This window comes from Priestia sp. SIMBA_032, from assembly GCF_046535215.1.
Lineage (GTDB): Bacteria > Bacillota > Bacilli > Bacillales > Bacillaceae_H > Priestia > Priestia aryabhattai.
In genome coordinates this window covers 519,042-749,727 of the sequence record NZ_JAWRXD010000001.1, presented here as the reverse complement: position 1 = coordinate 749,727, position 230,686 = coordinate 519,042, and the positions used below count along the sequence as shown (strand labels likewise).

At 38.2% G+C, this 230,686-nt stretch carries 220 protein-coding genes, 2 pseudogenes and 8 riboswitches (2 of these 230 only partly in view); of the genes and pseudogenes, 158 read left to right on the top strand and 64 right to left on the bottom strand.

Translation table 11 applies throughout. The features are described 5' to 3' along the window. Positions 1–646, bottom strand: partial view of a DUF969 domain-containing protein gene (locus tag SB717_RS03720; RefSeq protein WP_074678744.1) — the 5' portion only. Its footprint begins 59 nt before the window's first position; the window shows 646 of its 705 coding nt (coding positions 1–646); its start codon is at positions 644–646; the stop codon falls past the left edge of the window. Positions 647–1,023: 377 nt separating this feature from the next. Here SB717_RS03720 and SB717_RS03715 point away from each other — a divergent pair, with 377 nt between their 5' ends. Together SB717_RS03715 and SB717_RS03710 are read left to right on the top strand one after the other, a co-directional pair. Continuing rightward, on the top strand, positions 1,024–1,935 hold the full coding sequence (locus SB717_RS03715; RefSeq protein ID WP_410903257.1) for a zinc ribbon domain-containing protein: 912 nt from the start codon (positions 1,024–1,026) through the stop codon (positions 1,933–1,935). Positions 1,936–1,999: 64 nt separating this feature from the next. Next, positions 2,000–3,457 (top strand): zinc ribbon domain-containing protein, encoded by a 1,458-nt coding sequence (locus SB717_RS03710; RefSeq protein WP_410903256.1) that lies wholly within the window; start codon positions 2,000–2,002, stop codon positions 3,455–3,457. Between the two features lie 93 nt (positions 3,458–3,550). Here the strand turns inward: SB717_RS03710 and SB717_RS03705 are convergent, their stop codons facing one another. Continuing rightward, a complete protein-coding gene (locus tag SB717_RS03705; protein ID WP_098779641.1) occupies positions 3,551–4,108 on the bottom strand; it encodes an HPP family protein in 558 nt (185 codons plus the stop codon). Between the two features lie 233 nt (positions 4,109–4,341). Here SB717_RS03705 and SB717_RS03700 point away from each other — a divergent pair, with 233 nt between their 5' ends. Next, positions 4,342–5,133, top strand: a complete 792-nt coding sequence (locus SB717_RS03700) for a histidinol-phosphatase HisJ family protein (protein WP_410903255.1) — start codon at positions 4,342–4,344, stop codon at positions 5,131–5,133. Between the two features lie 77 nt (positions 5,134–5,210). Here SB717_RS03700 and SB717_RS03695 read toward each other — a convergent pair whose 3' ends face one another. Further along, positions 5,211–5,333, bottom strand: coding sequence for an anti-repressor SinI family protein (locus tag SB717_RS03695; protein WP_080781629.1), 123 nt, complete (start codon positions 5,331–5,333; stop codon positions 5,211–5,213). A gap of 20 nt (positions 5,334–5,353) precedes the next feature. After that, a riboswitch (cyclic di-GMP riboswitch) is annotated at positions 5,354–5,440 on the bottom strand. A 111-nt stretch (positions 5,441–5,551) separates the two neighbouring features. Next, positions 5,552–5,887 carry a helix-turn-helix domain-containing protein gene (locus SB717_RS03690; RefSeq protein WP_034653819.1) on the bottom strand — a complete coding sequence of 112 codons (336 nt, stop codon included), beginning with the start codon at positions 5,885–5,887 and terminating at the stop codon, positions 5,552–5,554. A 312-nt stretch (positions 5,888–6,199) separates the two neighbouring features. Between SB717_RS03690 and SB717_RS03685 the strand changes: the two genes are divergently transcribed. The 11 genes from SB717_RS03685 (at position 6,200) to SB717_RS03635 (ending at position 18,815) form a co-directional block, all read left to right on the top strand. After that, positions 6,200–7,360 carry an acyltransferase family protein gene (locus SB717_RS03685; RefSeq protein WP_410903254.1) on the top strand — a complete coding sequence of 387 codons (1,161 nt, stop codon included), beginning with the start codon at positions 6,200–6,202 and terminating at the stop codon, positions 7,358–7,360. 33 nt (positions 7,361–7,393) lie between these two features. Then, on the top strand, positions 7,394–8,128 hold the full coding sequence (locus SB717_RS03680; RefSeq protein WP_410903253.1) for a YveK family protein: 735 nt from the start codon (positions 7,394–7,396) through the stop codon (positions 8,126–8,128). After that, positions 8,118–8,750: a CpsD/CapB family tyrosine-protein kinase gene (locus tag SB717_RS03675; RefSeq protein WP_043979911.1), complete on the top strand. Its 633-nt coding sequence runs from the start codon at positions 8,118–8,120 to the stop codon at positions 8,748–8,750. Before SB717_RS03680 ends, SB717_RS03675 begins: the two co-directional genes overlap by 11 nt. A 31-nt stretch (positions 8,751–8,781) precedes the next feature. Continuing rightward, complete coding sequence (locus SB717_RS03670; protein WP_410903252.1) at positions 8,782–9,420, top strand: sugar transferase; 639 nt, start codon at positions 8,782–8,784, stop codon at positions 9,418–9,420. Between the two features lie 12 nt (positions 9,421–9,432). Beyond that, positions 9,433–10,383, top strand: coding sequence for an NAD-dependent epimerase/dehydratase family protein (locus tag SB717_RS03665; RefSeq protein ID WP_410903251.1), 951 nt, complete (start codon positions 9,433–9,435; stop codon positions 10,381–10,383). A 9-nt stretch (positions 10,384–10,392) separates the two neighbouring features. Beyond that, positions 10,393–11,838, top strand: coding sequence for an oligosaccharide flippase family protein (locus tag SB717_RS03660; RefSeq protein WP_410903250.1), 1,446 nt, complete (start codon positions 10,393–10,395; stop codon positions 11,836–11,838). Beyond that, positions 11,831–13,033 (top strand): O-antigen ligase family protein, encoded by a 1,203-nt coding sequence (locus tag SB717_RS03655; protein WP_410903249.1) that lies wholly within the window; start codon positions 11,831–11,833, stop codon positions 13,031–13,033. The genes SB717_RS03660 and SB717_RS03655 overlap by 8 nt, the downstream gene beginning before the upstream one ends. Beyond that, complete coding sequence (locus SB717_RS03650) at positions 13,030–13,815, top strand: glycosyltransferase family 2 protein (protein ID WP_410903248.1); 786 nt, start codon at positions 13,030–13,032, stop codon at positions 13,813–13,815. Before SB717_RS03655 ends, SB717_RS03650 begins: the two co-directional genes overlap by 4 nt. A 13-nt stretch (positions 13,816–13,828) precedes the next feature. Then, on the top strand, positions 13,829–14,896 hold the full coding sequence (locus SB717_RS03645) for a glycosyltransferase family 4 protein (RefSeq protein ID WP_410903247.1): 1,068 nt from the start codon (positions 13,829–13,831) through the stop codon (positions 14,894–14,896). Positions 14,897–14,995: 99 nt separating this feature from the next. Further along, positions 14,996–16,528: a hypothetical protein gene (locus SB717_RS03640; protein ID WP_410903246.1), complete on the top strand. Its 1,533-nt coding sequence runs from the start codon at positions 14,996–14,998 to the stop codon at positions 16,526–16,528. A gap of 244 nt (positions 16,529–16,772) precedes the next feature. Then, entirely contained in the window at positions 16,773–18,815 is a 2,043-nt protein-coding gene (locus SB717_RS03635; protein ID WP_410903244.1) for a SpoIID/LytB domain-containing protein, read from the top strand. A 52-nt stretch (positions 18,816–18,867) separates the two neighbouring features. Here SB717_RS03635 and SB717_RS03630 read toward each other — a convergent pair whose 3' ends face one another. Further along, positions 18,868–19,326: a VanZ family protein gene (locus SB717_RS03630; protein WP_080967549.1), complete on the bottom strand. Its 459-nt coding sequence runs from the start codon at positions 19,324–19,326 to the stop codon at positions 18,868–18,870. A gap of 542 nt (positions 19,327–19,868) precedes the next feature. Between SB717_RS03630 and SB717_RS03625 the strand changes: the two genes are divergently transcribed. The 31 genes and pseudogenes from SB717_RS03625 (at position 19,869) to tagH (ending at position 59,529) form a co-directional block, all read left to right on the top strand. Continuing rightward, a complete protein-coding gene (locus SB717_RS03625; RefSeq protein WP_410903243.1) occupies positions 19,869–20,636 on the top strand; it encodes a tyrosine-protein phosphatase in 768 nt (255 codons plus the stop codon). A gap of 314 nt (positions 20,637–20,950) precedes the next feature. Next, positions 20,951–21,844, top strand: a complete 894-nt coding sequence (gene galU, locus SB717_RS03620; protein WP_410903242.1) for a UTP--glucose-1-phosphate uridylyltransferase GalU — start codon at positions 20,951–20,953, stop codon at positions 21,842–21,844. A 13-nt stretch (positions 21,845–21,857) separates the two neighbouring features. Beyond that, positions 21,858–22,550, top strand: coding sequence for a sugar transferase (locus SB717_RS03615; protein WP_410903241.1), 693 nt, complete (start codon positions 21,858–21,860; stop codon positions 22,548–22,550). Positions 22,551–22,574: 24 nt separating this feature from the next. Beyond that, positions 22,575–23,516, top strand: coding sequence for a GDP-L-fucose synthase (gene fcl / locus SB717_RS03610; RefSeq protein ID WP_410903240.1), 942 nt, complete (start codon positions 22,575–22,577; stop codon positions 23,514–23,516). Between the two features lie 64 nt (positions 23,517–23,580). Beyond that, positions 23,581–24,660 (top strand): GDP-mannose 4,6-dehydratase, encoded by a 1,080-nt coding sequence (gene gmd, locus SB717_RS03605; RefSeq protein ID WP_098791065.1) that lies wholly within the window; start codon positions 23,581–23,583, stop codon positions 24,658–24,660. A gap of 232 nt (positions 24,661–24,892) precedes the next feature. After that, positions 24,893–26,158 carry a glycosyltransferase family 4 protein gene (locus SB717_RS03600; RefSeq protein ID WP_410903239.1) on the top strand — a complete coding sequence of 422 codons (1,266 nt, stop codon included), beginning with the start codon at positions 24,893–24,895 and terminating at the stop codon, positions 26,156–26,158. A 14-nt stretch (positions 26,159–26,172) separates the two neighbouring features. After that, entirely contained in the window at positions 26,173–27,399 is a 1,227-nt protein-coding gene (locus SB717_RS03595) for a glycosyltransferase (RefSeq protein ID WP_410903238.1), read from the top strand. Positions 27,400–27,738: 339 nt separating this feature from the next. Next, positions 27,739–27,951 (top strand): annotated as a pseudogene (locus SB717_RS03590) (CatB-related O-acetyltransferase); the annotation flags it as partial. Positions 27,952–28,039: 88 nt separating this feature from the next. Then, positions 28,040–29,203 (top strand): glycosyltransferase family protein, encoded by a 1,164-nt coding sequence (locus SB717_RS03585; RefSeq protein WP_338705293.1) that lies wholly within the window; start codon positions 28,040–28,042, stop codon positions 29,201–29,203. A gap of 52 nt (positions 29,204–29,255) precedes the next feature. After that, positions 29,256–30,437, top strand: a complete 1,182-nt coding sequence (locus tag SB717_RS03580; RefSeq protein WP_410903237.1) for a glycosyltransferase — start codon at positions 29,256–29,258, stop codon at positions 30,435–30,437. Between the two features lie 16 nt (positions 30,438–30,453). Next, complete coding sequence (locus SB717_RS03575; protein ID WP_410903236.1) at positions 30,454–31,743, top strand: hypothetical protein; 1,290 nt, start codon at positions 30,454–30,456, stop codon at positions 31,741–31,743. Continuing rightward, positions 31,744–32,958, top strand: coding sequence for a glycosyltransferase family 4 protein (locus SB717_RS03570; RefSeq protein WP_410903235.1), 1,215 nt, complete (start codon positions 31,744–31,746; stop codon positions 32,956–32,958). It begins immediately after the preceding gene. A gap of 15 nt (positions 32,959–32,973) precedes the next feature. Further along, on the top strand, positions 32,974–34,089 hold the full coding sequence (locus SB717_RS03565; RefSeq protein ID WP_410903234.1) for an acyltransferase family protein: 1,116 nt from the start codon (positions 32,974–32,976) through the stop codon (positions 34,087–34,089). A gap of 221 nt (positions 34,090–34,310) precedes the next feature. Continuing rightward, positions 34,311–34,871: an acyltransferase gene (locus tag SB717_RS03560; protein ID WP_338705298.1), complete on the top strand. Its 561-nt coding sequence runs from the start codon at positions 34,311–34,313 to the stop codon at positions 34,869–34,871. 132 nt (positions 34,872–35,003) lie between these two features. Then, positions 35,004–36,386 (top strand): oligosaccharide flippase family protein, encoded by a 1,383-nt coding sequence (locus SB717_RS03555; protein ID WP_410903233.1) that lies wholly within the window; start codon positions 35,004–35,006, stop codon positions 36,384–36,386. Positions 36,387–36,669: 283 nt separating this feature from the next. After that, positions 36,670–37,989 carry a UDP-glucose dehydrogenase family protein gene (locus tag SB717_RS03550; protein WP_410903232.1) on the top strand — a complete coding sequence of 440 codons (1,320 nt, stop codon included), beginning with the start codon at positions 36,670–36,672 and terminating at the stop codon, positions 37,987–37,989. A gap of 83 nt (positions 37,990–38,072) precedes the next feature. Next, positions 38,073–39,461 (top strand): sugar phosphate nucleotidyltransferase, encoded by a 1,389-nt coding sequence (locus SB717_RS03545; RefSeq protein ID WP_410903231.1) that lies wholly within the window; start codon positions 38,073–38,075, stop codon positions 39,459–39,461. 65 nt (positions 39,462–39,526) lie between these two features. Further along, positions 39,527–40,609, top strand: a complete 1,083-nt coding sequence (locus SB717_RS03540; protein ID WP_410903230.1) for a glycosyltransferase — start codon at positions 39,527–39,529, stop codon at positions 40,607–40,609. A gap of 17 nt (positions 40,610–40,626) precedes the next feature. Continuing rightward, the gene (manA, locus tag SB717_RS03535) at positions 40,627–41,637 is read left to right on the top strand and encodes a mannose-6-phosphate isomerase, class I (RefSeq protein WP_410903229.1); all 1,011 of its coding nucleotides are present in this window, start codon (positions 40,627–40,629) and stop codon (positions 41,635–41,637) included. Then, the gene (locus tag SB717_RS03530) at positions 41,597–43,345 is read left to right on the top strand and encodes a phospho-sugar mutase (RefSeq protein ID WP_410903228.1); all 1,749 of its coding nucleotides are present in this window, start codon (positions 41,597–41,599) and stop codon (positions 43,343–43,345) included. The genes manA and SB717_RS03530 overlap by 41 nt, the downstream gene beginning before the upstream one ends. A gap of 130 nt (positions 43,346–43,475) precedes the next feature. Continuing rightward, positions 43,476–44,228, top strand: a complete 753-nt coding sequence (locus SB717_RS03525) for a YveK family protein (protein WP_410903227.1) — start codon at positions 43,476–43,478, stop codon at positions 44,226–44,228. Then, a complete protein-coding gene (locus SB717_RS03520; RefSeq protein ID WP_410903226.1) occupies positions 44,218–44,928 on the top strand; it encodes a CpsD/CapB family tyrosine-protein kinase in 711 nt (236 codons plus the stop codon). The genes SB717_RS03525 and SB717_RS03520 overlap by 11 nt, the downstream gene beginning before the upstream one ends. Before the next feature lie 667 nt (positions 44,929–45,595). Further along, the gene (gene galU, locus SB717_RS03515; protein WP_013055839.1) at positions 45,596–46,477 is read left to right on the top strand and encodes a UTP--glucose-1-phosphate uridylyltransferase GalU; all 882 of its coding nucleotides are present in this window, start codon (positions 45,596–45,598) and stop codon (positions 46,475–46,477) included. A 66-nt stretch (positions 46,478–46,543) separates the two neighbouring features. Beyond that, a complete protein-coding gene (locus tag SB717_RS03510; RefSeq protein ID WP_182004330.1) occupies positions 46,544–47,797 on the top strand; it encodes a glycosyltransferase family 4 protein in 1,254 nt (417 codons plus the stop codon). A 52-nt stretch (positions 47,798–47,849) separates the two neighbouring features. After that, complete coding sequence (locus tag SB717_RS03505; protein ID WP_410903225.1) at positions 47,850–49,133, top strand: glycosyltransferase; 1,284 nt, start codon at positions 47,850–47,852, stop codon at positions 49,131–49,133. Positions 49,134–49,209: 76 nt separating this feature from the next. Then, the gene (locus tag SB717_RS03500) at positions 49,210–51,936 is read left to right on the top strand and encodes a bifunctional glycosyltransferase/CDP-glycerol:glycerophosphate glycerophosphotransferase (protein ID WP_410903224.1); all 2,727 of its coding nucleotides are present in this window, start codon (positions 49,210–49,212) and stop codon (positions 51,934–51,936) included. Beyond that, positions 51,933–53,120 (top strand): glycosyltransferase family 2 protein, encoded by a 1,188-nt coding sequence (locus SB717_RS03495; RefSeq protein WP_047931230.1) that lies wholly within the window; start codon positions 51,933–51,935, stop codon positions 53,118–53,120. Before SB717_RS03500 ends, SB717_RS03495 begins: the two co-directional genes overlap by 4 nt. After that, a complete protein-coding gene (locus SB717_RS03490) occupies positions 53,083–55,245 on the top strand; it encodes a CDP-glycerol glycerophosphotransferase family protein (RefSeq protein ID WP_410903223.1) in 2,163 nt (720 codons plus the stop codon). The genes SB717_RS03495 and SB717_RS03490 overlap by 38 nt, the downstream gene beginning before the upstream one ends. A gap of 120 nt (positions 55,246–55,365) precedes the next feature. Continuing rightward, entirely contained in the window at positions 55,366–56,931 is a 1,566-nt protein-coding gene (locus tag SB717_RS03485; RefSeq protein ID WP_410903222.1) for a DUF6270 domain-containing protein, read from the top strand. A gap of 53 nt (positions 56,932–56,984) precedes the next feature. Beyond that, a complete protein-coding gene (locus SB717_RS03480; protein ID WP_410903221.1) occupies positions 56,985–57,791 on the top strand; it encodes an ABC transporter permease in 807 nt (268 codons plus the stop codon). Between the two features lie 16 nt (positions 57,792–57,807). Then, positions 57,808–59,529 (top strand): teichoic acids export ABC transporter ATP-binding subunit TagH, encoded by a 1,722-nt coding sequence (gene tagH / locus SB717_RS03475; RefSeq protein WP_410903220.1) that lies wholly within the window; start codon positions 57,808–57,810, stop codon positions 59,527–59,529. A 38-nt stretch (positions 59,530–59,567) separates the two neighbouring features. Here tagH and tagU read toward each other — a convergent pair whose 3' ends face one another. Next, the gene (tagU, locus tag SB717_RS03470; RefSeq protein WP_116299146.1) at positions 59,568–60,518 is read right to left on the bottom strand and encodes a polyisoprenyl-teichoic acid--peptidoglycan teichoic acid transferase TagU; all 951 of its coding nucleotides are present in this window, start codon (positions 60,516–60,518) and stop codon (positions 59,568–59,570) included. Between the two features lie 196 nt (positions 60,519–60,714). Here tagU and SB717_RS03465 point away from each other — a divergent pair, with 196 nt between their 5' ends. The 5 genes from SB717_RS03465 (at position 60,715) to SB717_RS03445 (ending at position 66,959) form a co-directional block, all read left to right on the top strand. Continuing rightward, on the top strand, positions 60,715–61,503 hold the full coding sequence (locus SB717_RS03465) for an SGNH/GDSL hydrolase family protein (protein ID WP_410903219.1): 789 nt from the start codon (positions 60,715–60,717) through the stop codon (positions 61,501–61,503). A gap of 210 nt (positions 61,504–61,713) precedes the next feature. Then, entirely contained in the window at positions 61,714–62,466 is a 753-nt protein-coding gene (locus SB717_RS03460; RefSeq protein WP_335443309.1) for a CpsB/CapC family capsule biosynthesis tyrosine phosphatase, read from the top strand. A 279-nt stretch (positions 62,467–62,745) separates the two neighbouring features. Further along, positions 62,746–63,513 carry a tyrosine-protein phosphatase gene (locus SB717_RS03455; RefSeq protein WP_410903218.1) on the top strand — a complete coding sequence of 256 codons (768 nt, stop codon included), beginning with the start codon at positions 62,746–62,748 and terminating at the stop codon, positions 63,511–63,513. A gap of 100 nt (positions 63,514–63,613) precedes the next feature. Next, positions 63,614–65,335 carry a pyruvate oxidase gene (locus tag SB717_RS03450; RefSeq protein ID WP_410903217.1) on the top strand — a complete coding sequence of 574 codons (1,722 nt, stop codon included), beginning with the start codon at positions 63,614–63,616 and terminating at the stop codon, positions 65,333–65,335. Between the two features lie 43 nt (positions 65,336–65,378). Further along, complete coding sequence (locus SB717_RS03445) at positions 65,379–66,959, top strand: FMN-binding glutamate synthase family protein (protein ID WP_410903216.1); 1,581 nt, start codon at positions 65,379–65,381, stop codon at positions 66,957–66,959. Positions 66,960–66,983: 24 nt separating this feature from the next. Here SB717_RS03445 and SB717_RS03440 read toward each other — a convergent pair whose 3' ends face one another. After that, entirely contained in the window at positions 66,984–67,610 is a 627-nt protein-coding gene (locus SB717_RS03440; protein WP_171777580.1) for a GntR family transcriptional regulator, read from the bottom strand. 295 nt (positions 67,611–67,905) lie between these two features. Here SB717_RS03440 and garR point away from each other — a divergent pair, with 295 nt between their 5' ends. From garR to SB717_RS03420, 4 genes are all read left to right on the top strand, one after another. Beyond that, entirely contained in the window at positions 67,906–68,808 is a 903-nt protein-coding gene (gene garR, locus SB717_RS03435) for a 2-hydroxy-3-oxopropionate reductase (RefSeq protein ID WP_410903214.1), read from the top strand. Next, positions 68,805–70,244 carry a four-carbon acid sugar kinase family protein gene (locus tag SB717_RS03430; protein WP_410903213.1) on the top strand — a complete coding sequence of 480 codons (1,440 nt, stop codon included), beginning with the start codon at positions 68,805–68,807 and terminating at the stop codon, positions 70,242–70,244. Before garR ends, SB717_RS03430 begins: the two co-directional genes overlap by 4 nt. A gap of 106 nt (positions 70,245–70,350) precedes the next feature. Next, positions 70,351–71,709 (top strand): GntT/GntP/DsdX family permease, encoded by a 1,359-nt coding sequence (locus SB717_RS03425; RefSeq protein ID WP_013055857.1) that lies wholly within the window; start codon positions 70,351–70,353, stop codon positions 71,707–71,709. Positions 71,710–71,848: 139 nt separating this feature from the next. Then, positions 71,849–72,328, top strand: coding sequence for a competence protein ComK (locus tag SB717_RS03420; RefSeq protein WP_410903212.1), 480 nt, complete (start codon positions 71,849–71,851; stop codon positions 72,326–72,328). Positions 72,329–72,429: 101 nt separating this feature from the next. On the opposite strand, the gene SB717_RS03415 is transcribed toward SB717_RS03420, so the two are convergent. After that, a complete protein-coding gene (locus tag SB717_RS03415; protein WP_045293088.1) occupies positions 72,430–72,921 on the bottom strand; it encodes a sigma-70 family RNA polymerase sigma factor in 492 nt (163 codons plus the stop codon). A gap of 464 nt (positions 72,922–73,385) precedes the next feature. On the opposite strand from SB717_RS03415, the gene SB717_RS03410 reads away from it, so the two are divergent. From SB717_RS03410 to SB717_RS03390, 5 genes are all read left to right on the top strand, one after another. Further along, positions 73,386–74,132: an SGNH/GDSL hydrolase family protein gene (locus SB717_RS03410; RefSeq protein WP_410903211.1), complete on the top strand. Its 747-nt coding sequence runs from the start codon at positions 73,386–73,388 to the stop codon at positions 74,130–74,132. 723 nt (positions 74,133–74,855) lie between these two features. Continuing rightward, positions 74,856–77,270: a nitrite reductase large subunit NirB gene (gene nirB, locus SB717_RS03405; protein ID WP_410903210.1), complete on the top strand. Its 2,415-nt coding sequence runs from the start codon at positions 74,856–74,858 to the stop codon at positions 77,268–77,270. 18 nt (positions 77,271–77,288) lie between these two features. Then, positions 77,289–77,615, top strand: a complete 327-nt coding sequence (gene nirD / locus SB717_RS03400; RefSeq protein ID WP_013055862.1) for a nitrite reductase small subunit NirD — start codon at positions 77,289–77,291, stop codon at positions 77,613–77,615. 71 nt (positions 77,616–77,686) lie between these two features. After that, positions 77,687–78,457: a uroporphyrinogen-III C-methyltransferase gene (gene cobA, locus SB717_RS03395; RefSeq protein WP_410903209.1), complete on the top strand. Its 771-nt coding sequence runs from the start codon at positions 77,687–77,689 to the stop codon at positions 78,455–78,457. Positions 78,458–78,481: 24 nt separating this feature from the next. Continuing rightward, positions 78,482–79,318 (top strand): formate/nitrite transporter family protein, encoded by an 837-nt coding sequence (locus SB717_RS03390; RefSeq protein WP_410903208.1) that lies wholly within the window; start codon positions 78,482–78,484, stop codon positions 79,316–79,318. 216 nt (positions 79,319–79,534) lie between these two features. On the opposite strand, the gene SB717_RS03385 is transcribed toward SB717_RS03390, so the two are convergent. Next, positions 79,535–79,861 carry a cyclic-phosphate processing receiver domain-containing protein gene (locus tag SB717_RS03385; protein WP_410903207.1) on the bottom strand — a complete coding sequence of 109 codons (327 nt, stop codon included), beginning with the start codon at positions 79,859–79,861 and terminating at the stop codon, positions 79,535–79,537. Between the two features lie 455 nt (positions 79,862–80,316). On the opposite strand from SB717_RS03385, the gene SB717_RS03380 reads away from it, so the two are divergent. From SB717_RS03380 to SB717_RS03350, 7 genes are all read left to right on the top strand, one after another. After that, positions 80,317–81,294 (top strand): carbohydrate kinase family protein, encoded by a 978-nt coding sequence (locus SB717_RS03380; protein WP_182004291.1) that lies wholly within the window; start codon positions 80,317–80,319, stop codon positions 81,292–81,294. 410 nt (positions 81,295–81,704) lie between these two features. Continuing rightward, positions 81,705–82,568 carry a GRP family sugar transporter gene (locus tag SB717_RS03375; RefSeq protein ID WP_014461163.1) on the top strand — a complete coding sequence of 288 codons (864 nt, stop codon included), beginning with the start codon at positions 81,705–81,707 and terminating at the stop codon, positions 82,566–82,568. A 271-nt stretch (positions 82,569–82,839) separates the two neighbouring features. Continuing rightward, positions 82,840–83,298 carry a VOC family protein gene (locus SB717_RS03370; protein ID WP_074679403.1) on the top strand — a complete coding sequence of 153 codons (459 nt, stop codon included), beginning with the start codon at positions 82,840–82,842 and terminating at the stop codon, positions 83,296–83,298. A 101-nt stretch (positions 83,299–83,399) separates the two neighbouring features. Beyond that, positions 83,400–83,537, top strand: a complete 138-nt coding sequence (locus SB717_RS03365; RefSeq protein ID WP_410903206.1) for a hypothetical protein — start codon at positions 83,400–83,402, stop codon at positions 83,535–83,537. 165 nt (positions 83,538–83,702) lie between these two features. Next, positions 83,703–84,836 carry a DUF2087 domain-containing protein gene (locus tag SB717_RS03360; protein ID WP_410903205.1) on the top strand — a complete coding sequence of 378 codons (1,134 nt, stop codon included), beginning with the start codon at positions 83,703–83,705 and terminating at the stop codon, positions 84,834–84,836. A 62-nt stretch (positions 84,837–84,898) separates the two neighbouring features. Continuing rightward, positions 84,899–86,221, top strand: coding sequence for an MATE family efflux transporter (locus SB717_RS03355; protein WP_410903441.1), 1,323 nt, complete (start codon positions 84,899–84,901; stop codon positions 86,219–86,221). 109 nt (positions 86,222–86,330) lie between these two features. Continuing rightward, the gene (locus SB717_RS03350) at positions 86,331–86,975 is read left to right on the top strand and encodes a cupin domain-containing protein (RefSeq protein ID WP_144645471.1); all 645 of its coding nucleotides are present in this window, start codon (positions 86,331–86,333) and stop codon (positions 86,973–86,975) included. Positions 86,976–87,021: 46 nt separating this feature from the next. Here SB717_RS03350 and SB717_RS03345 read toward each other — a convergent pair whose 3' ends face one another. Both SB717_RS03345 and SB717_RS03340 read right to left on the bottom strand, forming a co-directional pair. Beyond that, on the bottom strand, positions 87,022–87,852 hold the full coding sequence (locus SB717_RS03345; RefSeq protein ID WP_410903204.1) for an LCP family glycopolymer transferase: 831 nt from the start codon (positions 87,850–87,852) through the stop codon (positions 87,022–87,024). Positions 87,853–87,928: 76 nt separating this feature from the next. After that, complete coding sequence (locus tag SB717_RS03340; RefSeq protein WP_410903203.1) at positions 87,929–88,300, bottom strand: PilZ domain-containing protein; 372 nt, start codon at positions 88,298–88,300, stop codon at positions 87,929–87,931. A 525-nt stretch (positions 88,301–88,825) separates the two neighbouring features. On the opposite strand from SB717_RS03340, the gene corA reads away from it, so the two are divergent. Next, positions 88,826–89,797 carry a magnesium/cobalt transporter CorA gene (gene corA / locus SB717_RS03335; RefSeq protein WP_013055874.1) on the top strand — a complete coding sequence of 324 codons (972 nt, stop codon included), beginning with the start codon at positions 88,826–88,828 and terminating at the stop codon, positions 89,795–89,797. A gap of 39 nt (positions 89,798–89,836) precedes the next feature. Here the strand turns inward: corA and SB717_RS03330 are convergent, their stop codons facing one another. Continuing rightward, positions 89,837–93,040, bottom strand: coding sequence for a S8 family peptidase (locus SB717_RS03330; RefSeq protein WP_410903202.1), 3,204 nt, complete (start codon positions 93,038–93,040; stop codon positions 89,837–89,839). 453 nt (positions 93,041–93,493) lie between these two features. On the opposite strand from SB717_RS03330, the gene SB717_RS03325 reads away from it, so the two are divergent. The 3 genes from SB717_RS03325 (at position 93,494) to SB717_RS03315 (ending at position 94,883) form a co-directional block, all read left to right on the top strand. Further along, entirely contained in the window at positions 93,494–94,003 is a 510-nt protein-coding gene (locus tag SB717_RS03325) for an SUKH-4 family immunity protein (RefSeq protein ID WP_410903440.1), read from the top strand. Between the two features lie 141 nt (positions 94,004–94,144). Beyond that, positions 94,145–94,423 carry a YesK family protein gene (locus tag SB717_RS03320; protein WP_013055877.1) on the top strand — a complete coding sequence of 93 codons (279 nt, stop codon included), beginning with the start codon at positions 94,145–94,147 and terminating at the stop codon, positions 94,421–94,423. Position 94,424: 1 nt separating this feature from the next. Then, the gene (locus SB717_RS03315; RefSeq protein WP_410903201.1) at positions 94,425–94,883 is read left to right on the top strand and encodes a GNAT family N-acetyltransferase; all 459 of its coding nucleotides are present in this window, start codon (positions 94,425–94,427) and stop codon (positions 94,881–94,883) included. Positions 94,884–94,961: 78 nt separating this feature from the next. On the opposite strand, the gene SB717_RS03310 is transcribed toward SB717_RS03315, so the two are convergent. The 6 genes from SB717_RS03310 to nagA form a co-directional block, all read right to left on the bottom strand. Continuing rightward, a complete protein-coding gene (locus SB717_RS03310) occupies positions 94,962–95,141 on the bottom strand; it encodes a hypothetical protein (protein ID WP_410903200.1) in 180 nt (59 codons plus the stop codon). Between the two features lie 96 nt (positions 95,142–95,237). Then, a complete protein-coding gene (locus SB717_RS03305; RefSeq protein WP_098621582.1) occupies positions 95,238–95,750 on the bottom strand; it encodes a DUF6241 domain-containing protein in 513 nt (170 codons plus the stop codon). Between the two features lie 352 nt (positions 95,751–96,102). Continuing rightward, positions 96,103–96,828, bottom strand: a complete 726-nt coding sequence (locus SB717_RS03300) for an SIS domain-containing protein (protein ID WP_410903199.1) — start codon at positions 96,826–96,828, stop codon at positions 96,103–96,105. Positions 96,829–96,843: 15 nt separating this feature from the next. Continuing rightward, positions 96,844–97,569 (bottom strand): GntR family transcriptional regulator, encoded by a 726-nt coding sequence (locus SB717_RS03295; protein ID WP_410903198.1) that lies wholly within the window; start codon positions 97,567–97,569, stop codon positions 96,844–96,846. A gap of 57 nt (positions 97,570–97,626) precedes the next feature. Then, positions 97,627–98,364 (bottom strand): glucosamine-6-phosphate deaminase, encoded by a 738-nt coding sequence (gene nagB, locus SB717_RS03290; RefSeq protein WP_033578330.1) that lies wholly within the window; start codon positions 98,362–98,364, stop codon positions 97,627–97,629. A 2-nt stretch (positions 98,365–98,366) separates the two neighbouring features. Further along, positions 98,367–99,551, bottom strand: coding sequence for an N-acetylglucosamine-6-phosphate deacetylase (nagA, locus tag SB717_RS03285; RefSeq protein WP_410903197.1), 1,185 nt, complete (start codon positions 99,549–99,551; stop codon positions 98,367–98,369). A gap of 328 nt (positions 99,552–99,879) precedes the next feature. Between nagA and nagE the strand changes: the two genes are divergently transcribed. The 4 genes from nagE to SB717_RS03265 all read left to right on the top strand — a co-directional run bounded on the left by nagE (position 99,880) and on the right by SB717_RS03265 (position 103,526). Next, on the top strand, positions 99,880–101,757 hold the full coding sequence (nagE, locus tag SB717_RS03280) for an N-acetylglucosamine-specific PTS transporter subunit IIBC (protein ID WP_264133673.1): 1,878 nt from the start codon (positions 99,880–99,882) through the stop codon (positions 101,755–101,757). A gap of 188 nt (positions 101,758–101,945) precedes the next feature. Further along, positions 101,946–102,671 carry a DUF554 domain-containing protein gene (locus tag SB717_RS03275; RefSeq protein ID WP_410903439.1) on the top strand — a complete coding sequence of 242 codons (726 nt, stop codon included), beginning with the start codon at positions 101,946–101,948 and terminating at the stop codon, positions 102,669–102,671. Positions 102,672–102,754: 83 nt separating this feature from the next. Then, the gene (locus SB717_RS03270; protein WP_410903196.1) at positions 102,755–103,129 is read left to right on the top strand and encodes a VOC family protein; all 375 of its coding nucleotides are present in this window, start codon (positions 102,755–102,757) and stop codon (positions 103,127–103,129) included. A 79-nt stretch (positions 103,130–103,208) separates the two neighbouring features. After that, on the top strand, positions 103,209–103,526 hold the full coding sequence (locus tag SB717_RS03265; protein ID WP_410903195.1) for a hypothetical protein: 318 nt from the start codon (positions 103,209–103,211) through the stop codon (positions 103,524–103,526). 58 nt (positions 103,527–103,584) lie between these two features. On the opposite strand, the gene SB717_RS03260 is transcribed toward SB717_RS03265, so the two are convergent. Beyond that, positions 103,585–103,902: an iron-sulfur cluster biosynthesis family protein gene (locus SB717_RS03260; protein WP_410903194.1), complete on the bottom strand. Its 318-nt coding sequence runs from the start codon at positions 103,900–103,902 to the stop codon at positions 103,585–103,587. 511 nt (positions 103,903–104,413) lie between these two features. On the opposite strand from SB717_RS03260, the gene SB717_RS03255 reads away from it, so the two are divergent. Genes SB717_RS03255 through SB717_RS03240 form a run of 4 tightly spaced genes read left to right on the top strand, consistent with a single transcriptional unit; the run spans position 104,414 to position 109,192 of the window. Then, positions 104,414–106,108, top strand: coding sequence for a hypothetical protein (locus SB717_RS03255; RefSeq protein WP_410903193.1), 1,695 nt, complete (start codon positions 104,414–104,416; stop codon positions 106,106–106,108). A gap of 14 nt (positions 106,109–106,122) precedes the next feature. Beyond that, entirely contained in the window at positions 106,123–107,346 is a 1,224-nt protein-coding gene (locus tag SB717_RS03250) for an ABC transporter permease (RefSeq protein ID WP_410903191.1), read from the top strand. Beyond that, positions 107,343–108,485: an ABC transporter permease gene (locus tag SB717_RS03245; RefSeq protein ID WP_410903190.1), complete on the top strand. Its 1,143-nt coding sequence runs from the start codon at positions 107,343–107,345 to the stop codon at positions 108,483–108,485. Before SB717_RS03250 ends, SB717_RS03245 begins: the two co-directional genes overlap by 4 nt. Further along, entirely contained in the window at positions 108,482–109,192 is a 711-nt protein-coding gene (locus tag SB717_RS03240; RefSeq protein WP_074678614.1) for an ABC transporter ATP-binding protein, read from the top strand. The genes SB717_RS03245 and SB717_RS03240 overlap by 4 nt, the downstream gene beginning before the upstream one ends. A 52-nt stretch (positions 109,193–109,244) precedes the next feature. Here the strand turns inward: SB717_RS03240 and SB717_RS03235 are convergent, their stop codons facing one another. The 3 genes from SB717_RS03235 to SB717_RS03225 form a co-directional block, all read right to left on the bottom strand. After that, complete coding sequence (locus tag SB717_RS03235; RefSeq protein ID WP_033578338.1) at positions 109,245–110,600, bottom strand: hemolysin family protein; 1,356 nt, start codon at positions 110,598–110,600, stop codon at positions 109,245–109,247. A gap of 59 nt (positions 110,601–110,659) precedes the next feature. Beyond that, the gene (locus SB717_RS03230; protein ID WP_074678612.1) at positions 110,660–111,025 is read right to left on the bottom strand and encodes a MerR family transcriptional regulator; all 366 of its coding nucleotides are present in this window, start codon (positions 111,023–111,025) and stop codon (positions 110,660–110,662) included. A gap of 228 nt (positions 111,026–111,253) precedes the next feature. Continuing rightward, positions 111,254–111,454, bottom strand: a complete 201-nt coding sequence (locus SB717_RS03225; RefSeq protein WP_071276339.1) for a hypothetical protein — start codon at positions 111,452–111,454, stop codon at positions 111,254–111,256. A gap of 147 nt (positions 111,455–111,601) precedes the next feature. Here SB717_RS03225 and gloA2 point away from each other — a divergent pair, with 147 nt between their 5' ends. Next, positions 111,602–112,000: an SMU1112c/YaeR family gloxylase I-like metalloprotein gene (gene gloA2, locus SB717_RS03220; protein ID WP_410903189.1), complete on the top strand. Its 399-nt coding sequence runs from the start codon at positions 111,602–111,604 to the stop codon at positions 111,998–112,000. A 5-nt stretch (positions 112,001–112,005) separates the two neighbouring features. Beyond that, positions 112,006–112,872, top strand: coding sequence for a gamma-glutamylcyclotransferase family protein (locus SB717_RS03215; RefSeq protein ID WP_341329044.1), 867 nt, complete (start codon positions 112,006–112,008; stop codon positions 112,870–112,872). A 149-nt stretch (positions 112,873–113,021) separates the two neighbouring features. Here the strand turns inward: SB717_RS03215 and SB717_RS03210 are convergent, their stop codons facing one another. Further along, positions 113,022–113,897: an aldose 1-epimerase family protein gene (locus tag SB717_RS03210; RefSeq protein ID WP_098621567.1), complete on the bottom strand. Its 876-nt coding sequence runs from the start codon at positions 113,895–113,897 to the stop codon at positions 113,022–113,024. Between the two features lie 141 nt (positions 113,898–114,038). Between SB717_RS03210 and SB717_RS03205 the strand changes: the two genes are divergently transcribed. Beyond that, entirely contained in the window at positions 114,039–114,485 is a 447-nt protein-coding gene (locus SB717_RS03205) for a YndM family protein (RefSeq protein WP_165635645.1), read from the top strand. 248 nt (positions 114,486–114,733) lie between these two features. On the opposite strand, the gene lepB is transcribed toward SB717_RS03205, so the two are convergent. From lepB to SB717_RS03190, 3 genes are all read right to left on the bottom strand, one after another. Further along, a complete protein-coding gene (lepB, locus tag SB717_RS03200) occupies positions 114,734–115,285 on the bottom strand; it encodes a signal peptidase I (protein WP_028407847.1) in 552 nt (183 codons plus the stop codon). A gap of 190 nt (positions 115,286–115,475) precedes the next feature. Next, a complete protein-coding gene (locus SB717_RS03195; protein WP_014461129.1) occupies positions 115,476–115,811 on the bottom strand; it encodes a LapA family protein in 336 nt (111 codons plus the stop codon). A gap of 394 nt (positions 115,812–116,205) precedes the next feature. Next, positions 116,206–116,544, bottom strand: coding sequence for a YmaF family protein (locus SB717_RS03190; protein WP_013055902.1), 339 nt, complete (start codon positions 116,542–116,544; stop codon positions 116,206–116,208). 261 nt (positions 116,545–116,805) lie between these two features. Here SB717_RS03190 and SB717_RS03185 point away from each other — a divergent pair. Beyond that, positions 116,806–117,211 (top strand): annotated as a pseudogene (locus tag SB717_RS03185) (DUF1259 domain-containing protein). A 189-nt stretch (positions 117,212–117,400) separates the two neighbouring features. Here SB717_RS03185 and SB717_RS03180 read toward each other — a convergent pair. Continuing rightward, on the bottom strand, positions 117,401–118,153 hold the full coding sequence (locus tag SB717_RS03180; RefSeq protein WP_410903188.1) for a M48 family metallopeptidase: 753 nt from the start codon (positions 118,151–118,153) through the stop codon (positions 117,401–117,403). A 302-nt stretch (positions 118,154–118,455) separates the two neighbouring features. Here SB717_RS03180 and SB717_RS03175 point away from each other — a divergent pair, with 302 nt between their 5' ends. The 5 genes from SB717_RS03175 to SB717_RS03155 all read left to right on the top strand — a co-directional run bounded on the left by SB717_RS03175 (position 118,456) and on the right by SB717_RS03155 (position 123,126). After that, the gene (locus tag SB717_RS03175; protein WP_228459472.1) at positions 118,456–118,650 is read left to right on the top strand and encodes a hypothetical protein; all 195 of its coding nucleotides are present in this window, start codon (positions 118,456–118,458) and stop codon (positions 118,648–118,650) included. A 202-nt stretch (positions 118,651–118,852) separates the two neighbouring features. Next, the gene (locus tag SB717_RS03170; protein ID WP_098621563.1) at positions 118,853–119,359 is read left to right on the top strand and encodes a GNAT family N-acetyltransferase; all 507 of its coding nucleotides are present in this window, start codon (positions 118,853–118,855) and stop codon (positions 119,357–119,359) included. A gap of 47 nt (positions 119,360–119,406) precedes the next feature. Further along, complete coding sequence (locus tag SB717_RS03165; protein WP_410903187.1) at positions 119,407–120,561, top strand: amidohydrolase; 1,155 nt, start codon at positions 119,407–119,409, stop codon at positions 120,559–120,561. A 63-nt stretch (positions 120,562–120,624) separates the two neighbouring features. Next, a riboswitch (SAM riboswitch) is annotated at positions 120,625–120,726 on the top strand. A 68-nt stretch (positions 120,727–120,794) separates the two neighbouring features. Beyond that, complete coding sequence (locus SB717_RS03160; protein ID WP_098621561.1) at positions 120,795–121,037, top strand: hypothetical protein; 243 nt, start codon at positions 120,795–120,797, stop codon at positions 121,035–121,037. A 466-nt stretch (positions 121,038–121,503) separates the two neighbouring features. After that, positions 121,504–123,126, top strand: a complete 1,623-nt coding sequence (locus SB717_RS03155; protein ID WP_410903186.1) for a M20/M25/M40 family metallo-hydrolase — start codon at positions 121,504–121,506, stop codon at positions 123,124–123,126. Between the two features lie 18 nt (positions 123,127–123,144). On the opposite strand, the gene SB717_RS03150 is transcribed toward SB717_RS03155, so the two are convergent. Both SB717_RS03150 and SB717_RS03145 read right to left on the bottom strand, forming a co-directional pair. After that, on the bottom strand, positions 123,145–123,942 hold the full coding sequence (locus SB717_RS03150) for a VOC family protein (RefSeq protein WP_410903185.1): 798 nt from the start codon (positions 123,940–123,942) through the stop codon (positions 123,145–123,147). A 153-nt stretch (positions 123,943–124,095) separates the two neighbouring features. Next, the gene (locus SB717_RS03145) at positions 124,096–124,488 is read right to left on the bottom strand and encodes a CotG/ExsB N-terminal domain-containing protein (RefSeq protein ID WP_410903184.1); all 393 of its coding nucleotides are present in this window, start codon (positions 124,486–124,488) and stop codon (positions 124,096–124,098) included. Between the two features lie 120 nt (positions 124,489–124,608). On the opposite strand from SB717_RS03145, the gene SB717_RS03140 reads away from it, so the two are divergent. Next, a complete protein-coding gene (locus tag SB717_RS03140) occupies positions 124,609–125,055 on the top strand; it encodes a GNAT family N-acetyltransferase (RefSeq protein ID WP_074678590.1) in 447 nt (148 codons plus the stop codon). A gap of 160 nt (positions 125,056–125,215) precedes the next feature. Here the strand turns inward: SB717_RS03140 and SB717_RS03135 are convergent, their stop codons facing one another. Continuing rightward, positions 125,216–126,385, bottom strand: coding sequence for an MFS transporter (locus SB717_RS03135; RefSeq protein WP_410903183.1), 1,170 nt, complete (start codon positions 126,383–126,385; stop codon positions 125,216–125,218). Between the two features lie 174 nt (positions 126,386–126,559). Here SB717_RS03135 and SB717_RS03130 point away from each other — a divergent pair, with 174 nt between their 5' ends. Further along, complete coding sequence (locus tag SB717_RS03130) at positions 126,560–126,754, top strand: hypothetical protein (RefSeq protein ID WP_013082184.1); 195 nt, start codon at positions 126,560–126,562, stop codon at positions 126,752–126,754. A 31-nt stretch (positions 126,755–126,785) separates the two neighbouring features. Here SB717_RS03130 and SB717_RS03125 read toward each other — a convergent pair whose 3' ends face one another. From SB717_RS03125 to SB717_RS03115, 3 genes are all read right to left on the bottom strand, one after another. After that, complete coding sequence (locus SB717_RS03125) at positions 126,786–128,087, bottom strand: NCS2 family permease (RefSeq protein WP_013055916.1); 1,302 nt, start codon at positions 128,085–128,087, stop codon at positions 126,786–126,788. Between the two features lie 219 nt (positions 128,088–128,306). Further along, complete coding sequence (locus SB717_RS03120) at positions 128,307–129,257, bottom strand: sensor histidine kinase (protein WP_410903182.1); 951 nt, start codon at positions 129,255–129,257, stop codon at positions 128,307–128,309. A gap of 17 nt (positions 129,258–129,274) precedes the next feature. After that, positions 129,275–129,973 carry a LytR/AlgR family response regulator transcription factor gene (locus SB717_RS03115; RefSeq protein ID WP_016763353.1) on the bottom strand — a complete coding sequence of 233 codons (699 nt, stop codon included), beginning with the start codon at positions 129,971–129,973 and terminating at the stop codon, positions 129,275–129,277. A gap of 175 nt (positions 129,974–130,148) precedes the next feature. Here SB717_RS03115 and SB717_RS03110 point away from each other — a divergent pair, with 175 nt between their 5' ends. The 7 genes from SB717_RS03110 to msrA all read left to right on the top strand — a co-directional run bounded on the left by SB717_RS03110 (position 130,149) and on the right by msrA (position 135,601). Continuing rightward, on the top strand, positions 130,149–130,886 hold the full coding sequence (locus SB717_RS03110) for an ABC transporter ATP-binding protein (RefSeq protein ID WP_410903180.1): 738 nt from the start codon (positions 130,149–130,151) through the stop codon (positions 130,884–130,886). Between the two features lies 1 nt (position 130,887). After that, positions 130,888–132,054, top strand: a complete 1,167-nt coding sequence (locus SB717_RS03105; protein ID WP_410903179.1) for an ABC transporter permease — start codon at positions 130,888–130,890, stop codon at positions 132,052–132,054. Between the two features lie 115 nt (positions 132,055–132,169). Then, positions 132,170–132,304 carry a hypothetical protein gene (locus SB717_RS03100; RefSeq protein ID WP_410903178.1) on the top strand — a complete coding sequence of 45 codons (135 nt, stop codon included), beginning with the start codon at positions 132,170–132,172 and terminating at the stop codon, positions 132,302–132,304. Between the two features lie 121 nt (positions 132,305–132,425). Then, on the top strand, positions 132,426–133,217 hold the full coding sequence (locus SB717_RS03095; RefSeq protein WP_410903177.1) for an aminoglycoside phosphotransferase family protein: 792 nt from the start codon (positions 132,426–132,428) through the stop codon (positions 133,215–133,217). Positions 133,218–133,354: 137 nt separating this feature from the next. Next, positions 133,355–133,855, top strand: a complete 501-nt coding sequence (locus SB717_RS03090; protein WP_410903176.1) for a MerR family transcriptional regulator — start codon at positions 133,355–133,357, stop codon at positions 133,853–133,855. Positions 133,856–134,057: 202 nt separating this feature from the next. Next, a complete protein-coding gene (locus SB717_RS03085) occupies positions 134,058–134,486 on the top strand; it encodes a MarR family winged helix-turn-helix transcriptional regulator (RefSeq protein WP_410903175.1) in 429 nt (142 codons plus the stop codon). A gap of 152 nt (positions 134,487–134,638) precedes the next feature. Next, positions 134,639–135,601, top strand: a complete 963-nt coding sequence (gene msrA / locus SB717_RS03080; protein ID WP_410903174.1) for a peptide-methionine (S)-S-oxide reductase MsrA — start codon at positions 134,639–134,641, stop codon at positions 135,599–135,601. 25 nt (positions 135,602–135,626) lie between these two features. Here msrA and SB717_RS03075 read toward each other — a convergent pair whose 3' ends face one another. From SB717_RS03075 to SB717_RS03065, 3 genes are read right to left on the bottom strand one after another with little or no spacing between them, the layout of a single operon-like run. Next, positions 135,627–136,748: a GerAB/ArcD/ProY family transporter gene (locus SB717_RS03075; RefSeq protein WP_410903173.1), complete on the bottom strand. Its 1,122-nt coding sequence runs from the start codon at positions 136,746–136,748 to the stop codon at positions 135,627–135,629. 12 nt (positions 136,749–136,760) lie between these two features. Continuing rightward, positions 136,761–137,846, bottom strand: coding sequence for a Ger(x)C family spore germination protein (locus SB717_RS03070; protein WP_410903172.1), 1,086 nt, complete (start codon positions 137,844–137,846; stop codon positions 136,761–136,763). Between the two features lie 14 nt (positions 137,847–137,860). Further along, positions 137,861–139,381: a spore germination protein gene (locus SB717_RS03065; protein WP_410903171.1), complete on the bottom strand. Its 1,521-nt coding sequence runs from the start codon at positions 139,379–139,381 to the stop codon at positions 137,861–137,863. Positions 139,382–139,583: 202 nt separating this feature from the next. On the opposite strand from SB717_RS03065, the gene SB717_RS03060 reads away from it, so the two are divergent. The 5 genes from SB717_RS03060 to sigI all read left to right on the top strand — a co-directional run bounded on the left by SB717_RS03060 (position 139,584) and on the right by sigI (position 148,074). After that, complete coding sequence (locus SB717_RS03060; RefSeq protein ID WP_410903170.1) at positions 139,584–141,239, top strand: alkaline phosphatase; 1,656 nt, start codon at positions 139,584–139,586, stop codon at positions 141,237–141,239. Between the two features lie 749 nt (positions 141,240–141,988). Continuing rightward, positions 141,989–142,732, top strand: coding sequence for a LytR/AlgR family response regulator transcription factor (locus SB717_RS03055; protein ID WP_048020313.1), 744 nt, complete (start codon positions 141,989–141,991; stop codon positions 142,730–142,732). Positions 142,733–142,891: 159 nt separating this feature from the next. After that, positions 142,892–145,915: a PAS domain S-box protein gene (locus tag SB717_RS03050; protein ID WP_410903169.1), complete on the top strand. Its 3,024-nt coding sequence runs from the start codon at positions 142,892–142,894 to the stop codon at positions 145,913–145,915. A gap of 76 nt (positions 145,916–145,991) precedes the next feature. Further along, a riboswitch (yybP-ykoY riboswitch) is annotated at positions 145,992–146,087 on the top strand. 96 nt (positions 146,088–146,183) lie between these two features. Then, positions 146,184–146,999, top strand: coding sequence for a TerC family protein (locus SB717_RS03045; RefSeq protein ID WP_410903168.1), 816 nt, complete (start codon positions 146,184–146,186; stop codon positions 146,997–146,999). 364 nt (positions 147,000–147,363) lie between these two features. After that, the gene (sigI, locus tag SB717_RS03040) at positions 147,364–148,074 is read left to right on the top strand and encodes an RNA polymerase sigma factor SigI (RefSeq protein WP_074678555.1); all 711 of its coding nucleotides are present in this window, start codon (positions 147,364–147,366) and stop codon (positions 148,072–148,074) included. A 52-nt stretch (positions 148,075–148,126) separates the two neighbouring features. Here the strand turns inward: sigI and SB717_RS03035 are convergent, their stop codons facing one another. The 3 genes from SB717_RS03035 to phaQ form a co-directional block, all read right to left on the bottom strand. Next, positions 148,127–148,324, bottom strand: coding sequence for an alpha/beta-type small acid-soluble spore protein (locus SB717_RS03035; protein ID WP_013055933.1), 198 nt, complete (start codon positions 148,322–148,324; stop codon positions 148,127–148,129). 143 nt (positions 148,325–148,467) lie between these two features. Next, on the bottom strand, positions 148,468–148,980 hold the full coding sequence (gene phaP, locus SB717_RS03030) for a polyhydroxyalkanoic acid inclusion protein PhaP (protein WP_014461097.1): 513 nt from the start codon (positions 148,978–148,980) through the stop codon (positions 148,468–148,470). Between the two features lie 172 nt (positions 148,981–149,152). Continuing rightward, positions 149,153–149,593, bottom strand: coding sequence for a poly-beta-hydroxybutyrate-responsive repressor (gene phaQ, locus SB717_RS03025; protein WP_013055935.1), 441 nt, complete (start codon positions 149,591–149,593; stop codon positions 149,153–149,155). A gap of 392 nt (positions 149,594–149,985) precedes the next feature. Between phaQ and phaR the strand changes: the two genes are divergently transcribed. The 7 genes from phaR to SB717_RS02990 all read left to right on the top strand — a co-directional run bounded on the left by phaR (position 149,986) and on the right by SB717_RS02990 (position 154,988). Continuing rightward, entirely contained in the window at positions 149,986–150,585 is a 600-nt protein-coding gene (phaR, locus tag SB717_RS03020) for a polyhydroxyalkanoic acid synthase subunit PhaR (protein WP_028407873.1), read from the top strand. 81 nt (positions 150,586–150,666) lie between these two features. Beyond that, the gene (gene phbB, locus SB717_RS03015; RefSeq protein WP_014461095.1) at positions 150,667–151,410 is read left to right on the top strand and encodes an acetoacetyl-CoA reductase; all 744 of its coding nucleotides are present in this window, start codon (positions 150,667–150,669) and stop codon (positions 151,408–151,410) included. 76 nt (positions 151,411–151,486) lie between these two features. Further along, the gene (locus SB717_RS03010) at positions 151,487–152,575 is read left to right on the top strand and encodes a class III poly(R)-hydroxyalkanoic acid synthase subunit PhaC (protein WP_013055939.1); all 1,089 of its coding nucleotides are present in this window, start codon (positions 151,487–151,489) and stop codon (positions 152,573–152,575) included. A 271-nt stretch (positions 152,576–152,846) separates the two neighbouring features. Continuing rightward, positions 152,847–154,223 carry a TrkH family potassium uptake protein gene (locus SB717_RS03005; protein WP_410903167.1) on the top strand — a complete coding sequence of 459 codons (1,377 nt, stop codon included), beginning with the start codon at positions 152,847–152,849 and terminating at the stop codon, positions 154,221–154,223. A 131-nt stretch (positions 154,224–154,354) separates the two neighbouring features. Further along, the gene (locus SB717_RS03000; protein WP_410903166.1) at positions 154,355–154,534 is read left to right on the top strand and encodes a hypothetical protein; all 180 of its coding nucleotides are present in this window, start codon (positions 154,355–154,357) and stop codon (positions 154,532–154,534) included. Positions 154,535–154,650: 116 nt separating this feature from the next. Then, positions 154,651–154,812: a hypothetical protein gene (locus SB717_RS02995; protein ID WP_013055942.1), complete on the top strand. Its 162-nt coding sequence runs from the start codon at positions 154,651–154,653 to the stop codon at positions 154,810–154,812. A gap of 2 nt (positions 154,813–154,814) precedes the next feature. Then, positions 154,815–154,988: a thiamine pyrophosphate-dependent enzyme gene (locus tag SB717_RS02990; protein WP_014461091.1), complete on the top strand. Its 174-nt coding sequence runs from the start codon at positions 154,815–154,817 to the stop codon at positions 154,986–154,988. 27 nt (positions 154,989–155,015) lie between these two features. Here the strand turns inward: SB717_RS02990 and SB717_RS02985 are convergent, their stop codons facing one another. Continuing rightward, complete coding sequence (locus SB717_RS02985; RefSeq protein ID WP_410903165.1) at positions 155,016–156,785, bottom strand: B12-binding domain-containing radical SAM protein; 1,770 nt, start codon at positions 156,783–156,785, stop codon at positions 155,016–155,018. Positions 156,786–156,978: 193 nt separating this feature from the next. On the opposite strand from SB717_RS02985, the gene SB717_RS02980 reads away from it, so the two are divergent. The 8 genes from SB717_RS02980 to SB717_RS02945 all read left to right on the top strand — a co-directional run bounded on the left by SB717_RS02980 (position 156,979) and on the right by SB717_RS02945 (position 166,402). After that, positions 156,979–157,698: a FadR/GntR family transcriptional regulator gene (locus tag SB717_RS02980; RefSeq protein ID WP_014461089.1), complete on the top strand. Its 720-nt coding sequence runs from the start codon at positions 156,979–156,981 to the stop codon at positions 157,696–157,698. Positions 157,699–157,836: 138 nt separating this feature from the next. Further along, positions 157,837–159,357, top strand: coding sequence for a nicotinate phosphoribosyltransferase (locus SB717_RS02975; protein WP_074678547.1), 1,521 nt, complete (start codon positions 157,837–157,839; stop codon positions 159,355–159,357). Positions 159,358–159,392: 35 nt separating this feature from the next. Continuing rightward, positions 159,393–160,223 carry an ammonia-dependent NAD(+) synthetase gene (gene nadE, locus SB717_RS02970; protein WP_074678545.1) on the top strand — a complete coding sequence of 277 codons (831 nt, stop codon included), beginning with the start codon at positions 159,393–159,395 and terminating at the stop codon, positions 160,221–160,223. A 374-nt stretch (positions 160,224–160,597) separates the two neighbouring features. Then, complete coding sequence (locus SB717_RS02965; protein ID WP_074679397.1) at positions 160,598–161,317, top strand: (Fe-S)-binding protein; 720 nt, start codon at positions 160,598–160,600, stop codon at positions 161,315–161,317. A 17-nt stretch (positions 161,318–161,334) separates the two neighbouring features. Beyond that, positions 161,335–162,774: a LutB/LldF family L-lactate oxidation iron-sulfur protein gene (locus tag SB717_RS02960; RefSeq protein ID WP_074678543.1), complete on the top strand. Its 1,440-nt coding sequence runs from the start codon at positions 161,335–161,337 to the stop codon at positions 162,772–162,774. After that, positions 162,752–163,465 carry a LutC/YkgG family protein gene (locus tag SB717_RS02955; RefSeq protein WP_410903164.1) on the top strand — a complete coding sequence of 238 codons (714 nt, stop codon included), beginning with the start codon at positions 162,752–162,754 and terminating at the stop codon, positions 163,463–163,465. The genes SB717_RS02960 and SB717_RS02955 overlap by 23 nt, the downstream gene beginning before the upstream one ends. 257 nt (positions 163,466–163,722) lie before the next feature. Continuing rightward, positions 163,723–165,879: a PAS domain S-box protein gene (locus SB717_RS02950; RefSeq protein WP_410903163.1), complete on the top strand. Its 2,157-nt coding sequence runs from the start codon at positions 163,723–163,725 to the stop codon at positions 165,877–165,879. Between the two features lie 19 nt (positions 165,880–165,898). Beyond that, positions 165,899–166,402: a methylated-DNA--[protein]-cysteine S-methyltransferase gene (locus tag SB717_RS02945; RefSeq protein WP_410903162.1), complete on the top strand. Its 504-nt coding sequence runs from the start codon at positions 165,899–165,901 to the stop codon at positions 166,400–166,402. Here SB717_RS02945 and SB717_RS02940 read toward each other — a convergent pair whose 3' ends face one another. The 5 genes from SB717_RS02940 to SB717_RS02920 all read right to left on the bottom strand — a co-directional run bounded on the left by SB717_RS02940 (position 166,403) and on the right by SB717_RS02920 (position 170,344). Next, positions 166,403–166,567 (bottom strand): hypothetical protein, encoded by a 165-nt coding sequence (locus SB717_RS02940; RefSeq protein WP_182004183.1) that lies wholly within the window; start codon positions 166,565–166,567, stop codon positions 166,403–166,405. It abuts the gene before it with no gap. A gap of 75 nt (positions 166,568–166,642) precedes the next feature. Further along, positions 166,643–166,789 (bottom strand): hypothetical protein, encoded by a 147-nt coding sequence (locus tag SB717_RS02935; protein WP_264133651.1) that lies wholly within the window; start codon positions 166,787–166,789, stop codon positions 166,643–166,645. 128 nt (positions 166,790–166,917) lie between these two features. Next, positions 166,918–167,976, bottom strand: a complete 1,059-nt coding sequence (gene mtnA, locus SB717_RS02930) for an S-methyl-5-thioribose-1-phosphate isomerase (RefSeq protein ID WP_410903161.1) — start codon at positions 167,974–167,976, stop codon at positions 166,918–166,920. A 35-nt stretch (positions 167,977–168,011) separates the two neighbouring features. Further along, positions 168,012–169,184 carry an S-methyl-5-thioribose kinase gene (mtnK, locus tag SB717_RS02925; protein WP_074678532.1) on the bottom strand — a complete coding sequence of 391 codons (1,173 nt, stop codon included), beginning with the start codon at positions 169,182–169,184 and terminating at the stop codon, positions 168,012–168,014. 135 nt (positions 169,185–169,319) lie between these two features. Continuing rightward, a riboswitch (SAM riboswitch) is annotated at positions 169,320–169,470 on the bottom strand. Between the two features lie 91 nt (positions 169,471–169,561). Continuing rightward, positions 169,562–170,344, bottom strand: a complete 783-nt coding sequence (locus tag SB717_RS02920) for a carbon-nitrogen family hydrolase (protein ID WP_074678530.1) — start codon at positions 170,342–170,344, stop codon at positions 169,562–169,564. Between the two features lie 112 nt (positions 170,345–170,456). On the opposite strand from SB717_RS02920, the gene SB717_RS02915 reads away from it, so the two are divergent. From SB717_RS02915 to SB717_RS02870, 10 genes are all read left to right on the top strand, one after another. Then, the gene (locus tag SB717_RS02915) at positions 170,457–171,629 is read left to right on the top strand and encodes a pyridoxal phosphate-dependent aminotransferase (protein WP_410903438.1); all 1,173 of its coding nucleotides are present in this window, start codon (positions 170,457–170,459) and stop codon (positions 171,627–171,629) included. 130 nt (positions 171,630–171,759) lie between these two features. After that, positions 171,760–171,866: riboswitch (SAM riboswitch) on the top strand. 80 nt (positions 171,867–171,946) lie between these two features. Beyond that, positions 171,947–173,191, top strand: a complete 1,245-nt coding sequence (gene mtnW / locus SB717_RS02910; RefSeq protein WP_144645431.1) for a 2,3-diketo-5-methylthiopentyl-1-phosphate enolase — start codon at positions 171,947–171,949, stop codon at positions 173,189–173,191. Further along, positions 173,188–173,853 carry a 2-hydroxy-3-keto-5-methylthiopentenyl-1-phosphate phosphatase gene (locus SB717_RS02905; protein WP_410903160.1) on the top strand — a complete coding sequence of 222 codons (666 nt, stop codon included), beginning with the start codon at positions 173,188–173,190 and terminating at the stop codon, positions 173,851–173,853. Before mtnW ends, SB717_RS02905 begins: the two co-directional genes overlap by 4 nt. Next, positions 173,850–174,488 (top strand): methylthioribulose 1-phosphate dehydratase, encoded by a 639-nt coding sequence (locus tag SB717_RS02900; protein ID WP_071276261.1) that lies wholly within the window; start codon positions 173,850–173,852, stop codon positions 174,486–174,488. The genes SB717_RS02905 and SB717_RS02900 overlap by 4 nt, the downstream gene beginning before the upstream one ends. 15 nt (positions 174,489–174,503) lie before the next feature. Further along, positions 174,504–175,019, top strand: coding sequence for a 1,2-dihydroxy-3-keto-5-methylthiopentene dioxygenase (locus SB717_RS02895; protein WP_410903159.1), 516 nt, complete (start codon positions 174,504–174,506; stop codon positions 175,017–175,019). 122 nt (positions 175,020–175,141) lie between these two features. Further along, a complete protein-coding gene (locus SB717_RS02890; protein ID WP_264133647.1) occupies positions 175,142–176,218 on the top strand; it encodes a sugar ABC transporter substrate-binding protein in 1,077 nt (358 codons plus the stop codon). Between the two features lie 16 nt (positions 176,219–176,234). Beyond that, positions 176,235–177,740 carry a sugar ABC transporter ATP-binding protein gene (locus tag SB717_RS02885; protein WP_098621531.1) on the top strand — a complete coding sequence of 502 codons (1,506 nt, stop codon included), beginning with the start codon at positions 176,235–176,237 and terminating at the stop codon, positions 177,738–177,740. After that, positions 177,737–178,771, top strand: a complete 1,035-nt coding sequence (locus tag SB717_RS02880) for an ABC transporter permease (RefSeq protein ID WP_074678518.1) — start codon at positions 177,737–177,739, stop codon at positions 178,769–178,771. Before SB717_RS02885 ends, SB717_RS02880 begins: the two co-directional genes overlap by 4 nt. A gap of 86 nt (positions 178,772–178,857) precedes the next feature. After that, on the top strand, positions 178,858–180,198 hold the full coding sequence (locus SB717_RS02875; RefSeq protein ID WP_410903158.1) for a CoA-disulfide reductase: 1,341 nt from the start codon (positions 178,858–178,860) through the stop codon (positions 180,196–180,198). Positions 180,199–180,517: 319 nt separating this feature from the next. Continuing rightward, complete coding sequence (locus SB717_RS02870) at positions 180,518–180,757, top strand: aspartyl-phosphate phosphatase Spo0E family protein (RefSeq protein WP_013082228.1); 240 nt, start codon at positions 180,518–180,520, stop codon at positions 180,755–180,757. Between the two features lie 64 nt (positions 180,758–180,821). Here SB717_RS02870 and SB717_RS02865 read toward each other — a convergent pair whose 3' ends face one another. Both SB717_RS02865 and SB717_RS02860 read right to left on the bottom strand, forming a co-directional pair. Then, a complete protein-coding gene (locus tag SB717_RS02865; RefSeq protein WP_074678512.1) occupies positions 180,822–181,553 on the bottom strand; it encodes a ZIP family metal transporter in 732 nt (243 codons plus the stop codon). Positions 181,554–181,706: 153 nt separating this feature from the next. Next, entirely contained in the window at positions 181,707–182,474 is a 768-nt protein-coding gene (locus SB717_RS02860) for a DUF4931 domain-containing protein (RefSeq protein WP_074678510.1), read from the bottom strand. A gap of 199 nt (positions 182,475–182,673) precedes the next feature. Between SB717_RS02860 and SB717_RS02855 the strand changes: the two genes are divergently transcribed. Both SB717_RS02855 and SB717_RS02850 read left to right on the top strand, forming a co-directional pair. After that, positions 182,674–183,144: a MarR family winged helix-turn-helix transcriptional regulator gene (locus SB717_RS02855; RefSeq protein WP_074678508.1), complete on the top strand. Its 471-nt coding sequence runs from the start codon at positions 182,674–182,676 to the stop codon at positions 183,142–183,144. A 170-nt stretch (positions 183,145–183,314) separates the two neighbouring features. Continuing rightward, the gene (locus SB717_RS02850) at positions 183,315–185,009 is read left to right on the top strand and encodes a M3 family oligoendopeptidase (protein ID WP_410903437.1); all 1,695 of its coding nucleotides are present in this window, start codon (positions 183,315–183,317) and stop codon (positions 185,007–185,009) included. Between the two features lie 80 nt (positions 185,010–185,089). Here the strand turns inward: SB717_RS02850 and SB717_RS02845 are convergent, their stop codons facing one another. Together SB717_RS02845 and SB717_RS02840 are read right to left on the bottom strand one after the other, a co-directional pair. Continuing rightward, positions 185,090–185,224: a hypothetical protein gene (locus tag SB717_RS02845; RefSeq protein WP_410903157.1), complete on the bottom strand. Its 135-nt coding sequence runs from the start codon at positions 185,222–185,224 to the stop codon at positions 185,090–185,092. A gap of 134 nt (positions 185,225–185,358) precedes the next feature. Continuing rightward, positions 185,359–186,942 carry a PAS domain S-box protein gene (locus SB717_RS02840; protein ID WP_410903156.1) on the bottom strand — a complete coding sequence of 528 codons (1,584 nt, stop codon included), beginning with the start codon at positions 186,940–186,942 and terminating at the stop codon, positions 185,359–185,361. A gap of 340 nt (positions 186,943–187,282) precedes the next feature. On the opposite strand from SB717_RS02840, the gene SB717_RS02835 reads away from it, so the two are divergent. After that, a complete protein-coding gene (locus SB717_RS02835) occupies positions 187,283–187,561 on the top strand; it encodes a hypothetical protein (RefSeq protein ID WP_410903155.1) in 279 nt (92 codons plus the stop codon). 51 nt (positions 187,562–187,612) lie between these two features. Here SB717_RS02835 and SB717_RS02830 read toward each other — a convergent pair whose 3' ends face one another. Further along, the gene (locus SB717_RS02830) at positions 187,613–189,727 is read right to left on the bottom strand and encodes an ATP-dependent Clp protease ATP-binding subunit (RefSeq protein ID WP_182004158.1); all 2,115 of its coding nucleotides are present in this window, start codon (positions 189,725–189,727) and stop codon (positions 187,613–187,615) included. A 419-nt stretch (positions 189,728–190,146) separates the two neighbouring features. Between SB717_RS02830 and nhaC the strand changes: the two genes are divergently transcribed. From nhaC to SB717_RS02815, 3 genes are all read left to right on the top strand, one after another. After that, positions 190,147–191,529: a Na+/H+ antiporter NhaC gene (gene nhaC / locus SB717_RS02825; RefSeq protein ID WP_410903154.1), complete on the top strand. Its 1,383-nt coding sequence runs from the start codon at positions 190,147–190,149 to the stop codon at positions 191,527–191,529. A gap of 293 nt (positions 191,530–191,822) precedes the next feature. Further along, complete coding sequence (locus tag SB717_RS02820; RefSeq protein ID WP_074678499.1) at positions 191,823–192,704, top strand: alpha/beta hydrolase family protein; 882 nt, start codon at positions 191,823–191,825, stop codon at positions 192,702–192,704. An 87-nt stretch (positions 192,705–192,791) separates the two neighbouring features. Continuing rightward, the gene (locus SB717_RS02815) at positions 192,792–192,917 is read left to right on the top strand and encodes a DUF6254 family protein (protein WP_013082238.1); all 126 of its coding nucleotides are present in this window, start codon (positions 192,792–192,794) and stop codon (positions 192,915–192,917) included. A 64-nt stretch (positions 192,918–192,981) separates the two neighbouring features. On the opposite strand, the gene SB717_RS02810 is transcribed toward SB717_RS02815, so the two are convergent. Continuing rightward, the gene (locus tag SB717_RS02810) at positions 192,982–193,701 is read right to left on the bottom strand and encodes a 3-ketoacyl-ACP reductase (RefSeq protein ID WP_013082239.1); all 720 of its coding nucleotides are present in this window, start codon (positions 193,699–193,701) and stop codon (positions 192,982–192,984) included. Between the two features lie 357 nt (positions 193,702–194,058). Here SB717_RS02810 and SB717_RS02805 point away from each other — a divergent pair, with 357 nt between their 5' ends. The 6 genes from SB717_RS02805 to SB717_RS02780 all read left to right on the top strand — a co-directional run bounded on the left by SB717_RS02805 (position 194,059) and on the right by SB717_RS02780 (position 198,025). Then, positions 194,059–194,244 carry a hypothetical protein gene (locus tag SB717_RS02805; RefSeq protein ID WP_312036027.1) on the top strand — a complete coding sequence of 62 codons (186 nt, stop codon included), beginning with the start codon at positions 194,059–194,061 and terminating at the stop codon, positions 194,242–194,244. A gap of 311 nt (positions 194,245–194,555) precedes the next feature. Then, positions 194,556–194,599, top strand: a riboswitch (PreQ1 riboswitch). A 233-nt stretch (positions 194,600–194,832) separates the two neighbouring features. Continuing rightward, positions 194,833–195,495, top strand: a complete 663-nt coding sequence (queC, locus tag SB717_RS02800; protein WP_410903436.1) for a 7-cyano-7-deazaguanine synthase QueC — start codon at positions 194,833–194,835, stop codon at positions 195,493–195,495. Beyond that, the gene (queD, locus tag SB717_RS02795; protein WP_013055983.1) at positions 195,495–195,935 is read left to right on the top strand and encodes a 6-carboxytetrahydropterin synthase QueD; all 441 of its coding nucleotides are present in this window, start codon (positions 195,495–195,497) and stop codon (positions 195,933–195,935) included. The genes queC and queD overlap by 1 nt, the downstream gene beginning before the upstream one ends. Further along, the gene (queE, locus tag SB717_RS02790; protein WP_410903153.1) at positions 195,928–196,659 is read left to right on the top strand and encodes a 7-carboxy-7-deazaguanine synthase QueE; all 732 of its coding nucleotides are present in this window, start codon (positions 195,928–195,930) and stop codon (positions 196,657–196,659) included. Before queD ends, queE begins: the two co-directional genes overlap by 8 nt. 98 nt (positions 196,660–196,757) lie before the next feature. Beyond that, the gene (gene queF, locus SB717_RS02785) at positions 196,758–197,255 is read left to right on the top strand and encodes a preQ(1) synthase (RefSeq protein WP_013055985.1); all 498 of its coding nucleotides are present in this window, start codon (positions 196,758–196,760) and stop codon (positions 197,253–197,255) included. 68 nt (positions 197,256–197,323) lie between these two features. Continuing rightward, positions 197,324–198,025 carry an NAD(P)H-binding protein gene (locus SB717_RS02780; RefSeq protein ID WP_028414147.1) on the top strand — a complete coding sequence of 234 codons (702 nt, stop codon included), beginning with the start codon at positions 197,324–197,326 and terminating at the stop codon, positions 198,023–198,025. A 33-nt stretch (positions 198,026–198,058) separates the two neighbouring features. On the opposite strand, the gene SB717_RS02775 is transcribed toward SB717_RS02780, so the two are convergent. Both SB717_RS02775 and SB717_RS02770 read right to left on the bottom strand, forming a co-directional pair. Further along, positions 198,059–198,292, bottom strand: coding sequence for a hypothetical protein (locus tag SB717_RS02775; RefSeq protein WP_410903152.1), 234 nt, complete (start codon positions 198,290–198,292; stop codon positions 198,059–198,061). A gap of 316 nt (positions 198,293–198,608) precedes the next feature. Beyond that, entirely contained in the window at positions 198,609–198,794 is a 186-nt protein-coding gene (locus tag SB717_RS02770; protein WP_013055988.1) for a YkvS family protein, read from the bottom strand. 307 nt (positions 198,795–199,101) lie between these two features. On the opposite strand from SB717_RS02770, the gene SB717_RS02765 reads away from it, so the two are divergent. The 4 genes from SB717_RS02765 to SB717_RS02750 all read left to right on the top strand — a co-directional run bounded on the left by SB717_RS02765 (position 199,102) and on the right by SB717_RS02750 (position 201,647). Beyond that, complete coding sequence (locus tag SB717_RS02765) at positions 199,102–199,947, top strand: patatin-like phospholipase family protein (RefSeq protein WP_013055989.1); 846 nt, start codon at positions 199,102–199,104, stop codon at positions 199,945–199,947. Between the two features lie 17 nt (positions 199,948–199,964). Further along, positions 199,965–200,159 carry a hypothetical protein gene (locus tag SB717_RS02760; protein WP_410903151.1) on the top strand — a complete coding sequence of 65 codons (195 nt, stop codon included), beginning with the start codon at positions 199,965–199,967 and terminating at the stop codon, positions 200,157–200,159. Positions 200,160–200,306: 147 nt separating this feature from the next. Continuing rightward, complete coding sequence (locus SB717_RS02755; RefSeq protein ID WP_013082248.1) at positions 200,307–200,633, top strand: hypothetical protein; 327 nt, start codon at positions 200,307–200,309, stop codon at positions 200,631–200,633. Positions 200,634–200,945: 312 nt separating this feature from the next. Then, entirely contained in the window at positions 200,946–201,647 is a 702-nt protein-coding gene (locus SB717_RS02750; RefSeq protein WP_074678494.1) for a cell wall hydrolase, read from the top strand. Positions 201,648–201,672: 25 nt separating this feature from the next. On the opposite strand, the gene SB717_RS02745 is transcribed toward SB717_RS02750, so the two are convergent. Further along, on the bottom strand, positions 201,673–202,032 hold the full coding sequence (locus SB717_RS02745) for a YueI family protein (RefSeq protein ID WP_335430822.1): 360 nt from the start codon (positions 202,030–202,032) through the stop codon (positions 201,673–201,675). A 676-nt stretch (positions 202,033–202,708) separates the two neighbouring features. Between SB717_RS02745 and SB717_RS02740 the strand changes: the two genes are divergently transcribed. The 5 genes from SB717_RS02740 (at position 202,709) to SB717_RS02720 (ending at position 205,788) form a co-directional block, all read left to right on the top strand. Then, the gene (locus SB717_RS02740) at positions 202,709–202,987 is read left to right on the top strand and encodes a hypothetical protein (RefSeq protein WP_410903150.1); all 279 of its coding nucleotides are present in this window, start codon (positions 202,709–202,711) and stop codon (positions 202,985–202,987) included. Positions 202,988–203,217: 230 nt separating this feature from the next. Then, on the top strand, positions 203,218–204,516 hold the full coding sequence (locus SB717_RS02735; RefSeq protein WP_074678493.1) for an NCS2 family permease: 1,299 nt from the start codon (positions 203,218–203,220) through the stop codon (positions 204,514–204,516). A gap of 174 nt (positions 204,517–204,690) precedes the next feature. Further along, positions 204,691–205,065, top strand: coding sequence for a cbb3-type cytochrome c oxidase subunit I (locus SB717_RS02730; protein WP_098621518.1), 375 nt, complete (start codon positions 204,691–204,693; stop codon positions 205,063–205,065). 204 nt (positions 205,066–205,269) lie between these two features. Then, on the top strand, positions 205,270–205,533 hold the full coding sequence (locus tag SB717_RS02725; protein ID WP_013055998.1) for a hypothetical protein: 264 nt from the start codon (positions 205,270–205,272) through the stop codon (positions 205,531–205,533). A 48-nt stretch (positions 205,534–205,581) separates the two neighbouring features. Next, the gene (locus SB717_RS02720; protein WP_013055999.1) at positions 205,582–205,788 is read left to right on the top strand and encodes a hypothetical protein; all 207 of its coding nucleotides are present in this window, start codon (positions 205,582–205,584) and stop codon (positions 205,786–205,788) included. Between the two features lie 58 nt (positions 205,789–205,846). Here SB717_RS02720 and SB717_RS02715 read toward each other — a convergent pair whose 3' ends face one another. The 3 genes from SB717_RS02715 to SB717_RS02705 all read right to left on the bottom strand — a co-directional run bounded on the left by SB717_RS02715 (position 205,847) and on the right by SB717_RS02705 (position 212,305). Next, positions 205,847–206,644 (bottom strand): Cof-type HAD-IIB family hydrolase, encoded by a 798-nt coding sequence (locus SB717_RS02715; protein ID WP_074678492.1) that lies wholly within the window; start codon positions 206,642–206,644, stop codon positions 205,847–205,849. Positions 206,645–207,022: 378 nt separating this feature from the next. Next, complete coding sequence (gene metH, locus SB717_RS02710; protein ID WP_098621516.1) at positions 207,023–210,466, bottom strand: methionine synthase; 3,444 nt, start codon at positions 210,464–210,466, stop codon at positions 207,023–207,025. After that, entirely contained in the window at positions 210,467–212,305 is a 1,839-nt protein-coding gene (locus tag SB717_RS02705) for a bifunctional homocysteine S-methyltransferase/methylenetetrahydrofolate reductase (RefSeq protein WP_098621515.1), read from the bottom strand. Between the two features lie 107 nt (positions 212,306–212,412). After that, a riboswitch (SAM riboswitch) is annotated at positions 212,413–212,519 on the bottom strand. Between the two features lie 344 nt (positions 212,520–212,863). Between SB717_RS02705 and SB717_RS02700 the strand changes: the two genes are divergently transcribed. The 9 genes from SB717_RS02700 (at position 212,864) to ptsP (ending at position 223,407) form a co-directional block, all read left to right on the top strand. Beyond that, positions 212,864–213,898, top strand: a complete 1,035-nt coding sequence (locus tag SB717_RS02700; protein WP_234483647.1) for a YkvI family membrane protein — start codon at positions 212,864–212,866, stop codon at positions 213,896–213,898. 107 nt (positions 213,899–214,005) lie between these two features. Next, positions 214,006–214,156: riboswitch (FMN riboswitch) on the top strand. Positions 214,157–214,434: 278 nt separating this feature from the next. After that, the gene (gene ribE / locus SB717_RS02695) at positions 214,435–215,094 is read left to right on the top strand and encodes a riboflavin synthase (RefSeq protein WP_098621514.1); all 660 of its coding nucleotides are present in this window, start codon (positions 214,435–214,437) and stop codon (positions 215,092–215,094) included. Positions 215,095–215,110: 16 nt separating this feature from the next. Then, positions 215,111–216,304 carry a bifunctional 3,4-dihydroxy-2-butanone-4-phosphate synthase/GTP cyclohydrolase II gene (locus SB717_RS02690; RefSeq protein ID WP_074679393.1) on the top strand — a complete coding sequence of 398 codons (1,194 nt, stop codon included), beginning with the start codon at positions 215,111–215,113 and terminating at the stop codon, positions 216,302–216,304. 91 nt (positions 216,305–216,395) lie between these two features. Beyond that, positions 216,396–216,866: a 6,7-dimethyl-8-ribityllumazine synthase gene (gene ribH / locus SB717_RS02685; protein ID WP_013056007.1), complete on the top strand. Its 471-nt coding sequence runs from the start codon at positions 216,396–216,398 to the stop codon at positions 216,864–216,866. 356 nt (positions 216,867–217,222) lie between these two features. Beyond that, positions 217,223–218,095 (top strand): hypothetical protein, encoded by an 873-nt coding sequence (locus SB717_RS02680; protein WP_410903149.1) that lies wholly within the window; start codon positions 217,223–217,225, stop codon positions 218,093–218,095. A 131-nt stretch (positions 218,096–218,226) separates the two neighbouring features. Continuing rightward, positions 218,227–219,075 carry a glucose PTS transporter transcription antiterminator GlcT gene (gene glcT, locus SB717_RS02675; RefSeq protein ID WP_034653500.1) on the top strand — a complete coding sequence of 283 codons (849 nt, stop codon included), beginning with the start codon at positions 218,227–218,229 and terminating at the stop codon, positions 219,073–219,075. Between the two features lie 271 nt (positions 219,076–219,346). After that, positions 219,347–221,401, top strand: a complete 2,055-nt coding sequence (gene ptsG, locus SB717_RS02670; RefSeq protein WP_074678480.1) for a glucose-specific PTS transporter subunit IIBC — start codon at positions 219,347–219,349, stop codon at positions 221,399–221,401. Between the two features lie 18 nt (positions 221,402–221,419). Next, entirely contained in the window at positions 221,420–221,686 is a 267-nt protein-coding gene (locus SB717_RS02665) for a phosphocarrier protein HPr (protein WP_013056011.1), read from the top strand. Continuing rightward, positions 221,686–223,407: a phosphoenolpyruvate--protein phosphotransferase gene (ptsP, locus tag SB717_RS02660; RefSeq protein ID WP_045292764.1), complete on the top strand. Its 1,722-nt coding sequence runs from the start codon at positions 221,686–221,688 to the stop codon at positions 223,405–223,407. The genes SB717_RS02665 and ptsP overlap by 1 nt, the downstream gene beginning before the upstream one ends. Before the next feature lie 42 nt (positions 223,408–223,449). Here the strand turns inward: ptsP and SB717_RS02655 are convergent, their stop codons facing one another. The 3 genes from SB717_RS02655 to SB717_RS02645 form a co-directional block, all read right to left on the bottom strand. Continuing rightward, positions 223,450–224,136 (bottom strand): LrgB family protein, encoded by a 687-nt coding sequence (locus tag SB717_RS02655; RefSeq protein WP_013056013.1) that lies wholly within the window; start codon positions 224,134–224,136, stop codon positions 223,450–223,452. After that, complete coding sequence (locus tag SB717_RS02650) at positions 224,133–224,501, bottom strand: CidA/LrgA family holin-like protein (RefSeq protein ID WP_014461029.1); 369 nt, start codon at positions 224,499–224,501, stop codon at positions 224,133–224,135. Before SB717_RS02650 ends, SB717_RS02655 begins: the two co-directional genes overlap by 4 nt. 523 nt (positions 224,502–225,024) lie before the next feature. Further along, complete coding sequence (locus tag SB717_RS02645) at positions 225,025–225,900, bottom strand: LysR family transcriptional regulator (protein ID WP_410903148.1); 876 nt, start codon at positions 225,898–225,900, stop codon at positions 225,025–225,027. 241 nt (positions 225,901–226,141) lie between these two features. On the opposite strand from SB717_RS02645, the gene SB717_RS02640 reads away from it, so the two are divergent. Continuing rightward, the gene (locus SB717_RS02640) at positions 226,142–226,918 is read left to right on the top strand and encodes a hypothetical protein (RefSeq protein ID WP_033578396.1); all 777 of its coding nucleotides are present in this window, start codon (positions 226,142–226,144) and stop codon (positions 226,916–226,918) included. 17 nt (positions 226,919–226,935) lie between these two features. Here the strand turns inward: SB717_RS02640 and SB717_RS02635 are convergent, their stop codons facing one another. Then, positions 226,936–227,631 (bottom strand): GNAT family N-acetyltransferase, encoded by a 696-nt coding sequence (locus SB717_RS02635; RefSeq protein ID WP_410903147.1) that lies wholly within the window; start codon positions 227,629–227,631, stop codon positions 226,936–226,938. Between the two features lie 144 nt (positions 227,632–227,775). Here SB717_RS02635 and SB717_RS02630 point away from each other — a divergent pair, with 144 nt between their 5' ends. Further along, entirely contained in the window at positions 227,776–228,561 is a 786-nt protein-coding gene (locus SB717_RS02630; protein ID WP_074678474.1) for an SDR family oxidoreductase, read from the top strand. Between the two features lie 36 nt (positions 228,562–228,597). Here SB717_RS02630 and SB717_RS02625 read toward each other — a convergent pair whose 3' ends face one another. The 3 genes from SB717_RS02625 to SB717_RS02615 all read right to left on the bottom strand — a co-directional run. Then, entirely contained in the window at positions 228,598–229,209 is a 612-nt protein-coding gene (locus SB717_RS02625) for a nitroreductase family protein (protein ID WP_074678472.1), read from the bottom strand. 153 nt (positions 229,210–229,362) lie between these two features. After that, positions 229,363–230,526 (bottom strand): aminotransferase A, encoded by a 1,164-nt coding sequence (locus tag SB717_RS02620; RefSeq protein WP_410903146.1) that lies wholly within the window; start codon positions 230,524–230,526, stop codon positions 229,363–229,365. Positions 230,527–230,622: 96 nt separating this feature from the next. Then, positions 230,623–230,686: the end of an IDEAL domain-containing protein gene (locus SB717_RS02615; protein WP_098621509.1), read on the bottom strand. 158 nt of this gene lie beyond the right edge of the window; only the last 64 of its 222 coding nucleotides appear in the window; its start codon lies beyond the right edge, outside the window; its stop codon occupies positions 230,623–230,625.

Below are 230,686 nucleotides of genomic sequence, written 5' to 3'. Positions count from 1 at the left end.
TACGTCGGTCTAACTGACGGAAACGAATGGCGCTGATCAGCAGCGCTGCGATGGCTGTTGGAATACCCCAAAGCGCCATATCCCAGACGTCAACGTGAATGCCTACTGAGTCAAAGAAACCTTTCATTAAAAGAATTCCACCCGTTGCGATAAAGATATCTTCCCCGAAAAACCAGCCCGTATTTTCAGCCGCGGCTGCGTGAGCGCGAATATCTTCTTTTACTTTAGGCGGAAGCTCTCCGTACTTGGCACGAGCTGCACCTTCAGACATAGGTGCCACTAACGGACGCACGGATTGAGCATGTCCTCCGATATTTAAGCCGACTGCGGCTGAAATTTCACGGATAAAAAGATATATAAGTAAAACATTTCCAGAAGAAGCGTTTTTCGCTTTTTTAATCAGCACTTCCGCTTGTTCCTTTAACCCGTATTTTTCTAACACGCCAAAGATAGGAAGAGTAAGTAAAATAGCCATAGACATATAGCGGTTATCGACAAAGAACTGGCCGAACATCGTAATCACTTCATGCAGTGACAAGCCTGATACAAGACCAGTTACGATGCCTGCAACAGTTACCACAAGCAGCGTGTTTAAACGAAATAAAAACCCCACTGCCACTAGCAAAACCCCAATTAATTTCAACATAAAAAATCCCCCTCCAGTATGTATAGACCGTGCTGCAAAGTCACCTCCATTGTTTTTCTAAAAAAGCAAAGATGTTTTGAGTATAAACAATTCTGAAAATTAAAACAAGACAGTTAAGATATAAAATAGTTTTATTAGTGAACTAAAAGTATAAAAGGAAGGTTTATATACAACTTGCATGTAGAAATAAAAGAAAGAATTCGGCGAAGAAGTTTGGGTAGAAATTTTTTAAGCTGATCTGCTGAAAACACCTCTCCTAAAATACCAGAAATGGTGTATAATTCTAAAAGATGTGAGTATAGAATTATATAGATTACACACACAGGTAAATCTATATAACTATATTTTAAACAATATATTGAAGGAGGAAGGAGCATTTGAATTGTTCAAATTGCGGCCATTTTAATGATGGCGGAAAGTTTTGCGTGAAATGCGGTCATAAATTACAAGAAGAGGCAGCTGTAAGCCAGACGGCAGCAGCATCTGAATATCAGCCTCAACCTCAGCCGCAAACAGCGTATGCGCCTCAACAACCTAATCAGCGTGTTCGTCAGGCGAAAAAGGTGTCGAAATCATTTTTCAGTTATTTTGCAGAAGGAATTAAAAATCCAACAGCTACAGCACAAGCAGCAGATGAAAGCCAATTTGTTAATGCTCTTATTACAGTCATTCTTTATGCTCTTAGTATACCTATTATGCTGTATGTAGGCTGGAAGCTATTGTTGATTCAATTTGTTCGAAGCATGTTCAAGCTTCCTATTATCAGTGAAGAGCTGGCGCCATCCGACATGGAGGATTTTAATACAGGCGTTGATTTGATAAAAGCCACAGATATTAACAGCATCATTCACTTTAATTTTACAGATTTCGTCTTTAAACAAGGGATTTTCATTTTTATTGGACTTGCGGTTATTATTGGAGCAACATATGTTGCAGCAAAGTTTGGAAAAGTAGACGTTTCTTTTAAAGAATTCTTCTCACGCTTTGGCACGTTTTTAATTATTCCAACAGCTCTTCTTTTAATTGGGCTTGTGCTTGCATTTCTCCATGTTGAATACTTCTCTTATTTTATGAATTTCGGTTTGTTAAGCATTTTCCTTGTGGTTCCATTTACTATTGCTAGCTTTAAGCCAAGCGGAACAAATGGGCTTGATCGTATCTATAGCACTCTTATTGTGTATATAGTCATTACGATTGTGCTGACGTTCATTGCGAATGGTTTAGGAGAAGAAGCCAAAACCATTATTACAAGAATGGGAAACAGCAGTGAATTAAATGATTTATTTTAAGTCGGCAGAAAGCATCGTGCACAGCGGTGCTTTTTCATACCATCATAAAAAAGGAGTGTAGAAATTGGGATATTGCAGAGAGTGCGGCCATCAGTTAACAAATGAGCATCAATTTTGTCCAGAGTGTGGACATCCCGTCGAAAGAAAAGAGACTTCTAGCCAAGGAGCAAAATCACAGCGTTACGTAGAACCCGCATCAGCTTCAGTAGAGGAAGAGAGAGAATCGGTAAAACCTCCGAATAAAAAAACAAAGATTATTGCGATTTCAGTTATAGCAGCAGCTGCTATACTTGGAGGCGCTTATTACGGAATAGATAAAACAATGATGGCGCCTAAAGCCGTGTCAGAAAAATTTATTGCTTCAGTAAAGGGTAATGATGTTGATAAAGTAAAAAAATATGTAAATGATGGTCAAATTCAATTAGAAGCCAACGATGAGCAAACAAAATCATTTATTACATATCTGCACGAAAATCCGGATGTAATGAAATCAATCTCTGAAGGGTTAGCGGCAGATAGCAGAGCGCTTGAAGCAGGAGTTCCAAACGAAGATCACTCTTCATACGCTAAATTAGAACAAGACGGAAAGAAGTGGGGAATCTTTGATCATTACACGGTACAAATAAACCCTGTATATGCAAAAGCTCAGTCTACAGAAGATGCGACAGTAGTATATATTGACGGTCAAAAAGCTGGAACGGTAAGCAGTGACTCTTCTAAAAAGATTGGACCATTTTTACCTGGTACACATACATTAAAAGGTGAAGTGCAAAATGATTACGGAAAAGTTGAAAACGAACAAGAGATTGAAGCCGCTAACGGAGAAGATGTAAACGTTGAGTTTGATTGGTCAGATAATGCAGTATACATCTCTTCAGATTATGATGACGCGACCCTGGTCGTTAATGGCAAAGGCACCAAAACAAAAATTAGCGATATTGATTATCTAGGTCCACTGCCAATGGACGGTTCAGTAAAACTATACGCAAAACATGGAGAAAAGAAAACGGAAGAAGTATCAATTAAAAAAGGCATGGAAGATGTTGCGCTTAATTTTGATGAAGAAAATATGACAGAAGCTACGGCAAAAGCATCGGGTCCTTCTAAGAATCAAGAGACGACGGACAAAGGTTCGGAAGTCAATTCTGGAGTATCTACTAGTGAAGTTTCTAGTTTTATTGAACAATATATGTACGCTACAATTTCCTCAATTAACAGTGGAGACTTCTCTATTGCAGAGCCATATATCGATTCTAACGGGCCAAAATACAAGGAACAAAAAGATTATACCGCTTACCTAATCAAAAAAGGAATAACAGAAGATTTATTAAGCTTTAATGTAAATAGAGTAACAAAACTAGATGACTCTATGTATAAAGTGTATACAACAGAAGAGTATGATATTTCGTACGGAGACGGGTCTGTTAAATACAAAAAATTCAACAGTATTCATAAAGTAAAAGAATTATCTGATGGAAGTTTGGGAGTTTATCAGCTTATTAGTTCAACGGAAGTAAAGTAAAAGCTAATAAATAGACCCTGAAACAGCAAAAAACGTAGTAGGAAATAACAAATAAAAAAGACGTCTTCCATGAGAAGACGTCTTTTTTATATATCAAACCCAATACCTGGGATACTGCCGGTCTTGAAATAAATTATTATAAACGGTAGAAATCAGTACAACTACACATGCACAAATCATAATAATACCTAAGTATCCCCAGCCTGCCTGAGTATTAATAGCTACAATTGCGCTCGCTGCAGCGGGAGGATGAACGGTTTTGGTAAGAATCATTAAAATAAGAACAAACGCAAGCACAATGGCGATAGTGATTAGACTTCGATGAAATAAACTCCAAATAATAAGTGCGGAAACCGTTGCAAGCAAGTGCCCTCCCAGTACGTGACGCGGCTGTGATAAAGGACCTTTATGAGCCCCAAAGACAAGCACGCAGCTTGCGCCAATCGGAGCAAGTGCCATTGGATAGCCAAGCGCTAGTGCAATCGCACTGCTGATGATAATGGCAATTAAGCCTCCGATCGAAGAAACGACCGCATCTCTATAATTGATTTTCGGTTCTTCTTTTAGTTCTCCTTTCATCTTTTTAGCATAAGAGCTTAAGTAAGACAGAAAGGGATTTTTTGTTTGAGCAAAACTTTTTTCAATCTGCATTTCTTCTTTCCTTTCTCTTGTGTAAGTAAAATTTGTTTGTCAAGTTGTATGTCAGAACATCTGCTATATTAAGTTAGTTTATAAGAAAACAAGGATTACTGGAAGAGGAAAAATGTCTTTTTTTACTGGAAATACTCTTTATGAACGAAAAAAGGCGGGATAGGCGGTATAAAGGGTATCTATGTGCAGGGAAAGCAAGAGAGATGTATAATAAACCTAGAGGTGACTAAATAATGTATCTAGTAGACTACCATCATCACACGAACAATTCATTTGACTCACAGGCAGTCATGAAGGAAGTGTGCGAACAAGCTGTAAAAAACGGCATAAACGAAATTTGTTTTACCGAGCACTTTTCATTAAATCCATTAGCGCCAACTTATGGTCATATAGATTTTGATAAATACGAACGAGAACTAGCTGAATGCAGAGATCAGTTTCAAGGTCAGCTCGTGATTAAAAAAGGAATTGAAATTTGCGAGCCGCACTATTTAAAAGAGAAGTATCAAGAAATGATGAAGCAAGAGAACTTTGATTTTATTTTAGGTTCGGTGCATAACATTAATAACATCAAGCTTCGCAAACATTTAGAACTCAACGACAAAGAAGCGATTTACCGCGCTTATTTTAACGAAATGTATAAGCTAGTAAGCGACGCCGACATTGATGTATTGGCTCATTTAGATTTAATGAAGCGCTATGCATTTGAGCAATATGGTATTTACGACTTTCATCAATTCAAAGATATTCTTGCAGATATTTTAAAAAAAGCCATTGATCGTAATATTGGAATTGAAATTAACACTTCAGGTATAAGAGGGAAGCTGGGCGAAGCATTGCCTGCACTTGAAGTTGTTCGGCTGTACCGCGATTTAGGCGGAGAAATCTTAACCATTGGATCTGATTCACACTTTGCTGAAACTGTAGGAGCACATATGAAAGAAGCGGTTGAAATGGCGAAACAGTGCGGATTTACGGAGATTTATACATTTGATGAGCGTCAGCCAAAAGGAATTCGTATTTAATAGAAGTGGAGTTTACTTTCTTCTAGAATAATAATAACTGCAAAAAGCACGCTCTAATTTGAGCGTGCTTTTTTAATTTAGTTCCGCTTAAGCTCCGACAAAAACCTCCGGACTTCTTCGATAGTCAGCCCCAGCGTGCGAGCTGCTTCCATAAGACTTACCCACTCTTGATCGATTGACAGTACATGTTCTTTTTTCATTACGATTCATCCACCCTTTGCCAGGGAACCCAGCTATCGTAGCCGAAAGCGGCCTTAGACCTGAAGCTTTGCGTCACTATTTTTCAATAGTTTTGCCCTTATCTGGATAATTTGTAATAGTGTTCTTAGTATACAGTTATTTTACAAAATAATATTTGTAAAAGATGTCGAAATAGGTCGATTGTAACAAAAAAATTAAACGTTCGTGAATGGACCTATCAGTTTGTTTTACGGAACTTTAAATAATACTGAAATTCAATAAATTCTTCTTTGGTCATGCCGTCTTGAATGGCTCGTTCAATTAAATGAAGCCACTCTAGATTGAGGGCTGGCTTTGAAGTTAGAGCTGGACAGCTGATGTCTCCCTCAATTAATTCATCAATCGTTGTGTGAAGAGAAGAAGCGATTTTATCAAGCATTTGAAGAGAAGGATTATTATTTAACCCTTTTTCTAAATGAGACAAATACGATTTTGAAATATTGGCTTCTTCAGCCAAGCGTGTAATAGAATAGCCTTTTTTTAGTCGCAAATTCTTAATCTTTTCTCCTATCACATTCAGTTCATCCTCTTCTTATAGGTTTTTTGTTCATTATAACGCATATTTGTGCATTGTGTGTACATAAAAATATAAAATAAATAATATTTTGTTCTTTATAAAGAATAAAATAGGTTAAAATACCTATTCTTGATGCAGGTATATTATGCTATACTTCACTTACAAATTGTTCTTTATTAAGAATATTTGTCGATTTATCACTTTTTATTCGCTATAGTGAACGTTTTGTATAGTACGCTAGCGCTATATGAAATGATCCTTGCGCGATAAAGAGATAACATTATTTATTACATTAGGATAGGAGATTACATGGAAAAAAGATATGTAGAACTTGATTCTTTAAGAGGATTAGCAGCTCTTTTTGTTGTGATAAATCATTATCTCATGATTTATCCAAGCTTCAGCGAGTATAGGTATGACGGTGATTCTTCTTTTTTACTGTCCATGGTAAAAGAAAGCCCGCTGCGGCTATTGTTCAGCAGTGGAAATGAATCAGTTGTTTTGTTTTTTGTCTTAAGCGGATTTGTTTTAGCACTGCCGTTTTATGGGCGTTCTTTTTTTCGGTATGAGAACTATCTTGTAAGAAGAATTTGCCGAATTTATCTTCCTTACTTGTTTGCGGTGTGTGTGGCTATTTTATGCAAAATCTTATTTAGCCAAGGCGGGATTTCACAGTTAAGCCACTGGTTTAATCATTCATGGATCACAAACGAATCACCAAGTTTACTTCTTCAGCACTTCTTTTTAATTGGCACATTTAACACAGACGCTTACAACAATGTTATTTGGTCGCTTGTTCATGAAATGAGAATTTCAATTATTTTTCCTCTTTTAATGATTCTTTTACTGCGAATGGACGCAAAGAAAATCATGATGCTATTGTTTTTCGTGTTTGTTTCATCATCAGCGCTATTACTGCTTAATCAATTAAACTTAGAACCTACGAACTTCTTGCTTTCCTATCATTATTTGCTTTTATTCGCCGCGGGTGCGGTCACAGCGAAATATCGAGATTTTTTTATTCAGCTTTATCTGAAAATTAGCACATTTAAAAAGAGTCTTGTTGTTCTGATTGCATTTACCTGTTATTTATCTGAAGGCATTATGGGGAATTACGCCATCACCAATAACTTTTTATGCCGCAATCTGGCAGTGATGCTAGGGAGCTGTATGTTCATTATTATCGCTTTAGCATCACCGGCAGCTTCAAAGGTTTTACGCGCAGGAGTGCTGTCGTTTCTAGGTAAAGTTTCGTACAGCTTATATTTAACTCATCTCATTGTGCTGTTTTCAGCTATGTACTTGTTACACGGGTTTTTACCGTACTGGAGTATTTTAAGCATTTGTTTCCTTTTATCACTAGCGATGGCTTCTATCACGTATTATTTTGTTGAAAAGCCTTCAAGTAGATTAGGAAAATTCCTGACAAGAAACAAAGTTGTTTTTGGCAGAGCAGTGAGTCGTAAGTAGCAGAGAGAGAAAGTATATGGAGGTGAGTTTACGATGCAGGATAAAATTCAGCTAAAGGATTTTTTTCGAATTTTAAAAAGAAGATGGCTGACGATGCTTCTAGTCATAATCATAGCGAGTATGAGCATCACAACCATTTGTTTCTATTTACTAAAGCCTACGTATCAAGCATCTACTCAAGTACTTGTTAATCAAGCAACATCTAAGGATGTAGATGAAATTGCTAATATTACGCAGCTGAATACCCAATTAATTTCTTCGTATATCGATTTTATTAAAAGTCCGATGATCATAAATGGTGTAAAAGACGAATTAAAGTTAACTATTTCTAATAAAAAGCTGAGTGAACAAATTACAATTGATCATAACGAAAACTCTCAATTTGTCACGATTACCGTAAGAAACGAGAATTCGAAAACAGTAAGTGAAATCGCAAATAAAGTAGCTCTTCTTTCAAAAGATCAAGCGATGAAGTTAATGAAAGGAAGCAACATTCAAGTATTAACCGAACCATCGCAGAGCCTTAAAGTGTTCCCAAAGCCGCTGCCGGTTGCAGCTATTACTATCTTGGTCAGTCTGTTGGTAGGAATAGCGGGAGCAATGCTGAGAGAATATCTTGATAATACGGTTCGAAGTGAACAAGATATTCAAGAACTTATCGGACTCCCTGTCATTGGGCATATCGAACTCCAACCTCGAAAAATGAAGCGAAATCAAAAGCAAGGCAGTGATCAGCCAAAGACTAGGAGGGAGAACCTTGAGTTTTAAACGAAGAAAGTATCCATTTTCACTGTATCAAGATGCCAAAACGATCAACCAAACAAATATGATTCGAAAAAATGTTGAGGTTCTGCTGAATAGTGAAGCCAAATGCCTGACAATCACATCAGCGGAAGTGAACGATAAAAAGCCGCTTATGACGGCTAAGCTAGGTATTTCATTTGCTGAACAAGGGAAAAACGTTCTTCTTATTGACGGAAACGTCCATTGTCCTTCTCTTCATCAGCTTTTTCATCTCGGAAGTTCAGAAGGGTTAACGGATGTGTTAGTAAACAAGCAAAGCCGTCATTTACCGATTAAACAAACGTCGTACAAAGGACTGGACGTGCTTGCGGCAGGATCTCACTTTCGAAACGCATCAACATTATTTGTTTCCACGTACTTTGATGAGCTTATAGAAAGATGGAAAGAAGAATACGATTTGATTCTTTTTGAAACGCCTCAGTTTTTAGAAGAGACAGATTCTCATATTCTTGCCGCAAAATGTGATGCGACAATGCTTGTTGTGGAAGAACGCAAAACAAAAGCAGATGCCGTTGTCAAAACAAAAAATATGCTGGAAAAAGCGCGGATTCATGTACTAGGCGTTATTTGGAGTCCGTCTCACTAGCTCCTCACTTTATATAGAAGGAAGTGAAACGATGAATCAAATTGTCTCGAAAACGATTAGTGATTCCGACGTGCTAAAAAAAGAATTTACACTTTTTTACTCACTGTGTAAACGCATGTTTGATATTGTGATTTCGTTTATAGCTCTTGTGGTTTTGCTGCCTGTTATTTTGTTGTTTGCGCTCATTGTGATGATTGAAACACCGGGTTCACCTTTCTTTCTTCAAGAGCGTCTAGGTCAAAGCCGCAGACCATTTACGATTATGAAGCTGCGTTCGATGTACAGTGACGCTGAAAAAAACGGAGCGCAGTGGGCAGTTAAAAATGACAGCCGGGTCACCAAAGTAGGAAAGCTGATTCGCCAAACGCGAATTGATGAACTGCCTCAGCTGTGGAATGTATTAAAAGGCGATATGTCCATTGTCGGACCACGACCTGAAAGAGCCGTATTTATAGAAGAATTCCAAGAAACACTTCCTGCATTTAGTCAGCGGCTTGCCGTTAAGCCCGGCCTGACAGGGTGGGCACAAATTAACGGAGGATATGAGTTAACGCCAGCAGAAAAGCTGGAGCTCGATCTTTACTACATTCAACATACGAATATACGGTTTGACGTGAAGATTATGATAAAAACGCTAAGAGTCATCGTAACAGGAGACGGATCAAGATAGGAGAGGGATAACATGAAAAGAGTATTAGTTACAGGCGGATGCGGTTTTATTGGATCACATATGGCAGAGCTTCTTTATCAAAACGGATTTGAAGTAAAGGTAATCGACAATCTCTCAACGGGAAAAATAGCAAACTTAGAAAATCGAGGCATTTCTTTTCACTATGGAGATATTGTGAGTGAAGAATTAGATAAAGTATTTGCCGAGTTTAAACCTCATTATGTTGTTCACCAAGCGGCTCAAGTAAGCGTGGCTCATTCCGTTACTAATTTTCATCATGATGCCAATGTTAATATTCAAGGAACAATCAACATTATTAATGCATGCAAAAAGCACGGAGCTGAAAAAATCATTTTTGCTTCATCAGCGGCCGTGTACGGAAATACGAACGTTACTCCAATTTCGCTTGCTCATCCAACGAGTCCAGCTTCACCGTACGGACTGTCAAAATTTACGTCTGAAGAATATCTCAAGCTTGCCAAGCAGCTATATGATATTGACTACGTCATACTTCGCTACAGCAACGTATACGGTCCGCGGCAAAATTCACAGGGTGAAGGCGGCGTAATTTCAATCTTTTTTGACCGGTTTGTTACGAACCAGCAGCCGGTTATTTACGGAAGCGGCCGTCAAACGAGAGATTTTATTTACGTAGAAGACGTGAGCCAGGCGTGCTTACAAGCCATTCAGTATGAAGGGTGCGGCACGTTTAATATTTCCAATAATAGCAGCATCAGCATTAACGAACTTTTTTTCACAATGAAAAGCATATCAGGCAGTCAATTAACACCTGTTTACCACAGCGTGCGTGAAGGTGATATTGCAGACAGCAGGCTGTGCAATAAAGAAAGCATCAAATTATTGAAGTGGTCGCCTGCTTTTACGCTTGAAAAAGGATTAGCCAAAACGTACGACTATTATCATGAAACGTTAGCTCAGCAATTTGCTAAAACGATGGAGTAAGAGGGATGTATGAAGAAAAACTCCATTTGGAAAAACATTGTTCACTTATTTATTAGTACGGTTGTATCACGTTTGTTAAATGCAGCTGCGCTTATCGTACTGGCACAGTATTTAAGCGCAGCTAGTTACGGCAGCTTCAGCGTAGCGCTAGCTTTTGCGATGATATTAGGTTACTTTACAGACGTTGGCTTAAGCAACACGGTGCTTCGCGAAGGATCTAAAAAGCGAGCTGACGTGGATCATCTTTTATCCTCGTATGTGAAGATGAGAATTCTGCTTTTGCTTGCTACATTTGCAGGGGCGTATATAGTGATTTCCTTGTTTTATCACGAAGCATCACTTGTAAAGATGATGTACTACTTGATTATACCGATGGTAACAGGACTTGCGATGCAAAGCATCGGGATTACGTATTTTCAGCTTACTGAACAAATGCATCACTTAGGAGCGATTCGCATCTATTCAGCTCTTTTGCTGGTGGTGCTGCTGACGATTGGAATGCTGATGCATACAAGCCCATTTTTTATTTCGTTTTTGTTTGGCTTTTCCTATCTTTTAGCAGGAGTGTACGGTCTGTGGATGGTGGGAAAAAGAGTAGCGTTTAATTTGAAAAAGAAAATTCAACGCGGGCTGCTAAAAAATATCGGCTCTTTTATTGTAAGCGGACTGCTGATTATGCTGCTGCCGCAGCTTGGTCCAATCGTATTAGAAAATACAATTCCACTTGCAGCCGTCGGCGTGTTTGCTGTTGCGTACCGTATTCCATCGGCGCTGTATCAAGTTCCAGGAATTGTGGCAGGTGCTTTTTATCCGGTGTTATTTCGCCATTATAATCACCAGCAGACAGACAAACATTTAGAATTAAATATTTTGCAAGTGAAGCTTATGAGTTTAGTAGGGATGTTAACGGCGCTTCCTTTTTATCATTTATCCGATCTTGCCGTGTCGTTATTGTTCGGAGAGAAATGGGATGCGGCCGGAGATGCGTTAAAGTGGCTGTCGCTGATGCTGATTTTCCAGGGTTTAAGCGTAGCGCTAGCAGACGGCTTAACAACAAAAGGACTTCAAGGAAGAAGAACGGGCGTTCAGCTAGTTGCTGTTGTATCGGGAATTGTTTTTTACTACTTTTTAAGCTCTGCTTATTCTGTAATGGGAGCCGTATACGCTGCGCTTTTAATTGAAGGAATTTTATTTATTGGCTGCTGGTTATGTAATCCGGAAAGAGTCGTCATTATGCGTAAAACCTTTCCAGTCTTTGTTTGTTTATTTGGCAGTACGCTTGTGCTTACTACGCTGCTATTTTCGCAGCACCCGTTTATTGCGCTGTGCGTAAACATGCTTCTAGTGTTTTTGTTAACGTTGCTAGATAAAGAGATTAGAAATCAAGCATTAGGCTACCTGCAAAAAAACAAACCAGTAAACGTAGAGAACAGAAAGGAGGCACAAAATGGATAGTGTATATATACAAAATCGAAAACCGACCGTTTTGTTTTGCCTTTTTGTTCTTGTCACGCTAAGCAAATATAACGTCAATATTGGCTTTTCATTAAAGCCGTACATGATTTTTTTGTTTGCACTTCTGCTGCTTAGCTTTGCTTCTTTTTACGTCTATAAGCTCCAGGCGTATGAAGTGTTGCTGCTTTTATTTTATCTTTTTTACTGTATGACCGGAGCGTTTTCTCTGTACCCAGAAGCGAGTCTTCGTATTATGCTAGGCGTTTTGCTTATCCTTGCTTGCTACTTTTTAATGAAATATGTGATAGCAGAATTTCATAGCGGCAGCATCAAACGTGCTTTAACCGGAGCTGGCATTCTTTTTAACGGCGTGAGTTTACTGCTTTACATTGCGGGTCTTCAAGCGGTTCATTTTCAATTTGCATCCGATGTAGAAATCATTAAATGGGGCGTAATGATTGACCGCAGCTATCCCCGTTTGATTGGCGTACTGGATGATCCTAATATTTATGTATTTTATAATACCTTGTTTTTTACTTACTTTTTAACCAATAGCGATAGTACTAAAAATAAAGTCGGGCTTTTACTTAGCACATTAACAAGCGTTTTAACGTTTTCCCGTGGGGGATTAATCGCTATGGCCGCTGTGTTGATTTTGTACTTGCTTATTACTCGTTCGCTTAACAGTCTCAAAACCGTTCTTTCGTTTGTGTTTTTATTTGGTGTACTTGCTTTTATTGCCCATTTTATGACGAACTTTAACGTGTTCACCATTTTAACCGAACGAGCCGATGATTTTTTACATGACGGAGGAAGCGGAAGGTTTTCCCTGTGGAGCCGGGCATTTGAGTTTTTTTCATCGCATCCGTTTGCCGGAATCGGTGCTTTTAACTTTTCAGAGTACAATTTGTTTTACTACGGCGAAGCGCTGTACGTTCATAACACGTTTTTAGAGATTTTATCAGAGACGGGTATGATTGGCTTTTGCCTATATTTTAGCTTTTTACTTCTTGTGTTTCTTCAGCTTTTAAAACAAAAAATTCATAAAAAAGAGCCTTACTTATTTTTAACGTTTGCTGGTTTTTTGCTTCAAATGATGTCGCTTTCGTTAATTGTAAATGAGCTGTTCTTTTTGTACTTAGCACTGCTTTCAGGCTATTTACGAAATCATCAAAGTGAGGAGAGTGCGAGATGAATAATTTTAAATTTCAACCGGATCAGCCCCTCGTTTCAATTGTTACACCTGCCTATAACTGCGCAGCCTTTATTTCATCCACCATACAATCTGTTCAGCAGCAAACGTACCTCAACTGGGAGCTGCTTGTGATTAACGACTGTTCGACAGATGAAACAGCTGAAGTAGTAAAGAAGTTTAGTATAAAGGATCAACGCATTCAACTGCTTCAGCTTACCAAAAATTCAGGAGCCGCAGCCGCGCGTAATAAAGGAATAAATGCAGCAAGCGGACGTTTTCTTGCCTTTTTAGACAGCGATGATGTATGGAACGCAGAAAAACTTACAAAGCAAGTGGCCTTTATGCTGGAAAAAAACTGCGCTTTTTCCTATACAGGCTACAGCATTATCAATGAAAAAGGTGAAGAAACAGGAGTTGAAGTAAACGTTCCAAAAGGTGTTGATTACAAGACGCTAGCTGGTAACACTATTATCGGCTGTTTGACGGTAATGCTTGATAAAAAGCAAATTTCGGCCATTTCAATGCCAAACATTCAGCCGGAAGACACGGCGCTTTGGCTGTCACTCCTGAGAAAAGGCTACACAGCATACGGCCTTCAAGAGTCACTTGCTTATTACCGTCTTGTATCTCACTCCGTTTCTAGCAACAAGCTGAAAGCAGCGACGAGGTACTGGAGGCTCCTGCGCGAGCAAGAAAGGCTGCCGCTATGGAAAAGCGCCACTTATTTTGTGCAGTACAGCGTGAATGCGTACGCTAAAAGTAAAAACCTCTCAAAATCGTAAAGGATGTGAAGTCTTGAAAAACGTACTTTTAATCACAGATAAATTGATTACAGGCGGAGCAGAAACGTATTTTTGCAAGCTCGAAAATCAGTTGAATCATCCGGACATTACCGTATACACAGCAGCTGCAATGGGAGAACTGTACAGTAAAATTCAATATAAAAAACGGTTCACGCCTTTAAGCAGGAAAAATCATCTTCACAACCTTTATGTACTGTGGAAAAAAGTGCGAACGTGTAAAATTGACATCATTCATGCGAACAGCCTGCGTATGGTGATGTATGCAGTATGCGTGAATTCAGTGCTGAGAAAAAAAGTAAAAATACTTTATACAAAGCATAATGTAACGGTGCTTGAACAAAAAGCGAAGGGTCTTTTTTGTAAACTCGTAAACTCTTTTGTGCATGGAGTGATTACCGTCAGCCGCTTTGAACAAGAGCAGTTAATGCATCTTGGCGTGAATAGTAGTAAAGTGACAACGATTTATAACGGAGTGGACTTAGATCAGTTTGTGTTTAAAGAAAAAGCTGCTTCACTCGACTGTCATATTGGCCTTTTGGCACGAGCTTCAAAAGAAAAAAATCACGAGCTGTTTATCGAAATCGCCTCACTGCTGAAAGGTAACGAACACATGAAGTTTCATATCGGAGGAGGAGGTCCTGAGCTGCAGCGAATTCAAGAGCTTATCAAGCAGCAAGGCTTGTCCCATAAGATAAAGATATGGGGAGAAGTAGAAGACCCTGAAGCATTTATTACGAAAATGGATATGCTTCTGTTAACTTCTCACCGTGAAGTCTTTCCAATGGTTGTTTTAGAAGCAATGGCCGTTGGCACACCGATGATTTCAATTGATGTAGGAGGCGTGAAAGAAGCAATAGCAGACGGAGATACGGGCTATTTAATCCCTGCGTATTCACCTCAAGCATTCGTAGAAAAAATTACGGCACTGTACGCCGAGCAAGAACAAAAGCAGCGTTTTGCTAAAGGCGCAAGAAAAAAAGTCGAACAGCACTTTACGTCAAGTCAAATGCTTGCTTCTACTGCTGATCAATATGTAAATATGAACGCAAAAAGCTTCTAAACCGGAAGCTTTTTTTCTATGGAAAAAGTGAACCACAGGTAGCCAAAACGCATAAAGTAATACAAGCAGTACATGCTTTACACCTGCTGAGAAAGCGAGATGAGTTTAATGGAAAACTGCAGTGAAGAAAGAATAGTAGACGCCGCTTGTTTTGGCGTGAAAAGAGACGGCGTGACGGATGATGCACCTGCGATACAGCAAGCAATCGATTACGCAGAGGCTAACAAGTTATCACGAGTACTACTAACAGGAAACTATACGTACGCCATCGCATCGCCTCTTGTGATTAAACCGTCTATTTCGTTTGAAATGGACAGCGGAACAAAACTTAAAGTAACGGGAAATTATCATGTATTTACCCTTCAAAAAGATGCCTCCATTTCAGGTGGAACGGTTGAAGTGACCGATCCTTCCTTTATATCTTCAATCATTTACCTTCACGGATCGCAGCAATTGGAAACAGGAAACAAAACGACGATAAGCAACATCAGCATGATCAATACGTCAGGCGCTTACAATGGAAAAGGTATTTATTTTTACTGTCAGAAAGCGTGGGATTTTATCAGCTTTGTGAACGTATCCTTTGTACACCTTCGCAACTTTGAAAGGGGCGTACTGCTGCAAACTGAAAAAATTACTAACATTAATACGCCTGCATGGATTAACGCCAATAACTTTAGCTATTTGTCGATTGACGGCTGTCAGTATGGGATCGACGTAGCCGGCATCAGTGACGTGCCGTATGAAACGTCAGGAAATAGCTTTAGTCATTTTCAAATACAGTGCCGCAGTCAAACGAAACGAGCAATTAAATGTTCAGGTGCTTATAATACGTTTGAAGGGCATATTTGGGATGCGTATTTGATGAACGGAGGAGAACCGCCGGTAGAATTTACGAGTATCTCACATCGAAATCAGCTTGCCTCTAACCTTTTATCCACATCGATTTTAAACAACGGCCAATATAATGACATCACTTCTCCTTTTGAACAAACCCGAAATATATTTGCTCCAGGTCTTCCAGGAAAACCGGATATCATCGGCAATCAAGACGATATTTTTGTACAAGCTGATAAAAAATATACCGTCAAACAAACAGCTGGAAAAGCCCCGTACGGAGGTAGCATCAGCAATTGCTTCAGCTTAGTTGATGAACAAAGCATGAACTACCTCGACGTGCCAGCTTCAGCTCCCGTTGTGATTGAAATGGACTTTACTGCAAATCCAATTAAAATGCTAAATATGGCAGGCGTTTCATTTGGATGGGGCGAGTCACCTAAAAATATTAAATTTGAATATCTAACAGCACTAGACGGCGCGTGGACAACAGCAAAAGACGTAAAAAACAACTTAGGAAACACGGTAACGGCAGAAGTGCGAGCCAATACGCTGTATAAAATGAGACTTACGCTAAGCGAATATACGAAAGACCATAAGCGTTTTCGAATTAACCGCATATTCGGTACGTCTTCCATGATGCCCGGTTCCTCTTGGGTGGCAACTTTCGGAAGCAAAATGTACGGAAACCTTGAGTTCCAGCAAGGAAACAGCCTGATCCTTAAATCTCCTGACGGACAAAGCTGGAAGCTAAGCGTTGATAACACAGGGAAAGTCTCCGGGACAAAAATCTAAGTAGAGAAATTATTTTTAAACCAGCTTCTTTTCATGAGAAGCTATTTTTTATGTCGATAAAAAGTCACGAGCGTACTATGGATAGAACAAGCCTTAAAACCGTAAGTTATCTGGTTTATTTGTTGCCTAGTCTCAAATAAAGAAATATTTTAATTAAACTTAGCTAAAAAGGTTGGAAATTGTCGAAAGTCTGCCGATATAACGAAGGAAAACAGAAAAATAGACAAGGAGACAAGTAGACAGAATGAGAAAGATTTTACCCATTTTATTCATGCTAAGTTTACTGGTTACGTTTAGCTATAGTGCTGCAATTAAGCATGTACAAGCAGCCGAAACAGAGCCGACGGTATCCGTAAAATTAAGAAATTATTTAGGCAATCAATCCAGTATTAAAATTAAACCATCGCAGTCCTATACGATTGCAGACAGCAAATTAACGCTTCAAGCTAATACAGAGTACGAAGTAAAAGTAGCGGGGAGCAAAGTCAAACTACTGCATAACCAAGAAGTTCTTGGTGAATTCGATAGCTTCACTGCTAAACCATCTACATACGAAGCCTTCCTTTCTATTAATAACAGAAACTACTTAGGAAACGTACAGTTTACTAACGAAAGCAGCAAATATGTCAGGCCCATCAATACAATTCCAATGGAAGATTATTTAAAAGGCGTTGTTCCAAAAGAAGTGTATACGTCTTGGCATGCTGATGCGTTAAAATCTCAGGCTGTTGCTGCGAGAACATACGCATTAAGCTATGCAAGTAAAATCATTGATGATACAACAAGTTTTCAGGTATACGGAGGATATGAATGGTACAACAGTACCAACAGCGCAGTTGATGAAACGTTTGGAAAAGTATTAAAGTACAACGGTGCGTTAATTAACTCTGTGTTTTCTTCAAGCAACGGCGGAATCATTGAATCTGATTACAATGCATGGGGAAAAGCTTCTCATCCCTACTTTCAAGTGAAAACTGATCCGTATGATCCTCAAACAAAATGGTCATTAACAGTTCAAAAACAGCAAATTGACCTATCTACAAAAGATTTAAAAAACCCAGATGCTTGGTGGAGTCAAACAAAAGAAGCAGATGAAAAAATTGCAGGCAAAATTAAAGCGCAAATGCTGACGGAGACTCAATTTAAAGGAAAAGACATTAAGATTGTGGGCATTTCTAAAGTTAACCTTTATCAACCAACATCAGGTCAGCGTATGAGCAAAGGAGATATCAGCGTAACCTACGTGATGAAAGGCGAAGTAGATCAAGACAACAAGCTTGCGGTTAAAACATGGAGCCGAGTCGGGGACAAGGCAGATAACATTCGATTTATGCTTGACGGCATCCACTTTAAAAGCCTGATTGTTACTAATCAAAAGACAGATACTCAAACCATTACCATTGAAGGAAAAGGAAATGGACATGGAGTCGGCTTGAGCCAATTCGGAGCGAATGCGATGGCTGCTCAAGGAAAATCATATACGAATATACTGAGCTTTTACTATCCGGGAGTAAGCTTAGTCTCTCACTATACAGATAAATACCTTCGAATTACGGTTCCAGAGCCAGCTCAAGTGAATCCAATCAAGGCTGGTGACAGCAAACTATCAGGAACAGCTGAACCTAATTCGACCATTTACGTAAAAGTATGGCCGGATACGATTGCGACAGGAAAAACAGATGCTGCAGGAAACTTTTCGTTTGACGTGCCAAAACAACAAGCAGGAACGATGCTTCACGTACTAGTGAAAGGTCAAGGCGGCTACAGTACGTACACAAAAGTTTATGTGCAATCTGATGCAGCCCCTGAAGCAGCAAAAGTAAATGAGTTAAATGAAGGCGATACAAATCTAACGGGAACAGCGGAGCCAAATTCGACTATTTACGTAAAAGTATGGCCGGATACGATTGCGACAGGAAAAACGGATAACGCAGGAAACTTTTCTATTACGATTCCCAAGCAGCCTGCGGGCAAGCAGCTTCACGTATTAGTAAAAGGCCAAGGCGGCTATAGCACGTATACAAAACTATTTGTGCAGTCTGATACAGCTCCTGAAGCAGCAAAAGTTAATGCCATTTCAAGCCAAGATACAAACCTAATGGGAACAGCGGAGCCAAACTCAACAATTTATGTAAAAGTATGGCCAGATATCATTGCGACGGGAAAAACAGATAACGGAGGAAGTTTTTCTATCACGGTGCCAAAGCAAAAATCCGGGACACTTCTGCACGTGTTAGTGAAAGGTCAAGGGGGCTACAGCACGTATACGAAAGTGACGGTAAAATAAAAGAATACGAGATTTACAGCATAAAAAAAAGCATGCCAGCGGCATGCTTTTTTTACTTTGGTACTCTTACATTCGTTCTTCTCGCCCGATATAACAAATATAAAGCAATGGCTGCACCTAGTGAATCAACAGCTACATCTATAATCCGACCATCTCGGCCGATAATAAACGCCTGATGCACTTCATCTATAAATGCAAACGCAGCTACACACAGCCATGCTTTTATGTAACGATAGCTCTGCTTTTTTAAATTCCAGTAAAAAAGTAGGCCTAGCATGCCGAAAAAAGAAAGGTGGGCAATTTTTCGCACAATGAACTCAACGTTAAAACCATAGCTGTAGGCTGTGAAAAATTCACTGCCAGGGTGCAGTACAGACCAAAGCGTAGCGTTGTGATCCCAAGCGGACGGATTTGTCCAGCTGGAAGGATCCGTTACTTCTAAATGGGGAGTGTGGGAGAACTTTGAAATAGATAATAGCAAAAGAACTAATAACACACGTTTTAAAATCATAAAAAAACTCTTTTCTCTACAAAATTTTCACTTAATGATAAAAAAAGATGGTGAAAAATGCAAGGAATTAGTTAGAGTATATGACTAAATTGGGTCTTATTGGTTATATTTTAATTAGGTAAAATTTACTGTTTGTCGGGATTTTTTTCAGTGAAAAAGCAATAAAGAAGGCAATGGTTGCGTTTTCAATATAACAAACAAAAATTCTTATTTTTATCAGAAATTTAAAAATAAATAATTCTCTAGGCTCAATAAATGTAAGAGTTTCACTGATAAAATAGGTTTTGCGGAGTTAATTGGAATAAAATTCTTTTAAAAGAAAATAGATCTAATTATTATAAAAAATTAGTATACAGTTATAACGTTTATCATGATAAGAAAAGACTATTTCAGATACAAAAAACGTCATAATAAGAAGAAATTTAGTCATTTGATAATTTTCGACAAAATAAGACATTGAAGGGCTAATATGCCTATGGTAGTATTTCATAAGTATGAACTAGTTCATATAGCTTATTTGGAGGAGAAGGAGGAAGTAAGAAATGATTGATCTTCACTGTCATATTTTGCACGGTATTGACGACGGTGCTAAAACCATAGAAGACAGCTTACAAATGGCAAAGCAAGCAGTAAGTGAAGGGATCCATACAATTGTTGCAACTCCTCACCACCACAATGGCCAATACATAAATGAAAAAAATGAAATTATACAGCGAGTGGAACGATTAAATACTCATCTGCATCAAGAAAATATCCCTCTTACGATATTACCAGGTCAAGAGTCTCGTATATATGGAGAAATTATTGAAGACTATCAAGATGGTAAAATACTCACTTTAAATCAAACAAATAAATACCTGTTTTTAGAACTGCCGTCCAGCCAAGTGCCGAAATTCACAGAAAAATTAGTCTACGACATCCAATCGGAAGGGCTAACACCTATTATTGTTCATCCTGAGCGGAACAGCAGGCTTATAGAAGATCCAGATATTTTATACAAGCTGGTGAACAAAGGAGTTCTCACTCAAGTTACAGCATCCAGCTTAACAGGAAGATTCGGTAAAAAAATCAAGAAATTTTCTATGGATTTAATCCAAGCAAACTTAACTCATATGATTGCTTCTGACGCGCACAATCTATCAGGAAGAAACTTCTACATGCAAGAAGCAAGCGAGTTGATTTCATCTGAATATGGAATTGACACGTTATACATGTTTCATGAAAATGCAGAAGCTGTTATAAAAGGCTACGTTTGTTTTCAAGATACGCCCCAGCAAGTGAAGAAGAAAAAGTTTTTAGGAATCTTTTAAAAGACAGAATTCCTGACAGCTTTCTTCTTTTTTTAGTGAGGGTGGATTAATATTCAATAAAAGTTACAAATATTTAAAAATGGTGATATCTCCTAACCACTATCAAAGGAGATACTCGGCTGTACTGTGGGTGCTCAAACACCTTAGACACGATTGTTGTCAAGAGTATGGTGTGAGGACGGGTTAGATGCCCAAAATTTAATTATGTAAATACTTATGAAAGAGCTGTATAGATACAGCGTTTCCATAAGTATTTACATCTCGTACATACCTAAATCAGTAAATAAAAAGAGAGAATGAGGGATGATGAATTGATGAAAAAAGTAAAAAAAGCAATTATTCCAGCAGCTGGACTTGGAACACGCTTCCTGCCGGCTACAAAAGCAATGCCAAAAGAAATGCTTCCAATTGTTGATAAGCCAACGATTCAATACATCGTTGAAGAAGCGATTGCTTCAGGAATCGAAGACATTATTATCGTCACAGGTAAAGGCAAAAGAGCGATTGAAGATCATTTCGACTTTGCACCCGAGCTGGAAAATAATCTAGTTTCAAAAGAGAAGTTTGATATTTTAGAAAAAGTACAGCAATCATCGAACGTAGAAATTCATTACATTCGTCAAAAAGAACCAAAAGGGCTAGGACATGCTGTATGGTGTGCACGTAAATTTATTGGGGACGAGCCTTTTGCTGTGCTGCTTGGTGATGACATTGTACAAGCGGAAACACCATGTCTTCGTCAGCTGATGAATGAATACGAGCAAACATTATCTTCAGTAATCGGCGTTCAAACGGTGCCTGATAACCAAACGCACCGCTACGGAATTATTGATCCGGTTTCAAACGACGGCCGCCGTCATCAAGTGAATACGTTTGTTGAAAAGCCAGCAGCAGGTACGGCACCTTCAAATCTAGCAATCATGGGACGCTACGTATTTACACCTGAAATCTTTAAATTTTTAGAAGAGCAAGAAGTCGGAGCCGGGGGTGAAATTCAATTAACGGATGCCATTCAAAAATTAAACGAAATTCAGCGTGTATTTGCTTATGATTTTGAAGGCAAACGATATGATGTTGGAGAGAAGCTAGGGTTTATTGAAACGACGATTGAATTTGCACTGCAGCACTCAGAGTTAAAAGAAAGTTTACTAGAAATCATGGATAATCTAGTGAAAAAAGAAGCTGACAATAAAGTAACTGTTGAGTGATTAGAAGGGGTGAATGAAGTTGCCAGTGATTGCTGAACCAAAAACAGAAGCTGCTGTCCAAGCACCCCCAGTAGAGAAAAAAGTAAATCCTAACAATAAAAAAGGATACCTTTTTTCGAAAAGATGTATCGATGTAATCGGAGCATTGGCAGGACTGCTTGTACTATTAATTGTTTTTATTGTGATTGGTCTATTAATTAAAATAGAAGATCCCACAGGTTCGATTTTCTTTTCACAGAAGCGTGTAGGTAAAAATGGCAAAGAATTTAACATGTACAAGTTTCGTTCCATGGTATCAGATGCAGAAGCCAAGCTAGCTGAATTACTTCAGCAAAATGAAGCAACGGGTGCCATGTTTAAAATGAAAAACGACCCGCGAGTAACTAAAATAGGAAGATTTATTCGGAAAACAAGTATTGACGAACTTCCTCAGTTATTAAACGTGTTAAAAGGTGATATGAGTCTAGTGGGTCCACGGCCGCCGCTTGTAAGAGAAGTCAATGAATATACCGAATATCAAAAACAGCGTTTGCTCGTAACGCCTGGCTGTACAGGGTTATGGCAAGTCAGCGGAAGAAGCAACGTTGGTTTTGAAGAAATGGTTGAATTAGATTTAACGTATATGACAACACGGTCTTTAAAGACGGATATTACGATTATATGCCGAACGGTTCTATTGCTGTTTGGTTCAAAAAATGCTTATTAACCAAAGGAAAGCTGGTGTCTTAAAATGAACAAAAATTCAAAAATTTATGTAGCTGGCCACAGAGGACTTGTTGGTTCAGCTATCGTACGAAAATTACAGGAAAAAGGCTATAACAATTTAGTATATCGCACAAGCGCTGAGCTAGATTTACGAGACAAACCGCAAGTCGAGGCATTTTTTGCAGAAGAAAAGCCAGAATTTGTTTTCTTAGCAGCAGCTAAAGTAGGCGGTATTGTGGCAAACAATGAATATCCTGCAGAATTTATTCACGATAACCTATTGATCCAATCAAACATCATTGACGCAGCGTACCGAAATGATGTAGAGAAACTATTATTCTTAGGAAGTACATGTATTTATCCGAAATTAGCGCCTCAGCCTCTAAAAGAGGAGTACTTACTAACAGGTGCGCTTGAACCAACAAACGAACCGTATGCAATTGCTAAAATTGCTGGAATCAAAATGTGTGAATCCTATAACCGTCAGTACGGAACAAAGTACATTTCAGCAATGCCAACGAACCTTTACGGTCCAAATGACAACTTTGATCTTCATACATCACACGTTCTTCCGGCACTGCTTCGCAAGTTTCACGAAGCGAAAGAAAGCAATGCGCCGTTTGTTGAAATGTGGGGAACAGGCACACCAAAACGTGAATTCCTATATTCAGATGATTTAGCAGATGCGTGCGTGTTCTTAATGAATACATACGAAGGCAATGAAATCGTCAATATTGGTGTGGGAGAAGATATTACAATCAAAGAGCTTGGAGAAAAAGTAAAAGCAGTTGTCGGTTATGAAGGGGATATTCAATTTGATACGTCAAAACCAGACGGAACGCCTCGTAAACTAGTAGACGTAACAAAGCTGAACGGTCTTGGCTGGAAAGCAGAAACTGTTCTAGAAGACGGCCTTCAAAAAGCATATCAATGGTTTCTAGATAACGAACTAGCTGCAGCAAAATAAATAAAAATTTTCAATTTAATAGATAAAAAAAACAAAATAACAGTCGATATATATGGAGGATAAGATGAAAACAGCATTAATTACAGGTGTAACAGGACAAGACGGATCATATTTAGCAGAATTATTACTAGAAAAAGGTTACGAGGTTCACGGATTAATTCGTCGCAGCTCTTCTTATAATCAAGAGCGTCTAGAAGATCTTTTAACAGAAGAAGCAGCAAGCGCATTATTAAACAACTCAAACTTCCACCTTCACTACGGTGACGTAACCGATGCACTAAACGTTACGCGTATCATTGGTGACATTCAGCCAGATGAAATTTACAACTTAGCTGCACAGTCACATGTACGCGTATCTTTTGATATGCCTGGATATACATTAGACGTTGATGCAAAAGGTACGTTAAACATTCTTGAAGCTGTACGTATTTTAGGGTTAACAGATAAAACGCGTGTGTACCAAGCTTCTACTTCTGAACTGTACGGGAAAGTACAAGAAGTGCCGCAAAAAGAAACAACACCTTTCTACCCGCGTTCTCCATACGGTGTAGCGAAAATTTACGGCTTCTGGATTACAAAGAACTACCGTGAATCTTATAATATGTTTGCTGTAAACGGTATTTTATTTAACCATGAGTCAGAGCGCCGAGGTGAAACGTTTGTAACGCGTAAAATTACGCTTGCTGCTTCACGTATCGCACAAGGCAAACAACAAAAATTAACGCTAGGAAACTTAGATTCTTTACGTGACTGGGGTTACGCAAAAGACTATGTAGAGTGCATGTGGTTAATTCTTCAGCATGACAAACCAGAAGACTTTGTTATTGCAACAGGTGAAATGCACTCAGTACGTGAATTTGTACAGCTTGCATTCAAACACACAGGCATTGAAATTGAGTGGAGCGGTGAAGGCTTAGAAGAAAAAGGAACAAACAAAGCAACTGGTGAAGTGATTGTAGAAATCGACCCTAAATTCTTCCGTCCTGCGGAAGTTGATCAATTATTGGGAGATCCGACTAAAGCGAAGACGCTATTAAACTGGAATCCAACTAAGACTTCATTTGAAGAACTAGTTCGTATTATGGTGGAAGCGGATATGAAGAAGGTTGAGAGTGAAGAGAAGATTAAGGTGATGTTTGATTGATTTTTCACTTAGAATCAATGACTGATTAAATTTAATATAGGACTGTCAAAAGGAGCTAACTTCTTTCTGTTTTAATGTACGCATTACATAGAAATAGAGAGAAGTGCTCTTTTTAACATTGTAAAGTATCTTAGCAACAATAATTCATAAATAATATATTAGAGGCTAGTAAAACAAGTTTTTTATTAAGATAAGTAAGTGTAGCCTCATGCAGATAGGAAAGAGACATTCTATGGTCGAAAAGGTGAAAACTGATAAGAAAAAACTATTAATATATGCGCATTATTATATTCCAGATGTAGCTTCCACAGGTCAAATCTTAAGAGAGTTAGCAGAAGGAATGATTCACGAATTTGATATAACAATAGTCTGTGTAGTTCCATCTTATACAGGAAAAGTTGCGGACGAATATAAAAAGAAAATGTTTTACAAAGAAGAGATTAACGGCGTAAAGGTTATTCGTATCCGTGTACCGGAATTTTCTAAGAGCAATAAACTAAGCAGAGTTAAAAATATTCTTTCCTATTTTATTGGAGCTATGATTGCTACCTTTAAAGTTGGAAAAATGGACTACGTATATTCTATTTCTCAGCCACCTATTTTAGGAGGTCTGCTTGGTGTTTGGGGTAAATGGATGAAGCGAGCTAAATATATTTACAATATCCAAGACTTCAATCCAGAACAGACAATGGCTGTTGGATATAGTAAAAACAAGCTGGTTCTAAAAGCTATGATGATGTTTGATAAGTTCAGTTGTAGACAAGCTGATAAGGTAATTGTGGTTGGGCGCGATATGGTTGAAACATTAAAAGGTAGATTTAAAGGAAGAAAAGTACCTAACCATACATTTATTAATAATTGGATTGATGAGAAAGAAATTTATCCTTTGCCAGCAGATCATGAAAAAGTAGTAGCTTTTAAAGAAAAGTATGGTTTGCAGGATAAGTTTATCATTATGTATTCAGGTAATCTAGGACTTTATTATGATCTTGAAAACTTGATGAATGTTATAGAAAAGTTTAAAGATAGAGACGATGTAGTTTTTGCTTTTATAGGAGAAGGTACTATTCGAGAGAGCTTAGTTCAATACAAAGAGAAAAATAATCTTCAAAATGTCCGGTTTATTCCTTATCAAGATAAGTCAGATTTAATTTATAGCTTAAACGCGGGTGATGTTCACTGGTGCTTAAATGCTAAGGGAATTAAAGGTGTATCAGTTCCGAGTAAATTATACGGAATTATTGCTGCTGGAAAACCAATACTAGGTGCCCTGGAAAAAGGATCAGAAGCACGTTTAATTATAGAAGAAACGCAGTGTGGATATGTGACTGAGCCGGGCAATTACAAAATGGTTGAGACATTAATTCAAAGGTATCTTGATGAAAAAGAAACTAGTATTGTCAGAGATATGAGTCAAAGCGGAAGGGCTTACTTGGTTGGAAATCTAACTAAAAATGTCTCTATAAATAAATATATCAAAGAAGTTAAGTCTTGCTGAGAGGTAATAAGAATATGTCAAAAACAAGACTATTATGGATAGGCTGTTTAGAAAGCGAAGAAGAATTTAAAATCAAATCAAGAAAAGGTTACAATTTAGCGTCTGCCCAAGTATCACAATATAATATTTTAACCGGATTAGAAGAGGCAACTGGTCTAGTGTTTGACTCGATTAATGGTAGTGTACTGCCTCCATATCCTACTTATAAAGATCGGGTAGTAGAGGAAGTTAAATGGTCACATAAAGAAGGGGCCTTCGATATAAGCGTCGGTTACAAGAATGAAAAATTTATAAACAGAGTAACTTGCAAATATTCAATGATTGAATCCGCTAGAAACTGGGTGAACGGAAGGTACAAAGGAGAAGATTTAATCGTCTTTGTGTATTCAATGCGTACTCCTGTAATGGCTACTGCTTGCGAAATAAAAAAACTAATTCCAAGTGCAAAGATTTATCTCATAGTTACAGATTTGCCGCAATTTATGGATTTAGGTGAAAGCAAAGTGAAAGCTTTTTTGAAAAAAATTGACTTTGCCCAAATTAAGAATATGCAAAAAAAATTTGACGGTTTTATTCTTTATGCGTCAAAAATGGCTGAGTTTTTAAGGATTCCCAACGGGAAATGGATACTGATGGAAGGGTTATATGATGAATTAGAAATACCAAACTATAAGAAGTCTATAGAGAAGAAAGAGCATGAAAAGCAAGCTATTATGTATTCTGGAAAGCTTGATAGACAGTATGGTATAGATATGTTATTAGATGCATTTATGCGCATTGATAATTCACATTTAGAGTTATGGTTCACAGGTGGAGGAAATGCGGAAGAGTATATAAGAGAATGTGCTTTGAAGGACTCTAGGATTAAATTCTATGGTTTTCTCCCTTCAAGAAAAGAGGTTTTAAAAAAACAACAAGATGCTACTTTGCTTATAAATATGAGACTTCCTTCTGAAAATGCATCTGCATATAGTTTTCCATCTAAATTGTTTGAATATATGGCAACAGGAATTCCTGTTCTTTCTTTTAATTTAGAAGGAATTCCAAATGAATATCACAAATATCTTATTATAGTAGCTGAAGAAAAAGAGGAAAGTCTAATTGAAGCTATTGAGAGCACTCTTACGATGAATAACATTGAACGTATTAACAAAGGTAATCAAGCTAGAGAGTTTATTATTAGTCAAAAGAATAAGTATAGTCAGGCTAAATACATTTATGAATGGATACAAAGGAAGTAGACTATGGGAATAGTAATGAGAAATAAAATAAGCAAATTTAGCAGGGTTAAAAATAGCGAGTTTGAAGGTGCAAATTCTGTGCAGAAATTTTGTACAATACTTAACTCCACAGTTGGTTATGGTTCTTATATATCAGCGAGATGTAAACTTTACAATTGCAAAATAGGAAAGTATTGTTCTATTGCCCAAAAGGTAGAGGTCGTTTTTGGTAAGCATCCAACAAGCAAATTTGTATCAACAAGTCCTGCATTCTATTCAACTAATACTCCAAATAATTTAAGTTTCTCAGATGAAAATACATTTGCTGAGATAGAATATATAGATGAAAATGAAAAATATTTTGTTGAAATTGGGAATGATGTCTGGATAGGGTATGGGGCTATAATCATGAGTGGAGTAAGGATTGGAAGCGGTGCTGTAATAGCAGCTGGAGCTGTAGTTACAAAAGATGTTCCACCTTATTCTATTGTAGGAGGAGTTCCTGCTAACTTGATCAAATATAGATTTAGTCAAGAAGATATAGCATGGTTGTTAAAAATAAAATGGTGGGAACAAGATTCTATTTGGTTAAAAAACCATGCTAAATACTTTGAGGATATAGAAATTTTCAAAAAAAATTTGGAAGTGAAGAGTGACTTGAATGAGTAGATACGGCATTGTTGTTGTTGGGTATAATAGAGTGGATAGTATACAGAGATTATTAGATTCTTTAAAAAGAGCTTATTATGACGAAAAAATAGATTTGATAATAAGTTTAGATAATAGTGGAAGTAACTTGGTTTTTAATTATGCTAATAGTTTTGAGTGGGTACATGGAAACAAAGAAGTAATATTGGCAGAAAAAAAATTAGGCTTAAGAAATCATGTTCTTCAATGTGGGAATTATATCAATGAATTTAATTTTGATGCACTTATTGTTTTAGAGGATGATTTATATGTATCACCTAATTTCTTTAATTATGCAAAGCAGGCTATAGATTTTTATGGTAAAGATGAGAAAATAGCAGGAATATCATTATATCAACACCTTTGGAATGTAAACGCAGATAGACCATTTCTTCCAATAAGATCTCAATATGATACTTTTTTTATTCAGTATGCTCAGTCGTGGGGACAAATTTGGACTAAAAATCAATGGAATTCATTTTATCAATGGTATACAAATCAAGAATATAAGCACATTGATTTAAAGAAAGTTCCCGATAATGTTTTGAATTGGCCAGAGTCCTCGTGGTTGAAATTCTATATTGAATACTGTATTGCTAAAAATAAATTTTTTGTTTACCCGTATGAAGCTTTGTCAACAAACTTTGCAGATGCGGGAACACACTATGCTTCTAACACTAACAAGATGCAAATTCCATTAATGACAGGAATAAAAAAAGAATATTCATTCGATACATTAGAAAATAGCAGTGTAATTTACGATGCCTATTTTGAAAATTTAATGTTAGCAGAATGCATGGGATTCATTAAAGACGAGGTAACCATAGATATCTACGGAATTAAAAAAGTTAATAGCAGGTATTTGCTGACCATGAATAATTTGCCTTTTAAAATTCTTAAAAGTTTTGGGCTAAAAATGAGACCTCATGATATGAATATAGTTTGTGATGTTAATGGGAACGATATTTTTCTATATGATACCTTAGCCCCAGACAATCAAGCCATAGATAGAAACAATACGAGCTTATCACGATGGTCTTACGATACTAGAGGAATAGTCTTGCTTAAGCAAAATTTAATTAAGATACTAATATCTGAAATTGTTCAGAAATTGAAGAGTTTGAAAAAAATCTTTTAAATCGCAACTTATTAAAGATTATATAACAATAATTACATATAAGAGGTAGTATATGAAAAAAATAATTTTTGTAGTACCCATTATGAGAGGTATTGGTGGAATAGAAACATCCTTATTAAATATCCTTTCTAATATAGATTATAGTAAGTATGAAGTAGATTTATGTGTATTTGCTAATTATATTGCCTTTCCAGAAAAAATCCCCTCACAAGTTAATATTATTAAAGGAAATAAATTGCTTGAATACTGCTATATACCCTATGTAGATTTAAAAGAAAATTTAGGCCTTTTTGAAAAACTTAAAATGTTATTTGCAAAGGGAATAAAAAAAGTTTTTGGTTTTCAAACAGTAATAAAAATGAGTCTTCCTACATTTAGATTTGGGAACTATGATATGGCAATCTCTTATGCAAATGATGCATTTTTTGGTAAAGTATTCGCTGGTGGCGGTAATGAAATTGTTGATAAGTGTATTCTAGCGGAAAAAAAGGTAGGGTGGATCCATAACGAACCTAACAGGTGTGGATGTTCAAAAGAGTATTTTTTGAAAACTTATGAAAATTTCGACCATGTTGTCAATGTAAGTTTTGCTTGTAAAGAAATGTTTGATGCTATGGTTCCAGAATTTAGTGATAAGTCAGTTGTAGTCTATAACATGTTTCATATTGAGGGTATTAAGAAAAAGGCGAAAAGTGTAACTAATCCCTATAACACAAATGTGTTCAATATTGTCACGGTATCTCGCATAGAAAATAACCAGAAGAGAGTAGACAGAATTCTTGATACTTGTGAATACTTGCTTTCAAAATCATTTGAGGAGTTTAAGTGGACAATTATCGGTGATGGTCCTGATTCTGAATATATTATTAAAGAAGCTGAAAGTAGAGGCCTTAAAAGATGTATTACTTTCACTGGTAAAATGAGTAACCCTTATCCCTATATTTTAAATGCTGATGTAATGGTACAGGCTTCCGATTATGAAGCTTATAGTATGGTATTACAAGAATCAATAATTTTGAATACACCCTTAATTGTAACTAACTATCCATCTGCAAATGAAGCAGTAGATAATAATTATAATGGCTTTTTAGTAGATTTATCCTATGCAGCAATTGGGGATAAACTAATTGAAATGATTGAAGATGCAGATAAACTAAAATTACTTAGAGGTAATATAACTAAAAAACCATTTACTAATAGTAAAGCTTTAAGTCAATTTTATAGTCTGTTGTAGGAATAAGGGGGATCTGATGTCTGTAATTGCTTTACTTATTGTAGTTATAAATTGTGTAGTAGTTTGTTTGAATTATAAAAAAGCGATATGGTTAAATTTATTTTTAATTTTAGCAACGCCTCTTGGGGCTTTAACTCCAAGTATTAATACAATTTTTCTCTTAAGAATTGGTCCATTTTCAGCATATGAAATAAATATTATTGTTATATTAATAATGAGTTTAATTAAAAGTAGGTTTAAGATTTACAGGTTTTATATTCTCCCTGCTCTTTTAATGTGCTTCTATTTAATTAATATTCTTAGTTCATCACCCTTGTACGGTTTAAATTCAGTTTTAGCCGACGCTAAGGACTATATAATAAGTCTTATTATAATTTTTATAGTTAGTCAAATTACAGATGAAGATTCTTTAAAAAGATTTCTTAATATCGCTCTTAAAGCCGTATTTTGTTCTTCTATCATAATATTCTTGTTTTATATTATTAGCCAAGGAACTATATTTCCTACACCTATACGTTATGGTTTTAGCATACAGTCTTTATACGTTTTTTCAATACCATATATTATATATATATATGGTATTGGTATGTGTAGAAAAAAATGGTTATTGTTTAGCTTGTTTTTACAGATTTATTTAATGGTTATTGCTCAAAATAGAACTAACATATTACTTATTATTAGTATATTAGCTATTATGTTCATCTATTATATTTTTGTTTCAAAAAATATGAGAAATGCTATAAAGAAAAGATTAAGTTTTTTTGGTGTATTGTTCCTAATAGCAATTATTATAATGTCTATTGATATTTATCAAAATAGAACAATAACAACTGGATTCTATGGAAGAATTAATGAAATGATATTTTCCGATTTTTCGACTGATAGTACTGAAGTAAGAAGCATTACGATGGACTATTATATTGAGGAAATAAAGAAAAATATATGGGGATACGGATTAGGAAAGTATATGCCTGCTCTATCAATATATAATAGTGGTTTTGAGTCAACAACATTACTAAATTATGGATTCGATAATATGTTTATTACAATGTCTTACAAAGTAGGCATAATTGCAGCAATTATCTATTTGATATTTTTTGTTGTGCAACTTTTTAAATTTTACCTAACTAGAAGGAAATATTCAGATAATATGTTGTATCTTATAATATTAATTGGGTTGTATATAAGCTGTGCAGTGTTAACCGGACAATTGTTAAAGAATATTGGAATATATACATTCGTTCTGACATTAATCGTACATATTAATAATAGGAATATAAAGCAGTATGAGAGAGTGAGAAAATAAATGAAGATTGCATTTTATCTAGATAATAAGAATAGTAAAGATATTGATTATTCACAACCATACATGGGTAACCCTGGAGTGGGAGGAACCCAATTCATGATTTCGCTATTAAGTTGGTATTATGCACAAAAGTATAAAAATAATAATATTATTTTATATGCTCCCTACGTAGATTTTTTACCAAATGAGACGAATAATGTGCAAGCTAATAGTTTGATTGAGGCTTATGCTCAAGCAGATGAAGACAAAGCAGATTTCTTTATCTGCCGCTCTACCAAAGAAGTTTCCTTTTTCAATCATATAAATAAAGGTAAAACAAAAGTTATCTTATGGGGACACAATTTTGCCACATTTAAAGAACTAAATTTAATTGCTAAATCTAAAACTGTAGCTCAGTATATTTGTGTCAGCAAAGAGCAGCTAAAGCTTATTCAAGGCCACAAGGCTTTTCATAAATCCTCATATATATATAATGCAATTCCAACAGATATTTATCCTGAAAATAATGATACAAGGAATGATAGATCAATATGTTACTTGGGTTCAATTGTTCCTAGTAAAGGTTTTGATGTTACTGCAAAGCTGTGGAGGCATTTATATGATAGAGGGATAAAGGTGAAATTACATGTAATTGGCTCAGGACAATTATATAATAAATCAGCTGAATTGGGCGAATATGGAATTGCGCAACAAGAATTTGAAAATCAATTTATTAAATATCTTATAGATGACAAAGGTAATATGCTTGACGATGTAATATTTCATGGCTTATTAAAATTTAAAGAAAAGACAGATGTTATGGCTGATATGACTATTGGAATAATAAACCCTACCGGAGAAACCGAGACTTTTGGTATATCGGCAATTGAATTTCAAGCTTTAAATATTCCTGTAATTACTTGCAATAGAGGCGGGCTGAAAAATACTGTTATGGATGGAAATACGGGCTACCTTTCTAATTCATTTGAAGAGCTAGCAGAAAAGACAGAAAAATTACTTGATTTATACTCAAATAATCCTGATAAGTATTTTGCCATGGCGCAGAACGCACGGTCTTTTATATTAAATAATTTTGATATAAATTTATCTATAGAAGTATGGAATGAACTCTTAACTGGATTGTATAGAAACGAAAAAATTAGAAAGGATCTCCCTAAAGTTAGTACAATTCAAAAGGTTAAGAATTATTTTAATTTGTTTTTTTATATCCAATAATGGAGGGAGAGCAGCGTGAACGGTTCCATATTTACCAAGAGAAATACAAATATAGCAAAAGGTATTGCGGTTTTAATGCTACTGTTTCATCACTTATTTTTATATCAAAAAGAAGGAATAATCGATATATCGGTTGGTAGCCATAGTATCTCTTCAATGTTATCTGTTTGTCTTAAAGGATGCGTGGCAATTTTTTTAGTTCTAAGTGGGTTTGGTTTATATGAAAGTAATAAAAGGTTTAAAAAATTAGAAATACTTAAGTTTTATAAAAAAGCATACTTAAAATTATACAAAAGCTACTGGCTTATATGGATCATATTTGTTCCTGTAGGAATATTCGTATTTGGAAGATCTATTGAGGAAGTATGGAACGGTGGGATAGAGTATAATTATACACACTTAGTTTTGAATATAGTTGGACTTCATTATATATTTTTAGACTACGGATATAACCCTACATGGTGGTTTATGACGTTGATTTTATTATTGTACCTGCTATTTCCTTTAATTAGATATCTTATGAATAGAAATTCTCATCTAATTTTAGGAATTTCTTTTATTCTTGCACATTTAACATATTTTATCATTAACGTAAGACTTCCGGGCTTTGGAGTAGCAGAGTTATTAATGCTCTGGATGTGTCCGTTTGTAATGGGAATGTATATTTCGAAGTACAATTTATTTAATAGATTTATTGAGTTAAACACACCTTCTGTTATAAGAATAGGAATTAATCTTTTTATTTGTATGGTTTTATCTACGCTTAAATTCACTAATTTTATAATTGGAGGGGGAACAAGAACAGATGCAATATTTGGAGTGGCAATAATACTACTGTCTATTGATTTGATTCCATATATAGGTGAAAGGTTCTCGAGTCTACTTCAGATGTTTGGTAAACATTCTTTCTTAATTTTTTTATTTCACAATTTTATATATGAATTTTATTTTGAATCAATTGTTTATGCACCACGTGTTCCCATTTTAATTTTTATGTGGTTGGCTTTGATATGTCTTACTCTAGCTTTGATTATAAATAAGATGACGCTTTTGTTATCTCAGATGTATAAGAGTTTTACATTTAGGGGGAGATTTAGAATTTTGGGCTTTTATAATAAAAAACAAATTTAATTCTTTAAGTTAGCAATGATATTTTTCTTGTGAAAAATTATTGGCTATCTGTATAAATTCTTTATCTGATATTCATGTGTAGGAAGGATTAAGAAATATAGTACCATTGTCGTTGATGTGGGGTTTATTATGATTGAAGTTACCCTAATCTTTAGAGAGGTTGAGTAAGATAGAGAATTTGGCTTTTAGATATTATAGAACTTTAAAAAGAGGTAATTAATTTGAATAGCAACTGGTTTAAAATATTCCTGAAATTGAATAAAGTTCGTTATGGGAGAGGCCTAGAGTTAAAAGGAGTGCCAATTATATTCAGTAAATCCGGAACTAAGTTATCTATTGGTAATAATGTAAGAATTAATTCGGCTATGTTATCTAACTTGGTAGGGTTATATCAAAGAAGTATTATTGTTACGAGGACTTCTGAAGCTGAAATTCATATTGGAGATAATGTAGGTATTTCTGGTGCAACGATCTATGCTCGTAAGAGTATCAAAATTGGAAATAATACATTAATTGGTGGTAATACAAAGATAATTGATAATGACTTTCATCCCGTGGATCCAGCAATACGGTGGGAGACGCCACACGAACATATGGGAATTCGGCCAATTGAAATTGGTGAAAATGTATTTATTGGTTGTAATTGTTTAATCCTAAAAGGGGCAAAGATTGGAGATAATGCAGTCATTGGTGCAGGAAGCGTGGTAAATGGTGAAATTCCAGCAAATTGTGTTGCAGCTGGTAATCCTGTAAGAATTATACGAACTTTGAAAGGGAAATAAAGAAAATATGGCTCATAAGTCATAAGAGTTTATAATCGAGCAAATAAAATTTAATTGTCGTGAGGTGAGAAGTAGAATTATTCTATTGAAACTATGAAAAATAGCTTTATTAAGAAACTAGTTGGGTTTTCTATGGGCCCCGTGGTCGGTGCTTTAATATCTTTTATTACAATACCCTTGACTACTTATTTTGTAGATCCAGCTGAGTATGGAAAAGCCAGTATGTTCACGTTATTTCAAACCCTTATTATAGTTTTTTTGTTTTTAGGTTTAGATCAGGCATATACAAGAGAGTATTTTGAAGCTGAAAATAAAATAAATCTCTTAAAAAATGCTCTACTTTTTCCACTAACTATTGCTGTAATACTACTAATATTAATATGTAGCAATTTAAGTTTAGTGTCGGAATTGTTATTTAGTTCAGGAAATTATCATCTTCCAGCATTCTTATTTGGATTCACAATTATAATGATGGTAATAGAAAGATTTATTCTACTTTCAATTAGAATGGAAGAGAAAGCATTTGAGTATTCGATTGTTAATATTGTTATTAAAATTAGTATCTTACTAGTTACTTTAATCTTTGTAATGTTTATAAGGAGAGACTTTTTAGCTGTTATATATGCGTCTGTAAGTGGTCAAATACTTGGTGATTTATATTTAATTATTCGATATAGAGTGCATTTAAATTACATTAAATTTACTTTCGATAAACCATTAGTAACTAAATTGTTAATGTTTGGGTTACCTTTAATTTTTTCAACATCCCTTGGTGCTATACTCAATTCACTAGATAGAGTATTTCTGAGAGCATGGAGTAGTTTTACTGAGATAGGGATATTTACAGCTGCATTAAAAGTAGCGGCTATCTTATCTATTGTGCAAGCATCTTTTACAAGTTTTTGGGTACCTATGGCATACAGGTGGCATAACGAAAAAAAAGAAATAGAGCACTTTCAAATTGTTAGCAACGTTCTCTTGTTAATAATGTCAATTTTATTCATGATGATAGTAATATTGAAAGATTATGTTACTTTATTATTATCTCCTGAATATTCTAGTGCTTCTTTAATAATAGGAATGTTATGTTTACAGCCAATTATGTATACAGTTAGTGAAACCACTACTTTAGGTATTGTGTTTTCACGTAAGAGTTATTTAAACATATATGTAAGCTTAATATCGATTATACCCAATATAGTTTTAAATATCTTACTAGTTCCTAAATATGGTTCTATAGGGGCAGCAATTGCAATAGGGGTTTCTTATATTTTCTTTTTTATCAGCCGGAGCATATTATCAAATAGGTATTGGGAAGGTTTTCCTATTAAGTTACACCTTTTTATAACTGTAATGATGTTTATAGCAGCTTTAATAAATACAGTTAATTTTAAATACATTACTTTAATAAACTTTAGTTTGTTAGTAATTATCTTATTAATCCAATTTGGAACAATACAAAGAATATATAACATGTACTTTAAAAAGAGTAATGAAAAGTTGGATTTTTCTTAACGTTCAAAAGATACTGGGATTTAAATGATAAAATCAAGAATGCTACCAATATTTTAATTTCTTAGTTGATATTTAATAACTTATGTACTTTTTAAAGAATAAATCTCCTAATAGTTTTTTATTACATTAATTATTAATTCGTTATTAAACACAATCATTAGATATCTCCAATAGTTAGTATGTCCTAGTAGGTATAGCTATGTAGAATTTTTAGTAATCAATATAGTTGTTATATAAAAATAATATAAAATTAAATTTAAATAATATGAAAAGGTGGGATAAAATGAAAATTGCAGTGGCTGGGACAGGCTATGTTGGACTAGTAACGGGTGTCTGTCTTGCAGAACATGGACATTCTATTACATGTGTAGATATAGATAATAAAAAAGTAGCACTAATGGAATCCGGAATTTCACCTATCTATGAACCGGGTCTTGAAGAGTTAATGAATAATAATATGGAACGTTTGCATTTTACAACAGACTATCAGTCGGCTTATAAAGATGCAGACGTTATTTTTATAGGTGTTGGTACTCCGGAAAAGTCTGATGGGTCAGCAAATTTGAGTTACGTGTATGGGGTAGCGGAGCAAATCGCAGCTAGCGTTGAAAAAGACTGCGTGGTAGTAGTGAAATCTACAGTGCCAATTGGTACGAATGATAAAATCGAAAGCTTAATTAAATCTCAGTTAAAACACGATGTGAATGTATACGTCGCTTCGAACCCAGAATTTTTATCTCAGGGAACGGCTGTAAAAGATACGCTGCATACTTCTCGAATTGTAATTGGAGTAGAAGAAGATACTGCTGGTGAGACATTAAAAGAAGTATATAAAAACTTTGATGCCCCTATTGTTGTAACGAATAGGAAAAGTGCGGAAATGATTAAGTATGCATCTAATGATTTCCTAGCGTTAAAAATCTCGTTTATTAATGAAATTGCGAACCTTTGCGAGATTATTGGAGCAGACATTGAAGATGTGGCGCGCGGTATGGGGTACGACGGCCGTATTGGAAATAAATTTTTAAATGCAGGGATTGGTTACGGGGGATCTTGTTTCCCGAAAGATACAAAAGCATTGCACTGGTTAGCTAATTTCCACGATTATGAGTTAAAGACAGTAAAAGCTGCGATTGATGTCAATGAAAATCAAAAGCTTAAGCTTATTAAAAAATCCAGAAAATATTTTGCTAGTTTAAAAGGATTGAATGTAGCTGTGCTTGGTCTAACGTTCAAACCCGGAACAGATGATTTGCGAGAAGCACCTACGCTTGTGAATATTCCGCTTATGTTAGAAGACGGAGCGAATGTTAAGGCATGGGATCCGATTGGTATTGATAATTTTAAGAAAGTGCATCCAGAAGACGTCATGTATTGTTATTCAATTGAAGAAACGCTGAAAGATGCAGATGTTTGCTTTATCTTTACAGAGTGGGATCAAGTAAAGCACTTTGATTTATCAAACTACAGCAAACTAATGAAAAATCCAATTGTTATTGACGGTCGAAACTGCTACGACTTAGAACGTGTAAAAGATGCAGCTATGGTGTACGACTCTATTGGAAGAGAGACAATTCATAACCTAGAAGTTTCATTAATTTAATGATGTAAGTCTGAAATGAATTTAAAATAAACTACAAGCAAGAGCTGCAAAGAAGCAGGTCTTTTTTTATTGGAGGGAAATAAATGAAACTTGTATTGTTATCGGGTGGATCTGGTAAGCGTCTATGGCCGTTATCAAATGATACGCGTTCAAAACAGTTTTTAAAAGTATTAGAAGGGCGCGAAGGACAGAAAGAGTCAATGGTTCAGCGCGTTTGGAATCAAATTGAAGCGGTTGGTTTAAATGAATCAACGGTCATTGCTACTTCTAAGCTTCAGCGTGATATGATCAGCAGCCAAGTAGGAACGGGTATTCCGTTAATTATCGAGCCTGAGCGCCGCGATACGTTTCCAGCGATTGCTTTAGCTGCTTCATATCTTCATTCTGAGGAGCAAGCATCTGAAGATGAAATCGTTGTCGTGCTGCCAGTTGATCCGTACGTTGAAGACGGATTTTTTGAACGTGTAAAAGATTTAGAAAGTGTGCTTCGTGATTCAAAAGCGGATTTAGCATTAATGGGTGTTACACCTACGTATCCTTCATCTAAATACGGATACATCGTGCCGGAAGGGAAGGTACAAGGGGACAGTTATTTTACAGTCGATTGTTTTACAGAAAAGCCGAGTGAAGAAGCAGCTGTTGGATTAATTAATCAGCGTGCGCTTTGGAACTGCGGCGTTTTTGCGTTCCGTTTGGGTTATTTGCTTCAAATACTACAAGAGAAGAATTTGCCGCTTCAATTTGAGACGCTTCATAAAGAATATACAACCTTGCCTAAAATTAGTTTTGATTATGAAGTGGTAGAGAAAGCAAGTCATATCGTTGCTCTTCCGTATGATGGCTACTGGAAAGATCTTGGTACGTGGAATACGTTAACAGAAGAAATGGCTACATCTCAAATTGGAAAAGGTGTATTAACAGATGACTCAGATAACACGCATTTAGTAAATGAATTAGATATTCCGGTCACGGTATTAGGTGTAAAAGATGTCGTTGTTGCAGCTAGTCCAGACGGAATTTTAGTGGCGGATAAAGCGTCTAGTCCTAAGATTAAAGAAATTATTGGCGACTGGAATTATCCTCCTATGTACGAAGAACGTCTTTGGGGCTGGTCACGCGTATTGGATTATGCAAAGTATGATGAAGAAACTGAAATGGTTACAAAACGTATTCATATTTCTAAAGGTAAGAACTCGACGTATCACTATCATAATTTACGTGATGAAGTATGGACGATTGTACGCGGAGAAGGAGAGCTTGCGCTTGATGACTACATTCGCCGCGTAAAAGCAGGGGACATTGTTCACTTGCCAGCTGGTAAAAAGCATGGAATTCATGCGTTAACTGATCTTGAATTTATTGAAGTCCAAACGGGAAAAGTCATTTCAAATGAAGATACGGTTCGCCTTGTTTATGATTGGAACGATGTAATCAAACAATTCCAATCTTCAAGACCGCAGGTGATTTTATAAGAGTAGAAGCTTAGACAAAGTCAAAGCTTCTATTTTTTATGATCATAGTAAGGAGGTGCTTCTGGTTGAAAACAATCGCCTACTATATTTCAGACTACGGATATGGCCACGCAACTAGAAGCACGGCCATGATCCGTGAGTTGTTAAAGCAAAATGAAACCGTGCAGGTTATTATTTGCCATTCGTTTGCGCTTGGATTTTTACAGCAATCTTTTAAACATGAACCCCGTGTTACGTTTCGAGAAGTAGCAACAGACGTCGGTTATGTTTTAAAAAAAAATTCATTAGAGCCAGATGCAAAACGATTAAACAACACTGTTTCTTCTTACGTCTCCGAATTCTCTACGAAACTGAATCAAGAAATGTGCTTTATGAAAGAAAAGAACGTTTCCTTTGTGATTTCTGATATTTCTCCATTAGGAATTGCTGGTGCTGCTGCTTTGAATATTCCTTCTCTTGGCTTATCAAACTTCACGTGGTATACGGCGTATGAAGGACTGATTGAAGAACAGTTGCTGTCATTTCTACATGAGCAGTACAAGCAAATGACGTATGATTTTTCTCTTGCATGCAGTAACGAGCCTCGCTGGGGTATTGAAGAGAATCAAAGATTCGGTTTCTATTCCCGAAAGATCGATGATTACGAAGTCCAGCGCATTCGCAAAAAAATTGATCCAGAAGGCAATAGTCACATTATCTATTTCGGTTTAGGTATGAAAGTCGATATTGGAACGCTGTCAGAACTGGCGATTTGGCAAAGTCCAAACTGCAAATTTATCGTTTCATCAAATGTTAATGTTAATCATCCTAATGTTTATCATATGCCAACGAATGCAGTGGAAACGCAGTACTATGTAGCATCAGCTGATCTTGTTTTGACAAAAGCAGGCTGGGGAACGGTTAGTGAAGCAGTTTGCGCGGGTGTGCCGCTGTTAATTACAAATCGCAGCAACATGAAAGAAGATCGTCATACAATTGATTATTTAGTTCGTCATCGGTTATGCGACATAATAGAATGGAAGGAGCTAGAAAGCTTAGTAATAACTCCTTCGCTTATTGAGTCATGCAGACGGCAGAACATTAATCGTTATAAAAATGAAGCGATGCATATCGCTAAAGAAATAAATAAAAAAATAAAAAGTAAGTAAGGGGTTCATTCAAAACGATGAAAAAAGCACCTATTTTTTTAGCACCTCTTTTTCAAGAGCGAATTTGGGGCGGCAGCGAATTAAAAAAACAGTACGGATATAACATACCTTCTGCTCAAACGGGCGAGTGCTGGGCAATTTCTGCTCATCCAAACGGCCCGAGCGTCGTGCGAGAAGGATATTATACCGGTAAAACGCTAGGTGAGCTTTGGGATGAGCATCCAGAGATATTTGGGCATTTTGATAGCGGGAAGTTCCCGCTATTAACTAAAATTTTAGATGCAAACGAAGATTTATCGATTCAAGTGCATCCAAACGATGAATATGCAAATGAGTTTGAAAACGGTGAATTTGGAAAGACGGAGTGCTGGTATATTTTAGACTGTGACGAAGACGCGACAATGATTTTTGGTCATCGTGCACAAAGTAAAGAAGAATTTATGAACATGATTGATGAAGGTCACTGGAATGATTTATTACAGCGTGTAAAAATCAAACCCGGTGACTTTTTCTATGTTCCTAGCGGCACGATTCACGCGCTGTGTAAAGGTACGCTTGTACTTGAAACCCAGCAAAGCTCGGACACAACCTATCGCGTTTATGATTACGGTCGTCGTGATCATAATGGAAATCTGCGTGAGCTGCACTTGGAAAAAGCAATTGAAGTAACGACTGTTCCTCACATCACATCAAAAGTAGAGCCTGCGTTTATAAAAATGAGCGGTGGATCCATCATTACGTTTGTAGAAGAAGACTATTTTACGGTCTATAAATGGGATGTGCAGACCGAAATGGAACTGATGCAAGATGCACATTTTCTATTAGCCAGCGTCATTGAAGGAAAAGGCACGCTTTGTACGGAAGATGGAGAATACGCTCTGCAAAAAGGTGATCACTTTATTCTGCCGAATCACGTAGATTCCTTCACCATAAAAGGAACGCTCCAGCTTATTGCATCTCATCCGAACCATAAAGGAGGTCAACATCTTGAATTGGAAAACACAGCTAGACAAATGGCTAACATTTAATGCGCTTGACGTGGAGTTAAAAGAAGAGCTTTTTATAATGAAAGAAGATAACAAACAAGCAGAAGACGCATTTTATAAAAATCTGGAATTCGGTACGGGCGGCATGCGCGGAGAGCTTGGCCCTGGAACGAATCGTTTAAATGTATATATGGTAAGAAAAGCAACGGAAGGCCTTGCATGTTATATAGAAGAAAGCGGAGAAGAAGCAAAGAAAAAAGGCGTAGTTGTTGCTTATGATTCTCGTCATAAGTCGCCTGAATTTGCTTTAGAAGTGGCAAAAGTGCTCGGGCAGCATGGTATCAAAACGTATGTATTCGATGGGCTTCGTCCAACGCCTGAGCTTTCTTATGCGGTGCGCTATTTGAACGCATTTGCGGGAATTGTTATTACTGCGAGTCATAACCCGCCTGAGTATAACGGCTATAAAGTGTACGGTGAAGATGGCGGTCAGCTTCCGCCAGCAGCTGCAGATAAGATTATTTCACATATGAATCGTGTTGAAAATGAGTTATCGCTTTCTGTAAAAGAGAAGCAAGAGCTTTTAGCAGAAGGCTTATTAACGTATATAGGAGCGGAAGTGGACGCTGCTTATACAGAGGCCTTAAAAACGATTCAATTAAATCGTAAGCTTGTTGAAGAAGCAGGAAATGAGCTGAAAATTGTTTTTACTCCTTTGCATGGTTCAGGAAATAAGCCGGTTCGTGAAGGATTAAAGGCATTTGGATTTACTAACGTAACGGTGGTAAAAGAGCAGGAGCTTCCAGATCCTGATTTTTCGACTGTACAGTCACCGAACCCGGAAGAGCACGCGGCTTTTGAGCTGGCAATCCGATATGGAAAAGAAATAGATGCCGATCTTTTAATGGCAACTGATCCCGATGCTGATCGTCTTGGCGTTGCTGTGAAGAATAGCAGCGGGGAGTATATCGTTTTAACAGGCAATCAGCTAGGGGCGCTGATGCTTCATTACTTGTTGATTCAAAAGAAAGAACAAGGTCTGCTGCCTGAAAACGGAGCGGTTGTGAAAACAATTGTAACTTCAGAAATTGGCCGTGCGATTGCTTCAGGCTTCGGTTTAAAAACATTTGATACGTTAACAGGCTTCAAATTTATTGGCGAAAAAATCAATGAATTTGAAAGGAGCAACGACTATCAATTTCAGTTTGGCTATGAAGAAAGCTACGGCTATTTAATAGGAGATTTTGTACGTGATAAAGATGCGGTTCAATCCGCTGTGTTTGCGGCCGAAGTAGCAGCTTATTACAAAGCTCAAGGAAAGTCTCTTTATGAAGGCTTGCTTGATATTTTCAGCAAGTACGGGTATTACAAAGAATCGCTGCGTTCTATTACGTTAAAAGGAAAAGACGGAGCGGAGCAAATTCAAAAGCTAGTTGATGCGTTTCGAGTGAATCCAGTTAGCGAACTGGGAGAGATAGCCGTTACATGTATTGAAGACTATCACTCAGGTGAGCGCGTGCATCTAAAAGAAGGTAAGACTGAGTCTATGCTGTTTCCTGTCTCCAATGTACTAAAGTATCATTTTGAAGACGGCACGTGGTTCACAATTCGTCCGTCTGGAACAGAACCGAAAGCGAAGTTCTATTTTGGCGTGAAGAAAGAATCATTGAGTCAAAGTGAGAAGCATTTAAGAGAAATTGAACAAATAGTCATGGAAAAAGTAAATAAATCGATTGCGGTGTCGATATAAAGACTGAAAGTAAAAGTAAGAAATGTAAAGCTTTCATTTAATTGACAAAAGAATATAGTAAATCAAGCTTTTGTCAATTATAATGAAGTAGATTGAATTTTTTAGAAGTTACTAAGTTCGGAGGTCAACTATGGAAGAGACTATTAGTTTGCGAGAGTTGTTTGCAGTGCTTCGTAAGCGTCTTTGGCTTATTGTACTCATTACCATTATCGCAGCAACTGTAAGTGCCGTAATTAGCTTTTTTGTTTTAACGCCTGTGTATGAATCGAAAACGCAGATTTTAGTCAATCAAGCAAAAAATGATCAGCAATTATATAATAATCAAACCGTTCAAACGAACGTGCAGCTTATTAACACGTACAATGACATTATTACAAGTCCTGCTATTTTGGATAGAGTGGTTAAAGAACTGAAGCTTGATAAATCTGCTGGGGACTTAAGCAGTCAAATTCAAGTAACAAGTGCTCAAGACTCTCAAGTAGCACAGATTGTCGTACAAGATACAAGCGCGAAGCGTGCAGCTGACATTGCAAATACAACGGCTTCTGTTTTTCAAAAACAAGTGCCTAAGCTTATGAACGTGGACAATGTAAAAGTGCTGTCAAAAGCAGCGCTTGGCGAAAACCCAAGCCCCGTGAAACCTCAGCCTTTATTAAACGTCGCAATTGCTATCGTTGTTGGTTTGATGGTAGGTGTGGGTCTATCGTTCTTACTGGAATACTTAGATAATACGTTAAAAACAGAGCAGGATATTGAAAACATTTTAGAACTTCCTGTTATGGGAGTTATTACAACGATTAAAGATGTACCAAAAGCAACCAACGTACAGCGTCCGGATTTAACTGCTCGCGTACCGCAAAGAGGTGAGACGTTTGGCTCGTAAAAAGAAAGAGCAAAGAAATGATAAAATGCTGACGTTAAAGAGACGTCTGCTCGCTCATAATAGCCCGAAAGATCCGGTAGCTGAGCAGTACCGTACGATTCGTACCAACATTCAGTTTTCAGGAGCGGATGAAGAGATTAAATCTCTTGTGCTGACTTCAAGCGGACCTTCTGAAGGAAAGTCTACAACAGCTGCTAACTTAGCTGCTGTTTATGCACAGCAGGGCTTGAACGTGCTGCTTATTGACGGAGATTTACGAAAGCCGACGGCACACTACACGTTCCGTCTTGAAAATCATACGGGTCTTACCAATGTGTTAACGAAACAATCACAGCTTGGACAAGCGGTTCAAAGTACGGAAGTGCCGAATCTTTACGTCTTAACGAGCGGTCCAATCCCTCCAAATCCTTCTGAACTTCTTGCTTCTAAGCAAATGGGAGAGGTTCTTGCTGAAATGAAGGAGCGATTTGATATGGTTATTTTTGATACACCGCCTATTTTAGCCGTAGCGGACGCTCAAATTTTAGCCAATCAAGTAGATGCTTCTCTTTTAATTGTAAGCAGTGCAAAAACGGAAAAAGATGCAGCGTTAAAAGCAAAAGAATTGCTAACGCAGGCAAAGTCAAAATTGCTTGGAGCGGTTCTTAATAATCGTAAAATGGAAGAAGGAAATTATTACTACTATTATGGAAGTAATTAACCTATTTTCTTAAATAACAGGCAGGCTTTCTTATAAGGCGTCGAAACCAAAGCGGTTTCGGCGCCTTATTTTTGTTTGCTGTTTTCAGGCTTTTTTTAGGTTCTGAAAGGCTTCTTTTTCGGCTTGAAAGGTGTTCTGTTCCTAATTTTCCCTTACTAATTTATATAAGGAAAGAGAGTATTACATTTACTGAGGTAGAAATTTCGACAAAAAAAGACATAGAAATACTTACTGTAATGTGCTAATATGAATATTGCTTTTGTTAGGTCTTAAGGCATATGAAAGAAAGATGGAAATTTCATTATTATTTTAATTTGACACCTTTTTCCTATATGCATCTAGACTTATTACTTGATAAGATGGATGAAATTATGCTTAAAACAGCTATGTCAGAAGGTCTGACATAGTGAAGCGTGTTACTTTACGTGCTAACATGCGTGATGGCGTACTGAGGAAAAAGATATATTACTATATGTGTAGAAAAAAAGAACGTTTTGTGAAAGAAAAGATAGCTAGTTTGGACGGATTTACAAGTGCAAACCAGCCCATCCTTCTTTTTTTCTTTTAGTGCAAAATTTATCTAATGAAGTCAGAATACGGGTAGCGGACGCGGTTTTTAGCGAAAAAGCTCGTACAGACACAACTACATAATAAAGGAGAACATAACATGCAAAAAGTAAGAAAAGCGATTATTCCAGCAGCAGGATTAGGCACACGTTTTTTACCTGCAACAAAAGCAATGCCAAAGGAAATGCTTCCGATTGTAGATAAGCCTACTATCCAATATATTATTGAAGAAGCTATTGAATCGGGCATTGAAGATATTATTATCGTAACGGGTAAAGGCAAGCGTGCAATTGAAGATCACTTTGATAACGCTCCTGAGCTGGAGCAAAACTTAGCTGAAAAAGGCAAATTTGAGCTGTTGGAGAAAGTTCGCCAGTCTTCAAATGTTGAAATTCATTATATTCGCCAAAAAGAACCAAAAGGATTAGGGCATGCGGTGTGGTGTGCACGTAACTTTATTGGCAACGAGCCGTTCGCTGTTCTTTTGGGAGACGATATTGTACAGGCAGAAACACCTTGTCTGCGCCAATTAATGAATGAGTATGAGCAAACGTTATCTTCGGTTATTGGTGTTCAGACTGTTCCTGAAAATGAAACGCATCGCTATGGTATCGTAGATCCTTCTTCAAATAAAGGCCGCCGTTACCAAGTAGAGTCATTTGTTGAAAAGCCAGCAGCAGGTACAGCACCTTCAAACTTAGCCATTATGGGTCGTTACGTATTCACTCCTGAGATTTTTAAATTTTTAGAAGAGCAAGAAATTGGAGCGGGCGGCGAAATTCAATTAACGGATGCAATTCAAAAACTAAATGAAATTCAGCGTGTGTTTGCTTATGATTTTGAAGGCAAACGTTATGATGTAGGAGAAAAATTAGGTTTTATCCAAACATCTCTAGAGTTTGCGCTTCAGCACGAAGATTTGCGTAAAGATCTTCTTGTATTTATGGAACAGCTGTTAAAAGAGCAGCAAATCAAAGCTTAAACAGAGAAACCTGCCGGTAGCTTATTTGAGTAGGCTGCCGGTTAAGTAGTATTGGGGTGAAGCTTAATGACAAAAAAAGTACTTGTGATTTCTCAGCATTTTTATCCGGAAATCGGAAGCGCCGGAAACCGGATGAAAAACGTATATAAGCTCTTAAAAGAAAATGATTATGATGTAAATGTTTTGACAACTGAACCAACGTATCCTAATAAGAAGATCTACAGCGATAGGCAGTTTTGGGACGATGATTCATTAGATGAAGAAAATGATGTTACACGAGTAAAAGTAGCCAATCGCAAATACTCTAGAAGCATTATTAACCGCTTATGGTACTACTTAGAAATTGCGTTTCGAATGATTTTATTTATTTTATTTGATCGTAAAAAATACGATGTTATTTTTGTGACGTCGCCGCCTATTTTTATTGCGGTTGTCGGGTTAGTAGCGAAGTATCGGTACCGAACAAAAATGATTCTCGATATAAGAGATTTGTGGCCGGAATCACTAAAGGGAGTCGGAGTATTTAATTATCGGTTTATTATTTATATTTTCAGCGGGTTAGAAAAGCTTCTGTATATAAAAGCCGATAAAATTATCGTAAATAGTCAGCGCTTCAAAGATTTTATCATCGGTAATTATCATATTCCCCTAAAGAAAATCTCTTTTATGCCAAATGCCGCTCGACAAGAAGAAATCTCTCCGATTGAATCAGGTGACGGGCCGTTCAAAGTCATGTATGCAGGAAACATCGGCTTGGCTCAAGATGTCACCATCTTAATGGAATTAGCGAAAGAACTAAATGAGTATGATATTCAGCTCACGGTGATGGGTTACGGATTTAAAAAGCGGGAATTCGTTAAGTTTGCGAAAGAACATAATCTTTCTAACGTGAATTTTATGAAGCCTTCTACGCGTAAAGAATGTTTAAAGACGATTTCAACTCATCATATTGGAATTGTTACTCTTAACGGCAAGGAAGTATTTGAAACGGTATTGCCTGGGAAAATTATCGACTATATGACGTGCAGTCTTCCTATTGTTGGAGCCGTATCCGGCTATGCGAAAACGATCATTGAAACAACAGAAGCTGGAATTGTAGCCAACTCTCATGATGCAGAAGAAATGTTAACACACATTTTATATCTGTATCAGCGTCCTTCTCTTCGAAGTGAAATGGCGGTAAACAGCCGAAAGTATGTTCAGCAACATTTTCTGTGGGAACGAAATATCAATGTGTTAATCAACTTAATTGAAAACAGAGTATCTACATATGAAGAGATGGCTCCTGTAGAAACGAGAGAAAAAGCCGAAGTTTTATAATTACATAGAATCTTCACTATGAATATCTTAAAAGTAACGACGGAGGATAAAGATGTCTAAGAACGTATGTATGTTTGTGTGGAATCATTTTACCAATGATGCCCGTGTCTTAAGAGAATGTTCTTCATTGGTAGAAGCCGGCTATAATGTGGATCTTATTGCGATTCACGACCGGAAAAATCCACAGCTTAAAAAGAAAGAAGAGCGCAAGGAAGGGTTTACCGTTATTCGCGTAAATAACCAGTTTCCGCTATTACAAATGCTTCTTGGAGCTGCTCGACGCTTGAAAAAAAGCATTCCTTTGCAGCTGCTTGCGTTAGTTATACTTGGCTTAGGATTATGGAAGCTGACAGTTATCACGTTACTAGTAGCTGTTCTCCTTGGACTGTTTGTGACGCCAAAAGCTCGAACGTTTATGGTTAGAGGTTATATTGCAAGTGAAATGGTGAAGTATGGGTTAAAAAAGAAATATGATATTTATCATTCGAATGATTTAAACACGCTTCCCCAAGGAATTACATGTGCAAAAATTTTGCGCCGGAAAAAGCTAGTATATGATTCTCACGAAGTGCAAACAAGCCGCACTGGGTACAACAGTCCTATTTACGGAATAATGGAAAAACTTTATATTAAGTTTACGGATGTGATGATTGCTGAAAATCATACGCGTGCTAAATATACAGAAGACTTGTACAAGCTGTATCCGCAGGTTGTTCATAATTATCCGTTTGTTGTGAAGCCAGAGTTGAGTCAATCTGTTAATCTTCATGAGAAGCTAAATATTCCTTCCCATGAGCCAATCCTTTTATACCAAGGTGGTGTTCAAGTTGGAAGAGGACTTGATAAGCTGGTAGAAGCAGCACCGCTGTTCAAACGAGGCGTGCTTGTCTTCATCGGTGACGGTCGTATTAAACCGCAGCTTCAGAAAATGGTAAAAGAGCAAGGGCTTGAAGATCGTGTTAAGTTCCTGGCAAAAGTACCGGTGGAAGATCTTATGCATTATACGAAAAACGCGTATCTTGGTTTCCAAGTCTTAAATAACATTTGCTTTAACCATTATTCAGCGTCTTCAAACAAATTATTTGAGTATATGATGAGTGCGGTTCCCGTTATCGCCTGCAGCTTTCCTGAAATTCAAAAAGTAGTAGAATCAGAGAAAGTTGGAGTATGCGTTGACTCACATGATCCAGTGTCAATTGCAGAGGGCGTGAACTACTTGCTTGATCACCCTGAAGAACGTGAACGAATGAGCCGTAATTGCTACCAAGCTCGTGAAAAATACAACTGGAATAATGAAAAAGAAATTTTTATCGACATCTACAAAAAGCTGGCATAGTATGTCAGCTAGAATTTTAACCTTCTAAATGTGTGCAGCATCATCACTAATTTTTACAAGAATAGGAATGAGCAACTTGAGTAAATATAAAGTCACCGCCGTGATTGTAAACTATAATAAAGAGCCCTATATTTCTCAATGTATTGAGTCTGTTATCAATCAGTCTCTGCAGCCAATTGAAATCATCATTGTAGACGATGGGTCAACAGATAACAGCGGCATCATTTCGAACCGATATGCTGCAGCACATCCTCATGTTCGTTATCTCACTCAAGAAAATAATGGAGTAAGCTCGGCCAGAAACAAAGGCTTATCTTACGCGCAAGGCGAGTATGTTGCCTTTTTAGATGCAGATGATTATGTATCGGCTGATGCCTATGAAAGGCTGTATAAAGCCGCAGTGAAATCAGATGCAGATACCGCTGTAGGAAACTTTGAGTGCTTTAACGAGTACCGCACTTGGCATTTGGCTTATATGAAAAAAGTCTTTGCGAAAGGCCTTCCTGCCGCACGGCATATTTCTACCCACAAAGAACTGCACCTCACGCCTTCAGCAAGCAATAAATTATTTAAAAAAGATCTTCTTATTCAGCATAGCATTTCTTTTGATGAAGATTTACATGTTGGTGAAGATCTGTTATTCACTCAAAAAAGTCTCTACTGCTCGCGTAAAACGGTAGTAGAAAATAGTGACGTTTTGTATTACCGAGTTAATGACAATGAAATGACACTATCAAAAAATAGTACTCTTTCATTTTTCAAACAGCTAGTAATGGTACAGCAAAAATTAAAGAGTTTATACGATACTCTCAATGAACGGTCTCTGCTTCACGAAATCGAAAAGAGACAGGCAGAATTTTTCTTTAACTCTCTTTTTACAAAGGGCCCTAAGCTGCCGAATGATCATTTGAATGAGCTGTTAGATATAAGCAGCAGCTTTTTAGATACGCTTGTTCATCGTGAAGTAACGTTCAGCTTAGACAGCAAAAGTCAGCTGCTCACACAAATGATTGTACAGAGAGATTATGAAGAGTTTATGAACTTAATGTTTTCTTTTTGTAAAGATGAATTTATAAACGAGATTTTTTTGGAAGAAGGTCTGTTTTACAGCTCTTTGGCCAAAACATTTCCTAGATATAAGCAGTACTTAGAAGTGAAGCACGTAGAAGTTGAACAGCGAATTGAAGTGATCGAATTAAAAGACGGACAGCTAACACTTGGCGGCTATGCGTTTATTAAAGGCTTATCTGCTCAAGGAATGCAAAAGGATTTGCTATTTAAATGCCGAGGTAAAGAGAAAGCAGTTCCTTTGCAGCAGGATTTACGAACAGACGTGAGTTATTTATTTTCACATAATCAAATTGATTACCAAGATGCTGGCTTTAAAACGATTTCTCTCAATGTATTCGATTTTCTTGAGCAAGGTGAGTGGCAGATATATATTCGTTTGACTGTAAATGATGTAACAGTGGAAGAACCAATAAAAGTGATGCTAGCTCAGCTGCGAAATCGTACGAAAACCCATGTGGTGAACAATATTCAAATCAAAACAGCATTTAACACACGCTCACAAATGAAAATTAGCTTAAAAAAAGTAAATATGCTAGGAAAATTAAAGTCTTTTGCTGTTCAAGTAAAAAGAGATATTCGATATGATGGAAGCTTTTTGAAGGCTAAGGATTACCATACGTTTTTAGCGATTCTATTATATAGAATGTTTCGTTTATTTTATGTAAAAAAACAAATTTGGCTGATTGGTGAGCGAAAAGATACGGCTCAAGATAATTCTTATCATTTGTATCAATATATTCGCAAGAATCATCCAAACGTTAATATTTATTATGTAATTGATAAGAAATCTCCAGATTATCAATTTATCAAGCATTTAGGAAATATTATTCATTTTAATAGTCTGAAGCACACGTTTTATTTACTCATATCCCATAAAACCATTAACAGCTACGTTGAAACTTCTAACATGCATACGGAATCGTATAAAAAAATTATGAAGTATTATCCAGAGTGGCAGCAAAATGAAAAGATTTTTATTCAGCATGGTGTAATCGGTGTTAGCCGGGTTAATCATGTTCTTCATAAAAATAGAATGAATTATAGTCAGTTTGTTGTTTCTTCACCGTTCGAAAAAAAACACGTAATGAAAGAATTTGGTTATAGCGAAAACGAGGTAATTGAGACGGGGCTTGCACGCTGGGATGCGCTCAAAGATACAAGCACAGGCAAAGAAATTCTCATCATGCCAACATGGAGAAGCTGGATTAAAACAGAGCAGCAGCTGTTTACTTCTGATTATTGGAGACGCTATTTGTCTCTGCTTGAAAACGAAGAATTTCACCGTTTTCTTGAACAAAAAGATTTAACGGTTACGTTCTTTCCGCATTATCAAATGCAAAAGTTAATTGGAGAATTTCCTGCTTTTCATCCAAGAATCACGGTTGTGAAGCAAGGAGAAGAAACCGTTCAAAACCTATTAAGAAGTCACAGTATGCTGCTTACTGATTATTCGACTGTATCGTTCGATTTTGCTTATATGAATAAACCTGTTTTGTTCTATCAGTTCGATTATGATGACTTTTATTCAAAGCATTACAATGAAGGTCCTATTGATCATAAAAAAGATTTATTTGGAGAGAGAGTAGAAACGGAAAAAGAAGTGATTCAGCTATTAAAGCAATTTCCTCACTTCTCTATTCATAAAGCTAATAAAATTCAAAATTATGTTGTAAAAGAACATTCTCATAGCAATTTACTATTCAACCAATTGAGTGGAGGGAATTATGAATGAATAAACCATTAATTACAGTTATTCTACCTATCTACAACGTAGAAAGTTATATCGAAGAGTGCTTAAACTCCTTGTTGAATCAAACAATCGGCCATGAAAAATTGGAAGTCCTTATGGTTAATGATTGTTCTACGGATAACACAGCTGAGATCATGAATCAATATTCTCAGAAGTACCCTCATTTTAAATCGATTCATTTAGAGGAAAATACGGGCGCTCCTGGGAAGCCAAGAAATATTGGTATTGAAAAAGCAACTGGTGAATACTTAATCTTTTTAGATCCGGATGATTATATTCCACATGATGCGTACGAAGCTCTTTATCAAGTCGCTAATGAAAATAAATCAGACTTTGTAATGGGGAAAATGGTGAGCTTTGATGATGAAGACGGCAGAGAGTATGAGCATATTACATTTAAAAACTATTTGTTACATAAGCAGTACTTGAATGTAGATATAAAAAGCGTGCCTTTCTTTTTGCAAGTGAAAACAGCCGTTTATTTAAAGCTTGTTAAAACAGCATTTATTAAAAAGCATAACATTTCATTTGTAGAAGGCATGAAAAACGGCGAAGACAAATACTATGACATGCAGCTTTTCACTAAAGCAGCTAAATTCAGCTATATCCCGAAGGTTATTTATATGTACCGAGCAAGAAATGATGCAAAAAACTTATCATTAACGCAGCGAGATATCGTGAGTACAGTTGAAAATGATGTGAAAGCAGCAAAGCTCGTAAAACCGATGCTTGGCAGTGAAGAATACACCTATTTTCAAATTAACGCGCTGAGATCTCTATTATGGAAGCTGTGTGACCCAGACTTTAACCGTCTGCAAATGGATACAAAACTTTATTTGATTAACTTAGTTAAAGACGTTATTAAAGGGTATGATAAAAAGTTAATTGAAAAATATTTAAAGCTTGAAGGTCCTTTTATCAGCTTAATTGATAAAGGATATATAGATGAAGCGCTAGAGTATAATAAAATGCTTGTTTCGAGACGCTGGTGGTACAAGCAAGGTATTGAGCTACAGGCAGAATACAAAAAACACGCTAAAATCAGAAAAAGCTATTCATGGAAAATGACAAAAATCTTACGCAGCCGTAACTTTAAATTGAAACAACTAATTAAGAGGAGATATGTAAATGAAAGTCAGCATAGTAGCACTCTTGCAGGAAAGTAATCTTACTAATTTTATTGATACTCTTAATAGATTAAGAGAACAAACGATTGGGTTTGAAAACATTGAATTGATGATTCTCGATCAAGCCGTTGAAAAAACGTCTCAGGAAGTAATTGAGCTTTCTAAATTGTCTCAGGAGGCCAATATACATGTACAAAAAGAAAGCGAGGTAAACTTTGCTTCTTTAAAAGGAAAGTATATCAGCTTCTTTGATTTTAATTATAGTATTTCACCTCATTTGTACAAGGAGCTATATAACACGGCAGAAGAAAAAGGACTGGATTTTGTATCAGCCAATGCAGATTCAACGGTGAAAACAAATTTTAATGCATCAACTGAGGTCATAAAACAAGGATTTAATGCGTTAACGTCTTTAAAATTAATAAAAAAAGATACGCTGCTTCAGCATCCGCAGTTAGTATCTAAATCTGTCACAAGTACAGCCGTTGAAGCTTTTCATTTTCTTGTCTATACAAAAGAGCTTTCTTTTAACTACATCGGTAAATTAAAATACAAAAATGGGTTTACCTTTGATGAAGATTATATCAGCTCATCGATTGGACACATTGGCGAGGTTAACCGAGCGTTGCAAATGCAGGCACCTAATGAATTAAACGAAGCCATTAAATTTCAACTTTTAACTCATATGCTTTACTTGATTGATAAAAATACGTTTACAAATAATTTAACAGAAGAAAAGCAAACGATTGCTTATAATGAGCTAAGAAGTCTGTTAGCTTTATTTAGCTCTCAAGAAATCAAAAGCTGCGGTATAGACGGCTATATTCCGATTTTTAAGATGCTCGATAAGAACTTGGACGAAGAAGCTACTGAATATATTAAATTACTAAGAAGTAAGCGTCATTGGTATGAGCAAACAAATAAATATAAGCAGTATTTTAAAAAGAACCCGTACAGCTTAGAAGAGTCGCTTTCATGGAAAGTAACAAAGCCTTTTAGAAAAGCGAGCAGCATGCTTCGCAGCTTAAAACAATCTCTATACAAAGGGGTTTTACTAGCTGCCGCTAGTCTGGTTAAGGCATCGTTATTTAACCGTAAAGTATGGCTTGTAGGAGAACGTGAAGATCAAGCAGAAGACAATGGTTACTTTTTCTTTAAGTACTGCCGAGAACATTACCCAAATCAAAAAGTCTACTATATTATTAATGAGGATTCTCCTCATCTTGAAAAAGTAAAGAAACATGGAAATGTCATTCATCATTCTTCTTTTAAGCATCAGCTGTATATGCTGGTGGCTAGCACTTACATTAGCGCATGGACGTTTGAGGAGTGTTCATATCCAAGGCCGAAAGAAACATTTAAAAAGTTATTTAAAAAGCAGCTGGCTAAAAAATACAATATCTGCTTACAGCATGGTGTTATTATTCATAATATCTCTCCTTATTTACATAAAGAGAGATACAATCAAAACCTTATTATTTCGAGCTCTGAATATGAAAAGAAAATTATTCAAAACACGCTGGGCTACAGCGAGAATGAAGTTGCTGTAACAGGTTTAGCTCGTTTTGATAATCTTCATGAACTGGATGTCAAAAAACAAATTTTAATTATGCCAACATGGAGAAGGCATTTATTTAAAATTAATAAAAATAGCTTTTTAAAATCGGATTATTATAAAGCTTACAAAAATCTAATTACCAATCAAGAGTTTTTAAAGATGATTGAACGTCATAACATTCCTGTGAAGTTTTACATTCACAGCCAAATGCAAAAATTTATGGATCAGTTTGTCGTTGATCATCCGAACATCGAGTTTTTAGTGAAAAGTACGGCTACTGTTTCAGAGCTCTTAAAAGAAAGTTCGCTGTTAATTACGGATTATTCTTCGGTATCAAGCGATTTCTTGTATATGGATAAACCGGTTATTATGTATCAGTTTGATCCGCACAATAATCACCATACACAAGTAAAAGAAATCCAATACAACCATCTGGGAATGATTGTTTCAAATGAAAATCAATTAATGTCAGCTATTGGATCAGTGGTAAACAACGCTTTTAAAGCAAACAAGCAATATCTTGAAAATTCACAGCGGATTTTTAAATATAAAGATCAAAATAATTGTCAGCGTATTTATAACGTTATTAAGCAAAAAACGTCTTAATGATTTATAAAAGCAAAAGCTCTGGTCAGGATGAAGAAAATGCAATAGTAATGTTGCATTTTCTTCATATAAGAAGCTCTTCTTATACGAAGAGAAGTCATACTTAATTATAGGTGGGTCATGAATTTACTAGTAGAAAACATTAAATATAGAGATAGTGCTATCATAGAAATAGCCTTAAACATTCCGAAAGAACTCAAGTCAAAACCAGCTGAGTTATTGTTAACAAGACGTGCTAAACATAGAAATAAAAGCATAACTTATTCGCAAAAAATCTCATTGGATAACTCAGTCACTATTAACTTGAATGATTTATATCACTTAAAAGGTGAGTCAGTATCTGTTGAAGAGATTGTAGATGTTGCTATTAAAGCAGAAGAGCAAGTTTACGAGTTGAGTCTAGCTGACTTTGATGTAACTAAAATCAAATATATGAACGAAAAAGTATGGGGCACTCATTGGATCAAACCGTATAGCACAAATAAAAAAACAGTGGCTATTTACACTAAAACAGACTTTGCGGCAAAAGTCATTGAATGCTCTTTAGAAAAATCAGATTTGATTCTTACTGTTGAAATGAAGGCAACGGTTCTGCCACAGGATTGCTATGCGACTATAAGTGGAAAAAGATATGCCATTGAGAGCAGGCCGAATTTAAATACAATTGTATTTCGTATACCTCTTCAAAATAGTGTACACTTGTATAAGACTATATCTAAAGAAGACGTCTCTATGCAGTACATCATGAACGATACGGCAGTGGCAACGAATGTACATGTGGACAACCCTGCGCAGTTAAATAATGAATTATATACTATTCAGCTAAACAGCAGCGAACCTTATGCAGCCATGTGGATTGAAAGAAAAAAGAATGACACAGTAAAAGTAGCAGTATTGGGTTCATGTGTTACACGTGATAATTTTAACAGCAAATTTAATCCTGACTACAAAAAAAATTACGAGTGTGTTTCTTTGCAAAATCAATCTTCTATTATCAGTTTAATGGCTCCTCCTTTAGCGTTTCCGAAGGACAAAATTGATAACTTAAATGATTGGGACACATGGAATGTTAAAACTGATTTTCAGAAGCAGTTTTTAGAGGATTTAAAAAAGCAGCAGCCTGATTATTTAATTATTGATTTGTTTGGAGACATCTTCTTTGGATGCCTTCGTGTGACGGATAGTTTTTTAACTAATAATTACTGGAAGTTAGCTAAAACTAGTTATTTCAAGGAATTAAAAAATCATGATGCGATTACCCTGCAAAACAACCAGGGTGAATATATGGAAATTTGGAAAAAAGCGGTTAACGACCTATTTGCTTTTCTTCAAGCAGAATTGCCTACTTGCAAAGTAGTTCTTCATAAAGCGCGCTTTACAGATTCTTATTATGACAATGAAGGCCAGGTCAAAACCATAGCTTCTTCTGTCAATGTTCAGGCATTAAATCAATATTGGGAACTCCTGGATGGTTATATTCAAGAAAATTATCAAGTAGATGCAATCGATTTAACAGAAGAGAAGTATATCTCTTATGAAGGTCACCCTTGGGGAATCTTCCACGTTCATTTTGAAATGAACTATTATCAGCAGTTTTTAAAGAAATTACATCGTATTGTTGTAAAGAACTATCTTGAAGCAGAAAATGTCTTTGCAACAATTAATCAAGATTTAGAGCAGGCTTAATCATTGAGAAGTAAAGTGTATTTCTCAATAAATTGTACAAAAGGAATTATGATATGAAATCAATTAAAATCGTAATACAAGAACAAATTCAAAATCTCTACATGATTGGTAGACTATCAGCTTACGAGTTGAAAAAATCGTATGCGGACAACCTATTAGGTGGACTTTGGATTATTTTGAATCCTTTATTTCAAATTGGGGTTTACTGGGTTGTGTTCGGTCTAGGAGTACGCGGAGGTCAAGATGTTGACGAAATCCCTTTCTTTGTTTGGTTAATTTGTGGCTTAATCCCTTGGTTTTTTATTAGTGCTGCCATTCTTCAAGGCTCTAACTCAGTCTATGCGAGGTTAAATTCAGTTTCGAAAATGAATTTTCCTCTGAGTGTCATACCTACATATGTAGTGGTTGCACAGCTTTACACGCACTTAATACTTGTAGCTATGCTAACGATTATTGTGATTACGTCTCAAGGTATCCACCACATAAATATTATTAGTCTATTGTATTTTATGCTGTCGTCATTTTGCTTTTTGCTTTCTTTATCGTTCGTAACATCTACTTTATCTACAATGGTAAGAGATATTCACTTGCTTATTCAGACAGCTACACGTATGTTGTTTTATGTAACTCCTATTTTATGGTTGCCGAGTGATAACACGCCTCAATTGCTAAAAGAGATTTTTGCGATGAATCCTTTTTATTATATCGTAGACGGTTATCGTGAATCTCTGCTAAAAGGCAGCTGGAATTTTATTCACTCTCCATATACGATTATATTTTGGAGTGTCATTCTGTTGTTGCTTATATTAGGTTCGGCGATTCATGTAAAATTCAGAAAGCAGTTTGTTGACTATTTATAAAAGGTGAATCAGGTATATGAGTTATAAAGTCAAGTTTCAGCAAGTAACAAAAAAATACAAAATGTATAATAAGCAAATAGAGAAAGTAAAAGATTTGTTCTGGAATCGCGGCAAAGGAGAGTATCACTATGCGCTGAATAATATCTCCTTTGCCATAGATGAAGGGGAAATTGTAGGTGTTATAGGATTAAACGGATCCGGAAAAAGTACCTTATCTAATTTAATTGCAGGCGTTACAATGCCAAATGAAGGAACGGTTGATATTAAAGGCAGTGCATCGCTGATTGCTATTGGCGCAGGGTTAAACAACAAGTTAACAGGTCTAGAAAACATTGAACTTAAAGGGTTAATGATGGGGCTGACCAAAAAGCAAATTCAAGAGATTACGCCAAAAGTTATAGAATTCGCTGATATTGGAAAATTTATTAATCAGCCTGTAAAAACCTATTCAAGCGGTATGAAATCCCGTTTAGGTTTTGCTATATCGGTTAATATTGACCCGGACATCCTTGTTATTGACGAAGCGCTGTCTGTTGGAGATCAAACGTTTACAAATAAATGTTTAGAAAAAATGAATGAATTTAAGGAAAACGGCAAAACCATTTTCTTTATCAGTCACTCATTGTCTCAAGTGAAAAGTTTTTGTACAAAGGCTCTTTGGATCCATTACGGACATGTAAAAGAGTATGGGGACATTAATGAAGTAGCGGACCAATACGGTCAGTTTTTAAAAGAATATAATAAGATGTCTAAAGAAGAGCGGGAACAGTTCCGTGAAAAACAGCTTAATGAATTTTCACACGGATTATTGAATAACGGCACCTCGGTTTCAAAAGACGCAGGTGAACATTCGCAAGAACAATCTGCTGAATCACTGAGTTTATCGCGTTCAAAAAGAATAGGAACTAAGCGAAAGAGTGTCTCTGGCAAAAAAAGTTTTGCAAAAAAGGTATTGCTGCCAGCAGCAGCCGTTATTTTATTAGGAAGTGCGGGATATGCTGTTTATGCAGCACAAAACGCCAGCCATGCAGCGAAACAGACAGAGAGTAAAAAACAGTCTTCTACCAGCGGCACGGCTCAAAACAAACAACAAGCTGGGAAAGTAGTCATTAATACAAAAACTGCTTTTGTCAGAGAAGAGCCGGATTTAGAGAGCAACCAAAAAGCGGTTCTGTCGTTTGGAGAAATATATCAAGTTCTTGAAGAGAAAAAAGATCCTGCTGAAGATATAAAATGGGTAAAATTGAATGCAGGACAAGGCAAGGAAGGCTGGGTTAGTTCAGCTCTTTTAACACCTTATACTGAACAGCAGTCAACGCTAACAAATAAAAATATTGATTCGCTGGACTCGCTTGTACGATCAAAATATAATATTAGTATAAGTAAGCTGTTAAGTCCGTTAAGTGAAACTCAGAAGAACTTAATGGAAAATCAAGCTTTACCTTTAACAAATCAGTATGAATCAAACGATGGAACTTTACTAAATTATGGATCTGTTCAATATGTGGCATTAAATAATATGGTCACCGAGGTATCGTTAAGAAATGTAGATGAAGATACAGAAGATATCTTATCATTACTAAAGAAGAAACCGTTGTTTATTAATGACAAAGAAGGTCTGTATTTCTATCAATCCAAGAATTATTATATTAAAATATATACAAATATAAAAACGAACAAGATCAAGATTATATCTTTTGTAGAACGAGATAAAGAAGAAGGTAAACAAATAAAATAAAAATAAAGCCGTCTTTCTTAAAAAAGACGGCTTTATTTTTATTTTACATTTAAATGATCTTTTAACTTAGTAGACAACTCTTGACGCGTCGCATCTGAAACTGCGTAGTAGTAAATGCCGTTAATTTTCTCACCTTGACCGTCTACTTGCAGCTGCTCTACGTTATGACGAGCATCTTTATAGTTTGATTGAATTTGCTTCATATCGTCGAATGTAAGGTTTGTTCTAACATTCGTTCCAATTGCATCTAAGATATTGCCGTAGTTTGCTAGAGATTGAACGCTTGCTCCTTCTTCAATAACACCTTCAATAATTTGACGCTGGCGCAGTTGACGTCCAAAATCTCCGCGAGGATCTTCTTTACGCATGCGGGAGTAAGCAAGAGCTTCTTTTCCGTCTAGCGTAAGCTTTCCTTTTTTAAAGCTGTATCCATCATAATTAAAGTCCAAGTCGTTGTTCACTGTCACGCCTCCAACTGCGTCCACAATGTCTTTAAAGCTTTCCATATTAACTTGTACATAGTAGTCAACCGGTACATCTAAGAACTTTTCAACTGTATTAACAGCCATATCGACACCGCCGAATGCATAGGCGTGATTGATTTTGTCAGTCGTTCCCTTTCCAACAATCTCTGTGCGCGTATCACGAGGAATGCTGACCATCTTCATCGATTGATCTTTTGGGTTCACCGTCATTAAAATTAATGAGTCAGAACGCCCGCGGTCCCCTGCACGCTGATCCACTCCTAAAAGTAATATTGAAATAGGATCTTTGTCACTGAATGAAACTTTCTCAGATCTTTTCTCCGATACATCACGTTTTAAAGGCTCATGAGTTTGCGTGAATGTTTTTTCGACAGAATGCCAAACACTGTAGGCGTAAGCACCTACACCAAGGATTAATAATACAATAATACCCATAATAATTTTAAATGCTCTTTTTTTCTTTGGCTTTTTCCTTTTACGCTTGCGAGTTTGAGATTCTTCCATATTCATTGTCTCTTCCTTTACTTAATATATTGATAAAATAAATGAAGTACCTATGTAAGTCATTATTCTTATCTTGAAAAAAATTTCTGCATCAAAATTACTGAAAAAATGACAAATTTAATCATTTTCCTGCACTTACTTACAAATTATATTATAATAAGAACAAAAAAGAAAGATATAGTAAGGGAGACAATATATGAAAATTTGGATTAATATTCTAGCAGTCATCGTTTTTATTGCCGCCATTTCAGCCGGAAAAGTGTATTGGAACAACAGGGTATCAGAACAATCTGTTTCCAGACCAACCAAAGTTGAAGTTTCCAGTGATGCAAGTAATGCAGAAACTAATTGGAAAGAGAACGCTCAGAACCTTCCAGAATCTATTCAAAATAAAATTCAAAAAGCTAAGCAAACCAAAACGCCATTGAAGCTAGTTATTGTTGGATCAGCACCGCAAGAAGAAGTAAAAGCTACTTGGGCCGAGCTGTTGAAGAAAAAAATTGAAGATACATATGGTTCTTCCTTAATCCAAGTTGAAGTCCGTGAATATAAGAATATGACAACCTTACAATTCATCAAAAGCGATACATATAAAGAAATTGCCAAGGCAAATCCAGATGTTTTGCTGTTTGAACCGTTTCTTTTAAATGATAACGGCGTAGTAGGTATTGAGAATACGCTAGACAATGTAGATATTATCCTAACTTACTTAAAACGCCAAAATGAACAGCTGATTACGATTCTTCAGCCGTCAGCTCCTGTTTATAAAGCAAATAATTACCCATCTGATGCCAAGGCGTTAGAAGATTTTGCAAAAGAAAATGGCTATGAATATATCAATCACTGGAAAGCATGGCCAGACTATCAGTCAGAAAAGATTTCAGCGTATTTAACTCAAGCGCCTGGTCAGCCTAATGACAAGGGAGAACAGCTATGGGCACAGTATTTAGAACACTATTTTACAAATTCTAAGTCTAGCCAGTAAAGAACAAGCCTAACCATTCGGTTAGGCTTGTTCTTTTAAAAGAAAAATACTTGTAAAATGCATTTCAAGACAAAATGGGAGCTTGTAGGACATAAAATATATACATAAGAAGCAATTTTCCTTTATATAGAAAAGTCGGTAGGGGTCTATGATATAATATAATTCATGGAATACTATCCATGATCTGAGGCATAGAAAGAGGAGAAAAAAATGATAGATATATATACCAATATCTTGCCAAATGTGAACAGTGGTCCCAAGAGTGTAGAAGAGTTTTTAGAAATGGCAAATGTATTAGTGAAACAAGGAGTAACAGAAGCCGTAGCAGCACCTCTTTATGACGGAAAAGATTCCAGCTGTAGAGAAGGTGTCGATCTTGCAAATGAATGGTTAAGAAAATCTTCTATTTCGTTAAGCGTTTTACCAGGTCAAAAAGTAATTGCTTCTACCAATATGATTGTATCAAATGAAGAGTATTACACGATGACAATAAATGAAAATGAAAAATATATGTTTTTACACATTCCGCAAGACGTGGAAATTGAAGTGTTAGAAAATATTGCGTACGAGCTTCAGCTAAAAGGTATTGTACCGGTTTTAAATGAGCCTGAGTGCCATTCATTATTTGTGGAGAACCCTCCGCATTTGTACAAGCTCGTAAAAAATGGAGCAGTCGTTCAGCTGTCTGCACAAAGTGTGCTGGGCGGCAACGGCAGTAAAGCTAAAAAAGCAGCTTATCAGTTCATTGATCACGGATTAGCACACGTTATTGCATCAGGTGTAAATCGTGAAAACTATCAGCAGTACGGCCTGCAAAAAGCTTATTCAGCCGTTTCTAAAAAATACGGCAACAGCAAGCTCTATCATTTCATGGAAAATGCTGAGGCTATTGCGAGCGGGAAGGCTGTTTATAAACAAGAACCTGAACGCATCAAAAAAACAAAATTCCTAGGAATCTTTTAAACTTTCCCTTTGTACCCTGATTAACTTCTGTTTAATCAGGGTATTTGCATACAAAGACCTATTTCAATCCCTTCTTTTATCATCATTATTTGGAGTTATTTTACAAATTATGTTTGCGTTTTCACATAGAGTGATAGTAAAATATTGTTAGTTGAGTAGATGACAGGAAAGTACGCAGTTTTCCGGGGTTCGTGGTGGTAAATGTCGAGAAGAATACATAGTTTCACACGAGAAATCGTCGTAGAATAGAGCTATACAAAACGCAGGGAGGGAAATAAAGTGATTGATATTCATACGTACATATTGCCTAATATCGATAGCGGACCTGAGGAAGTAGACGGCTTTTTGAAGATGGCACGCTCCTTAGCGGATCAAGGCGTTCAATCGGTTGTGGCGACGCCGCTTTATGACAGCGATCAAGAGTTTATGAAACACCATTTATTTCTCTATGTGAATGCAGCTAATGAATGGCTTACAAATTCATATATTCCTCTTCAAGTATTACCAGGTCAGCTTGTCCCTTTATCGCCTCAGCTTCTGCGAAACTATGAGCGAAATCAGCTTCTTACGCTTAATCACACGGATAAATATTTGTTTCTTTCACTGCCTGAATATGATATCTCACCTTATTTTGAAAAAACGCTGTATGATCTTCTCACAAAAGGCGTTGTGCCTATTCTACGTTCACCAGAATGTCATCCGATTTTCCGAGATCACCCTGAGCGTTTGTATGAGCTTGTTAAAAAAGGCGTACTCGTTCAGCTGAGCGCCGCTAGTATTCTCGGTTTAAACGGCAAAAAAGAAAGAAAAGCGGCGCTTACCCTTATTAAATACCGCTTAGCCCACGTGATTGCCTCTGGCGTTCATGCTCGCAATTACCACGACTATTCACTTTCAAAAGCGTATGATTACATTTCCGATATGTACGGTGCGTCAGAACTTTATTTTTTTATTGAAAATGCAGAAGCGATTATCGACGGTCGTCCGGTGCATCAATTAGACCCTGAGCCGATGAAAAAATTTAGTTTATTTAAATTATTTAGCTGAAAACAAGGGACTTTTCCATAAAAACGGGAAAGTCCCTTGTTTTGTCTTTCTTTGATTGTGGTATGGAATAGAAACAACGTTAAAGAAAGGAAGACTGAATATGATAAAAACTACAGCTGGCAAAGCAGCTATGTCGGTATTAAAAGAATGGAAGATCGATCACATTTTCGGTATGCCAGGAGATTCCATCAATCATTTTATGGACAATCTGCGCAGTGAAAAAGATGAAATTGAATTTATTCAAGTCCGTCACGAGGAAGTAGGCGCACTTGCGGCATCTTCTTACGCTAAAATTACAGGCAAAATCGGCGTGTGTCTGTCGATTGGAGGGCCGGGTGCGATTCATCTGTTAAACGGCTTATATGATGCGAAAGCAGACGGTGCACCGGTGTTAGTGCTAGCTGGACAAGTGCCTCGTGCGAAGCTTGGCAACGAATCGTTTCAAGAAGTGAACTTAGAACGTGTTTTTGACGACGTGTCGGTGTTTAATCACCGCGTAGACTCGCCTGAATCGTTTCCGCATCTGCTTCAGCAAGCGATTCGAACGGCTTATGCGAAAAAAGGCGTCGCGGTATTAGTCATTCCAGATGATATCCCATCTTCAACGATTAAAATTGATGAAAAAACGCCAATTGCCAATATATCAAAATCCATTTCTCACAGTGACCCAGAAGATGTAGCTAAAGCGCTTTTAGCCATTAAATATGCAAAAAAACCGGTTATTTTAGCAGGAACAGGTGCAAAGCATGCGAAGCTTGAACTAGCGCAGTTTGCGGAGAAAATTGCAGCGCCGGTTATTTTTACGCTGCCCGCTAAAGGAATACTGCCTGACCGTCACCCTTATAATCTAGGACAGCTCGGGCAGCTCGGGACGAAGCCGGCGTATGAAGCAATGGAAGAAACCGATTTGTTAATTATGGTTGGGACTTCGTATCCATACCGTGAATTTTTACCAGATGGAGCCGAAGCAATCCAGCTGGACTCAGATGCCACACAAATTGGCAGACGCTACCCTGTATCAATCGGCTTAGTCGGTGACTCTAAAACGACGCTGTCACAGCTTACGCATAATTTAGATTATCAAGAAAATCGCCGTTTTTTAGAAGAGTGTCAAGTTAATATGGAAAACTGGTGGAAACACGTAGAAAAAGAGGAAAATGAAGTGAGTACGCCAATCAAGCCGCAGCAAGTCATTCCTAAGCTTCAAAAAATCGTTGATGATGATGCGATTGTATCTGTTGATGTCGGGAACGTGACGGTATGGATGGCGAGACATTTCCGCATGACAAATCAAAAATTTGTGGTGTCCAGCTGGCTGGCAACGATGGGCTGCGGACTTCCGGCAGCCATTGCAGGAAAGCTTGCGCATCCTGAAAAACAATCAGTAGCCGTATGCGGTGACGGAGGCTTTACGATGGTGATGCAAGATTTTGTAACGGCTGTGAAGTATAAGCTGCCGATTGTTGTCGTCGTCCTTAATAACAGTGAAATCGGGATGATTAAATATGAACAAGCAATTCAAGGTCATTTGGATTACCAAACGCAGCTTGGTGAAATGAACTTTGCGAAGTTCGCTGAATCGTGCGGAGGAATTGGCTACCGCGTTGAAAAATACGAGGAGCTCGAAACAGCGTTTGAAAAAGCAGCGCTTGCGAATGTTCCTGTTGTGATTGATGTTGTTATTGCGGATGAACCGCCGCTTCCAGGCAAAATTTCATTTGGACAAGCAGCCAATTATTCGAAGCATATCATGAAAAAGTTCTTCAAAGAACACGAGCTTGAAATGCCGCCGCTTCGTAAAGGACTAAGCAGAATGCTTTAATCAGTGACTCTCCTTACAGGAGAGTCTTTTTAGGAGGGATATCATGGGAGTGTTTGAAATCATTTTACTTATTTTTGGTGCGGTCATGATGCTTGTGATTGTAGTGCCGGTTATTATGGCTATTATTCTTTGGATGAAAGATGAAAAACAACAAGAGCATTCGGTTTTGAGAAACTATCCGCTGCTCGGTAAAATACGCTATATTTTTGAGAAGATGGGGCCTGAACTGCGTCAGTATTTATTTTTAAATAATAATGAAGGCAAGCCGTTTTCTAGAAATCAATACGAGCAAACCGTTAAGTCAGGCAAGTACCTCAACCGAATGATGGGGTTTGGTTCAGAGCGTGATTTTAGCGAACCCGGCTATTATATTCGAAACGCGGTGTTTCCAAAGCAGCGCGATGAAATGAAAGCGGATAATACACAAAAAATTAAAACGAAAGTATATAAAATGGACGCGGATAACTTATTCAGCCGAAGAGAGCACCGAGAAGAAAAAGAAGCGGATCCGTTTTATTTGAGGGATGAAGAAGCGGTCGTTATAGGGCCTTCATGCAAAAATCCGTTTGTTGTAAAAGGATTAATCGGTCAATCAGCCATGAGCTTTGGAGCGTTGGGTGACCACGCGATTACGGCTTTATCACTAGGTTTAGGACGAGCAGGCGGCACGTGGATGAACACGGGAGAAGGCGGACTGTCACCGTATCATTTAAAAGGAAACGTCGATATCATTTTTCAAATTGGTCCCGGGCTTTTTGGCGTTCGGACAAAAGAAGGCGAATTTTCGTGGGAAGAATTTAAAAAGAAAAGTGAAATGAAGCAAATCAAAGCGTTTGAAATTAAGCTCGCCCAAGGAGCTAAAACGCGAGGCGGTCACGTGGACGGTTCAAAAGTAACGGAAGAAATCGCAGAAATCCGCAACTTGAAGCCAGGAGAATCGGTAGACAGTCCAAACCGCTTTAAAGAGTTTGCATCGTACCCTGAAATGTTCCAGTTTATTGAAAAACTTCGAAATGTGGGCGGCAAGCCAGTAGGCATTAAAATGGTTGTCGGAAACACAAATGATCTTGAAGAAATGGCGGCCTATATGAAAGAGACAGGAAGCGGACCTGATTTTATTACGATCGACGGAGCAGAAGGCGGAACGGGCGCATCGTTTCAAGAACTAGCGGACGGAGCCGGGGTACCGCTGTTTTCAGGACTTCCTTTTGTGGATGACCTGCTTAAAAAATATGGCGTTCGTGATCAAGTAAAACTTTTTGCATCGGGCAAGCTGTTAACGGCTGATAAAATTGCGACGGCTTTATCACTGGGTGCCGACTGCGTTAATATTGCCAGAGGCTTTATGTTTTCTGTTGGCTGTATTCAAGCGCAGGTTTGTCACAACAATAAGTGCCCAGTCGGCGTAGCGACAACAGATCCAAAGCTGCAAAAAGCGCTTATTATTGAAGAAAAGTCATACCGCGTGTGCAACTACGTGCTATCATTACGTGAAGGATTGTTTAATTTAGCCGCAGCAGCCGGTATTGATTCGCCAACGAAGTTTTCAAAAAAACACGTGGTGTTCAAAAACAGCAGCGGACAGTTAGCTGATATTTCTGTAAAAGAAAAGATGTACGTATAAAAAAGCTGCCGATTGGCAGCTTTTTTATTGTCTTCGCTGAAGCAAATGCAGGCAAAACTCTAAGTCTTTTTGAAGATGCTCTTGCATTAACGTTTGTGCTTTTTCAGCATTGCGTTCTTTAATAGCTTTATAAATGTCTTCATGCTCGTCAATTAAAAACGGGCGGTTGTAAAACACCACGGTATGGCGGAACAAGTAAATGATCGACTGCATGCGGTCGATGATGTTAATCATTACGTCATTGTTGCTTGCGTTCACAATAATGGCGTGAAAACGTTCATTTGCACTCATAATTTCTTCAAACGAGCCGTTTCTTCCGATGTCTACGCATTCCTTTAATTCTTCTAATTCGTTATCAGACAAAAAAGTCGCGGCAGCTTTAGAAGCTGAGCCTTCTAGCAGCATTCGCACTTCAAACAAGTTGCGTAAATCTTTTTCTGTCGGCGACACGACTTTTTTTCGAACAATCAGTCCTTCATATTCTAACCGTCTAATGGAATCACGAATTGGCGTTCGGCTGAATCCAAGCTCGCTCGCTAATTTTTCTTCGACGATTTTTGTACCGCCTTCAAGCTCACCATTTAAAATTTTATCTCGAATCATCTCATAAGAAGGGTGATGAGACGAACGAGAACCTTGATTTCTTAACATACTCTACTTCACCTCTAGCATTCGACACGAGAAAATCTCGTCTCTTTCTCTCTTTATTTTTTATCATTTTGTACGCGTATACCCAAATCATACTATAACTTGTGAAAACGTGGGACGGAAAATTTCGGTTTTGGAAATAAATTTCATTTTAAAAAAACGCTAGACAAATAAATAAAATGCGAATATGATGAGTGTATACAAAATTATCAAAAATGTATACAAAAAATATTTTGATGTATACATTCTTTTTTAAAACACTATTTGAAAACGTATACAACAAGGGGAGGAAACGAAAATGACAAAACGCGTTGGATTTATTGGACTTGGAATTATGGGAAAACCGATGACGCTCAATTTATTAAAAGCAGGTTTTGAGGTAACGGTTTACGATATTAATAAAGCAGCAGTGGAAGAAGTGAAAGCAGCAGGAGGATTTGGAGCAGCAAGCCTTGCTGAAGTTGCAGTGAACAGCGACGTGATGATCACGATGCTTCCGGCTTCACATCATGTAAAAAGCGTGGTTCTTGGAGAAGAAGGGTTAATTCATAGCGCTAAAGAAGGAAGCGTTATCATTGATATGAGCTCCATTTCACCGGTAGCATCAAAAGAAATTGCGGCTGAACTTGCACAAAAAGGAATTCACATGCTAGACGCTCCGGTTAGCGGCGGAGAGCCAAAAGCAATTGACGGTACGCTTGCGATTATGGTCGGAGGAAATGAGCATGTCTTTGAAAGCGTTTCACCTATTCTTCATGCGATGGGAGCAGAAGTAACGCTTGTTGGAGACAACGGAAGCGGCGTAACGGCTAAGCTTGCGAACCAAGTGATTGTGAACTTAAACATTGCAGCGATGTCTGAAGCACTTGTGCTAGCAGCCAAAGCAGGCATTGACGTTGAAAAAATGTATCAAGCAATTCGCGGCGGATTAGCTGGAAGCGCTGTATTAGATGCAAAAGTGCCGCTTATTTTAGACCGCAACTTTGTAGCAGGCGGACGCATTGATATTAACTTAAAAGATATGACAAACGTGATGGAAACGGCTCATGACATTGGCGTACCGCTTCCGCTTTCAAGTCAGCTTGTTGAAATTTTCCACGCGTTAAAAGTAGACGGAAAAGCAAGCGATGATCACGGCGGAATTGTGCAGTACTATGAAAAGTTAGCAAACGTTGAAGTGAAAAAGAAGGTGGAAGCATGATTAAACAGCAGGAAAAACGTCTTGTAAGCGATGTGTTTAAAAACATTCCAGCGGTCGATGAAGCACTTGTACAAAAAATGCTGGATGATGAGCTGCTGACGTTTAATCAAAAAATCATTGTGCTAGATGATGATCCAACGGGTGTTCAAACGGTTAACGGGATTTCTGTTTATACAGACTGGAGCAAAGACAGTATCAAGCAAGGATTTTTAGAAGAAAACTCCATGTTTTTTATTCTAACAAATTCACGCGGATTTACCGCTTCTGAAACGGAAAAAGCCCACGCGGACATTGCCGCTGTTATTACAGAGGTAGCGGCTGAAGTAGATAAAGAGTTTTTAATTATCAGCAGAGGTGATTCAACTCTTCGCGGTCACTATCCGTTAGAAACAGAAGTGTTAAAGAAAACGGTTGAACAGCACTCCAATCAAGTGCTCCATGGTGAAGTTATTTTTCCTTTTTTTAAAGAAGGCGGACGATTCACAGTTGATAACATTCACTACGTGCAGGATGAAGACTACTTAGTGCCGGCAGGAGAAACGGAGTTTGCAAAAGACCGTACGTTTGGCTACAGTAAATCTCATTTAGGCGAGTGGGTAGAAGAAAAGTCAGGAGGAAAATTCAAAGCAAGTCATACGACGTATATTTCGCTCGGGAGCATTCGTGCACTTGATTTAGTGACGATCACAAATCAGTTAATGGAAGTGAAAGACTTTAACAAAGTGATCGTGAACGCAGTGGATTATGTAGACGTGAAAGTTGTGACGATTGCGCTTCTTCACGCGATGAAGCTTGGAAAGCACTTTATGTATCGAAGCGCTGCGGCTCTAACAAAAGTGATGGGCGGCGTGAGCGACAAAGCCCTTTTAACAAAAGAAGAGCTCATTAAAGAAAAGTCGTCAAATGGCGGATTAATTATGGTTGGTTCGCATGTTAAAAAAACAACAGAGCAGTTAGAAGAATTAAAGAAATGCAGCTTCATTGAATTTATTGAATTTGATTGTCATCTTGTCTTAGAACCTGAAAAGTTTGAAGAAGAAGTGAACTGTATTATCAATGAAGCAGAAAAGCTTATTTCCAAAGGTCAAACGGTAGCTGTGTATACAAGACGCGAGCGCTTAGATCTTGGCGAGGGCAAAAAAGAAGAAGAGCTTAAATTATCGGTGAAAATTTCAGATGCGGTTACAAGCATTGTTCGCCGCTTAAACGTTCGTCCAAACTTTATCGTCGCAAAAGGCGGCATTACGTCAAGTGATATTGGCGTAAACGGCTTATCTGTAAAGCGTGCGACGGTTGCTGGACAAATCAAGCCCGGCATTCCGGTATGGGTAACGGGAGAGGAAAGCAAGTTTCCAGGCATTGCATACATCATTTTCCCTGGGAATGTTGGAGCCAAAACAACGCTTCGAGAAACGGTTGAATTACTAAGTAAATAGAAAGAAGTGAACGTACGATGTGCGTTCACTTTAGAAAATATTTGAAAGCGTATACATTATTTGGATGTACGTACATGAAAAATGGTCACACTAAGGGGATGAACATATGAATTCAGTATTCGGATTAAGTCATGAAGCAAGTCTTTTGCTGTATGCGATTGTATCGATTGTTGGACTTATCTTTTTAATTGCTAAATTTAAAACAAATCCGTTCGTAGCACTGATTGTTGCGGCTTTGTTTATGGGTCTTATTTCAGGTATGAAGCTGCCTGATATCGTAACGGCTTTCCAAGAAGGAGTAGCGAGCGTTTTAGGATTTATCGCGATTGTTCTTGGTCTTGGAACGATGTTAGGTAAAATGATGGCAGAGTCAGGCGGAGCCGAGCGTATTGCCCGCACGTTAATTAAAGTGTTCGGTGAAAAGAACGTACACTGGGCAATGATGGTTGTAGCTGTTATTTGCGGTATCCCGGTCTTTTTCCAAGTTGGCGTTGTGTTATTAATTCCGCTTGTGTTTGTAATTGCCAAGCATACGGGTACGTCACTTATTAAAATTGGTTTATCATTAATTGCCGGTTTAGCCGTTGTTCACAGTTTGGTACCTCCGCATCCGGCAGCGATGCTAGCGGTGGATATCTTTAAAGCAGATTTAGGTAAAACGATTTTGTATTCATTAGTTGTGGCATTTCCAGCTGCAGCCGTGGCGGGTCCTATTTACGGATCGTTCATTTCACGCCGTGTTCACGTAGAGCCAACGGGTGAAATTATGGAGCAGTTCACAGAGTCGAAGCATAAAGATCTTCCTGGCTTCGGAATTACATTATTTACGATTTTACTTCCGGTACTGTTAATGCTTTTAGCAACAATCACTGGGTTTGTTTATCCAGAAACAAGTACGATTCGCTACGTAACAAACTTTATCGGAAGTCCAATCGTAGCGCTGTTAATTTCGCTAGTTTTTGCTTTTTATTCGTTTGGCTTTGCAAGAGGGTACAACAAAGATGATTTATTAAAATTCACAAACGAATGTCTTGGACCTGTTGCTTCGATCATTTTAATCATTGGTGCAGGCGGCGGTTTTAATAAAATTTTAACAGCAAGCGGTGTAGGTGACGCGATTGCAGGATTTGCTCAAGACGCACATCTTTCTCCTATCGTACTTGCATTTGTAATTGCAGGATTAATTCGTGCAGCAGTTGGTTCGGCAACAGTAGCAATGACAACAGCAGCAGGTATTGTCGCGCCTATCGCAGCAACGATGCCAAACGTAAGCCCAGAGCTATTGGTGCTAGCAACAGGCGCAGGTTCTGTGATGCTATCGCACGTAAATGATTCTGGCTTCTGGTTAATCAAAGAATTCTTCAATATGTCAGTGGCTCAAACGTTAAAAACGTGGACAGTGATGGAAACGATTCTATCGTTTGCAGCTTTTGCAATGGTTCTTATTTTAGACATTTTTATTTAAAAGAAAAGCGCTGGTTTCAGCGCTTTTTTCTTTGGATAAAAAATATATTCGAAATATTTAAAATAATGAGAAAAAAAGACTAGATTTTCCTCTTTTCGATAGTATAGAATAGTTATAAAGTAGCAAAGGGGGTAGATGTATGACAAATGATGAAAACTATCAAATTGGTTTGACGACAAAAGCATTGATTCCAGTGAACGATCCTGTGCACCGAACGAAGGTGCTGGACGCAGCAGGAGAATACATGCTAAGCAAGACGTGTAAGCAATTATTAGAAGAAGCGTGCATTCGGGAATTAAGTACGTTTAAGGGATCGATTGCCGCCGTTCGAAAAATGTTTCCGTACAAACAGCTTACGCCGCTTGTTATTAATCGTTCACAAGCCATCATTGCGTTTCCGACATCTTCGCCAAATGACTATGGCTGCGCTTGGATTTTTGCCTCTCATGTTCATACTTCACACACGCTTGCTACAGTTGATCCAACCTCCATGCTAATTCACTTCAAAGATGGAACGTTCATTCCAGTGAAGCTTTCTTATTATAGTTTAGAAAAAAAGCTGGCCAGAGCGGCTGTTATCCGTAATTACTGTTTAGAAAGTCCGGTTGTCTTGGCATAATGCGTTCGATTTATCGAATAAACTTGTCCTACATATGAACAATCGTTTGGACTACACATATGAACGGAAGGAGGAAGCTTATGATAAGCTTCCTCCTTTTCTTACTCTTGAAGAAGCGAGGCTTTTAGCTTTTTGCGAGCTGCTTTTCCCCAATTTTTAACGGCTCCCGTGGAGACTCCGTACTTGTAGGCAATATCTTTATACGAGTAGCCTTCTAGCAAATGTTCGAGTACATAGATTTTTTCTCTCCCTGTTAAATGTTCGATATGCTGCTTGATAATTTCACTTTCTAGCGGAACGGGAAGAGCGTGATCTTCGTTCAGTGAAAGCAGGTTCTGCTCAGCAGGTGTTTCCCGTTCTTCGTATAAAATGGTGCCTTTTAAATGAGAAAGGATCGTACCGCGCACGGTTGTGTAGGCATAAGCGGAAAAAGAGCCTTTGCTTTCATCAAATTTTTGATACGCTCTCCATAAACCAATTAACGCAATTTGATAATATTCGTCGTAGTCTTTGTAAATGTGAAACTTTTTAATCATCGATACAATTAATGGATGAAAAGATGAAGCAATTTGATCAAACGAGCTTTTTTGCATGCAGCCTTCCTTTTTCAAAAACGCGTTTTTGCTGTATTCCGCCGGTATCTCTACTGTACAAGGGGAAGATCACATGCGCGAATGAACGTACATTATGTTTTCTTTTTAAGAAACGTGACGTAATTTCCCCGGAAACTTCACGTTTCGCTAGGAAATATGCGAAGTATACGTGTATTTGTAGAGATTTTACGTACGAAAGGTCCCCCATTCCAATTTCTACTAATCTATAATTACTCTTATATCGATGTAGCAACTCTACCATCACCAAAGAGCGGTGATGGTAGAGTTGCTAGACCTATCCGGATGAGCCCCTCCCTTGCGGGCTGGTCTCATCCGGATAGGTGGACCTTTTAGGGCAGATTCAGTGAAGTATTTTTGTGTTCGTCCATTTGTTTATTTTGTTGAATGTAAGTTTGGTGGGTAGAATATAGTTGGTTTTTGAAAACGAGTAAAGGGGAGATTGAATGAAGGCGATGGTTGGGGTAAATGTGGCGGCGGCTGTTTTGTGCGGGGGGGTGATGTATGCGGGGGCGCAGCACTGGCAAGAGCAAACGGAAGCGCAGGCAAGTGAAGTAAAAACTGCTGTTATACATAAAGAAAAACAGTTTTCTGATGTATCTGCTTATACAAAAAATCTTCCGGACTTTATCACAAAGCAAATTGAGTCATCTATCGCAAATAAAAAGCCTCTGACTCTTGTGCTTGCCACATCTGCAAAGGAAGCAGGGTGGCCTCAGCAGTTAAAAAAAGAGCTAGCAGCTACATATGGACGTGATATATTTACGGTTAAAACACTTTCATACGGCAGCCGAACAACAGATGAGCTTTTATCCTCACATATTGCCGATCAAATTGATCAACTTCAGCCAAACATTATTCTGTTTGAAGCACCTCTTAAAAATGACTATCAGCACCTTACGCTAGATGAGACGCTTGAAAATACAGACAAGCTGATTCATCAGCTTAAAGACTTGAAAAAAACCCTTATGATTCAGCCTTCACAGCCATATATTTCACAAACCGAGTCCTATGAAGAAGGGGTAGAAGCAATCAGGGGAGTCTCTGAAGCAAACTGGGTATATTATATGAATCACTCGCTCATTTGGCCGTTTCATTTAGGAGAGTATATAAATAAGGACAGCGGCAATTTAACGAAAAAAGGAAATGAAGTGTGGGGAGAATATGTTGTGAATTGGTTTACAGGAGAATAAAAAACAAGCCCTCTTTCTTTTGAAAGAGGGCTTGTTTTTTACAATTTTGCTAGATTGTGACTTTTTCTCGTTTTATAGTAGTAATTTTTGGTATCTCTACACTTATAAAGTTTAAAGCCAAAAATCTCTAAAGGGGTCCAAACCTTTTTGATGTTTACGAGTGGCATTACAATTCTCCATTCTGTTCTTTATAAAAGTTCCATTGTTTCATTATAAAGAACTTAAGAGGGATAGTAAATACTATAAAGAACAGTTTATCTAAAAAATTCTTTATAAAGAATTTTTTGGAATAATTATTTTTGGTACATAAACATTTAGATTTCTTGGTCTGCGATACCCGCAATAATCAGTTCGCATGCTGATAAAAGATAGATGGCAAGATACTAACTCACGTTTTTAAAATAAGACTATCAAATTATTGATCATTTTTCATAGGAGTGATTTTTATCATAGCCCAAGCTGCATATTCTTGTTACATTAACGTTGTGAAAAATATCACAAAATAAAATGCAAAGGATGATACAAATAACATCATTAGACCACTTATTTTTTTTGCTTGCTGTTAAAGCAATGAAATCGCATACATACCATAACTGTGTTAGATAATCTAACACATAAGTTGAACGATTCAGAAAATTCATATATCTTAAATGTATCTTTAAAGATGCATGGAAAATATATCTTTGAAACAAGCAGGTATAGACGCCAGGGGAGGAATGGAAGATGCAAAAAAAGAAACTCGTATTGATTGGAAATGGAATGGCTGGAGTTCGAGCGATTGAAGAAGTATTGAAGGTTTCAAACGAAGCGTTTGAAATTACGATTTTCGGAAGCGAGCCGCATCCGAACTATAACCGTATTTTACTATCAAAAGTGCTGCAAGGAGATACGAATGTTGAAGACATTACGTTAAACGATTGGAACTGGTATCAAGAAAACAATATTACATTATATACGGGCGAAACGGTTACTAGTATCGATTCAGTAAAAAAAGAAGTAGCGACAAACAGCGGCAGAGTAGAATCGTATGATGAGTTGATTTTAGCAACGGGGTCTCTTCCTTTTATTCTTCCGATTCCAGGCTCTGATAAAAAAGGAGTTACGGCTTTTCGAGATATAAAAGACACGGATGAAATGCTGCAGGCTTCTCAGCAGTATAAAAAAGCAGCGGTTATTGGAGGCGGACTGCTTGGATTAGAAGCAGCGCGCGGACTGTTAAATCTGGGGATGGACGTATCTGTGATTCATTTAGCTCCGTATTTAATGGAACGTCAGCTTGATCCAACAGCCGGCAAATTGCTTCAAAATGAATTAGAAAAACAAGGCATGAAGTTTTTGCTTGAAAAACAAACGGCGGAAATCGTCGGCGATGAGCGAGTTGAAGGATTATCTTTTAAGGACGGGACGTTTTTAGACGCTGATTTAGTCGTGATGGCCGTTGGAATTAAGCCAAATGTCCAGCTTGCAAAAGAAGCGGGACTTAATGTAAACCGAGGAATTGTCGTGGATGACTATATGCAAACGGATATCCCAAACATCTACGCTGTCGGAGAATGTGCAGAGCATAGAGGAATGGTATATGGATTAGTAGCACCTTTGTATGAACAAGGAAAAGCATTAGCCAAAGCAATTTGCGGGGCAGAAAAAGTGCCTTATGAAGGGTCAATTTTATCCACGCAGCTAAAAGTATCAGGTGTTGAAGTGTTTTCGGCAGGAGACTTCACGGAAGATGAAGAGAAAAAAGCGATCAAAGTGTTCGATGAACAAGACGGCATTTATAAAAAGCTTGTTTTGCGAGGCAATCAAATCGTAGGAGCCGTTCTTTTTGGAGACAGCAGCGACGGAAATCGACTGTTTTCAATGATTCAAAAGCAAGAAGATGTATCCGATGTCGCAAAAGTGTCGATTTTACAGCCATCTGGCGGTAACGCCGGTGAAAGCTTAGTAGCAAGCATGAGCGCGGATGATATTATTTGCGGCTGTAACGGCGTAACAAAAGGTACAATTGTGGAAGCTATCCAAAAACAAGGATGCTCATCGGTTGATGAAATCAAAGCTTGTACAAGTGCCTCTCGCTCTTGCGGAGGATGTAAACCGCTTGTAGCGGAAGTGCTTCAGCATACGCTTGGCGCTGACTTTGACGCGGCCGTTCAAAAAGAAGCGATTTGCGGCTGTACGACTCTGTCACGAGATGAAGTTGTCGAAGAAATCAAAGCAAAGGGCCTTTCGCATACGCGTGAAGTGATGAATGTACTCGGGTGGAATAATGAAGAAGGCTGTTCGAAATGCCGTCCGGCACTGAATTATTATTTAGGTATGGTGAATCCAACCGGATACGTTGATGAACGCGAATCACGATTTGTGAATGAACGCATGCACGCAAACATTCAAAAAGACGGCACGTATTCTGTTGTTCCTCGTATGTACGGAGGCGTTACAAACGCAGAAGATTTACGGAAAATTGCAGATGTTGTTGATAAATATGAAATTCCGCTCGTAAAAGTGACGGGTGGTCAGCGTCTTGACTTGTTTGGTGTTAAAAAAGAAGATTTGCCCAGCGTATGGGAAGAATTAGATATGCCTTCTGGCTACGCGTACGGTAAGTCGCTGCGGACGGTGAAAACATGCGTCGGCGAACAGTTTTGCCGCTTTGGCACGCAGAATTCAATGGGCGTTGGAATTGCGCTTGAGAAAAAATTTGAAGGACTATGGACGCCTCATAAAGTGAAAATGGCTGTATCTGCTTGTCCGAGAAGCTGCGCTGAGTCAGGTATTAAAGATATTGGCTTTATTGGAATTGACGGCGGCTGGGAAATTTACGTGGGCGGAAATGGAGGTACGCATCTTCGCGGCGGAGATTTGTTGTATAAAGTAAAAACAGACGAAGAATTGATGGACATTACAGGAGCGTATTTACAGTATTACCGAGAAACGGCTAACTACTTAGAACGTACGTCTGCATGGATTGAGCGCATGGGACTTTCGCACATTCAATCAGTGCTTGATGAAGCGGAGACGAGAAGAGAGCTGAATATGCGTATGGACGAAGCGTTATCTACGTACCGTGATCCTTGGAAAGAAATCGTCGAAAGCAAAAAAACGAAAAAAGAGCTGTTCGAGACAGTTGTCACATCATAATGCTGGGGGGAAATAAAGATGGTGAATAAAAACATTACAAAAGTATGCGTAGGATCGATTCATGATTTTCCAGTAAGCCTGGGTAAAACAGTGAAAGTAAACGGAAAAGAAATTGCGGTGTTTAAGCTATCAAGCGGAAAAATACGGGCAATTGAAAACCGCTGTCCACATAAAGGCGGGGTGCTAAGTGAAGGAATCGTGAGCGGCGACTCGGTGTTCTGTCCGATGCACGACTGGAAAATCTGCTTGCATGACGGAAACGTGCAAGAGCCTGACAGTGGCTGTGTAGACACGTACGAAGCGTCTGTTGAAGGAGATTTGCTGTATCTTTTAATTGAAGAATAAGTAACGAGGCGCGTTGATTTTCAACGCACCATAAAAATTCAAGGGGACACATTAAAAGGAGCGAAGCAAAAATGAGAACAGGAAAAGTGTACATTGTAGGAGCCGGACCAGGAGATCCAGATTTGCTAACGATAAAAGCAGCCAAATGTTTAGAAAAAGCAGACGTTATTTTATATGACCGACTAGTGAACCCTGTTCTTCTTCAGTATGCAAAAGAAGGAGCCGAACTCGTCTACTGCGGGAAAAAGCCTGGTGATCACTGCGTTTCTCAAGATGATATTCATGATTTGCTTGTATGCTACGCAAGAAAAGGAAACACCGTCGTGCGGTTAAAAGGCGGAGATCCGTTTATTTTCGGAAGAGGCGGGGAAGAAGCAGAAGTGCTCGTTCAAAACGGAATTCCGTTTGAAGTCGTTCCAGGTATTACAGCAGGCATCGCGGCACCGGCCTATGCTGGAATTCCTGTGACGCACCGTGAGCTGAGCCGTTCGTTTGCCGTTGTGACGGGACACTGCTTGAACGGCAAGCCGGAAAGTATTCGCTGGGAGTATTTAGCAAAAGGAGTTGATACGCTTGCGATTTATATGGGCATTAAAAACTTACCGTATATTTGCCGTCAGCTTTTAGACGCCGGAAAAAGCGCGGATACGCCGGTCGCTCTTATTGAACAAGGCACATCAGTTTATCAGCGCACGGTTACAGGCACGCTTGGCACTATTATAGACACGGCTGCGGAGCAGCAAGTGAGCAATCCCGCGATGATTGTGATTGGTGAAGTGGTGAAGCAAGCTTCTGCTCTTTCTTGGTTTTTGGAAAAAACAGAAGAAAAAGTATGCGTCTAAGATGAATAAAAGGAGGAAACGCTTTTGCTTAAGAATTCACTGCAGTCAATGAATGAGTTAGCCCGTGAAAAAACGAAGCTTGTGAATGATCATTTGCCGAGTTATTTGCTGTTAGCTATGCTAGCGGGTGCTTACGTGGGACTTGGCGTTATATTAGCTCTATCGGTAGGAGCGCCTTTAGCTTCTGCTTCTTTACCGGTCGTTTCTCTTGTGATGGGATTATCTTTTGCTGTTGCTCTCTTGCTTGTCGTATTTGCAGGAGCTGAATTGTTTACGGGGAATCATATGGTTTATACGGTCAGTACGCTATCGGGAGTCACCACATGGAAAGATACGTTCAAAAACTGGACGTGGTGTTTTATCGGAAATGCGATAGGAGCGTTTGGGCTTTGTTTGTTAATTACCGGAACCGGTTTGTTTAAAGGAATTGAACCGAATCATTTACTCATGACGCTGGCAGCTAAAAAAATGAATTTGCCGGTTAGTGAATTGTTTTTTCGCGGCATCCTTTGCAACTGGCTTGTTTGTCTGGCAATTTGGACCGCTTCACGCACTAAAAGCGATGCAGCAAAGATCATGCTTATTTTTTGGATGCTGTTTGCATTTGTTGCTTCAGGATACGAGCACAGCGTGGCAAATATGACGTTTCTTGGTCTAGCTTTATTGCTTCCGCATCCCGATACGATTTCGGCTGCTGGACTATTTCATAATTTAATTCCTGTTACGCTCGGAAACATCGTGGGTGGAGGAGTGTTTGTAGGAAGCCTCTACTGGTTCCTGAACGCTAGACAGCTAAAAGAAGTTAAAAAACAGCCGGCTGCTCTCTCAGCTGATTTGGATTCTGCTAAACTGTCTAAATAGCAAAAAACCGCTCTTTGTACCATATAGTCTGCTTTTAAAGCTTTCATAATGGTATTTTAGAGCGGTTTTCTTCTATATAATATAAACTGCTTAAAGCGTATTCACATCTATACGTATCGAACAAGCAGTATTGTTCTTCATTTTATAGAAACAGGAAGTCTGTGAGAATTGAATCCGGACAGATTCTGTTGAAATGAATGTGTGAGGGTGCAGATATCATCGAAGAGGCAGAGGGCATCTTAGAATTTTAATGCTGTTTGGCATTTTATGCTCTTTTTGAGCATCCTTAAAGCAGTTGTACATTGCTTTGCTGCCTAAATGATTAGCGGAGTGAATCGTAATTCGATCGGCATATAAATGATGCTTTACCATAAAATGCACGAGCATTAATCCATTCCGTGTCTTGCTGAGTAAATCGTGATCGAGTGACAAATGTTCAACATCGAATGATCTTAGCAGATCAATACATTCGTCAATCGTTTCGGCTAAAACATGACCGTCAGGGCACTTGCGATAGTCGTCTAGAAAAACATTGATTTTCATGACTGATTCTCCCTTCCTTGCCTTGTATTTAGTGTAACATACATAATGTCATATACCTACCTAAGTCTATTCGACACATTTTCCTGCATTCCTTCTTAAATAGGGATAAAAACGCGAATTTTTATCATTATTTGCATATTCACGGCGAATAAACAGGAAATAAGGAAAGAGATGTCGAACGAAAAGTGAATAGATAAACAGTTTAAACTGGAAATTAACTTTTTTTATTCCGCGATCTTTGTGTAAGAGAGTCATTTTAATCCTAGATTTGACAAGGGATGGAAAAGGTTTAATGAATAAAAGATTGTGAGAAAAAAACGATAATTTGCGATTTTTTTAAAATAAATTGGAAATTTCTCTTTACGAAAAAGATGTTTGGGACGTATAATTTGATTTAAGGATTTTTTGGAACATAGTATGACAATATGACAAAAAAGAAAAGTAAGGTGAATAGAATGGGTAAGTTATTTAGTATCGGTGAAGTATTAATTGATATGATTCCAGCTCAAAAAGGTCTTCAATTGAAAGAAGTGGAATCGTTTACGCGTGTGCCAGGCGGAGCGCCGGCAAACGTTGCAGCAGTTGTTGCTACATACGGTAATGAGTCAGCGCTTATTACAAAAGTTGGAGAAGATGCGTTTGGAGACTTTCTAGTAGATACGCTTCGTGAAGTAGGAGTAGGTACTGATATGGTCTATCGTACAGAAGAAGCAAACACAGCTTTAGCTTTCGTTTCTCTGCGTGAAGACGGAGAAAGAGATTTCAGCTTCTATCGTAATCCTTCAGCAGATTTATTGCTAACAGAAGACGAAATTAATCCTGATTGGTTTGCAAGCAACGATCTTCTTCATTTCTGTTCGGTTGATTTAGTTGAAAGCCCTATGAAATACGCTCATATGAAAGCGATTAAAAGCATGAAAGAAAAAGGCGGAGTTATCAGCTTTGATCCAAATGTACGTCTTCCGCTGTGGAAAGACCATGAGCTATGCCGTCAAACAATTTTAGAATTTATCCCTCAAGCGCACATTGTCAAAATTTCAGACGACGAGCTAGCGTTTATCACAGGAATTGAAGATGAACAGCAAGCGATTCAGTCTCTATTTACAGGTGACGTTCAAGTAGTTGTGTTCACTAAAGGTGCAGAAGGCGCAACGCTTTATACAAAAGAAGCTGTCTATGAATCAAACGGTTACAAAGTAGCGGTTGTTGATACAACAGGTGCAGGAGATGCGTTTATTGGCGGATTCCTTTATCAGCTATTAAGCCGAGATGTGTCACAAGAAAACTTAACGGCTATTCTTGACCGCGACCACGATGCTATTTTGCGCTTTGCAAATGCAAGCGGTGCCTTAACGACAACTGGAAAAGGTGCAATCAGTTCCATTCCAGCCAAAGAAGTAGTAGAGGAATTTTGCAAGCCTGTAGCTAACTAAAATGAAAAGGCTTTATCTCTTCTTATTTTCAATCAGCAGAGGCGCTAGTTTCTGCTGGTTGCAGATCACATAAGAGGAAGAAGCGAGCTGCGGAGCAAGAAGAAAAAATTTTTTTCTGTTTTTAAAAAATAATCAAAAAAATTTCTAGCTAAATAATAAATGTTCGTGTTAGTATAATACGAGCAGCAAAAAGTAGCAGTTTTACCACCATTTATGAAAACGTTATATATTTTTATCGATGTAGAAAATTTAATAGGATTAAAGAGCGATCCTATTAAATTTTCTAGACCTTTGGGGGGATATTCGAGGGAGTATGAGTGCTTGGTTCTTTGCCCTTGATGAGATAAAAGCAGCAGGTCGTTACATACGATGTACATAGATTAGAAATAGGAAAGTAGGTTAAGAGAAAGATGGATATTTTGCTAGGTGTTCTTCCTTCCGTTGCGTGGGGAAGCATGATTTTAGTTAGTATGAAGATGGGCGGTGGACCTTACAGTCAAACGCTTGGAACAATTATTGGAGCTTTAATTCTTTCATTTGTTCAGTTTATGATTGTTCAGCCGGTGTTAACGCCAACGCTTGTTATTGTCGGAATTGTTTCAGGTTTGTTCTGGTCAGTAGGTCAAAGCAATCAGTTTAAAAGTGTTCCATACCTTGGTGTTTCAAAGTCAATGCCGATTTCAACGGGTATGCAATTAGTATCAACAGCTCTTTTTGGTGTTATTGTATTTAAAGAATGGTCAACGCTTCAAACGATTGTACTTGGATCTATTGCGATTCTTTTAATACTGGCAGGCGTTGTGCTTTCTTCATTAGACGGTAAAAAAGAAGGAGCACAAGGGACTCCAGGACAAACGAAAAAAGGGGTTATCACTCTTATCATTTCAAGTCTTGGGTTCTTAGTTTACGTCGTTATCGCACGTATTTTCAACGTAGACGCATGGGCAGCACTATTCCCGCAAGCAATTGGTATGTTAATTGGCGGTTTAATCATTACATACAAACATAAGCCGTTTAACAAATATACGATTCGTAATATCTTACCAGGTCTAATCTGGGCATCTGGAAACATGTTCTTATTCTTATCTCAATCAAGACTAGGCGTAGCAACAAGCTTTTCATTATCGCAAATGGGTATTGTTATTTCTATCTTTGGCGGTATTGTCTTCTTGGGAGAAAAGAAAACGAAGCGTCAATTATTCTATGTATCTCTTGCGAGTGTACTGATTATTTCAGGCGGTATCTGCATAGGCCTCGCAAAAGCTCACGCTTAATTTATCGATGTAGAAAAACCCCCATGGCTAGAGTGCAGCCATGGGGGTTTTTCTAGACCTAAGGTTTTGAGGCACCCCTTGCGGGGTAGCCTCAAAACCTTAGTGAAGGTCAAAATCTTAGTCAAAACCTATCCATATGCTCTTCAGAATTTCAAAGCTGTAAGTTTGTATTAGAGTTCTCGTTCTTAAGGCTGATTGTTTTTCATTCTTTGTTAGGAAGCTGTTTGGTGTGAGATGGCTTATAGTAGTAGAAAAGGATGGAGGAGAGGCTATGATTAAGAGTATTTATGAGACGCATGTGCAGGTTCGGAGTTTGGAGGATTCGATTGAGTTTTATAGACGTCTTGGGCTGACGTTTGTTCATCGAATTGAAGAGCGGCGCTGTGCTTTTTTCTTTGTTGGGGAACAAAAGCAGATGCTTGGGCTTTGGGAAACCGGTGAAAAAGAGTTGAAAAGAAGTCATTTTGCTTTTGGTATTGAAGCAGCGGATATTCATGAAGCGTTAACGTGGCTGCGTTCAAAAGGCATTGAACCGGAAAAGACGTCGTTTGGAAAGCCGCAGACAGAGCCGATTGTTCATACGTGGATGCCAGCGGCGTGCGTATATTTTAATGACCCTGACGGCAACCGTTTGGAGTTAATTACGTTTTTGAATGATAAGCCTGTCGTATCTAAGGATTTTCCGTATTTAAGTGAATGGAACAAAGAGTCCGAGACGAAATTATTTTAGCTCAAGTGAAAAACGAACCATTGATCAACGTGTTTGATTAGCGGTTCGTTTTTTTTAGTTATGGTAAACGTAGGTTTCATATGTGTAGGTCTTTCTAGCAGTTGATTGGAGGGCAAGGCGAAGATTCCTGCGGGAAAAGCGGAAGGGATGAGACCTCGCAGGAGCGCAAGCGACGAGGAGGCTCAGCGCCCGCCCGCGGAAAGCGAAGCCTTGCACGGAAATCAACTGCGGTGTCATAAGTGATCTATATGAACTCATGTATCTCATTTGTTCGTCTTTAGAGTGGAGTCATTTCGTTATGTCTCCACCTTTTTATGTATCATAAACGTAGAATTGACATATTTATAAACATATAATATATTTGTTTATAAAATAGTAAACAAAATAGAAAGGTGTCTATTTATATGGTAAACGATTTGTTTTGGGAATCATCTTTTGAAGATATGAAGAAAGGGTACGGGGAAAGCGAAGAGCACTATCACTGCTTACTGTGCGGTGAAAACATTGAAAAAGGCATTATTTATCCGGTGGAAGGTGTTTTTTATGAAGCAAAACGTTATATGAAGCTTCATGTGGAACAGCAGCACGGGTCTGTATTTCATCATTTAATAGATCTAGATAAAGAGGTAACGGGTCTTTCTGATCATCAAAAAAATTTAGTGAAGTTTTTTAAAGAAGGAAAAAGCGACAGCGATATTCAAAAAGAAATGGGAATTGGCAGTTCATCGACCATTCGAAATCACCGCTTTACGTTAAAGAAAAAAGAGCGTCAGGCAAAAGTGTTTTTAACGCTGATGGAACTGTTGAACGACGGGGAAGAAGAAAAGGCGGCACCCGTAACAAATACGACGCCTAGAAGAAGTCAGCGCTACAGCGTCAGTGATGAAGAACGTGAAAAAATTTTAGCGAAGAATTTTCCGCAAGGTTTAAACGGACCGCTTCGTACTTTTCACTTGCAAGAAAAACACCGTCTTGTTGTTCTTGAAGAATTAAGCGGGCATTTTGAGTTTGGCACAACGTATACGGAAAAAGAAGTAAATGATAGGTTAGCACCTTTTTATGACGACTATGCCGTGCTGCGACGCTATTTAATTGAATACGGGTTCTTAGAGCGCAGCGCAGACGGAAGCAGCTACTGGAGAAAAGGAGAGACAGAGATGAGTATGGACTCAAAAGGCTATAAAAAACAAATGAAGCAGCTAGCGAAAGAAGTAAAAACAGAAGGCGGCGTGTATCAAATAAAAAACCTTCACAACGATAAGATTTACATTGGCTCTACGCCTAACGTTAAAACATTAAACGGTGTAAAGTTCACGTTAAAGACGAACACTCATCAAAATAAAGAGCTTCAAAACGAGTGGAATACGTACGGAGCGGATGCTTTTTCAATCGAGATGCTGGAAACGATTAAAAGAGAAGAAGAAAAAGCACTTTCAAAAAAGGATTTGCTGAAACTGGAAGCGAAATGGTTAGAGAAGCTGCAGCCTTACGGCGAAAAAGGCTATCATTCGCCGAAAGCTGATACAAAGGAGAAATAGGTGTGAAGAATCAAGATGTGAAAAGTGAAGTAGTGGAATCAGAAAAATCCGTCAGTAAGCTGATGCTTGTGTTTTTAATTCCGCTCATGTTAAGTAACGCCATGCAGTCCGTTGGGCAGCTGGCGGGAAGTATTATTGTCGGAAGAGCGCTTGGCGTTGATGCGTTAGCCGCTATTTCCGCTTTTTTTCCTCTGTTTTTTCTGCTCGTGTCGTTTTCAATTGGAATTGGTTCAGGAAGTTCCATTTTAATCGGGCAGGCGTACGGGGCACAAAACGAAAAACGCGTGAAAGAAATTATCGGTACCACGCTCACGTTTACCTTTTTAGTCGGAATTGTGCTTGCTGTTTTGGGAAGCATATTTGCTCCGGATATTCTTTGGATTATGGGAACGCCGGCTAATATTATTGACGTAACGGTTCACTATGCGCGCATTTTGTTTGTGGCGATTCCTGTTTTGTTTTTATACTTTGTTTATACGACGTTTATGCGCGGAACCGGAGACTCTAAAACGCCTTTTTACTTTTTAGTTGTGAGTACGGTCTTAAACATCATTTTCCTTCCGATTTTAATTTTTGGATGGATCGGAGTGCCAAAGCTTGGAGTGTACGGCGCTGCGTATGCAACGGTGTTTTCAACCGTATTAACGTTCATTATTATGATTATCTATTTACGCAAGAAAAATCATCCGCTAAAGTTTGACTCATCTATTTCATTAAAAATGGACGGAACGCTTTTAAAGCTGCTTATGCGTTTAGGGATTCCAGCGAGTATCAATATGATTTTAGTTTCTCTTTCTGAAATTGCGGTTATTACGTTTGTGAACGGATTTGGCTCAGACGCTACAGCAGCGTACGGAGCGGTGAACCAAGTGGCAAGCTATGTACAAATGCCGGCAATCAGCTTAGGAATTGCAGTTTCTATTTTTGCGGCGCAGTCGATTGGCGCCAATAAATTTGAGCGTTTAAAAGAAGTTATCCGCTCTGGAATTATGCTGAATTACGTTATTGGCAGCGTATTGATTTTACTTATTTATCTCTTTTCCAATCAAATTTTAGCTCTGTTTTTAACAAGTCAGCATACGCTCCATATTGCTGAAGAGCTGTTAGTTATAACACTTTGGAGCTATTTGATTTTCGGTCATGCACAAATTATTACCGCTACGATGCGAGCAAGCGGTACGGTGCTTTGGCCTACGGTATTTAGTATTATGGCTATTTGGTGTGTGGAAGTACCCGTAGCCTACGTGCTATCGCAGTTTACATCTCTTGCGATTAAAGGAATTTGGGTTGGATATCCAGTAGCGTTTGTGGTCAGCTTAATTCTGCAGTACAGCTATTATCAATTTGTATGGAAGAAAAAGAAAATTGAACGTCTTGTCGGATAAAAAGCGAGCGGAAACGCTCGTTTTTATTTTTTCTAATTAAAACACCCTTATCTAAAAGTTTTAATAGGATAGTGCATATAACTTTTTAATGAAAAGAGGGTATGACACTATGAGTAAATCTGGATTTGTGCCGGATAATTCAAATATTAAAAAAAGCTCAGGAACGCCTAATTTGTCAGTGAATTATAAGCAAAATGTCCTGTTCAAACGAAATGATCAAAATATAGCGTATCAACTAACCTCAACTCAGATGCCTGCAATGCTTGGAGGTGCTTTTGTTGATTTATATATGACGAAAGGGCATATGAGAGAGCCGCACTGGCATCCAAACGCGTGGGAATTAGATGTCGTCGTTTCAGGTGAAGTGCAGGTGTCTGTCTTGGACCCTGATACAAGCAGCATGCACAATTACCGAATAAAAGAAGGAGAAGTTGTTTTTATACCGATGGGCTGGTGGCATTGGATTGAGCCCTTATCGGAAGAAGCACATCTTCATCTCTTTTTTAACAATGATCAATTCGAATCTACAGAAGGATCCGACGTGCTGCGCTTAACGCCTCCGATCGTGTTTCAAAAAGCATACGGAGTAAGCGCAAGCGAAGTAGCAGAAGCCGTTGCTCCGATTACGGATACGGTTATCATTGGACCGCCTAATGATCATTCTTTTTATCAAAAGAGCTATCTCAAAGATGAACGGGATGAACGAATTGTGGTTAAAATAAATGAAAAAGTAGTGCCTTCTGAAAATAAGTAGCATAAAAAACCATTGAGCCTGGGGTCAATGGTTTTTTTGATAAGTTTTACAAAAACAGCTCGCTGCGTTCTAAGTGCTTATAAAGCCGCGTTGTGACATGTTTTTGGTTCCATTCGTTTTGCGGAAACTGCTGCTTGTCTACGTGAGCAACGGCCGGCTTGTAGGTTTTTTGAATCCGTTTGATATCATTAAAGGTTGCATTGGTTTCAATGTGATCAGCGAGCGTAAATACAAGAGAATGCAGCTTTGCAACATTGGGAATCGTAGCTGCTTGACTGAAAATGGCTTTTGCTACAGACAGCTGCCTTTCATGGGCAGTAAAAACGTCTTGTTCATTACGCTCCTTTAAATAAACAAGCGCTTCTTTTCCGTTAAGGCGAATTGATCCTTTTGGAAAAACAATGTTGCTGTGTTCAAAAGCACGTTTGTTTGTGACGATAATGCCGCCTAATTTATCTACAGCATCGACGACTGCCTGCTGATCCATTTTGACATAATAATCAACAGGAAGCTTTGCATATGCTTCGACTTTCTTTACAACAGCATTCATATTTCCTTGGTGATAAATAGTTCGCAGCGTTTCATCGCCGAGCTGAGTTGACCCTAGCAAGTGGGTCATTTTTATTGATTCATGCTGTTTATTTACAGTCATATATACAAATGACGTATTTTGATGGTTTTCTTGAATTAAAAGCAGGGAAAACGGTTGTCCTTTTTTTAGATTGACGTGTGTTTTGTTACCATGCTCAAGCGGTACATACGTTTGATCAACGGCAGCTTTCACCGTATGATAGCCTGCAAACGTGATGCTGACAAAACTGACGAGTAAAAACAGTACGAGACCGCCAATCCACTCTTTTTTTGCTTTGCTGCTCATCGTCTCACCTTTTTCTATCGAATTCGTTCGTAGTATTGCCATCTTAAAAGGGGAGTAAAACAAATGAGCGCTATTTTTATTGCTTATCTTGCTTTTTCTTGGCGTAGGTTTTGAGTTCTGTAATTAAAACTGCTTGCTCTTCCACATCGTTAAACGCTTCAATGCCATAAAGGTATTCATTGTGCTGTTTTTCTTTCCACACGCAAAGTCCGGTAATATGGATGGGTTTTTCATTTAAATAAAAGCTGATTTTTAGCTGAATTTGATGGTTGAAAATAGGTAAATCAAGCGGCGTAATTATTTTGATTCCTTTTGGTGAAAGGTCGATAACAGACAAAGGACCGGGCTTAGAATCGATTTCTTTGTTGTCGTATTTAGCAATGGAAAACGTTCCAACAATGGGAGTTTCAAATAAAAAGCGAAACGGTTCTTCACGTTTAAAATGCATGTATCATCAGTCCTTTTCGTAATCTAAGTTTGTTAAGTAAGTATTCGATGAAAGTCTAAAAATTCCTACACGTTTTTCCCCATGACCCATATAATGTTTATCGATGTAGAATATCTACCATGGGCAAAGACCGGCCATGGCAGATATTCTAGACCTAATCGTAGGCGGTCTTAGTTATCGATTGCCGATTGTGAGTACGATCAGATTATTAAATAGCGGGTATACTAGTAGGGCTTTTATAGTATCGGAAGTTTTGTTTGAAACTTTAAATGGTGAGGGAAAGGTTTTGAAAAAAGCGCTACGCTAGAGTTGGATTGTATGTTAAAATTAAACTTTGTGAAGTAGCTGTATTACAAGTCAGCGTTCCTTCAACTAATTAGGAGGTGAGATGAATGGGCACTGATGACCCCATTTCGATGAAGGTTACTGCAAAACAAGATAGGGGCAACAAAGGTGTATGTGTTCCTCTCATTTCAACGAAGGAAAATACTCCTTAATGCCTCAATGATGTGAGGTGAAAAATCAATGATTAAAACATACTTATATGATGATGAAACAAAAGAAATGGTAACGAATCTTGATTTAGGAGACGTGCATGAGAAATTGCGCAATCCTGATAATTTGCTGTGGATTGATTTGTATGATGTCCACGGACAAGAGCTTGCTCAAATTGCTAAATTATTCGATTTTCACCCATTGGCGATTGAAGACTGCTTGCACGACAGTCCTCGCGCTAAAATGGATGATTACGAAGACTATAAATTTTTCGTTTTTCACGCGCTTCGCTATAACGAAGAAAGTGATGACGAGATTACGACGCTTGAGTTAAATGCATTTGTCGGATCAAATTACGTAGTGACGATTCATAAACATAAAATGGGCTGGCTTCGCAAAATGGATGCTGTGTGCTCACGCTATCCAAAGTTTATGAACCGCGGCGCCGACTTTTTATTATATGCTTTGATTGATGGCATCACGGACGAATACTTTCCGATTTTAGACCGAATTGACATGCGTATTGATGAATTAGAAGATGAAATCTACAATAAAGAAGTGCGCGGAGTGACGGAAGAGTTCTTGGCGTTAAAAAGAACGATTATCTTAATCCGGCGCGTTATTCTGCCTCAGCGCCGAATTTTCTTAACGGTGAATGGAAAGTGGAAATTCGATATACGAGAAGAAAATGTTCCTTTCTACATTGATTTGCTTGACCACTTAGAGCGTATTGTAGATTCTGCTGAAACGTTTAGAGACCTCGTAAACAGTGCGCTTGATACGTATTATTCTATTACCAATGCAACTTCATCTGAAAAGCTGAACGTCTTAACGTTAATTTCAACGATTATGCTTCCGCTAACGTTCGTAACCGGATTTTTTGGAATGAACGTACCGATTCCATATCAGAATTCCCACTGGGCTACTGCTGTTATTATTGTTATGTTAATTGTGTTAACGTGGGGAATGTGGAAATACTTTAAAAACAAACAGCTGCTATAACAAAAAGGCACTTGGCCATAAGCCAAGCGCCTTTTTTCTTTATTTTGTCACCGTTTTTGTTGTTGCTTTACTCGTATTGTTTGCTTTGTCTTTTGCCGTTACGCTTAAGACTGTTTTTTCTTTTTGCTTTTTAATTTTTACTGAGTATTGTCCTTTGCTGTTAGCAGCAGCAGAGCCAATACTTTTTTTGTTTACTGTTACCGTTACGGTAGCATTTGCTTCTGTTTTACCTGTTACAGCCGTACTTTTTGTTGTGACAGTATTTACGCTTGGTGCAGCAGGGGGTGTTTTATCGCTCACTTTTACAGTCGTAGCTTTACTTGTGTTGTTGGCTGCGTCTGCTGCTGTTACGCTGATTGCTGTACCTGCTTTTTGTTTTTTTATTGTAATGCTGTACTGACCTTTTGCGTTAGCTTTTGCTTTGCCAATTTCTTTATTGTTCACTTTCGCTACAACGGACGCATTTGCTTCTGCTGTTCCTTTAATAGCCGTATCCGCGTCGCTGACTGGATTTACTTTAGGTGTATTTGGAGCAATAACGTCACGCACCGTTACTTTTACTTCTTCACTTTCTTGCTGTTGGCCGTTTGTAGCCGTGATATACAAAACTGTATTTTCTTTTTGTTTTGGAATTTTTATTTTGAACGCGCCTTTGGCATCAGCTTTTGCTGAAGCAATCACTTTCTTAGCGCTGTTTTTAACATTTACCGTAAAATTCGCTTTAGACGTTCCTGTTACATACTCATCTTTATTCGTTACGGCTTTTACCGCTGGTTTGGCAGGTGCTTTTTGAACAACTGCACGAATGCTTGTGCTTGCTTTTCCGTTTGTTACAACCACTTGTAAAACAGTATCAGCTTTTTGAGCTGGAATGTTCACAGAGAACGTATTTTTTGCATCAGCTTTAACTGTGCCAAGTGTTTTTGAGCCGTTCATTACTTTAACAGTTGAACCGCTTTGAGCTTTACCTGTAACAACTTTTTGCGTGCTGACAAATGTATTTACCTGCGCTTGCAGCTGCTGTGCACTTACCGCGCTGTACGCATTTAAACGTCCCCATCCTGATACGTAATCGTAGCCTGGAGCAGGAGGTTCTGCTGGACTTTCTGCTGGACTTTCTTCGTCATCGTATACAGGAGCATCTTTTTCATCAAACTTAATATCTTTAGCTGTATCCGTTAGGCGTTTTTCAACGTCTTTTGGCTTTAAGCCTGGGTTTTGGGATAGCAATAATCCCGCAACGGCTGCCACGTGAGGTGTTGCCATTGATGTTCCGCTTAAATAAGTGACGTTTCCGTCTGGAACAAGACTTGGAATATCAGAGCCAGGAGCTGTAATATCTAATCCTTTTCCATAGTTTGAGTAGTCAGATACGATATCTAAACGGTTTGATGCGCCTACTGAAATCGCATAGGCAGATGAAGCAGGGTAAGAGAGCTCTTCCATACCGTCGTTTCCGCTTGCTGCTACAACCGTTACGTTATGGTCGTATGCATATTTTAATGAATATTCAAGCACGCGGCTGTAAGACCCGCCAAGGCTTAAGTTAATAACTTTTGCACCGTGATCAACCGCGTATTTAATACCGTACGCAATTTGTTCTGTATCTCCGCTTCCAGATGCGTCTAGAATTTTCACCGGTAAAATTTTTGCATGAGAATTAATGCCGGCCATTGAATAGTTATTGTTTGCAGAGGCTGCGATAATACCTGCTACGTGAGTTCCGTGTCCGTTGTCATCAGTTGCATTTGACGAACGATCCACGTAGTTATAGCCTGTTTTTGTATCCACCACGCCTTTTAAATCAGCTAGTGATGAATCGACGCCCGTATCCGCAACGGCAATAACTGTATCTTTTAACTTTTGACCGTTTAGTAATTTTTCAAGCGATTCGTACTGAATATCAGCATGCTGAGTACCGTCATTTTTACCCGTGTTATTTAATGACCATTGATACGGATATTGTGAATCCATTGAAAGAGCGTGGTACTCTTGAACCGGCTCGATAAATTCAGTTTCAGGAAGTGCCTGAATTTGTTTTGCCGTCATTTTACCTTGAGCAGATGACGTGCTGAAGCTTTTTCCATTGCTGTCATCTAATTGAATAACAAACATATTATCAAAAGAAGCGGCTGATTGTTTTAATGGATTAATAGATTCAATGCCTGCTGATTTTGACTGTGCTTTTGTTTTAAATGATTTAGCATTTGCACCATCTTTTAATTTAACAATATAGCGAGTTTCTGCTTTTGTTGAAACGCTGTTTGCGCTGACTAGTTTAGCTCTTACTAATACAGACGATACGTTTAAGTCCGTTACGTCTTTTAATTTTGTCTGCGCTGCTACTTTTTCTAAATCTTTCTTTAAAGCAGCCGGAACGGATTTATAAGCGATGCTGTATAAATCATTGATTGCTTTTTGATTAGCGCTTGTAATCATGTACGTGCTTGATGCGCCGTTTTTCGCCACATCTGTAAATAGACCCTTTAACTGAACTAAATCTTTGTATACTTGTTCGCGCATCGATTTATCAATAATCATTTTAGAGCTGATAAACGGAGCGGCTTTGTAATAAAGAGAAGAAAGGTCTTTTCCGCTTGCTGTTTTTGAAAGCACAGCGTCGCGAATCGTACGCAAATCTTTTAAAATACCTTTTCCATTTTCTTTTTGGCTTGTACTTAATTCAGCCGGGCATTCTTCTGCTTCCATTTGAGAAGGGGGAAGTGAAGCGCCTTCATAGCTGATTGTGTAAGGAACTTCTGTTTTTAATTCTGGCTGAGGTTCAGAAGGTTTTTTTCCATCTTCTTCTGTATCGTCTTCGATGATGATATCTTCATCTCCGTAATACTCAACCTTTACATAATAAGGACCAGTCCAGGCGATTGGAAAATCAAGCTGAGCAGGCTCGTCTTTGTAAGAGTATCCCATATAACGGTCAAATGCCACGTTGTTTTTGGCATTTTCAAGACTAGAGTAAACCGTGATGTTTACTTCGTTATCACTTTGAAGCTTAATTCGGTAGTGTGAAAACTGTGCTACGTCTTGCTTAGAAGGATTAATTTTGTACCAATGTGCTTGTTCTGGTTCGGTAAATGTTCCTTTTGCTGCTTTACCAATGCTTAATGTTTTTTCATTAGCAGGAGGATTTCCTGCTGCTTGTGTTTTCAGTAAGCCTAATTGGCTAAAACACAAGGTGAACATTAAAGCAAAAGCAATAAAACGATAAATTGACCCTTTTTTCATGTTAAACCTCCAAAAAATATAGTAAAAAACAGGAATTACATACCTATTAAACCATAAAGTTTAAAAAATTGTAAATAATTACTGTTGCTTATTTTGTTATTTTGTCAAGTTATTAATCTCATAGAATAAATGGTGAGATAAGTCCTAGTTGCAAAAAGTAGAAAAAATTGGAATAATAAAGATTGAGCCTGTTTATAAGAGGCGAGAGTACGCTGAAAAGGGAAGAAGGGAATGAGAATTATTTTTAAAAGCAGAATTCACTGGGGAAAATCTGATCGGTTTCTTTTTACCTGTGTTTATAAAGAGGAAATCGGGCTATATAAATAAAGATTGGAAAAATTTTCAGTCTAATTAAGTTCATTTGTAGCATATAATACGAGCTGGATTTCTTTTATAATAAACAAAAGCAAAGAAAGAGCAAATGGTGAAAAGGAGTGAAAGAAGTTGTCAAATGTGATGCAACGACAGGAAAAACGAATGAAGTTTGATGCCGAACAGCTTGCACCCCTTGATATTGATAAAGAGATAAAGAAGTTGCTAATAGAAAAAGGATTGCCAAAAGAAGCTTCACCATTTCTAGAGTTCGTTTCATCAAAAGGAAAATTAACAACGCTATGCGAAACATTTGAGTTATCATCTCGCTATCAACACTATTGGTTTTTAGGAACAACAGGCGCTGGAGATCCAATTTGTCTTCACCGCAAAAACGGTTCTGTTGTACTGCTCGATACGTCTAACGATGACTGCGAGCGCTTTATTAATACAACTTTTACACAGTTTTTGGCATGCTTAGATGTGTTTGAAGAACTAGTAGAAGAAACGATTCAAGCGAACGGAGAATCTGCATACTTAGAGAGACACATTCCTGCTGAGGTGCTTCAGCGATGCAAAAAACGTATGCATGAAATTGATGAAGCTTGTTTAGCCCCTTATTCTTTTTGGTTCAAAGAACTTTCTTTTTAATATAGTAGAAAAATAGACATGGCCGTTTTGGTCATGTCTATTCAGTGGCGGCTGCAGGGCTACTAATATAGATAGAATAAATAAAAATGATAGTATATAATGGATATAAATTCCTTTTTTTGGAGAAGGAGGAGGGTGCAAATGATTTCTTTATTTGGGTTGATGGGCGCGTTCTTTGTGCTGCTTGCCGGTGCGTCGTATTTCTTCTATAGAAGGAACTCACCCGTGCAGTACGGAATTTCACTTAGCAGCATGCTAATAAGCATATTTCTATTTCTGTATAGCATATTTGGAGTTGGCGGCTTTGAAGGAATGGGTCTTGGTGCTTTAGCGGCTGCTTTGTTCTTGGCATCGGTTCTGAGCTTGTTCGTCAGTGTGCTTTTTAATATCATAAATAGACACGGGAAAGGTGCTGTGTAAAATGAGAGAAATAACCTTTAGAGAAGCAGTGCGGGAAGATTTAGAACAAATTGTTGAAATGCTCGCTGATGATATGCTCGGAAGCAAACGAGAGCGCTACGAATTACCGCTTCCAGACTGTTATGTTCAAGCATTTCAGGCAATTGATGCGGATCCAAACAATGAACTGATTGTCGCATGTAAAGATAGTAAAGTAATAGGTGTTCAACAAATAACCTTTACGCCCCACATTGTACGGCAAGGCGGGTGGAGAGCAACGATTGAAGGAGTTCGAACAGCTTCGGCAGAGCGCGGGAAAGGGGTTGGATATCAGCTGATTACATGGGCGATTGAACGAGCGAAAGAACGTAACTGTCAGTTAGTACAATTAACAACCGACAAGGAACGGTCAGAGGCTTTGCGTTTTTATCAAAAGCTTGGGTTCACAGCTTCTCATGAAGGATTAAAGCTCCATTTGTAATAGGCTGCTAAGGGTTATGAACATAAAAAATAATAAGTATGAGAGAAAGAGAAGAGGTTGAGACAAAACGAAATTAAATTAATCGAAAGACGAACAAATGAGATACATGAACTGAACCTCTTGTGGCAGCGCAGTTAATTTCCGTGCAAGACTTCGCTTTCCGCGGGTGGCAGCTGAGCCTCCTCGTCGCATACGCTCCTGCGGGGTCTCACCTGTTCCGCTTTCCCCGCAGGAGTCTTCGTCTTGCTCTCCAATCAACCGCTAGAAGCACCTAAACAGATGAAATCTACGTTCACCCTCAACAAAAACACTTTTGTCTCAGCCACTCTTCTATGTCTAGCTTACTGCAAGAAACTAACGAAAATTGTTTTTAATAAATGTTTTTTCGTCCGATTCGCTGAGTCTGCCGGTTGCTTCTCCAACGTTGCCTCCTTGAAGGGTCCAAAAGTAATTATGATCTTCTACTACCGTACTAAAATCATTATTCTCCCATCTATTTAAGATTTGAAGAAGCTGATCTTTATGTTCAAATTCATTCATTTCTAATACATGTTTAACTTTTTGGATATTAGCCGAAGTCATTTCAACTGCCCCCCATTTATCAGGAGAATATACTTTTTGATGAGTCATTTGGTGCATCGTTTCAATGACTGTTTCTTCACTTGTAGATTGATTCAGTTCAACTTCGGGCTCAGGCGTTCCTCCTATGTAAGAAACTTGCTCTTCTAATTGTTGGTCTTTTTCCTTACTTTCTTTAGCTGCTGGAAGGGCAGATTTAGTATGGAAAGCGCTAATCAACCCAACACCTAATGCAATAATGACGGTACAGCAGGCTCCTATAAATGTCCAAAATAGGATTTTTTTCATAAAACGTTAGCTCCTCACTTCATAAAAAAATATGTATATATACCTAATTGTGTATAAGTATAAACTTATTTACTAGTATAGTAAATATAAGGTACTAGTATATTGCCATTGTAGCAGGTAGTGAGAATGACACGAAGTGGGGTAGCAGTACGAACAATTATTATTTGACACCTAAGGTATAAAAGAGTATACTTACATTAAACATAGTAATTATGTCGGATAAGTAGGTTATGGTGCTGTGAACAAGACTTCTACTGATAAAGAGGAGATCTAGTCCAAATCGTACAGTCCGACTTTGATGAGATGCTTTTAAGCATCTTTTTTTTGTGCAAAAAAACAGCCGCAGGGGCTGTTATAGGGCGTTAATTCTTCCTTTGTAAGCATCAATCAACCGCTGGTTATGTTCATCTGAACCTTTCATATTTCCGCTTAAAAAGACAGGAGGCGTAATGCCGCGGCTGAGCAGTTTTTGGATGGCTTTAGATAGGACATCATTTAGGATAGCGCCTCCAATTACAGTAGAACCAGAAGCGAAAGAAATGTCTTGCTGATGAAGAAGAACGTCTCCTTTTGGAATATGATTATTAATAACAAGATCCACGACATCATGAAGGTATTTTCCGCTTTTATGCCGCGAAGCCCGGCTCGTGGCATAAGAAGGAGAGGTAAGTCCGATAACAAAGGCGCCTTTTTCTTTTGCAATTAAGGCCACATCAATCGGAACGGGATTTACGCCCGACGTAGAAATCACAATCATGATATCACCTGGTACGATATCTTCTTTTTCCATAAAAGTGGAGGCATAGTCGTTTTTACGCTCTAGCTGTGAAGAGCGCGAAGCTCCTTTATGAAGCATCAGTTCTTCTACAAAAATAGGATGAATCGGTGCAAGCCCTCCGGAACGGTAAAACACTTCTTCCGTTAAAATATGAGAATGACCGCACCCAAATAAATGAATGAGGTGATGAGAATCTAATTGCTGTGAAATTTTCTCGGCTGCGGATTCTATTGCCTGCTGTTCATGTGCCTCCACTTTAGCAAGCAGTTTTGTTAGTTCCTGTAGATATAAACTAGACATAAAAAAACTCCTTAGTTAAGATCGTGTCATGTTAATCGTAAACTTATAACGGTCTGCTCGGTACGAAGACTTCACCACTTCAAGCGGCGTGCCGTCTTGCAAATACGTATTTCGTTGAATCAATAGAACGGGTGAATATGAGCTGATTCCAAGATGCTTCACTTCGGTTTCAGAAGCTAAAATGGATTCTAACGTTTGGTTGGCTTCGCCAATTTTTAGCTCGAGCTCTTCTTCAATATAGCGGTAGAGAGAGTCGTTAACAATGGATTCTGTTAAGCCTTTGACTAAGTTAGCGGATACATATACGCTTTCAAGCGCCATTGGCACGTCGTCAGCTAAACGAATACGCTTGATTTCATAAACGGGCGCATGAAAAGAAATGTGCAGCTGCTCGGAAATTTTTTCTGAAGCCGCAATAATTTCAAAGCTCAGCAGCTTACTGCTTGGCACCATTCCGCGCGCTTTCATATCTTCTGTAAAACTCGTCAATCCAACGAGCTGCTGCTCCAGTTTTTTTTCAGATACAAAGGTGCCGCGGCCTTTTTGACGGTATAAATAACCGTCGTTTACTAAATTGTTAATCGCTTGGCGCACGGTCATTCTGCTGATTTCAAATCGTTCTGCAAACTCTCGTTCAGAAGGAAGCGAATCATTTGGTTTTAACTCCCCGTTTTCAATTTGTTTTTTCAACTGTTCTTCAATTTGATAATAAATCGGAAGAGGTGAGCTTTTATCAATCACTTAAGTTCTCTCCTTTATGTAAACCTCCTCATCTAAAAAAGACGAGGAGGCTATAAATTAAACCGTAGTTGATACTTTAGCTAAAGCTTCTTGGTCCGCAATAATTGTAACACAGTGATGCTTTTTTAAAATAGATGCAGGGAAGTCTTCTGTGATTTCTCCGTTAAGCAGCTGATACATCGCTTCTGCTTTGGCTTCCCCGGAGATAAGCAGTAAAATTTCTTTACTTTTCATAATCGATTCAATTCCCATTGTAATAGCCTGAGTAGGCACTTCGTCAAGAGAATTAAAGTAGCGCGCATTGGCTTTTCGCGTTGACTCTTCTAACGTCACAATATGAGTAGGAGAGTTGAATGACGTACCAGGTTCGTTAAAGCCAATGTGTCCGTTTTGGCCGATTCCAAGAATCTGAAGGTCAATGCCTCCGTGATTTTGAATCATTTCATCGTAGCGGCGGCATTCTTCTTCAGGCGTATCAGCTAGGCCGTTAGGAACGTGCGTGTTGCTTACGTCAATATCAATATGATTAAATAACGCATCTGCCATATAGTAGTGATAGCTGTTTGGATCTTGCGGCTTCATACCGACATATTCATCTAAGTTAAAGGAAGTAACGTGTTTGTAAGACGTGCCGTGCTCTTTATGATCTTGAATTAAACGATCATATAATCCTTTCGGCGTGCCTCCTGTTGCAAGTCCCAGATTCATATTTGGCTTTTCATGAAGTTTGCTGATCAGCATATCAGCTGCTTTTGCACTCATTTCACTGTAGTTTTTCACTTGGATGATATTCATTGTTAGTCCTCCTTTTTAAAGCTCAATGTGCCTCGGCAAAATGTCATTTCAACATCTAAGTTTTCATTTAATACCACAATATCCGCATCTTTTCCAACCTTAAGGCTGCCTTTTTTATCGAACAGATTAAGCTGTTTTGCTGGGTTTTCAGCGGTCATTTTTACGATGTCTTCTAATGAGCAGTTCGTAAAGCTGATCGTGTTTTTAATCGCATCGTTCATTTTTAAGATGCTTCCTGCTAATGTTCCATCTGCAAGGGTAGCCGTTGTGTCATTTACGTGAACAGGCTGTCCGCCTAAATCATACGTACCGTTTTTTAGCCATTTGGCACGAAGAGAATCCGTGATAAGAATCATGCGTTCACTTGTAATTTGATCGTACGCAAGCTTGACCATTTCAGGTCGGCAGTGGATGCCGTCTGTAATGAGCTCTACAAATAATTCATCTCTCAAATAAGCGGCGCCTAATACGCCTGGCTCTCTATGGTGAAGGCCGCGCATGCCGTTATATAAATGCGTAATATGAGAAGCTCCTGCTTCGATGGCTTCACCAACTTGATCATATGTGCTGTCAGAATGGCCAATAGAAGCGACGACGTTTGTTTCTTTTAAATAAGAAGTAAGCGCTAAGCCGTTTGGCTGCTCGGGAGCTAATGTAACAAGTTTAATATGTCCTCCGGCTGCTTTTTGCCACTCTTGAAACAGTGCTACGTTCGGATCTTGAATGTGAGTAGGCGGCTGTGCACCCGCGCGTTTTGGTGAAATAAACGGACCTTCTAAGTGAATACCAACTACTTCAGCATCTGCATCTGTTTGTTCTTCTATATAAGCCCCCGCATTGCGAAGCGCTTTTCCAACCGCTTCATTCGACTGCGTCATAGTGGTTGCTAAAAAGCTTGTTGTCCCTTCTTTTGGTAGCGTGCGTGCCATTGTTTTTAATGCTTCTGCTGTACCGTCCATCGCATCGGCATTGTTAACGCCATGAATATGCACATCAATAGCACCAGGAATCACTTTATAGGAAGGAGAAAGCTCAATCACATGATCATTCGACTGACGTACGTATTGATGGATCTCTCCGATTTCAGTGATTTTCTTGTTCGTTAGTTTAATATACCCGTTTTTTAATGTCTGATTTTCACTATAAACGGTTACATTATAAATAATGATGGATGAATGTGTATCCATACATACACTCCTTTGCTCGTTGTATTGATTTAAGTGTAACGCTTTTTGGAATAGTTGTCTAGACCAGTTGATTCTTTTTTGTGAACTAGAAAGTTTTGTAAGGGCTTTTAACATTGATATAGAGAGGTTTTTAAAAAGAAAATTGGTATAGACAACTATATATTTTATGTGCTAGTATGAGTCCATGCAGTAAAACCGCTGTTATTTCAGCTGATGATGTAATCATAGGCCAGGGATGAATGCGGTAACTTGTCATCCGATAAATATTGTTACGAAAATCCTTGCTCGTAACATCGGGTTAAATATGTTATACAAAGGGGATAGAAACATGCTGAATTTTTTACAACGTATTGGTAAATCGCTTATGCTGCCAATCGCAGTATTACCTGCTGCGGCATTGCTTCTTCGTTTGGGTCAAAAGGACTTATTAGATATTCCATTTATGGCTCAAGCCGGAGATGCGATTTTTGCGAATTTAGCACTACTGTTTGCACTCGGAATTGCCGTAGGGCTTTCAAAAGATGGAAGCGGCGCAGCAGCACTTGCCGGAGTCGTTGGTTATTTTGTATTAACAAAAGGAACTGTAGCTATTGATAAAGACATTAACATGGGTGTACTCGGCGGGATTGTCTCAGGGGTAACGGCCGGTTTACTATACAATCGTTTCTCAGCGATTAAGCTGCCCGAGTGGCTTGGCTTCTTTGCAGGAAAGCGGTTTGTGCCGATTATTACGTCAGTCGTTATGCTTGCACTTGCAGGAATCTTTGGCGTTATTTGGCCGCCGATTCAAGATCAAATTAACAACTTAGGAACGTGGATTACAGGAGCAGGAGCGCTTGGGGCAGGTATATACGGATTTTTAAACCGTCTATTAATTCCAATTGGACTGCATCACGTGTTAAACAGCTTAGTATGGTTTGTATTCGGAGACTATCACGGCGTAACGGGAGACTTAAATCGCTTCTTTAAAGGAGATCCAACGGCAGGAACCTTCATGTCTGGATTCTTCCCGGTTATGATGTTTGGTTTACCCGCGGCTGCGCTTGCGATGGTTGCAGCAGCTAAAAAAGAAAAGCGCAAACAAGTCAGCGGTATGTTAATTGGGCTTGCTGTTACATCTTTTTTAACAGGAATTACGGAACCAATTGAATTTCTATTTATGTTCGTAGCACCGTTATTATACGTTATTCATGCCGTTTTAACAGGAATATCGATGGCTTTAGCCGTTGCCCTTGGCATTCACGCTGGATTTGGATTTTCAGCAGGGGCTATTGATTTCTTCTTAAACTACGGAATTTCACAAAAACCGCTGCTGTTAGCGGGAATTGGAATTGTATATGCAGTGATTTACTTTGTCATTTTCTACACGCTGATTAAAGCGTTAAATTTAAAAACACCGGGACGTGAAGATGATGAAGAAGTAGACACATCAAACGAAACGGTTGTAGCAACAGGCGATAAATATGTGGATATGGCATCGTATTTTATTGAAGATTTAGGCGGAAAAGAAAACTTAACTGTAATTGATAACTGTGCGACTCGTCTTCGTTTACAAGTAGCTGATGCCGGCAACATTAACGAAGCTGCCTTAAAGCGCCACGGAGCAAGAGGAATCATGAAGCTCAGCAAAACAAATGTTCAAGTCATTGTCGGAACAGAAGTAGAGTTTGTTGCAGACGCAATGAATCAATTAGTTAAATACGGTACAGCGTCAACCGCTGCACCTGTTGAACAACAGGCTGTTCAAGCAGACGCACACACAGAGTTTGTGTTACCGTTTGAAGGCGTTGTAAAGCCGCTTAGTGAAGTGGAAGATCAAGTATTTTCACAAAAAATGATGGGCGACGGTTTTGCGATTGAACCTGTTGAAGGAACGCTCGTATCACCGATTAACGGTGAAGTCATGACCGTATTCCCAACAAAACATGCGATTGGCTTAAAAACAACAGAAGGAATTGAAATCCTGATTCACGTTGGATTAGATACTGTGAATTTAAAAGGCGAAGGGTTCGAAGCGCTTGTTCGAGAAGGCGATAGCGTTCAACAAGGAACACCTCTTTTACAGGTGGATGTAGAGTATGTTAAAAAGAATGCACCGTCGATTGTGACACCAGTTGTATTTACTAACTTGCCAGCGGATAAAGAAGTGAAGCTGTTAAAAACAGGCTATCAAAAGCAAGGTACAAAAGACGTTATTACATTTTAATAAAAAGCTGGAACCAATGTGTTTTAGTAAAAGATCCGAATGATTCATCGTTCGGATCTTTTTCTTTTCTTCATAATTAAAAGAATTTTGTGTTAAAATTTAGTGTGTTTGATACAGCTAGTGCGGAGCAGAGAGGGAGTAGAACAAATGAAAAAAGAAGCGGCATTATTCATAGTAAAGGTGACGGCATGTTTATTATAGGAGCATTAGTAAATGGACTAGCGATTGTTGTAGGAACATTAATGGGTAAGCTTGCTCACCGCATTCCTGAAAAAGTAAGCGTGACGGTGATGCAAGTGATGGGGTTATCCGTTATTACGCTCGGTTTGCAAATGGGTTTTAAAAGTCATCAGTTTTTAATCGTAATTTTGAGCTTAGCCATTGGAGCGGTTATTGGTGAGTTCATTGATTTAGATGAAAAGCTAAACCTTTTAGGCAATATGATTGAACGAAAATTTCAATCGCAACAAAATGACAAGCAAACATTCAGTATTTCACAGGGCTTTGTGACAGGAACGTTGATTTTTGTTATTGGAGCGATGGCAATCGTAGGAGCATTAGACAGCGGAATACGAGGCGATCACAGCGTATTGTTTACGAAAGCGGTGATGGATGGGTTTATCTCATTATTATTAACGACTACGCTTGGAATAGGCGTCATTTTCTCAGCTGTGCCCGTGTTTCTGTACGAAGGCATCATTGCGTTATTTGCCACGCAAATTAATGCGGTTGTACCGCAAGATTTAATGAATAGTATCATTGCCGAAGTTACAGGAGTAGGCGGCGTATTAATTTTAGCAATTGGGATTAATTTATTAGAAATTATTAAAATTAAAGTTGCGAATTTATTGCCTTCGATTTTAATTGCGGTTGTGATTGTAGTTGTACAGCATACATATTTTTTGTATATATGAGCAAAAGTTAAGGGAGTAGCAGGTATAAAATGATACGTGGATAATGGTATAGAATGAACCAAAAACAAAAAGGAGGATTAAAAATGCCGAGTCCTGTTTTCAATAAAATGAATACGGTATTTATCCACGTATCCAATTTAAAGTCTTCAGTAAAATGGTATAGCGAGCTACTGAGTCAAGAATACAAGATGAGCGAGGTGAAGGACCCCGTTTATAATCTTAAAATTGATGGAGAAACGGGGTTAACACTAGACGCGGGTCCTGAAGGAACAGAAAAACAAATAGCGGCTAGCTCTCATCCAATTTTTAATTTCCATACGGAAGATATTAAAGAAGCGTATGAATTTGTTAAAGGGATGGACTATACGATTGAGTCTCCGATTACTTCTTTTGAGGATTTTTCGTTTTTTACGATAAAAGATCCGGATGGACATGTGGTCATGATTTGCACAGGTTAAGTCGTTAGCTCCAGAAGTTTAAGGTATAGTATACTAATAATAAAACCCTAATGAGATGAAGTAAGGAGAAATACTGCTTATGAAAGACAATCAACCGATTACAGCTCTTATTGCTGCACAAGTGGAGAAGTTAGCACATCAATTTGGCTATGATTTTTTATCTGAAAAACAAGGGAATCAAACGCTTTGTCAAATTCTTCAGCGAGATGAAGACGGATCTATTTTGGCAACGCCGCTTAGTTTTCATTTACATATGAATGAAGACAAAGGGACAGGAGGTATTATTTACTACCATGAACAAGGAGAATTTAAGCGCCAGCAGGTGAATGTCTATGAAGAAAATAGCCTTGTGAACGTGTTGTTATTTATCCAAGAGCGGTTAAAGGTGAATCGATAGAAGCAAGTTTCCTAACATATGCAAGAAAAAAGCAGGAAGTTAGTTCCCTGCTTTTTTTCTATGAATTGATATAGCGCAATCCTACGCGGTTATTAAAAATTTGGTTGTGATTTTTGAAGATAAAAGCACCTGCTGCGTGATCAATCACCAGCTCGTTGTCGTACACTTCTTCCATGTCGTCATCAACAATAAATTCTAAGTCTTCAACCGTTACAACTTTTTCATAGGATTGAAGGCTGCGCTTTGAGACGATCTTCATTTCATAAATTGTATTAACAATATCGCAGCTTCCTCGATCAAAAGAAAGCTGAATCATTTGATTTTGTTCTACGTTCCGCAACGCTTCTTTTGCAGAAGGAGTGACGCGTATATTCATAATGATATCCTCCTTTTTCTACCCTCAAATTAAATTGTGTAAAATGTATTTAGCAATACTTTACTCGATTTTTATATCACCGGCAAGAAAAAAGCTTTCTTATATTATTTCCCTTTCGAACCAGAACAAAACGCTGCTTTTTTATCATCTTTTCATAAAGGCGTACATAGATATCACCTGTATGTGATTAAAGGAAAAAGAATCGCCTATAGAAAAGCGCCGATTCGTAATTCTTAGGTGTAAATGCTTAAAAATAGGAATATATTGTAATAAAATAAGAAGTTAAGTCATTTACCTATTTTAATAGTTATTGAGATAGTTTTGAATAATTGGTTTTATTTTCAATATATTGGGTACTTAAGTATAGTACTTTGCACACGATATTGCACCGAAAGACACCGGTTTATCGGACTAATTATTGTCTTATTTTGTCGAAGTAGTAGAATTTATGGAAACCATTCCTTATCATGTACAAAGTGACTAACAAAATACATAGGAGGTTCTGGTGTAGATGAGTGAGAAAGATCAAAACAGAACAACAGACGAAACAGCGGCTTCGCTAGAAACAGCGTCCGCTCCCAAAAAAGCACCGGCTAAATGGATTATCATTTTAGCAGCTTTAATTGTGATTATTGGAGGAGCAATTACATTTGCTACGGTATTTAAAAAATCTCCTAAGCAATTATACTTAATTTCTGAAGTAAATACGTATCAAAAAGCAGCTGGTGAATTGGAAACAAAGTACAGTGAAACGATGGCTTATCAGGAAAAAGCGATGAAGCAGCCTTCTACTACAAATGCTACTATCAAAGGCGGCTTTAACATGGATTCACTTTCGTATGATCCAAGCTTTAAAATGATTCAAGATCTTATCAGTAAAGCTGAAATTAAAATTAAAGCGGAACAAGATCCGAAAAAAAGTGAAGGATACGGTTCACTGGCTCTTAATATCGGCGGTTCAAAAGCGCTTGACCTAGAAGGTTTTCAAACGAAAGAAAGAATAGGCTTTAAAGCCCCGATTCTAGCAAATGAATATTTCTATTTAAACTTAGACGAATATGGACAGGTAGCGCGTAAGTTCGATCCTTCGTATTCAGGTCCTGAAACGCTTGATATTAACACGAGCAACGTAAGTTTAGAAGATTTAAAGTTAACGGAAAAAGAAAAGACCTACATTGCAAAAGAGTACGGAACGTTCATTTATGATGAGTTAGACAGCGATTATTTTACAAAAGAAAAAAATGTGAATTATAAAACAAATGGCAAAACGCTTCAGTTAACAAGCGTGACGCTTAACATGTCTGACAAAGAAACAAAACAATTTATGGATAAGCTTATTGCAAAGGTAGCAAAAGATGACAAGCTTCATACTATCTATGCAAATCACGTGTCTAAGCTGTTTAAATCTTCAGCAGCGACAAATCCAGAATTAAAAGATATGGCAGATCCAAAAGAATTGAAAAAATCAGTAAAAGAAAGTCTTCAAGACTTCCAAAAAGAAGCAAAAGATACGACTTACCCTGGCGGTGTTAAATCAACTGTGTACGTTCAAGATGATGTTGTTGTAGCTCGCGATATGAACATGGGCGTAAAAAATGCTTCTAACGATAAAGGAAAACTTAACGTCGTAACTAAAAATATTCCGTATGAAGATAACAAAACGGCGAAGCAGTTTAAAGCAGTTCTAGCGGATAGCACTACCGATGATGCGTTTACGTTTGATATTAAAAATAACGTAACAACGGAAAGTGAAAAACGCAAAGAAAACATGTCTATTCATTTGTTAACAAAAGATTCAAAAGATGAAGACACGAATATGACGTTTAAAATGAATTCAGTAATCAACGGTAAAACCGATGCGAAACAAACGGCTGACCGTACTTTCTCTTTAGACTTAGGTGATCAAGAAGATCTAGTAGTAAACGGGGAAGTAAAGCAGAATCAAGCAATAAGTGCTTCAAAAGGAAAAGCAGATTATTCGTTTGATATTCGTACAAAAATAGGACCAAAAGCAGATCCGGCAAACGTTACGTTAAAAATTGACTCTGCTTCTCAATTGAAAAAATCAGCAGCTATTCCAGAGCTTGACGCATCTAATGCAACAAATGTAAAAGATGTAACGCCTGAAGATATGCTGTCGATTCAAGAAAATTTCGCTAAAAATGTTCAAGGTCTCATGATGAATATGGGAACCGCTGGTTACTAAAAGGTGCAAAGCAGATGAAGATATATTTCTCTTTGACTCTTTTTACGTGTAAAGCTCTATTGAAAAATATAAAATCTCTCATACTGCTAATAATGATCCCTGCTCTGTTTTTACTTGGAGCAGGGATCATTATTAGTCAGACCATGCAAAGTGAGGAGAAGGTAAATCGGTTCCCCGTGGCAATCGTGGATAAAGATGATACTGCACAGACGAAATACGTCATCGAACAGCTGACTGAAGGTAAGCTTCGCAAGATCATGAAGCCGCTTTACACGAATGAACAGAAAGCTAAACAGCTGCTGCAGCAAAATAAAGTGGCAGCTATTGTAACGCTGCCAAAAGGTTTTAGTCACGATATTGCTCATGGAAAAAATCAGCCTTTACACGTCATTGGAAACAGCAATAAGCCGCTTCAGTCACAGCTCTTTCGCTACGTGATGGAAAGTGCAGCCGACTACACGTCAGCCGCTCAAAGCGGTATTAATACGGTTGATACCTTTTTAGAAAAAGAAAATGTTTCCGATGAAAATAGACGCGCAGAGTTTAAGAAGAGCTTAGTAACGTTTGGGCTTCACGTGTTAGATAGAGGAAGTTTATTTGATGAACAAGTAGAAACGAGTTTCTTTCAGCAGGATATGAAGCAATATTATGTCTTGTCTTTTGCTGCTTTGCTGCTTATGATTTGGAGCTACGGCGGATGGCTGCTTGCTAGTGAAACGCAGACTTCTCCCGTGTTGGCTCGAATGAAAACAAGAGGTGTATCGTTTGTCCACATTTATTTAGCGCAGCTGACGGCTCTGTTTGTTTTTTTGCTGCCGGTCTCTGTCGTTTTGTTTGGTAGTCTCATTAAAGGACTAAAACTGCCTGTAAGCGGTACGTATGGAGAGCTTTTTTTAGGGGTAAGCGGAAGCTTGCTTGCTTTTTTATGTTTGTTTTTACTGCTTCGGGTTCTTTTTTTATCACAAAAAGCTTATCAAATAACCGGTTTGCTGTTTATTTTGCTGAGTGCGATTTTAAGTGGACATGTTGTGCCGGTCGTCTATTTACCAGACTGGGCGAATGTTTTTCAGAAATGGTCACTCAACACCCGCGTCTTGGAGCTGTTATTTTATGAATTTGATGGATATAACACAAACGAAGCTTTTCTTTACCTTAAGCCTATTCTCATTACGGCAGCGGGAAGTTTTCTTCTTGCTGCTGGCTACGTGATGACGCTGCAAAGGCGGTGGAGAAAATGATTAGCGAGAAAATAAAGCAGCTGCTGAAGCGCCCCATGCTTGTTATCATGATTTTCTTTTTACCTTTAATAGGAACGGTTATTAGCAGCTCGTTTTTAGCAAAAGTACAAAGTGATTCAAAAATACCTGTTGCTCTTGTCGATCAAGATCATAGCAAAATGTCTAAGCAAGTGATGGATCGACTGCAGAAAACAACAGAAATTCAGTTTCTTTCTCTGAGCGAAGAACAAGCGAGAAAGCAGCTGGCCAAAAATAAAATTGACAGCATTTTTATGTTTCCTAACGGATTTCAACAAGAAGTAGAAGAGGGGAATTATCAAGGAGTCATTGATTTGCTCACGCTGCCTTCTTCAGTTGCCACAGAAGCGGTTCGAGAAGTCGTGGCGAGTGAAGTGACAAGGTTAACGACAAATGTTAAAGCGGCAAATGAAGTGCGTTTTTTATATAAAGTTTATCACATTCATGCAGGACCGGATTTATGGAAAGAAGCGTATCACTATACCGATAACCAGTGGAAGCCAAAGCCGCTGATGACAATTGATTACGAGGCGCAAGGAACGAAGCATACGAAGCAAGGGAGCGCTCAAGTGACCGGATACGTGCCGCTATGGGGATTCTTTACGCTTTTACTTTGCTGTATCACATCAGATTGGATGATTAAAGAGCGGAAACATCTTTTCAAACGAATGAAAACGATGCAAAAAGGACTTTACGGTTATATTCGAAGCGTCAGCACTGCTTATGCTGTGCTATACGTGCTTCAAGCTCTCATAAGCTTTGCTCTATTTAAATGGCTTTATGGAGTAGAGTCTTACGGTGTGCTGCTGTATATGTGTATCTATGTGATTGTGTGCGTTGTTTTTAGCACGTGGCTTGCAAGTGAAAGTCAGCGAGTTGGATCTTATTATATGATCAGCGTTGTCACGGTCACAGGACTCAGTATAATAGGAGGGAGCTTTTTCCCGGTAGGAGAGCTTTCTGCAACGATTGAAAGAATAAGTCAGTGGCTTCCGCAGCATCTGCTTCTGTATCAGCATGCACTGCCGCTTACGTTTATTTGGAAAGAGATAGCTGTTTCCATTGCATGTATATGTTTGTGCGCGTTTAAAATAGTGTGGAATGTGAGGAGCATCAAATGATTGAAATTAACAATGTTAGCAAAACATACGGAAAAAAACGGTCGTTAGCAAATGTTACACTGACCGTAGAAAGTGGAGAAGTCATTGGGCTTTTAGGGCCAAACGGCGCTGGTAAGTCGACGCTTCTGTCTATTTTGTCTACCATTACGGCTCCTTCAAGCGGGAATGTCACGATTGGAGGCTTATCGCTTAAGAAAAATCAAAAAGCGATTCGAGAAGTCATTGGCTACGTTCCACAAGATATAGCGCTGTGGGAAGAGCTTAGCGTAAAAGAAAACATGAAAATGTGGAGCAAAATGACTTCACACTCCCTGTCGAATGAACAGCTTCAGTCTCTTTGCTCAGCTGTACAGCTCGAAGGAAGATGGAAAGAAAAAGTGAAAAATTTATCAGGAGGCATGAAGCGAAAGCTAAACATAGCCGTTTCACTTATTCATGAACCGTCCGTTTTGTTAATGGATGAGCCAACGGTCGGAATTGATTTGCAGTCCAAGCTTGAAATCATTCGTTATATCAAACAGCTGGCGGCAAAAGGAAAGACGATCATCTATATTACCCATGATTTGAATGAAATCTTAGGCGTGTGTGATCGGTTTGCGGTCTTAAAAGAAGGAAAGCTGGAGTTTGTCGGCACGATGGACCAAGCGAAGGAAAAGACTGGGGAAGGTGCAGAAGAGAACGTTGTGTATAAGCTGCTGCATGATTAAGAGTAAGCAATAATAAAAAAAGAGCCGCTTCATGAAGAAGCGGCTCTTTCTATTATGCTTGTGTAACTTCTTGTTCTGGTGAATGACTTTCAGGCTGCACGCGTTCTTCCTCAGGAAGGGCACGTACTTCCACTTCTTTCATTTGGTGACCGTCCATTTCTTTTGCAATAAACTCGTATCCAAAAAGTTTGAACGATTCGCCTTCTTGAATATCGATATTTTGCATCAGCATCCAGCCGCCAATTGTATCGATATCATCATTTTCAATTTCGATATGAAGCACTTCGTTGACTTCTTCAAGCAGTACTTTTGAGTTAAAGACAAAATGCTGATCGCTGATTTTTTGAACAAGCGGCTTTTCATCTGTATCAAACTCATCTCGAATTTCTCCAACGATTTCTTCTAAAATATCTTCAACGGTAACGATACCTGCTGTACCGCCGTACTCGTCAATCAACACAGCCATATGCGTACGTTTCTTTTGCATCGAGCGCAATAGGTCTTGAATCGCTACAGTTTCAATTACTTGAATAATAGGATTCATATAAAGCTTCACGCTTTGCTTTTTTAACGCATCGTTAATTACGACATCGTTTAGAATCTCTTTGACGTTGACTAAGCCGATAATATTATCTTTGTCTCCGTCAACAGTAACAGGGTAGCGAGTGTAGCGATCTTCTACAGCAAGCTTTAAGAAATCTTCAATGCTGTCGTCTTCAGAAACAGCTGAAATTTCTGTTCTTGGTACCATGATTTCGCGAGCAACACGGTTATCGAATTCGAAAATGTTGTTCACATACTTATATTCAGACTGGTTAATTTCCCCGCCTTTAAAACTTTCTGATAAAATAATGCGCAGCTCTTCTTCACTGTGCGCAAGTTCATGCTCTGAAGCTGGCTTTAATCCAAACATGCCAGTTAATAAACGGGCAGAACCATTTAGTAACCAAATGAAGGGGAACATAATTTTATAGAATAAAATTAACGGACGAGCAAACAATAATGTCACTGTTTCAGCTTTTTGAATCGCAAATGTTTTTGGCGCTAATTCACCAACAACTACGTGAACAAACGTTACAAGGGCAAATGCGATAATGAATGAAAGAATATGTGTTAAAGATGCAGCAACACCCAGTTCTTCAAACAGAGGTTCTAAAATCTTCGCAACAGTCGGTTCTCCTAACCAACCGAGTCCTAAAGCAGTAATCGTAATACCAAGCTGACACGCAGATAAATACTCATCTAAGTGTGTCGTCACGGTTTTAACCGCATTCGCTCCTTTTTTTCCTTCAGCAACAAGTTGATCTACCCGTGAACTACGAAGCTTCACAATTGCAAACTCTGAAGCAACGAAAAAAGCAGTGAGTACAATTAAAATCGCAAAAATAATTAAGTTAATGGTTATCAATGAATATACTTACTTTATAGCACTATAAAGTAAGTAAACACCTCCTGTAAATAGTAAATTTACGACAGCAGCAGCAGTAAAGAGTGCAAAAGAGTGACGCTCTCTGGTGAAAGCCGATTCAACATTACTTTTCGATCTTCTTCATTCAGCTTTTCCATCAGCGGTGCAACTTCTTTTAAACTGTCGTTTAGTACGTAAAATTTGGATACTAATTCGTCTTTGGAGTGGCTATTCTCGGATTGCTCTATAGAAAATAGAGAAGAAATCTCTTCAAGAGAACGGCCTTCGCTTTTTAATTTTTCAATTAAGTAAAGACGTTTCAGCGCTTCTTCGTTATAAAAGCGATAGTTAGAAGCAGAGCGTTCTGCTTTTAACAACCCAATGTTAGTATAATAGTCAACCGTGCGTTTCGTTACATGTGCCATCTCTGCAAGTTCGCCAATTTTGTATGTCGCAACCCCATCAGAATACCACCTCCTTTAACTATGTCAACCATCACGTGATGGTTTTTATCTGCGTAACTATTTATCTTTTATTCTATCGTAATTAAGTATACGCGCGTAAGATCAAAAAGTTTCATTTTTTTATTAGCATTCAGTATATCTCAAAATAAGGTAGTTTGACAAAGATTTTATAAAAAAAACTCGCTTATATTAAGCGAGTTTTTTAGTAGGATGACGTACGATAGTGTGCATGCGTTCATACACATATTGAATACGTTCAGTATATTCTATGAACTCAAGGCTCATTGGAGATAGCTGATCAGCAATACGGTGCATAATAGCAGCTTCTTCTTTTAACGAATCTAAATTTTGAGTTCGGTCAATTCTTGCTTTAAATGGTAACGAAATCATGTTATTCACCTCGTTGTTATATTACTTGTTATGAGGCGCTATGTCCGTGACTTTTATCACTCTAGTCAAAGGTGATAACGTAATTATTTGATGTTTGCCGGCATTTTGTGTAGGATGTTTAGAAAAGGGTTTTTATGGGAGAATGAAATGAATTTAAAACGAATGCACCACGTAGCCATTATAGGAAGTAATTATGAACGTTCAAAAGCTTTTTATGTAAATGTGTTAGGATGCAAGATTATAGAAGAAACATATAGAAAAGAAAGAGATTCATATAAGCTAGATTTAGAAGTAGCTCCTGGCTATCAAATTGAGTTGTTCTCGTTTCCAAATCCGCCACAGCGTCCTTCAAGACCTGAAGCGTGCGGCTTACGCCATTTAGCTTTTGCGGTTGAAAGCGTAGAGGATTCCAAGCGTGAACTAGAGCAGCAAGGGATTGATGTGGAACCTATTAAGGTAGATGAACTAACGGGAAAAAAATTCACATTTTTTGCTGATCCGGACGGGTTACCGCTAGAGCTTTATGAAGAGAAAAAGGGGGAATAAGGAGTATGTGCAATTATTTATTTGTATACGGAACGCTTCTTGAAGGAGAAGGTAATCACGGATTGCTGCATCATGCGCGCTCTATTGCCAAACAGGCAAGAACGAAAGGGAAATTATATGACACTAAGCACGGCTATCCTATGCTCGATATCGACAGTGAACATATTACGTACGGAGAAGTATATGAAGTGACCGATCAGCTTATGTGGAAGGCTCTTGATGAATTAGAAGGATACATTCATGAAGGCCATAAAGACAATGAATATGATAAAATTGTGCAAACGGTTGAAACGGACCAAGGTGAATTTGAAGCCGTTGTTTATGTGGCGAGCGATCGTTCGCTGCTGCACGAATTTATCCCGAGCGGAAACTGGCGCGTGTGGAAAGAAGATTTATTAGAAGGTATGCTGTATTTTGCTTACGGTTCATGTATGGATAACGATCGTTTTATTAAGCACGGGGTGGATCAGCATTTCCAAGACTGTCTCGGCAGAGCGGTTTTCAAAGGCTATACGCTTCGATATAACCACGTTATTCATGACGGAGGACGTGCAGACATGGTTGAAGAAGGCGGAGTCGTTGAAGGCAAACTATACCGCGTGCCGCCTGAAGCAATTACGTACCTGTATGGCAGAGAAGGCGTAGATAATAACGGCTATCGTCCCGCTATTATTTCTGTCGAGCATGAAGGTAAGATGGTGGATCATGTTCTTACTTTTTTTGTGTTAAATAAAGAAAAAGAAGTCGCACCTCCGGATCACTATTCGACTGAAATTATTCGAGGAGCAACAGGTGTACTCAGCGAAGAATATGTTCAGAAGCTAATAGAGCAAGTCCATGCGCTAAAAAATAGCGATGTTGTAAATAACTAATATAAAAAGAAGCAGGGACAAAAGCAGTTTAGTTGAAGAAAGCTCCGAACGGGTAATCGTTCGGAGCTTTTTATTGTTATGGTAAACGCAGGCTTAATCTATTTAGCTGCTTCTAGCTGTTGATTGGATTGATTTTGTTATGTGTTGAATTAGCTAAAGGAAACAGAGAATTCTGTTTGAAATACACCGTCTTTTGATAAACGGTTGATGCCTAATTTTTCTTTGAAATTTCCGTTGTGATCATGCGTATCTGCAATTCCAAACCAAGGTTCGATGCAAAGAAAAGGAGCGATTGTATGATTTTCTGCATCATACTTTGACCAAATACCGACATACGGGAAATCATTAAACTGAACGTTAATTTGATTTTCATTAACCGGCGATTTAATCGTAATTCCGTCAATATGACTAAAAATTAACGCATCATTTGCAAATAAATCTGCGCTTAGCGGCAGCTGATGAAAATTTTCTGCAGCTCCTTTTTCATGAATAAGCGCGTCTTTTAATACAAATTCCTTCGGCGTAGTTTCAGAAGGCTCTATTTCTAAAAAGTAATCAGAAATCTGCTCGTTTTCACGTAACGGAATACGAAAAGCAGGGTGGGCTCCAATTGAAAAATACATATCGTCTTTATCTTCGTTCACTACTTTCCACTGAAAAGTTAATCGGTTATTTTCCAGACGGTAGCTGATTTCAACTGAACATTCAAACGGATATACGTCTTTAAAGCGGCCGTTTGTAGCAAATTGCAGCCGTGCCGTTTCGTTTGTCTGCTCAATCACGCTAAAAGCAGAATCACGTAAAAAACCGTGCTGTGGCAAAGAGTATTCGCGCTGATCAACGGTATACTGATCATTTTTTAATCGGCCTACGATTGGAAACAATACGGGGGATACTCGTCCCCAATAAGCGGGGTCTCCGCTCCACATGAACTGCAGGTCTTTTTCTTTATGAAATACTTCTACAACTTCCGCTCCTTTTTCTTGAATACTTACTTTCATTTTGCTATTTTCTAGTACAATCATTACAACATCTCCCAAATCATTCTTGTACGCTCGAGCAGCCTCAAACGTACTGGCTTTGCCTATATTATACCCTTCTTGGCAAAAAAGGTATTAATTTCCCTATTTTTGTTCAAATTAATATAGAAAAAGGAGGGTTCAAATATGAATCATGCAACATTATTGCTCATTAAATTCGCAGCGGCACTTATTGCGTTTGGTATAGGCCTTGATTTGTTTTTTGATGCAACCATCGGAGACATTATTTCCTTTAGCTTGCTAACAACAGTTGTGACATATCTAGTAGTGGATCGAATTGTACTGCCTCGAGTGGGCAATCGCGATGCCATTATTGTTGAATTTGTTCTAACCTATATGAGTGTATGGATTTTTGGCACATTGTTATTAGACAGCTACGTTCAAATTGCTTGGGGAAGTATTATTTCTGCAGCAATTATTACATTTGCCGAGGTTTTTGTTCACCGCTACTTATTCAACCATATTGAAACAAAGCATACAGCAAGAACGCGTCCGGCTTTTAAGCGAAAACTAGCGTATGACACAGAATTTGCAGAAGAACAGCATATAGAAAATAAGGAAAATCCAAAATAAAAAGAGGCTGGAACAAAAGTATTTTAGCTGAAGTGAAAAACGAACCACTAATCAAACGTTTTGATTAGTGGTTCGTTTTTTTTTGTTATGGTGAACATAGGTTTCATTCTTCTAGCAGTTGATTGGAGGGTAAAGCGAAGTCTTGCACGGAAATCGACTGCGGTGTCACAAGCGGTTTAGCTCATGTATCCCATTTGTTCGTCTTTAGATTGGATTCATTTCGTTATGTCTCCACCTCTTTTTATATGTTAATGCATAAAAGTCATTTCTTTTAAAGGCCAGTATTTCATATTGACTTCTCCCATGATTGAAGAAATCGGAGTAAGGCCAAAATGCCTTCCATCTCGGCTGATACGTCTGTTATCACCTAGCACTAATACGTATCCATCCGGTATCGTGCCGTCTGGAGACAGTTCGTACGTTGAAAAATTTTCGGTGAATCGCTCGTAAACGGGCACTTTGGACAAGTATTTATGAAGATGCGGTTCTTTTTTGACCTTGTTATTTATATAGAGAACATCATCTTTGTATTCGACCGTTTCTCCTGGTAAGCCCACAATCCGCTTTACTAGAAAATCACTGCTATAGGGAGCTTGTAACACGACAATATCAAAGCGCTCCAGCTTGCTGTGCTTGTTAATAATAATTCGATTGCCTTCGTGCAAAATAGGCTTCATAGAATCACCTTTTACAGTGTAGGGCTGAAACCAATAGTGCTGAACGACAACAGAAAGCAAAACGGTGCCGAGGATGACGCTTGTGTATGTAAGAATTTCGCGCTTTATTTTTTTATTGATCATAATGGATGAACACCTTCTTAACGGTAAGACTGTCAATTTAAGTTTTTCATAGAGATATAACAGTGTTGATTGTACCATTCAGAACTAAAGTTTTCCATATCTATCTGTTTATGCGTATATGCCAAAAATATGCTTGGCGGAACAAAAAATGAAAAGAGCCGCTATTCGAGAGAATAACGGCTTTTCTTTATTATAACTGAGCGCGCTCAGTTCGAGTAGCTGGTTGATTTGGCTCTTCTTCCACAACAGGCTCAACAGGCTTATGCTGCTTGATTTCTTCTTCCAGTTCAGCAATTCGCTTGTTTTTCTGTTTCACTTGTCCTCTTAGTTGAACAATTTTTACAAAGCTCAATGAAGCAGCAACGACTCCTCCAAACACAGCCGTTGTTAAGATAATTAAAATAAGAGGCCATTTTTGTGAACCAAATACATAGTTAAATTGTACCGGATCGTTGTTAATTACAGCTAAAACAGCAATGATAAGAGCAAATATAAGTCCTAAAATAAAAAAGCTCTGTCCTTTCATACGCTGCACTTCCTTTCTTTACATGGTCATTACAACTTTTACATCGTAACCACTCATCTTAAGTGTTTGCTATCTTGCTTATAGGTATACGTATCCACATTTAAACAAAATCAAACATTTTCTTGATTATATGTATCTTTCTTTTAAAACACAATATATCGATTGGTGTAGAAACTTTGACATGTCCAAAGACCTGGTATGTCGAATTTTTGGAATAAAGAGCTCGCTTATCCTTTTTTGCTTAAGCAGAGGGAGAGACTGGCATTTAACTTATATATGTACAAAGAGACCTTTATCTATTAAAGGTCTCACTGTTAATAAAGGGGTATATAAACACAAGATAAAAATCAGTCCAGAAGCTGAGACTTTGGCTTGATTGCATTAAATTATTTCATTATCTATCACCTGGAGCAGGGTGGTCTACACCTTTGACATGATGCCGATGCTGGTTGTCTTCGCTGGTATAAAAGTCATAATAGTGAACATGCATACCGTTGCCAATCGGAATAGCGGGACCAGAGTAGGCTTTGTAATGATGTGTATGTCCGTCTTCAAAAACAACATAGCCTTCTGTATAGTGAATATGGCTTCCATCCTCGCTTTGAATTGGAGGAGACGTTACATCGAGGCACTGATGGACATGTCCTGACGCAACCGAAGTGTAGTCCACTGAGCCATGATTATGATGAGGAACAAATCCTGAAATAAAATCGTCTTTTCCTATTTTCTTCATTCTACTTCCTCCTATAAATTCAATTAAAATAAACTGTTTAAGTAAATTCTAAAGTCTTTAAATAGGCATCTGAATGTTTCTTTTTAGTTGAATTCAAAAATACATGCTATTGATATGAGCAAATAAAAATAAATATGACTTTTTATCGTTTATATCTATAAAACGGGCAGATTTTCTGTGTGATTTGTCGTTTCTAATTGATGGATTTTACATACATTTATTAAGGAAGGACAAGTTAGTGGAAGAGAGGAAGTCAGCATAATGAGTTGGGAAAATAAAAAGAGTCTATGTCAGGAGTTTGCGAGAATTCTAGGTGGACAAGACAGTTTAGATGAAAATGGCGTTTGTTTGGTACAAAAATTTCGGACGATTCGTTTTAAAATTTTAGGGCGTCCAACACGCTCTCCATTAGTACTCCTCAATTTTTCACTTTTGAAGATTTAGACAGCAAAGGAAGGGCGCTAAATCTAGGTGAAACCGTGCTTTGCAATAAGAGGTAAATCCATTATTAACGGAGCTTAGAAAAAGGGATATTAAGGTTACGGCCGTTCACAACCATTGGCTATTTGAAGAGCCGAGAGCAATGTATATGCACTTTGAATCCGTAGAACCACCGTTAGATTTTGTAAGAAAAATAAGAGAAGCATTTAAAGTATTAAAAGGGTAAAAATCAGGTTTTTATAGAATGAAACATAAGGTTAATAAAACTTTAAACATGTATATTATATATTGATTTATAAACTGCACTTGAATGAACCCGTCAGGTTAACTGACTTTTGAGCAGTGAAATTATTCGAGTACTTCTATCCAAATAAAAAAAGCACGCGTTCGCCGCGTGCTTTTTTTATGTATAAACTTAAAATGCGTTTAGGGAGTTATCGCTTAACCACTGTTTGCGTTCAGCTGCATCTTCGAATAACTCATCTGCATTTGTAAATTGAGAAGCAATGACATATTCAATTGTTGCAAGAGGAGCTGTTAGCAAACGCCAGTTTAACACGATTGTATTATCTTGAGTCGTAGCGTATTCTTCACCTAACTCGTCCCACTTAACAGATTCAGGAGCATTGTCTGCTGCTTTTTTAACAGATTTCAAAGCTTCTTGGAATTTTTCACCAGCGCGGCCTTGGTACCATTCTGTTAATAGTTGTCCAATACCTTCATTTGTTTGCTGCTCGTTCCAGCTTTCAGGTACTGTAGCAATGAATTTTGCACGGAATGTCATTTCAGCCTTTGCTACATCTCCACGAACGATGTTTAAGCGGTATTGACGTCCTAGGTAAGGGAATTTGTCTCCTTCTTCAAAAGAACCAGTTTTAGCTGCAGAAGCTGCTGCTTTAGGAGCCTCTTTTTTAGCTGTTTCTTTTTTTACTGCTTCTTTCTTTGGAGCAGCTGGCTTTTCCTCAGCTGGTTGTGAACCGTTTAGTTGTTTTAAAATCCATGTTGCTTTGCGTGCGATGATTGAACGCACATTGTTTTCATTAAGACCTCTCGGGATAATAACTTTTACCCCTTCTTTGTCACAAATTTGCACCGTGATATCGGTTCTATTTGGAACGACTTCAATTTTGTAGTCAATTGTTTGATTGCCTGTTTGATACGTATACATAAAATTTTTCGTACTCCTTTCTACAAATCTTCATTTTATAAGCAAAGGTAGAGTTTGGTCAAATGAAAGAATAATCAGACAGTTATCAACTGCTGTTGCAGCGCCTTGCAGAATGATATGTATTCCAATATTTAGTGGAAAAGCGCCAATAATAATTGCTTCAATTCTTCTTTAGTTTTTACAAAAACATATAAAAATATGCCGATACTACTAATATAGATTAGACATTCTATGTCTTTAGATGGTATAGGGAATGAAAAATAAAAAAAGCGTTTCAAAGTTTACATGTGAAATGCTATTATATGATGGTCATAACACTTACTGTAATTGAAGTGACAAATTATTATCTTATTATGAAACAAGAGCAAGCAGCTTCGATTATGCTAGTGATTACATTTCTGTTTGCTTTTCTTACAACTACCGTGTTCTATTTTATCATACGTCGCTCTATAATGGCGGTTGAAAATTTAACGAAAGTAATGAAAGGGGTTTCGTAAGGGGATTTATTGATATTTGTTCAGTATAATAAACTGTAAGTATTGGTTTTTATGATAGCTTTCATAGAAAGAGATAATGAAAATTGACACGTTATAAAAGCAGTTGTATAGTGAGTACGCAAGGCGGCAGTCTGTCTTTTTTAATTCTCAGTAAACTTATAAGTTAAATAAAATATTTAAGCACTACATAGGAGGCGAAGAGATGAAAAATGAATTCCGTTTGGCAACAAATGACGACGCAGATAACTTATTGAACTTGACTCTACAAGCATATAAGCCTATTCGAGAGCTAGGCATTCCTTTCTTAGCAGCTACTGCTGATCTTGCTCTTGTTAAGAAAAATATTTCTCAAAACCTTTGCTATGTATATGAAGAAGATAAAAGAATCGCTGCAACTGTATCTATACGAATGCCTTGGGGAGAACATCCAGGTCCGTTTGCTGTTCCGCATCTTTGGTGGTTTGCAGTGGACCCGTCGTTTGTCAGGAAAGGCGTTGGTTCTAAGCTGCTGCATCTAGTAGAGGAAGAGATAATAAAAAATATGTTTAAATCACCAGGTGTGTCTTTAGGAACAGCAAAAGAACATCCTTGGTTAGTTGAGATGTATGAACGAAAAGGATATGTTCAAGCTAAAGAAAAGCACCTTGCAGAAGGTTATACGACCCTATTTCTTTATAAAAAATTCAATGAGGTACACTCTTTGTCGTAAAAGATAGAGAGGTGATCCAAATTAAGGAATGTGAAAGAGTGATAAATATGACAGATCAATTACTGCTAAATGAGTTAATAGACATACGCCGTGAGCTGCACCGGTTTCCAGAACTTTCAATGAAAGAATATGAAACAACTAAACGTATTAAAAAGTGGTTAAAGCACTATGATATGTCTATAGCGGATACATTCCATTTAGACGTAGGAACAGTAGCAGAAATTGTGGGAGGAAAGCCGGGACCTACTATCGCAATTCGAGCTGATATTGATGCGCTGCCAATTGAAGAAAAAACCAATCTGCCATTTGCATCTGAAGTAAACGGAGTTATGCACGCATGTGGCCATGATTTTCATACGGCTTCTATAATCGGAGCAGCCATTCTTCTTAAAGAACGTCAGCAGGAGCTTTGCGGTACGGTACGGTTTATCTTTCAACCGGCCGAAGAAACGGCTTCTGGGGCAAAAATGCTAGTTGAAAAAGGTGTGCTCGAAGGAGTAGAAGCGATATTTGGGATGCATAACAAACCGGATCTTCCTGTAGGAACCATTGGTATCAAATCGGGACCTTTAATGGCAAGCGTTGATCGTTTTGAAATTGACGTCAAAGGAGTAGGAGGTCACGCGGGCATCCCTGAAAAAACAGTAGATCCGATTGCTGCTGCTGGTCAAATTGTTACTAGTTTACAAACCATTGTCAGCCGTAATCTCAGCCCATTTCAAAATGTTGTTGTCAGCATAACTCAAATCCATGGAGGGAGCTCGTGGAACGTCATTCCTGACAAAGTAACGCTTGAAGGAACGGTGCGTACCTTTCAAGAAGAAGCGAGAGAAAAAATACCAGGTCTTATGAAACGAACTGCTGAAGGGATTGGAGCAGCTTTAGGGGCTTCAGTAGACGTTAAATGGTATCCATATCTTCCTGTAGTAAACAATGATGATACGCTGGAAAAACTGGCTACTAAAGCGGCGGAGGATCTCAGTTACCAAGTCGTAGAAGCTGAACAATCGCCTGGAGGAGAAGATTTTGCCGTATATCAGCAGCATGTACCAGGATTTTTTGTATGGATGGGTACAGCTGGAGAATATGAATGGCACCATCCATCTTTTTCATTAAATGAAGAGGCATTACTTGTAGCAGCTTCTTATTTTGCTAATCTAAGCTTCCATTTTTTGAATTCATTCCATTGCCAAAAAAATTAAAATATTTTTATTTTTCTATTTACGCGGATGGAATTGTTTGATAAAATAAATTTTAAATTAAAAAAGTTATCACGAGTGGACGAGAGATCTGGCTCTTTGACTCCACAGCAACCTACGAATGTAAGGTGCTCCTACCAGCAAAGCATGTGCTTTGGGTGATAAAACGGGTGAAAAACTCATTTTGCATCAAAGCAAAATGAGTTTTTTTTATTTTTCTAAAAGGAGAGGGTTTTATGAGTCATACAGCAGTTGCAGCATATACAGGAGAGAAAGCATTAAAGGAAGCCGTGAAATTATTAGGAAAGCATTATGAAGTAGCTTATCGTGAATTAGAAACATTTTACGAAATTGTGGTCGAAAACCAAGTTCGTACATATGCTGTAGGCATAGATATTAAAGATGTACAAAAAGCAAATGAACTAGAAATTTATTCATCATGCTGTTCTAAGCTTGAGCGAGTAGGCTGTCTGTTATAGAAGTCTGCTCGCGCCTCTATTTTTTAAGTATTTTTAAATAGAAAGCATGTTCTTTGACAACCGAAGAATCTGGTGGGTATAATCATTACTCACTAGGTTTTAAAATTAATCATAAATTGTCGAAATTTTTACACAAATTAAAGGTTACATTCGAAATGAATTGTGGTATGTTATAAAACAAGAATATTTTATGAAAGGAGCATTGAAATGGAAATGTCTCTTGAACATGGAAACGATGCAGGAAGCGAACAGCTTATTGATCGTATCCTAGACTTTTTAGAAGATGACGAAAAGTAAAAAAAAGAGTGTGCGGTGCTAGCCCTAGCCGCGCACTCTTTTTTTATCATGTGCGTCAAGGCAGCGCATACTATGATACATAGAGATAGAATGAAAGGGTCTCTGTCAAAGGGATTGACGAATCGTTTTGTTTGATGGAAAATTTAGAAAAAGGAAAGAGATGAAGGGCATGTCGAACAAAACATCTTTGTATCAAACAAAAGAACAGTTAAAGAAGCTTGTAAGCGAATTGGTTTCTATACCTAGCGTTACAGGAACGATGGCAGAAGTGGAAATGGCTGAAGCGATAGCGTCGTATTTATTGAAGCTGCCTTACTTTCAAAAAAACGAGCAAGTTAAGCTTCATTCAACAGGAGACGGGCGATCGATTGTCACAGCTTTTGTTGAAGGGAAAAATACAAATAAAACAGTTGTATTAGTAAGTCATTACGATGTAGTGGATGTACAAGATTATGGACAGTGGCAAAAGGATGCTTTTCACGCTGATACGTTAACGAATACTTTTTATAACCATATGGAACAAGTTCCGGCGTACGTACAAAAAGATATGATAAAAGGAGACTGGCTTTTTGGCCGTGGAACGATGGACATGAAAGCAGGTATTGCCCTGCATATCAGTATGATTGAACGAGCATGCAACGGAGAGTTTGACGGAAACATCCTGCTGCTGTCAGTGCCGGATGAAGAAGTAAATTCGCTTGGAATGAGAAAAGCAGTGCCTGTTCTTTTAGAACTTGCGCGCCAACATCAGCTGGATTTTTCTCTCATGCTAAATGCAGAACCAGTGTTCAGCCGCTATCCTGGAGATCAAACGAACTATGTGTACTCAGGGTCGATTGGGAAAATCATGCCAAGCTTTTTGTGTTATGGAAAAGAAACTCACGTAGGGGAACCGCTAGCTGGTTTGAATGCTAATTTACTAGCTTCTTATTTAACAAAAGAAATAGAATTAAACGTTGATTTTTGCGAAAAAGTAAGAGATGAAACGAGTCCACCTCCTACGGTGCTGATACAAAAAGATTTAAAAGAAGAGTATTCAGTTCAAGTTCCGCATTCAGCCGTTGTATTGTTTAATTTATTTATGTTAAACCGCTCTCTTAAAGAGGTGACAGATCTGCTGTTGAAATCGGCTGACAAAGCAGCTTTGAATGTAAAAAAACATTATAATAAAGCCGCTAGGCAGTACGCTGCGGGAATGGAGGGTTCATCTCTTGACGTGAATGTATGGACGTATGAAGAACTTTATACTCATGCAGTCAAACAGCACGGTGAAAAATATGTGCAAGAAATGGAAGAAGCACTTTTGGCACAAGAAGATAATGACAGAAATAAAACCATTAAATTAGTAAACTCTTTAGCTGGTTTATGTAAAGAAGCAGCTCCGATGATAGTCTTATTTTTTACGCCGCCTTTTTATCCGGCCGTTTGTTCACATGATGATCCGTTTGTACAAGGGATTTTATCAAACGTACAGGCAACTGCCAAAGAGCAATTTCAAGTGGAGCTAGTTGAACAAAGTTATTTTGGCGGAATTTCAGATTTAAGCTATGCCAGCCTGCAGCATCCGCTTCATACATTTAATACGTTAGTAGTGAATATGCCGCTATGGAATAAAGGGTATCATATCCCGCTAGAAGAGCTAGAAGAGCTAGAGGAGCTGAAGATGCCGGTGCTGAACATTGGACCGCTGGGAAGAGATGCACATCAATGGACCGAAAGATTAGACGTTCAGTATTCCTTTGAAATTTTGCCTCACTTCATTTATCAAGCTATAAAAGAAGCACAGAAATAAACATCCGTCAGCGGATGTTTATTTGTTAAATTTAAAAGAAGCTCCTTGTACGGTAATTTGTTGCGATGTTAGAGCGTGATCCAATTCAACCAACAATGGACGTTCTCCAACTTTTTTTAATGTATTATGGACAACGCCTTGTGTTCCGCTGCAAAAAATAAGGTTTCCTCCATTGACATATAGTTTTTGACAACGTGTATCAAGTAAAGAGTCTTTGTAGATTTCGCCAGCCTGAACGTCCAGCAGTTTTGTCCATTTGCCGATGGATTCTTCAAGGTTATGTACAGCACAGTAAATGTTTTTTAGCTGCAGCTGACCGGCTTGATGGGAAGAAAGAGCCGCTAGCTTTGGCTTGCGTTTTTCTTCTGGTTCACCCCACTCAATAAAGAAAGGAAAAGGGAGGGCATCATGGTCATCTTCAATAAAACACATTTGCCATTGAAGCCTTTCTCCGTGATTAGCTTGACGAGACCCTGCTACAGGGCCTTTTACAGTGTAGCCCTTGTCTTTAAGCTCGGTTATGAGCAAATCCATATCATCTGTACGAAGGGCAAATCGCCCAAAATGACCAAACGGCGTATGTTCGTTAACAAGCTGCTGAATAAGATCATTATCTGTAACTGTTTGAGCTAATGCGATATCTGTGAGCCCAAGCCACTCAATATAGCTCAGGTGAAAATAAGCCAACGTGTTAAAAGTGCCCCATTTTTCATGGGTACCGCCTTTAATAACATTTATTCCGTATTCGTTTAGTTCTTTCTGAGCGCTAATAGGATCAGGTGAAAAATGAACAAGGTGATCAAAAGATAAGTGCATGGATAGTCCTCCTTTTAAGAGAAATGCTTTCCATTATTATACTTTATTTTCTCTTTCAAGAAGAGCAAAACGAATGATTATGTAGAATGTAAAATAGAGATTTTAAAAAAAGCAAGCCGTGTACGTTTGAGACTCGACTTGCTTTTGAGTTATTTAGCGGCGGCAACCATGTCCTTTAAAGCAGCAGCCCAATGATTTATTAAACCATGGATATGAGCAGCACGGTGAACCGCATTGACAGCGGCGAGTAGAGCGATAAGTAGAACAACGGCTAGAGCGGCGAGTAGAACGGCGAGTAGAGCGACAAGTAGAACGACGGCTAGAGCGGCGAGTAGAACGGCGAGTAGAACGGCGAGTAGAGCGGCGAGTAGAGCGATAAGTAGAACGACGGCTAGAGCGGCGAGTAGAGCGATAAGTAGAACGACGGCTAGAACGTCTTCTAGAACTTTTACGTCGAGAAGTTGGTTCTTGATACATAAATGTTTCGAGCTCCGTACAAGAGAGAGATTCTGCTGCTTCTCTAATTTTTTGAGCAGTGATATGCATACAAACACCTCCTTAGGATCTAATCAGGTAGTACATAATACAATATGTACAAGGAAGGCGTTTGGATATAGTGAAAACATGGAATTTGTCTAAATTCACGAATGAAATGGAGTGGGTTTCATGCTTCAAATCCTAGAACATAAAAGAGTGGACATCGCTCTTCAAATAGTAGCTGTGCAAGTAGAAGCTTATCAAGAAGAAGCAAGGCTCATTGGTTTTTCAGACATTCCTCAGCTTACAGAAAGCAAAGAAGATATTATGAAAAGCAAGGAAGTGTTTATCGGAGAAATGATTGAAGGTAAGCTAGCTGGCGTGCTGTCGTTTGAAAAAGAAAATGAGCGATTAACCATTTGCCGTCTTGTTGTGGGTCCTCGGTACTTTCGAAAAGGGGTGGGCAGCCGTCTTTTAACACATGTATTCCAAAGATATTCGAAATGTGAATATATCGTGTCGACAGCCGAACGAAATACACCTGCTATTAAGCTGTACGAAGCTCATCGGTTTTCCATTATAAAACGCACTGCAGCTGCTGATAATCTTGTGTTAGTAACGATGAAAAGAGATTGAGACATAACGAAATCAATTCAATCTAAAGATGAACAAATGGGATACATGAAAACTACGTTTACCATACCAATGAAAAGATCCGAACGCGTTGGATTCTTTATCAAGAATCTCGATTCATCGTTCGGATCTTCCTTTAACTAAAATACTTCTGTCCCGGCCTCTACGATGACAGTGTTTGCTCAGAATAATCTAGAGCTGTATGACGCTGAATCAGCAGTAAAGCAGCTAAAGTGACAACAGCTCCGATAATAAAAGGCAGCGTCATATTGAGTTTAAAGGCAAATGCACCAAGCAGAGGACCAAAAATACGCCCTAAGCTATCCATTGAGGCGGTTAGCCCCGAAGCAGAGCCATATCCTACTTTGGTTCTTATCGTAATTAATGAGAGGACACAAGGACGAATAAGGGCATTTCCTGCTGTAAATATGCACAGAAATAAGGTAGCATTAGCAGCACTAGAAGATAACAAAATAGACGTAAATCCTATTGCTGAAACTAATAAACCAATGACCATCAGCTTTTTTTCATTTCCTTTTTTAAATCGCTGCAGCACACCGCCTTGAATCAGCGCTTGAGTTAAACCGCTCGCCATAAACATCCATCCGATTGTCGTAGGAGTAGCATTAATTTTCGCTATTTGAAAAAATTGAAAAGTAGCTTCTAAACCAGCGAGCGTAAAAGTCGCTAAAAATGAAAGAACATATAAATACTTCATAGCTCCTTGAAAATCTGACGTGAAGTCATGCCATCTCGATGTCTGTACTTTATCAGCAGATTCTTTTCGTAAAGATTCTTTTAACGTAAAGAATGAGAACGCTGTCATAATCAGTGACAAGATACCAGAGATAACGAAGGGAACAAACAAGCCGAAAGATGAAAGGACGCCGCCTAATGCCGGTCCAAAAATAAAGCCTAAGCCAATCGACATTCCTAACAGTCCCATTGCTTTCGTTCGATTTTCTTCATCTGTACTATCAGAAGCATATGCAAAAGCACAAGGAATAACAGCTCCTGCGAACAAACCTCCGATGATGCGCGACGTATACATTAAAGTCAGAGAGTTTTCTGCCACCGAAAAAAGAAAAAAGCTTGCGCTAAAGCCGAGTAAGCCCCAAAGTAAGATGGGACGGCGGCCTTTTATATCGGAAAGCTTCCCCCAAAAAGGTGCGGTAATAAAAGATGCGATCGAATAGCTAGCCATGAGTATCCCTAAATTGACCGTGCTCGCACCCGTGGCACGAATAACTTCAGGTACGATGGGGATGATCACTCCGAAGCCGACAAATACCATAAAAATAACAAACATTAACGTTCCAAGCTGTTTGTTCATATGCAATTAAGCCCCTTTCTCTGTAGAACATGCCGTGAGTTTAGTATACCAAATACAAAGAAGTTTTTTACGCATATTTGGTAAAAAGCATTTTATTTACAAATGGATAACTATGTTAATATTTACCTGTTGTGCTGAGGGTGATACAATTAAAAGAAAAGGGACGTGAAGCGATTGCCAATATGGATTGTATTTGCTGGGATCATAGGCGGTCTTTTAGGGTTTGGGGCGCTAGTGGATTATATAGCTAAGAAGAGAAGTATCGAATTAGATCCAGAAGAAGGAATAAAGAATGCTTCCGATGCAGAACAAATCTATGTGGAAAATTATCTTTATCAAACAAAAGAAAATAACAATCACTTTCAATAAAAAAAGCTTGGAGACGAATCTCCAAGCTTTTTTAATGCGGTAAAAAGATGAGCTGATAGAGAAATAAAACAGCAAAGACATACACAAGCGGATGGACTTGTTTGCCTTTTCCTTTTACCAGCTTCATTAACGGATAAGAAATGAAGCCAAGGGCAATTCCTGTTGCAATACTTGATGTAAGAGGCATTGCTAGAACAACTAAAAAAGCAGGGAACGCTTCATCAAAGTCATTCCAATTAATTTTAGCTACAGCACCCATCATCAAGCTTCCGACAATAATTAACGCAGGTGAAGTAATAGCTGCTACGCCAGAAACCGAGCTTACAACCGGACTAAAGAACGCTGCAACAATAAATAAAATGGCTACCGTCACACCCGTTAGACCTGTACGTCCGCCTGCTGCTACACCAGATGAAGATTCAACGTAAGCTGTTGTTGGGCTTGTACCAAATAAAGCTCCAATCGTTGTACCAAATGAGTCAGCAAGCAATGCTTGACGCACGCGAGGCATCTTATTGCCTTTCATAAGACCGGCCTGTTGAGCTACACCTACCATTGTACCTGTTGTATCAAAAATCGTCACAAGTAAGAAAGAAAAAACAACTGTGTACAAATCATGATGAATAACATCTCCAAAAGCAGCAAAAGGATTTGAAATCATTAAGCCGTCTGGAAGGTGAGGAGAAGCAAACAAACCTTTATCAAATGAAAGCTGTCCTCTAAAGAAAGCAATTAACCCTGTAATAATCATACCGAAGAATAAAGCGCCGTTTACATTTAGCGTATATAAAATGATTGTAATCGCAAGTCCAATCAGTGTTAAAACTACTTTTTCAGACTGCAAATCACCAAGTCCAATTAAATTTGACTTATTTGCAACAATAATACCGGCTGAACGAAGCCCGATAAAAGCAATAAATAAACCGATACCAGCACTAATCGCATGCTTTAAATTGTTTGGAATAGCTTCAATTAATTTTTCACGAAACGATGTTAACGATAGGATGATAAAGATAATACCTGCTACGAATACAGCTGAAAAAGCAGTAGCATAGTCGATACTTCCATTTGAACCAACAACTAAAGCAGCAAAGTATGCATTCATTCCCATACCGGGAGCAATAGCGATTGGATAGTTAGCTGCAAGAGCCATCCATAACGTAGCTACGACTGCTGAAATAATAGTAGCCGTAAATACTTGATCAAAAGGAACGCCGGCGCTGGACAAAATAACTGGGTTCACAATGACGATATAAATCATGGTTAAAAACGTTGTAATACCAGCTAAAATCTCCGTTTTAGCATCCGTGTTATATTCTTTTAACTTAAACATAAGTAACCTCCAAAAATAACGAACATTAAAAGCAACATGATATATAATATTCGTTTTTTACTTGAAATGCAATAGATATGCATATAAAAAATCAAAAACTAAAAAAGTGACGATAAAAGAGCTAAAACAAGTGTGAAATATTTCTTTTTTTCGGTGCTTTTTATAGTGTGTGCGTATAGAAGAGGCTCATACGAAAAAAAGCCGCTTGGGCTGCGGCGGCTATGTTGCTTGTTTTGAGGAAACGACTATTGGAAATTTTATTTTAATGGAAAGAGTTAAATCGTTATACGCATATTCCAAGTGTCCGTGGTAGTTGGAAACAAGTTCAGAAATGATCCACGTGCCAAGGCCTTCGTGGCGTTCTTTCTTTTCTGTAACATGAAAAGAAGTAAACAAGTGATCTTGACGCTCTCGTGATAAAGGAGCAGTAGAATTGCTGACTTCTAAAATGTAAATGCCGCTTCGAATCATACTCGAAACGGTTATCTCTTTTTTCTCAGAAGAATGAGCGGCTTCTAAAGCATTATGCAGTAAATTCATGATGAGATTCATTTGGTCAAGGTGCCTTAAAGGCAGCTGTGATAACGGTGAATCTAATTGAATATTCATATGTATTCCCCACGTATGTGCTTGATTCTTGCTTTGATGTACAACAGAGGCAACGTGCGAATGTTCACCTTGAATATATGAATGGGTATCATTCAAAGCTTCAACGTAATCTTGAATATACTCTTGTGCCTGCTGTCTTTGGTTTGTTTCTAGAAGATAGGATACGGCGCTGACATGTTTAATAAAATCATGTCTTTCAGCTCTTAACGCTTGAAAAAGCTCATTGTTTTTTTGAATTTCACGTGAAGCACTGCTTTCCCGGTTAGTTACGAATATGTATTGTTGATAAGACGAAAACATGTCGGTCATGTAACCAATCATTGTGATAACGGTTAGGCCAATACTAAAAGGTGAAGATAGGCTAAATAAAAGCAGGAAAAAAGACGTCAGTACGATTGCTTTTTTTATCGTTAGTGAGGGAGCCGTTTGATATTTCTTTTTCCATATAAAAAATGAACCAATTATAAAAGAACTAAGTAGGAGATGTAAACTAACAGGCAGGTCTTTAAAAAAGAGGAGCACGAAAACAGTTAGTAAAACTAGTGTGTAAAATAGTTTCATTTTAGATAGTCCCTCCTTTAAAAGTACTCTTTTTGCAAGATGTCTAAATTTGTTTTCGTGATTAAAGCTGTTTTTTCGGTGCTTTGAAACATCACTGAGTAGGAGTGCTTAGTATACAGGGAGAAATTTTGAATATAGGAAATGTTGATAATAAAAGCTCGATGCGACCTTAGAAAATGACTCGCTGTTAATTCTTTTTCAATTTCGTTTAATGATTGATAGGTACTAAATTCTCCATTTGTCGTTATGATGGTGGTAGAGCGACCCGTTCGCTCTGCAAATATAATATCTTGTTTGTTCAGCACTTGCATTTCGGTTTTTTGTTTTAAAATAAGCTTATCTCTTGTGTCAGTTGATTGTTTTTTTTGATGAAAACGCTGAATGCCTTTTAACAGACGCTCTTTAGAATAAGGCTTCATAATGTAGTCTAAAACGTTGAGTTCAAATGCATGAACGGCAAAGCCGCTGTGCCCAGTGACAAAGATGACTTGAATATCAAGTGCGTAAGCATTGATAAAGTCTGCAAGCTCATAACCTGATAGCTTTGGCATTTCAATATCTGTAATTAATAAATCAATTTCATTTTTTTTAATTTCGTTATAAGCTTCCTCCGCGCTGCTAGTCGAAAAAAGTATGTCTATATCATCTTCTCTTTCTAAAGAAATCCTCAATTTCTCTAAATCATATGAATGATCGTCCACTAATCCTACCTTCATAAATAAAAACCCTCTTTGTTTCATTCTATTGGATATTACCACACTATTTTACCATGATTTACAAGATGAAAAAGACGTTTCACGACATAAAAAACCCTCTTTATGACAAGATGGAAGATGCTGTATGAAAAATAAGCTAAGATATAGTCAATCACAGTAAAAGGGGAGAGCGGATATGATTGAAATCAAAGGTGTTACGAAATATTTTAAAGAGAAAAAGCAAACAATTGCAGCAGTTCAAGATATTCATGTAACCATCGCACAAGGAGAAATTGTAGGGCTATTAGGTGAAAATGGTGCGGGGAAAACAACTCTTTTACGTATGCTGTCGACTGTACTTGAACCATCGGAAGGTAATATGTTCATTCACGGAATTAACATTCATAAACAGCCGGATAAAATAAAACAAAGAATTGGCGTGCTTTTTGGCGGTGAAACAGGCTTATACGACCGTTTGACCGCTCGTGAAAACTTAGCTTATTTTGCTAAGTTTTATGGAATGAGCAAACATGAAACAAAGATAAGGATTGAGGAACTGGCCAAACGTTTTGGAATGAAAGACTACTTGGACCGCCGCGTCGGAGGCTTTTCAAAAGGAATGCGTCAAAAAGTAGCTATTGCACGCACTATTCTTCATAACCCGGAAGTTATCCTATTTGATGAGCCGACCACAGGATTAGACATTACATCAGCAAACATGTTTCGTGAGCTTATTAAAAGTCTGCAAAGAGAAGGAAAAACGATTATTTTTTCCAGTCACATTATGGAAGAAGTGGAGATGCTATGTCAGTCGGTCATCATGATTCATAAAGGAAAAATGATTTATCAAGGAACAAATGAACAGCTGTATAAAGAAGAGGAAAGTACAGACTTAAACTACATCTTTATGTCGCGTATCGTGAGGGGGGCTTAATGTGATTTGGCATATTTATAAAAAAGAGTTAATAGATTGTTTGCGAGATCGAAAGACAATTATCTTTAGCGTGTTGATTCCGATTTTATTAAATGTAGGGATTATCTTTTTTGCCGACAAAATGATGGCTAGTAATCAAACAGATTCCATGTCTGTAGCTGTTACAAAGGATTCTGATGCCAGTGTGATTGACTGGTTAAAAAACGATGGCAATATTAAAGTAATTGAGAGTGAAAATCCACTCAGCGCTGTAGAACATGGAAAAGCATTAGCGGCGTTAAAGATACCAGACGACTTTTCTTCAGAATTGCGTAAGATGAAATCGCCAGAAGTTACTGTTTATACGGATTCAGCGAGCATGAACTCAGGTGCTACCGCGGAGTATATACAAAATATACTGAATAAACATCGAGAAGCTATAGTTAACGAACGCTTAGACCAACTAAATGTGAATAGTCAAACGATTGCTCCGTTTAATGTGGTTGAAAAAGGAGTGTCTAAGGAAGATGACGATTCTTTAACAATGATTGCGATGTTTGCGCCAATGATTATCATTATGGGCGTTTTAGGGGGCATTCTTCCTTCTGCTAATGATATTTTTGCAGGTGAAAAAGAAAGAAAGACAATGGAAGCTCTATTGATGGCCCCTGTCAAACGAACGCAATTATTAGTTGGGAAATGGCTTACTATCTCTACATTCGGTATAATAAGCGGCCTTTTGTCTACATTGGCATTTGTTTTGTCTGTACGTTATTTAACAACCGTATTAAATGATGCACTGCAGCTCAATGGTCATTTTACAACCTTTATCTTCTCGTTTTTAGTCACCCTTACCCTGCTAGCGCTGCTAGGAGCTATGGTATTATGCATTCTTAGCCTTTTGGCGAATTCTGTTAAAGAAGCGCAGAGCTATACATCCCAAATCATGATGGTAGCGATGCTTCCATACTTTTTACTGATGGGAAAATCCGTACACGAACTGCAACCAAGCGGATTTTTAATTCCTATTTACAACGTATTTGCACTTATGAAACAGCTTCTCTACGGTGTCTATGACATGCAGAGTCTCGTTTATACAATAGGAAGCTTGTCGGTTTGTACAGTTGTTTTATTTGCGGTTGGTTATACGATGTTTACCAAAAGCCGCTGGGTGCTTGGTAAAGGGTAAAAGACTGGGCCAAAAGTATTTTAGTTGAAGGAAGATCCGAACGAGTAATCGTTCGGATTTTTTTATTGGAATGGTGAGCGTAGGTTTCAAGTATGTAGTTAGCTGCTTCTAGCTGTTGATTGGAGGGAAAGACGGAGACTCCTGCGGGAAAAGCCGAACAGGTGAGACCCCGCAGGAGCGGAAGCGACGAGGAGGCTCACCGGCCGCCCGCGGAAAGCGAAGTCTTGCACGGAAATCAGCAGCGGCGTAACAAGCTCTTCATGATAGCTCATTTACCTCATCTGTTTATCTTAGATTGAATTAATTTCGCTATGCCTCAACTTTTTTTGTAGGGAAAGAGCAATCAAAAGAGAATGTAGACAGAAAGGAGAGTGAGACAGCTGCAGCCTATTATAGTAGAAGAAATTCCTCATTCTATAAAAAAGTATGTAAAGCAAATCGAAAAAGTGACGTTTCCAAATCAAGGGTGTACATCCGATGTAGGTATTCTTCATACCGCTAATGGGAGATATGTTTTAAAGCGAGCAAAAGGGGAAAAGTACAGAAAATGGTTATTTAAGGAATATTATGTATTAAAAAATATAAAAACGCTGGAGAAATTCCGAAGTCCGAATGCTTACAAGTTTGTTCAAACAGCAGAACAAAGCTGGCTGCTGCTAGAATTTTTTGAAGGACAGACGGTAAGAGAGTATTTAGAGAAAGAAGATAATGAAAAAAAGCGCGAGTACATTGTCTATGGAATGGGGCATCTGCTGGCTCGTATTCATGATGCAAAATGTCCAAAACGATTAGTGAGTAAGCAGCCGTGGATCCGCCGAATGCTGCAAGAGGCGGAGTACAATTTAACCAACTATAAGGTAGACGGAAATCAACAGCTGCTAAAACAACTGCAGAAGCAAAACATGATATGCAAACAAGAGGTGCTTATTCACGGAGATTACACGATTGATAATGTACTTGTACACGACGGTCGGATAACAGCTGTTATTGACTGGAGCGGAGGAACTTTAGGAGACGCTCGTTATGATATGGCGCTGGCTGTTCGTTTTGAAGACAGAATCTTTACAAATAAAGAGCGCGCGGCTTTTTTTAAGGGATATGGCAAGGGGATTTCACAGAGCGAATTTTGTTATTTTGCAGAAGGTTTGTACGAGTTTTTTTAAGGAATAATGACATCATTTTCTTCATTTGTTGAACGTCCACATTCTTTGACGAATTCATACTAGTTTTGTCACGTATGAAGGGATTTGAAAATTTCTCTCGAAATGGCTAGTAAATGAAAAAAATGGAGGGATGGAACATGACGATGAAAACGGTAGATGTGGCAAAGTCGCTGGGAATACATCCAAGTACGGTATTAAAATGGGTTAAAATGGCAGAGATCGAGCTAGAGAGAAATGAATCGGGACACTGTGAGTTTACAGAAGAAAATATTGAAGCACTTAGAAGTTTTCAAAAAAACCGCAATCGTCAAGCCGTCGTCAAAGTGGTAGAAAAAGTAGTAGAAAAAGAGGAAGTTGTTATATCTGATGAACGTGCACAAGACATGCAAAAGCAGCTTGATCAGCTTTTTTTAAGACTGATTGAAAATGAAAAGCGTACAGAAGAAAAAGCGGGAGAAGTAGTGACGTTTCAAATTTTAGAGCATCGTTCAGAAATCGATCGATTAAATAAAGTTATTACGAAATTAGAAAATCGAGTAGTGGAACTTGAAAGTCAGTTAAAAAGTGAAGATAGCTTAAAAGGTAAAAAGCCTGTTCCGAGATGGAGAAGCTTTTTAACCGGTATTTTTAGCTACTAGCAGCGATTTACCATAACGGTAAATCGCTTTTTTTATGGAATTTTATGAAAAATACATCAATTCGTACAGATTTGTGGAAAAAAATCTCAATAATAGTTGACGAAACGCTTAGTAATTTGATAAAACTAATTAAGTTAAGAAAGTGAAATACTTTCGTAAATACATATTCGTTATTATGTGATAGCGTTAAGGAGAGTGACAAGTGAAAAAAAGAGAAGAGCTCGTTCAAGAAATGGAGACGCTGTTTCGCTTTGTGTTCAGACAGCTTCGCCAAGAAATTAATGAAGTATACAATTCAGAGCTATCAACAAATGAATTTATGGTGCTTCGTATGCTGGTTGATTCCGGAAGGCAGCGATCAACTGATTTATCAAAGTATCTTCAAGTGTCAGCAAGCCATATTACGGCGGTAACCGACTTGCTTTTATCAAAAGGCTACATTGCACGCAAACGGTCTGAAAACGATCGGCGTATTATTGATATTGAACTGACCAAGGAGGGACAGGGTATTTTTAATGCTATTCAAGAGAAGAAACGAGCCTATTTCCTTGAGCGTTTTGAGCACTTTACAGATCAAGAAATTGAAACAGTGAATCAACTGTTTCACAAAATTAAAGGCGATCAAAAATAAAGCGCTTTAAATACGGAAGAATAATCAGTGAATATGAGCTTCACTGATTATTTTTTGTTTTAAAATGCAAAGAGTATAAAAGGCAAGTTAGTTGGTGAGAACATCAAATCAGCGTATAATAATAGAAAGAATACATGAAGGAGGTCATCTTTTTGACAGAACAATATGAAGTAGCAACTTTTGCCGGCGGCTGTTTTTGGTGTATGGTGAAGCCATTTGATGAACAGCCAGGCATTATAAAAGTTGTATCTGGCTATACAGGCGGTCACAAAGAGAATCCGACGTACAAAGAAGTATGCTCAGAAACAACGGGCCACTATGAAGCGGTTCAAATTACATTTGACCCAGAAATTTTTCCATACGAAAAGCTTTTAGAACTATACTGGCCTCAAATTGACCCAACGGACGCAGGCGGGCAATTTGCCGATCGAGGCGATTCATATCGAACAGCCATCTTTTATCACAATGAACATCAAAAGGCACTAGCTGAAGAATCCAAACGACAATTAGAAGCAAGCGGTCGTTTTTCTGAGTCAATTGCTACCCAAATTCTACCGGCAAAACCGTTTTATGAAGCGGAAGATTACCATCAAGGTTATTATAAGAAAAATAAATTCCGCTATGCGATGTATCGACGAGGATCTGGACGTGATCGTTTTATTAAAGAAAACTGGAAAGACTTTGGCCGCGACGAGCAGCTGAAAACGACATTAACGCCTATTCAATATGAAGTTACTCAAAATGACGCAACGGAACCTCCGTTTCGTAATGAATTTTGGGATCATACAGAAGATGGTATTTATGTAGATATCGTATCAGGAGAGCCGTTGTTTAGTTCAACTGATAAATATGATGCCGGATGCGGATGGCCGTCTTTCACAAAAGCGATTAATAAAGATGAAGTAAAAGAAAACATGGACGTTAGTCATAATATGGTTCGTACAGAAGTGCGAAGCAAAACGGCTAACTCTCATTTAGGTCATTTATTTGATGATGGTCCGCAAGATGCAGGCGGCTTGCGCTACTGCATCAACTCAGCAGCTCTTCGATTTGTTCCGAAGGAAGATTTAGAAAAAGAAGGATACGGGGAATACGCTGTTTTATTTAACAAATAAAAGAGTATGAAAAAAAGAGCGTGATTCAACTTAAAGTTGGCTCACGCTCTTTTTGTGCTTTCTTTTGTTTTATTTTGGCTCGAATGAGGCTATAGAGAAAAAGGAAAGGAATGTAGCCATAAATAAAGTAAAAGCCGGTCATGGATAAACGCGTATTAAGCTGATCGATGGTTTCTCTATCGTCAAAGAAAATAGAAAAACCAAGAAGGGCAATAAGAGCTAATATGAGAAAAATCGTAGGCGGCTTATTAAATGTTTTACTAAATCCACGAATTGTACACCATATGCTGACAGCAATAGTAGGAAGAACAACTAAAAGCCACAGAGCAATTAAAATATATTCAAAGCGCTGTAAAAATGGAATTTCAATAATTTTGGCCATCGTTAAAGTTGGCCAGATCGTATGCATTAACTGTCCCTGGCTAAAGTAGGCAAAGGATACTAATGCTGTGCACAAATATAAAAAAGTGCTGAACAAAACGCCAAGCTGCCCCCATTTTTGGCTAGTGGCACCATTTTTTATAAAAGGATAGAAAAAAAGCACGGATTCAAACCCCAAATTCTCAAAGGTCATCACTTTAGTCGAAATTAAAAATTCCCATATCGTGTGATCAAACAAAGGGAATAAATTGTTAATATGTCCATATTTTAGTGGGAAAATCAATGCGAATACCAGAGGCAAGGGAAGCATAACCCCAAAAAAAGCAATTCCAGTGATCACGCGAAACCCACCGGAAACTGTATAGTATATAATAGGCAAGTAAACAAGTGATACAATCCATGTTTCCAGCTGTGGAAACATCCATATTTGTAAAATTTCTACGTACGTCCGGTAAATGGTTAACGCAAAAATAAAATAATAAGCCGATGCCGCAAGAGTTAAAGCTCCTCCAAGGTATTTCCCGAAATATAACCGGTGAATATCAACAATATCGCTGTTCTCGCGGATTAAGATATTAAAAACCATGGCTAGTAAAATACAGATGCTGATCGCAGCAAGGATGATAGATATCCATGCTTCATAACCAGCTCCTTTAATAATGAGACGCTGAAATCCTAGTATCCCAACGCCAATTTGCGTAGAATGCACTAGAAAAAAAAGAAAAGAAGGGGAAACTTGATTTTCTTCTTTAATTGTATTGTGCATCTTTTCTTCCTCCTAGTTGCTAATACCGGTTTGAATAAGGTGAACGCGAGCTTTTACTTCAATATTCATATCCGGATATTGCGCTTTGAATTTTTCACTGTTAAACCCTCGCGTTTTACTTCGAACATAATCTGTAAAACAAATGGGGTCGATTTGGTGCTGCTGAAGCTTCTTAATAAAGGCATTTCCATCTTTTTCAATATCTTTTTGGAGCGTTTTTTCCACCATTTTAATACTAGCCGGGTCTGTTAAATCTATCCATCCAGGAAACTCTCTTACAAGGCCATCGATAGTTAAGTGCGCAATAATACTTGGATTTTGATGGTTTCCTTTAATTTCATACTTTGTTTTGGTGCGCAAGTTTTGCAGTATAATTTCGCCTCTACGGTCATTTTCTTTAATTTTTACCGAGTAGCGGCCATGCTTTGCTCCGCTTGTTAGCAGCTTAAATAAAAACGTTTCTTTCATTCCGATGGTTGTAACGACTTTTTGTTGTTTGAACAGCGCCAGTCCCTTTAATTTGATGGCATCTTTTTGCTGTGCTAAAACAGGCAGATATGGGTCGCGGTCGTCACTAAAAAAACTGAATAAAAAAATTTGTAAATTGGTGTTAGGCAAATTTTCTGTTCGGATATTTTGTTCGATTAAATTAGAAATAAACTGATAGTCCTTAATTTTCTTTTTTGTAACAGAACTCAATAATTCATGGGCGTTGCCATCTGCAATGCTTAATTTAATATTACGTCCAAGGTCTGGATTTCTAGCAATTGTGTTTACTAGTTCATCCACGCCATGTGTTGCAAATTTTTTTCCCATGACGATGCTCCTTAGCTGCCCAAAAGCGACCGGAAGAGATGATTTATTATTTAAGCGAAGTGGAATATCAAATGATGAATTAGCAGTAGCCGCAATAATACTGGGTTCTTCCGTTGGCCCGTACTTATAGATAGGGTATAAAATGGTTCCTCTGACTTTATTGCTTTGAGGAATATAATCATATCCTATGGAGTTAACTACTTGAATTTCGTCAATTGTTTCACGGTCTGCACAGCTCGTTAAAAAAGTAAGGCAAGTGCATAAAATAAGTATTCTCTTCATGAAGTTTCCCCGCTTTACTCATTATCTAAATTACTTTTTCGTTTAGTCTTATTCGCTTTATCAGGGTTATAGCGGAAGCGCTCTAAAGGACGCAAGTAGCTTGGGCGCTTGGCTGTATGACTATAGGGCAATCGCAGGAAGGTATCCCTATACTCGGTTGGACGAAACGGAAAAAGCGGAACAAGATAAGGCATGCCCAAAGATTTTAAGCGAAGCAAATGAACCAGCAAGAAACAAAAGCCAAACGTGATGCCGACTAAACCAAACGCAGTAGCAAACAAAATAAACGGAAAACGTAATAACCGGATGGTGTTAGACATTTTAAAAATAGGCGTTGTAAAAGAAGCCAAGGCTGTTAACGAAACAATAATAAGTAAAATATTGCTTGTTAACGCAGCTTCTACTGTTGCTTGCCCAATAACAATCCCGCCTACGATTCCCAGCGTTTGCCCTACTTTTGTTGGAAGTCTGGCTCCGGCTTCTCGAAGCAGTTCAATGGTAACCTCTAAAAAAAGGACTTCGATAACAGGTGGAAAAGGAACGTTTGTCCTTGAAAAGATAATAGGCCCAAGCAGATCTTTTGGAAGCATCTCATAATGATACGTAACAATGGCTACATAAAGAGGCGTAGCAAAAATAGAGAAAAAGACGCCTAAAATACGAATAACTCGGAAAAATGACCCTAGAACCCACGGTAAATAGTAGTCTTCAGGTGAAACAAAGAAGTCAAGCAACGTTGACGGCCCCGTAACTGCGTATGGTGAACCGCTTGAAAAGAAGGCAGCTTGCCCGTTTAACAGGCTAAACAAGACTCGATCGATGCGCTCTGTTGTTAAAAAAAGCGGAAACGCCGTAGAAGAATTATCGGAAATCAATTGATCAAGCATTGTACTATCAAAAATGACGTCGAAATCGATATCTTCAAGGCGCTGCGTCATAGTCTCTACGTGCTGAGGGTTTGTTATGCCTTCTAAATAAACAAGAACAACGCGCGTTTTTGATTTATTTCCTACGGTGAGTTCTTTAAAAATAAGGTTTTCGGAAATGACCGTTTTTCTCATTAAGTAAAGGTTGACATCTAAATCCTCCACAAAACCAATTTTAGGACCGACAACGCTGAACTCATTTTCCGTTTCATTCTCTTTTCGAAATCCTGTATCAAAGCTTTGAACTTTAATAAGGGCTACTAGCTTATCATCTTTATGCAGTTGAAACATTACATAGCCGCGAAGCATCTTTTCTAAGATTTCTTTTGTATCTCTTGTAACTGAAATATCTTCAATAGGCAGAACGTTTTCGACTTCATGTACACTGCTTAACGTGAAGTCTAGTTTTTGAAAAGGCTCGAGTATTTTATCTTCAACGCTTTGCATGTTTACGAGCTGCTTAAAATAAGTAATGATGTATTTTCGATGCTGCGAGCCAATGGCTAATGTCATGAAATCACTTGATTTTTTAAATTGGTTAATCAGCTCATCCAGTGATTTTTTAGGCTGATCGTCTGCATTTTTTCTTTTAAATAAATGTTTAAACATAACCGTTCCCCTCGCATGACTTTCTATTACTGGTAGTTTGTTCATGTACTTCCTTTTTATTCGACTATTTTTTCTCAAGAAAAAAGGAAGAATATAAAGACAAACTTTACACTCTTTTACAGTGGTTAAACAGTGGATTTACGTTTGAATGATAACTTTAGAAATGTCAAAGACAATTAAATAAAGGAGCGGGTACATTTATATGAGAAAAAAATTAGCAGGTATTACACTGGCAGGAGCTGTAGCATTGGCCTCATTTGGTGCAGGAAACTTCCTTATTCAAACGGAAGCAAAAGTGGAGCGTAAGTCAGCTAAGAAACCTCAAAATGTCATTATGATGGTAATGGACGGGACGAGTTCAAATGCTACTACACTCGCAAGATGGTACAAGGGAAAACCGTTACATATGGATCAGCTGATGGCAGGAGGCGTACGTGCGTATTCAGCAGAATCTGCTATTACAGATTCTGCTCCGGCAGCTACTGCTTTAGCAACAGGAAATAAATCAAATTCAGGTTATGTAGGTGTGCTGCCATCAGTAGTAAATACGCCTGGAGTTAAACCTGTAGAAAAAGAAGATCAATTTCGTCCCGTAGCAAACGTTCTAGAAGGAGCAAAGCTTTCAGGGCGCGCGACAGGAATTGTGGCTACTTCTGAAATCCAGCACGCCACACCAGCTGGTTTTTCAGCCCACAACTATAGCCGTGATGATTTTCAAACGCTAGCGGAGCAGCAAGTGTATCAAAATATTGATGTAGTACTTGGAGGAGGTAAGCAATCTCTTCTACCAGGAAAAGAAGAAAAAAGCCGAAAAGACGGTGAAAACTTAGTCAATGTATTGAACAAAAAAGGATATGACTTTGTAGAAAACAAAAAGGAATTAGAGCAGTCACGCGCCAAAAAAATCTGGGGGAGCTTCGCTGACCGAGACTTAGCGTATGATATGGACCGACCGCAGACAAAAGCAGAACAGCCAAAGCTGTCCGAGATGACAAATAAAGCAATAACAACACTATCCAAAGATAAAGACGGTTTTTTCTTATTTGTTGAAGGAAGCAAAACGGATTGGGCAGCTCATGCAAATGATCCAGTAGGCATGATTAGCGATGTATTAGCGTTTGATGAAGCAGTAGGCAAAGCAGTAGAGTTCGCTAAAAAAGATGGAAATACGATGGTTATTGCGATTGCTGATCACGGAAACAGCGGTCTTTCAATCGGTAATGCAAATACAACAAAAGGATACGATACCACACCTGTTTCTGCTTATATTGATCCATTAAAAAAAGCAAAAATGACGTTAGAAGGTGCTACGTCTAAATTAAAAGAAGATTTATCAAATAAAGAAGAAGTAGCTGCTTTGTATGGTTTATCAAATCTAACTTCAGAGGAAAAAGCACAGCTGACCAAAGCAGGAGATAAAAAAGAAATCAGTACTACACTATCGAAGTTACTAGCCAACCGAGCAAACCTTGGATTCACAACGGGGGGGCATACAGGTGAGGATGTATTTCTGTATTCATACGGCGTAAATCGACCAACGGGGCACTTTGATAACACGGATATTGCCAAATATATGGCTAAATCAATGAATATTAACTTAAACGAGTTAACAAATGAATTATTTATTGAAGCAAATAAAGCTTTTAAAGGCTCAAATGTAGCGGTTGACTCAAAAGACACAAACAACCCTGTGCTGGTTGTTACAAACGATAAGCGAACGGTGCGTTTCCCAGTAAATAAAAATATTGCTATTGTAAATGGAAAAGAAATTCAAATGGACAGCGTGGTGGTACAGGATAAAAAGAATCGCTTCTTTGTATCGAAACAAGCACAGCAAATTGTGAAAAATGAAAAATAAGAAATGAATGCAAAACAGGCCGGGTTATAACTTTGGGCCTGTTTTTTTACAAATAATAGATGGTTAATTAGGTTATGTAGCCTTTATAGAGGAATGAATTGATTTATTTTACAAATAAATAGCTTTCAACTCTTAAAGGAACGGAAAGTCTTCATGGATAAATATATGTGATTTATACTATGAAATGGTATAATAATCATAGTTTTAAAAGGAACTAGTTCGGAATACATATGTAAGTTCATACCTTTGTATGCTAGAATTTTTATAATAAAATGAATAAAAAGCACACAAATTCTTTTGGAAGAAATCATAAAGCCATGACTATTAAGGATAATATGTAAGTAATTACCTTGAATGAAAAGTAAAAAAATATGGGTGAAAAAGCATAGAGCATGTTTTAATAGTAAGAGAAAACAAAATGATTGAAAAGAGCGTGTCGCCTTTATCGAAAATGTTAAATAAAGATTTTGTCAGGCCGATTTACAGATTATAAAAAGGGTATTAAATCATTGTTAGGAAAATAAATGATAATAGATAAACGGTTTTTATGTCTTCTTCTAGAAAACCTACAATTATTGCAATATTCCCCATGAACAATCGTTGTGTGTTCATTAACGATTAGCGTCCGTGTAAATCATTCATCTCAACATATCAACATAAAAACACTATAACTATGTGTAGACATGTATAAAACAGAATGGGCAATAGTTCGTACTATACTTTAACATTGTATCCTAGGGGGAGTCAGGATGAACAAAATTAACTTAATTATTGCCGATGATAACGAAGATTCGGTAGAAATTTTAGATTATTTTATAGAACAGCTTCCGGAATTTGAAGTGATTAGCATCTGCAAAGACGGAGAACAGCTTGTACAGGAAGTGATGGCTAAGAGTCCAGACCTTTTGCTCGTAGACATTAATATGCCTACGATTAACGGTGTAGATGCCATAAAAAAGTGCCTGCGCATTAAGCCGAATTTAAACTTCATTTTTATCACCGGTTATGATGAATTTGCGGTGAAGGCATTTGAGTTGTCGGCACTGGATTACATTGTAAAACCGATTGAAAAAACCAGGCTTTATATGGCGTTAGAGCGGGCAAAAAACTCCATTGGAATTGATAAAAATCAGTCAAAAAAGCCAGGTGAGCAATTAAAAAGACTGCCTGTAAAATTTAATGGTTCGACTTATTATATTCCAATTGATCAAATTATTTTTATCGAGAAATCCGGGAAAAAATGCTTAATTTATACTCAATCACGTGTCTATGAGACATATGAAAATATTAGTGATATCTATATGTATTTAAACCCTTCTGTATTTAGTCAAACACACCGGTCTTATATCGTAAATTTACAGAAAGTTTCGCACATCACACCAAAAAACGAAACATATCTTGTTTATTTCTTAGAAATTGATGAATATGCTCATATCTCAAAATTAAAAATCCAAGACGTTCAAAAACAGCTGCATCAATTAATGACGAATTAAGAGATGCTGCTGCTTCTAAAATAGTTATATTGATGAAAGGACGAAGCTTATGTAAGTTTCGTCTATTTCATGTGTCTGCTTTCGAAATAAATGATAGTAATATAGTTCTTATGAGAAAAGTTAGATAGAAGAAGTAACGTTGAATTGAAAGGAAAGAAAATGATTTCAATTACTGGTCACTATAATGAATTTACCGTATTTCTTGCTGTCATTGTGGGAATTCTTGCCTCTTATACAGCACTTGATATTATGAGCAAAATGATGAAAAAACAGCGGAACAATTATTTGTGGCTTACACTGTCAGCAACTTCAATGGGGCTTGGAGTGGGGGCGATGCATTACATTGCTATGCTTGCTTATTATGTTCCTGTTAGCTTTCATTTTGATGGTGTACTCTCTGTCCTTGCTTTACTAATAGCGATTAGTGGATCATTAGCTGCGTTTTGGACATTCTGGAAATGGCGCACATCGGTATGGTCAGGACTTATTTTAGGAAGTAGTATTCTCGGTACACATTATATTGCAATGGCAGCAATTGAAACAGAAGCGCACATTCACTATGCCGTGCTATCTGTTTTGCTTTCCGTCATCATCGCCCTGGTCGTTGCATTTTATGCTATGCACTTGTTTTTTCGTTCGAAAAGCGTGAAAGCTAATCCGTTTCTTAAACTTGTTAGCTCTATTTTGCTGGGCATTGGAATTTCAGTTATGCATTTCGTCAGTATGTATGGAATGAAGCTGCATATCGCACATTCAGTTGCTAGAAAATGGGGCCAGTGGCTGCCGTATCAAGCGCCATTTTCCAATATTATTGCAAGTATCACGATTACGCTACTCATTGTCTTCTTGCTCGTTGCTGCTTTTAAGCGCCAGGAAGAAGTGAGGGAAAGTCAATTAAAAGAAGAGTATTATCAATCTCTTTTTAACTACAATCCTAATATTGTGTGTGCGGTTGATTTGTACGGCAATATTCAAACGATTAATCCAAAAGGAATAGAACTAACAGGATACACGTTGAATCAAATGGAGAAAATTCCGTTTCCATATATGTTTAGAGAAGCTGGAAAAGCCGAAGAATATATGTGGAAATCCTTGAGCGGAGAATCTGTTTATTATGAAGCAACGCTAATTCGCAAAGATAATCAGCCTGTATATGTTGAAGTAACGCAAATGCCTATTATTGTTCATGGTCAACTTAAAGGCAGTTACGTCATCGCCAAAGATGTTACAGACCGAAAAAAGGCGCAACAGCAGCTTCTGGATTTACAAAAAGATTTAAAACGCACGCTTTCACAGCAAGATGGTGCTATTTTTAAATTTGTGAAAAACGATAAAGGATATATTCATACCATGTGCGAAGGCAAAATGGTTCGTGAAATGGGATATGAGGAAATAGATGTTGTCGGTAAAACACTTGAAGAATTTTTGCCTGAATCCTACGCAAAAGAAAATAAGAGGTACTATGATAAAGCATGGGCGGGAGAGAAAGTGTCGTATGAAGTACTTTTGAACGATTTTGCTTACTATACGAAGTTAATACCTCATATTTACAAAGGAGAAGTAAAAGAAGTTATTGGTTCTATAATAGATATTACAGATCTTCACGAAGCAAGAGAAAAGCTGGCTAAAAGTGAAAGCATGTATCGCTCCGTTCTTTCTACAATGTCAGAAGGCGTGGTGTTTCATGACCTTGAAGGTAACTTAATTGCTGCCAACGCATACGCTGCTAAGATTCTAAACGTGCCTTATGACCAAATGTTATCGGTTAACCCGTTTGGTTTAGACTGGGAAATTATTCATCCTGACGGCACACCTTTTGCACTCGAAGACATTCCATCTGTTCGATGTCTTCATACAAAAGAGCCTGTGCGAAATACAGTCATGGGCATTTATTTAAATGAGAAAAAGTTGACTTGGCTTTCGGTGAATGCTGAACCTCTGCAAGAAAGCAAATATTATAAAGGCGTAGTTGTCACATTTTATGATATTACAAAGCAGCAGGAACAAGAACAAGACCTGCTTCATTCCAATCAGCAAATGATTATAGCCAAAGAAGAAGCCGAAAAAGCAAATCAGGCTAAGTCAGAATTTTTATCAAAAGTAAGCCATGAACTTCGAACGCCTTTAAACAGTATTTTAGGCTATGCACAAATATTGGAAGAACAAGGGGAAAAAGATTTAACAGAAAAACAATTGAATCGTATACGAAAAATTTTAAAAGCAGGTAATCATCTTCTTTATTTAATAAATGAAACGCTGGATTTATCGAAAATTGAATCAGGTCACTTAGCTATTAACCTTGAACCAGTGTCGGTAAAAGAAGCAATTGAAGACGCGCTTAAAATTATGAAACCATTAGCAAAAGATAAGCATAGTATATTTTATACTCGTTTTCACGCATACCAAGAAGTCTTTGTTGAAGTAGATGAACTTCGGTTTCAGCAGATCTTATTAAATCTGCTTACAAACGCCATTAAATATTCGCCTGCTTATCGCGATATCATTATCTATACCAAAATCAATCAGCATCACGTAACCATATTGATTGAAGATAGGGGCTTTGGAATTCCAGCTTCAGAATTAAATCGGATTTTTGAGCCTTTCTACCGTGTGAATAGACTAGAAAAAGACGGAACAGGGATTGGACTGGCGCTTGTAAAGCAGCTTGTTACCTTAATGAATGGAACGTGCGGAGTGCAAAGTGAAGAAGGAAAAGGCAGTACATTTTGGGTTCGTTTTCCCTTAGTACATCCACCTGTTCCTAAACGCTTATCTAATGAAAGGGAAGCCGAGTCATTTTTAGGTTTTTCTATGCCGATCTCCATTGTGTATATTGAGGATAACGATACAAATATTGAGCTTATGCAATCGATTCTTTCTCCATATAAAAATGTTAAGCTCTTAGTTGCCAAAACAGGAGAAAACGGCATCGGGCTAATTAGGTCCATTTCACCGGATATAATCTTAATTGATATTGATCTGCCTGATATGAATGGTTTTGAGGTATGTACACAGCTTCAGCTGGAAAAAGAATTGAAGCACATTCCTCGAATTGCCCTGAGTGCAAGCGCGATGCAAAGCGATATCGATCAAGCTTTTTTAGTCGGCTTTAGTGAATACGTAACAAAGCCTATTCATATTTCAACGTTTTTGAACGTATTAAAACGCTTAACAAAAGCTTAACAAAAGTTTAGAGGGCTTTTAATTGACTTATTAGTGAACCTTTTATAAAATAAGAGCAACTTAATACATTTACTTCTTACGGAGTAAAGGGGAGTAGCGTCAGGGAAACCTGAAACAAAGTCGTCATTACATGGAATATTCCATCGGCTTTGTTGGCATAATGATTATGCTTAGCAAGACCTTTGCCATATTTGGCAAAGGTCTTTTTGTGTTTTATTCCGGTAATGAGGATAAATAAACTTATACAAAGAAACGAGAGGGGATTTTTATGGATGCATCGATTTTGTTAGAATATGGATGGGTGTTGCTAGTGCTGGTCGCATTAGAAGGAATTTTGGCCGCGGATAATGCTCTTGTGATGGCCATTATGGTCAAACATTTACCGGAAGAAAAACGCAAGAAGGCATTGTTTTATGGATTAGCCGGTGCCTTTATTTTTAGATTCGGTTCATTGTTTTTGATTTCATTTTTGGTAGATGTATGGCAGCTTCAAGCCATAGGAGCCATTTACTTATTGTTCATTTCCATTAATCATATTGTGAAGCGATATGTGAAAAAAAGCGATTATGAAAAAATAAAAGAAGCGGAAGGAAAAAAGGGCTCAGGTTTCTGGATGACGGTTTTAAAAGTAGAAGTAGCGGACATTGCTTTTGCGGTTGATTCAATTTTGGCTGCTGTGGCTCTTGCTGTTACGTTGCCAACAACAAATCTTCCTAAAATTGGCGGACTCGATGGCGGACAATTCTTAGTGATCTTTGTCGGAGGAATTATGGGATTAATCATTATGCGCTTTGCTGCAACTTGGTTCGTTAAGCTATTAAATACACGCCCGGGGCTAGAAACGGCGGCTTTTGCTATCGTAGGCTGGGTAGGGGTTAAGCTAGCAGTTTACACTCTTGCTCATCCGGAGTTAGGTATTATTGATGCACACTTCCCTGAATCAAAAGTATGGAAAATTGCGTTTTGGGTTGTGTTACTTGGCATAGCAGCTTTAGGCTGGTTTCTATCTAAAAATAAAGAACAAACTGTTCTTGAAGGTTCAGAGAAAGAAAAAGACGCCTTAAAGAAAATTGAAAATCAGTAATACAAAAAAACGCGCTTTTAATGCGCGTTTTTTTGTATATTAAGATAAAATACCTAGTTTAAATCGTTTTGAAAAAGGGTAAAAGAACTAACTGATGTTTAATTGCTGTATATCCGAATGTTTTGCTTTTTCGTTCATATTCTGTAAAGAACAGAGACAGCGTTGGATAATTCAGTTCAATGAAATTTATTTCAGTTCATGAACATATATTTCAAATGTATGTTAATTGGTAAAATTGAGCTATTATGGGTTATAATAAATAGAAATTAAAAGGAGTAGAGCGCTTCTTTACCCTGTTCGTCATCAAAAGAATGGATAGTAGCATGGTATAAAGCAACTGAGTATAGTAAAAGAGGTGAAGCCAATGCTCACAAAAGTTCAAACGCCTCCATCGCTTGAAACGCTTGTACTGACGATTCAGCAAGGGGATAAACAATTACATAATGAAATGATTCAACAATATAAACCGTTTATTGCTAAAGTTGTTTCAGCTGTATGTAAACGTTATATAAGTGAAGCTGACGATGAATTTAGCATTGGTCTGATTGCGTTTAATGAAGCCATTGAAAATTACACAATCCAAAAAGGACGATCTCTTCTTACATTTGCGGAACTGATTATTAAAAGAAGAGTTATCGACTATATTCGAAAAGAGAAGCGAAACCAAACGCTGCTCTATAACCGAATTGAAAATGAAGGTTTCATTCAAGGTAAGGTAGAAAGAGATATATCGCTTTCTAACTATAAGAGGCAAAGTGAAACTTCATATATTCAAGAGGAAATGACTTATTTTTGTCAGACGCTAAAATTGTTTAAATTAACTCTTGAAGACATTATTAACACGTCTCCTAAACATAAGGATGCAAGGGGAAATGCAGTGGAAGTTGCATCTTTTATCGTCAACGAAAAAGAATTAAAAGATAAGCTGTTTTTAAAGCGGCAGCTTCCTATTCGCTTGATTGAAAAACATGTCAAGGTGAGCCGGAAAACAATTGAAAGAAACCGTAAATATATCATCGCGATGGTTATTATATTAGCCGGGGACTATGTATATTTAAAAGACTATATTATGTAAGAAAAAGGCACACGCAGGTGCCTTTTTTTTAGCCATGTTATGAAGTTATGTTTTATTTTTGTGTGCTGCCGCTTAAGTGAGCTTGAGCTTGTTGCACCAAGCGTTTTGTGATTTCTCCGCCTACTGAACCGTTGCTGCGTGCAGCAGTGTCAGAACCTAGAGTTACCCCAAATTCTTGAGCGATTTCGTATTTATATTGATCTAAAAATTGTTCTACTCCTGGTGTTAATAGTTTATTTGTTCTAGCCATGATTAGTCATCTCCTTTTTTAGTTGTACAGCAGTTCACTGCTGTACCTGTATTATTTGTTGTTTACTGTTTTGCATACTGGTAATGGTTTGCAAGAAAGTATAAAAAAGCCCAGCTTTCAAAGAAGCTGGGCTTTTTTATATATTATTTTACAACCGCATATTGCTCAAGAGACTGAGCAAATGATTTTTGAAGAGATTTAACTTGCTCTACGTATGCATCAGATACGTGTTGGAACTCTTGGCGCGTTTTCTTTTGCTCTTCTACTAATTGTGTTACTACTTGATGATATTGTTCTTGAGCTTGCTTTACTAAAGAATAGCTTGATTTGCTTTGGTTAAGAGAAAGCTCTTGTAATTTATTTAATGCTTCATGCGTGCGGTTTGTCCATTCTTCATAAGAATCGGCAACAGCGTTTCCAGCTGTTTTACGTAAGTTTTCAACTGTTTTTTGTTGAAGATCTTCTAATTCAGCTTTCCACTGTTTGTCTGTTGCTTGAAGTTGTTCAACTGCTTTTGTTACAAATTCTTGCTGTTGCTCAAGTGCTTTTAACGTCCATTGCTCAATTTGTTTGTTTCCGTCTGCAATGTTTTGTAACCCCTTTGTCCATTGTTCCCACATTGCATCAATTACTGTATCATACTTTACTGTTGACATAATCAAATTCCTCCTTGAATAATTTGGTCTGGCGAACAGTTATTGTAATGAACAAAACGTTAAAGAAGAAATTCGTAGTTGTGTAATAAACCTAACATTCCGCGCTCGCTGGTTGACCGTGAAATTTATTTAACATTATATTAGGAAACGCAGATGTACTGCGTGAATCCCTTTAATCGTTTTCTTCCTCTTTTGATTCTTTTGACTTTTTAGAAGAAGAAGAGCTAAAAGGGAACAACATGTCGGTATACATGTGAAAAAATGAATCTAACATGTTTTGATACTGTTCAAGTGAATTAGCCCACATGCTTAAATATTGTTCACCGGCATCTGTTAATGAATAAATCCGGCGTGCAGGTCCTTCAGCTGACGTATCCCATTGCGATGTAATCAAGTTGTCTTTTTCAAGCTGTCTCAGCGTGCGGTAGACATTTCCTTGATCAACTGATGTGAATCCAAAGCTCATTAGTTGCTGAATGAGCTTGTAACCATGTAGATTCCAACCTCTTAAACTTAAAAGAAGAAAAGGAACCATCAAGTTTTTTGGTGCACCGCTAATCGATTTTTCTAAGTTGTTTGAATTAGAGGTGTTATCTTTTTCACTTGATCCCAAGGTAATCACCCCTTCGAAAAAAGAGAATTTGTTTTCTATATGTGTAATTTACACCTAGATGAAAAAATTGTCAACACTTTAAAAGAGGTCTTTCAAATACAGGAAAAAAGAACGATTTTTTGAATTTCGACAAAAAGCGTCAAAAAAATTCAAAAATAAACAAAGATTTAGAATTGTTTATTTTGGAAAACGAATTTATAATAGTACATGTAGGTAATTTTTATAACATTTATAATTTGTTGGTAAGTGAATTGTGAAAAGATTTACATTATCCAATAAATAAACGCAAAATTGGTTGCGTTTACTTAGAGCTTCTAATATGTCGCTTGTCACATTAAGTGTCCATATTGAAAGCCATCACTTTTAACGTACACAAGAAAGGAGATGGAGTTTTGGAACAGCAAAAAGTATTTGATCCGTTTCAAGCATGGAAAGACGTATATGACAAAACCGAATCTTACTGGGGTAAAGTTATTGGGGACAATATGAATCGTGAAGAATTTTCCCAGCTCATGGGAAATGTGCTAAATATGAACCTTCAATATCAACAAGCAGTAAATGAAGTAACGGGGCGCTATCTGCACCAAGTAAATGTACCCACAAAAGAAGATGTAGCAAACGTTGCGTCATTAGTCATCAATGTGGAAGAAAAAGTAGAATTATTAGAAGAGCAATTTGACGATCGTTTTGATGAATTAGAAGCACAGCAAGAAAGTGCATCCGCTTTGAAAAAAGATGTCACTAAGCTGAAATCTGATGTCAAATCGTTAGACAAAAAACTCGACAAAGTTTTATCTCTTCTTGAAGGGCAGCAAAAAACACAAGACGAGTTAAAAGAAACTATTCAACAACAAATTAAAACTCAAGGTGAGCAGCTTCAGGCTCAGCTGTTAGAAAAACAAGAAAAATTAGCTGAAAAGCCAAAGGCAGAAGCTAAATCTGAAGCAAAACCATCAAACGCTCAAAAAACTGAGCAACCGGCTCGCAAGTAAGGTATATGGGCTTTTATAACAACATTAACTGCTGTATTTACAGTAAAAATCATCGCTGAAGAAGCAAGGGGGAAATTTTTCATGACAACATTACAAGGTAAAGTAGCAATCGTAACAGGCGGATCTAAAGGTATCGGGGCAGCAATTACACGTGAGCTTGCTTCTAATGGAGTAAAAGTAGCAGTAAACTATAACAGCAGTAAAGAATCTGCAGAAGCAATTGTAAAAGAAATTAAAGACAACGGCGGAGAAGCTATTGCGGTTCAAGCTGATGTGTCTTATGTAGATCAAGCAAAACACCTAATCGAAGAAACAAAAGCTGCGTTTGGTCAATTAGACATTCTAGTAAACAATGCTGGAATTACGCGCGACCGTTCATTCAAGAAGTTAGGTGAAGAAGATTGGAAAAAAGTAATTGATGTAAACTTACATAGCGTATACAACACAACATCAGCTGCGCTAACGCACCTTTTAGAATCTGAAGGCGGTCGTGTTATCAATATTTCATCAATTATTGGTCAAGCGGGCGGATTTGGTCAAACAAACTACTCAGCTGCTAAAGCAGGTATGCTAGGATTCACTAAATCATTAGCTCTTGAACTAGCTAAGTCAGGCGTAACGGTTAATGCAATTTGCCCAGGATTTATTGAGACGGAAATGGTAATGGCAATGCCGGAAGAAGTTCGTGCAAAAGTTGTAGCAAAAATCCCAACTCGTCGCTTAGGCCACGCTGAAGAAATTGCACGCGGAGTTGTTTACTTAGCAAAAGACGGCGCGTACATTACAGGACAACAGTTAAACATTAACGGCGGCTTATACATGTAATAGATGCTGGCCCTGACTTTTGTCGGGGCTGTGCTTGTTAACTAACTACTAATGAAATGAAAGGGTGTGTATATTCGTGGCAATTCCTTACGTGCAAGAGTGGGAAAAACTAATCAAATCAATGCCAAGTGAATATAAAAGTTCTGCAAGACGTTTTAAGCGTGCATATGAAATTATGACAACAGAAGCGGAACCGGAAGTTGGATTAACACCAAAAGAGGTTATTTGGAAAAAGAATAAAGCGAAATTATATCGCTATACGCCAGTAAAAGATAACCTGCATAAAACACCAATTTTACTCGTATATGCACTGATTAATAAACCGTATATTTTAGATTTAACACCTGGAAACAGCCTTGTTGAATACTTATTAAACCGCGGTTTTGACGTGTATTTACTTGACTGGGGAACTCCTGGACTTGAAGACAGCAATATGAAGCTAGATGATTATATTGTGGATTATATTCCAAAAGCGGCGAAAAAGGTGCTGCGCACTTCTAAATCTCCTGATTTGTCTGTTCTTGGTTACTGCATGGGCGGAACTATGACATCTATTTTTGCTGCATTAAATGAAGACTTGCCGATTAAAAACTTAATTTTTATGACAAGTCCATTTGATTTTTCGGATACAGGTTTATACGGAGCATTCCTAGACGATCGCTACTTTAATTTAGATAAAGCAGTAGATACATTCGGAAACATCCCTCCAGAGATGATTGACTTTGGAAACAAGATGTTAAAGCCAATCACGAATTTCTACGGTCCATATGTAACGCTAGTGGATCGTTCAGAAAATCAGCGTTTTGTTGAAAGCTGGAAGCTCATGCAAAAGTGGGTTGCTGATGGAATCCCATTTGCTGGCGAAGCTTATCGTCAGTGGATTCGCGACTTCTATCAACAAAATAAATTAATTAATGGTGAACTTGAAGTTCGCGGACGCAAGGTAGACTTAAAAAATATTAAAGCTAATATTTTAAACATTGCTGCTAGCCGTGATCATATTGCGATGCCGCATCAAGTGGCAGCTTTAATGGACGCTGTTTCAAGTGAAGATAAAGAATATAAATTACTGCAAACAGGTCACGTATCTGTTGTATTTGGTCCAAAAGCAGTGAAGGAAACATATCCTTCAATCGGCGATTGGCTAGAAAAGCGCTCTAAATAAAATAAAAACGAGGCTGGGACAAAAGTATTTTAGCCAAAGTGAAAAACGAACCACTAATATTAGTGGTTCGTTTTTTTGTGTAAACAGGCAATATTGAGTGAAGGTTCTTTATGCGGGCTGCTTGGATTTATGATATCTAATGACAAGTGAAGTGACTTCTTTTATACTAATGTAGTCACCTTCTTGAACATGGGATTTTTTTCATGGATATTGCGATCCGTGTAACAATGAGTATGCTTTGGGAAGAAAGAAGAAAACTATTAGTATTATAATGAAAAAGGAATGTCAGATTATGCCGCAACCATGGAAACGACGAGTAAGGCAGATGTCTTCAGCTCAAATTATTGTTACATTTTACATAGTGGCTGTTACGCTTGGATTTCTATTGCTTAGTATTCCAGAAGCTTTAAAGCCGGGAGTGAAGTTAGCATTTATTGATCGCTTATTTATTGCCGTCAGTGCGGTAAGTGTAACAGGGCTGACACCTGTCTCTACTCCGGATACGTTTAGTACGACAGGCTATTTTTTGCTCGCTTTTATTTTTCAAATCGGTGGTATTGGTGTGATGACACTCAGTACATTCATTTGGATGATTTTAGGTAAGAAAATTGGTTTGAAGGAACGTCAGCTTATTATGACAGATCATAACCAGTCCCGCTTATCAGGATTAGTTGACTTGATGAGAAATATTTTATTTATTATTTTTGCTATTGAACTAGTTGGCGCCATTATTTTAGGATTACATTTTCTCCGTTATTATTCGAGCTGGACAGATGCGTTTTTGCATGGGTTCTTTGCTTCTGTCAGCGCTACTACAAATGCCGGCTTCGATATTACAGGATCTTCATTTATTCCGTATGCCCATGATTATTTTGTACAAGTGGTAACCGTTATTTTAATTACGCTTGGAGCGATTGGATTCCCTGTATTAATTGAGATTAAGCACTATTTTTTAACTTTTAAAGATAAGCGTAAATTTCAATTTTCGCTATTTACGAAGCTAACAACCATTATGTTTTTTCTGCTGTTAGCAGGAGGAACAATTTTAATTCTTGTGCTAGAGCATTCAGGATTTTTAGCAGATAAGTCTTGGGATGAATCGTTCTTTTATGCGTTTTTCCAATCCGCTGCCACAAGGAGCGGAGGAGTGGCGACCATGAATATTAATGAGTTTTCGCTTCCTACGTTAATTATGATGAGCGCGATGATGTTTATCGGGGCTTCACCGAGCTCAGTAGGAGGAGGAATTCGTACAACGACGTTTGCATTAAATATTCTTTTCCTGTTTTATTACGTAAGAGGAAATAAGACGATTAAAATCTTTCGCCGCGAAATTCATGAAGATGACATTATCAAATCAGTAGCTGTATCGATGTTAGCTGTAATCATTTGCTCCATTTCTCTTCTTATTTTAAGTATTACAGAACATTTTTCTCTCATTGAGCTTATTTTTGAAGTGTGTTCAGCTTTTGGGACAACCGGTTTATCAATGGGAATTACAGGAGGGCTTTCTGATATCGGTAAATGCGTTATTATGATTTTAATGTTCATTGGCCGAATCGGTATGTTTTCATTTATCTTAATGCTTCGCCGTCCAACGTCTGGACCGGATTATCACTATCCGAAAGAACGTATTATTATTGGATAAAAGAGGCTGAGACAAAAATATGTTAGTTGAAGGAAGATCCGAACGAGTTTGTTTCTTGATTAAGAATCAAACTCGTTCGGATTTTTTTATTATGATGGTGAACGTAGGTTTCATGTAGCTGCTTCCAGCTGTTGATTGGAGGGCGAGGCGAAGACTCCTGCGGGGAAAGCGGAAAAGATGCGACCCCGCAGGAGCGTAAGCGACGAGAAGGCTCATCGACCGCCCGAGGAAAGCGAAGCCTTGCACGGGAATCAACAGCGGTGTCACAAGCGGTTCAACTCATTTATCCTAGTTGTTCGTATTTAGAGTAAAGTGATTTCGTTATGTTTCAACTGCTTTTTTACAGCTTTTTCTGCTTATATTGCTTAGCAAAAGGCGCATTCTAAGAAAAGGAAGTTCAAGGGACTTCCAACCATAGGAGGGATAGATGATGGCAAAGCGTAAAGTAGGGTACAAATCAGCACTAACTAACAACAATACACCAAAAGAAAGCCTTTCAGATGCAGAATTTGCTGCTGAATATGCTGGCGGCGAGGAGCCGGCTAAAGGCGCGAATCGCAATTCTAAAAAAGGAAAGCAAGGTAAGTAACGATGAGCAAACATAAACAAAATAATAAGCACATCGCGAGCACCGAAGCAAAACAAAAACAATTACTGCAAGAAGAGTTTGGAACGGAAATGGGCGATCCGAACGCAGCTAAAATATATGAATCCCTTGGAAAGACAAAGTCTGATAAAGAGCATGAAAAGAAAAAAGAATGCTAAAGAAAAAAACCTCGGATATCCGAGGTTTTAGCTTACAACTGGAAGACCAAATGCTTCTACAGGTACTGAATAAAGTTTTGTATCATTTGCTTTTTGATCATAATAAGCAAGAAGAACAGATGGTTGTTCATTGATTTGTCCCGTTTGTTTATAATACATATAATCAAATGGAAGAATCTCTAAAACAGTGTGCTTGTATAATTCTTTTTCAGCAAGCTGTTCAGCTTCAAAAGCCTGTCCCATGATAGAAGGATTAGCAAGCATTTGCTGATAGTAATGAGAGCGGACTTGTTTTTCTACTTTATCGTCCCACCAAGGCTTACGAGGCTTATGCTTTTGGTTTTGTAAATAATCAATTTTCATAAACCCTTCAATTACTTCTTCATTTGAAAAACTTTCTGTTTGAATATACTGTTTAAGGCGTCTGAATAAATCTTCAAGCTGATGACCGATTCGAACCCAGCCCATTTCATCCCAATACGTCCCAAAGTTTTGGAAGAAATCAAAAGGCGTATCATAGCAGTGTTCTACTAAAAACTCGATCGTTTCATCCATTCGGTGGTCATTCCAAAACTTTTCTAAAATATCTTCTACATGCTTGATGCGTACGACATCTGAAAATGGCAAGACGTTATTGCTTAAAATTTCATAAGGCGACTGATCCATGTATTGATAATTATAGCGAGGCGCACTTAAACGTAAGCCAGTGCCGCGAAGCATTTTTAAAAAGCCTAGCTGAAGCTCTTCAGGTCGAAGTGCAAATACATCATTAAACGTATTCTTAAATGAGTTGTAATCTTCGTCTGGCAGACCCGCGATTAAATCCAAATGCTGGTCAATCTTTCCGCCTTCTTTTACCATTGTTACGGTACGCGTTAACTTTTTAAAGTTTTGTTTGCGTTTGACTAGTTCATTAACAGCATCATTTGTAGATTGAACGCCAATTTCAAAGCGGAATAATCCTTTTGGCGCATGATCGTTTAAGAACTGAATAACTTCTGGGCGCATAATATCGGCAGTAATTTCAAACTGAAATACGGTGCCTTCACGATGTTCATCAATTAAAAATTGGAACATTTCCATGGCGTAGCTGCGGCTGATGTTGAACGTGCGGTCTACGAACTTAATCGTGCGCGCTCCGTTATCCATCAAATAGCGAATATCTTCTTTTACCTTTTCTCTATCGAAATAACGAACGCCTACTTCAATAGAAGAGAGACAGAACTGACAGCTAAACGGACAGCCGCGGCTTGTTTCGATATATACAACGCGTTTTGAAAGTTCTTGGCGGTCTTCTTCAAAACGGAAAGGAGAAGGCATTTCGCGCAGATCAATTTTATTGCGCTGCGGGTTTACAACTGGTTTTTCTTCTTTTCGGAAAGCCACGCCGCTTACGTTTTCAAACTTACGCTCTCCGTGAAGTTCGTCCAACAGCTGCTTGAATGTTTCTTCTCCTTCACCAATAGCGATAAAGTCAGCTTCAGGAATACGCTCTAGCCAGTGAGTTACATCATAGGTTACTTCTGGTCCGCCGAATATAATGATGAGCTCGGGATTGATCTTTTTTAGCATTTGTGCGACTTTAATCGTTTCTTCAATATTCCAAATGTAACAGCTGAAACCAATGATATCTGGGTTGCGTTTATATAAATCCGTGACAATGTTCATAGCAGGATCTTTAATCGTATATTCGGCCATATCCACTTTATAGTCAGGCTCGGCATAGGCTTTTAAACATCGAAGGGCTAAAGAAGTATGAATATACTTCGCATTCAATGTACTGACAACAATGTTCATTCAAAAAGCTCCTTTTAACTCGTAATATGAAATCAATTTACTATTTTAGCACATTTGAGAAATAAAGTATAAATACCTTGCCGCTTTTGTTGTGGAGGGGAAAAGATTTCGGTAAAATGTAACAGAAACGTAAAAGAAGAAAGAGTCTCGGTTAATATGAACCTTGGTGAACGAAAAAAATGAGGTGGAAAACGTGGAATATAAGCGAATTAAGCCAAAAAAAATATACGAAGAAGTAGCCGAAACGCTTCTTGAAAATATAAAAGAAGGCAGTTTAAAACCTGGAGACCGTTTGGATTCAGTGCAGCAGCTGGCAGAAAACTTTCAGGTAGGGCGCTCAGCTATTCGCGAAGCTCTTAGTGCTTTGCGGGCAATGGGGCTGCTCGAGATGAAGCAGGGAGAAGGCACATTCGTACGGGAATTCAACTCAGACATGCTGTCTTTGCCTGTAACTAGCGCTGTATTAATGAATAAAAATGATATTGAACATTTGCTTGAAGTGAGAAAAGTATTAGAAATTGGAGCTGTTCGAGCAGCAGCTCAAAAGAGAACGGATGCGGATCTCAACCAGCTGTCTGATAGTCTAGAACAAATGAAAGGAGCGTTTGGCAATGAAGAGCTGGGAGAGAAAGCAGATTTTGCTTTTCATTTAGCTATTGCCAAAGCCTCGCAAAACCCTCTTTTAGTGAAGCTTATGAATAACGTATCAGAAATGATGATTGAAACGATGAAAGAGACAAGACGCATCTGGCTTTATGCAGAAGAGAAAACGGCTGAACGGATTTATAAAGAGCATCAGCAAATTTATGAAGCTATTCTCTCTCAGCATGCAGAAGATGCTCAGCATTTTATGATGAGTCATCTTGATAATGTTGAACATGTGTTAATGAAATACATACCGGAAGAAAAATAACGCCATTTCAGGTAGAAAAGTGCGCCCTAAACAACAGAAAAACTAAAATTCAAGCACCTTCCGATAATTTATGCTTGCTCTATTGTGAAAAGATTTACATAATAGAAACTAGGATTGTCAAATGGAGGGTTACGAAGTATGAAAAAGCAATATAGAGATGATAGTTTAGCTTTGCATACAGATCTATACGAACTGAATATGGCGCATACGTATTTTAAAGATCACATTCATAAGCGTCGTTCTGTATTCGAAGCTTACTTTCGCCGGATGCCGTTTGAAAGCGGTTATGCGGTGTTTGCCGGGCTAGAAAGAGTAATTGATTTTATTGCTAATTTCAGATTTAGCGAAACGGACTTAGATTATTTATATGAAGAATTACATTATGAAGCAGAGTTTATCGACTATTTAAAACAAGTTCGGTTTAGCGGCAATATTCGTTCGGTTGTAGAAGGCGAAATGATTTTTGCTAATGAACCGATGCTGCAAATTGACGCTCCTTTAGCGGAAGCGCAGCTTATTGAAACGCCGCTTTTAAATATTTTAAATTTCCACCCGCTGATTGCGACAAAAGCATCGCGTATTCGCCTAGCCGCGGGAGAAGATAATTTATATGAGCATACGGGTACGAATCAGCTTATGGAATTTGGCTCAAGAAGAGCACACGAGATGGATGCTGCATTTTACGGAGCGAGAGCTGCTTATATTGGAGGCTTTGATGCAACCAGTAATGTCAGAGCGGGGAAAGTATTTGGAATTCCTGTGTCCGGTACTCACGCTCATGCGCTTGTTCAAGTCTATCGTGATGAATATAGTGCGTTTAAAAAGTATGCCGAATCACACCGTAACTGTATCTTTTTAGTAGATACATATAATACGTTAAAATCGGGTATTCCAAATGCTATTAAAGTAGCAAAAGAAATGGGAGAACAAATTAATTTTATCGGTATTCGATTAGACAGCGGAAGACTTCCATATCTTTCTCAAGAGGCAAGAAAAATGCTTGATGAAGCTGGCTATCATGATGTGAAAATTTTCGCTTCGAATGACCTCGATGAGTACAGCATTCTAGATTTGAAAGCGCAGGGTGCCAAAATTGATGGATGGGGAGTTGGAACAAAACTCATGACATCCTTTGATCAGCCAGCGCTAGGAGCGGTGTACAAGCTGGTTTCGATTGAAGATGATCATGGAAACATGGTAGATACGATTAAGCTGTCAGAAAATCCAGAGAAAATTTCAACTCCTGGTCTAAAAGAGGTATACCGAATTGTAAATCAAGTGAATCACAAATGGGAAGGCGATTATATTACGATGCAAGACGAAGTGCCGAATGAAGAGCAGCATTTAAAAATGTTTCACCCTATTCATACGCACGTCAGCAAGTTTGTCACGAACTTTAACGCACGTAAAATTCACCAGCCAATCTTTGCACAGGGAAAGCTTGTGTATGAACAGCCTACAATTGAAGAAATGAGAGCCTACTGCTTACAAAACTTAAAGCATCTATGGGATGACTACAAAGTCATTACAAAATCGAACGAAGATGTATTTCGTCCTACAGAGTACCCTGTAGACTTGAGTACAAACTGCTGGGATAACAAAATGCAAAATATCGAAGAAACTAGAAGCAAGCTGCTATCTGATACAGTGCTTGTGTAGATCCCATCAGCTAGTAATGAGAGGAGAGTTTTTTTATGAAAGAGCTACAAAAGCAAATTATTGAAGAAATGAACGTACAAAAAGAAATTAATCCCGTGGAAGAAATTCGCCGCAGCGTTGATTTTCTGAAATCCTACATGAACAAATATCCTTTTCTACGTTCGTTTGTACTAGGTATTTCTGGCGGTCAAGATTCTACTTTAACTGGAAAGCTGGCGCAGCTAGCGGTTAATGAGTTGAATGAAGAAGCCGGAGAAGAGCGCTATCAGTTTATTGCTGTTCGTCTTCCATACGGTGTGCAGGCAGATGAAGCAGACTGTCAAGATGCACTTGCTTTTATTCAACCAACAAAATCTATTTCTATTAACGTAAAACCAGCAGTAGATGCGATGCTTTCTGCTGTTGAAGAAGCGGCAGAGGATAAAGTTTCCGACTTCAACAAAGGAAATGTAAAAGCACGTGAACGAATGATTGCACAATATACGGTAGCAGGCATGTACAGTGGAGTCGTACTCGGAACGGATCACTCCGCTGAAGCTGTTACAGGATTTTATACAAAATTTGGTGACGGAGGAGCTGACTTAGTTCCTATCTTCCGTCTGAACAAGCGACAAGGAAAACAAATGCTAAAAGAATTAGGCTGTCCCGAGCATCTATATATGAAAAAACCAACGGCTGATTTGGAAGAAGATCGTCCACAGCTTCCGGATGAAGAAGCGCTTGGCGTAACGTATGAGCAAATCGACGATTATTTAGAAGGCAAAGATGTAGGTGAACATGCAAGTAACATCATTGAAGGTCACTTCTTAAAAACGCAGCATAAACGCCAATTGCCAATCACCGTATTTGATGATTTTTGGAAATAAATAAGTAAGAAGCTAAGACAGAAGATCCGAACGGCTTTGATTCTTGATGGAGAATCTTCACCGTTCGGATTTTTTTAATGATATGGCAAACGTAGGTTTCACGTGTTTCGTTTCTTCTAGCAGTTGCCCAGAAATCAACCGCAATGTAACAAGTAATCCACATTACATGATTTATCCAACTTGTTCGTCTTTAGATTAAAAGGATTTAATTATGTCTCAATCTCTTACTTTTTATGAAAAAAAGATAGCAAACAAAGAAAGGTATTTTTGAAAAACTAGTGAAATTAGAAAAACATAGGAGTATAATAGCATTAAGTCATCTGATGACCTGTTAACTAAAAGGAGTAAAATGATCAGCTTGGAGGGAGCAAATGATGAAAGTATCTTTATTTGCCACATGTTTGATTGATATGTTTCAAACAAATGTAGGAAAAGCGACGGTAGAATTATTAGAACGATTAGGATGCGAAGTGGATTTTCCAAAGAATCAAGTTTGCTGCGGACAGCCTGCATATAACAGCGGTTACGTAAAAGAATCAAAAGAAGCGATGAAAAACATGATAAAAGCGTTTGAACATGCAGAGTACGTTGTATCTCCGTCTGGCTCGTGTGTGACAATGTTCAAAGAGTATCCCCATCTTTTTGAAGGTGATGCTGCATGGCATGAACCTGCCGTGAAGCTTGCTGATAAAACGTATGAGCTAACGGATTTTATTGTAAACGTTTTAAAAGTTGAAGATGTAGGAGCCAGTTTAAATGGTAAAGCCACTTATCATTCTTCTTGTCATATGACGCGTTTGCTAAACGTAAAAAAAGAACCTTTTACACTATTAAACAATGTAAAGGGTCTTGAAATGGAAAACCTTGAAAACAGTCATAACTGCTGCGGATTCGGCGGGACGTTTTCGGTTAAAATGGGGCAAATCTCTGAACAAATGGTCGATGAAAAAGTAGGCTGTATAGCTAAGACAAACGCGGAGTACTTAATTGGAGCTGACTGCGGCTGTCTTATGAATATTGGAGGAAGAATTGAACGAAAAGGACAGCCTGTAAAAGTGATGCATATAGCTGAAGTGTTAAATAGCAGAATGTAAAGAAAGGAGAATGCCGAATGTCTATGAAAATAGGAAACGATCAGTTTAAAAAACGCGTGGATGATGGAGTAAATAATGCGTTTATGCGCTTTGCGGTTTCAGGTGCTCAAGAACGCTTAAGAAGCCGTAGATTAGATGCGGCAGAAGAGTTAGGAAACTGGGAAGAATGGAGAGCGCTTGGCGAAGAAATTCGTCAGCATACGCTTGAAAATCTAGATTACTATTTAGAACAGCTGACTGATAATGTAGCTAAACGCGGAGGCCACGTTTTTTTCGCTCAAACAGCTGAAGAAGCGAATGAGTACATAAAAAATGTAGCGAGGCAAAAACAGGCAAAGAAAGTCGTTAAATCCAAGTCAATGGTTACAGAAGAAATTCATATGAACGCTGCTTTAGAAGAACTAGGCTGTGAAGTTATTGAAACGGACTTAGGAGAATATATTTTGCAAGTCGATGATCACGATCCGCCTTCTCATATCGTAGCTCCTGCACTTCATAAAAATAAAGAACAAATTAGAGATGTATTTCAGGAAAAGCTTTCGTATAAAAAAACAGAAAAACCTGAAGAACTAGCTCTTCACGCCCGGGAAATGCTGAGAAAGGAATTTTTATCAGCAGATATTGGCATCACGGGATGTAATTTTGCGATTGCAGAATCTGGATCTATTTCGCTTGTAACCAATGAAGGAAATGCAAGGTTAACAACTGCCCTTCCTAAAACGCAGATTACGGTTATGGGAATGGAAAGAATTGTGCCAACGTTTGAAGAGTTTGAAGTGTTGGTAAGCCTGTTAACTAGAAGTGCAGTAGGTCAGCGGCTTACAAGTTACGTAACAGCGCTTACAGGGCCTAGACTTCCAGGAGAAGTAGACGGACCGGAAGAATTTCACCTAGTGATTGTAGATAACGGACGATCTGCGATTTTAGGAACTGAGTTTCAATCTGTTTTACAGTGTATTCGCTGTGCGGCATGTGTGAATGTATGTCCCGTGTATCGCCATATTGGAGGGCATTCATATGGATCTATTTATTCAGGTCCGATTGGAGCTGTATTATCTCCTTTGCTTGGAGGCTATGAAGACTACAAAGAGCTTCCGTATGCATCAACGCTATGTGCAGCCTGTACGGATGCCTGTCCGGTCAAAATTCCGCTGCATGAGCTATTACACAAGCATCGTCAGCGGATTGTCGAAAAAGAAGGAAAAGCACCTATTTCGGAAAAGCTGGCGATGAAAGCGTTTGGCTTGGGGGCAGCTTCTTCTTCTCTATATACAGTGGGCGCTAAAGTAGCACCGGCAGCTCTTACTCCTTTTATGTCAGGAAGCAGTATTTCCAAAGGGCCTGGTCCATTAAAAGCGTGGACGGAAAGCAGAGAGTTTCCGGCGCCTACAAAAGTGCGCTTACGAGATTGGTTTGATAAAAGGAGTGATGATGATGAACGGAAGCATTCAAAATAGAGACAGTTTTTTAGATAATATTGCAGCTAATCTTAAGCGAAGCAGGCGAACAAGCGGCGTAGTAAAGCCACAATGGAAGCATGCTCCTCAGCATGAGGTCTATCGCAACTATTCGCCGGATCAACTAAAGAAAGAGCTTGAAAACCATTGCGAACGTATTCATACTCGCTATGTAGAAACATCATCACAACACTTGCCAGTTGCGCTTGAAGAAGCCGTAGCGAACTATGGAAATGGTCTTGTCTGCACGTGGAATGATCCTAGGTTTTCCGAATATGGATTGAATCCGCTGATGGAGAAATGGGAAACAAGCAGTAGCCTTCATGTATGGAATTCGGTAAAAGGCGATGAGAATATTAAACTAGCTGAACAAGCAAATGTCGGCATCACGTTCAGTGATTTGACGCTAGCGGAATCTGGAACGGTTGTTTTGTTTAGCAGTGCTGCAAAAGGACGAGCGGTAAGTTTGCTGCCCGCCACTTATATTGCGATCATACCTAAAAGCTCAATTGTCCCTCGCATGACACAAGCCGCTGAAATGATTCATGAAAAAGTAGAGCGAGGAGAAACGATTGCTTCTTGCATTAACTTTATTACGGGGCCAAGCAATTCAGCCGATATTGAAATGAATTTAGTAGTTGGCGTGCATGGACCTATTCAAGCAACTTATATTGTAGTGAATGATCGATGAGGCTGAGACAAAAATATTTTAGCCGAAGTGAAAAACGAACCGTGAATCAACATGTTTGATTCACGGTTCGTTTTCTTTGTTCTGTGGAGCATATGTTTTATCTGCTCCATTTTTAAATAGCGGGAGAATGCGAAGAAATGTCGCATTTTGAATAAACGTGGCTAATTTTAAAAAGGTAAAAAGCAAATCTTGTAGAATATTAAGTCTATAGATAAAAGGTGGGGAAATGGGAAGTGCAAAAGAAAGGAGCAATGAGCATGTCACCACAAAGAGAATTAACATCTGAAGCTGAGCAAAATCAGCGAGGTGAATTACAGCAGCTACGAGCTATTTTTAATGACATATTAGATGCCATTGTCGTATTTGATGAGTATTTTCAAGTTATAAATGCAAATGAATCAGCCTGCGGGCTGTTTGAAAAAACAAAGGATGAGCTATTAACGTATCAAATGAAAGATTTTCTGATGTATTTTCCGTATGACATGATTGAAGCGTATTATCCAGCGCTTTTAGAAGAAAGCTATTTCAAATATGAAGGCGCGATGACGCTTCGAAGCGGCATGATGAAACATGTTGAATTTACTTCACACAAACATAGTCACATGTCGGGCATTATTGTGTGTACATTTCGAGATATTACGCAGCACAAGATGATGGAAAATGAACGGTTTATTAGTCATCATATGTTTATGGATGTATTTAATGAAGCGGTAGATGGAATTGTCATTTTTGATCGAACCGGTCAGCTTATCGACGCGAATCCTTCATTTTGCGAGCGATTAAATTATACAAGAGCACAGCTTCTAACCAAAACGTTAGAGGAGCTTGTAGAACCTACTTATCATTATAAGGTAAAAAAACTATGGAGAACTCTGCATCAAGAAGGCAAGACAAGCGGCGAGCTGCCGATCAGGCTCGAAAATGGAGACGTTACTTTTTTTGAATTTACCACAACAGCTAATATATACAGTCAATACTATATGTCCATTATGAGAGACGTGACGGAAAAACGGCTGATGGAACAGCAGCTGCTGAGAAGCGAAAAAAATTTCAGGGCTATTTTTGAAAATGCGATTGAAGCGATCTTGATTTGGAAAGACGATGGTGAAATCTTGAACGCTAATCTTGCTTCTTCACGTACATTTGAGCTCCCGTTAAACAAATTAATTGGAAGCAATTTGTATACGTTTATCGATACAAAAAGCTTTAGTGCGTTAAAGGTGCTTCAAACGTTTCAAACAAAAGGAGAAATTCGCAATCAGCTTCCTTTTTACATGCCAAATGGAGAAATCAAACAGTTGGAATTCACAGGGAAAAAAGGCATTATAGAAGGAGACCATTTAACCATTTTTCGAAACATCAGTGAACGTACAAAAATCGAACAGGAGCTTCGGAATAACGAAGAGAAATTCAGGCAAATCTTTAATGGCTCGATTGACGGGTTAGTTTTATGGGACGGCAAGCGAAATATTATTGATGTGAATTCTTCTCTTTGTGATATTCTAGAACTCACCAAAGAGGAGATTTGTGCGCACTCCATGGAGGATTTTATTTCTTCAGCGAATTTAGATGCGGTCATTGAACATAAAGAAACGATCGAACAAAAAGGGGAAGCTGAAGGAGAGATTACGTACGTTACGGGGAACGAAAAAGTTAAAAATATCGAATTCTCTACGAAAAAAGATATCTTGCCAGGTCTATATATGACGCTTTTAAGAGACGTAACGGAACGAAATCAAATGCAGGAGCAGATTCGAAAATCGGATACGCTTCAAGTAGTCGGCCAGTTAGCAGCTGGGATTGCGCATGAAATCCGCAACCCGATGACGGCTTTAAAAGGGTTTGTTCAGCTGTTAGAAAGCAGCATTCAAGAAGATCACTCTCTTTATTTTGATATTATTAAATCTGAATTAAAAAGAATCGAAACCATTATTACAGAGTTTCTAGTACTCGCTAAGCCACAGGCCGTAAAGTTTGAAAAGAAAAATCTAGCTGCGGTTGTTAAAGAAACGATTGATTTATTAAATGCTCAAGCGCTTTTAGAAAATATTCAGTTTGAACTAAGTGTGTCCCCTCAGCTGCCAATGGTATACTGCGAGCCGAACCAAATTAAGCAAGTACTAATAAATGTAATTAAAAATGCAATTGAGGTCACGTCAAACGGGGGAAGAATTTTTGTTGAAGTCTACTCTACAGAGCCGCACTACGTGACGGTCTCCGTTCGAGATCAAGGAGACGGAATGCCCGAAGAGCGCATCAAGCGCTTAGGAGAACCATTTTATACGACAAAAGAAAAAGGAACGGGACTCGGCTTGATGGTCTCATATAAAATTATCGAAGAACATAAAGGGCGAATTGAAGTGGAAAGCAAAATAGGAGAAGGAACAGCTTTTCGTGTTATTCTTCCAGCCTAAATAGAAAGGATAAGCAAGTATGTACTATGGAGAAATGAATTTATTTTCTGATTTGAAAATTTATATTGTAGCCTCGGAAAAAGGGGTTCAACATCTTTGGTTTGATAGCGATGATCACAACGAGCAGCTTAAAAAACTTGTCCATGACGAGAACTTTCACCTTGTGAAAGAAGCGAAGCGACAGCTGCAGGATTATGCTGCAGGGCGCACGCTAACATTTGATTTGCCTTTGGATATAAAAGGAACAGACTTCCAAAAAGAAGTGTGGTTAACACTTGAGCATATACCTTATGGACAAACGTGGTCTTACAGTGAGGTAGCGGAGTCTGTTAATCGCTCTAAAGCCGTAAGGGCTGTGGGACAAGCGAATCGTCGAAATCCACTGCCGATTATTTTGCCTTGTCACCGTGTGATTGGCAAAAATGGAGCTTTAACAGGTTATGCAGGCTCGCAAACTCATATAAAAGAGAAGTTATTAATGCTTGAAAGAAGTGTAGCAAAAGGTGCTCTGGAGTTAAAATAACTATTCACCGTCTAATTTCCAGCCTTCTCCTTGCACAAAAACACCGTCAATTTGCTGAGGAGAAGGGAGGGAATTTAGTTCTTCATCTTGAGATAAATCGAATAGCTGATATTGCTGCTTACGATTCAGCGCTTTGTTTTTATCCGCTTTTTGCTCTGAACTCATAGTTACTCCTCCCTTATTTAAAAGAAATCCCCTATAATATATGTAGAAAAAGAAGAGAGTACTGTTACAATTGTGTTACAAATGCAGCCGAAAAGCGCTGTTTAATAAAAGAGCTTGAGACATAACGAAATCAATGCCATCTAAAGATGAACAATTTGTATACGTATACATGAGCTGAACCGCTTGTGACACCGCAATTGATTTCGGTGCAATGCCCCCCAATCAACTGCTAGAAGGAACGAAACAGATGAAACTATATTCACCATAATAAAAAACGAACCACTAATCAAACACGATGATTAATGGTTCGTTTTTTAGTGTCGCTAAAAAACTTTTGTCCCAGCCTCTTGTTATTGAGCAGATTGCAGCAAAACGTTTTGAATGGATTCAAAAGACGGGGAATGGATAATCCCATGCTCTGTAATAATAGCCGTAATCAGTTCGCCTGGCGTCACATCAAAAGCTGGATTGTACACAGAGATCCCGTCTGGAGCAATTTGCGTATCTCCAATGTGCGTTACTTCTTTAGGTGAACGTTCTTCAATAGGGATGCTGCTGCCGTCTGGAATAGATAAATCAAATGTGGACTGCGGCGCTGCTACGTAAAATGGAATACCAAATGCCTTCGCTAAAAGAGCAAGTCCATACGTTCCAATTTTGTTAGCCGTATCGCCATTTGCTGCAATGCGATCAGCACCTACAATAATTCCATTAATTCCTTTTGTTTTAATTGTATGAGCGGCCATATTATCCGTAATCAGCGTAACGTCCACTCCCGACTGCTGAAGTTCCCATGCTGTTAAGCGAGAACCTTGAAGAACGGGTCTTGTTTCACAGGCAAATACTTCAAGCGGAATATCGCGCTGCTTAGACAAGTGAAAAGGTGCTAAGGCTGTTCCATAATAAGCTGTAGCAATTGAACCAGCATTACATATTGTCATGATTTTATCTTTCTTTTTAAATAAAGAAAGAGCATGATCTCCAATTCGGTAGCACGTTTCTTCATCTTCTACTTGAATTTGAATAGCTTCATGAACAACTTTTGTTTTAGCTTCATTAACGGACGAAGCGGATTCCGCGCTTTTCGCTACGCGTTCCAGTGCCCAAAATAAATTGACGGCAGTAGGGCGTGAACTAGCTAAATACTGTTGATCAAGAGCTAGCTTTTTGTTAAAATCCTTGACTGAATCTGTGTCATAGCTAAGCGCAGAAAGAGCAAGACCAAAAGCCGCCGTAATACCAATTGCAGGGGCTCCTCGTACTTTCAAGGTAGTGATAGCATCCCATACGTCTTTAATGGTTTGCAGCTTAATATATTCAACTTTGCCAGGAAGCTGCTGCTGATCTAATAAAGTAATATATGATTCATTCCATTCCACTGAGCGCGGAAGTGATAGTGTATTTGTCATGCTGATACCGATCCTTTCATTGTGTACATTATTCGTTATCGAAGTAAATGTTCAAATTCATTTGGTGAAACGTCTTGTTGGTGCAGAAGCAAATAGCGTCCAATTTTTAACGCAGTACGTTTAGCGTTAATTTTTTTCTCCTCTGAAGAAATTTCGTCTAAGTCCGCCACGTGAGCTAAGCCAATCGTACGTCGAATGATTTCACATCCTGCATATCCAACAGCATCTTGCCACGTTTGCGTTAAAATTTCATGTAATAAGCGCTCATCTTTAGCGAAAGGTTCAGTGTTTTCAGAGTGCCAAAGGGCAGTAAAGGTATCTTTGAATACGTTCCATGTGTTCGTAATGTGTGCAAATAACAGTTCACGATTGGTTTCTCGAGAAAGAGCATTTAAAAATAAATTCGCCACAAATTGCCCTAAATCGAATCCAAACGGACCGTAAAAAGCAAACTCTGGATCAATCACTTTCGTTTCTTGACTGCTAGCAAAGATGCTGCCTGTATGTAAATCACCGTGGATTAGCGTTTGCGCATTTGTTAAAAATTTATATTTTAATTTTGCTGCTTGCAGCTTTACATCACTATCATTCCACAATTCTTCTACATCAGGGCGCAGCGCTTTTTCGAATTCATTTGTATCAATATCAAAAAAAGGATCTGTAAAAACTAAATCTTCCGTAATATTGCATAAGTCCGGATTGCTGTACTTAACAACTTCTTCTTTTTTATCCTGAGGCTTTAAGGCGAAATCAGACGTTTTGAACGCAATATGTCCTAGGAAAGAACCGATATGCTGTGAGAGCAGAGGATAACTTTCACCTTGAATAAGTCCGGCGCGAGAAATCGTTAAATGAGACAGATCTTCCATGACCGTAACAGCAAGCGTTTCATCGTGGTAATAAACAGCGGGTACAAGTTCTGGCGTAAATGCACCGAATTGCTTGAGCGCATTGCTTTCAATTGTGGCACGGTTCAAGGATAGAGGCCAGCTTTCGCCTACAACTTTTGCATAGGGAAGCGCTTGTTTGACGACAATGGATTTATTCGTTTGATCATTTATGATGTGAAAGACAAGATTTAAGTTGCCGTCACCAATTTCACGGGCAGTCAGTGCTTCTGTGGCATCAAAAAGACCTAGCTTTTTCACAAGTTTAATTGCTGAAATTTCTGTTAAAGGCTGATACTTCTCTGTTTTTGTTGTTGACATCGGAATCCCTCCATAGTTTATTAAACTGATTCGTTTACTAAGTTAATAGGTTTAAGAATATATGGAGGCTTTTATAATTTTAGAAAATATAAAAGCCTCTTTCGTTGGAAAGAGGCTTGATTGTAGTGTTCAAACCTCTTATCTGCCAGAAAGAATTACTTTCTGTTGGAATTAGCACCGTGCCTTTGTAAAACATGTTTTACGAGTGTGATCCACCTTAGGATGGAATGACGGTCGGTTGCTGGGCTTCACAGGGCCAAATCCCTCAGCCAACTCTTGATAAGAGTACGATTACTTATTCAATTTTGATTTGTTTGAATATTTTATGTTATCTGGTGAAAATCGTATCATGCAAAAAAACGGCTGTCAATACATAATTAATAAAATTCTGTGCGGCGATCTGTAAAGACAGGAATTTGTTTGCGAATTTCTTTTACAAGTTCCAGATTAACGTCAGCACTTAAAAGTTCTTCGCTATCGCCAGCTTCAGCGATTATTTCCCCCCACGGATCGATGACTAAGGAATGTCCGGCAAATGTGTTATGAGGATCTTGGCCTACACGATTACACGCGATTACATAGCATTGATTTTCGATTGCACGGCTAATGAGCAGTGCTTTCCAGTGGGCAAGTCTTGGAGCCGGCCACTGAGCGACAACAAATAAGACTTCTGCTCCGCTGCTAGTATGAACCCGAATCCATTCTGGAAAACGAATATCGTAACAAATAACTCCTGCGCATAAAGACTGTTCAAGTGTAAAAAGATTTTTTGCTGTTCCTGCTTCTAAATAGAGGTGTTCATCCATTAATTTAAATAAGTGCAGCTTACTGTATTGTGATACTTCACGACCTTTTCGGTCGAAAATATACATCGTATTTGTGACGCCTTGCTCTGTTTTTTTCGCGATCGAACCTGCCACGATATTTACTTCGTTCGTTTTAGCAAACTGAGAGATTAATTGCTTGGCTTGCTGTCCTTCATCATCTGCAATTTCGTCTAGCCGCGTCAAATCATAAGCTGTATCCCATAGCTCAGGAAGCACAAGGATATCAGGGTTTTCTTTCATGGCTTCCGTCATTTTTTGTTGAATATATTTTCGGTTTTTAGTTGGGTCCCCAAACGCAATATCAAGCTGCAAACATGTGATTTTTACACTCACTTTATCATCCGTCCTTTTTTTAGTAGTTGAAAAAAATGACTTTACAAGTTGAGTATTACAATATATTATTTGTGACTAGAATTTCAAGAATTTTTTGAGAAGGTGTGCGATGATGAAACAATTTGAGCAATCGGAACTATTAAAAAGTTTACCAAAACAATTTTTTGCATCACTTGTAGGCAAGGTAGGAAAAGTAATGGCCCAAGGGCACGACGTTATTAACTTAGGGCAGGGAAATCCTGATCAGCCTACTCCTTCACATATTGTAGAAACACTGCAAAAAGCAAGTGCTAATCCTATGCATCATAAATATTCTCCATTTCGGGGGCACCAGTTTTTAAAAGAGGCCGTTGCGACTTTTTATAAACGAGAATATGGCGTTGATGTGGATCCCGAAAAAGAAGTAGCTATTTTGTTTGGCGGAAAGGGTGGACTTGTAGAAATCCCGCAGTGCTTATTAAACCCTGGAGATACGGTGCTGGTTCCGGATCCTGGATATCCTGATTACTGGTCTGGAGTAGAGCTTGCAAAAGCAAAGATGGAAGTGATGCCGCTCACGGCTGAAAATCATTTTCTACCCGTATACGAAGTGATAGGTGAACGTGCTAAAGAACAGGCAAAGCTCATGTTTTTAAACTATCCTAATAATCCTACTGGTGCAGTGGCAACGGCAGAATTTTTTGAAGACACCGTGGCGTTTGCTGCCAAGCACGATATTTGTGTGGTACACGACTTTGCCTACGGAGCAATTGGATTTGATGGTAAAAAGCCAATCAGCTTTTTACAGACTCCTGGTGCAAAAGAGACGGGAATTGAAATTTATACTCTTTCTAAAACGTATAACATGGCGGGATGGCGAGTTGGATTTGCTGTAGGAAATGAAAGTGTAGTAGAAGCTATTAATCTTCTTCAAGATCACATGTACGTCAGTCTCTTTGGGGCGGTTCAAGAGGCAGCAGCAGCAGCTCTGTTAGAATCTCAACAATGCGTGAATGATTTAGTTAAGCGCTATGAATCTAGACGCAATACCTTTATTCAAGGGCTTCGAGAAATTGGTTGGGACGTTACATCTCCAGCGGGCTCCTTTTTTGCATGGCTAAAAGTTCCTGAAGGATATACTTCTGAACAGTTTTCAGATTTACTTCTTGAAAAAGCCCACGTTGTAGTGGCGCCTGGAGTAGGCTTCGGAACATATGGTGAAGGCTATGTGCGCGTAGGACTGCTGACGGATGAAGAGCGCATGAGAGAAGCTGTATCTCGAATAAAAAAATTAAATTTATTTTAAAAACGCATTGACAATCCTTTTTGAGTTGGCTTAATATGTAAGAAGTTAACGAGATTAATAACCAATAAATCCTAGCGGTATTTTGTATTTAGTATATAATCTACGAATTTAATTTAAATAAATAGCAACTTTCTTATTAAGAGTAGGTGGAGGGACTAGCCCGATGAAGCCCGGCAACCGACTTAACGCATGTTAAGCACGGTGCTAATTCTTGCAGCAGCAGCTGAGAGATAAGAAGAGCAACGAAAGCCTCTTCTTAATCACAGAAGAGGTTTTTTTTATTAACGATATTAAACAGCAAGGGAGTTTTTAGCATAATGAGCGAAATCGTTGCAAGCTACTTACTACATGACAATAAAGGAAATTTTCATAAAAAAGCGGAAGGAATCGCTTTAGGACTAACCGTCGGCTCATGGACAGATCTGCCGCTTTTAGATCAACAGCAGCTTCAAAAGCATAAAGGGCGCGTCGTGTCCGTAACTGAGCTTCAAGATTGCGAACGTGTAAACGGATATTTAGGAGGAGAAATTAAGCAGGCGATTGTCAAAATTGCTTATCCAACTGCCAACTTTTCAAGAGATTTACCGGCTATTTTAGTTACGGTTTTCGGAAAACTATCACTTGATGGAAAAGTGAAACTATTAGACTTGGATTTTCCTGATGAATTATTAGCTCAATTCCCAGGACCGCGCTTTGGAATAGAAGGTATCCGAGAGAAACTAGGCGTTTATGACCGTCCGCTTGTGATGAGTATTTTTAAAGGCGTGATTGGAAGAGACATGACGTACTTAACAACTCAGCTGCGTGAGCAAGCGCTTGGCGGAGTGGATTTGGTTAAAGACGACGAGATTTTGTTTGATAGTGAACGCACACCTTTTGAAGCTCGCGTTACAGAAGGAAAAAAAGTACTGAATGAAGTATACGAAAAAACGGGACACCGCACGCTGTATGCTGTTAATTTAACGGGACGAACGTTTGAATTAAAAGAGAAAGCAAGAAAAGCAGCTGAGCTAGGAGCCGATGCGCTTTTATTCAACGTATTTGCTTATGGGTTAGACGTACTGCAGGCACTTCGAGAAGATGATGAAATTAACTTGCCGATTATGGCACACCCAGCCGTTAGCGGAGCGCTTACGCCATCAGAGTTTTACGGTTTTTCAAATTCATTACTGCTTGGAAAGCTATTGCGCTTAGCCGGAGCAGATTTCTCACTGTTTCCATCACCATACGGAAGCGTAGCGCTTTCTCTTGAAGATACGACAGGCATTGCCTACGAATTAACTCGCCCTGTATACAAATATAAGCAGACTTTCCCGGTTCCTTCAGCAGGAATTCATCCTGGAATGGTACCGCAGCTTGTGAAAGACTTTGGAATCGACAGCATTATTAATGCAGGCGGCGGAGTTCACGGTCATCCAGACGGAGCTATCGGAGGAGGAAAAGCATTCCGTTCGGCGATAGATGCAGTACTCTCTCATCAAACACTATCCGAAAAAGCTGAAGAATCAAAAGAGTTGCAAAAAGCTTTGCAACTATGGGGAACAGTAGAGGTGAAAGCATGACATCGTTAAAAATCTTTTGTGACTTTGATGGAACAATCACAAATAGCGATAACATCATTGCTATTATGAAACAATTTGCTCCTCCCGAGTGGGAAAGTATTAAAGAGGACGTGCTGGCTCAGCGCGTTTCTATTCAAGAAGGAGTAGGGCGAATGTTTGCCTTGCTCCCCGTGGAATTAAAGGAAGAGATTATTTCTTATATTTTAGAGACGTCTGCTATTCGAGATGGATTTGATGATTTTATTGCTTATACAAAAGAGCACCATATTCCGCTTTATATTGTAAGCGGAGGAATTGACTTTTTTGTAAAACCGCTTTTGGGAAATCGGGTTGCAGAAGAAATGCTCTACTGCAACGGATCTGATTTTTCCGGTGAGCATATTTCCATTACGTGGCCTCATACATGTGATAAACAGTGTACAAATGACTGCGGCTGCTGTAAGCCAACGATTATTCGCCGTCTTGCAGATGAAAGAGATCATACGGTTGTTATTGGCGATTCAATTACGGATTTGCAGGCTGCCAAATTAGCTGATACGGTCATTGCACGTGACTTTTTAATTGAAAAATGTGAAGAGCTATCTCTACCGTATCGACCTTTTTCTACTTTTTACGATGTGATTCACCATTTACAAGAATTAACAGAAGAGGTGAAAGCATGAGTATCATGGCTCAGCAAAGATTACACGAGCTTGCGGATATAAAAGATGAGTTGGCAGAGCGCGATTGGTTCTTCGGTACAAGCGGAAACTTAGCGATTAAAGTGGACCAAAATCCGACAACTTTCTTTGTATCAGCAAGTGGAAAAGACAAAAGAAAACGTACAAATGAAGATTTTTTATTAGTTGATCAACATGGAAGACCTGCAGAAGAAACGCATTTAAAGCCTTCTGCTGAAACGCTTTTACACGTTAAGATTTACGAGTTAACGAATGCCGGGTGCAGTCTTCATGTACATACAATTGACAACAACGTGATCTCTGAACTGTACGGAGATGAAGGACTTATTTCATTTAAGGGGCAAGAAATTATTAAGGCGCTGGGTATTTGGGAAGAAGATGCGGAAATTACTGTTCCGATTATTCCGAATTACGCTGATATTCCGACATTAGCAGAAGAGTTTTCTCACCATATAAAAGGCGATCAAGGCGCGATTTTAATTCGTAACCATGGGATTACGGTATGGGGGAAAAATGCGTTTGAAACAAAAAAAGCGCTAGAAGCCTATGAATTTCTATTTAGCTACCATGTGAAATTACTATCACTTAAAGGCATTAAGCCAAAGGTGCATTTATAAAAGGAGGAAACAACAATGGCACAAATTCGCTTACATGTAAATAATAAAAGAATTGAAACTCAAGAGGAAGTATCAGCTTTTCTGGCAAACAATGAAGTTATTTATGAAAACTGGGATATTACAAAACTTCCAGAAAATCTTCGTGAAAAGTATGATTTGACTGATGAAGAAAAAACAGAAATTCTAAACGCTTTTGATGAGGATATTAAAGATATTTCTGAACGCCGCGGCTATAAAGCTCAAGATGTTATCTCGTTATCGAAATCTACACCAAATATTGATGAATTGTTAAAAAACTTTCAGCGCAAGCATATTCATACCGATGACGAAGTGCGCTTTATCGTAAGCGGTCATGGAATTTTTGTTATTCAAGGAAAAGACGGCGAATTTTTTGATGTTGAATTAGAGCCAGGCGATTTAATTTCAGTACCAGAAAACATTCTTCACTACTTTACACTAATGGAAGATCGTAAAGTAGTCGCTGTCCGAATTTTCGTGACAACTGAAGGATGGGTACCTATTTACGCATAACAACTACTTGTAAAGCATAGGTCATGATCACCCCGCTTTTACATCTAAAAGCGGGGTATTCTTTGGATTATTATAAAACTAACTATTTTTATGTGAATAATAAGTTTAATAGGAGGAACACCATGAAAAAGAGTAAAAAAATGCTGTGGCCACTTACTTTGCTCGTGCTTCTAGTTTTTGCGCTGGCTGCCTGCACGAAAGAACAGCCAAATCTAAACGAGAAAGCACAGGCAGCTCCAGCGCAGCAAGCGGCTTCTGCTAAGCCTGTACAGCAAGAAGGAAAAAAGATTACGAAAGATACAAAAATTGCTCTTATTTCTGAATTTACGTCAGGCACTCACGCTGCTCAGTACATAACAGGTGTGACAAAAGCGGCTAAAAAAGCCGGAGTACAGCTATCCGTTTCTGATTCTAATAATGATCAATCTAAAATGGCAGCGTATTTAGACACGGCTATTAACCAAAATGTTGATGGTATTATGATTGACCACGGCCGGGCTGAAACCCTTGAACCTGGCGTGAAGCGCGCGATTGCAAAAGGAATTCCCGTTATTGCAACAGACGTAGAATTAAAAGTAGAAGGTGTGACAACCATCGATCAAGACGATTATATGCTTGCGCTGCAGGGCCTGAAACAAATGATGCAGGATATTAACGGAAAAGGAAATATTGTATATGCGTTTGTTGGAGGCTTTGCGCCGATGGAAAAACGCGACAGCATTTATAAAATTATGATGAATCGCTATCCAGATGTAAAACAAATTGCCACGTTTGGAAGTGCAACAGACAACACCTCTCTAGACACCCAAAATAAAATGGCAGCCGTGTTGAAGCAGTATCCAAATAAAGGAGACATTGCAGCTGTTTGGGCACCTTGGGACGAATTTGCCAAAGGAGTCACGAGAGCGATTAAGGAAGCAGGACGAGATGAGATTAAAGTATACGGAGTGGACTTATCTGATGAAGACCTGCAAATGATGCAAGCAAAAAACAGCCCATGGAAAGCGTCAGCTGCTGTAAACCCAGCTTCAGTAGGAGAAAAGCAGGTTGATTTGCTTCTTAAAAAGATTTCCGGTCAAGAGATCCCTCGTTATTATTCCTTTGATCCGGTTTTAGTCAAACAAACAGATTTGCCTAATCAAACGATTAATATGGATCAGCTTAGTCAGTACGTAGAAGAATGGGGCAAAAAAGAGTAGAAGTGGAGGGACAGATATGACGAACGAGCTTTCAATGAAGAACATTACAAAAAACTTTGGTTCTTTTCAAGCGCTGAACAAAGTTAATGTTACTGTTCAAAAAGGGGAAATTCATGCTTTATTGGGAGCCAATGGTGCCGGTAAAAGTACGCTGATGAAAATATTGTGCGGAGCTTACGACGAGTACGAAGGAAAAATCTATAAAGACGGAGAGGAAATCTCTATTTCTTCTCCTAAAGAAGCGAAGAGCCACGGAATTGGAATTGTACACCAAGAAGTGGATGTAGCGCTGATTCCTTCGCTGTCAGTAGCTGAAAACATTGTGTTAGACCTGCAGGCTTCTAAGAAAAGCAAGACATTTGTAAACTGGAAATCTATTTATAAGAAAGCGGAAGAAGCCCTTTCTTTACTTGGTTCTTCTTTATCTGTTAAAAAAAATGTCGTTGATCTAACTCTATCCGAAAAACAGCAGGTGCTTATTGCACGTGCAATTGTACAAAATGTTGATTATTTAATTTTGGATGAACCAACCGCACCTCTTAGTGTGGAAGAGACGAAACAATTGTTTTCTGTGATGAGAGAGCTGAAGAAAAATGGAGTAGGCATTATTTATATTTCACATCGCCTTCAAGAAGTGGTTGATATTTGCGACCGCTTAACGGTTTTAAAGGACGGACGCTATGTAGCTACAAAAGAAACTTCACATACATCAATTGAAGACGTAATTACGCTTATGCTAGGAACGTCTTCTCTAAAGCAGTGGGTCAAAAAATCAGTAGAAGTTGGAAACGAACTTTTACACGTAGAAGCATTATCTCTTCCAGGGCGGCTTTCGAATATCTCTTTTCATGTAAAAGAAGGAGAGGTAGTCGGTATTGCAGGGCTTGTAGGAGCGGGGAAAACGGAGCTTTGCCGAAGTCTATTTGGTTTAGAGCAATATGTCAGCGGCAGCGTTCGGTTAAAAGGCAAGAAACTAAAGCTGAGTAAGCAGCCTTATTATTATATTGCACAAGGCCTTTCTCTTGTTCCTGAAGAACGAAGAAAAGAAGGAATTTTTGTTCATGAATCGATTGCCGATAACTTAGTTTTGCCAAGTCTGTCCCGCTTTACAAACTATTCGTTTCTAAAGCGAGGAAAGATCAAAGAAAAAGCGCAGAAAACGACGGGGCAAGTTGGCGTAAAGTCTCATTCTATCGAGCAGTCAGTTGGAACGTTAAGCGGTGGAAATCAGCAGAAAGTAGCAATCGGAAAATGGCTTGTTACGGACTCTAGCGTACTGTTGTTTGATGAACCAACTAAAGGAGTTGATGTCGGCTCTAAGCGAGAGATATTCGACTTAATTACAGGTCTTGTGTCACAGAAAAAAGGAGTTGTTTACGCAACCTGTGAATTCGAGGAGCTGCTAGGGGTAGCGGATCGAATTTATGTTATGTACAACGGAAAAATCGTGAAAGAATTATCCAAAGAAGAAGCAACTAGTGAAAAATTATTTTATTATACAGCAGGAGGAGTAAAAGGATGAGTGCGGAGTATGTAACAGAACCTGTAGCGAAACCAAAGAGAAAAATAAGCGTTTTTGACTTCTTTTATAAATATGGGACAGTCTTAATGATTTTTGTTATTATGATTATTTTTTCCATTGCCACACCTAACTTTTTAACAGGAGAAAACATAAGTGATATCCTGCGCTCAATTTCCATTGTTACCTTAATTGCGCTTGGTGTAACGATATCGTTAACCGTCAACGGACTCGACTTATCTGTAGGATCTACGGCTGGTTTAGCCACTATTTTATCAGCCTCTATGCTCGTTTTACACAGACAAGAAATTGCAGTTGTTATCATTGTTCCGATTATTGCATCGCTTCTTATCGGGTTAGTGAATGCTTTTTTAGTAGTGAAAGTAAAGATTCCTGATATTTTAGCCACTCTTTCAATGATGTTTATCGTACAGGGGATTTTATTAACGTATACAAAAGGCTCAGCTATTTATACCAATATGCCTTTACCAAGCGGAGAAAGAGCTCCGGGAATTTTTATTCCTTCTTTCCTTGCGCTGGGGCAAGGTCACTTTCTAGGTATTCCTGTTCCTGTTATCATTATGCTGCTGACTGTGCTGCTTGTTCATATCATTTTTTCCTATACGAAGTTTGGGCGTTTTTTCTACGTAACAGGAGGTAATATAGAAGCAGCAAGACTTTCGGGTGTACCGGTTAATCGTTACCGTATGTATGCCTATATGTTTTCAGGTTTGCTTGCTGGAATTGGAGGAGTCGTTTTAGCTGCCCGTATTGGAGTAGGAGAAGTGAACGCGGGCTCACCATTTTTAATGGATGCCGTAGCTGCTACATACATTGGCTTTTCAGTATTTGGAGCAGGGAAGCCGAACGTATTCGGGACGCTGATTGGCTCTATTTTAATCGGTGTGCTGTTAAACGGATTAACGATGTTAAATGTTCCGTATTATATGCAAGACATTATTAAAGGAGCTGTATTAGCAGGAGCCTTGGCTTTAACGTATTACCGCTCGAAACAAACATCTACGGCTGTGTAAACAGCCGTTTTTTTTCGTTTGAAATCGGCAAGAATAAGGAAAAACAATAGTATAGTCCACTATTTATGGAGAAAGAGGGAGTATAGATGAAACGTGTTGTCATTATAGGAGGAGTAGCCGCTGGAATGAGCGCAGCTTCACAGCTTCGCCGCATGAAAGAAAAAGAAGAAGTAGAAATCCTTGTATTTGAAAAAGGTGGAGATATCTCTTACAGCGCATGTGGCATGCCTTACTATCTGTCAGGTGTTGTAAAAGAAAAAGACGATTTGATTGCTCGGACGAAACAAGAATTTGAAGAGCGAAACATCTCCGTCCATCTTTTTCACGAAGTTAAAGAAGTAAATCATACAAAAAAATACATAGTAGTACAAGATGTAAAGGAGCAAACGAAAAAAGAGATAGCATATGATGAACTCATCATTGCAACTGGAACATCGGCTGTTAAACCCAATTTTATGAGTGATAATATGCCGAATGTATGTACATTAAAATCATTAGAAGACAGCGAAAGAATCTATACATATCTACAGGCTCACTCCGTAGAGAAAGTCACCATTATCGGCGGAGGATATGTCGGAATGGAAGTAGCTGAAGCAATGAAGGCTTTGGGAAAAGAAGTACGGGTTATTGAAAAGGGAAAGCAGATTCTATCAATTTTAGATCAAGAAATGGCAGAGCATTTACAACAGCAGCTAGATGACGATATTTTATTTCATTTCGAAGAAGAAGTCGAAGCATTGCTGCATTCAGATGGTTTCGTCACTCACGTTCAAACAAACTGTCAAACGTATCAAACGGATTTAGTGATTGTAAATGTAGGAGTTCGTCCGAATACGCAATTCTTAGAAAGAAACGGACTAAGAATGCTTGAAAATGGAGCAATTTTAGTAAACGAGAAGTTAGAAACCAACGTGCCTCATATCTACGCAGCAGGAGATTGTGCAACGAGCTATCACCGCGTATTAAAAAAAGATGTTCATATTGCTCTTGGAACCATTGCCAATAAGCAGGGAAGGGTTCTTGGTTACCGATTAGGGGGAGAAAATAGAGAATTTCCGGGTGTTGTAGGTACAAGTATTGTGAAAGTGATGGACTATGAAATTGGAAAAACCGGCATTTCGGAAAGAGAAGCAAGAGAAAATTCTCTTTTGTACAAAGCCATCACAGCCAAGGCTCCAAGTCATGCTTCTTACTATCCAGGAGCTGAAAAGATTGTGATAAAACTTGTTTATCATCCTGAAACAAAAGAGATTTTGGGGGTTCAAATGATTGGTAAAGAAGGAGTAGCAAAACGAATCGATGTATTTGCGACAGCTATCACTTGCCGCCTCACAACAGATGAGATAACCATGCTAGATCTTTCGTACGCTCCTCCTTTTGCTACAGTATGGGATGCTGTACAAATTGCTGCCCAGAAAGCTGAATAGAAAAAGATACAGTGACAAAAGTATGAAGATCCGAACGAAGTGATTCTTGATTAAGAATCAACTTCGTTCGGATTTTTTCATGGTGATGGTGAACGCAGATTTCAATCTTTTTTCTATTCGACAAGCAGCATCTTTTGTCGAAAAACAACTTGTAAAAAAAAGATAAACGGTATTCCTATAGTAATGTAAGCGTTTGTAAATTCCGACAAAATAATTTTTTCGCGAAAAAAATGTCTATTATTGCGACTCTATTTACATATTTAGTAGAATTTGTAATAATGCGTTATAAGCTAATTTCTTTGTCATAGGAGAGGATTTTGTGTTTGGAGTGAGAAATAGAACGAAATCAGAGAGATTATTAGTGGAAATCGTCCAAAAAAGACAAAAGATGGTGCAGCTCGGAGAAGAAAAAGGTCTGACTAATGAAGAAACCGTTACCTGTAGTCAAGAGCTTGATCAGCTCTTACTCGTTTATCAAAAGCAGCGTTTAAAAGAAGAGGAAGAAAAGACATCGTTTGCCACACTCATTAGCCGTTTTTTATCTTTTTCAAAGCTGTAATGCAGGACAAGCATTCGGGATCGGGCAGTAAAACAATTACGCTGCCCGTGGCCTCTCTTCAGCTTTAAAAAATGTTAATTAAAAAAATCATAAACAAAATACCAAAAATAAACGAATAAGTAGCAAATCTTTCGTTTCCATCGCCGTGACTTTCCGGAATCAACTCTTTATAAATAATAAAAAGCATGGCTCCAGCAGCAAAAGCTAATCCATATGAAACGAGAGAATCAACAAAGTTAGTTAAATAAAATCCGAGTAAAGCCGTTACAATTTCAACGGAGCCTGTAAGGGTCGCAATTAAAAATGCTTTTATTTTACTGATATTTTGCTGAGCTAAAAATAGCGCAACCAACAGCCCTTCAGGTGCATTTTGAAGACCGATTGCAAGTGCAATTAAGTTCCCTGTATTTTCAACATTTGAAGCGTAGCTAACACCAACAGACAGTCCTTCAGGAAGGTTGTGCAACGTAATAGCGGACACAATTAAAAGTGCTTTTTCATCAAATTGAATGCCGGTTTTAGAATGCTCAAGATCAATGTGAGGAATATTCTGCTCCAAGAGTGTTAATGTTACAACTCCAAGCAGTAAGCCAATTGCTAAGGAAAAAAAACCTCCGCTTTGAAGAGATTCTGGAATTAAGCTCATAGTAGAAGCAGCCGTCATAATACCTGCAGTGAGCGCAAGAAGCACATCTTTCCATCGATGAGTGAGTTCTTGATTCAAAAACAGAATAGGCAAAGCACCTACTCCAGTCGATAGGGCAGAAAGAATGCTTCCAATTAGTACCTCAGTCATAAACCGTCTCCTTTTATGTATTCTTCATTTCATCCTCAATTCACATCGTTCTTTTAGTGTATGTTTTTTTGTTTTTTATGAGCATGACTATTTTAAAATTGAATCTCATTATGAAAAAAAGTAAAAAAGTTGAACCAGTGAAGGTTCAACTTTTTAGGTAAAGTACAGCTCCTTAACTTGGTTAGCAATGTGCTCAAGCTTATTGGAAACTTGAGGAATGCCATACCCTACGTACAAAGGGGATGTGGCAAAGCGAGGAATGATTTTCGCCGCAATTTTGCCGTTTTTGAGATTATAAAAAAATAAGTTGTAGCTCGTGCAGCTACGATGAAAATGGTTTAATAAATAGTGAGCGGCCGTTTGAAGATAATCTGCAAAAGCGTGCAGCTCTTTGTCAAGCTGATCTGTGATCACGTTAAATTCAAAAAAGCCCATTCTAGGTTTTACAGATAAATTAAATGTGACGTGTTCATTTTTTGCAATTGTGACTCCTTCAAACTGCTCTAGCTTCACATTTTCATTTACATCCATCTCATTTAAACCAATAATTTGCATATGAGGATGCCGTAATGATCCTCCGGACATGGGACCGTGGTTTTTGAAGAAAAGAACAGAAGCATATTCACCGCTGTTCATCATCGATATCCATCGTTCAGTAGCGAAGCTCAGCAAGGTGTACAGATGTTCTTTTGGATAAATAGACAGTTCTGAAGAACACTCATCGGTCTCAATAATAACCGTCTGGTAAGCATCTTGCAGAACGGGAAACTTATTTTTCAGCCAAATGATAGGTCCTTGTTTTTCAATGATGCCTGTAAGAGATTCTACGTCGCAAAAGGGACAGGGGTTTTGCCGATTAACGATTGTTTCAGGCTTTTGTGAACCAATCGCGGAATTAAATAATAAATGGGTTGGTTTCATAATCATTCACCTTTTTATGTAATGTTCATATGTTTATTGTATTAAAAGCATATGTATAAATCCACTTATATACATTTTTTATCAAAAAAATTGTACAAGCGGAGAGAATAACCGATGAAATAAGCCTGCTTTGATTGACTTTGAAGGGAAATTTTAGTATTATCTTGATATCAAGATAATATTAAAGGAACTGATTAAAATGACGAATGATGTAACTAGAGAAGAGTTAGACCAATCTCTTAAATTATTTATTGTACTATCTCGTGCCAATCGTTCAATTAATGATCATGTGCATAAATTTATTCAACAGCATGGAATGAATCCAACCGAATTTGCTGTCCTAGAGTTATTGTACCACAAAGGCCAGCAGCCTCTGCAGCAAATCGGCGGAAAAATTCTGTTGGCAAGCGGCAGTATTACGTATGTAGTAGACAAGCTTGAGAAAAAAGGCTTCTTAGAGCGCGTTGCTTGTCCGAACGATCGCCGTGTAACATATGCAGCTATCACTCAGCAGGGCAAGGAAATGATTGAAAGCATGTTTCCGAGTCATGAAAAAAGAATTCATGATATTTTATCCGTTTTATCTAGCGAAGAAAAGGAAGCTGCTATTTCGATGCTTAAGAAACTGGGGCACTATGCAGATGAATTTTTACCGGAATCGACTAATTAATTAAGGAAAGCTCGTTTGTTTCTGTTGAACAAACGAGTTTTTTCTATGACTTCTTTCATAATTAATCGACATAAAAAATAAAAAGTGACAAAAAATTGAAATTAACAGGAATACAGCTAGATAAAAACGAATTAGGTTACATATAGACTATAGAGGAAGGGGAACAAATGATGAAATTTGAGAATTATACATATACGCGACCTGATATGAATGAAATTGAAAAGCAGTTTGAAAAGGCGATTACACATTTTACGGAAGCAGCGTCAGTCAGTCAGCAAAATGAGGAAATTCGTCTAGCAAACGATGCATATTCTCAGTACAGCACAATGGGGAACATCTGCTATATTCGTCATTCTATCGACACAGCGAATGAATTTTATAAAGAAGAACAAGACTATTTTGATGAAACACAGCCGCTTTTAGAAGGATACGTCGAGAAATTTTACAAAGCGTTAATCTCCTCGCCTTTTAAACGGGAACTAGAAGAAAAATGGGGCAAGCAGCTGTTCTCTCTTGCTGAAATGCAGTTGAAAACGTTCTCTCCGGAAATAGTAAAAGAGCTGCAGGAAGAAAATAAGCTATCGTCTCAATATACGAAACTAGTGGCGTCAGCTAAAATTGTATTTGAAGGAGAAGAAAGAACGTTAGCTCAGCTCGATCCGTTTATGGAGTCACCTGATCGAGAAATGAGAAAAAAAGCAGCAGAAGCGAAGTTTCAATTTTTCACCGATCATGAAGAGGAATTTGATGATATTTACGACAAACTTGTAAAAGTGCGGACCAAACTTGCTGAAAAATTAGGCTATAAAAATTTCGTAGAAGTGGGCTATGCTCGTATGTCTAGAATAGGCTACGATGCTGAAATGGTTGCCGCTTTTCGCAAACAAGTAAAAGAGTATATTGTTCCCCTTACTGAAAAACTAAAAAAGCGTCAGCAGGAAAGAATTCAAGTAGAGAGCTTAACTTATTATGATGAACCGTTTCAGTTTGAAACAGGAAACGCAGTGCCAAAAGGTGATGAAAAGTGGATTATTGAAAAAGGACGGGTTATGTATAAGGAGCTTTCTAAAGAGACGGACGAATTCTTTTCATTTATGCTTGAAAATAATTTGATGGATTTAGTCGCTAAAAAGGGCAAAGCAGGCGGAGGCTACTGTACGTTTATTGAAGAATACAAAGCGCCGTTTATTTTTTCGAATTTTAATGGAACATCGGGCGATATCGATGTGTTAACGCATGAAGCAGGGCATGCTTTTCAAGTGTATTCCAGCCGAGATATGGAAACCAATGAGTATCACTGGCCTACGCATGAAGGAGCTGAAATTCATTCAATGAGCATGGAGTATTTTACATGGCCTTGGATGGAGTTGTTCTTTAAAGAAGACAAAGATAAATACCAGTTTTCTCACTTAAGCTCAGGCTTAACTTTCTTGCCTTACGGGGTAGCGGTAGATGAATTTCAGCATGCTGTATACGAACACCCTGAGATGACGCCTTCGGAACGAAAACAAACGTGGCGCGAAATTGAAAAAAAATATATGCCTTCTAAAGATTATGATGGCCATCATTATCTAGAAAGCGGGGGCTTCTGGCAGCGCCAGCTTCATATTTACACGTCTCCGTTTTATTATATTGATTATACGCTCGCTCAAATTTGTGCATTTCAATTTTGGAAAAAGGATCGAGAAAATCATGAACAAGCATGGCAAGATTACGTTCATTTATGTAAGCTTGGCGGAAGTAAGCCGTTTTTAGAATTGGTAGAGGAAGCGAATCTGATTTCTCCATTTGAAGAAGGCTGCGTGCAGTCTGTAGTAGATGAAATTGAAAACTATTTAAATAGTATTGATGATAAAAAGCTATAAAAACAGAGATTGAGACATAACAAAATCAATCGAATCTAAAGACGAACAAATGGGATAAACAATCTAGTATGAATCGCTTATTACACCTCCGTTGATTTCCGTGCAAGGCTTCGCTTTCCGCGGTCGGTCGGTGAGTCTCCTCGGCGATTATGCTCCTGCGGGGTCTCACTTATTCCGCTTTTCCCGTAGGAGTCTTCGCCTTGCCCTCCAATCAACAGCTAGAAGCACCTAGATTAAACCTACGCTCACCCTCATAATAAAAAAATCCGAATGAGTTTGATTCTTAATCAAAAAACAAACTCGTTCGGATCTTCCTTCAACTAACATACTTTTGTTCCAGCCTCTTTTTTTAATGGTTAATTCCTTGTTCCCATAAAGGAATCGTAAGGGTAACGCTGGTTCCTTCGCCAACAGTGCTTTTAATCTCAAATGTTCCTTTATGCTGATACAAAATGTTTTTAATCACAACAAGTCCAAGACCGGTGCCTGAGGGTTTCGTGGTAAAAAAGGGCTTTTGAATATGCGTAAGCAAATTTGAGGGAATGCCGACTCCTGTATCTTTAATGAAAATAGTAAGATCTTTAGTATGCTGAGTAACGTTTAAATGAATTTCTCCTCCGCTAGGCATAGCTTCAAGCGCATTTTTTAATAAATTAATGAGTACTTGCTTAATTTGATTGGCATCACAGCAGATGTATGTATGCGGGGCTTCCACCTGCGTTCTAACGACAACATTTTTTAATACACATTCTGATTCATACAGAAGAATAACGTCATTTAAAATAGTAGAGAATGCATGCTTTTTCATAACCGTATCATGAGGTTTAGCGAGCAATAAAAATTCTCCAACGATTGAGTTAATACGATTCAGTTCACTCAGCATGATGGTTGTATAAGAATGATAGCGGCTGCTATCTTCGTGAATAAGCTGAATAAATCCATTCAGAGAAGTAAGCGGATTTCGAATTTCATGAGCGATGCCCGCTGCCATTTCGCCGGCTAAAGATAGCTTATCCTTTTGGCGAAGGAATTTTTCTGTTTCTTTTTCTTCGGTAAGGTCGCGTGAAATACCAAAAAGCGCAACGACTTGTTGATCACGATTAAAAATAGGTGAAACCGTGATTTCTACCTCAATTATTGTTCCGTCTTTTCGCTTATCTTGAGTTTCAAAGGCAACTAGCTTTTCTCCTTTTTTAACCCTTTCTAATCGGCTTTCAGCATTGCCTTTTAAGCTAGCAGGAATAAATGGAATGGCTTTTCCGACAATTTCTTCCGCTTGCCATCCGTATATTTGCTCAAAAGCATCGTTTACTTTAATCACTTTCCCGTCTAGACTGAACACGGCAATGGCGTCGCGGTTATATGTAAAAAAAGATTGTAAATACTCTTGAGCTGAGTAAAGTTCATCTTCGGTTTTATTCATTTTGACCGTCGTAATAGCAATCAATTTTTTAGAGAAATGAGCACAGTATAACAAAATAATCATGGTGATCAGCGTAAACAAAATGAAATAAACGATATCTAATTTCACGAAAGTCACAGATGTAAAAAGAGTGTTGCTTACATAAGAGTACAAAACAATTATTATGGACATTAATGTAGAAATTACAATAGCGATATAGCTATAATAAATAAAGCTAACAATAATTCCAAGAAACAAAAACAAATAATTAATAACAGCAGGTTCAATAGATGTCATGTACGCAATATAGGCATAATAGCATATGAAAAAAGAATACATAATGATAGCCGGATGAAAATGAAAGTAATACATAGCTGTCACTAGCAGTAATAAAACCCCTCCGCTTATAAAAACAATCAGATGAGGATCAGCTGCAATAAAGTGGTATAACACGATGTGGACAAAATACAGCAGCCAGAAAATAAGTAAAAGAATAAAATTCCGTTTTTTTATGAGGTTGTGTGATTCCATAAAAAATCCCTTTCTTAAATGGTGAATAATTTTATAGGAGAATAACTTTATAGTCAGCTAGTCGCACGATGTAGTGATATATCACTCATATTAGCATAGTTACAACTGTGTGAATAGCCGAATTGAGCACTTAGACCAAGGAAGATAGATCTAGAATGTGGCTGGCCATAAACTATTAAGGAAATATGAGGAGAATATGAACGAAATGAAGGAGATGTAAAGCTTTTGTGATAACCTTGTAAAAGTGAACTTTTTTCCAATTGGATAGGCTATACTGCCAGTAGAGCCATATGAATGGTGACTACATAGAGGCTCAGATGATTCGAAAGGAGACGGTAAAATGAATAAAAGTTTATTAGTCAAGTTATTTGGATCACTTCTAGCAATTATGTTAATCACAGCATGCAACTCACAAACGGATGAAAAAGATGCCACAGAACAGCAAACAGAACAGTCGGATGATACTCATGCGGAGGATACAACGACAGATGACTCACAGGAAACAATGAAGCAAGACGAAGCAGATGAATCATCTGGGGATGAAGCAACTGATGATCAAGAAGAATCAGCGGATAGTGCCGGCGAAAAAACAGACGAAAAAACAGATGAAAGTAAATAAACGTAAACATTTCTATAAAAAAAAGCGACTCTACTTGAGTCGCTTTTTCTATTAGTTTTGTACAGTAATTTCGCTTGCTTCATTTAACGTTACGTTCACTGTTGATACGTCCGCATCATCTAACAGTAAATCTGTAATTCGATCTTCAAGCTGTTCTTGAATTGCTCGGCGGAGCGGTCTAGCACCGAATGCAGGGTGATAGCCAAGTTCAGCCAGTTTTTCTTTTACTTCAGCTGCTACATGCAGCGTGATGTTTTGTTCTTGTAATGTTTCTTTTAATTCAGCAAGCATAAGGTCAACGATTTTAATTAAGTTATCTTTTTCAAGGTGATTAAATTCAATGATTGTATCAAATCGATTTAAAAACTCTGGTTTGAAATAAGATGAAAGTGAATCTAAAACGGATGCCTGTTTAAGCGCATCATTTTCTGCGTCAAACCCAACCGTAATTTTCTTTTCACCTACACCAGCGTTACTTGTCATAATGATAACCGTGTCTTTGAAGCTTACTGTACGACCTTGACTATCTGTTAGGCGTCCATCTTCTAAAATTTGCAAAAACATATGCTGAACGTCTGGATGAGCTTTTTCAATTTCATCTAGTAAGATGATAGAATAAGGATTACGGCGTACTTTCTCTGTTAATTGTCCTGCCTCTTCATGACCTACGTAGCCAGGAGGTGAGCCGATTAGTTTAGACACCGCGTGTTTTTCCATGTATTCACTCATATCTAGACGAACCATTGCATCTTTTGAGCCGAATAGTTCTTCAGCTAATGTTTTGGTTAACTCTGTTTTACCGACACCTGTTGGACCGACAAATAAGAATGAACCAATTGGGCGATGCTTCGCTTTTAATCCAGCGCGAGAACGTCGAATCGCTTTTGCTACTTTTTCTACAGCTTCCTGCTGTCCAATTACTTTTTGAGCTAAGTGCTCAGCTAAATGCTTCATTTTTGCTGATTCATTTTCCTGAAGTTTACCAACAGGAATACCCGTTTTCTTTTCAATAATTGCTTGAATGTCAGCAATGTCCACATTCATTTTTTGCTGTTCTTCGTTCAACTGTTTTTCAAGAGCAGCTTCTTCATCGCGCAGTTTTGCCGCTACTTCATATTTTTCATTCTTTAGCGCCTGCTCTTTTTCTTTTGTGATTTCTTTTAAGCGAGCGGCCGCGTCGTCTTTATTTGTAATGCCTGCCTGTAAGTTCATTTTTGAACCTGCTTCATCTAGCAAGTCAATTGCTTTATCAGGCAAAAAGCGATCTTGAATGTAGCGGTGTGATAAATTTACACAAGCGCGGATCGCTTCATCTGTATAGCTAACGCCGTGGTAATCTTCATATTTACTTTGAATTCCTTTTAGAATTTCAACGGCTTCTTCGACAGACGGTTCGTGAACCATAACCGGCTGGAAGCGTCGTTCAAGAGCCGCATCTTTTTCAATCGAACGGTACTCTTTTAAAGTTGTAGCTCCGACTACTTGAAGTTCACCTCGTGCAAGAGCAGGTTTTAAAATATTGCTTGCGTCCATTGAACCTTCCGCTGAACCAGCTCCTACAAGAAGGTGAATTTCATCGATAAATAAAATCACGTTTTTTCGCTGTTGAAGCTCAGAAATTAATTGTTTCATACGCTCTTCAAATTGACCACGCACGCCCGTATTAGCTACGAGAGATGCTACATCTAACAGATATACATCTTTATTTAACAGCTTGGCAGGAACTTTCCCTTCCGCGATTTTTAAAGCTAACCCTTCAACAACAGCTGTTTTACCAACACCAGGCTCTCCAATTAGCACCGGGTTGTTTTTGTTTCTTCTATTTAAAATTTCAATGACACGCTCTACTTCTTCTTCGCGGCCAATAACAGGGTCAATTAATCCCGTTTTCGCAATTTGAGTTAAGTTTCGACCGAACTGGTCTAAAAATCCGCTGCCGCCATTTCCTTGCTGTGGCTGTTCCGGTGCAGCTTGTTCTTGTGACATTTGCTTGAATAAATCATCGATGTTCATAAAGCCGCCACCTCCAAAGCCTGATGGGATTTTATGTTCTTTCATTAGTGCTTGATAACATGTATGACATAGACGATATTGAGATTTTTGGTTATTTGTTTGTACATTTAATTGAATAGATGCTTCACGTTTATTACAGTTTTGACAAATCATTTAATTAGCCTCCCTAAATGATTTTAATCGAAGATCAGCAGGTGTTTGACCTTTCTTGACCTTTCGTAATTTTATTATACTTTGACCTTTTTTGACTTTCAAGTCTTTTGCTTAAAAAATTTTTAAGGGAAGTTCCTCGCTTATGTACAAAAGGTAGTACATTAAAAAAAGATGTGTTTTATGTGTACCCGTTCTATACATGTAAAAACATGAGAGGCATTTTGTACAATGATCTGCTTGGAGAGGGAATTAATATTAATAAGAAGAAAAGTGGAAAACTGAGTGCAAAGCTTACCGTTGGATAAAATAAGTTATTGACAGCAAGAAGGATAAAAATTATACTCAAGAAGGTTTGCACTTAACTGCGTAAAAGCATAAAAGCGTTTAAGTGAAAAAGAAAGATAGAAAGGGAATACCTCATGAAAAAAGAAATTTCATTTATACAATCAATAGCGGTGGTTTTGGTGCTATTAGCTATTATTTTTGTTTCATTATTTATGTTAAAACTACCGCCTCATATTCCGCTGATATTTGGTGTAGCATTTATTAGTGTGATTGGCTTTTTGTTGAAATATAAGTGGACAGAAATGGAGAAAGGGATTTTAGACGGTGTTAGACTTGGTGTTAAGCCTATCCTAATTTTAATGCTGATCGGGATGCTCATTGCGATTTGGATGGTAGGAGGAACGATACCGACGATTTTATCCTACGGCTTCCACTGGATTTCACCACAGTACTTTTTAATTAGTGCTTTGGTTATTACCGTATTAGTTTCAACATTCACTGGAAGTTCATTAACAACTGTCAGTACGGTAGGGGTCGCTTTATTTGGCGTAGGAACTGCTATTGGTGTACATCCAGGTCTAGCAGCGGGGATGATTGTTTCAGGAGCCGTGTTTGGAGATAAGATGTCTCCCTTATCTGATACTACAAATTTTGCTTCTGGTATCGTTGAAGTGCCGCTTCCTAAACATATTCAGCACATTACGTGGACGACGGTTCCAAGTATTGTCATTACCGCAATCATTGCATTGGTCATTGGGATGAACGGAAACCAAGAAAGCGTCAATTACGGAGAAATTCAAGGAATTCAAGAGGCATTAAAGCATACGTTTAATTTACACATGTTGACGTTGCTTTCTCCACTTTTAGTTCTTATTTTTTCGATGAGAAGAGTCGATGTATTGCCAACGTTAGTTTTAGGGATTGTAACGGCCATTATTACAGGAATGATTACACAGCATGAATTTACGCTGAGTCAATTGCTAGGCGTTCTTCAAAGCGGACCGGCAGTAGAGTCAGGAAATAAAGTAGTCGATGCCATTGTAAACAAAGGCGGATTACAGTCCATGATGTTTTCTATTTCTCTTATCATGATTGCCTTGTCGCTAGGTGGCTTGATGAGAGCGGTTGGAATTATCGATGCTTTATTAAAAGGATTAGCAAAACAAATCCGCCGCAGCGGAGACGTTATTTTTGCTACGCTTCTATCTTCAATTGGAGTTAATGTTATTACAGGAGAGCAGTATTTATCGATTCTTCTGCCTGGGCAGACGTTTAAGCCACTGTATGAAAAGTGGAACTTAGATCCGAAAAACTTATCACGAACGCTTGAAGACGGTGGAACGGTTATTAATGCTATTATTCCGTGGGGGGTCAGCGGCGCTTTTATTTCAACTGCATTAAATATTCCCGCGGCTGACTATATTCCATTTACATTCTTTAGCATTCTCTGTCCGATCTTTTCAGTTATTTTAGCATATACAGGCATTGGTATTGCCAAGAAAAAAGCTCAGTCTTAACTGGGCTTTTTTCTTTTTGAAAAAGGACAGGTAAAAAACGACAAAAAAAGTATCATTCCACTTTTCAAATCTATAATTTAATAATACAATTTACTATACGTCTTTCCTGTTCATGTATTTGTATGAATTCTTATTTCTTTATTAATGAAGAAATTTGAGTTTTGCGGTATGATAAATAAGCTGCATTGGCGATGGGATGAATGCCCTTTTTAGCAAACATTTAAGAAGGGTAAAGCCAAATGAAAACACTCATTATAAAAGAGAAAAGATATTTATTGAGGAGAGGGTTTCTGTTGAAAAAATGGGGCATCATTGCATTAATCACTGTAGCTGTGCTCGGTGTGACAGCGGTTTTTAACCGAGCTGAAAGTGATGATGTAAATAAAGAAAAATTGAATTTATTATCGCCTTATTCAAATAAAGTAGATGTATATAGCATTACGTATCCTAGTGATAATTTAAAGATAAAAGGGTTTTTAGTACAGCCTAAAGACATTGCAGACAAACATTACCCGCTTTTAGTATATAATCGCGGAGGAAATCGCGAACACGGTATGATTCGCGCAAAAACACTTCAGTACTTATCATATTGGGCAAGTAAAGGCTACGTCGTTGTAGCGACTCAATACAGGGGAAATGGTGGAAGTGAAGGAACTGAGACCTACGGCGGTAAAGATATTGACGACGTATTAAATCTTATTAAGTGGGGAGAACAGCTTCCTTATGTAAATCATCAGCAAAAGGTAGCGCTAGGCTATTCACGCGGCGGTATGATGACGTATTTAACGATGAAAAACGGCGTTAAATTTGATGCAGTTGTCGTACAATCAGGTATTACAGACATGTTTCAATTCTACGATCAAAGAGGGCCTGAAATGAAACAAGTGCTGCGGACAATTGTAGGAGATCCGGCGCAATATCCAGAGAGGTATAAAAGTCGTTCTGTTGTCTATTGGAGTGATAAAGTAAATTCACCACTGTTAATTTTGCAAGGCGATCATGATCGTAAAGTTCACCACACTCAGGCTGAAAAGCTTGTGAAACAGCTAGATGAGCAGGGAAAAGAATACAAATATATACTGTACAAAAACGGAGACCATCCGCTAACTGCTTATTATGATCAATATAACGCGGAAATTGATAAATGGTTTAAAATACATTTAGGTAAGCAGTAAAGAAATTGGAAGCAGTTTTGATGAATGGAAAAGAGCAGCTTGTTTTATCCTACTACATGTAAGCATATAAAAAGGGGATGAAGCAAAATGACTCAGTCTAAAAGTCAAAAAGAGCGTCAGTGGAATGTACGAAAACAATCACAAAACCCATCGCATGGAAAAGTAAAATCTTTTGAAGAACTATCAGAAGAAATCACGCCTAAACGTAAATAAGGTAACCATTATATAAAGGAAGACAAAAAAAGGAGAGCTGAAGCTCTCCTTTTTCTATGTTTGTTTATGGATTTGTGGACCACATGCCCGCAGATTTGATAAAAATACGCGGATGCAGCTTTAATTGTGCTACCATAATTTCTGCTAGGTCTTCAGGCTGCATCACTTTATCAGGATTGCCATCTGTTAAGTTTTCTTTATATGCTAATTCCGTTGCTACTGTACTTGGCGTTAGCGCTGTTACACGAATATTGTGTTTGCGCACCTCTAGCGCTAGAGATTCAGTTAAGCCGAGCACGCCAAATTTTGAAGCGCTGTAAGCACTTGTAACGGGAGCGCCTTTTTGACCAGCAGTGGATGAGATATTGATGATGTCTCCACCATTCTTTTCGATTAATTGAGGTAGAACGGCGCGCGTTACGTAGTAAACGCCCATTAAATTCACATCAATGATTTGTTTCCACTCAGCTGGGTCTAGCTCTAAAAAGCTTCCGAATTTACCGATTCCCGCGTTGTTGATTAAGATATCCGTTGCCCCTAATTTTGTATGTAGATGCTCAACTGCTGCGTTTACTTCTTCCATAGAAGAAACGTCTGCTGTTGCGTAAGCAACTTGTACATCAAATGCTTCTAGTTCAGAAGCAACAGCCTTTAAATCCGCCTCTGTACGAGCAATTAAACCGATATTTACGCCTTCTTTTGCTAATTCAATTGCAGTTGAACGACCGATGCCTTTTCCTGCTCCTGTAATAAGAGCTACTTTGCCTTTAAGTGATTGTGCCATATATAGACTCCTTTCAATGTTCCGCATAAACATTCTTCATAATAACAAAGAATTATCCATTACTATCCTATAGAAATGCACAAATGATGTCAAAAATAAAGATTATTAAAATGGCTTCAAGTATAAGTTTCCTTTTCATACAAAAACTATAGAGACTAAAAAGAAGAAATCCCGTTTCTTTTCCTTCAATGTAGTGGAGGATGAGCAATGCGTATAAAAAACCTATCTGAGTTAACGAATAAATCCAAACAGCGGAAAGAAAAAGCTGATGAATAGAAGGACTCTAAGAAAACTAGTGCTTCTTCTACACATGAAGAGCAGAAATTATCGGAGAGGGTGGGAGATAATTTATCCCTCATGAAAAAAGCACTGAGACAGCGTACGGACTTAGTGGTACGAGAGTTTCGAATTTCGATTGAAGAAAAATTCACTTTAGGTGTTGCTTACATCGACGGGTTAGTAAAAAAAGACGAAGTTGAACACTATTTTGGATGTTATCTATCTTTTTTAAAGTTGTCATTGTGTTCTATGCCATTCAGTTAAGCATCGTCCAATTGTGTAATTTACACGTACGTAATTTTTTAAGCTTTCCTTTAGGTCTAATCATTACAGGCGTAGCGTATTATATTATTCCGAATACAGCATAATTTAATTATTTTGAAAAATATTACTGACCTTTTTATTTATTCGTACTAAGCCTCTGTTTTCCCTTATTATTTATTGCTCTTTCTTATATAAAGAAAAATAAGGAAGCTAAAGGTGATAGAAGCCAACAAACATAGCATTATTTATACGCATGTGGTATAGTATACGATGACAATTCAAGAAGAAACGCCGTACACGTTTGTATATGTACGGGAGAGGTTCGAAAACTCCCTCTATAAAAAACTAAGATCATCGTTGATGACAAAAGACACGGTTTTGGCGTGTCTTCTTTCACGTGCTTTTCTATCAACCCGTCTTTTTGACGTGTATGCTGGCGAGTACGTGTATCTTAGTTGCTTTTTAGGGAGATTGCTGAAAAAGAGCAGTCTCTTTTTTGTGTTATAAAATTAGTCACAAAGGGAACGAACGGTTCAATAAAGTTTCTTCTTCTTTTGATTTCAATCAAAAAGGAGACGAACAATAATGATGAAAAATGAAAAAGCTATTGTTGTATTTAGCGGAGGTCAAGATAGTACAACATGTCTATTTTGGGCTTTGAAAAACTTTAAAGAAGTAGAAACGGTTACTTTTCAATATGGTCAGCGTCATAGTCAAGAGATAGAGGTAGCCAAGACTATTGCGGCTGATTTAGGTGTAAAGCATACCGTCCTAGATATGTCACTTTTAAATCAATTAGCACCAAATGCACTAACGCGAGATGATATTGATATTGAGCAAAAAGAAGGCGAATTGCCTACCACGTTTGTGGATGGACGCAATCTGTTGTTTTTATCATTTGCAGCCGTACTGGCTAAGAACAGCGGAGGCCGTCATCTCGTAACAGGCGTTTGTGAAACTGATTTTTCGGGATATCCAGACTGCCGAGATGTATTTGTAAAATCGTTAAACGTCACGCTTAATTTATCAATGGATTTTGAGTTTGTGATTCATACGCCGCTCATGTGGATTGATAAAGCAGAAACGTGGGCTTTAGCGGATGAGTTAGGAGCGCTTGAGTATGTGCGTGAAAAAACGTTAACGTGCTACAACGGTATTGTTGCCGATGGATGCGGTGAATGTCCCGCATGTCAATTGCGAAAACGTGGGTTAGATCAATACCTGCAAACAAAAGAAGGAGGAGAGAAATAATGCTGCAACAAATGTATCCGCAAGTGTTTCATGACTATGAATATGAACTAAACAAAGATATGCAGTTTGCTGCGGCACATTTTGTTCCTCACACAGAAGCAGGAAAATGCCGTCAAGTCCATGGACATACGTATTTTGTAAATCTAACTGTTGCCGGAGATACATTAGACGAAGCGGGCTTCTTAGTAAATTTTGCGCTATTGAAAAAAATTGTTTCTGGTCAATTTGATCATACATTATTGAACGATCATTCTATCTTTAACGAAGAAAATCCAAATGATTTTCCTACAACTGAAGTTGTTGCACGTAAAATTTATGAGTTGGTTCAAGAATATCTAGACACACTACCAAATAAGCCTTCTTGCGTACAAGTATTCGTGCGGGAAACGCCGACAAGTTACGTAGTTTACCGCCCAAAGAAGGTGAAAAAACGTGGCTAATACAATTCCAGTACTTGAAATATTCGGACCAACGATTCAAGGGGAAGGAATGGTTGTAGGACGTAAGACGATGTTTGTTCGTACTGCAGGCTGTGATTATTCCTGCAGCTGGTGTGATTCAGCTTTTACATGGGATGGATCAGCTAAAAACGATATTCGTCAGCTAACAGCAGAACAAATTTGGACGGAGCTAAAAGAAATTGGAGGAGAGTGCTTTGATCACGTTACCATTTCTGGAGGAAACCCTGCGCTTATCAAGGCAATTGATTCACTTGTAGAGCTTTTGCACAGTCATGGGGTAAAAGCAGCTCTTGAAACACAGGGAAGCCGTTATCAGGATTGGTTCCTAAAGATCGATGATTTAACGATTTCTCCTAAGCCTCCAAGTTCATTAATGAAAACAAATTTCTCGGTATTAGACGATATTATAGAGACATTAATAAAGGAAAAACGCATGGCGCACATAAGCATAAAAGTCGTTGTATTTAATGATGAAGACTTTGAGTATGCAGCGTCTGTTCATGAACGTTATCCTGAAGTGCCATTTTTTGTTCAAGTAGGCAACGAGGACTTAACGACAATCGATAATGCATCGTTAACACAAGAATTGCTTAAAAAGTATGAGTGGTTAATCGACAAGGCAGTAGCAGCTAAAAACATGAACGATGTAAGAGTTCTGCCGCAGGTTCACGCCCTTGTTTGGGGAAATAAACGAGGCGTGTAAGCGCATAGCAAAAAATTTACAAAGAAAAATAAAAACAGATATATACAAAATAAAAAAACGCTGTTAGAATGACAATCGTAGAAAGAGAGGAAATGCAAATGAGCGGTCGAAAAGATGAAGAATTAGAAGGTGTATCACTCCTTGGAAATCAAGGAACAAACTATTTGTTTGAATATTCACCAGAGATTCTAGAAGCATTTGATAACAAACATCCAAATCGTGATTATTTTGTGAAATTTAACTGTCCGGAATTTACGAGCTTATGTCCAAAAACGGGTCAGCCGGATTTCGCAACCATTTATATTAGTTACATTCCAGATGAAAAAATGGTGGAAAGCAAGTCGTTAAAGCTTTATTTGTTCAGCTTCCGTAACCATGGAGATTTCCATGAAGACTGTATGAATATTATTATGAATGACTTAATTAAACTGATGAATCCAAGATATATTGAAGTATGGGGAAAATTCACACCACGCGGCGGGATTTCAATTGATCCATATACAAACTATGGCCGCCCTGGTACGAAGTATGAAGAAATGGCTAATTATCGCCTAATGAATCATGATTTGTATCCAGAAACAATTGATAATCGTTAATTCGAACAAACAGGTTGTGTATGCAACCTGTTTTCCATTGCAAAAACAACAGATGAGAAGGTGAAAGAATGTCACAGAGATCAGCATTAGTATTAGGTGCAAGCGGACTTGTTGGTCAAGAACTTTTAAAAATGTTATTAAGCAACAGCTTATATAACCATGTGACAGTGTTTGTTCGAAAAAAGCTACCAATCGAACACACAAAGCTACGTCAGCTCGAAATTGATTTTTCAGAGCTTGATAAGCACGAAGAATGCTTTGCAGTTGATGATGTATATTGCTGTTTAGGCACGACAATGAAAAAAGCAAAAACAAAAGCGAAATTCATTAAAGTGGACTACGAATTTCCTTTAAAAGCGGCTAAATGTGCAGAAAAGTATCGCTGCAAAAACTTTTTAACGATTACAGCAATTGGTGCTGATCTTCGTTCGCCATTCTTTTACAGTAAAGTAAAGGGGCAAGTAGAAGAAGATATCGCAAGCTTGTATATCCGTTCTACTCACTTTTTCCGCCCATCGTTATTATTAGGCAAGCGCCAAGAGTTTCGCCTATTTGAAAAGCTTGGGGGATATACGTTAAAGTCGTGTTCATTTTGCCTTGTAGGAAAGTGGAGAAAATATCGTCCAATTAAAGCGTATAACGTAGCCAAATCCATGATGAAAGCTGCCCTTGAAGATAAATGTGGGGTTCATGTACATGAAAGCCAAGACATCTATACAGGTGAATGCTATTATTCGTTTACCAACGGTAAGCGAGTATTATCAAAATAAAGAAAAGCCTCTTCATAAGAAGGGGCTTTTCTTCTATCTTCCGTCACCATCCGCATCTCCATCTCCATCTCCATCTCCATCGCCATCATGATCGTGCTTAGATGCAGATTCACTCCAGCTCGTGTAGGAGTTAGAATCTTCTTCGGCATAATTCATGGGTTCAACGGATGTTTTTTTATTTGAAGTTTGTTTGCGTTTAAAAACGAACTGCACGATGAAAAAAAGAATGACAATAAGAGCAACGATAAACAATACAGTATCAAACATGCTAGTAATTCCTTTCGCTAAAAAGATAGTAGTAGCTTGTTCTTATTGTCACACGAAAATAAGCCCCTTTCAAGAAAAAATGGGGCCTGTTTTTGTTTCTTTAAGGAAACTTTTTTTATCTCAGCCATATATTATTGTATAAAGAAACATTTTGGAAAAGAGGGAGTACAGTGAAAAAAAGTTCAAAGGATGTTAAGGTGCAACAGTATATTTACCTCATGTATAAGCTGGGGATTATTACAGAGGAACAAAAGAATCAATTCTTTCAAAACCAATAAAAAAGCAACCGCTTTTGCTTTCCGGCTGCTTTTTTCCTTTACATAGCTGGATTAATGATGGTGTAGTTTTTGTGGTTGACAACAGTTCGCTGTTCTAAGTCTAAATCGCGGTAGTTTGTCATGTAAGTCAAATCTACAATCACGGAGTTTTCATTTACTTTTTCGACAATGCCCTGTAAGCCATTTTTAAATTCTATCAAGTTTCCTACCTCTGCTATTTTCATGATTCATCGCTCCTTTGTTTTAAATTAGTTCATTATAAATTTTTGCAATAATTTTAATTTTAAAAATAGTAAAACTAGTTAGCGTTTTCTTTTTTACAATTTTGCCTTAAAACTGGGAATTAGTAAAGAGTTTTTTGAAAAAATATAAAATAAAATTGAAAAAATAAGTAAAATGTGCTGAGAAATAAAAGGAATTGGTAGCTTTAATGAAAGAGAGAAGCAGGACAGTTTCATCTTTGTGCATCTTTCGTTATAATAAACGAGGTGTAATCTTGTCAGAAATTATAAGAATTAGAAGGTGTAGAAATTGAAAGATACTGGACTCGTGCTCGAAGGAGGCGGTATGAGAGGCCTTTATACAACTGGAGTTTTAGATTACTTTATGGAAAGAAATCTGTATCTTCCGTATGTAATTGGCGTTTCAGCCGGCGCTTGTCATGCCACTTCTTATTTATCTAGACAAATAGGAAGAAGTCGCAAAGCTAATTTAGATTTTTTAGAGGATCCTCGCTACTTGTCGTGGAAAAATTATTTTAAAACAAAAGAGATATTTGGAATGGATTTCGTTTTTGATGAAATTCCTAATCAGCTTCTTCCATTTGACTTTGAGGCATTTGCTGAGCGTACAGAGAAGCTTGTAGTAGGAGCAACGGACTGCGTGACGGGAGAACCCGTTTATTTTGATGAGTATGACCGGGACATTTTGACAGCAGTTCGCGCTTCTAGTTCCCTTCCATTTTTAGCACCTGTCGTTACATATAAAGGAAAAGAGCTGTTAGACGGAGGAATCAGTGATCCGATTCCAATCAAAAAAGCAGTGCAGGATGGATATAGAAAAAATATCGTTGTGCTAACGCGAAACGAAGGGTATCGAAAAAAGAAATCAAATATGCTTTGGTTATTGAAACGCAAATATCGTCATTATGATGGGCTGACTCGTGCGCTTGAGAACCGCTATAAATTGTATAATGAAACATTGTCATATATTGAAGAACAGGAAAGACAGGGGAATATCTTTGTGATTCGTCCGCAAACCCCTCTTGTAGTAGGGCGAATTGAGAAGAATCGTGAGCGTCTCGACGCTCTTTACAACCAAGGATATAAAGAAGCTGAAGCTCAATTTGCATCTCTACAAAATTGGCTGAACAGTTAAAAGTGAGGTGAAACTGAATGGATGAACAAACAGTAATAAACATGTTGAATGAGTTAAGTGAAGGAAAAGTAAACGAAATTAAAGTTAAAAAAGAAGACTTTCTTGCTTTTCGCCCTTTTTTAGTAAATCGCCCTGATTTCAAACATTTTCGTGGAATAGCCGGACGCGGTGGGGATTTCACCTATACGTATCTAGAAATTCCTAGGAGCTAAACGAAATGATGGCATTATTTGATTACGCCTTATATAATGGATGTATGAGCCTGTACAGTAGAGAATATACTGTTACAAGTGCTTGTGCGTTTATTTAGTAGCGTACGGTAAGATCGAATAAACGTGTTTAGTTATAGGAGGGATATTATGGATGAGTTTCGAAAAAGTACAGCACCTTTTTATTTTGCAGATCATATATGGAAAGATAAAAATGGAATGACGACTTATGGGATGCTGTTAACGAACCGGCCCGAAGATGACGGGGACTATGACCTCCATTCGTTATTAGAAGAAGCATATGTAGATCATAAAAAAATTCTAATTACTACTGTTTACGACAACAGTGAACAGCAGTTGACCGGATACGTGATACATTTATCAGATGATCAAGACGTCTTTACGTTTATGGATGATACGGGTGCTAAGCTAGTGATTGATTTCTATGATGTTGTAGAAATTGAGATCGAAGATTAAAAAGAGCTGAATGTTGATTACAACATTCAGCTTTTTTGTATAAAAGTAGATGAATTTAAATGTTTATCATAAGAATTATAAGGGAAAAACAAATGAAGAAATTTCTGATTAAACTGAAATAAGTCGGGAAAATATACCTGTATTTTAGAAAAATTACCGTGATTATGACAAAAAACAAGGTACAATGTCATAATTGTGTTCCGAACGTAATTTTGTTCATCAAACTTAAAGAAATGTAATTGAATCGTTCGGTGAAACCCCTATATAGCTATGATAGAGTAATACCATACGAAATTTCAGGAGGTATTACCTATGAAACATAGTTATATGAAATCAATGGTAGTAGCGTGTTTAGCTACTCTTTCATTTATAGGTTTTAATGCAACAGCTACGGCTGCAACTAATTATAAAGTGGTCAAAGGCGATAGTCTTTGGAAGTTAGGTAAAAGATATAGTGTAACAATTGACGACATTAAAAAAATAAACAATCGTCAAGGAGATATGATTTATATTGGTGAAACATTAGCGATTCCGAGTAAGACAAAAGTGCTGGCTGCTGAAACAACGGAACCTTCAACGGCAGCACCGGCTAATACGGCTAAGCCAGAAGCAAAACCCGCAGAGCAGGAAACACCTGCAGTTTCGATTTCAGCAAGTGAAAAAGATTTATTAGCTCGCTTAGTAGAAGCTGAAGCAAAAGGCGAATCATATGAAGGAAAAGTAGGGGTAGCAACAGTGGTGTTAAACCGTGTAGATTCTCCGAAGTTTCCAGATACGGTAACAGGAGTTATTAAACAAGTTGTTGGAAAAGCATACGCCTTTTCACCGGTCCAAAACGGATCAATTAACAAACCCGCTTCAGAAGATTCGAAAAAAGCAGTAGAGCAAGCATTGACTAGAAAAGATCGTTTAGACGATTCCATTTACTTTTATAATCCAAAAACAGCTACCGATAACTGGATTCGTTCACGCGCTGTAATTAAAACAATTGATCATCATGTGTTTGCCAAATAAAAAAAGAGCCGTTCTGGCTCTTTTTTTAGTCTAAAAAGATATCTCGTTCCAAACTGCCTTCAGAACCTGTTAAAACCAGACCAATATCGGTATCAGCTTCTAAGTTCTGAACGATAGTAAAAGGCACTTTATGTTGGTTAGCCGCTTGAATATAGGGGGAGAGGTATGAGTAAGACAAGGAGCCATTTAAAAACAAATGACCGTCTTTCACTTTTTTAAAAAGAGGCTTTATTTTTGCTGCATCCTTTTTCATGACTTGCCCTTTTTTTAGCGCAAGTTCAATATTTTCACGTAGAGCAGTTAGGAAATATCTTCTTTCGTCTCTTTTTGTTTCTTTTGCTCCGTACATTCCTCGTTCTAAGTATTCTTCTAGTTGATCAGACATTGCGTCACTTCCTTTCGTTATAAACTATAAACGATTATGGCTATAAGTAAAAGGGATAGGAAAAAAGGAAAATCACTGTGCTATATCACCTGTTTTTTTGATGAGTACAAAGAAAAACAAAAAATGTGTTGAAATTTAGCCTAAAATATTGTTTAATGTAAATAGATAGAAAATCATATCGGTTTTTTATTAAAGGTTTGTAAGCGATTACAGATATACATACATAGCAGCGTTTGGGGAGACGCTCCTATGATTTTATGTTCAAAGCGCATTGTATAAAAAGGGGATTATATAGCTTTAGGGCATATACGGTCAAGCAAAGGGTCAGATAAATTAATAAAAAATCGCTATGTATTTTCATAAGAAGAACGGTCAACATTTTTGTTGAGCGTTCTTTTTATGCGTTCATATTATGTTTATTCCTCATTGCAGCAGGTGCTGAAAATTGTAAAGGTGTATTCCTCGTTTCCTCTCTCTTATTTTACATAAGTTACATGTAGTATGTTTCAAAGCCTTAAAAAATATATGTCTGTACGCTTGTTTAATCCTAACGAGGTGGTAGAAAAGGAATATTTTTTAAGAAATCACAAAAAAAACAGGCGATTGCCTATGCAAGAAGTAGGTGAATAACATATGTAATAAAGAGAATGAAATATAATTTGAGGAGGCATGTATCATGCAAGAATTTGATATTAATGACATAAGAAGACCATTCGGTGGTTTTGGAGGCTTTGGAGGCTTTGGTCGTCCAGGTTTTGGTTTCGGCCGTCCAGGTTTTGGCTTCGGCCGTCCGGGGTTCGGCTTTGGCTTTGGTCGCCCGTGGGGCTGGGGCTTTGGAGCTCCATTTCTTGGAGGATTAGTTCTTGGAAGTGCACTAGGAGGTCCAGGTTATTACGGTTATCCAGCACCATATTATTATCCGCCGTACCCACCATATTACCCTTATTATTATTAAAACAATGAGCGCTGATAAAGCGCTCTTTTATTATGTCCAGTCCAAGGTATATATAGAATGAATGCAAAACGCTACGTTTAGAAAATGATAACAGTTTTAAATAAGGAATGAACGCTTAAGCTAAAGGAGACAAGTTTTCCTTGCAACAATTGTTGATTTTGCTATAATAACTTCGGTGGCATTTTTGGTCACTGGGTGGGCGAGGGATAGATGAAAAGAAGGAAATTAGATTGAACGCATTATTTGAAAAGTTGTTTCGTTTAAACGACCACCAAACAACTGTCGGAAAAGAAAGCTTAGCTGGGGTCATTTCATTTCTTTCCATCGTGTATATTATTGCTGTTAATTCAACCATTTTGTCTGATGCTGGTATTCCGCTTGAAGCAGGAATATTCGCAACCGTAGCTTCGGCTTTTGTAGGCTGTGTTATTATGGCTTTTTGGGCAAATGCGCCTCTTATTCTGGTGCCAGGTATGGGGATTAATGCATTGTTTACGTATACGATGGTTCAATCAATGGGGTTATCTTGGCAAGAAGGGTTATTAGCAGTAGTGATATCCGGCTTTCTTTTTATAGCATTAGCTTTTTCACGACTGTCTGTCAAAATTGTCTCTTCGATTCCGCATTCGCTAAAAGAAGCGATAACAGTCGGTGTTGGCTTATTTTTAACATTTATCGGTTTGCAAAAAGGGAAGCTTGTAGTTCCAAGCGAAAACACTTTTGTAGCACTTGGAGACTTGTCAGATCCGTTTGTGATCAGTACGCTGTTGACGTTAATCATCACAATCGTACTGTTTATCCGAAATGTGAAAGGTAACTTTTTGTTAAGCATGATTGCTGGATCAGTCCTTGCCTTCTTACTTGGTGTAAGAAGCGGTGCAGAAAAAGGACAGTCCGCTGGGAGCGTGAACGACTTCTTTAGCAGCTTTGGCACATTGTCTTTTGGAGCTATTGGAGACGTTGCGTTTTGGGCAGCTGTCTTTTCATTAACAATGGTATTGATTTTTGAAAATATCGGTTTGCTGCATGGTCAGCTAGGTATGATGAATCAAGATAGCAAATTTCCGCGGGCCTTTCAAGCAACAGCCGCCTCAGCTTTGCTAAGCGGCGTATTTGGAACAAGTCCCACGGTGTCTTCTGTAGAAGGAGCATCTGGTATTGCAGCTGGAGGGCGAACGGGTTTAACATCGCTGATTACAGGAGTTTTATTTTTAAGTTCACTTCTGTTTATTCCATTTATCAAGCTGGTTCCAGATAGTGCTATTGCACCTATTCTTATTGTTATTGGAGCATTGATGATTCAAAATATCAAAAACATCAATTTACAGGACTTAACAGAAGGTTTCCCTGCATTTTTAATTATTGCGCTTATTCCTCTTACGTACAGCATTGCTGATGGAATTGCATTTGGGTTCATTGCGTATCCACTGCTTAAATTATTCCTTGGCAAAATGCGTGAAGTATCGATGTTTATGTATGTAAGCGCGCTGTTGTTTTTCTTGAATTTTGTGCTGCATTATATTGCTTAAAATAGACAGCTGAGTACTTTTGCTCAGCTGTTTTTTGTGTTTGCGGTAAAGAATCCTCTTTTTAGATATTATACTCCGTATTTCGTGTCCTTTGGCTAATCTGCCGCTTCTAAAATGACGTTTCCTGCGTAAAGTAGTACAGAAGTCGGAGGGGGATATAAGGGGGAGAAAATGATGGGAATTAAATTAATTAAAATATCAGCCGTTTATTTTGGAATTGGCATCATATTGGGGTATTATATGTCAATTGTTCACAGCTACGCTTTGACACCTGTTCACGTGCACATCAATTTATTAGGGTGGACGGCGCTTACGTTAGCGGGACTTATTTATTATTTGTTTCCTGCGTTTAGCGAAAGTAAATTAGCCAAACTGCACGTATGGTTGCATAATATAGGATTACCGGTCATGATGATTGGTTTATTTTTCATGATCGTACTAGAAAACCAAGCTTTTACACCCATAGTGGCAGCAGGAGCAACACTTACGGCTATTGGCGTTTTAATTTTCGTATATCACATCCTTAAAAATTTGAAATCTGAACGATAAGCAAAGAAGGTCGTTAATGATGGCTGCTAATTTCAAAAGGAAAAAGAACCAGCTATAGCGAATATACATGTAAACAAGGTGAAAGTGTGATTTACATAAAGGTGTGCTAGGCATCTTTATAAGGAGGGGTAAGCTGCAGGGATTTCTAGCTCTTATAAAAGCCAATAAAAGGGCTGATTATAAGTTTCTTGCGGCGGAGATACTATGGGAGAACATCAACAATTAGTGCGTGTTAGGGAGCTAGCAAATGAAATTATTCGACTTCGTCTTCAAGACCGTACAACTTATGACGAATTAGAGTTGCAAAATAATGTAGAGTTGTTGTCTCGTTCTGTGGTTGACTTAGTAAACATTATGTTAGCCGAAGATGTGGATTCGTCTACGTCTTTAAAAGCTACAGCTTCTAAAATGAAAATGGTGTATAATAACATGCATCAAGCTGAGAAAAAAGATTATTTGCATTTCTAATTGCTAGGCTCCTTTTCGCCACAAACGAAATGGAGGTGTACGAGGCAGATGCTATCGTCACTAACGACTTCTGAAGCTATTGTAGCATCCGTTCTTGCACTGGTTGTCATTGCCGTTTCCATTATCTTTTTTGCCACTCTTATTATGGTTGTTGTTCGACGAGAAAGAATCAGCAGCTTGGTTAATCACGGAGAGCATGCAGATGGAAAGCAAAAAAGCTTAGGTGAATTTTTTCGTTCTTTACGAAAAAAATAACTACCGTTTTCTTATTAAATAGATAACAGCGGTCAATCTAAACGTTGACCGCTTTTTTTCAGGTTGTTTGTTTATTTTTTTCTAAAACAATACGCGCTGCTTCACTAACAGATGACACAACAGCGGAGGCATGGCGCTGAACAGCTTCAGGAGCTGTAGCCATAGCGAAACTGTTCGGCGTTAATTGGAACATAGGAATATCATTAAATGAATCCCCTACACATGCAATTTCCTCTGGTTTTAGCTGAAGATGATTTAATAAAATTTCAATGGCATTTCCTTTGCTGATATGTTTAGGCATAATATCCAAACACTGCTTGGCAGAAATATATGTATCAATATAATCACCGAACTCTTCGTTCACTTCTTTTTGCAGAGCTACCATTTCATCGTGATCTCCAAGAACCGTGATTTTAGATGGAGAAAGAGCGTGACCAAATGAATCCGTCATTTTAATTTGTTCTTCGATAGGGAAAAACATGTGAGTTTCAATTGCTTCAATAATTTCATTTCGCTGCTCTACATAATTCGTGTCGTTTGAACAGACAAGCGTAATACGGTTAGGATCTATCGTTTTTTTATAAAGTTGAACCGCTAAATCATCTTCAAACACTTTTCCATGAAGTTCTTGATTTTCTTTGGTCCACACAAATCCTCCGTTTTGGCTAATGCGATGAAATGTATTATTAATATCAGTAGAAATCTTTAAAATTTCCGTATCCATTCGTCCAGAAGCAAGACAAACCTCTACTCCTTGGCGCTGAAGTTCACTAAGTGCGTCTGCATTATGCTGTTCTACGTATTTTTCTTCGTGTAAAAGAGTGCCATCTAAGTCGCTTACAAATAATTTAATCATTGCTTGAAAATTCCTTTCCCTGAAAAAATTGCTGTGATAAGGACGTTACAAATTTATTACATTCCTTATTCTATCAGTGTTTCCCAAGAAACTCATAAAAAAAGCTCAAATCGGCGGTGAATTCAAAGAGATTAAGACATAACTACATCAATTTTTTCCGCAGGAGTCTTCGTTTTGCCCTCCAATCAACAGCTAGAAACAGCTCCATGAAATTCAGTTCATCATCACAATGAAAAATCCGAATGGAGTTGATTCTCAGTCAAGAATCTGGATTCACCGTTCGGATCTTTCTTCAGCTAAAAATACATTTGTCGCAGCCTTTTTTCAGGTTTGTTCACTGTAAAAAACAGCCGCGGTCTAAAAGACCGCGGCCATATTTTATAATACGTTAAAATATTTCGCTTCAGGATGTGCAAAAACAAGGGCTGTAACAGAAGCTTCTGGTTCCATCATGAAACCGTCTGTTAACTGAATGCCGATGTCTTCAGGTTTAAGCAATTTAAACAGTTTTGCTTGGTCCTCAAGGTCTGGACATGCAGGATATCCGAATGAAAAACGCTGACCTTGGTATTTGGCTGAAAAACGCTCCGCCATTGTAAAGTCAGGCGAATCGGGGAATCCCCAGCGGTCACGAATTTGCTGATGAACACGTTCTGCTAATCCTTCAGCTAGTTCAAGCGCAAGAGCTTGGAACACGTGACTCTTTAAAAACTCGCCGTTTTCTTTGAATTTTGCCGCGCGTTCGCGAATGCCTGTTCCTGCTGTTACGGAGAAGAAACATACATAGTCCATCTCTTTTTCTTTAGGCTTTGCAAAATCAGATAAGCACAAGAACTGTCCTTTTGCTTGTCGAGGGAAGGTAAAGCGTTCAATTTCTGTTTTTTCATCAGCAGGATCATAAATAATTAAATCATTTCCGTCTGCTTGAGCAGGGAAGAACTGATAAATAACCGCTGGCTTAATTAAGTTTTCTTTTAGTGCCAGTTCGAGCAGGTCATCAACGGTTTCTTTTAATTGAACAGCACGCTCGTCTTTTTCGGCAAGCAGCTTATTCACTTTTCCTTTTAGTCCTAAGTGATGGCCTAAAAGCATCTGCCAGTTAATATACGGAAGAACCTGTGCCAAATCGTAGTGTTTAACAACGTGGCGCTTCAAATCAGCCGGTACAAAAACAGGAGCGTCCGTTGAAATGGCGGATCTTTCTAAAACAGCCGTAGCTGCTTGAGCGGTTTGAGGCTGACGTTCTCGAACCGTTACTTTCTTTTCTTGCCGTGTTTTTAAATCTGCTAGAAGCTGAATAACTTCTTCTTTGTTCTGCAGCTTGTTTGCTAACGCTAATCCGTCCATCGCATCTTTGGCGTAGAGGACCGCACCATCATATTCCGGGGCAATTTTAAAGTCAGTAAATTTACGGGAAAGGGCAGCGCCTCCTACCATAATTGGAACATCAATGCTTGATTGTGTTAAATCTTGGGCAGTCAAAACCATTTGCTGAGCTGACTTTACTAGAAGACCTGACAGGCCAATGATGTCTGGGTTTTCTTCTTTTACTGCTTCAATCAGCTGCTGGGGCGTTACTTTAATCCCTAAATCAATTACTTTAAAACCATTGTTGCTTAAAATGATGTCTACTAAGTTTTTACCGATATCATGCACGTCGCCTTTAACCGTTGCAAGAATAACTTTGCCTTTTCCAGAATCATTTTCAGTTGCTTCCATATGAGGTTCTAAAAAGGCAACGGATGCTTTCATAACTTCAGCACTTTGAAGCACTTCTGCTACAATCAGCTGGTTGTCATTAAACAAACGTCCAACTTCCGCCATGCCCTTCATAAGAGGTCCGTTAATAATATCTAACGGATCATCATATTGAGCTAAAGCCTGTTCTAAATCAGGAAGCAATCCTTCTTTTGTACCTTCGACAATATACATTGCCAATCGTTCTTCGAGTGTTAACGTAGAAATTTCTACTTTTGCTTCTTTCTTTTTATCACGATAAAAGTCGGTAAACGTGCTTAACGTTTCATCAGTTGTGTTAAATAATAACGCATTAGCAAGCTCAATTTCAGCTTCTGGAATAGAAGCATAGCGCTCTAACTTTTCGGTATTAACAATGGCATAATCCAGTCCCGCCTGCGTACAGTGATAAAGGTAAACAGCATTCAGTACTTCACGTCCGACTGGAGGAAGACCGAATGACACGTTACTTACGCCAAGAATAGTCAGGCAATCAGGCAGGGCTTCTTTAATCATTTTAATTCCCTTAACTGTTTCTTCAGCGGAACCAATATATTGTTCATCACCAGTTCCTACAGGAAACACAAGAGGGTCAAAAATAATATCTTTCGGATTAAAGCCATGTTTTTCAACAAGCAAATCATGTGAGCGTTTAGCAATCTCCACTTTTCGTTCTGCAGTAACGGCCATTCCTGTTTCATCGATTGTGCCGACAACCAGAGCTGCACCGAATTTTTTTACTAACGGTAAGATTGCATCAAAACGCTCTTCACCATCTTCTAAGTTAATGGAGTTAATAATGACCTTACCTTGTGAATACGTTAAAGCTTTTTCAATGACTTTCTCGTCGGTTGAATCGATTACAAGAGGAACCTTTACTTTCTTTACAACTTCTTGAATAAATTCCTCCATGTCTTCCATTTCTTCACGGTCTGGATCTGCTAAGCAAATATCAATAACGTGAGCACCATTTTTAACTTGAGCACGCGCAATTTCAGATGCTTCTTCAATTTTTCCTTCCGCAATCAGACGCTTGAACTTGCGAGAACCGATTACATTCGTACGTTCTCCTACAAAAAGAGGGCGCATAGACTCGTCATATACAAGCGGTTCAATACCGGTTACAGCATGGTTATGCTCGGAGCGATCAAGCGAACGAGGCGCAACCTCTTTTACCGCTTCCGCCAGTGCTTTAATATGAGCAGGCGTTGTACCACAGCATCCGCCTACAAAGTTCAGCCAGCCTTTATCAGCAAACCCTTTAATTTTTTGAGCAAGCAGCTCAGGGGATTCATGATAATTGCCTTCTTCATCCGGAAGTCCGGCGTTTGGATAACAACTAACTGCTGAAGTGGCTAGGTCTGAAAGAGAGCGAATATGATCTGTCATAAATTCAGGGCCTGTCGCGCAGTTAAGTCCGACTGAAAGTGGCTTCATGTGTTCCAGTGATAAGTAAAAAGATTCGATATCTTGACCAGCGAGAGTTGTTCCCATAGGCTCAATTGTTCCTGAAATCATAATAGGAACTTCGGTTTTTAGTTTTTCAAACGCCGCTGTAATCCCTAGAAACGCGGCTTTTACGTTCAGCATGTCTTGACAGGTTTCGACTAAAAGCAAGTCAACGCCGCCGTCTAACAAACCTCGAGCTTGCTCTTCGTACGATTCTACTAACTCAGGGAATGTAATGCCTCCGGTAACAGAGAGAGTTTTAGTGGTAGGACCGATAGCTCCAGCTACGAACCTAGGCCATTCGGGAGTTGAATACTTATCGCGGGCTGCACAAGCAAGCTTCACAGCTTCGATATTCAATTCATACGCCAAGTGACCTAAATCGTATTCATCAAGTACGGTAGATGTTGAGCCAAACGTATTGGTTTCAATGATGTCAGCACCTGCTGCAAAGTACTCTTCATGAATGCGCTGAATCACATGAGGCGCTGTTCGAGTCAAATATTCGTTACAGCCTTCATATTCTTCGCCGCCAAAATCTTCAGCGGTTAAATCAGCATCTTGAATCATCGTTCCCATTGCTCCATCGATGACGAGTATTCGCTTCTTTAGTTGTTGTTCGATAAGTGAGCTCATTTATATCTTCCTTTCTGATGTAACAAGTTGCTTGTCATGAATATAACGTGTTAGAATTTCGGTCATTTCATAGCGCATAAACGGCGTAATTAAGTAGATACCGTCAAATAGCTCATATGCCGTATCAATTAAGTTTTTGGCAATTGCAAGACCTTCGACTTCACCGCGGATTCGATCACTTCCCGTTGCGTCCATGCGTTCTAGAATACCTTCTGATAATTTAATTCCAGGTACTTCATGGTGAATAAATCGAGCATTTCTTGCGCTTGTTAACGGCATGATCCCAATGTATACCGGTGTTGTTAAATGTTTGGTTGCTTCATATACCTCTTCAATTTGCTTAGTTGAATAGAGAGGCTGAGTAATAAAATAGTGAGCCCCGCAGTCGATTTTCTTTTCCAAACGCTGAACAGCTCGGTCTAAGTGACGCACGTTTGGGTTAAAGGCAGCTGCAATGGAAAAATTGGTTTTTTGACCAAGCGGTTTACCGGAATAAGATAGTCCTTCATTAAACTGAGCGATTAAACTAATCAAGTCAAATGAAGATAAATCGTAGACCGAAGTGGCGCCAGGGAAATCGCCAACTTTTGACGGATCACCGGTAATTGCAAGTACTTGATTCATTCCTAGCGTATGAAGTCCCATTAAATGAGATTGAAGTCCAATTAAATTTCGGTCGCGACAGGTAATATGAATAAGCGGTCGTGCTTTTGTTTCTTGCTGCATCAGTGTTGCCATTGCCAAGTTGCTGATGCGAGGTGAGGCAAGAGAATTATCAGCTAATGTAATAGCATCTACGCCGACTTTATCAAGTGTTTTTGCGCCTTCTAAAAATTTAGTCGGACCAAGCTGTTTAGGCGGATCTAGCTCGACGATAACCGAGCGGCGCTTCTTCACAATTTCATGCATATGAGGTTTATCCTGCTGCTCACGCTCTTGAACCGTAACGGCTGGTCTCATTTTAACGACTTTGCTTGTAATCGGAGGCAGGTCTTTTAAGGCAGATGACATTGCGCGTACGTGAGCTGGTGTTGTACCGCAGCATCCTCCAATTAAGCGAACCCCTTGTTCGCGGAATAAACGCGCGCTTTCTACAAAGTAGTCTTCATTCGTTTCATATTCCAGCTTTCCTTCCACATACGCCGGAAGGCTGGCGTTAGGGTAAGCAGATAAGAAAGCACGATCAGGAAGCGGTACTTCTTCAAGAGACTGAATCATATGATAAGGACCTAAACGGCAGTTTAGCCCGACAACATCTGCTCCCAACGCTTCTAATTCTTTTAATGCATCTGCTAAAGGACGGCCATCTTGCAGTACGCCGATATCATGCAGGGAAACGTGGGTAATAATAGGCTTATCCGTTTCTTTTCTTGCCAGGGTAAGAACGGTCTTTAATTCTTCAAAATCATAGTATGTTTCAAATAAAAGGCCATCCACGCCTTCATTTAAAAGCCAAAACATTTGTTCACGAATGCTTCGCTTAACCTCTTCTAAACTAATAGCGTTTTTTTGGAAAGAACGAATTCCGCCGAGTGTACCAACCACGTAAGCCTGATCTTTTGCAGCTTGTTTCGCTAATTTTACACCAGCAACATTGATGTCTTTGACTGAATCTTCTAATCCATAACGGGCAAGTTTTTGATAATTAGCAGCGTACGTATTTGTTTGAATAACGTTTGCACCAGCTTCTACATAGGCTCTGTGAATACGAGAAACCTCTTCTGGTTTGGTGATGTTTAGTTCTTCAAAGCAGCTGTCAATACCGTGTGAGTAAAGGAGGGTACCAGTGGCACCATCCCCAATTAAAATTTTAGACTTTAAATCTTCAAGTAACCCCATGTCAAAACCTCCTTAAATTGTTCCGCTTCTATTTCACGAGTGATTCGTTTTATGCAATATGCCGATAAAATAGAAAAAGTCTTCTTAAGAAGAAGACTTTTTTCGCCTTCTTATCTTCCAAGCAATAAATTGCTTGCTGGATTTAGCACCATGTCTCTAACGACTGGTTGCTGAGGTTTCAAAGGGCCAGTCCCTCCACCTCTCATGATAAGAATCAATTGTATATAATTGAAACATATTTTTTTGAATAGAAAGAATACTTATTTAATAATTTATCTGATTTTTAGAAATTATACAACAGTAAATTGTGAATTTCCAGCAAATATTGAGGAAAATTTAAAAGCTAAAGGGAAAATATCCGTATATTTTGTTTGAAAATGACTGTTATGTTAGGGGTTAAGGAGTTTTTTGTGAGAAATACAAAAAGAAAAGGAAAAATAAAAAATGAACGCAAAGGCATAAGCGCTGGGAAATGCATAGATTTACACGTAAAAAGGCTCGTCTTTTTTTAACCCTTTCTACATATAGTGAACTATGAAGGGTAGAAGGGTGATGGGCATGAAAAGGTGGAAACTCACGCTGCAGGTTGCTGCTACGTATGTAGGCACCGTTGTAGGAGCCGGTTTTGCAACAGGCAAGGAAATCGTTCAATTTTTTACACAGTACGGGGAACTTGGAATGGTTGGAATTTTGGTCAGCGGCTTGTTTTTTATTTGGCTAGGTTCGAAAATGATGCTGCTTTCGCACGCAATTGGGGCTTCTTCTTATCAGCAGCTTAATACATATTTATTTGGTGATGTGCTTGGAAAAGCGGTAAACGGTGTAATGATTGTCATTTTATTTGGAGTAACTTCAGTCATGCTAGCGAGTACGGGGGCAATAGGAAAAGAACAGTTTGGGCTGTGGCCTCCTGTTGGGATGATTTTTACAATTGTTTTAACTTATATATTTATCGCAAGAGGAATTAACGGTATTTTAATGGTTAATTCTCTTGTTGTCCCGATGATGCTTTCATTTGCTTTTATCATCTTTGTGCCAAATATCAGCTATTTCTCACTGATTCAAACGAAGCCGGATTTAACGCTTGTCACACAGTGGAAGTGGGCGGTTAGTCCCTTTTTATACATTTCCCTAAATCTAGCTTTGGCTCAAGCCGTTTTGGTTCCATTAGGAAGCTCCGTGAAAGATAGGAGCGTGATTAAAAAAGGGGCCGTAATAGGAGGATGCGTACTTACGTTTATGCTTGTTTCTACTCATCTTGCCCTTTCCAATTTGCCTTATTCATTTCAACTTGATATTCCGATGAGTGCCGTTGTTAAAAATATCTCAGCGTGGGTGAATGTTTTATTTACGGTAGTTGTGTTAGGTGAGATTTTTACTACATTGATTGGAAATGTATTTGGAATCGCTAAGCAGCTTCAGTCATTTCTTCCCCTGAATGACAAACAAGCTTTTGCGTTTATTATCTTGGCTTGCTTTATTATTGGGCAATTCGGATATGCCCAGCTTCTTGGGTTTCTGTATCCGATATTTGGCTATATTGGACTAGCTTTTGTATGGATGCTATGTATTAAAAAAGAAAAAATAAGCTAAAAGCCGGGTTTTAAAGAACAGATGTGAAAAAACGAAGTTAAATGATGTGACAAGTCGATTTTACTTTGCTATAATGTAAAACAAATAAGACTCTAGCAGTCGAATATATTATCCTTCGGGGTCGGGTGTAAGTCCCAACCGGCGGTGATAAAGCTTATGCTTTTAAGCCCGTGACCCGTTTTCATACGATGTATGTTAGCGGTGGATCTAGTTAAAATCTAGAGCCGACAGTAAAAGTCTGGATGGGAGAAGGATCAGGAAGCACAGTTGTTTTTTTGTGTTGTATTAATAAGGGAGAGGTTTGCCTTTTTTAAAGTTACCCTTGTTTTTGTACACAAAACATAACTGTTTATTTCGTATACAATTAGCGGAATTTTGCATAGATAAAACTGATTCAGCTCAGCCGACCCCTTGGACATTTGTTCAAGGGGCTTTTTTATTTTCAGTGGTTGGGGGAAAGATAAATATGAAAAAAAAGCAGCTGCTATTTCAAAACGGCATAAGAAGTTGGAATAGCGCCAAAGCAGGTGAAGAAAATGTTCACAGGTATTATTGAAGAAATTGGAAAAATAAAACGTATTCAAAAGGCTACAGAAGCAATTGTTCTTACGATTGATGCGAAGACCGTGTTAGAAGATGTGAACTTAGGGGACAGTATTTCAGTTAACGGCGTTTGTTTAACCGTAACGGCTTACTCTCAAAATGAATTTACGGTCGACGTCATGCCCGAGACGATTAAAGCAAGTACCCTTCAGCTTCTAACCGTTGGATCACGTGTTAACTTAGAACGGGCGATGGCTGCAAATGGACGGTTTGGAGGGCATTTTGTTAGCGGACACGTTGATGGAATTGGAACCATTGTAAGCAAAACACGTAAAGGAAATGCCTTTTACTATGAAATTCAAGTTGACCCTCGACTTCGTGAATTTATGATGTTAAAAGGATCTGTTTCCGTAGACGGAACAAGTCTTACTATCTTTGATGTCAGCAACCAATCCTTTACTATTTCTCTTATTCCTCATACGGTGCTTCACACGGTCGTAGGAGACAAACAGCGAGGAGACAAGGTGAATATTGAATGCGATATGTTAGCTAAATATATGCATCAGATGATGGCTAACAAGTCAACTCCTGGCGCCTCGAATCGGTCAGGTAATATGAAGGATTTATTGCAGCAGCATGGTTTTACAAATTAACAGTGAGGTGAAAGAGATGTTTCATAAAGTAGAAGAAGCCATTGAAGAGTTGAAAAAGGGAAAAGTGGTTATTGTATGCGATGATGAAGATCGAGAAAATGAAGGAGATTTTATTGCATTAGCTGAAAAAACGACGCCTGAGGTTATTAACTTTATGGCTACTCATGGAAGAGGATTAATTTGTACACCTGTTAATGAAGAAATTGCGCATAAATTGAATCTTCACCCGATGGTAGCGAACAATACGGATGTACATGGAACAGCATTTACAGTAAGTATTGATCATATTTCAAGTACAACAGGTATCAGTGCATACGAACGCTCTGCTACCGTTATGGCTCTTGTAAATGAAGAGACGGTAGCAAGTGATTTTCAACGCCCAGGACATATTTTCCCATTGATTGCAAAAGACGGGGGCGTTCTGCAGCGTGCGGGTCATACAGAGGCTGCTGTTGATTTAGCCGTGTTAGCAGGAGGGAAACCTGCGGGTGTTATTTGTGAAATCATGAATGAAGATGGAACAATGGCACGCGTACCGGACTTAACAAAGATTGCAGAGCAATTCGATTTAAAAATGATCACAATAAAAGATTTGATTGCCTACCGTCGCAAACATGACCAGCTGATTAGCCGAGAAGTAGAAGTGAGCTTACCTACGGCATTTGGTGATTTTAAGGCTGTAGGATATACAAATAAACTTGATAATAAAGAACATGTGGCTCTTATCAAAGGTGATATTGATCATAATAGCCCCGTTCTCGTTCGCGTTCACTCCGAGTGTTTGACTGGAGATGTGTTTGGCTCTGAGCGCTGTGACTGCGGTCCTCAGCTTCACGCGGCTCTTACGCAAATTGAAGAAGAAGGACGCGGCATTCTGCTGTATATGCGTCAAGAGGGCAGAGGCATTGGCTTATTAAATAAGCTAAGAGCATATAAGCTGCAGGAAGAAGGATACGATACCGTAGAAGCGAATGAAAAGCTCGGGTTTGCTGCGGATTTACGAGAGTATGGAATCGGTGCTCAAATCTTAAAAGACCTTGGAGTCAAACAAATGAAGCTTTTAACGAACAATCCTCGTAAAATTACTGGGCTAAAAGGCTACGACCTTGAAGTGGTCGAGCGAGTGCCTCTTCAAATGCCGGCAGTGGATGCCAATAAAAAATACTTAGATACAAAAGCTAAAAAATTAGGTCATTTATTACATTTATAAGTTTACACTTTTTTTCGTTATAACAAATGAAGCTAATACATGAAAAGAAATGTAAATAACTATATATTACTACTAGCAGGAGGAACAAGAAATGAATCATTTATATGAAGGAAATTTAGTTGGCACAGGATTAAAAATTGGAATCGTGGTAGGTCGTTTTAATGAATTTATTACAGGCCGTTTACTTAGTGGAGCAGAAGATGCGCTCAAACGTCACGGCGTAGCTGATGAAGATGTAGACGTGGCTTGGGTGCCGGGCGCTTATGAAATTCCCTTAATCGCCAAAAAATTAGCTGAATCTAAAAAATATGATGCAGTTATTACGCTAGGAACCGTTATTCGAGGAGCTACTCCACACTTTGATTTTGTATGTAATGAAGTAGCAAAAGGCGTTGCATCTCAAAGCTTACAAACAGGCGTGCCAATTATCTTTGGCGTATTAACAACTGAAACAATTGAGCAAGCAATTGAACGTGCAGGAACAAAAGCAGGAAATAAAGGATGGGAAGCTGCAGCATCAGCTATCGAAATGGCTAACCTTTCAAAAATGATTGAAGGATAATCAAGATCATTCCAGTTTTTATAAGCTGAAGAGTTAAAAGAGGCTGAAACAAAATTATGGTAGTTAAAAGAAGATCCGAACGATTCATCGTTCGGATTTTTTCATGGTTAGGGTTACAACGTAGGTTTCCTGTATGCAGGCTTCTGACTGTTGATTGGAGAGCAAGGCGAAGACTTGCACAGAAATCAACTGCAGTGCAGCAAGCGATTCATACTATCTCATGTATCCCGTTTGTTCGCCTTTAGATTGGATTGATGTAGTATGTCTCAATCTCTTTTGAATAGAAGCTAGCCATGTATAATTTGGCTAAAACGTCTTACTCTAAATAATAATTAGGTCGTAAAAGGGAGACGTCTATGCCTCATTATACTGCTTTTTTTGCATTGATTATTATCAGCACAGTCGTTTTGCTTACAGTATTCATACGTAAAAAGGATAAAAAGCTAGTCGTTTTGCTTTTTTTTATCATTGGAATGGCTTATGTACTAGAGTATGTCGTATTTGTGCTGTTTGAAAGTTACGAGTACGATCCTGATTTTATGACCAATGAATATTTTGATAATTTGTTTGGGTCCTTAACTTCTCAAACGTTTGCTTTTCCAATAATGGCTATGGTGGTAGCTGCTTATCAATTAAAATTTCGCTATATTTTATTTATTTCGGCTATGTTTATGGGGATTGAAGAATTATTTTTACACTGGGATATTTATACACATCACTGGTGGAAAACAATTTATACAGGCGTTTTAATGACTATAGGCTTTAGTATTTCAAAGATTTGGTATGTATGGCTAACAGAACGGTATATGACATTTGTGCATTACGCTACATTTTTTCTCGGAATGCTCGCCATTACTTCTACTATTATGTTTCTGCTGTTAGCATATTTTCATAATAATTGGTTTTATACCGGATGGTTTGCGTCGGCTACTCATGATTCCGTAAATGCAACAATGATTTATGTTTGTATTGTTACGATTCTCCTCGTCTGGAGTGTAGTCAAAGAATTTTTTATTGGAGCTGGAATGATTATAGCAGGGCTGCGTATAGTAGATATTTGGCTGATTCACTATGGGGTTTTGCTGGTATCTATTACCACTTCACTTGTTCTTTTTACGCTTTTACAAGCGGGTATATTCATTCTGAGCGTTATGCTTCAACATTTTATTATGAAAAATTGTTATGGGAAGAGTAAAAAAGACGTTGCGTTTCCAGCGAAGAACTACTAAGATAATACGTAACTCAAATAGTTTAGTTCAATAATATTTGAAATAAAGAAAAATGAATTGACGGTTATGCGTATTATTTGTAAGATAGGAAAGCAAATAATAGAAAGCCGAAACAGGGGAGTGAAGGATTCGTGAAAGAGTCCTTTTTTGTAGAAAAGGTACTTAATAATAATGTATTAATTGCTAAACACCTTACCTATGATGAAGTTGTGCTAATTGGGAAAGGAATAGGGTTCAACAAGAAAAAAGGCGATGAAATCGATGCAAAAGCTGTGGAAAAAATGTTTTTGTTAAAGAGTGAAGAAGAGCAAGAACAGTACAAGCAGCTTTTAGCTCAGGTGGATGAAGACGTGATTGAAATGATGAATGATATTGTAATGCATATTCAAAAACGCGTTAATATTCCTTTGAATGAGCATATACACATTTCATTGACAGATCATATCGCCTTTGCAATAAAACGTTTTCAGCAGGGGATGGGCCTCAAAAATCCATTTTTACTGGAAACAAAAGCCTTATATCCAGAGGAATATACGATCGCATCTGAAGTGGTAGAGATCATTAGTCGTAAAATAGGCGTCCAGCTTCCGGTAGGAGAGATTGGTTTTATCGCGCTTCATATCCATAGTGCGCTGACTGAAAAAAACCTGCTGGAAGTGAATCAAGACTCGCAGCTTATTCAAACGATTATTAATGTGATTGAAGAATCGCTTCATCTGCAGGTAGACAAAGAATCTGTACACTATATGAGATTGATTCGTCATTTGCATTTTGCGATTGATCGAGTAAAAACAGGAGAAAAAATAGAAGAGCCAAAAAAAATTGCTTTGCTATTGAAAGAAGAATATCCCCTGTGTTACAATGTGTCTTGGAAAGTGATAAAAGTAATGCAGCAAGCGTTACATTTACCTGTGTATGAAGCAGAAGCAGTTTACTTAACGATGCATCTGCAGCGACTTATAACAAAAACGGATTTATAAAATCATTTCAATACGTGTTACTGATACGATCAGGCATGAGTGAGAAATGAAGCGATGTGTAATTGGATGAGTGTATCCATTTATCGTTTCTTTTTCCTCATGCCTTTTTTTGTTGTAAGAAAGCGCAATCATTTAAAACTTAGGCTTCAGGACACCAGGACATGTAATAAGTTTTCTAGTTAAAGAAAGCGTTTTATGAAAGCGCGTTAATGATTCACGTATCAAATAAATAGCTTGTTGCACACTAAATATATAAAAGGAGGTAAGCGCCATGTTTAAAAAACTTTTTGGAGTATTACAAAAAGTCGGAAAAGCGCTTATGTTACCGGTTGCGATTTTACCGGCAGCAGGGATTTTACTTGGAGTAGGGACAGCGCTTCAAAACCCTACATTGTTGGATGCAGTACCAGCACTTGGTGCAGACTGGGTTCAATTGGTTTCAAATGTTCTGTCGCAGGCGGGTCAAATTGTATTTGATAACTTATCGCTATTGTTTGCCGTTGGTGTTGCCGTTGGTTTAGCTGGTGGTGACGGTGTAGCAGGTATTGCTGCAATCGTAGGCTACTTAATTATGAACAAAACGATGAGCACAATCTTAGTTGCTACAGGACAACTAGATCCTGACAAAATGGGTGCCAATCCAGCTTACACTAGCATCTTAGGAATTCCTACGTTAGCTACGGGTGTATTCGGGGGTATCATAGTAGGTATTTTAGCTTCATCCATGTATAATCGTTATTTCAATATTGAATTACCATCTTATTTAGGGTTCTTTGCAGGAAAACGATTTGTACCAATCATTACTGGGGTATTTTCAATTGTTTTAGGTGTTATTATGATTTTCATTTGGCCGCCAATTCAAAGCGGATTAAATGCTTTCTCTACTAACATGATTGATGCAAACCCAACTTTATCAGCGTTTGTATTTGGATTGATTGAACGTTCATTAATTCCATTTGGACTTCATCACATCTTCTACTCTCCGTTCTGGTTTGAGTTTGGTGATTATGTCAATAAAGCAGGTCAACATATTCACGGTGACCAAAAGATTTTCTTTGCTCAATTAGCAGATGGCGTGCCTTTAACAGCAGGAACATTCCAAGTTGGTAAATTCCCGTTCATGATGTTCGGATTGCCAGCAGCCGCTCTTGCAATTTATCACGAAGCTCGTCCTGAAAACAAAAAATATGTAGCTGGTATCATGGGTTCAGCTGCTTTAACATCTTTCTTAACGGGTATTACAGAGCCGCTTGAGTTCTCGTTCTTATTCGTAGCACCAGTACTATTTGCAATCCACGCAGTATTTGCAGGTTTGTCGTTTATGGTTATGCAATTATTAAATGTTAAAATCGGCATGACATTCTCAGGTGGGGTTATCGATTACGTTCTATTTGGAGTTATGCAAAACCGCACAGCATGGTGGCTAGTTATTCCGGTAGGTTTAGTTCTAGCAGTTATCTACTACTTCGGTTTCCGCTTTGCAATCCGTAAATTTAACTTAAAAACACCGGGTCGTGAAGATAAAGAAGAGGGAGAAGAAGATGTAAAAGTAGAAGCAGCAGAGCTTCCGACAAATATTTTGGCTGCACTTGGCGGTAAAGAAAACATTACACATTTAGATGCTTGTATTACGCGTTTACGTGTTTCAGTAGATGATGTGGGTAACGTTGATAAAAACCGTTTGAAAAAACTTGGAGCAGCTGGTGTTCTTGAAGTTGGTAACAATATTCAAGCTATTTTCGGTCCGAAATCTGACACGATAAAAGGTCAAATTCAAGACATTATGAATGGAAAAACGCCGGTTGTCACAAAAGAAGAGACAAAAACAATTGAAAAACCTGTTGCAACATCTGAAGTAGGAAGCGATAATGGTAATGATATTGTTTCACCGATTGAGGGAGAATTGGTACCTTTATCGGAAGTACCAGATCAGGTATTTTCACAAAAATTAATGGGTGATGGTTTTGCGATTATTCCGAAAACAGGCACAGTAGTTGCGCCAGTGGACGGAAAAATAGTAAACTTATTCCCGACGAAACATGCTTTAGGTATTGAATCAACGACTGGACGTGAAATTTTAATTCACGTTGGTATTGATACAGTTAACTTAAAAGGCGAAGGTTTTGAAGCTTTAGTTGCCCAAGGCGATGAAGTGAAAAAAGGACAGCCTCTATTGAAAATTGATTTAGACTTTGTAAAAGAAAATGCGCCATCGACGATTACGCCGATCATTTTCACGAATTTACAAGCTGATGAAAAAATTGATATCTTAAAGCAGGGCCAAGTTTCTCAACAAGAAGCAAATATTATTAACATTTCAAAGTAAAAAGGAGATTGATTTAACATGGCACAAAAAACATTTACAGTAACAGCAGACTCAGGAATTCACGCACGTCCAGCAACAACTTTAGTACAAGCAGCAAGCAAATTTGATTCTGATATCAACTTAGAATTCAACGGTAAAACTGTAAACTTAAAATCAATCATGGGCGTTATGTCTTTAGGTATTCAAAAAGGCGCTACAATCACTATCTCTGCAGAAGGTTCTGACGAAGCAGATGCACTTGCTGCTCTTGAAGATACAATGAGCAAAGAAGGATTAGGCGAATAATGACAAAGGAAATTCAAGGCATTGCCGCTTCTAGCGGCATTGCTATTGCTAAAGCATTTCGTTTAGAAAATCCAGAATTAACCGTTGAAAAAAAATCAGTAACCGAAGTTGAAGCAGAAGTAGCACGTCTAGAAGCTGCGCTAGAAAAATCAAAATCAGAACTTGAAATTATTAGAGAGCATGCTCGTAAAGAACTTGGAGATGACAAAGCAGAAATCTTTGAAGCTCACTTATTAGTTCTAAGCGACCCTGAACTTATTAATCCAATTAAAGATAAAATTACGAATGAAAATGTAAACGCTGAACATGCACTTGATGAAGTAGCGGCAATGTTTATTAATATGTTTGAGTCAATGGATAATGAATATATGAAAGAACGTGCTGCTGATATCCGCGACGTAACAAAGCGTGTATTAGCTCATCTTTTAGGTGTAAACGTTTCAAATCCAAGCTTAATCTCAGAGGAAGTTGTCATTATCGCAGAAGATTTAACCCCGTCTGATACAGCACAGTTAAATCGTAAGTTCGTAAAAGGATTTACAACAGATATTGGCGGACGTACTTCTCACTCAGCAATTATGGCGCGTTCAATGGAGATCCCAGCTGTTGTAGGTACAAAAACAGTTATGGAAGACATTCAAAACGGCGTATTAGTAATTGTTGATGGTTTAGATGGCGAAGTTATCGTTGATCCAAGCGAAGAAACAGTAAAAGCTTACGAGAAAAAAGCAGCTGAGTATGCAGAACAAAAAGCTGAATGGGCTAAGCTTGTAAATGAAAAAACGGTTTCAGCTGATGATCATCATGTTGAACTTGCTGCTAACATTGGTACACCGGAAGATGTAAAAGGCGTATTAGAAAACGGCGGCGAAGGCGTTGGCCTTTATCGTACAGAATTCTTATACATGGGCCGCGAAGAGCTTCCGACGGAAGAAGAGCAGTTTACTTCTTATAAAACAGTTCTTGAACGTATGGAAGGCAAACCAGTGGTTGTTCGTACTCTTGACATTGGTGGAGATAAAGAGCTTCCTTATTTAAATCTACCAAAAGAAATGAACCCATTCTTAGGTTTCCGTGCCATTCGCTTATGTCTAGAGATGCAAGACATGTTCCGTACACAGCTTCGTGCGCTTCTACGTGCAAGCGTATACGGTAATCTGAAAATTATGTTTCCGATGATTGCTACTGTTGATGAGTTCCGTCAAGCAAAAGCTATTCTTTTAGAAGAAAAAGCAAAACTTCAACAAGAAGGCGTACAAGTTTCGGAAGACATCGAAGTAGGGATGATGGTAGAGATTCCTTCTTCAGCGGTAATCGCAGATTTATTTGCTAAAGAAGTAGATTTCTTCTCTATCGGAACAAACGATTTAATTCAATACACGCTTGCTGCTGACCGCATGAATGAGCGCGTGTCTTATTTATATCAACCGTATAACCCAGCGATTCTTCGCTTAGTGAATATGGTAATCAAAGCGGCTCACAAAGAAGGTAAGTGGGTAGGCATGTGCGGAGAGATGGCAGGAGATGAGATTGCAATTCCAATTCTCTTAGGCTTAGGCTTAGATGAATTCTCAATGAGTGCAACATCTATCTTGAAAGCTCGTTCTCAAATCCGTCAATTATCAAAAGCTGATATCGAACCTCATTTAGATACAATTCTATCAATGTCTTCTACAGAAGAAGTTATTGAGTTCGTAAAATCAACTTTTCATATTGGATAATAAAAAGGTGTGATCATATATGATCACACCTTTTTTTATCTTTTAAGCGAAAATAGTAGGCAGAAGCATATTTGCGAACAGCATTGTAAGAAGTGCTGCTACGATCATGCCGAGGCTAGAAAAAGTACCTTCAATTTTTCCAAATTCAAAAGCTCTTGCTGTACCTGTCCCATGAGAAGCTACTCCTAAAAGAAGACCTCTTGCTAAAGAAGAGTGCAGTGCGAGGAGTTTAATTAGTTTTGGCGCAACCATACATCCTACTACACCGGTTATAATCACAAACATGATGGTAATGTTAGGATCGCCTCCTAGCGTCTGAGACACATTAACGGCAATAGGAATCGTAACCGATCTTGGGATCAAGCTATGAACCAGCGTTGATTGTAAATGAAACACTAATGCTAACAGCATGGAAGAAATCATGGCAGCAAATGTTCCAAGCCCTACGCTTAAGCTGATTTCAACACGATGTTTTTTGAGTAAATCAAAATATTTAAACATAGGAACAGCAAAAGCAACAGTTGCTGGTCCAAGCATAAAGCTAATCGCACTGGCACCTTGCTTATAATGATCATAAGAGCCATTCGTTACTAATAAGATGCCAATTAAAAGAATGGGGGCTAGTAAAATAGGGGAAACTAGCATAGACTTATATTTTTTATAGAGCACTTTTGTGCCGACATAAACGAGCAGTGTAAGCGGAAGAGCAATCCATGTGAGTAATGTCATTTTAGCGAACCTTCCTTTCTTCTTGAAATATGTTCTGCAATGATTCCCGTTACAGACATCACAATAATCGTACTGATTGTGATAATAATCACAATCTGGATTCCAAAATGCATTAATACATCTCCATAATTGATGAGTCCAACGACGGCTGGTATGAAAAATAATAATAGTTCTCCCACTAACAGTGTTCCACCTTGTTCAACCCAGCTTAATTTAATTACTTTAAAATACAGTAAGAAAAACAGTAAGAAAAATCCGATGATACTACCTGGCACTGGGAGGTCAAACCACTGTGAAATACTTTCTCCTATTAAAAACAGAGCCGTTAGTAATAAAATCTGTAAAATCACCATAATCAATTTCATGATTAGCCTCCTTTATTTATGTTTTTATTCATTCATTCCTCGTTTGTTGAGACAATAATGGAGTCGTCTATGCTGAAAAGACGACTCCATCATGGGAAAAGAGAAACTATTTGGATTTTGCAAATGGGGATACAACTTAAGTAAATGAATGCTACACACTTATCTTACAAAAAAACGACTATAATATGAAATATATAATAACTATGATAACTATTCTTTTTAGTTATAGTTGAAAGAAATCTCTTTACAAATGCATTGGTAACCTTTTCAAAAAAGAGTTTGTGAAATATAAGGTATAATTATTTTATAAAAGGAAATCAAAAAAGAGATGGAGACATGCCTGCATCCATTCAATCTAAAGACGAACCGAGGGGATAAACGATTCAGTGTGAATGACTTGTTACATCGCTACATATATGAAACCTACGTTCACCGTCATGAAAAAAATCCGAACGAGTTTGATTCTTGATGGAGAATCAAACTCGTTCGGATTTTTAATTAACCTACTTTTGTCTCAGCTTTGTTAAACTGTACTTTTAAAATAATCAATAAAAGCCTGTGTAGCATAAGAGATATAGCGATCTTTTTTAACGATTAAAGCAATTTCCCATGGAATAGCATTCTCGAGATTAATTACTTTCACATGCTCCAAATCAAGCTTTTCACATAATGAATAAGGGAAAAGAGCAATGCCGAGATTAGCAGCTACCAGCTCTCCAATGAAGTCCCACTGAGAGCTTTTAAAAGCAATATTAGGTGTAAACCCATTTTTTAAACATTCGTTATAGACCATTTCATGCATGGTGAAGTCTTCATGAAAGGAAATAAGCGTTTCATCTTTTAACTCTTTTAATGAAATCGTAGAATGCTGAGCCAACGGATGAGATTTATGAACAACAAGCTGCAATGTTTCTCGAGCTAAAGGAGTCGTAAAGAACATGTTTTCATCAACTGGGAGTAAAACTACGCCCACATCCACTTCTCCTTGTTCCACAAATTTTTGCATTCTTTTAGCGCCATATTCCACTAATTGAATATGAATCTCAGGGTATTGCTCTCGAAATGCTTTAATAATAGTAGGAAAAAACAATGTACCAATAATAGGGGGAATACCTATTTTGATGGTTCCTCTTTTTAAATGCATTAAATCATAGAGGGAATCCGATAAATCTCGGAGAGAAGATAAAATGCTTTCAGCTTGCTCGTACACGATTATTCCTGCATCGGTAAGCTGAACTTGTTTGCCAGCGCGATCAAACAAAGGTGTGCCCAGCTCTTCTTCTAATGATTTAACCATTTTACTAAGAGAAGGTTGAGAAATATGCAGCGCTTCAGAAGCTCTTGTGAAATTTTTATGTTTAGCCACTTCTGTTAAGTAATGCAAATGGCGAACATCCATTTTGTATACCTCCGTGTTCATACATGCTAATTATTAAGATACACACATTCTACCACATTCACAATCAGCTCTATACCTTTCTTTCCTATCAAATAAAATGATCAGTAGAAGAGGTAGTGAATACAAAAGAAATTGCCAACAATATATATTTACACATTGTTTATTTTAGAAGTATAATATATAAATCAGTAGAACGGTTACATATCGATCACAGAATCAATCAATAAGGTGGTTAGAACGGTTGAGTAAAGCAGATGAAATAAGAGATATCGTTTATATTAATGGCCATGTAAATAAAAAATGCTTTATTACATATGGAATTGAATTTAAAGAGTTTTATCATTCCCTTCCTACGCCGCTTGCAAATATATTATTGTTAAAGCACGGTTTTGAAGACAGTGATTACCATTACCAAACCCATATGGACTACGTAGAAGAAGAACAAATTCATCTTTTAGCAGAGGATGATGTTTATAATTATGGCGATTTTTGTTGGATTGATTTTGAGGATATATCTTCGTTAGATTTGTTAGAACCTCAAGATATTGCAGCGCTGCTGTATTTAGGTCATTTAAAAAAACCGCTCAATTCGCCATTTAATAATAAACTCGGTAATCAATTTGTTTATTTAGCTCATGATGATGGATTTTATAACAAAATCTATTTTCGAGACGTGTATGATATGAAGCATATTTTAAGCCGAATCATTCCGTTAAAAATGTCAGCAATTAAGCAAAAAAGATTTGTATTTAGAAGGAAGAAGTTAGAATATCCGATTTTGCCGCTTGTTTTGGCAAATACTCTTCTTACTTTAACAAATGACGGTTTGTTTATTGATTTCGAACATATGGTGCAATCCCGTAAAGATATTAAAATTCCTTTGTATACAATCGGTGATTTTGACGATATGAATGAAATGTATAATGATCGGTTTGAGCACAAAGAGATGAGTAAATTGCAGGCGCATCTTGTTCTCACTCATAAAGAACTAGAGTGGAGCATTGAAGAAGTTCAATAATCTAAAAAGAGGCTGGGCTAAAATACTTTTGTCTCAGCCTCTTTTTGAATAGCCTTATAAAATGGATTTTTCCATTCCATTAGTACGGCGTAGTTGTGTGAATCTTCATCTTCAATATAATTTGCTGCAAGGCCAATAGGCGTTCTGCCACAGCGCATCAAAAAGGTCATAACGGGGTCGTAGAGAGTTCCAGCTGATACAAGGTTTATGTATTCAACGGGCGTGTACAAGGAAGACACTGGTGCGTATCCAGGGATGCGGCACCCGCCGAGCAGCCTTTCTAACTTGTAATGAATCACAACTTCATATAAAGACTGCAAAAGCAGTTTCCCGAGCCCCATTGATCGATGCGAAGGAGTGACGCACACGTCTACTACATAAAGCGTATTACCAGAAGGGTCGTGCGTATGAATATATCCACTTCCTGTTACCTCATCCCATGTGTGAGCCGCATTTCCTTCCACTGAAACAATTGCGCTTGTGATAGATCCGCATATTGTCCCGTCTATCTCTACGCATAGCGCTCCATCCGGAAAAAGGGAAACATGGTTATTTAACTGATCTTTGCTCCATAATAATTCAGAAGGGAAAGGAGGGGGAAAACTTTCTTCTTGAATCCGAATCAACTCATCGAAGTCATTCGATGTATATGATCGTACCGTACATATTACAGGCTTATTTTGATGAAAGACAAAGCATTGCTTTTTATACACTGCTTTTTTGCCTCCTTTTTCAAAAAAATTATCAGATAATTCAGTATACCATATAAGAATAGAAATTCTTTCATATTTATTGAAGAATTTGACGAGAACGTGATAAAGTTAAAAAGATTCGAACTATTAGACGAGGTGAAAGAAATGGATGTTGAATTAAAAGGAAAAACAGCGCTTGTATTTGCAGGCAGCCAAGGGCTTGGCAAAGCGATTGCTGCCAGGCTTGCAGAAGAGGGCGCAAACGTTATGATTGCAAGTCGTTCAGAAGAGAAACTAGCCCAAGTAGCGGAAGAGATTTCATATCTTGGAAGCGGACAAGTGTTACATAAAACGGCAGATGTCACAAAAACTGAGGATATTCAAGATGTTATTCAATACACAGTAGATACGTTTGGAACTATTGATATTTTAATTAATAATACAGGAGGTCCTAAAGCTGGGAACTTCCTTTCGTTAACAGATGATGATTGGAAGCATGCATTTGAATTAAATCTCCTCAGCTATATTCGTATTATTCGTGAGGTAGTGCCCGTTATGAAAAAGAGCGGAGGACGTATTGTCAATATTGCTTCTTCTTCCATTAAAGAGCCAATTGCTGGACTTATTCTGTCAAATACCTTCCGTACAGGAATCGTGGGACTTACCAAAACACTTGCTGCAGAACTAGCAGAGGACGGTATCTTAATTAACACGGTTGCACCAGGAAGAATCGCAACAGACCGAGTGAAAGAGCTAGATACCATTCGTGCTGAAAAATTGGGAGTAGACGTTTCAGAAATTGAAGAAGAGATGAGAAACCAAATTCCTCTTAAGCGCTACGGTCAGCCTGAAGAGTTTGCTAAAGCCGTTGCTTTCTTTGTCTCCGGAGCGAATTCATATATGACAGGCCAGTCATTTCTAATCGACGGAGGCATGGTGAAATCCATTTAGTTACATAGAAAAACCCTGCAGCTGCAGGGTTTTTTGTTAAATCCAAGTTGTAACTTGATCTAATGGTAAACGATCGCTAGCATGTGCTTCTTTCGCCGCTTTTCCAACTGAGATAAGCATAACTGGAATGTATCGATCCTCAATTTTAAATTCTTCTACAAATTTTTGTGCGTTAAATCCGCCCATTGAACAAGTGTCTAATCCTTTTGCTTTTGCTGCAAGCATGAATGTCATAGCAGCAAGGGAAGCATTCGTAAACGCTGCATCGCGAGCAAAAGCACTGTTTTTATAAGCGCCGTTAATTTGTCCTGACAAAATATTTTTTACGTCTTCTGTCATGTGACCTGCTTCGACTAGCGGATCGTACACGTCATCTACATTTTTATTGGCTTCTAAATCACCTAAGACAGCTACTACAGCGCCTGCTTCTGTAATTTGTTTTTGGTTGTAAGCAATTGGAAGTAGACGTTCTTTCGCATCTTGGTCTGTAATAACAACGAAATGCCAGTGCTGTAAGTTCCAAGCTGATGGTGACTTCACTGTTGCTTCTAAAAGTTCCGTTAATTCTTCTTTGCTTAATTTAGCTGAAGAGTCATATTCTCGAATCGATGTACGTTCATTTACCACATCAAAAAAATCTTTTGTCATAATAAAAACCTCCGTTAAAAGTATGTATTTCTTTAGTCAATCGATGCACATTTTATAATGATACACTATTGAAGTCAATTTATATGCTTTTAGTATACCCACTCTTATGTGCGGTCACTCGCCAAAGAAATGCATACACTTCTTACCATCGGTTTAACGTGATTGACGAGATGTAAGATAAGCTTCAATTCGATCACAGGCTTCACGCAGCGTGTTCATAGAATACGCATACGATAGGCGTACATATCCTTCACCGTAGGAAGAAAAAGCGCTGCCGGGTACTAGTGCAACACCCGCTTCTTTGACTAGCTCCAGGGCAAAATCAAATGAATTACCGTGGAAGTTCTGAATAGAAGGGAAGATATAAAAAGCACCAGTCGGCTTTTCTACGTCAAATCCCATGTTTACTAGTCGGTCATACACATAATTCAGTCTTTGTTCGTACTCTTTTTTCATATCTACCGCATCGTTTTTACCTGCTGTCAGTGCCTCGAGTGCAGCTGCTTGAGAGACAGAAGAAGCACAGCTCACGTTGTATTGATGAACTTTTAAAATATGTTTGGCTAAATAAGAAGGAGCAAATAAAAGACCAATTCGCCAGCCTGTCATGGAATGAGACTTTGATACTCCATTAATAACTATTGTTTTCTCTCTCATAGATGAAATGGAGGCAATGGACTGATGTTTTTTATCAAAAACGAGCTCACTGTATATTTCATCAGATAGTACAAAAATATTTTTATCGCTTAAAAGAGCAGCAATTTCTTCTAATTCTTGCTGTGACAACGTCACGCCTGTAGGATTAGACGGATAAGGTAAGATAACGCATCTTGTTTTAGACGTCAAATGTTGCTGGATTAAATCCGCTGTTAGTCGAAATCCTGTTTCGGTTGTATCAATATGTACAGGTTTAGCGCCGTTTAACCGGATAAGCGGTTCGTATCCTGGGTAAACAGGTCCAGGTAAAATAACTTCGGAATCTTCTTCTAAAATGGTGCGAAGAGCAATATCAATTGCTTGACTAGCTCCAATGGTCACAATAACTTCATCAGCTGGGTTATAGTGCAAGTCATATTTTTCTTTGACAAATTGAGCTGCTGCCTCGCGTAGTTCTATTGTTCCAGCATTGTGGGTATAAGAAGTTTGATTATCATCAATTGCAGATTTTGCCGCTTCTTTTACATGTTGTGGTGTTAAGAAGTCAGGTTGTCCAATTGTGAGAGATAAAACATCTTGATAGTGTGAGACCATATTATAAAATGTACGTATTCCTGATAGTTCAATTTCTTTGACACGTTTATTGATTAAGTGCTCCATGGTTTCAAATCCTTCCGCGTATTTTCAACTCATTTTATCACAATGAAAATAGGTAAAAAACCACTATTTGCGCATTTTGCAAATAGTGGTTTTAAGTTAGGTGTTATATAACTTATTATAGGCAGTTGTTAGTTCATAAAATTGTTCTTCGTCTCTGTTA

Bases quoted from the DNA above. Each gene is read 5' to 3' on its own strand.
- SB717_RS03705 (WP_098779641.1), bottom strand. From the start codon at position 4,108: ATGCAGATTGAAAAAAGTTTTGCTCAAACAAAAAATCCCTTTCTGTCT.
- SB717_RS03700 (WP_410903255.1), top strand. From the start codon at position 4,342: ATGTATCTAGTAGACTACCATCATCACACGAACAATTCATTTGACTCA.
- SB717_RS03695 (WP_080781629.1), bottom strand. From the start codon at position 5,333: ATGAAAAAAGAACATGTACTGTCAATCGATCAAGAGTGGGTAAGTCTT.
- SB717_RS03685 (WP_410903254.1), top strand. From the start codon at position 6,200: ATGGAAAAAAGATATGTAGAACTTGATTCTTTAAGAGGATTAGCAGCT.
- SB717_RS03680 (WP_410903253.1), top strand. From the start codon at position 7,394: ATGCAGGATAAAATTCAGCTAAAGGATTTTTTTCGAATTTTAAAAAGA.
- SB717_RS03670 (WP_410903252.1), top strand. From the start codon at position 8,782: ATGAATCAAATTGTCTCGAAAACGATTAGTGATTCCGACGTGCTAAAA.
- SB717_RS03665 (WP_410903251.1), top strand. From the start codon at position 9,433: ATGAAAAGAGTATTAGTTACAGGCGGATGCGGTTTTATTGGATCACAT.
- SB717_RS03660 (WP_410903250.1), top strand. From the start codon at position 10,393: ATGAAGAAAAACTCCATTTGGAAAAACATTGTTCACTTATTTATTAGT.
- SB717_RS03655 (WP_410903249.1), top strand. From the start codon at position 11,831: ATGGATAGTGTATATATACAAAATCGAAAACCGACCGTTTTGTTTTGC.
- SB717_RS03650 (WP_410903248.1), top strand. From the start codon at position 13,030: ATGAATAATTTTAAATTTCAACCGGATCAGCCCCTCGTTTCAATTGTT.
- SB717_RS03640 (WP_410903246.1), top strand. From the start codon at position 14,996: ATGAGTTTAATGGAAAACTGCAGTGAAGAAAGAATAGTAGACGCCGCT.
- SB717_RS03635 (WP_410903244.1), top strand. From the start codon at position 16,773: ATGAGAAAGATTTTACCCATTTTATTCATGCTAAGTTTACTGGTTACG.
- SB717_RS03630 (WP_080967549.1), bottom strand. From the start codon at position 19,326: ATGATTTTAAAACGTGTGTTATTAGTTCTTTTGCTATTATCTATTTCA.
- SB717_RS03625 (WP_410903243.1), top strand. From the start codon at position 19,869: ATGATTGATCTTCACTGTCATATTTTGCACGGTATTGACGACGGTGCT.
- galU (WP_410903242.1), top strand. From the start codon at position 20,951: ATGAAAAAAGTAAAAAAAGCAATTATTCCAGCAGCTGGACTTGGAACA.
- SB717_RS03615 (WP_410903241.1), top strand. From the start codon at position 21,858: ATGAAGTTGCCAGTGATTGCTGAACCAAAAACAGAAGCTGCTGTCCAA.
- fcl (WP_410903240.1), top strand. From the start codon at position 22,575: ATGAACAAAAATTCAAAAATTTATGTAGCTGGCCACAGAGGACTTGTT.
- gmd (WP_098791065.1), top strand. From the start codon at position 23,581: ATGAAAACAGCATTAATTACAGGTGTAACAGGACAAGACGGATCATAT.
- SB717_RS03600 (WP_410903239.1), top strand. From the start codon at position 24,893: ATGGTCGAAAAGGTGAAAACTGATAAGAAAAAACTATTAATATATGCG.
- SB717_RS03595 (WP_410903238.1), top strand. From the start codon at position 26,173: ATGTCAAAAACAAGACTATTATGGATAGGCTGTTTAGAAAGCGAAGAA.
- SB717_RS03585 (WP_338705293.1), top strand. From the start codon at position 28,040: ATGAGTAGATACGGCATTGTTGTTGTTGGGTATAATAGAGTGGATAGT.
- SB717_RS03580 (WP_410903237.1), top strand. From the start codon at position 29,256: ATGAAAAAAATAATTTTTGTAGTACCCATTATGAGAGGTATTGGTGGA.
- SB717_RS03575 (WP_410903236.1), top strand. From the start codon at position 30,454: ATGTCTGTAATTGCTTTACTTATTGTAGTTATAAATTGTGTAGTAGTT.
- SB717_RS03570 (WP_410903235.1), top strand. From the start codon at position 31,744: ATGAAGATTGCATTTTATCTAGATAATAAGAATAGTAAAGATATTGAT.
- SB717_RS03555 (WP_410903233.1), top strand. From the start codon at position 35,004: ATGGGCCCCGTGGTCGGTGCTTTAATATCTTTTATTACAATACCCTTG.
- SB717_RS03550 (WP_410903232.1), top strand. From the start codon at position 36,670: ATGAAAATTGCAGTGGCTGGGACAGGCTATGTTGGACTAGTAACGGGT.
- SB717_RS03545 (WP_410903231.1), top strand. From the start codon at position 38,073: ATGAAACTTGTATTGTTATCGGGTGGATCTGGTAAGCGTCTATGGCCG.
- manA (WP_410903229.1), top strand. From the start codon at position 40,627: ATGAAAAAAGCACCTATTTTTTTAGCACCTCTTTTTCAAGAGCGAATT.
- SB717_RS03525 (WP_410903227.1), top strand. From the start codon at position 43,476: ATGGAAGAGACTATTAGTTTGCGAGAGTTGTTTGCAGTGCTTCGTAAG.
- galU (WP_013055839.1), top strand. From the start codon at position 45,596: ATGCAAAAAGTAAGAAAAGCGATTATTCCAGCAGCAGGATTAGGCACA.
- SB717_RS03510 (WP_182004330.1), top strand. From the start codon at position 46,544: ATGACAAAAAAAGTACTTGTGATTTCTCAGCATTTTTATCCGGAAATC.
- SB717_RS03505 (WP_410903225.1), top strand. From the start codon at position 47,850: ATGTCTAAGAACGTATGTATGTTTGTGTGGAATCATTTTACCAATGAT.
- SB717_RS03495 (WP_047931230.1), top strand. From the start codon at position 51,933: ATGAATAAACCATTAATTACAGTTATTCTACCTATCTACAACGTAGAA.
- SB717_RS03490 (WP_410903223.1), top strand. From the start codon at position 53,083: ATGAAAGTCAGCATAGTAGCACTCTTGCAGGAAAGTAATCTTACTAAT.
- SB717_RS03485 (WP_410903222.1), top strand. From the start codon at position 55,366: ATGAATTTACTAGTAGAAAACATTAAATATAGAGATAGTGCTATCATA.
- SB717_RS03480 (WP_410903221.1), top strand. From the start codon at position 56,985: ATGAAATCAATTAAAATCGTAATACAAGAACAAATTCAAAATCTCTAC.
- tagH (WP_410903220.1), top strand. From the start codon at position 57,808: ATGAGTTATAAAGTCAAGTTTCAGCAAGTAACAAAAAAATACAAAATG.
- tagU (WP_116299146.1), bottom strand. From the start codon at position 60,518: ATGGAAGAATCTCAAACTCGCAAGCGTAAAAGGAAAAAGCCAAAGAAA.
- SB717_RS03465 (WP_410903219.1), top strand. From the start codon at position 60,715: ATGAAAATTTGGATTAATATTCTAGCAGTCATCGTTTTTATTGCCGCC.
- SB717_RS03460 (WP_335443309.1), top strand. From the start codon at position 61,714: ATGATAGATATATATACCAATATCTTGCCAAATGTGAACAGTGGTCCC.
- SB717_RS03450 (WP_410903217.1), top strand. From the start codon at position 63,614: ATGATAAAAACTACAGCTGGCAAAGCAGCTATGTCGGTATTAAAAGAA.
- SB717_RS03445 (WP_410903216.1), top strand. From the start codon at position 65,379: ATGGGAGTGTTTGAAATCATTTTACTTATTTTTGGTGCGGTCATGATG.
- SB717_RS03440 (WP_171777580.1), bottom strand. From the start codon at position 67,610: ATGTTAAGAAATCAAGGTTCTCGTTCGTCTCATCACCCTTCTTATGAG.
- garR (WP_410903214.1), top strand. From the start codon at position 67,906: ATGACAAAACGCGTTGGATTTATTGGACTTGGAATTATGGGAAAACCG.
- SB717_RS03430 (WP_410903213.1), top strand. From the start codon at position 68,805: ATGATTAAACAGCAGGAAAAACGTCTTGTAAGCGATGTGTTTAAAAAC.
- SB717_RS03425 (WP_013055857.1), top strand. From the start codon at position 70,351: ATGAATTCAGTATTCGGATTAAGTCATGAAGCAAGTCTTTTGCTGTAT.
- SB717_RS03420 (WP_410903212.1), top strand. From the start codon at position 71,849: ATGACAAATGATGAAAACTATCAAATTGGTTTGACGACAAAAGCATTG.
- SB717_RS03415 (WP_045293088.1), bottom strand. From the start codon at position 72,921: ATGCAAAAAAGCTCGTTTGATCAAATTGCTTCATCTTTTCATCCATTA.
- SB717_RS03410 (WP_410903211.1), top strand. From the start codon at position 73,386: ATGAAGGCGATGGTTGGGGTAAATGTGGCGGCGGCTGTTTTGTGCGGG.
- nirB (WP_410903210.1), top strand. From the start codon at position 74,856: ATGCAAAAAAAGAAACTCGTATTGATTGGAAATGGAATGGCTGGAGTT.
- nirD (WP_013055862.1), top strand. From the start codon at position 77,289: ATGGTGAATAAAAACATTACAAAAGTATGCGTAGGATCGATTCATGAT.
- cobA (WP_410903209.1), top strand. From the start codon at position 77,687: ATGAGAACAGGAAAAGTGTACATTGTAGGAGCCGGACCAGGAGATCCA.
- SB717_RS03385 (WP_410903207.1), bottom strand. From the start codon at position 79,861: ATGAAAATCAATGTTTTTCTAGACGACTATCGCAAGTGCCCTGACGGT.
- SB717_RS03380 (WP_182004291.1), top strand. From the start codon at position 80,317: ATGGGTAAGTTATTTAGTATCGGTGAAGTATTAATTGATATGATTCCA.
- SB717_RS03375 (WP_014461163.1), top strand. From the start codon at position 81,705: ATGGATATTTTGCTAGGTGTTCTTCCTTCCGTTGCGTGGGGAAGCATG.
- SB717_RS03370 (WP_074679403.1), top strand. From the start codon at position 82,840: ATGATTAAGAGTATTTATGAGACGCATGTGCAGGTTCGGAGTTTGGAG.
- SB717_RS03360 (WP_410903205.1), top strand. From the start codon at position 83,703: ATGGTAAACGATTTGTTTTGGGAATCATCTTTTGAAGATATGAAGAAA.
- SB717_RS03355 (WP_410903441.1), top strand. From the start codon at position 84,899: ATGCTTGTGTTTTTAATTCCGCTCATGTTAAGTAACGCCATGCAGTCC.
- SB717_RS03350 (WP_144645471.1), top strand. From the start codon at position 86,331: ATGAGTAAATCTGGATTTGTGCCGGATAATTCAAATATTAAAAAAAGC.
- SB717_RS03345 (WP_410903204.1), bottom strand. From the start codon at position 87,852: ATGAGCAGCAAAGCAAAAAAAGAGTGGATTGGCGGTCTCGTACTGTTT.
- SB717_RS03340 (WP_410903203.1), bottom strand. From the start codon at position 88,300: ATGCATTTTAAACGTGAAGAACCGTTTCGCTTTTTATTTGAAACTCCC.
- corA (WP_013055874.1), top strand. From the start codon at position 88,826: ATGATTAAAACATACTTATATGATGATGAAACAAAAGAAATGGTAACG.
- SB717_RS03330 (WP_410903202.1), bottom strand. From the start codon at position 93,040: ATGAAAAAAGGGTCAATTTATCGTTTTATTGCTTTTGCTTTAATGTTC.
- SB717_RS03320 (WP_013055877.1), top strand. From the start codon at position 94,145: ATGATTTCTTTATTTGGGTTGATGGGCGCGTTCTTTGTGCTGCTTGCC.
- SB717_RS03315 (WP_410903201.1), top strand. From the start codon at position 94,425: ATGAGAGAAATAACCTTTAGAGAAGCAGTGCGGGAAGATTTAGAACAA.
- SB717_RS03305 (WP_098621582.1), bottom strand. From the start codon at position 95,750: ATGAAAAAAATCCTATTTTGGACATTTATAGGAGCCTGCTGTACCGTC.
- SB717_RS03300 (WP_410903199.1), bottom strand. From the start codon at position 96,828: ATGTCTAGTTTATATCTACAGGAACTAACAAAACTGCTTGCTAAAGTG.
- nagB (WP_033578330.1), bottom strand. From the start codon at position 98,364: ATGAATATCATCCAAGTGAAAAACTACAGTGAAATGAGTGCAAAAGCA.
- nagA (WP_410903197.1), bottom strand. From the start codon at position 99,551: ATGGATACACATTCATCCATCATTATTTATAATGTAACCGTTTATAGT.
- nagE (WP_264133673.1), top strand. From the start codon at position 99,880: ATGCTGAATTTTTTACAACGTATTGGTAAATCGCTTATGCTGCCAATC.
- SB717_RS03275 (WP_410903439.1), top strand. From the start codon at position 101,946: ATGTTTATTATAGGAGCATTAGTAAATGGACTAGCGATTGTTGTAGGA.
- SB717_RS03270 (WP_410903196.1), top strand. From the start codon at position 102,755: ATGCCGAGTCCTGTTTTCAATAAAATGAATACGGTATTTATCCACGTA.
- SB717_RS03265 (WP_410903195.1), top strand. From the start codon at position 103,209: ATGAAAGACAATCAACCGATTACAGCTCTTATTGCTGCACAAGTGGAG.
- SB717_RS03260 (WP_410903194.1), bottom strand. From the start codon at position 103,902: ATGAATATACGCGTCACTCCTTCTGCAAAAGAAGCGTTGCGGAACGTA.
- SB717_RS03255 (WP_410903193.1), top strand. From the start codon at position 104,414: ATGAGTGAGAAAGATCAAAACAGAACAACAGACGAAACAGCGGCTTCG.
- SB717_RS03250 (WP_410903191.1), top strand. From the start codon at position 106,123: ATGAAGATATATTTCTCTTTGACTCTTTTTACGTGTAAAGCTCTATTG.
- SB717_RS03245 (WP_410903190.1), top strand. From the start codon at position 107,343: ATGATTAGCGAGAAAATAAAGCAGCTGCTGAAGCGCCCCATGCTTGTT.
- SB717_RS03240 (WP_074678614.1), top strand. From the start codon at position 108,482: ATGATTGAAATTAACAATGTTAGCAAAACATACGGAAAAAAACGGTCG.
- SB717_RS03230 (WP_074678612.1), bottom strand. From the start codon at position 111,025: ATGGCACATGTAACGAAACGCACGGTTGACTATTATACTAACATTGGG.
- SB717_RS03225 (WP_071276339.1), bottom strand. From the start codon at position 111,454: ATGATTTCGTTACCATTTAAAGCAAGAATTGACCGAACTCAAAATTTA.
- gloA2 (WP_410903189.1), top strand. From the start codon at position 111,602: ATGAATTTAAAACGAATGCACCACGTAGCCATTATAGGAAGTAATTAT.
- SB717_RS03215 (WP_341329044.1), top strand. From the start codon at position 112,006: ATGTGCAATTATTTATTTGTATACGGAACGCTTCTTGAAGGAGAAGGT.
- SB717_RS03210 (WP_098621567.1), bottom strand. From the start codon at position 113,897: ATGATTGTACTAGAAAATAGCAAAATGAAAGTAAGTATTCAAGAAAAA.
- SB717_RS03205 (WP_165635645.1), top strand. From the start codon at position 114,039: ATGAATCATGCAACATTATTGCTCATTAAATTCGCAGCGGCACTTATT.
- lepB (WP_028407847.1), bottom strand. From the start codon at position 115,285: ATGATCAATAAAAAAATAAAGCGCGAAATTCTTACATACACAAGCGTC.
- SB717_RS03195 (WP_014461129.1), bottom strand. From the start codon at position 115,811: ATGAAAGGACAGAGCTTTTTTATTTTAGGACTTATATTTGCTCTTATC.
- SB717_RS03190 (WP_013055902.1), bottom strand. From the start codon at position 116,544: ATGAAGAAAATAGGAAAAGACGATTTTATTTCAGGATTTGTTCCTCAT.
- SB717_RS03180 (WP_410903188.1), bottom strand. From the start codon at position 118,153: ATGTATACGTATCAAACAGGCAATCAAACAATTGACTACAAAATTGAA.
- SB717_RS03175 (WP_228459472.1), top strand. From the start codon at position 118,456: ATGATGGTCATAACACTTACTGTAATTGAAGTGACAAATTATTATCTT.
- SB717_RS03170 (WP_098621563.1), top strand. From the start codon at position 118,853: ATGAAAAATGAATTCCGTTTGGCAACAAATGACGACGCAGATAACTTA.
- SB717_RS03165 (WP_410903187.1), top strand. From the start codon at position 119,407: ATGACAGATCAATTACTGCTAAATGAGTTAATAGACATACGCCGTGAG.
- SB717_RS03160 (WP_098621561.1), top strand. From the start codon at position 120,795: ATGAGTCATACAGCAGTTGCAGCATATACAGGAGAGAAAGCATTAAAG.
- SB717_RS03155 (WP_410903186.1), top strand. From the start codon at position 121,504: ATGTCGAACAAAACATCTTTGTATCAAACAAAAGAACAGTTAAAGAAG.
- SB717_RS03150 (WP_410903185.1), bottom strand. From the start codon at position 123,942: ATGCACTTATCTTTTGATCACCTTGTTCATTTTTCACCTGATCCTATT.
- SB717_RS03145 (WP_410903184.1), bottom strand. From the start codon at position 124,488: ATGCATATCACTGCTCAAAAAATTAGAGAAGCAGCAGAATCTCTCTCT.
- SB717_RS03140 (WP_074678590.1), top strand. From the start codon at position 124,609: ATGCTTCAAATCCTAGAACATAAAAGAGTGGACATCGCTCTTCAAATA.
- SB717_RS03135 (WP_410903183.1), bottom strand. From the start codon at position 126,385: ATGAACAAACAGCTTGGAACGTTAATGTTTGTTATTTTTATGGTATTT.
- SB717_RS03125 (WP_013055916.1), bottom strand. From the start codon at position 128,087: ATGTTTAAGTTAAAAGAATATAACACGGATGCTAAAACGGAGATTTTA.
- SB717_RS03120 (WP_410903182.1), bottom strand. From the start codon at position 129,257: ATGAAACTATTTTACACACTAGTTTTACTAACTGTTTTCGTGCTCCTC.
- SB717_RS03115 (WP_016763353.1), bottom strand. From the start codon at position 129,973: ATGAAGGTAGGATTAGTGGACGATCATTCATATGATTTAGAGAAATTG.
- SB717_RS03110 (WP_410903180.1), top strand. From the start codon at position 130,149: ATGATTGAAATCAAAGGTGTTACGAAATATTTTAAAGAGAAAAAGCAA.
- SB717_RS03090 (WP_410903176.1), top strand. From the start codon at position 133,355: ATGACGATGAAAACGGTAGATGTGGCAAAGTCGCTGGGAATACATCCA.
- SB717_RS03075 (WP_410903173.1), bottom strand. From the start codon at position 136,748: ATGCACAATACAATTAAAGAAGAAAATCAAGTTTCCCCTTCTTTTCTT.
- SB717_RS03070 (WP_410903172.1), bottom strand. From the start codon at position 137,846: ATGAAGAGAATACTTATTTTATGCACTTGCCTTACTTTTTTAACGAGC.
- SB717_RS03065 (WP_410903171.1), bottom strand. From the start codon at position 139,381: ATGTTTAAACATTTATTTAAAAGAAAAAATGCAGACGATCAGCCTAAA.
- SB717_RS03060 (WP_410903170.1), top strand. From the start codon at position 139,584: ATGAGAAAAAAATTAGCAGGTATTACACTGGCAGGAGCTGTAGCATTG.
- SB717_RS03055 (WP_048020313.1), top strand. From the start codon at position 141,989: ATGAACAAAATTAACTTAATTATTGCCGATGATAACGAAGATTCGGTA.
- SB717_RS03050 (WP_410903169.1), top strand. From the start codon at position 142,892: ATGATTTCAATTACTGGTCACTATAATGAATTTACCGTATTTCTTGCT.
- SB717_RS03045 (WP_410903168.1), top strand. From the start codon at position 146,184: ATGGATGCATCGATTTTGTTAGAATATGGATGGGTGTTGCTAGTGCTG.
- sigI (WP_074678555.1), top strand. From the start codon at position 147,364: ATGCTCACAAAAGTTCAAACGCCTCCATCGCTTGAAACGCTTGTACTG.
- SB717_RS03035 (WP_013055933.1), bottom strand. From the start codon at position 148,324: ATGGCTAGAACAAATAAACTATTAACACCAGGAGTAGAACAATTTTTA.
- phaP (WP_014461097.1), bottom strand. From the start codon at position 148,980: ATGTCAACAGTAAAGTATGATACAGTAATTGATGCAATGTGGGAACAA.
- phbB (WP_014461095.1), top strand. From the start codon at position 150,667: ATGACAACATTACAAGGTAAAGTAGCAATCGTAACAGGCGGATCTAAA.
- SB717_RS03005 (WP_410903167.1), top strand. From the start codon at position 152,847: ATGAAAAAGGAATGTCAGATTATGCCGCAACCATGGAAACGACGAGTA.
- SB717_RS02995 (WP_013055942.1), top strand. From the start codon at position 154,651: ATGATGGCAAAGCGTAAAGTAGGGTACAAATCAGCACTAACTAACAAC.
- SB717_RS02990 (WP_014461091.1), top strand. From the start codon at position 154,815: ATGAGCAAACATAAACAAAATAATAAGCACATCGCGAGCACCGAAGCA.
- SB717_RS02985 (WP_410903165.1), bottom strand. From the start codon at position 156,785: ATGAACATTGTTGTCAGTACATTGAATGCGAAGTATATTCATACTTCT.
- SB717_RS02975 (WP_074678547.1), top strand. From the start codon at position 157,837: ATGAAAAAGCAATATAGAGATGATAGTTTAGCTTTGCATACAGATCTA.
- nadE (WP_074678545.1), top strand. From the start codon at position 159,393: ATGAAAGAGCTACAAAAGCAAATTATTGAAGAAATGAACGTACAAAAA.
- SB717_RS02965 (WP_074679397.1), top strand. From the start codon at position 160,598: ATGAAAGTATCTTTATTTGCCACATGTTTGATTGATATGTTTCAAACA.
- SB717_RS02960 (WP_074678543.1), top strand. From the start codon at position 161,335: ATGTCTATGAAAATAGGAAACGATCAGTTTAAAAAACGCGTGGATGAT.
- SB717_RS02955 (WP_410903164.1), top strand. From the start codon at position 162,752: ATGAACGGAAGCATTCAAAATAGAGACAGTTTTTTAGATAATATTGCA.
- SB717_RS02950 (WP_410903163.1), top strand. From the start codon at position 163,723: ATGTCACCACAAAGAGAATTAACATCTGAAGCTGAGCAAAATCAGCGA.
- SB717_RS02945 (WP_410903162.1), top strand. From the start codon at position 165,899: ATGTACTATGGAGAAATGAATTTATTTTCTGATTTGAAAATTTATATT.
- SB717_RS02940 (WP_182004183.1), bottom strand. From the start codon at position 166,567: ATGAGTTCAGAGCAAAAAGCGGATAAAAACAAAGCGCTGAATCGTAAG.
- mtnA (WP_410903161.1), bottom strand. From the start codon at position 167,976: ATGACAAATACACTATCACTTCCGCGCTCAGTGGAATGGAATGAATCA.
- mtnK (WP_074678532.1), bottom strand. From the start codon at position 169,184: ATGTCAACAACAAAAACAGAGAAGTATCAGCCTTTAACAGAAATTTCA.
- SB717_RS02915 (WP_410903438.1), top strand. From the start codon at position 170,457: ATGAAACAATTTGAGCAATCGGAACTATTAAAAAGTTTACCAAAACAA.
- mtnW (WP_144645431.1), top strand. From the start codon at position 171,947: ATGAGCGAAATCGTTGCAAGCTACTTACTACATGACAATAAAGGAAAT.
- SB717_RS02905 (WP_410903160.1), top strand. From the start codon at position 173,188: ATGACATCGTTAAAAATCTTTTGTGACTTTGATGGAACAATCACAAAT.
- SB717_RS02900 (WP_071276261.1), top strand. From the start codon at position 173,850: ATGAGTATCATGGCTCAGCAAAGATTACACGAGCTTGCGGATATAAAA.
- SB717_RS02895 (WP_410903159.1), top strand. From the start codon at position 174,504: ATGGCACAAATTCGCTTACATGTAAATAATAAAAGAATTGAAACTCAA.
- SB717_RS02890 (WP_264133647.1), top strand. From the start codon at position 175,142: ATGAAAAAGAGTAAAAAAATGCTGTGGCCACTTACTTTGCTCGTGCTT.
- SB717_RS02885 (WP_098621531.1), top strand. From the start codon at position 176,235: ATGACGAACGAGCTTTCAATGAAGAACATTACAAAAAACTTTGGTTCT.
- SB717_RS02880 (WP_074678518.1), top strand. From the start codon at position 177,737: ATGAGTGCGGAGTATGTAACAGAACCTGTAGCGAAACCAAAGAGAAAA.
- SB717_RS02875 (WP_410903158.1), top strand. From the start codon at position 178,858: ATGAAACGTGTTGTCATTATAGGAGGAGTAGCCGCTGGAATGAGCGCA.
- SB717_RS02865 (WP_074678512.1), bottom strand. From the start codon at position 181,553: ATGACTGAGGTACTAATTGGAAGCATTCTTTCTGCCCTATCGACTGGA.
- SB717_RS02860 (WP_074678510.1), bottom strand. From the start codon at position 182,474: ATGAAACCAACCCATTTATTATTTAATTCCGCGATTGGTTCACAAAAG.
- SB717_RS02855 (WP_074678508.1), top strand. From the start codon at position 182,674: ATGACGAATGATGTAACTAGAGAAGAGTTAGACCAATCTCTTAAATTA.
- SB717_RS02850 (WP_410903437.1), top strand. From the start codon at position 183,315: ATGAAATTTGAGAATTATACATATACGCGACCTGATATGAATGAAATT.
- SB717_RS02840 (WP_410903156.1), bottom strand. From the start codon at position 186,942: ATGGAATCACACAACCTCATAAAAAAACGGAATTTTATTCTTTTACTT.
- SB717_RS02835 (WP_410903155.1), top strand. From the start codon at position 187,283: ATGAATAAAAGTTTATTAGTCAAGTTATTTGGATCACTTCTAGCAATT.
- SB717_RS02830 (WP_182004158.1), bottom strand. From the start codon at position 189,727: ATGATTTGTCAAAACTGTAATAAACGTGAAGCATCTATTCAATTAAAT.
- nhaC (WP_410903154.1), top strand. From the start codon at position 190,147: ATGAAAAAAGAAATTTCATTTATACAATCAATAGCGGTGGTTTTGGTG.
- SB717_RS02815 (WP_013082238.1), top strand. From the start codon at position 192,792: ATGACTCAGTCTAAAAGTCAAAAAGAGCGTCAGTGGAATGTACGAAAA.
- SB717_RS02810 (WP_013082239.1), bottom strand. From the start codon at position 193,701: ATGGCACAATCACTTAAAGGCAAAGTAGCTCTTATTACAGGAGCAGGA.
- SB717_RS02805 (WP_312036027.1), top strand. From the start codon at position 194,059: ATGAAAAAAGCACTGAGACAGCGTACGGACTTAGTGGTACGAGAGTTT.
- queC (WP_410903436.1), top strand. From the start codon at position 194,833: ATGAAAAATGAAAAAGCTATTGTTGTATTTAGCGGAGGTCAAGATAGT.
- queD (WP_013055983.1), top strand. From the start codon at position 195,495: ATGCTGCAACAAATGTATCCGCAAGTGTTTCATGACTATGAATATGAA.
- queF (WP_013055985.1), top strand. From the start codon at position 196,758: ATGAGCGGTCGAAAAGATGAAGAATTAGAAGGTGTATCACTCCTTGGA.
- SB717_RS02780 (WP_028414147.1), top strand. From the start codon at position 197,324: ATGTCACAGAGATCAGCATTAGTATTAGGTGCAAGCGGACTTGTTGGT.
- SB717_RS02775 (WP_410903152.1), bottom strand. From the start codon at position 198,292: ATGTTTGATACTGTATTGTTTATCGTTGCTCTTATTGTCATTCTTTTT.
- SB717_RS02770 (WP_013055988.1), bottom strand. From the start codon at position 198,794: ATGAAAATAGCAGAGGTAGGAAACTTGATAGAATTTAAAAATGGCTTA.
- SB717_RS02760 (WP_410903151.1), top strand. From the start codon at position 199,965: ATGGATGAACAAACAGTAATAAACATGTTGAATGAGTTAAGTGAAGGA.
- SB717_RS02755 (WP_013082248.1), top strand. From the start codon at position 200,307: ATGGATGAGTTTCGAAAAAGTACAGCACCTTTTTATTTTGCAGATCAT.
- SB717_RS02750 (WP_074678494.1), top strand. From the start codon at position 200,946: ATGAAACATAGTTATATGAAATCAATGGTAGTAGCGTGTTTAGCTACT.
- SB717_RS02745 (WP_335430822.1), bottom strand. From the start codon at position 202,032: ATGTCTGATCAACTAGAAGAATACTTAGAACGAGGAATGTACGGAGCA.
- SB717_RS02740 (WP_410903150.1), top strand. From the start codon at position 202,709: ATGCAAGAATTTGATATTAATGACATAAGAAGACCATTCGGTGGTTTT.
- SB717_RS02730 (WP_098621518.1), top strand. From the start codon at position 204,691: ATGGGAATTAAATTAATTAAAATATCAGCCGTTTATTTTGGAATTGGC.
- SB717_RS02725 (WP_013055998.1), top strand. From the start codon at position 205,270: ATGGGAGAACATCAACAATTAGTGCGTGTTAGGGAGCTAGCAAATGAA.
- SB717_RS02720 (WP_013055999.1), top strand. From the start codon at position 205,582: ATGCTATCGTCACTAACGACTTCTGAAGCTATTGTAGCATCCGTTCTT.
- SB717_RS02715 (WP_074678492.1), bottom strand. From the start codon at position 206,644: ATGATTAAATTATTTGTAAGCGACTTAGATGGCACTCTTTTACACGAA.
- metH (WP_098621516.1), bottom strand. From the start codon at position 210,466: ATGAGCTCACTTATCGAACAACAACTAAAGAAGCGAATACTCGTCATC.
- SB717_RS02705 (WP_098621515.1), bottom strand. From the start codon at position 212,305: ATGGGGTTACTTGAAGATTTAAAGTCTAAAATTTTAATTGGGGATGGT.
- SB717_RS02700 (WP_234483647.1), top strand. From the start codon at position 212,864: ATGAAAAGGTGGAAACTCACGCTGCAGGTTGCTGCTACGTATGTAGGC.
- ribE (WP_098621514.1), top strand. From the start codon at position 214,435: ATGTTCACAGGTATTATTGAAGAAATTGGAAAAATAAAACGTATTCAA.
- SB717_RS02690 (WP_074679393.1), top strand. From the start codon at position 215,111: ATGTTTCATAAAGTAGAAGAAGCCATTGAAGAGTTGAAAAAGGGAAAA.
- ribH (WP_013056007.1), top strand. From the start codon at position 216,396: ATGAATCATTTATATGAAGGAAATTTAGTTGGCACAGGATTAAAAATT.
- SB717_RS02680 (WP_410903149.1), top strand. From the start codon at position 217,223: ATGCCTCATTATACTGCTTTTTTTGCATTGATTATTATCAGCACAGTC.
- ptsG (WP_074678480.1), top strand. From the start codon at position 219,347: ATGTTTAAAAAACTTTTTGGAGTATTACAAAAAGTCGGAAAAGCGCTT.
- SB717_RS02665 (WP_013056011.1), top strand. From the start codon at position 221,420: ATGGCACAAAAAACATTTACAGTAACAGCAGACTCAGGAATTCACGCA.
- ptsP (WP_045292764.1), top strand. From the start codon at position 221,686: ATGACAAAGGAAATTCAAGGCATTGCCGCTTCTAGCGGCATTGCTATT.
- SB717_RS02655 (WP_013056013.1), bottom strand. From the start codon at position 224,136: ATGACATTACTCACATGGATTGCTCTTCCGCTTACACTGCTCGTTTAT.
- SB717_RS02650 (WP_014461029.1), bottom strand. From the start codon at position 224,501: ATGAAATTGATTATGGTGATTTTACAGATTTTATTACTAACGGCTCTG.
- SB717_RS02645 (WP_410903148.1), bottom strand. From the start codon at position 225,900: ATGGATGTTCGCCATTTGCATTACTTAACAGAAGTGGCTAAACATAAA.
- SB717_RS02630 (WP_074678474.1), top strand. From the start codon at position 227,776: ATGGATGTTGAATTAAAAGGAAAAACAGCGCTTGTATTTGCAGGCAGC.
- SB717_RS02625 (WP_074678472.1), bottom strand. From the start codon at position 229,209: ATGACAAAAGATTTTTTTGATGTGGTAAATGAACGTACATCGATTCGA.
- SB717_RS02620 (WP_410903146.1), bottom strand. From the start codon at position 230,526: ATGGAGCACTTAATCAATAAACGTGTCAAAGAAATTGAACTATCAGGA.